This is a genomic window from Dyadobacter sp. CECT 9275 (assembly GCF_907164905.1).
Lineage (GTDB): Bacteria > Bacteroidota > Bacteroidia > Cytophagales > Spirosomataceae > Dyadobacter > Dyadobacter helix.
The window spans coordinates 1,037,055-1,267,740 of sequence record NZ_CAJRAF010000001.1; the positions used below are offsets into that span (position 1 = coordinate 1,037,055).

Sequence of the window (230,686 nt, forward strand, 5' to 3'; positions counted from 1 at the left end):
TCAGTTCCTGAGGAGTTATGCCCTTATTGCCGCTAAACAGAAAGGAAACAATATCCAAGCCTGTTGCGGCTGGTTCTGTTTCTGTTATTTCAATAGTAAAAGAGGCGTTGGGAATACCAAGATCCCGTAGCCTTTCCAGTATCAGTATTTCAATGGAACTGGCAACGCTTTTCCTTTTTTTAGAAAGCGCCAAAGCCTTTTCCTGCATTTTCTCGTTTGCTGCATTCATTTCTTTTTCCGCAATACGTAACGAGTCATCCAGATTTAAAACTGTATTGAGTTTGACACCAAGCTCCTCCCTGATGTGCACAAGGTTCGATAAATGCGTAACCTGATGTTTTTTGAGAAGATTGTAAAGGATCGTCAGGCGATCCTGAACCAGCTCGGTTCGCCCGGGGTCCACGTCTATATGATCATGCAATTGCTCAATTTCATCGGCAATGTCCCTCAGTTCGATCAGGCAACTCTGCGCCCTTTGTCTTAAACCGTCATAGGATGTTACCAGTCTGGAAGCTTGGTTTAACGCTGTCAGCGATCCTTTCAATAATTCAAGGGCTGAGTTTTCCGGGTTGTCCAGATATGCATGTGCGAGATGTAATTTTTCCTTGATCTCTACCGCATTTTCCAGCACATTGAGTTCCTGTTCTAGTTTATCCAGCTCGTCTGCTTCGATCTTGGCATCATCCAGCTCCTGATACAAAAACTGATCATAATCAAACTCCTTTCTTAACTGAGCAGCCTGTGATTTCAGCGACTCAAATTCCCGGACTTTGTTTTTATACTGCTGATAAGCCGATTTGTACTCGGCAAGAAGTATTGTATTGTTTGCAAAAGAGTCAACAACCTGTAGCTGGAATTCATTGGTGCCCAGTAAAACAGCGTCATGCTGCGAATGGATGTCCAGCAACTGGTTACTGATCCTTCGCAGGCTGTCCAGGTTTACGGGGGTGTCATTGATGAACGCACGGGATTTTCCTGCTACCGAAATCTCTCTTCTCACGATACATTCTTCGGAAAAATCGAGGTTTTCTTCTTCAAAGTTTCCGGCCATATCGTAGCCCGTCAGATTAAATGTTCCTTCAATGACACATTTTTCAGAGGTATCATACAATGCCTTGACATCCGCGCGGTTGCCAAGCAATAATCCAATGGCACCCAGCATGATAGACTTCCCTGCCCCGGTCTCTCCCGTGATGATATTCAGGCCAGGATCTGGAGTCATTTCCAGATGTTTGATCAGGGCGTAATTTTTTATCAGCAGATTAGAAAGCATTCCTTTTGAGTAACGGCGTATCTTATTGAGATATTCTTACAGAGAACGAGAGATTGGCAAGATCCTTTCACTGATACGAATATAGGTACGATATCAACAAATTGGAAATAAAGGAGGTTCGGCATGCCGAAATTGCGGATGCAAACTTTTCATGCCTGGCTGATCTGGTCAAACACAACTTCGTAAAGTTCGTTGATGGAAAAACTGTGCCGATGCTGCCGCTGATCCGAAAGTACCAGGCTGTTTTCAGACCAGGAATCAAGTTTTCCATAAAATGTCTGGCCGTTTGATAGCACAGCCGTCAGCATGGATCCTTTGATTTTGGACACTGCTGGAATTATCTTTTTCCCGGAAACACGGATGATGCGCTTACTCATGGTGGTAATTTGATTATTGCAGCAGCTTTTGATACAACTGGGTTTTAGAAGGATCCAGGCTGGTCAGGAGGGTATATACTTTGGATTTTTCTTCGGGAGTAGCTTCTGCCAGTATTCTGTATAATTCGTCGGATTTTGCGTCAAAAAAGGAGTTAATCAGTACACTGGAAGATCTTTGCTGGGCCACTTCCCGGATGGTGTTCAGAGCCTGTAATACTTTTGCACGGGTTTCTGCCGGATTTTGTGTGGCAACGTCCAGCCCAAGCCGGTAATAGGTGTACATGCTTTCCCTGAAAGGCGTGAACTGCTGGCTCATGAGGTTTTCAATCAGTGCATAGCGGTTACGGGATTCATTATTGGAATCCCAGCCTCTCTTGTTAGGAGAGGAGTTGCGGGCCTGGTTGGTGATATTAAAAGCTTTCTGTATGTAGGGGTTCCCGCCAAGTTTGCTGAACGAATCGTAATCGAATATCAGAGCTGTGTAGGCATAAAATGCGAGCAGGTAGGGTAATTCCTCGGTATAGCTGTTTTCGTTGAAGTACAGCTGAGTAGTGGGAAGGTAGGTAAAGGCAACATTTCTGTCTATAAAAGTAAACAGAACAGTTTCATAACTGGAGTTGAAAACCGGCCTCGTAATCACCAGTTGTGCATTTCCTTCGTAGTTTCCGAGCGATATGGATTTGGTCAGGTTGAGATTCAGTTTGCACTTGATCCTTTCTTCCTTTCCGAAAACATCATCCGTAAATCTGTAGGTATTCAGGAACTCGGTCATATATGCCTGAAGCTGGCTCATTGCCTGCGGATCGGTTTTTTGCTGAGATACCAGCTGATCGTAATTGAGGTTTACAGTAAACTGGAATATCTGGCCAAAGGTGAATCGGGGCAGCACCAGTGCTGTGAAAAATACCAGGACATACACTTTTTTCATGATTCGCTCCATTTTTTGAGAATGATCTCCAGAATATCGTCCGCAACTTCTTTTTTAGATTTTAACGAGAATTCCTGTATGTTCAGTTTCTTATCAATAACGGATATTTTATTGGTATCGTGTGCAAAACCGGCCCCGGAATCGTTCAGGGAATTTAATACAATGTAGTCGAAATTTTTACGGGCCAGTTTATCCGCGGCATTTTCTTTCTCATTTTCCGTTTCCAGCGCAAAACCGATCACCAACTGATGATCCTTTTTAATTTTGCCCATCGTGCCGGCTATGTCCGCTGTTTTTTTGAGTTCTAGTTCCATTTCTGGCATACTCTTCTTGATTTTCTGAGAAGCCACATAGCGCGGGGTATAATCTGCAACGGCGGCGGCAAAAATGATAAGGTCACTGCCTTCAAAATAATGCTGTACAGCGGTGAGCATCTGTTCCGCTGTCTCAACCTGTATGATATGGAGGTTAATATCGGCGATGGTCAGATCTACCGGCCCGCTGATCAGCGTTACCTGAGCCCCGGCATAGGCAAAAGCTCTGGCCAGCGCATATCCCATTTTCCCGGAAGAACGGTTGCTGATGAAACGAACGGGATCCAGAGGTTCCACCGTAGGACCGGCAGTGATCAGCACACGTTTGCCAAGAGCGGTGCTTTTAACAGAAAAATGTTTTTCCAGCGTGGTAAGGATTACTTCGGGTTCTGCAAGTCTTCCGTCGCCAATTAACCCACTGGCCAGTTCTCCAAATCCGGGATTGATGAAAATATTACCGTATCCGGCCAGGGTATCAATATTATTTTTGGTAGAAGGGTGGCGGTACATATCCAGGTCCATTGCAGGGGCAATAAATACCGGACAGCGCGCGGACAGGTACACAGCCGTAAGCAGGTCATCGGAATACCCAGTCGCAAATCCTGATATGGTTTTTGCAGTAGCAGGTGCAATGATAATAGCGTCTGCCCATAAGCCCAGTTCTACATGATTATTCCATGATCCCGTTTCGCTGTTTGTAAACGATGTCAGTACCGGATGCCTGGACAATGTGGCTAAGGTAAGCGGAGTAATGAAGCCCTTGGCCGCCTCCGTCATAATGACCTGAACGTCGGCCCCGGCTTTGATCAAAAGCCTTACGAGAAAAGCAGCTTTGTAAGCTGCAATACTTCCGGTTACTCCCAGAAGAATCTTTTTACCTTTTAGCATGAAGATGATACCGGTGCGTGACACCTTTAATACACAAATAAAACTTCTGATTTCTCAGGCCTGCATTTACAGATGAAAGATAGACATGAAAAACCTCAAAAGCCAGTCAAAACAAAACCTGTTGGCATTGTTTCGACTGGCTTTTGCTAATCAATGGAGGATTACTCTTCCGTTGTGTTGCGATAGCTATGATAAGTCTTTCCTTCGATAAATTCATCGATGGAAATGCTGCCTGCTTTGGGCATTCTTTCATAGAATTTTGAGATTTCAATCTGCTCGCGGTTCTCAAAAACTTCTTCAAGGTTATCAACACCGGAAGCGAACTCGGCCAGTTTATTGTTGAGTTCTTCTTTCATTTTACTGGAAATCTGACGTGCTCTTTTGGAGATCACCGACACAGATTCATATAAGTTTCCAGTTACATCAGCGATCTTGTCGGTATCGCGGGTAATGATGGATGGATTGGTTGCCATGGTAGCTTCTTTATTGTTTAAATCCTTACTTTCCTGACTTGATTCTTTATTTGTTGCCTTTACTTTCCGTGGATGATGGTGCGGTTACCTTGGTTGGTTTGGTAGACGGATCCACAGATTTTTCTTTTAATTTCTGGTTTTCCAGTTCAACTTTGGCGATGACCTCCAGTTGTTTCTGGCTTCCTTCATACATCTTCTCAGCATCCCTCAGAAAGCGCCCCTCGGGATATTTATCGATCATTTCCTGGTAATATTTTACAACGGCCTGGTATCTTTCCTTTTGCTTCAGCAGCTGATCCATCGTGTAATTCAAACTGTTGGTTGCAAATCTGTATTGAGCATCAATTTTCAGATAAGCCAGTTCTTCGTTGTACTTGGAATCCGGGAAATCTTTGCGGAAATTCTCAATGGAGATAACTGCTGATTTCAGAGACATCATGTTGAAGTCGCTTACCTTGTAATACAGTTTTGCTTTTTCATACTGTTTCCTTTCAAGTTTGGAGCGCAATTCCAGAATATACCTGGTGCATTCTTCCCGGAAAGGGCTGTCGGGATACGTATTTATAAAATCCTGTAAAGCCGATATGGCCGTGAAACTGCTTGTCTGGTCAAGGTTATAGGGGGCAGAGTCCTTGTACAAAGAATATGCGTGCATATAAAATGCCTCCTGAGCAAAATCACTTCGGGCATAGGTATCATAGAATTTCTTGAACAGAAACTGGCTCGAATTATATTGCCCCTGCTGATACTGCGTATAGGCATAGTAAAATTGTGCGAGCTCTGATTCCGTACTTCCTTTCAGAATAGGGATCAATTCTTCGAATAAAATTCCTGCTTTATAAAAATCTCCTTTTTTATAATAGGTCATGGCAGCATCATACTTCTGCTGGTCCGTACCGGTTTTTTGAAGTTTGGAGAATTTACTACAGGAACTTCCTGCTACAATCAACAAAATGAGCAAGAAAGTACTTGCAAGGCCATTATTTCGCATATAACTGCAAAGGTAATAAAAAAGCTACATCATCCATAACGAATGCGTAGCTTAAAAAGTGTTTAAAAAAGAACCTATTGCTGATGGCGAACGAGCATTTTCTTGGTTGCAACTTTCTTTCCCTCCAGCACAAGTTGATAAAAATATAATCCTGTGGGCATTTCGCGTGTATCGACCCTTAATTTCTTCTCGCCTCGCATTAGGTTGTACTCATTCATTTGTGAGCCCAGGATGCTGTAAAAAATAACCTTAGCGTCTCGCACTGCGGGTAACATATTGTAATCCAACTCGGCGTAATCACTGGCCGGATTCGGATAGATATTGGAAACGCTAATTTTCTCGTTGGCAAATAGCTGCTCTTCCGCCTTTCCTGCTGTTACAACCGGTGTTCTTTTTTCTACATTTCTTTCAGAAGTTTCCGCAACAAGTGTACCATTGGTATCGTTGGATGTGTTGGAGGAAAACAGATAAGATCTATAGAAACTGTTGACGGCTTTATGGTTATGAAGAGAAAGTGGTTTATAATTAAGATTTTCAGGTATTCTTGAAAACTTCATATTCCCAACAGGAGCGCTTTTCTTACGGGTAATGTTCAGCCTACTCCCGTTGTTAGCCGTCTGAGCCAAAGCCCAGTGACCTGCAAGCGTGATAAGGAACATTAAAAGAAGTATATTTTTTTTCATAGCTTTTGATAGGAATGGCCTTTCGGAGCTTAGTCGGGCTATGCCGAAAGATTATTACAAAAATATAGAGAAAATATTGTAAAATCAAAATATATTGTGCGTACGGTCGCATTTATTTTTAATCATTAAATAACTGTGCCTGAAGAATAGAATTTTGACATTTATTCTTTCTGCCAGGTTGTTTTTTCCTTTGTGGGTTTATCGGTTATTCGCCAGTTAAATCCGTCAAGCTGTCGTTCTGCCTGCACTATTTTAGAAGGGGGGATAAGCCTGCCGTCCGGTTTTCCGATAAAGGCGATCCTGTTTACCCTGTTGTCTGCAAAAAGCAGATTCATTTTACCACATTCCACCCGGTTGAGCCCTATCATTTTTTCCTTGTCATCAACGGCATAATAAGCACTTTCCCCGTTTCCATCCACCAGCACCTGTTTCAATTTGTTTTTCTCTCCAAAATAGGCATTGATCGTCCTGCCTTTTACCTGGTTATACTGCTTTACGAGTGTGTCCTCGGTTATGACAAAAGAATGTCCTTTAAGTAACATTCTGTTCACCTCATTGTTCACCAGAAATGTTGTGATCGTATCGGCTTCCATCTGATAATACTGGTCACTCCATAGTATGGGCTTGCGGAAAAATTTAATAATAGAATCCGCCGTGTTATAGATGATGGAGTCGCATTTTCCCTGGAAATTGGATTTATAAATGAAAACATTTTTGTAGCCAACCAGTTTCCTGGTGCTATCAATCTTATTTTCAAAGGAGTAAAGGGTATCCGCACGGATGTAAAGGGTGTCGTCCGAAATCACATTTCTAACATAGGCATGGCCAAAAATTTTTGAAAAACCTTTGTCCCGAATGTAAGATCCCTCGTCCCCGTTCAGGATAGTCTTGTCCTTTTTAGCGACAATGATTACGTTTCCCTTTCCTTGTCCGTTGTTACTTTTGCCATCCACAGCCAGTGAGTCTGCGGTGAGGGTATACGTCTCGTTGTCTACCGTAGTGCGCGTTTTGAATACCGACTGGCTCGTTTCAGTGTTATACTGTCCGCGAGTAGCTTTCACCGTGCCGTCCTTATTTACTATTTTGCTCGGGCCATTAAAATAGCTCCATTTCGTTATTGAGTTATAGAGAAGGGTATCCGTGGTAAGTGTATATTTTTTATTAACGAGTTTAACGTTTTTGTAATAGGTAAATTCCTTCGTTTGCGTATTGTAAAAACCCTCTTTGCTTGTCAGTACGTCTGATTCATCCACCGTTCTGCCCGGTACTTTGTAGTAGGCAATGCCAGCTGCCATGTCGTATTCCAGTTTTCGGGTGGTCAGGGTTCGTTTCCGGTCTTTCATGACCACCTTTTTGCCGCTCACAATCGCCATACGTGTATTTCCGTAATAGTAAAGTGTATCACCTGTTATTGTAATGGTATCACCCTGAACGATCCGGACATTGCCAAAAGCCTCGATTATGTTCGTTGTACGGTTCTGAATGGCCAGGTTGCTGTAAAGCAAAGCGCCTTTGTGTCTGAATGTTCCGTTGGTTACCTTGCGGATCTCGGTTCCGTTTTCATTCGTGATTTCTAACTCGTCTGACTTGATGATCTCAACAATATCTCCTTCGGTACCTGCTGCCTGGCTTGTTATATTGTTCTGCGCCAGAAGAATATGAGGAATTGATATCACCACAAAGATCATCACTTTCAGCATATCTGCTTTGATAGACATGACGCCAATAAGTTTAACCTTGTTGCAATATTTTACATATATTTTTTTCATCAGGTTCTTCTTGATTCCCTTAACTTTGAAAATGTAACATTCGGATACGGTGCAAAGGCAATCCTTTCTGTCTTATGATAAGCCAAAATTACATCAAATACGCGCGCAAGGGGCATGTTGGATTCTTTTTTAACTTTTATTAACCAATTTAATCCATCCTTAACGGAAGTTTCCACACTTCTGACAGTAAGTGGGGGAGTGGATTCTATGGCCATGATGCATTTATTCCACAAAGCGGGACTTCCGGCTGCCGTGGCGCATTGCAACTTTGGTCTGAGAGGGGTTGAGTCGGATGAAGATGAAGCGCTGGTCAGAGAAACGGCTGATATTTATGGGTTTAAGTTTTATGTAACCCGGTTTGAAACCAAAAAATATGCGGATCAGTTTTCCGTGTCCACGCAAATGGCAGCCAGGGATTTGAGGTATACCTGGTTTGAGAAAATAAGGAAGGAAAATCATTACCACTGGGTGGCTACTGCACATCATCTTAATGATTCCATCGAAACGGCTTTGCTTAATCTTTCAAGGGGTACCGGCATTTCCGGATTTCGTGGAGTACCGGTTATAAACCATACCATCGTCCGTCCACTATTGTATGCATCAAGAGATGAAATTTTGGCTTATGCCATGCAGGAGGGCATAAACTGGCGGGAAGATTGTTCCAATGAATCTCTGGATTATCAGCGGAACGTGATCAGGCATAAGGTGATACCGGTACTTAAAGAAATAAATCCTTCGCTGGAAGATAGTTTTGCGGTTACTGCCGAAAGAGTAAGGGCGGCCGACAGGTTGCTGACGGAATTTCTGGAGAACTGGAAAAATCAGATTTTGATTTCAGATGGGAACGAGACACGGATACCCGTTGATAAACTGAGGGAGTCGGGTGAGCCTGTTTACCGATTGTCGTTTATTCTGGAGCCTTACGGGTTCAGATACCGGCAGGTCGAACAAATTTTAAGGTCCAGCGGATCTTCGGGGAAAATATTCTATTCTGAAACAAATCAGTTACTGACAGACAGAAATACGCTGATTTTAAAACCACGGGGCGGAGATCAGCCTTTGGAAGAAATAAAGATCCAGCGTTTTCCTGCTCACTACGCGATGGCAGAGGGGATACTTTCCTTTGAAGATGCCGCTGTTGAAATAAAAGATATCGTCAAATCTGCAAACCATATTTATTTTGACGGAGATCAGATTTCGTATCCGCTAACCGTCAGAAAGTGGCAGCCAGGAGATAAGTTCGCTCCACTGGGAATGGAGGGACGGAAAAAGAAGGTCAGCGACTTGCTGATAGATCTGAAACTGACCGTTTTTCAAAAGGAAAAGGTAAGAGTACTCGTCAACGGGGATGACGAAATTATTTGGGTAATAGGCATCAGGACGGCTCATCGATTTAGAATTCAATCGGATACCAGGCAGGTAGTTACGGGTATTTATGATCCGGTTTTTTCTGATGTTTATAAAAGATAGTCCGACCGCCTATAGACGGTCGGACTATCTTTTAGTGTTGATTCAAAATGATCAGGCAAATAATTTGCCAAGTGAAGTTCCGAATAAGTCCTGAGCTTCGGAGGTAGAAATGATTGTCTGGCCATCTATCATAAGATCCGCCCCGGTAACTTTTCCGATAAGCGCATGAGGTGCTTTCAGGTCAGCACCTAGCATTCTCTGAAATTCTCCCTGATTTTCAGGCTTGATACTTACCAGTACACGGCTTTGAGATTCGCCAAAAAGATAGGCATCTTTGCGGAAATTAGTGTCTGTCGACACCTCAAAACCCAATGTACTGGGCATGGCCGATTCGGCGAGGGCAACAAATAGCCCGCCATCCGAAACGTCGTGTACCGAAACAACCAATCCGCTCAATATCAGTTTTCTGATCGCAGCCTGAACCGAAAATTCTTCGTCCAGATCAAAGGCCGGGGCAGGTGATTTTTTCACCCCGCGAAAACTGTACAGGTACTCCGAAGAGGCGATATCATTTTTAGGGGCTCCGATAAGATAAATCAGGTCACCATCATTTTTGAAGTCGAGGGAAGTCTGATGTTCCGGTTTCTCAACCAGGCCGATCATCCCGATTGTTGGCGTCGGAAAAACAGGCCCGTCATCAGAGCTTTGGTTGTAGAAACTTACGTTTCCTCCGGTAACAGGGGTGCTGAATTTCAAACATGCCACGCTCATGCCTTTTACGGCCTCCACAAACTGCCAGTATACTTCCGGAACATACGGATTTCCAAAATTCAGGTTGTTGGTGACAGCCAGAGGTTCGGCTCCTGAGCATACCAGGTTGCGGGCCGCTTCCGACACGGCAATTTGTGTACCGACAAAGGGATCGGCGTTGACGTACCGCGCATTGCAGTCCACTGTCATTGCGATCGACTTTTCATAATCAGGTCGTTTAATATCTCTGATTCTGACTACCGCAGCATCGGAAGGAGAGTTGGTCGTACGTGTTGCGGTTCCGACCATAGAGTCATACTGCTGGGAAACCCACTGACGCGAACAGATATTGGGGTGAGATAAAAGATGTGTCGCAACCTTTTTGATTTCTTCGGTATCTACATCTTTAATCTCTGAAATTTCAAATTTCTTAAACTCCTGGAAATATGCGGGTTCCCGGTACTCGCGATGGTACTGAGGAGCTCCGCCACCCAGTACCAGATCGTGCGCCGGTACATCGGCGATCAGGTTTCCGTGCTGATAAAAATGCAGACGTTTTGAATCTGTAACTTCGCCAATTTGGGCACAGTGCAGATCCCATTTGTCGAAAATTTCCTGAATGATACCTTCTTTTCCTTTTTCTACAACCACCAGCATACGCTCCTGCGACTCGGAAAGAAGAATTTCCCATCCATGCATATTGGCCTGGCGTGTGGGGACCTTGTCCAAATCAATGATCATCCCGTGGGCGTCCTTCGCGCTCATTTCAGAGGTGGAGCAGATAATACCAGCCGCCCCCATATCTTGTATACCGATCACATGACCGGTGGCAATGATTTCAAGAGTGGCTTCAAGCAGTAATTTTTCCATGAATGGATCACCTACCTGAACGGCAGGTAATTTTTCATTGGATTTGTCAGTGATATCCTCCGAAGCAAACGTTGCGCCGTGGATACCATCTTTCCCTGTGGCTGATCCGACAATAAAAACAGGATTGCCTACACCATAGGAAGTGGCCTTTGCCACCTTGCCAATTTCCACAATGCCAGCAGAAAATGCGTTGACAAGCGGATTTGTGTTATAGGATTCGTCAAAGAAAAGCTCTCCACCCACGGTTGGTATTCCAAAGGCATTTCCGTAGTCGCCAATGCCCTTCACCACACCTTTCACCAGCCATTTGGTTTTTGCCAGTTCGGGATTTCCGAACCTGAGCGAATTGAGCTGGGCAATAGGACGGGCGCCCATGGTGAAGATATCCCTGTTAATCCCCCCCACGCCGGTGGCAGCTCCCTGATAGGGTTCCAGTGCGGAAGGGTGGTTGTGCGATTCAATTTTGAAACTGCAAGCCAGTCCGTCACCAATATCCACCAGTCCGGCATTTTCTTCACCGGCTTTGGCTAACATGCGGTCGCTTTCTTTGGGTAATTTTTTAAGCCAGACGATCGAGTTCTTATAGGAGCAATGCTCGGACCACATCACAGAAAAAATACTCAGTTCCGTGAAGTTGGGTGTACGACCTAAAATGTCCTTTATTTTATCAAACTCTTCTGGAAGAACGCCAAGTTTGCGGGCCGTTTCGACGGTAGGGAGGGCATTGCCATCCTGTATTTCGGTAGTTGACACTTTATTCTGGTTTTACGGTAGTTATTAAATGGCAACGCTAAAACGAACTGCCAAAACTAAGGCGCAAAATTAAGGTATTAGATCAAGAGAAACGATATTGGGATAAAAATTATCAGAAACTATTGTGTATTTATTTTTTCTCATTACTTTTGCACCACATTTAGCACACGGCTAAAGTAGAAAAGAGAGATGGCAGAGTGGTCGATTGCGACGGTCTTGAAAACCGTTGACTGTAACAGGTCCGGGGGTTCGAATCCCTCTCTCTCTGCGGATTTAAGTAAAATGGTCTTTACCATGTAGAAAGCCACTCAGCAAACTGGGTGGCTTTCTTGCTTTTAACATCAAATCTACTTTCCTCACATAACGGTTACGTCAGGGGTTACGTCTAAAATATGCCGGTTACGGCAATTTTTACTCACCACACCAACCTTTAAAAGTACCGTGATTAATCACCTTCCCCCAATGAAAGTGTTGTTCTGGTTTCGCAAGTCGGAAGCCAAAAGCCAAACTCTTAATTCTGATCCTGTTGGAACGATTCAATGTCGAATTACTATCGACAATGATGAAACCGAAATAGGATCGACCCAAATTTCCTGTAAAAAATCTTGTTGGGATTCTACAAACCAAGTTATTCTTGGAAAATTACAACGTATAGTCCGAGCGAACCAGAGGCTGAATGATATTTCATCAAAGCTATACCGGCTCTATGATATACTTAACACCAAATATGAGTTTGTAACAACTCCTGTGGTTAAGGAATATTACCTGAGTAAAAGAAAATTCACTTATAGTATTGCAGAAATCACAGCGGCATTTTTGGAGCACCGCCAGAAGCAAGCGGATCAGAAAGTGATTACGGAATCTACTTTGAGCGTGAATACAAACTACACGAGGCATATCTTGGATTATTGTATGCTGGTAAAGATCTCTAAACCCACCCAAATAGGTGCTACTTTCTTTTCAGATCTGTTCGACTTTATGATTGATGATAACCGCAGTCAGGAAAGATTTGCAAGAAAGGTTACCGCATTTGCCAAGCAGGTGTTAAAGTGGGGGAAAAGAAAGGGCTTATGTCCGCAGCTTACATGCTTTGATGAAGATTTGCCAGGTACAGCGGATTCCGAAGACTATCTCGATACGACCCATTTGAGTATTATTCAGCTTGATAAACTTCTGAGATTTGACTTTAATAAACTGGTAAAGGGCAATATTCTAACCAGAGAAAGTGCTGAAACGCTAGGGGAGGAGCGGGACGCTTTTGTCTTCAACTGTTTTACTGGTATGCACCATTGCGATTATCGTGATAAAAAGTTTCAGCTGGAGTATTATAAAGAAGTGTTGTTCCTTAAAGGTAAAAGAAGAAAGACAAAAAAGCCCTTTGTAATTAAACTTCTTGCACCTGCGGTTGATATCCTTAAGAGATATGGTCATGAGCTTTCAAAGCTTCCTGTCAAAAGCAATCAGAAGCGAAATGCGACCTTAAAACTAGTCGCTCTTTATGCTCAGATACCACTTGTGTTGACCACAAAAATAGCCCGGAAGACATTTTGCGATCTAGCTTTGAATGAAATGATGATGACTCAGGACGATGTGGCAGCTTGCCTGGGATTAAGTTCTACCCGTTATCTTAAGAACTATGGTAGGATACGTGAAAAACGGCTGTTGAAGGTCATGAAGAGCTGGGAATCTCTGCATCAGGCAGCATCCTAAATTATTTGTAAACACCCAGTTTAAGCTGGGTGTTACCTTAGAGAAAGACTCCTCAATAATTCCAAGTCAAACACTCTACCTTTGTTTTGGCCTCTTTCCTTCTCCCATCCACGGCCAGCGTTTTGGTATGATCCTCGGATTTCCATTTGAAGCGGCTGCGATAATCCAGCAGTGCATTTTCCGGATAACTACTCAAAAGAAACTTACCCTTCATTTGTGAGCAGGCTTCCAGCAGATTTATAAAATCCTGCTCAGTGTAACCCTTGTAGGGTCCTTGATCCGAGGACACATAGGGAGGATCCAGGTAAAAGAAGCTTTCCGGGCTATCATAAGCCTTAATGACTTTGAGCACGTCATAGCTCTCAATGGTCACGCGCTTCAGCCTCTGCTGATAATCCTCGGTGAACCGGTTTTTTTGATTGAAAAGCTTCAAAGCACAGGTTCCATGCCTGTCATAACCAAAACCACCACCGATCATGCTGCCAAAGCTCATATTACTTTGAACCCAAACCGACCAGGCACATGCAACGGGATTGGTAACATCCTGCAACTGGGAAATATAAAATTGATCCGATTCTTTGTGCTGTGCCCGGCTATGAAAGGTTTCATCAACCAGGCGCTGAATTTCTTCGAAGTCGTATTTGAGCACTTTGTAGAAGGTCATTAACCGGTTACTGATATCATTGACGACTTCCGCTGGTGAAGGAGCCTTTGCCCAAAACACAGCCCCGCCGCCAAAGAACGGCTCAACATAAAGCTGGTGTGGTGGGATCTTGGGAAGGATGTGGCGAAGCATTTTTTGTTTGCCGCCATAATAAGTAATGGGAGTTTTGAGATTTATTTCCTGTTTCATAGCTAATAGATTTAGCTGCAAAAGGAGAAAAGTTCTAATGGCAGTAAAAGGACACAATAGCGTCAGAAAATTGACATATATTTGAAAAATTGCAGAACCAGCAATTAAAAAACGGCTGTATTATGAATAAAGAATTTAGAGAGGGCATCCTGCTTGGGAGTAAGCACTATGCCAAAATCAACACAATGAGCGATCGTTGGAAGAAAAGAAATGTACCTGCCTTTATCAGAAAAGCATTACTGGTGCCCTATTATATTACAGAAGTAAATGGCTGGCACGAGCTACATATCATTCAATTTCCAATTTGTGATCGCGATAAAGTAGAATTTATCCCTTTTGCCCGATCAAGGATTCATGAAAAAGAATGTTCCGAAATTTCTGATAGCAAAAAATGAAGCTGCAAAACCTGGATCTACTTATCTGGTTCATACACAGCAGCCACCCTTTATTGGTGAGCTTCTTACATTTGATAATTTTGATCAGAGAAATCAGTATATCGAAGATAATCTTAACAAGGAGGTGATCAGTGTTACACACACCTGTCTGCTTGTGATATTAAAGTATTTGGATGAATCCACTCAGAGCAAATCTAAGCCATATTTTGAAAACAAGGTCGTGCACTGGATCATTGCCAACTATTTGAATTCTAGCGTTTTTTAGAAGTAAAAATGTTCAAGCTTTCAAAGGTCCTCACCAAGACAGGCAGTATAGTCATCAGCGCAATTATGACGGTGGTTTTCGTTATATTTTTGTACGGATTTCTTTCAGCTGATTCGTTTGACTGGTATGATTTCGGATTCTTTGTCCTGATGTGGGCAGGGATTTGTTTATTATTCTGGGCTGTATTTAAAATATTGACAATGATAAACAGCCTCGGTGATGGCAAAAAATAAAATATGCTAATTCGCTGTGTTAATCAACTGGTAGGGTTATAAGCTACTCAAAATCAAAGAAGTATAATTACCTTCTAAAAACTTGCACCCTTTTACTGATTTTGATCGGATGTAATTATCTGAAAATCGCGCAGATAGTCAGGCTTTGGTACCGTGTAAATCTTGTTTTTCCCTCTATCGAGCCCGCCCTTTGACATTTTGGAAATTTCCATTTTTAAAAAATCCGAATAGCTGTGAGGTGCCGGGGTGGGTATACTGATGCCAGCCCCGGCTGTTTGGATTTACATGAATGAAAGGTCAAAGCCCGCATCAACAGGCCTGATCCCACCCAGACAGCGCCAGGCGGCGTAGTAGTCTACGGTGTCAGACAGGTGGGTGGCCCGCTCCTGGTCGGCGTCCTTCTTCTCGCTTGACTTGTCCTTCTTGTAGTCGGCTGTCAGTGGTGCACGCTGCATGGATACCAGGGTACTCTTGGCATGAACAGGATGGAAGCGCATGTGAAGCCCGTCCTGACGGCTCTCTGAGAGAATGCCCTGCATAAGTGTATGGATTTCATCCTTTAAAGGATTGTAGGTAAGCGGACATAAAACTACGTCCCAACCCGCCCGTATAAATACATCAGAAAACTCATCGAATAAAGTGATCCAGGTGCCGTCAGCTTTCTTCTTAGACTGTGCACTGGCGTTTAAGCCATTCCTATCCCCGGTGATGTAAATGACCTGCTTTTGATGTTCAGCAAGCTGGGCCAGTAGCTCGGTGGCCAGCGTCTGCGACATGGACATATCAGGCTCTGGTTCTTTGACAAAGCAGTTCATCACGCAATGCTGGGGTTTGCCCCGGTCCTGCCAAAGTGTGCAGCTGGTGAAATAGGCATTGAAATCCACAACGGCCACAACCTCCTGATAAGAGGAATAAAAGTTTTCAAAGTCAATGTCTTCATGACGGTCTGAGAGGGCAGCATAAAAACCATTCGGGATCTTGGTCAAACGTTTTCCCATGACCTCGACATCAAACTCGATCTTGGTCAGCTTCTTTTTGAGGTTGTCTACATAATTGCCGGGAAGAAAAACCAGATTATCACGGGTGGTAACCTGGGTAAATAAATACCGGGTCGGCTCCTCTTTCATCAGATCGTCAATATCAAACATCCATTCTCCTCCGGATCCGTAAGGCGGTGAGGAAAAAATAGAGATCAGCCAGTGCATGGCCGAATCGTATTTCCCTTTGTTGGCCCGGATCCGCCCTTCCAGGATTTTAAGCCAGTCGCGCTTGAACAGAAGGGCTTCATCCATAAAAGCAAAATCATCGTTTCGGCCCCTATGAATATCCGCATTCATTTTATACCCGCAGACCTCGATCACCCAGCCGTTTGGGAAACTGATACAGTTATCCCAGTTGTCAGGCTCCTGCCAGGGCCGCTCCCAATCTGCCGGTGGTTTTCTCCAAAGTACATAATCCCCCTGCTGGGTTTTGAAGTTGTATTCTTTCAGGTCAAAATGCTCACGCCAGACGGATTTAACCCCTGGAAAAATAGACCGCTGAAACTGAGTGACGGTCAGACAGCAGAACTGGCCTTTGGCTTTGGGCAGCTCTTCCTTTGAGACCAGCATCAATAGGGCCATGGCAAAGGATTTGCCCGAACCAATGCCGCCGATCATAGCCGCTGTCTTGGTACCTTCGGCGGAGAGCTCATAAAAGACTGACTCGATGAAGTCGGCCTGTTTGTCGTTTACCTCTATTTCCTGGATCAGATCGCTACTCGACTGTTTCATAGTGTGCTTCCTGGACAATGTCGTCAGAATTAATTTCAGAATTTGAGATCACCGTTTTGCGCTTAATGATGATCTTGGTTGGTTTTTTCTTTTGTTCATCGGGTAGTTTGCTGGTATCATAAGCGCCATCGATCACAGCAGCTTCTTTCAAAAGGTTTTTGTATTCGCGAAGCAGTGCAGCTGCTGCCCGATAGTCTTCGCCCGAATCGCGCAGGCGCTCATAATCCTGGATGACTTTGTCGGCTGTTTTTCGCATGAGCTCGGCATACATAAATTTAATACCGTCCCGGTTTCTGAGCTGGCGCAGATCGGCAAAAACTTCATAGGCCATCGAGAGCAGCTCACGTGCCCTTCGGTCCTGGACTCGGAGCCTGGGATCACTTTTGGCCAGTTTGATCACATCAATATCCGAAAGCCCATCCCTGAGCCAGCCACGTACGATGTCAATCTTTTCAAATGTCTGCTGTTGTTGCATGGAAAGCTCCCGGCCAGTATGCAGGTGCTGGTGGTAAACGTCCATTTCTTCATATACCTTTTCAAGGTACTTATTGTGTTGTCGCATAGGTCATCTCAATGATTTTGGTTTTGTACTCGGCTTTGATGGCTTCCATTTTCAAAAGATCCTGCTGCCAGAGCTCCGCTTTTTTATGGTCCGGAGTCAGTTCCAGTTTCTTTCTGGCCTTGCTGATGTTGGTATTCAGTCTGGCTATTTCCAGTTTGAGCTCTGAGATGCTGGCCGTATCAGCGGTATTGGAGACCACCGCAGGCTTTTTGATTTCAGGCAGCCTGCCTGTTTTGTCAAAGTATTCGATCTTGGCCCTTACCTTCTTCCAGGCATCACGGGCCGTCACAATCTTTTCAATAACCGGGCGCACACCGGCCAGGTCATCGTCCTGGAACTGGTGCAGGGTATTAGACAAAAGAGCAGCTTCCCTGTGCAGGTTGTCGGCCTGAACCAGAAGCTGCTCGATAGCGGATCTGTCGGAAGCTGGTTTTAGCTCACCGACTGCGTTGTTTTCAGCGGGTTGTTTGTGATCGGCTGGATTTGTGGATCCTGGTCGCTGTCCGGTTCCGGATCCAGGTCTTGGTCTTCCATTTTTTTTTCTGACTCCGGATCCAGCGCGGCTTCATACTCCTGGCGTGCCTGCTCCAAAATAGCCAGGTTTGCTTCACTGGGATCGGATCCCGCACGCAGCTGGGCGATCTGATAGTTTGCTTTAAGTTTTTTGATATCCATTTTAAAATTGGTTAGGCTTCAATGGAAGCCGGTTTTTTCTTTGAAACTTCGGCAGCAGGCTGATCTTCTGTGATGCGCCTGTCGCCGTTTTTCTGCATCTGCTGCAGCTCATCCTGGGAGAGGTTTTCAGGCTTTTTGGTCATCCCGTTGATGTGGATCACCAGCTGCTGGTCTTCACTTTGAAATTTTAACATGAGAATAATAAGGAAAGCAGCCCTGCCGGAAATCAGACAGGGTTGGGGTTAAAAATGATTAATCTGCTATCAGAGGGGTCACGTCCAGTGTGACGGTAGGATCCAGCGGGAAGATTGGCACCTGCAGACCGTCCTGTTTGGCAGTGAAGGTGACTTCTTTTCTGGAAGTTCCTTTTTCAGGCATTACACCTTTTGCTTCAAACATCATCGGCACGTACTTCTGGCCGACCCAGTACATTTTATCATCATTACCCACCACAACCACATTCACAGGTGCTTCGTACATCAGTGCCGTCAGTTTGACAATGTCCTTATCATAACCGATCACTTTAAACTCGATGCTTTGCGTGAAACCACCACCGACCTTCATTTCGGTATCAAACTTGGTGGTATCATACCAGGCTTCGATCTCGACAAACTTTTTGCCCGTTACCAGCGGGATCTCCCCAGTAAACTGACCCATGGTTTTGGCCAGCTCATAAGTCAGAAATTCACTTTCCAGATCTTCGGTCAAAACGATGTAGAGCCTTTTGGCACCACCCATGGTAGGACTCTGGCATTTACGTTTCAGACCAACCAGTGGTGAGCAGTAAGCCGCATCATCGGGCAGAATGGAAATACCGGCAAAATGCTCCATGGTCCAGGCGCCTGCCGAAGCAGCCAGAAAACCGGCCAGCGGGTTATCCGTCATCCAGGTGACAGCTGCGGCCAGAGTGATCAGGCCCAAAGCCAGAAATACTTTCAAATACGTTTTCATTGTTAAAATCAATTGTTTTGGTGTGTGTTAATTAAGTTGGACCCGAAGGCCTCAAAAAGGAGACGTGTCTCCCCCGGATGGCCTCAAAAAGGGGACGAGTCCCCTAGATTAGGTCGTTTAGGAAAATCCAGTCCGGTGATGCGTAGTCAAAGTCCAGACTTGCGCGGAAGGTGATCTGCCAGCTTTTGATCTGCTTGACGATATTCATCGAATAAGCGCCCGGATCCTCATTGGCCACAAACAACAGGTTCTTTTTGGGTGTGATGGCAATGGTATCCTTTCCGGCCAGACCAGGATCCTGCACAAAATGCATGTTGGAATAATCATCCAGTACCGTTGGACGGTCTGCAGGGCCAACGTGTTCTTTGAAAAGCGTACGGCGGTTCTTGCGGTATTTGTCGTAAGCGGTCTGAGAGCAGTAAACGTTCAGATCTTCCACCAGCATTTTGGGACGAACAGAAGCAACCAGATCCGCTACCCCGTTGAACTGATCATAAGCGTTGGTATTGGTCAGGGCCGTTCCGTCAAAAACGTGTGATGCCAGAATATCCCCGGATACACTTCTGCCGTTGGTGAACTTGGTGATAAAACCGTCAGTGAGCGAGAGTGCACCGGCACCGGCTGCATTGTGAACCCCTTGCCAGGCTGTCTGTAGACGCACAAATTCAAAGTGAGAGGCGATCACATGACGCAGGAAGAACAGCTCAAAAGGGTTGGCGTTCACTTCCGAGAGCGTACGGCCTGGAGTTTTCAGCCAGCCCAGGTAGGTCTGGTAGATCTTTTTGATATCCGACAGGGTGAACTCGATGTCGATGTCCGCTTCTTTGAAGGAAACAAAACGGCTTCTGACATCGAGCACGTTTTTACCGTCAAAGTTATCGGAAGCAGGTTTCCAGCCATCTTTTACCGACAGGCTGATCAACGCTGTTTTATCGCGGGAGGTGACTACTGTAAAATCCCGGCCCAGGCTTTCGGCACCGTGCAGGATCGTTTCCTGAATAACCGAGCCGTTAAACTCGATGGTACGCATCAGGTCTGCGTGGAAATTGTCAAAATTAATGGTTTGCGAAGGCATAACTTATTTAATTACAGAGGTATGTGTATAGTTAAAAATCGTTGCTCAGGCTTTGCCGTGTGTTTTATGGAATACTTCCAGCGCATGGGCGTTGTAGGAAGTCGCTTCTGAGCTCCCCCTGCTGTTTTCGTCTTCATTGGCTTTACCCTGACCAGCAGCAGCAGCTTTGTCATAGTGGCCTTTGTAGGTATCCCGCTCAGCGGAAACAGCGGCAAGCGTCGCGGTCAGCTCCTTTACTTTGGCAGCACTGGTAGCCAGTGAAGCTGTCAGCTCAATAATCTGCGCGTTAGCAGCAGCCAGGTCAGCAGTCACTTTTTCGTTTCCCTGGCCTTGGGCCGATAGTCTGGCATCCAGCTCACCGGCATCCTGCATGAAGGCATTAAACTCTTCGGTGGAAAGCTTCTCGGAGATGGGTTTTTCAGAGCGGCTGAAAAGCGAGCCGATGATCGCCGTTAAGGCGTTTGGTTTACTCATGTGTGTATAGTGTTAAAAATGATTGTATTACATTCTTGTTGCCAGGCGGATGGCATCCTGCAGGCTTCCGAGTTTGTCGGCCAGGCCCAGCGAAACAGCCTGTTTTCTTTTGTACATTTTGCCAGAGAATACTTCATCGGAAGAGAGTTTTCCGGCGCGGCCACGGCGCACATACCCCACAAAAGCGCGGCGTGCTTCATTGAGATCGGCCTGGATTTCTGAGCGGATTTCTTCTGTCAAAGGCTCATAGGCGTTCAGACGGGCTTTGTCCTGAGAACCATCAGCGCGAAAGATCTCCACCTCGATCCCTTCTTTTTCCAAGGCTTTGGCCTGGTTTGCATACACCATCAGTACCCCGATGCTGCCGATCTCAGAGGAAACAGAATCCTCCATGACAATGGCTTTGGCCTGGCTTAAAGCGAAGACACCTGCGCTGGCACACATACCGTTTACATATCCTACGGAAGGTTTGCTGAAATTGCGGATACTGTCAGCCAGCAGCTCTGTGCTGTCAACCGTGCCGCCTGGTGTGTGGGCATTGATGACGATACCTTTAACAGAAGGTTCAAGATCTGCTCTTTGGATTACCCGGTTTAAAAACTCGTTACCACCCATGCCACAGATCCCGAAGCGGCTCATGGCACCGTTTAAAGAAAGTACGGCGATGGATCCGCCACCGGCTTTGAGCGCATATTTAAGCGTAGCGCCTACATCATCATAATCTCCGCTTGCATCAAATGAAGAGATAGCAGCCGATTGTTTGAATTGGCCGGGAATGGGATCAATACCTGCTTTGAGCCTTGGCAGTATCACTGCCTGCATCCTGCTGGCAAAAGCTGGCTCGATGTACCAAAGTCCTGAAAATGTTTCTGCGTTCACACCTACCGGGGATTATGTTTCCGTTTGATAGTGTGAAGGTGGGGGGGATGGTGGTGAGGAGAAAGGACGGAAAGGAAGTGCAGCCAAGTAAAATTTGATTACACAGTACTTTAAACATTACTTAAACTGATATGTTTGAAGATTAGCCAGCACAGTACAAAATTGTCGGATGTATGTGTGACCTTTAATGTGTAAAATTTTATAGAAACCTAAAATTCAATCATAAACCTTCCTTTCATGAAAATAGCGCATATTACGGATTATCATTATAACCCATCTAATCCTGCTAGCCAAGTGAAGCTAGTTAATAATTTATTACAAAAATTAAAGCAAGAAAAAGTAGATATACTGTTCTTCACAGGGGATTTAGTGGATAAAGGGGGACTCAACGGCACAACATTTACAAAAGCAAAAGAATCACTTCTAAAAAGAATAATTGATGAAGGCGTTGTTGAACATGATATGATATTTATATGTTGTGGAAATCATGATGTTGTTAGAGTAAATGAATTACCAGCGATTAAAACTCATCTTGATGCTATAACTTCAATAGAACAACTAAATAAGTTTGTATCTGACAGAAAACAATTTAAAGAAAGTGTCAAAAATCATCGTGATTATCTAAAAATACAAGATGAAATTCTCAATAATATTGATGATGAAAAAACTCCTCTCTATACCATACATAAAAGAATATTTAAAGAAAAGAAAATTGGAGTTGCTTCAATTAACACAGCATGGAGATCCTTTTCTGACAGTGATAATAAAAATCTTCTTTATCCCCCTATTTTTATTGAGAAAATAGTGAATAAATTGCAGGATACGGATATTAGATTCATTTTGATGCATCATCCATTATCACATACTAAAGACTTCGTATTTTATGAACTGGAAAGCTTAGTATATTCAAATTTTCAGTATCTATTCTCTGGACACACTCATACTGATAGAATTGAAACTCAGATATCAGGGGAAGAAGGTATATTCTGTTGTGTATCTCCATCTACCATAACTTATGGATATAGCGACGCTAAAACTGGATTCACAATAGTCGAAGTTGATGATGATAACTTTTATGATACAAATGTGAAAAAATATATATATGACAAGAGTAATGGAATTTTTTATCAATCTCAACATTTGAGTGTACAGGTTCCTGTGAATGAGCAAAAGCTAGAAATCATCAAATTGAAAAAAACTACTAGAGTTTTGTTCTCAAAGTATCGTGATGATGCAAATGATTTAGTCCTTTCTGCATATGATTCACGTGGAGATAGTAAATCATTTTTAGAAATATTTACGAATCCCGCGTTAAAAAGCAAATCTAAGACGGAAATTTCAAGCTCAAAGGACTCTGCTAACAACATTGATTTTAAATTACTTTTAGAAGAAAACAATTATGTAATATTTGGAAAAAGTAAAAGTGGAAGAACTACAATTCTATATAAGATTATGCTAGATGTACTGTCCAGCTTTCCTTCTTCGAAAATAATTCCGTTATATTTTGACGCGAAGGGATATACTAATAATGGTAAGAAAATTGATTTCTTCAAGTTAATTTCCAAAGATTTTTCAATAACCTACAGATCCGCTAGTGAATTGACGAGCAAATATCATATCAAACTCCTAATTGATAATTATTCAACAGAGTATCATGATCTCACTAGGGATATTAATGAATTTATAAAAAAATATAATTCATCATTAATTATTTGTGCGGAAGAAAGAGTTTTATTAAGCTATGACCCTATTAAAATGTTTTCTTTTGAATATGCAAATTTATATATTCATGAAATTACGCGTAAAGGCATGCGGTCATTGGTCAAAAAATGGTCAGACGTATCCAAAGAGTCAGAAGAAATACTGTTAAATAAAATAGAAAAAGTATTTAAACAATTAAATATTCAATTCAACTTTTGGTCAATTTCACTATTTCTTTGGATTTTTAATAAAACCAATAATGTTACTTTAAATAACAATGTCGAATTAATACAATTATATGTTGATGAATTATTGGATAAAACTGGTTTAACTCTTGATAGAAATATTAAAATAAAATTTGAGGAATTAAAAACCTACTTATCAAATTTGGCGTTTTTTTTTCTTAATAATGGAAATCAATCCGGTTATTCCGCTTCTTATTCCGATATTATAAGATTTACTGAGGAATACAGAGAGAAAACAATAAGATTTGTTATAGGTGTAGAAGAACTGTTTCAGTTGTTAAAATTGAAAGGAATAATAGTTAAATCTGTAAATGAACACTACACTTTTAGATTAAATGGTGTATTTGAATATTTTATTGCGTATTATATGCGAGAAAATTCTAATTATAAAAATGAAATCTTACATGATGTAAATTATTTATCATTTGGAAATGAATTTGAATTATATGCTGGATTTGAAGGGAATGATATAAACTTTATAGAGGATCTATTTAAAATAACTAAAGATATTTATTGTTCAACCAATAATAAATATGGTAATAAAAATGAAATTGATGGCGTTTTAATAAAAAAATTCGAGGATTTTATTGGAGTTAAAATCACATTGTCTCTTAAAGAGCAATTTGATAAGGGAATGGAGGCTCTTGAACCAGAAGAAAAGGATGAAATGATGGATGAATTTAGGCCAATTAATGTCTCAACCGAAGAGGTGAAACTTAAGGAATCCTACATTGAGATTCAAGGTACTGTAGAAAACTTGGAAAGAAGTCTAAGGATTTTATCTCGAGTTTTTCGAAATAGTTCTTTTGACAATATAGATCTAAGTAGCAGATTGTTGGATTTTATATTGCTTAGCTCTTGTCATTTAGGTTTTTTCATTGTCGACAGTATTAAGGAAGAAAATTTTTGGCCGCCAAATGATAATAAGGATCGGGAGAAAAGTGAGGCGTTATTGCAAATGACTGTTAGATTTATGCCTTTGATTATTAATACATTTTTAACTGACGCTTTGGCGCAAGATAATTTGGAGAGATTGATTAAGAGAAAGTTGGAAGAGTTAAAGAATTCGGACAAAAATGAGTTTCAAACTATGCTACTATATTTTTTATTAATTGACACTAACCCGACAAAGGGAATTTTATATGTGAGGGAACTTATTTCAAAAATACAATTAGGAATTTTAAGGCATACCATTCTAATTAAGTTATATACTTATTTGGTTTTTTTCTCGTTCGGGAATAAGGATTTTCAAAGTGAGCTAAAAGAATGTATTAGAGAATTACATATTTTAATTGACCCCAAATCGGGACCACATATCTCAAAGAGCATTGATAGTTTGGTAAAGAGAGCCTTGCTTGAGAATAATAAAAATTCATAAAGTTGTATAAAATATGAGGTGATATTATATACAGCCGCATATTTGAACTACTTATTGCTTTCCCCTTACTCCACCCACCACTTCCCCCCAAACACCCTAAGCACGACAAACACCACCCAAACCTGCACGGATCCCACCCCGGCCTGTCTGCAGTTAAAAACAAACTGCAGATCGGCCAGCAGCCTGGCTTTTTGAGCGCCGAACTGGGCTTCGCCGATGCGGTAGTCGTAAAGATAATCATGCAGGATGGCTGCATTGGCCATTTTACCATGCGGCGGTAGCAGACTCCATAGCCAGCGCGGAACGCTGGCAAAGTCGGTGATAAAACCTTTGGGAATTACGGTTTGAAGATCTCCCCAATGAAAAGAACAGTCCTCAGTCACTTCAAACCAATCCAGCTTTGCAGCTGGATCGGTGCACTTTCGCAGTCTTATGTCTGGGTACTCGCTCATCACCAGTACCTGTTCTGTGCTATTCCATTTGTTACTCCTTTTTCGATGAAGGGCAGCAGCAAAGGAAAAGCACCGTTATAAATGGCGATGAACTCGGGAAAGATGGTCTGCATATCGGCAGGGCCGTTCACAAAGTTTCCGTCCAGGTCCACGAAGGTATCCATGGCCGCACGCAGGATCACAGTCCTGGCTTCGGTCCGTGCCCGCAGGCTACCGTCCGGATTTTCGATCCGGGAGCAGGTCACCAGGGCCACTTCCTGGTTTTTGAGTGAAATGTTGATATCCCAGACTTCGATCTTGTGAATGCAATCAGCGAAATCGGGATGGGGCAAGGCATCAATGGTGTGGATCATAATTAGGAGTAAGCTGCTGTGGTGATGCGGCGGATGGTGCCGTTGGATTTAAAATAAAGATCGTTGTTGGTCGGTGAGACCACTGTTTCCCCTTCCCAGACGGCGGCGTCTGTGGAGCTGGTAGGGTGGTAGCGGCGCATGTTTTGAATCAGGCGGACCACACCACCACGTTTGGCATAGATCTGGTTGGTGGTGGGACTGATGACCACTTCGCCCTCACTGACGTTACCATCACTGCTGCCTGTCGGATGATAAGATCTAAGTATGATACGGTCACCGGTTATGCTGTATTCAACAGCATTGGATCCGGCTACAAAAGATCCACCCGAAATGGACGATCTGCGGTAACGGGCCAGTTTATTGAATCCATCAGGATTTAGTCCGTTGGCACCTCCCATCACAAAGATGGTGTTGGCCCCACCGTTGATAGTGCCCGGCCCCACCACGTTAACGGCTGCATACCTATCACAATCGCCCATTCCCCGGCTGGCTAGCCCAATAGCCCCCTGGTTGCTTCTGTAATAATACTGGTCCCCGTTTCCGGTACTGCCGCCGTGTGCTTCCACAGTGATGGTGCCGGAATTATAAATATTAAGCTCAAAACCAAAAAAGTTGATTTTGTAGGTACCATCACCGACATTGACACTGGCACCATCGAGTATCCCTACCACTTTTTTGAATGTGAGTGTTACACCAGGTCCTACCTGCATAAACACAAAGGGTATGCGTAAAGCAGTATTGACAGTAATTTCCGTATTCCCCACAATGTTGATGTCCAGGCTCTGGGTTTTGTCATTATGCAGTTGGATGACACGTGCCATGGTTTTCACCCGGCCCGTAGCGGCGTTGTGATCATTGGTGGTTCCCGTCCTGGCATCATTTCCGTTGACGCCATCGACATAGATCGTGGATGTGAGGTTCAGGCTGCGGGCTACCAGTGAAGCGGTGGTGGCATCACAGGCGGCAACCGCCTGACTGACCTGTCCACGCATGCCCGCCCACATGAGCTTAAGACAGCTTCGGATAACAGCCGCCGTATTGACCTGAGGGGCGGCAGGCGGAGCACTTTTGATATTTGAATCAATGATCCCATTGATCTGGGCGTCATCATAATTCCAGGGCATGATAATAAAGAATATAGTGTGTTAAGAAAAACTCAGATCAAAACTGTAATCAAACTCATGGGAAGGGAAAAGAATGGCAGGATCCACCGTGTCGAGCCAAAGCACAGGATGCCAGTTCACGCCCGAAAACAAAAGCTGTTGAGAGCTGACCGAAGCCACCGAGCGCCCCCAGCCCAAACGAAGCCCATTGCTTTTGGTACCTGCCAGATAACAATTACCGGCAGTGTCCCGAAAAAAAGCCACAAAACGCTGCTTGCCATTTTGGTAAACCCACTCGGTCACATCGCTGGCAAGGGTAACCACAGGAACCGAGATCTGACAGCTGTAAGTTTCTCCGTTCACACCATAAGCCAGACCCTCAGAAAAAGAAGCGGTTTTGCTTCGTAGTTTAATCTGGATCACCTTGCCATCCAGCCAAAGCGGATGCACAGGCGAAAGCACAGAACCCGGATAGACATCATAAGCCACATGCTGGCAGCTGATCAAATACAGATGCGTCAGCCAGCCAGCCGCAACCGCCCCGCCGTTTTTTACCCCGATACTTTCCAAAGCAGCAAACATGCCCGAAAGATCCAGCTAAACCCCACCACTTAAAAGGACACGGGGGGACGCGTCCCCTTTTTATAAAATAAAATAAAAACCGCCATAGGGATCACCCAGGGCGGTTTTTGTATTCAAACAAGGCGGACAAGTTACGCGGCTAATTTACAATAAAGGAAAACGTGTTACCTTTTATAAATCACCGGTACTTCTCACGCGTACATTTTGGCTGACTTTCGCACTTTTTTGGCAATGTGATCCCTGAAAATCTTGCGGGCAGTCTGATAGTCGATGTCTACATCCCGGATGATGCCGCGCTTTTCCAGAAAGCGCGAAACCAACGGGCCATAATCGCAGCCCACAAGTTCATAAGTCCCCTGCACCTCATTGATCAGGCTACGGCGGAACATCTTCTCCATGTACTTGGCCAGTTGTGGTAGTTTCTGGTGGCTGATATCCAGCGCCTGCACATGCGTGTAATATTCGATGCTTAGCGTACTCTTACCGCTGCTGACCACAGGCTTTTGTGTGTAAAGGATGGGCTGGGATAACAGGTGGATCAATTCACCCAGATCCGAGTGTTTGTCAACGTGTATCTGGTCTGTCCCGTTCTTTTTCTGATAACCGTCAAATTCAAACATGAAGTACTTTTTAACGTGGACGGGCAGCTCAACAACGATTCTTTTGATCATTCTAAAATATATTTTTAATACACCTAAAAATAATGTTTTTAGGTCAGATAAACAATAAAACCAAAATCATTATTTTGGTTTTATTGCCTCTGTTTTTGACCTTACCCCAGATTCGAAATCGCCCCAATCAGCTGGTCAAACCGGCCATGGGTATTGGCTGAATTCACCGCATCGCGCACGCTGTTGACCGCACTTTCCACGCCATTGACAGATCCTTTCAGATCACCGGTGGATGATGCCACTTTACCCAGTAGCTCTCCGTTCTTTTTGGTTTCGGTCAGAATATCCTGGATTGCTTTCAGCTGCTCTTTGCCTTGCTTCTGTGCTTCTTCGTGGGCGGCCTGTGCGCTGGCAGCATCACCGGTGGTAGCGGGATCTGTTCCATCCACACCCCCGTAAGCGCTGCCGTCAAAAGATACGTCTCCCATGGCTTCATCGGCTTCCGCCTGTGCAGCTGCTGCTTCGGCTTCTGCCGCCGCCGCAGCTTTCTGAGCTTCTTTTTTCTTTTTGCTTCCAAACAGATACATACCCCGTTCCCAGTAAGGGGATTCAAACTTTCCGCCATCCCGGAAAGCTAATGGGGTACCCGGAATCACCGCCGCTTCTGTTTTTCCAGGTGTTCTGGCATTCTGAAACATCTGCTGGATCACCGGCCAGTTGGCAGCGGTCTGTTTGGCTGAGATGATCGCTTCATCCCCTTCCATTTCTCCTACTTCCCGCTGGGTCTTTCTGTCCACCAACGCTATACCGCCCGTTCCGTAGGTGCTGCCATGTTTGGATCCCTGCGCCACAAACCCCAAAGTACCTCCCATAGCAAAACTGGGCTCAGGCTGACTTTTGATCTTGGCAATCTGTACCCCGGTAGCAACGGCTGCCACCGCAGCCAGTACAATGTTCAAAGGAAAGAAGTTAGCCAAAGCTTTCAGAATGGCCAGCGCTCCGGTGATCAGCGCGGCTGCGATATCTGCTTTCTTCTGAGCCTGGAAGGCTTTCTTTTTCTCGGCTGCTTCCTTGGTACGGGCTTTCTGGTTTTCAGCAGCGATCAACGCTTCCAGGTCTTCTTTCAGTGTAGCTTTCTTATCAGCTTCATCTTCGGCCATGGTTACCTGTTTCTCTGAGGCTTTTTGAGCATCGGTGAGCACCTGATCATTGATCTCAGCGGTGAATTCGGCCAGCTCATCAATCATGGTGGCTTTTTCTTCCATCTCCTGCTCTGCCAGCCGGATCTTCTCTTCACTTTCCTTTTTGGCCATAGCGATCTTTTCTTCAATCGCCCGTTTTTCATCTTCGGTCTTGGCCTGGTTGGCAAGCTTTTGAAGGTCCATGATCTTCTGCTCCTCTGCAGCTTTCATATCCTGCAGCTGCTGGGAGTAGAACTGGTGAAGGGCATCGCGTTTCTGTTCTTCGCTGGCGGTCTCCGAGGTCAGCGTCTGCTGCAGCTCGGCCAGCCGGTTCTTTTCAGCTTCTTTCAGAGCGGTTATGAAATTGCTACTACTGGTGATCAGTGATTCTGTTACCGAGAGCTCATTTTGAAGAATGGCCACCTTTTCATCGCGTTCGCGGTTGGCTTGCTCGATGGCCTTGTCGGCTTTGCGTTGGGCCAGATCATTCAGGAAAGACACCGCCTGCTGGGCCATCTGTGCGCCCTGTTCATAGGATCCCATGTCAGCAGACAGCCGCTGCTGCCAGGCATCCTGATGGCCTTTGACCATCGTCTGGGCTGCTGATAGAAAACCGGTCACGTCTCCCTGCAGTAGCGCGCCTAAGGCATCCGAGTAAGCTTTCAGGTTGGCTGTTTTCTTCTCTGAGAGGTCTTTGTCAATGGCGATTTTATCATCAGCTGCTTTGGCGGTGGCCATCAGGCTGGCCGTATGGTAGCGCTCTTCGATCTGAGATAGAGCAACAGCCAGCTGCTCATCATTCTGAATCAGTGAGACGGCCTTTTGACCTTCTGCAAAAAGCTCAGCCTGCAGTTTATCCTGGGTGAGCCGAAGCTCGGTATCCACCCGCTCTTTTTTGATGAGTGCGATCTTGTCGGCATTGCCTTTGGCCTGCTGCTCTTGCCAGTCAAGCAGCGTCATCTCGGCTGACTTCTGCTGCTCACGGATAAAGTTTTCTGCTGCCAGCCGTTTTTGTGCAGAATCCTGCTCATCCTTGATGCGTTTTAAGCGGAATTCTTCCCGAACTTTATCCAGACTTGCTTCTGCATTGCGGTTAATGGCCAGGATCAGATCTGCTTTGGTACTTTCATCGGCTGCTGAGTTTTCAATGTCCAGGATCCGCTTTCTTTTGATCTCAGCGATCTTGGCTTCTTCTGCGGCTAGCGCAGAAACTGCCGTTTTAACCGAATGTTCGGCCTCCAAAGAGGCCAAAAGCTCTAAGGCCTTTTTATTGTCTTTTTGCCTGAGTGCGAGTATTTCAGCGTCCGCGTTACGGTTGACAGCAGCGCGGGCTGCTTCCTTGGTCTTTTCATCGGCAATAGAGTCCGCGATCTCTTTGAGGCGTTTCCTGCGTTTTTCCTGGATCTTGTATTCTTCGCTTTCCAGGGCATTGGCCGCTGTCAGTTGGCTGTGCTCGCTGTCGAGCTGGGCAAGCATCTCATTAAGTTTGCTTTCCGCTTTTACCTTCTGGGCCTGCTGTTTTTCTGCTGCTTTCTTCTGGCTCTCGCTGACGGCAGCCTGGCGCTGGTCTTCGGCTGTTTTGGCAGCAAAGACAGCCTGTGGGATATCTTTTTGGGGCTGGTCCACAAAGGCCTGCGTCCAGCCTTTTTTGATCTTGTCAAAACTTTCAGCGGCATGGGTGCCTACGTTTGAAAAGTTCTTTTTGGCATTCTCAAAGCTTTTGGCTGCACCTGTAAAATCACCAGAGAGTACCTGCACCACGGCTTTGCCGCCTTGCACGATCCCGGCCATGGTATCAAAAGCGACGGTCAAAACGCCGATAAAAAGCTGGGTTGGTGTCAGCGCGGCCCGAAAGGCAAAGGCCACCGCCTGCATGACATAATTGAGCGCGTTACCACCGGCATTAAAGCTGGGAAAAACATTGGCGAAAACGTTGATAAAAGAGCTGGCCAGTTTTCCCACCATGCCAAAAAGATCAGAAAACACCTGCACGACCGGATCCGTAGCTGTTACCACTTTGACCAGCCACTCGATGCCGGTAGTGATCGCGTCCAGAAAGAATTTAAAAACGGGTGAGAGCCTATCTCCAATGGTTACTTTCAAAGCATCCATGCTATCACCCAGGTTACTGGATTTACCACCCAGGATTTGCATCATCTGCGCATTCTGACCCGCTACCCCCGTCATAGAGCCCATCGCGATCATCGCATCGTAAATGGCCCGCTCATTGTTTTTGACCACCATCGTCTGGCCCTTAAAGCTCAGTGAAACGTTATCTCCTTCTTTTCTGGCTTTTACGCCAAACTCTTTGAGCCGCTCAAACTCACCGGTCTGCGCATCCAGGACCGCTTCCACGAGCTGATCAAAGGTCTTGCCCTGGGAGGCGGCCAGATCGGCCAGTGCCATCATTTCCTTTTGGCTGGGCCGAAGACCCCGGTTAACCATTTTTACATACCCGTCTGTGAGCTCATCCACCCCGAAGCTGGTTTCTTTGGCCATTTTCTTGATGGCTTCCATACTTTCTTTGGCCTGTTTTTGGCCGCCCAGGGCTGTGGTTAAAACCTTTTCGTATTTCTCAAAGGTGGAAGTGGTATCAAAGATGGCTTTACCGATGTTGATAAACCACTGGATCACCTGCAAAGCCAGAATGGCCTGAAAGGCGGTGCCGACGCTTTTAATACCTGAGCTCACTTTGCTCCAAAGGGTATTCTGCCCCAAATTGGCCGCTTCGTTTTTGATCTGTTGGGCCTGCTGGGTGACCTTTTTAAGCTGTGCTTCTGCTTCCCCAATCTTTTTAAGCTGAGCGGTGGCGGCGGCTGAATCCGGCACCATGCCTTTGAGCTCTTTGTTGAGCGCCTTCACATAGTTTTGAAGCTGCTGGAATGTCATCTTGGACGTATCCATGTTCTTTAACTCTTTGGTGAGCTGTTCCTGGGCTTTGCGGACGTTATCGAGCTCGGTCTTCGTCTTTTTATAAAGCTCATTGTTTTTACCGCTCTGGGTTTCGATCTCCTTCAAAGAGGCTTTCAGGGTTTTGGCCTGGGTGTTCAGATCGGTGAGCTTTTTGTCAAATTCGTTGGTTTCCGCACGCAGTACCAGCGTGCCGTTGTCTGTGAAATCCATAAATAATTAGTGTGTGGCCGGTAACCGGCATTTTAGTGTGTATCGTTAAATAAAAGGCGTAACTCTGAGAGTGCTGTCATACCGGCATGGGTGCGCAGCTCGCTGAAAAAGTAAGGCAGGATCTCGTTTTTCAGCGGGTCGTTATACACCCCCCGGTAGCCTCTTTTGATGTTGGGCTCCTGTTTGTATACGTAGCGGATCGCCCAGGCCACGCGCTCGATCATTTGCTCGTGGGATAGGTTTTGAACACCACTTGGGCGGTCCGTCGCACGGTAGCCGGGGATCCTGGAAAAATTGGATAATCCAACCTGCTCAACAAAACGGATCATGGCCGTCAGCGGTGGCATACGTGTATAATGCAGCGTTTTAAGGTCTTTGATGCGCAGCAGCGCTTCATAATAAACCGACCCTTGAATAAAACCGGCACCTTTTTCCAGGGCCGCCGCGCGGATGGAATCTTTCATCTCACCGCTCAGCACCAGCCCCTGGGCCTGTACTTCACGGCTAATGACCTGCTCGGCGCGAAGCACATAACGGCGCAGGATCTCTTCGAATATGGGGTTTTCTAGTAGGGAATCGGGCATGGGAAACTTATAAGTTCTTGATTGCTCCGAAATTATGTGCTTGAATTTGTCGGTGGAAGGACGGTAAAGTAAAAAAACAGATCGTTGAAAACCTGAGAAGTATCCAATAGTAAATCTTTTAACAGTTGTTGTATTTCTACTGATAGATTTTTTTATATTTACTTGCTCAACCCTCCAATCTATATGTCTGAACTTGCCCTTCAATTAATTTCCAAAGTAAAAGCCAAAAAATTAAAAAGCCTGAATCTGGGTAATTGTGGGCTAACTTCCGAAACGATTCCTGATGAGTTATTTGAACTAACAGATTTGGAAGAATTAGTTTTAAGCAATGAGTATTTTGAGAACTGGATTAGATCCAGTATGCGTCCGAACAAAGGTGAGCCGAATCGCTTTTCTTATTTGCCTGATGACATTTCACAATTATCTAATTTAAAGAAATTAATAATTTCTGGGGCCAAAGGGAAGTGGACCATAAAAAGTATTAGATTTGTTTCATCCCTTCCTAAGCTGACAATGCTTGATTGTAGCTATAACCAACTTAACGAGCTAAGCCTTACAGACTTGCCTACTCTTAAAACCCTCAATTGTAGTTGCAACCAGCTTATTAATTTGACTCTCCAAAATCTACCTGCTCTTAATTTTGTCGATTGTAGCAGCAACCAAATCACACAATTAAGTCTTCAAAACCTGCCTGCCCTTACCGAGCAATTTTGTAGTAGTAATAAAATTATCAAGTTGGACCTTCAAAACCTGCCATCTCTATGCAAACTGGATTGTAGTGACAACAAACTCATCGAGCTAAACCTCAAAAACCTCCCTGAACTCAAAGAACTGATTTGTAGCAATAACGAACTATCTAAGCTAAACTTTCAAGAATTACCTGTTTTCAATAAGCTTCTTTGTGACAATAACCAACTCGCTAAGCTAAATCTTGAAGATTTACAGGCTCTTAGAATACTTGAATGTAGAAATAATCAACTTGCCAAACTGACTCTCCAAGACCTGCCTGCTCTTAGCTTATTGAATTGCAGAAATAACCAACTCACAGAGCTAATACTTCAAAATTTACCTGCTCTTAGTGTTTTACATTGCGATAATAATCAACTCACTAAGTTTGATGTTCACAATTTACCTGCTCTTAGCTTTCTGAACTGTAGTTATAATCAACTCGGTATTTCACCTCGGCCTCTTTTATCCTCCTTACTTTTAAAAGAATTAGATTTAAGAAATAATCCACTTCCGGTTCCTCTTGATCTAATAAAAAATCCTGACTTAACAGTGCAAAAACTGGCAGACTATTACGATGAGATGGATAAGGGAGTGAGTGAAATTCAACGCCTAAAAGTTATTCTTGTAGGTAATGGTTGCGTTGGTAAAAGTACGCTTCTACATCAGCTGAAGGATGGGGCCTTTAAATATTTTGCTCCCGAAAACCGTACCCATGGGATAGTTATTGAAGAATGGCGAGCTACTCAAAATCTAATTATCAACTTTTGGGATTTTGCTGGACAGGAGGTTTATCACCCAACGCATAGGCTCTTTTTAAGTCGACGGACTCTTTATCTGCTTGTATGGGCAACTGAAAAACCTTGTTCGCATGGCGAAGATAATCCCCTTTCGTACTGGCTAGATTATATAGCTGATTTAGGAAAAGAAAGTTGGGTGCAGATTGTTCAAAATCTTTTCGAGGATCAAATTACAAAAATCCCTCATAGTGAGCTATTTGTGGATTTCCCTGAACTTAAAAATGTAGAACTTAACCAGTATAGACAGCTTGGTATTAAGATTGACAATCGGGGTAATATAAATGCCAAAACTGGAACTAGGATTGCTTCGCTTAGAAGCAGCCTTATTGAGGATGCGAGACAGTTGCTTCAAAGCTATACTCAACCAGAGCCCATAACATGGTCGCGTGTAGGCCAATATCTGGAGCAAGAGAGACAAATCCAGAAGACAATTAGTCTATCGAAGTTTAAATCTATATGTCACCATACTAATATCAAACCAGGGGGTGAAAATACTCTTCTGGAGCATATGCACGATACCGGGCAAGTTTACTATTATCCAGGATTGTTTGGCAATGAAATTATACTGCAGCAGGACTGGGCTCTTGATGCAGTATATGCCATTCTAAAAGACTCTTCTCTTAAACGCTTCGAGGGACGTTTGATGAGGGAAGATCTGAGACAAGTATGGGGAAATCGGTATTCTGAAGAGGAACAGACTTTGTTTATTAATTTTATGATTAGCTGTGAAATTATATTCCGAAAATATGCTTATCCAGATAACTATACGGCGGAATACATTATTCCCCAACTACTTGTAGAAACGATTCCACCTCACATCAGCATCTTGTGGAAAAGTCAGATAAATAAATTACTGCTTCGCCTGACGTATCCTTTTCTCCACCGGTCAATATTGGACCGCTTCCTCTTTCGCGCATTAACATTTGGCCGGAATACAAGGAATGTATACCGTAACGGAATTATGTTTGCAGATGATGATGATACTGCCTATGTAGAATTCGATGTTGTGTCCGGACAAAAAGAAATTTTTATTGCCTGCTGGGGTCATAATCCAGCCAGCTTGCTGGGCAGAATTCGAAACGAATTTGATGAAATTCGTAAGCTGGAACGAGTCACTCAAAAAATTTCTTTAGATGGAAATACCTGGGTAACAAAGGAGCCGGCCCAGCAATGGGAAGACATCTTAAAAGGAAAATCTGAGTTTATTAATTTTGTTAAAGCATTTTCAATTGATGAGTCACTCGTTAAAACACCGGTCGAAAAGATGAAAAAAAAGGTATTTATTTCGTATTCCCAGCATGACAAAATGAAGTATCTGGACAGGCTATTAAACCAATTAAAGATTCTTCAAAATGCAGGCATGCTGATTTACTGGGAAGATTCTCAGCTTATACCCGGTGAAAAGTGGGACGATCGCATTCAAACCGAGCTTGATACTGCCGATGTCATCATAATTCTGGTTAGTGAACATTCATTGGCTACAGACTACATCTGGAATAAGGAAATTCAGAAGGCAGCCAAGAGGCCTGAAAATAAAGAAGTGATTATCTTTCCAGTAGTTTTGGACCACTGCGCGTGGGAATATTCTCCATTGGCTCAATATGTAATACTGCCAACCAAAGCAAAGCCAATAAAAGATCATAAAGATCAAGGTAAAGCGTGGAAGGATGTGGCTATGGCGTTGGGTAAACTGATTTAAGGTTATGCTTCTAAGGAATATTCATACTTTAGTTTTAGAAAAATAATGGGATATTGGATTTTCAGTACTGTTATCCCGATAGCTATCATCGCAGGCCTTTTAACTATTAAAAGGCCGTCAACCATCAGGCAAGTATCCAAGGCACTTAATGCTACCGTATTGCCTTTGGCTACTTACATATTACTCGTTTACTTTCTTGAAATAGACCGTTACATTAACTCCGGATGGGCTTTATATACTTTGATATTCTTTTCTATCCCGTATTTGGTATTAGTGATAATCTTGTACGTAATAGCTATCTGGAAAAATGGAATATGAAAGGTATGGGATTCTGAATCCTACCCCCCACCCACCAACAAACACTCCGCCACCTCCTTGACCGGCACGCCCACATTTACCTGGGCTAACAAGTAATCCACACCTTCACAGTGATATTTCTGTGAGAAGTCCAGCTTTGCCAGATCCGCTTCATTGAGGATAAACTGCTTTTGGAGGTAGAACATGCGTTTTCTCAGCGCAATGGTTTCTTTCCAGCAGGTTTCCGCCAATCCGGCTGGTGAGAGTGTGATTCCGGAAAGTCCCGGCAAGGCTATCGGCAAACCATCTGTGATGCCATGCCAGAAAAGAAGGCGCGGTGAAAAGGGTTTGGCCTGCTGCCCAAACTGGCTGCTTTGCCCTTCCTGTTTGCAGATGGGTAGACCGGTGGACTCATCAACGGCCAGCGATGAAAACTTCATGTTCACCTGGGCGATGCCGTTTCTGTTGCCTTCCGTTTCCTCTGAGACAAAATCAGCAAAGAAAGCCGGTTTGTCTTTGGTCATGCCATCGTTTCCATCCATCTGCATGGTCAGCTGCATGCGGGTGTTGGTCTCAGGGGTTTTGATCTCGCCTTTCACGGCTTTGGCAGTCCAGTTTCTTTGGGTGGGTTGTAAAAGTGAATCATCCCAGAAATCGATCTTCAAAGAGCGCTCCACAGCATTGAATTCAAATTTCAGGTTGGCAATTTTACGAAGTTCTAAAATAAACTCAGTGACCGTTAAAGGCGGTAAATGGTGGGCTATGGTGATGCTCTCTGACTCTGCTTCTTTCAGATTAAACAAAATCAGTTTGCTCCAAACAGGATGCGTAAAAAAACTGCCTGATACCCGGATCCCGGTAATAGCCGCCAGCTTTTGTAGTACCCAGCCGGCAAAGAACATGGGTACTTTCGGACCAGCGGTGTAGGATACTGCATAATCATTAATTTTTCCTGAATACCCGATTCCGGCACCATTTGGCCCGTAAAAGAAATCATTCAGGATCGTGGGGTAACAGTAAGCATCCTTTCCTTCCAGCTGATTCAAGGGGGATAAAGGTAGTGTTTTGGGTATACTTCCAAAATCCATTTCGCGGATGTTGGTGTTCTGGTACTGACCAAAGAAAAGACCCAGCTTGTCGGAATAAGCCCCTTTGTAGCCGTTTTCCAGGGATGCTTCTGTCAAAAGGAAATAGCCTTCCCGGATCAGATCCCCGTTGTGAAAGTGCTGGTAGAGCAGCTCAGGCAGGTAATTTCCTGCCTGCGGTTCATCATAATAATCAAAGACCGCCCGGTTTTCTCGCACAGCCGGGAAGGTTGGTATCTGGGCCTGGGAGCTGGGTATGCTGTCATAAAGCAAGTGCGGGTTAATAAGACTGTACTTGACACTTTCTTTGGCTACTACCAGCACCTGCTGGCCGTTTAATCGGATCATAGGTTGGTTACTTCAATGGTTAAAGGTGCATCGGTGCTGTAAACCTGCACATTGTCGAAAAGATAAAATCCGGCGCTGCTCACGGTGATTTCCCTGCTTTTGGAAGGGATCCGGAGTTTACAAGCCCGGTTGGGACTACCGGTGTATTCCACCTCACAAAGAATATTGAAGGTGCCTGGAATGACGGTGCTTTCACTGATGCGTACCACTGGCGGACTGCTTCCGGTGGTGTTGGTTATGATCTCACTGCCGCTGATGCGGATATCCACCACAGGACCGTAATCAGACGAGCCGATCACCTTCTGACTTAGCTCCATGGGGATTTTATGGAAAAGCGCTACATAAACCGGCACATTGTTGACCGCGCAACTTCCAAACTCATTGGCGTAGCTCTGGTTATTCAGACTGGCAAATTCAGCTTCTGCCAAAGCATCCGAGCTTCCTGGTACTTCACCGCCGTATTTCCCGGCTGGCACAATCACCGTTGCTTCTCCACCTAAATATCCCGCCTCACAATTACTTCGCTTAAAACTGCCCAGGCGCTCGATCCGTACATTGGGATAAGGCGTGGATCCAGCGATGATTGAGCCGTCACTGATGGGCGGCTGGTAATCCGGATCACCCTGAACGTTTGCTTTGACGGTGTAAGGTTTTACCAGGCTGTTATCATCCAGATATACCTTTTCGAGTCTTTCAAAAACGAGCTTACCGGTACGTTTGCCGTAGCCATCCAGCACATGTTTCAAAGTTAGTCCCCGCCAGCGGGTGGCACGCTGAGAGGTAGGCTCAGAGGCTGGTAGCTCCGAGTAGTTTTCCACCGTATCCAGGATCCGGAAGCTGAAACTACGGGCGATCAGATCCGCATTATCCAAGGTATCTACCAGCGTGTTGGTAGTAAGCTGTAATGGGCGGTGTCCTTTGTCTGTGATCAGATACATTTCGTCTGATAGCAGCAGCTCATCCAGGTAACGCAGGTAGTGAGCAGCATCCCTTCTGAAATAGCCGGTACTGACCTGGATCTCATACTCTCCCTCAATGCTGATGATTTTGAGCTCCGAGAAATCGGTGTTGGCCGAGGCGGTCCGTTCTACTTCTGCTACCGTCTGGGCTACTTTCAAAGTGCGAGAGCCTTCGCCCAAAAGCCGCAAGGTATCCCAGCCGCCCAGGCTGTTGACAAAGAGTATACAGCGGTCTGCAAGCTGATAACTGCGGTCGATCTGGTAGGTACGGGTAGCAGAAAACCGCCATCCATTTTCATTACAAAGCCACACCTCATAAGAAACCGCCAAAGGATCGACCTGCAAAGCAGAAGCACCCACCGGACAGCAGACGACCGAACAAAGCAGCGGATCAGAAAGGCTCAAAACCGTAACCGGATCAGAAAAGGAGCCATCTGCATAAAGACACCTCATTCGCAGACATACCTCTGTGGGCATGGGTGTAAAGTTCAAAAGGAAATACAGGTATTCTTCCTGGGTATAGGATACCGTTTTATAATCAGGTTGCCAGCTCAAAAACTGGCGGTTTTCAGCCTGCCAACCTTTAAAGAAGTTATCTCCATAAGCGTAAAAGTCTTCATTGGAAAGACCGGCTTTGATCGCATAGGTTTTGGCAAGATCCAAAGAAACATCCACCGCGGGCTCTCCACCTGAAATGGCTTCCCGCAGGTAATAAGAAGTGGTCTGAGATAGCGACAGGCTCATGGTTTTCTGCTGCCAGCGGGGTTTGAGATACGACAGCAGTCCGTCAATCTTTCCGTTGCGGCCCGTATTATAACGAAACTCAGCACCAGCAAAGACCTGTACACCACTCTGAGAGCTGACAGGAACCTCGCGGCCTTCGGAGGTATGCAGCTCCTGGTAATTAGAGCTAAAAGCAAATTCAGGAACAAAGAGTGACAGGTAATATTTGAGTCCCACCCGGCTGCTCAGAGCCGGATCAGCGGCTTCAATGGTATGAGAAAGCTTGTTTCTGCTGAATTTTAAAGGCAGAAAGGATAGGTTGGTGGCGGGTGGGTCGATCATATAATAGGTTTTTATGCAAAAATTTGTGGATTTTTGATAACTTGGAAGGACTTATTATGCTCCCCAATTTTTTAGAACAATGTCTTACACCGTAATTAATATTCACGGCACCTTCGACCAGAATTCAAAATTTATACGTGAGCCTTCCGATTTTTGCAGTCATTTAAAGGAAAATTTAGGAGATGCCGTTATTTCTCCTTTCGATTGGTCAGGTAAGAATTCAATTTCGGATAGATATAAGTCGGGAATCAGACTTGCAGAGAAAATAGAAGAGCTTTCGAATCTATATCCCGATCGAAAAATTATTCTAATCGCACATAGTCATGGTGGCAATATTATCAGATATGCATTATCCGATGAAACGTTAAAGGATAAAATTCACAAAATTGTATATCTGGCAACACCATTTATAAAGATTAGGAAGCGATCTACTGAGGATTCGAAATTAATATTGGAGGTTTATGAACTACTTATATTCACCTTAATCCTTGCTTTATTAATTGCTTCACTTTTTGTGAATACCCCAAATAGCTCATCAAATTTGCTTCTTTTTTTTATCGTGGTAATTTTTTCAGGGGCATTGTATATAGGCTACTGGGGCTCGTTCAAGGAGAAAATTTCCAAAAAGAATGCAAAGATGTATCTCAGGATTGCCACAATGTTGATAAACCAAAATCATGCCTATAAACAGTTAATTCCTGTCTTGTCAATAAGTTATGACTTGGACGAGGCTCGTATACTGCTAAAATTCGTTCAATTAATTTCGAATCCTTTTCCTCTTGCCACAGAACTCGTAAAGAGAGAGTCGAATTTATTTTACAACCTGACAATTGGCATATCTGTTATAATCGGCCTATTTATATTGTATACGGGATTTGTTACAGTTGGTATCTTAGCTATTTTTCTAATACTGGGTCCTTATTATTTTATATTCGCAATTAAGCATGGAAATTATCGCTTTTTTTCTCAAAGCCGAGAAAAAACGATAAGAGAAGCAAATGCATTCCTTAATTTAATAAATGGTTTAGCGAGTGTCGTATTTTTGCTTATTGGATCAGTATTTAGTCTTTTTAGTAAGTATCATCATTTGGGGTATGGAACAGGGAGTTTTTCGGATATACTTTACTTAACATACGAGAATGTAGAGGTTGCAGATGTTCATCCTTATGCTCAAAAGAGGACATTTAGTGTTAAAAAGTATATCAACAGGCATGGATTCATTGGTGCAGTAAAGCGCTGGCTAAAACTCGAATTATTACATAGTGAAGTATACTTAGATAAAGAAATTTTGAATTCGATAACTGGATGGATTTTGGAACCACCGAAAGATGGTAATGAATCTAAATAACCAAATTCAACAAAACGCCTCATTCCCCGCCAGCCCCAGCTTCAATTTCAGCTCATACCCATAAGCCGCATCAACCCCGGTGGAATAGATCACCGGCTCGATGCGGATACTGTCAAATTCCAGGTAGTTGCGGTATTCAAAGCGGTCATGCTGCAAGTGTTTGACGATTTCGGATACAACGGTTTCCGCATGCTGATAGGCCAGATCCTCTGACTCATAATCATCTGGACGGCCCTGGACAAACACAAAAAGGGTCAGATCAAACTTTGCCAGCATCAGGTGGTTGTCAATGAGCTGCCCCGCGTATTTGGGACGGAGCACGTAAATGCCCGGATAAACGTCTTCACTGCGGCTGTCACCCATCAGCCGGTCCATGCCGTTGGCATCCGACATTTGAATGTAGACGATACCGTTACGGGTTTTCTGCTCTTGCAAAATGGGCAAAAGATAAGGCCAAAATATGTGGTCAGTAGGATTCATGGGCTTGTTTGTTTCGCTGGTTCTGTGCTTTGATGTCTTTTCTGTGCTCTTCTAAAAACTGGAAAACTTCGTGTACGTTGGCGGCTTTGGTGGCACTCATTCCGCCAAAGATGTGTTTTTCAGAAAGCAGGTGCTGGTTTTTAACCAGGCTTTGCCCTGGGTAATCTTCGGCTACGGGCGGGGCTGATCCGTCATTTTCAAAGAGATCATAAAAGGAAAAGAACTCTTTCAAACTGCCCAGAAAATACATGAGCACCAGGATCTTTTCAGCTGCATAATTGTCAGTAAGGGACTCAGCCCGCAGGCGGGTTATGTGCTCGTTATAAGGTTCTCTTCTGTCCCCGTTCCAGTCAGGATCACTTTTGTATTCACCCGAAAGCTCCGGCCTGCAGACACTGGCCACCAAAAGATTCAGACGCTGCTCACCCGCTATAAGCTGTTTGATAAAAGCCTGCGCGTGTATGTGTGCATCTGCCATCTCGCCAAAACTCATGGATTTAAAACCTTCCTCAAAAAGCAGCCAGGGCTGGCCATTGACCTGAAAACTCTCAAAAGGTGGTATGGTTAGATCTGCCTGCCACATCCAGCTGACCAGGTTCATGGTTTCTGCGAGTATGTTTGCATTCCGGTTGACCTGGCTCTCACTTCGTTTGGGGCCAAAGTAATGGCGCATGAGCTTAAACCATTCTTTTTCTGTGTGACCCAGCGCAATCCTTAGTATTTCCAGATAGGTACTTCCACCAGGCGGTTGGGTGTAAAGCAGGCGTAAAAGCACGGGCAGATCCTGTCTGCTGACCTCAGTCCAGTTCTCTGGCAGTTGATAGATTTTTCGGTTGAGCGTGATCTTTTTCATACCGGGTAATCGGTTTGAACAGTCAGCCAGACGGTTTGCCCCTGGCTGATCGCTTCGGTGATGGCTGTCTGCAGCTGCTCACTGGCCCTGCGGCTATTGCCCACTACAAACTCGTTTCCATCGGGCCACCAGGTGCGGCCCGGCAAAAGACACCCTTCGGTATGGATGTGCTGGTTTCCCGCATGAATCCGGATCCCGGAAAAACCCGGAACGTCTTTGAGTATCGGAAGGCTTCTTTTAAAACGGTTGGAATAGGTGATCAGCACCTGGTAGGATCCTGTCGGAATCGCTGTTTTGCCAGGTACTTTTAGCGCTTTGATTTCATCCGCTGACATATCCGGGCGCAAACCCCTGTCTTTGTCTTCCAAAATAAAATGATGCGGTTTGCCGTCTATGGTGACGGTGCTCAGCGTGGAGTTCTCGCCTAACCAGCGGCGGGTGATGATGATCTGCATGTTACATTAAATCTTTAAACTGCCCGGATTCATCAAACTTTTTGAGCCTGGCCAGAATCCAGGCGGGCAACAGATCCGGTTTGATCTCCCCCACATTCTCAAAGATGCTCAGCGCTTCACGGACCATGATCGCGCAGTAAAGCACATCATCGACCCAGTCAAAAAGACCTGTGGCGCTGCCTGATATGGGAAAACGGATCAGTACGTGGGACATGATCAGCACCGCCCCATAGAGCAGCAGCTTTTCAAAGAGCCTGGCCCAGGCCCTTGATTCCAGGTTCTTTTTCTTCCAGGCGCGGTAAGTACCCAAAGCGGTATCAACCATGATCATGATGATCAGAAAAAGCACAAACTGCCAGTCCGAAAAAAAGTAAGTGTCCAGCACTGTTTTAAATCCGGCAAAAGCAGCCGACAGCGTCAGAAAATGTTTGTCAGTCATGCTGGCCAACACGGTTTGAAAAGTGTTTTTCATCTTGTTACCTGATTAATAGAATACTTGTTACAGCTGAGGCTCCGATTAAAATGATCAGCCGCCGTTTGCGCCTCTCAGCGGTGAGCTGTTGAGCAAAGATGTTTTGCAGAGTGCTGAGCCGAAAGGACATGATCTGCACCTGCATGCTGAGCGCATGGTTTTCTTTTTGAAGGTGCAGACTTTGTTTTTGAAGGTTTGCCGTCAGCGGTTTAAGCAGCTCATAACGCACTGCGCTATCGAGTACCGCCTGATTGAATCTGTCTTTCAAGATTTCGTCTGTAAGCTGCCCGTAAGCTGTCAAAGCCGGGGCTGCCAGGCAAAAGGCTGTCATAAGCCGTTTGAGATATTTGGATCTGTTCATGGTAGTAAGCAACCGAATCAGCATGTTGCCGGGCCTGTTTTTGATAGTGTGCGAGACTGTCTGAGTAGTTGAAACTTGCTGTTTTTGATGTTAATACGGTGTTCTTGCTTTGAAAAAGCCACAGCGCGGCCAGGGCAGCGAGTATCACCACCAGGCAAATGATCAGTATTTTTTTCATTGGATAGTGGCGTGGATTCCGTTTGCAGATACGGTGTCAGTGATGATGCTTCCACCGGGCAGCTCCACCTGGATCCGGTGTGAGCGGTTATCAGCAAAACTGTTCAGATAAAACCAGGCTGTTTTGCCGTCTTTACTTTGCGAAAGTACGAAGCCACGCTTGTCATGATACGCATCGACGATCTCATCAGCAAAATCCAGAGCGGGATTGATCCAAGCCCCGTCATCGATCCTAAAACGTAGATACCTTTTTTCTCCGCCGTCAACCTTCGCGAAGGTATCATGATAAAGCTTGATACCGAAATAGGACAGATCCGCGCTGCCGGTGTAGCCAGCGTATGCCTTCTGACCAGGTTTGGCAAAATGCGGAAAACCGCCCTGCGGACTACTGGCACCGTTAGGATACCAAATGCCATTGCTCCACTGCGGGTAAAAACTGCGACTGCTTTGTTTGCCAGGCGCTCCCCATTCCACATAAATACTCCCATAGATCTGGCTCAGAAAACTGTAAGCAATCATCACATTAGGATCCAGCGGGATTTTGTCCTGCTGGTAGTATTTGCCGTTCGGATAAACGTACTCGTAAAAATTATTAGGCCGCCATTCGTGAACCCCGAACAAGAAAATCCCTGCCTTGTAGCCCATCTTTTTGATGAGCTCCATTTTAAACAGGCTTTGGTAAATAGCATCGTTTTGGATGTCAGGCGCATTCAAATAAACAGCATCAACGATAAGGTTTGTACTGGCCAGCGTGCCGCCCGGTGTAAAATTCTTGGACGGCAGTTGATCCACCGGCAGACGCATGAGGTCTTTGGCGGCTTGTCTGCCAGTAGCCAGATTTACAGATTCCGGCCAGAACTGAAAGTAATTATGGCAGATCAGGTACGGGATACCGCGCTTTCCAAACCGCTCTTCGTAGCGCTCACGCAGCCTTTTGTAAAAATGCCGCCACATATCGGCTTCCTGTGGCATGACAGAGTTACCTTCCAGACTTTCCCCAATCCAGATAGCGTCTGATATATCAGCCTCGTTGGCTTTCTGGATGGCCTGTTCAGGTGTCAGCGGGCCATTAGGCCAGTATTTTGTATTGTAGCCGTCTTTCCAGTTGTCGGGTCCACTTTCGGGCAAATGCAAAAAGTGCTCGGTACGCGGCACATCATTGTAAGTCTGCCCGGCATCTTTCAGCAGGTTAACTTCTTTGTTTCCATCCGCGTCATTCCAGGGCAGCTGAAAGTGTGAGAAGTGGGTAACACCTTTTCGTCTCAAAAGATCAATGTTCCACTCGCCTATTGAGGCAATCCAGAAGTGATCCTTCGGCAGCTGCATATCTGGAGCAAAATCCGCCCATTGGGTGTTTTGCACAGACGGGTTATAGGCTTGCGGAATAAAATTCAAAAAACCGGTTTTTCGGCCTGCGTCTGTGCCGGTGAAAACGCTGGTGTAAATAGCCGCCGAGCTGTTATAACTAAACGGGGTTCCGGCAGTGGTGGAATAGTAGTAGGTATTATCCTTGTCTGACCATTTGTTGACCGTTTCCAGCCCCACACGCGTCTTCATTTTCCAGATCCGGAGCGGTCCGTTACTTTGCAGTTTATAGCCAGCAAGCGGCACACCCTGGGTTAAAAGCTCGGCATTGATCATGTAGCGGAATTCATAACCTTCTTCCAAGCCTGGTGTGGCCATATCATCAAGGATCCAATCACCTGGTTTACCTGAAAAACGGATATCCATGTGCTCGGGCAAACCTCGGGTGATCACTTTATGCGTTAGTCCGGAAGAAACAGGATCGATAGATCCGGTTGAAGCGGGTACCCCAAAACCCTTTTCACTGGGAGCGGACGAGCAGCTTTTTCCTGTAAAAACCAGTGTATAAGATCCGGCAGGTAATGATGCAAATGAGATGCCTGGTGTACTATTCTGCGGCTCGAGCTCACCTGAGCGGACCGTTTTGCCCGAAGCATCTTTGATCTTCCAGGCAATCTTAAAGACTTTGACCCCATGAAAAGTGGCAATCAAAGAAACTGGTGTTATGCTGGAAACTGCTTTAAGCTCCGGCCCGGCCTCGCAGGGTGAAAGGTTTAAGTCCGGATCCTGAGTAGTACTACCCAGCTCGGCCAGTGCCTGACGGACGTAAGTTTTTAGATAATTCTTTCCCACCAGTGTATCCGGGATCGGCACCTGGACGGTGATCTGTGCGCTGGCCGTTAAGTGCCGCACAGAAAGCAGCGCGAATAAAAGCAGTTTTTTCATAACAGGATATGTGGTTTGTGTGTGTAATCTTCCGCTTCGTCTTCAATCAAATTGGCGGTGTAATATTCGGGAAACTGGACTGCTGATGCGTTTTGGTCCATAAACTTTCTGAGCTGGGCCAGGTAAAGCTGTGCATCCTGCCACAGCTGGCGGCGCTGGGCCTGCCGGTAGGATTTATCGGCAATGTCTTCCTCACGGATCCCGTCTTTCTTTCGGATCTGCCGAACGCCTTCATGATCCACCAAAAGAGGCAGGTATGGGTAAGCTTCATGTAGCGTCAGGTAAGCCAAAGCAAAGCGGATCTTTTCAATCAATGTGTTTTCAACAGTACTTAAAGTAATACTGCTGTCCTGATAGCGGGTTTTAAGTTTTTCAAGTACAGGCTCGGTGATACTGTCTGCGATATACAGACTTTCAGCACGCTGGATGAATTTAACCAACTCACCAAAGAAACGGCGATTTCTTCCCACCAGCGGCACATAACTGCCCAGCTCGTCCGCGCTTCTCAGAAACAGGCTTCGCCTGATTTTGTAGGATTCTGAATCTGTCCAGACCTGTGGCCGGGTTTCTTCCAGGGTTAGCCAGAAGGATTCAAAGAACAGATCCGCCATGGCCATGTTGGCCTCGCGGGTATCGACATACTCCCATTTGGTGATGGCGATGGTATTGGCCGGTGAGTTTTTAGCCATACCCAGATCACCCACCCGCTGTTTCAGGTGTGGCAGGGCCATATCATAGGCCGTCCAGCAGATGCAGCCTTCGGCGCACTCGCGCAGCTCACTGGTGTCAGTTCCCAGAAAATCATAAAGCTCAGCGCCGATGTTTCTTTTAAAGTCACGCTCAGCGGTCCTGACAAATGGCAGCACAGTATCAAAGCTGAGTTTGGTCTGAATACCGCCGATGTGTTTTTTGAGGGTTTCAAGTGTTACCAGCATCATTGTCCTGTGTTTAAGCTTGCTTGTTTTCCGTTCGGATCCGTGTCCAGTGTGGTCAGCTGCACACCTTTGACAGCGGCCACTACATCCCGGTACCCCATGATCCTTAGGTTCTGATTGATCGGTTTAAGTGTCAGATACCGGTGGATCGGTGTTCTGTACTCACTTTGAAAGTCTGCCATCACCCGGATCTGACTGCCGCTATCGTTTCCCTGACCAGGATTCACACCCGCCAAGGTAGGCAGTATACCAATTGAGTTGGCTATCGACTGATTGGAGTTCTTCCAAACTTTGTCGTAAGCGTCATCGGACATCTCGTTTTTAAGAGGTACAACGTCCACATTGTCGAGCATCTTGCCGTCACTGCCCCTTAAATACTTAATGAGCATGGTTTTGTTGACATTCTCCTGACCGGCCAGCCACTTGGAAAGGTTATCCGAAAAGTTGCTCCAGCGCGCTTTCACATCCTTGGCATCAGCATTGCGGTTGCCTTCCCGGTCGAAATAATCCTGCGGCATACGGATCAGGTATTTGATGTTATAGCCATTCAGGATCCCGTTTTTATGAAAGGCTAGGATCAGATTTGCCAGCTCAATGGCATCCTGGGCACACCACCAGCTTGGAAAAGCGTAGTGGGGTTGTCCGGCAATGTTCTCTTTGGCGTGGCTGATGGTAACCGTACGGGCTTTGTTGTAGTCGATATCCAGCCGGTTAAAGGCTTTGAGCCTTTCGGTTTCAGTCGGCTGAAAGTAGCTCATGTGGCCAAAGTAAGGGTTCACATGGTACTCGGCACTTTTACCGGTAATATTGCCGATACGGGTAACAAACGAATCAGAAACCGAAAAGGTAAACCAGTTAGCAACCGGATCCCACTGCCAGCGGGTGAAAATATTGGCGTTGTCAATCCGCTGGTTGATGGCCGAAATGAAATAATCGGACAGCTCGGTGGCCTCGCTCCATTCTTCCAGGCGGGTGTCCGTGTAGGGGATCAGCTGTGGTTTTCCATCCGCGCCCGTCGTCCTTTTAAAGAAACCAATCCCGCTGCCGTATATCATATCCCGTAAGGATTCCAGAAGCGGACGAACGATGCTGTTTCTGTGGATGACCTTTCGCATCAGGTTGGGTTGATTGTCGCCGATTCCCCAGCGGATATGATCCAAAGAATCAAACTGGGGCCACAGGCTGGTGCCAAAGCTGGTATCGATACCACCACCACCAGACATTTGAAGTACCGATGCGGTCGGTTTACCTTCATTTAAAAGCCAAAGATTACTACCTAGTTGCAGCATATTCCCCGTTCGTATGGTCAATAATGTGTCCGTCCACTTCTATAAGCAGATCGATCTTGATTCTGAAAGGCTGGTTTGCTTTCTCGTGGTTGACTAACAGGAACTCGTTGTTGGTGTTCAGATTACCTCTGAAACCAGATTCCCCCGGCAGATTCTTAAAGCTCTTGGAAACCCTTTTTTTATAACCGATGCTCCCATCCAGACGCCGGTATTTGACCGAATGAACAGACGGATTCCCCTGAGCGTCATCAGAACGCAGCCAGGCCATGGCTACTTTACGTTTAATTACTTGTTTGACAGACATGCTTCGCTGGTTGTTTTAGCGAAGATGGGGGGAGGGAGGGGGGGTGGGAAAGGACGGGAAATGGTTACAGCACAGGTAAAAGACACTAATTTTATTTATATGAATTGTAAGTTTTATTGATTATTGACTAGGTGAGCTAGGACTTGAAACATACGAATTTGTATAAAAATTTGGAGGCATGTTTATAAATAGTTATAATTGTTCAATGCATTTGTAACTTTTCAACTGTAAATTAAAGTATTTTGCAACGATATACCCTCATAAAAAAAAGATGAATGATGATACCGTAAAAGCAAGTCCGACGAAAAGATTTTTTGTTGAAATGCTTACTAGAGACATTGAAGTTCAAGACGCTATTCTTGACTTGCTGGATAATTGTGTGGATGGAATTTTGCGGACAATTGATAGGAACAGTCCATCTCAAACACCATATGAGGGTTATTACGCAAGGATTAATTTTGATAACCAATCATTTGAGATTCAGGATAACTGTGGGGGTATACCCAAAGATGTGGCGATTAATTACGCGTTTATGATGGGGCGTCCTAAAAAGGATCGGGATGAAGACTTACCTACTGTTGGTATGTATGGTATAGGTATGAAACGGGCTATTTTTAAATTAGGAAGATCTTGCACTGTAAAATCTTACACAAAAAATGATGCGTTTGAGGTCACTATAGATCCAGTGTGGATGTCTTCTGACGATAATTGGAATTTGGGGTTAAACAATATTGACAATATCGGTAATATTGTTGGTACGCATATTAAAATAGAAGATTTTCCTATAAATATTAAGGAATACTTTGATGCAAATATGCCTGTTTACACGTCTCTTCCTGCGACAATCGCTCAGCATTTCAGTTTTATTATAAAAAAGGGATTTAAAATATTCGTCAACGAGATTGAGATCAATCCTAAGGATGTTTCACTTTTAATATCTTCTGATGGTCAATTGATTAGAAATTCAATTACTCCCTACATGTACCAAGGCACTATTAATAGTGTTAATGTTTATTTGGTTGTTGGCTTTTATAAACCAATGATCGATTCCGATGAACTCGAAGAAGAAGCAAAAACAAGGAGGTCAACAGAAGATGCTGGTTGGACAATAGTTTGTAATGATAGAGTTGTCTTATATAACGATAAAACTATACTTACAGGTTGGGGAGAAGCGAACGTCCCATCATATCATACTCAATTCATTGGGATATTTGGAATTGTATTTTTTGAATCCAACCATGCTAGTAATCTTCCCCTTACGACAACAAAAAGAGGTGTGGATGGATCTTCGACTATTTATTTGAAGGTAAAAAACTTTATGAGGGATGGTCTAAAAAAATTCACTGATTATACTAATTATTGGAAACCATTTAACAAAGAACAAAAAGAATTTGTCGAAAATGCAATCCCGAAAGATATAATATCTCTTGCGAAAACTGAACGTAATGATGCTTGGAATCGTGTTAGAGGGAGTGATAATGAATATAAGTTAGATCTGCCGTTGAGACGACCTCCAGAAGTAAACTCTGATCCGATGCAGTCAATTAGATTTTTTAAAAAGAAAAGCGAAATAGAAAGGGTGAAAAATTATTTTTTTGATGAAGAACAAAGAGTTAAGCCTTCTGAGGTAGGAGTAAAATGTTTTGATAGTATTTTAAATCAGTTGGAGCAATGAGCGGGGGGTATGTTTGGTATCATCTACGCCCAAATAAGGCGGTGGAACGACAACTATTTATAGAATTGTTAGCAAAGTTAAACAGGTATCTTCCCATCTCTGATTATTGCTACATTAGTTTTGGCGGCCCTTATTTTGAGGATTTTAAACTAATTCATACTCATTTTGCCAACACCAAAATGATTTCAATTGAAGAAGATCCGAATGTCTTTGAGCGACAGAAGTTTAATCTTCCTCATGCTTGCATCAGAACAGAGAATTGCACAAGCGGGCAGTTCATAACTGATAGATTGGATAGTAATGAGTCAAACATTATTTGGCTTGATTATGCTTCTGCAAGTGACCAATTGAGGCAATTTACTGAATTCCAATCTTTGCTGTCGAAAAGCAGGTTATATGATGTAATAAAAATTACTTTAAATGCAAATCCGTCTTCTCTGTTTGACGGCTCCCAAAGAAAAATAGATGGATCAAACTATACATCTGCGGAATTATACTCTAATCGCTTGGAAAAGTTAAACGAAAGAATTGGTAGTTTTCTCCCCAACAATTTGGTAGCTAATCAAATGACGAAAGATCAGTATCCAGCAGTTTTAAACAGAGCTCTTGATATTGCTGCGTCTCAAATTATTACTACTGTCGATAACAATTTAAGATTTCAGCCGCTTACCTCTTTTTATTACGGTGACTCAGAGCACCAAATGCTGACTGTAACTGGGATTGTCATTAATCATACTGAAATTACTGAGTTTTTAAAAGCAACAGGAATAGATAAATGGGATCTTGCTTCAACAGTATGGGGGACTACAAAATTAATTCAAGTCCCAGCATTAACAGCGAAGGAGAAATATACGTTAGATCAAAAAATTCCGAATCAGGATATAGGGGAATTACAAGCTGTCCTTGGATTTTATTTTGACCAAAAGAAGAAAATTCACGATCAGATTCTTGACAGCTATCAAAAATATTATAGATACTATCCATCTTATCATAAAGTGGTGTCCTAAAGTCTATCAAAAATAACTTTGAGTATTTGTTCTGCGACTATTGGGCTTACACTATTGCCAATTTGACGGAAACTATGCCATTTCGTCGGATGAAAAGTAAACCAATCTGGAAACCCTTGTAGTCTTGCGGCTTCGCGAGGAGAGATAACACGTGGATGAAGATAATGGATGGGTCTAACGGCTTGGAAACTACCTTTATCGCTCCCAGTCCCGGCTCTTAACGTTGGGCAGAAACCTTTGGGGTTAAGCTTTGTGGATTTTGATATTTTATCTTGTTCTCCAAATTTTAAATCTCTGTATCTTTTTTCTATTTCTTGAGAATGAACAGTACCTAAAAATCCTGACACTTCGTGATTGCTTTCCAATCGCCTAATTGCTTCCAAATTTCCAACATTTGATGGAATTTTGTCGAACAGCCTAGAGCCAAAAAAATCATTTTTTATTTTTTGCATCTCAATTTTTCTCCAACCCAATTCTTCCGTTTGCCAGTTGGGACTAATTTGGGTTGGTAGCCCCATAAGTCCAGTTTCTACGTTGACTATTTCAACCTCAGGATGCGGATGAAAATCACTGGATGATAAGCTTTTAGAGAATCTCTTTTGGTCATATCCTACATAAAATATTCTAGTTCGAATGGTTGGGGCTCCATAATCACTGGCCGTAACTTTAAGAGGGCCAATTATTTGATAGTCATCAAGTACCAAATTAAAAGCTGTACCTCTTAATTCATCATAACGTTTGTCTAAAATGCCAGGGACGTTTTCCACTACAAAAAATTTGGGCTTAGTTTCTTTAACAAGCCTGAAAAAGTGGCAAAAGAGATCATTTCTCATGTCAGACAAAACTCTCTTACCAATATAACTAAATCCTTGGCACGGTGGACCACCAATCAAGCCATCTAAGGCATTCGTTGGAATAGCAGAAATGTCAAAGATATCTTTACCAGTTAATTTCCCAATGTCAATGTCCGAGTGAATACTTGAAGGGAAATTTTTTACGTGGCTTGCAATAGCTTTACTATCTATCTCAAAAGCAGATTTTACATGAAAACCCGCCCTGGAGGCACCTAGACTTAAGCCACCAACTCCTGCAAATAAATCAACAACAATTGGGGAACTGGACATTAATAGAGGAACTTTTTTCCAAAGTTAGACTAAAATAATCAAAATTTAATATGTAACCGATATTTACATTTTAAAGAAATTAAATTCTTGTGCAATAAATTTGGCCAAGGATCTTTATATCAAATCGTTTCATTTATAGTACCAGGTGTTAACTGCACTTGGTCACAAGTCAATAAAGGAGGATTTTATACTGCTCGTACTCTGATCTTCAAAATGCCGCCTCACTCATCACCTTCCTCATCTAACATATTAGCGAGATCCTTCGCAAAGCTCTGCATGCTCTCTATGAATTCACGCGCCTCTTTGCCAAGTAGTTCGCGGAAATGTTTGGTTTTGTACTCATCGTAATAGTGTAGCCATACCATATCCGGAGCAACAATTTTATAAAAGAAGTTTTCCATAACTAAGATATTTACAATTCAAAAGTAATGGATATATTCCAATAATTGGAATATATCCATTATTAAATTCTCAGGTCGTGCGAAGAAGCTTTATGCTATTGTAAAAGAAGAATAGAAATCCAGGCGTAGCCTGAAGTTGGACCATTCGGATGCTTCATTTAGCGTTGTATTTGAGCTTTTGCCAGCATCTGCGGGCCGATCCTCGGAAAAATCTGGCGCTACCGGTTTATTTTCGCTGGCTTCTTTAAGTGCAGCCTGATAATTTTCAAGTGATCCATACTCCTTGATCATATCATAAATATGCGATACAATACTTCCCATAATGTTTTTAGTTAATGGTGATAGGATAATCCGGCCTTCGGCCCATGTTGACAAGGATTTGATCCAGATTACTAAGGATGGACTGCGTGTGAGCAGTAGCAGGCTCAAAGCGCAGCCGGTAATGTAATACCCTGGCCACTGAAAGTGGGATAGTCTGCTGTTTGATCTGATGCTGGTGGCCTGGCAGCTCATAACTGAGCGAACGTTTGTACCAGCTCAGATAAAATTCAGCCAGGATCAAGGTCTCAACTCTGACGTTTTCCTTTTGGGCTATTTGCAACGCCTCTCCCAGGATCCGGAGAATGGTGAGCACTTCAAATTTGCCCAGCTTAATTTTTACGACAGGTACCAGACTCACCATTCGAAGGGCTGTACCATGGTCCATACGCCCTTTTCAAACTGGTAGATCTTGTTGAAGGCTCCCAGCTTCTTATGCTGACGGGTGTCAAAGATGGCCCCAGAGAATGTAGAACCACGAAAGTACTTCTCAAACACACGCAACATTTCATTAATGCCATCGCTGATGGTCATAATCTTGTTAGGCTGTGCATGCTCATTGCTCCATTTTCCCCAGGTGTTTCCATCATGGAATTTGAGTATCATAAAACAGCTGGCCATTTGCTTCTGCAGTGCCGCTCTTTCAGGACTCAGCCCTTGTTTTCTGTTGGGCTCAAAACTTCTTCTTGATTTCATAAGGATTGGTTTAAAAGGAATAATTCAAGTTCTTGTAACCATTAATAAGAATAGTAACCCCGGCCATCGCCCTGCATGAATTCTTCTACATACACGATGGTTTCTTTGCTGATCTCTCCGGCCAGTGCTCGTTTTTTACGCGGCTGCATATAAGCGGGGGCCTGAAAACTCCTGGCTTGTTGTTCCAGATACTGTTTGCAGAAGATGTCCTGCCACTTCTTTCCCTGTCCGGCAAATATGACGCTGTAATATTGAAAGAGTGCGAGCTGGTCTTTGCCGGATACCTCCTTTCTTGGCTTTTCATTGAGCCGTAGTTTTTCAAAGTCGCGTCGTGCGGTACGCAACAACGCCTCACAGCGTTTTAGTTTTGCTTCCTGTTTGTCTGCATAATCCTGCCGGTGCCTGGCGTGACGGATGGCATCCTTTTTCATCCAGGCATCTATGCCAATAAAGCCTTTCATGTTTGCTGCGTCAAAATAACCCTTTCCAGGAATATGGACCGCATAGGGATCTGGCCGGTAAGCATCCGGATGCATATCATAATAGCGGCCTGCTTTATCAAGTTTGGACATTTGGACCTGAAAGTAGTCATGCCACTGTTTTTCAGTCCAATCACCCTGGAAGTTTTCAAACACTCCGGCTGAAATAGCTGCCAGTGCTTTTTCCTGCTGCTCTTTGCTGAATTCACGGTTTGGATAAACGACCTTCCAGGCATAGAGCCAGAATTCCATGAGCATATACAGGAAATTAGACTGCAGTCCTTTTGGCCCTTTTGGTTTTCTAGCTTCCAGCATGGCCGTGGCCTTTTCAATGCGTTTTTGATGGTTAGCAGCTGCGACTTCGGCCCGGCTTTCGCCGCCGCCCGCCGCCGGAATCTTCTCTCTGTGATCACAAGCAGCAGCATTGAGACCTTGCTCTTTGGTTTCGGTCTCACCCCTCTGTCCCTGAATGCTCTCTCTGTGCATAATTAACATATCCGCTCTCCCTTTTTCTTTTTCTGAAATCTCTATGTGGGTACTGGTATGCGGAAAAATTTTCCGTTGATCGCCCTCCAGGGCCATTTTAAGGCTGTTTTCAGCGTTTTCAGTCCCGGCTTCACCATACAGATATGGAGCAGCTATCCACAGTTCAAAATCACGTTTGGAGCCGTGGAATTTGGTCTGGATAAAGCCCAGTTCACGCAGTCGGATGATGTGGTTACGTACCGTCCGGTCTGTACAGCGGGCATATTTCGCCACCCGGATCGCATTCGTACGCAGCGCCGGAGGGTTAGCTACATCGTGGAATTCCATCGGTAGGATTTCGCGGGTACGGTTGTAATTGTGGATGTACTCTGTCAGCAACGTGTGAAAGGTAGTGGTGACCGCTTCGGGAATAATCCCCTGTCTGCGGGTGATCAGCATCTCACCATTCGCACACCTGCGTTTATGTGAAACGGATGGACAAGCGTCATTGTGTGCATCAAAAGCCTGGGTGGCCCGCCTCATGACCTGTGAGGCTTCAATTCTTGGCAGCATAAATGCTTACACGGTAAAAGTTATACGTTTGATAAAATATCCTCTTACCCGTGCCGGGAGCTACCCCGATCACGGTATCAGAGAACCTGGAAGGTTTCAGTCCCTACCCTGTGGCGGGAGGCAGAATCGAACTGCCGTCCTGTGGATTAGACCCACCGAGCTACCGCTGCTCTATCCCGCAAAGTAATTTTCTACTGCCACTACTGCTGCCATTCTGGAAGTGATCCGCTCACCGGGGTTAAATTCGGTCACTTTCTCCCCTTGGTGAAGCATGACCCGCCATTGGCCAGGTGTTGGCCGCATGATATAGGCCAGGGTTTCAGCATAAGGTTTGGGGGTGCCATCCAGTGTGGGCTCGTAGCGCCAGCGGCCATAAAAGTGCAGATGCTCACTGGCATCCACCCAGCCATAGTTCCAGCTCAGATTCATAGATTCAAAAGTTCTTCCTCAGAGATAATTTCGCCTGAACTGGGATCAGAAGTAACTTTTGAGCCCCAAAGCAACAGCAAAACGCACAGTACGAGGTAATAAGCGAAGAAATAAATCATGGTTTTTTCTGATTGGCCAGCACGATGCTGCGTGAAACAAAAAGAAATACGGTCACCAGCGAGCAGGCCAGGATCAGGTTGGTGTTTTCACCACACCATTCGGCGATTTTTTCACCCGAGAGAACCAGGCCGATTACAGTTGTGAGGGTTTTGGATGGAGTCATCAGACTAATTCACATTTAAGTTTAGGGTGTTCAAAAAGCGGGGCGGTCTGCGGGAGTTCTTTAACGATCACGTCGCGGACGTAAGCAGGCAGCAGATGAGCTTCAACACGTTCGTGGATGCCTCTCCATCTCCCTTCGCTCAATCCGAGAGCCAAGAGATCTGCCTTAATTTTCATCCTTCGCCACTCCGACTGAGCAAATAGCACCTCGCCCAAAGGGGTCCTGTTTTTGTTACTTACAATGTTCATGTGGTGGGTTACAATATCGTTCGCAATTTTAATTACGATTCAAATGTAAAGAGATTACTATACAAAAGACAAGTAATAATTGTAAAATATTTTAAAGTGATCAATAATGATTTGATAACTAGTTACTTAACTTAATTTTTGTTATTTATGGGATAGTTGGGTGGATACAAAACCTTCTAAAATGCGGCTAGATCATAGAAAAATTGAAGCAAATTCTTGAAGTTTACATTACAAATGTTAATATTTGTAATAATATGACAGTATAAAACTTTTGAATTGTAAACTAATATTTAACTATATGCTAAAAATTCCGATAGGGGTGGTCCTCAAACAGATCATTGACGAAAAAAGAATTAAAGCGCAGGACGTTGCTATAAGTTTGGGAGTAACCAGGCAGGCTGTATATCAGAGTTATTCAAAATCCGAGTTGTCCGATGGTGAAATTGTGAGGTGGGCTAATGCTCTTAAAATAGATAAGTCCGAGATTTTGGAAAGATGGAAAAATGCTATGAAAACAAATGCAGAGGCATCGAAGGATGATAACTACCTTTTACAACATTTGGCCAACTTAGAAGAACAATTTCGTTCTTTGGCGGAGCAACTCAAGGTAAAAGATAAGCAGCTTGAAGGTATGCAACGGACTATTGATGTTCTACTGGGAAAGTCTGAGGACGTAATCAAATTGATGACCGCCCGCGTTATTCCTTTGCTTCCGGAAATGGAAGAAAGAGCTTAACGGTTACGGGATCGGTTACGTCCCAGTTTTGCAATGGCAAAACATGGTCAAAACCAACTATTTAAAGGCAGAATTTCGGGTACCTCTCTCTCTGCAAAATGCCCTTCCAAGCAATTGGAGGGGCATTTTTTGTATTCGGGACAATTGCCGGGACAAAGACGCGTAAGAAGAAACACACACGCTAACAAAATGACAAAGGACCAGAGCAGCGATAGGCCGTTTAAACGCGCTGTGCTGCGGGATCGTGGAGGAGATTTGACGAAGGAATGGTACGTTGAATATTATGCGTATGATGAGTCGGTCGGAGATCTGGTCAGGAAGCGCGTTAACATTCCCACTTCTTTTCAAACCAAAAAGGCGCGCATGGCTGAGGCTGTTAGGCTGATCGCGGAAATTAATCAATTGCCTGAAAGCGGACATTACTTTATAAATGGTTCAACAACTCGGCCCGGTTTATCGCCAATCGGGAGCAAATTACTCGGACCATACTACCTTTTTTTCGGATACAACCGCAAGTATGTAGAGGAGAAATTTACTATTGGCAAGTGCAGTAGAATTTTCTGACATTCATCTTATTGAACAATTATGATGGAGCGCAACGGTGTCTATTGTCAGCTCTTTTCTTGTCTATCTTGCCACAGGTTAATGCGATCCTTTGAAAATGGAGTCAGTGATTTTAGACGATGGGGATTTGGTTGAGGGTATCCGCAGCGGGAACGAGGGGTCTTTTACGGCTGCCTACTATCGTTATCACCGATACCTTTACTATTTCGCGCTGCGTTTTATGAAGTCTCCTGCGCTTGCCGAAGAAGTGGTCCACGATGTGTTTCTGAAAGTTTGGGAAAATCGGCTAAGACTTAAAACGGAACTCTCCTTTAAGGGATATTTGATCAAGATTACAAAGAACCATGTATTGAACCTGCTTGCCCGCGCTTCGCGTGAAGAGCAGATCAGGTCCGAAATCCTGTACTTCACTCCGGAAGGTTCGGAAGACACTGAAAACAGTATTTATGATCGTGACTACCAAAAACACGCTGAGGAAATCATTTCCATGCTGCCTGAACAGCGTCAGCGGATTTTCCGGATGTACCGTTACGAGGACATGTCCGGCGACGAGATAGCAGATCTTCTGAATATCTCAAAAGGAACTGTAAAGGATCATCTTTTAAAGGCAAACCGTTTTATCAGGAAATATCTGCACCGCATCGTCCCCTTGTCTTCCGACCTGTTTATTGTGTTATTTATTCATTTCATGTAATTTATTTAAATTCATGGAATAGGTGAGTGGCGTAGTATCTCTGAGCAGTGGCTTGCGTGGAGGGGAATGGAGGGAATGTTTTGTACAATTCGCTGAATGATTCCCATAAGATACCACTTTGCAATGCTGCATTCGCAGAAATTTTATTTTTCTAATTGTTTTTATAATTATTTTCCAGATCAAGCATGCCTGCATGCTGGGTAAAGAGTATTACATACAGAGCAGATATAATCTATGGCCAGCAAGATATATATACAATCGCTTCTTAAAAAGTTTGTCGAAAATCGCTGTTCGAAAGAGGAGCAGACGGAGTTGTTCAATTTTTTGAATACACCTGAGGGACAGTACTTTCTGAGGGAATCCATGGATGTGGAATGGGACGCTGTTGAGCAAATCAACCAGGATCTTGATCCGGCTGTCAGTCAGCGCATTTTGAACAAGCTGCATGAAAGTGTGGCCGAAAGCGAGCGGAAGTGGAACAGGAGATGGTTTGCAGATAATGCGCGGGTTTGGAGAGTTGCGGCTTCGTTGATCGGCTTCCTGATTGTTTTTGGACTGGGGCAGCAACTTTATGGTAAGTTTAAAACATACCATTATGCCACGGAAAAAGGGCAGCGCCGAACAATTATTCTGCCCGACGGTTCCCGTGTATCATTGAACAATAATTCTGCGCTGACTTTCAATTCAGGGTGGAATTCCCGGAATGTAACCTTATCGGGAGAAGCCTATTTCGATGTGAGCCACGATAAGGAGAAACCCTTTTTTGTCGAAACCTCGGAGATCGAAATTAAGGTTTTGGGAACCGCTTTTAATGTAAATGCTTATCAGTCAAATAAAACCGTTGAAACTATGCTGATACGCGGGCGGGTATTGATCAAAGATATCTCAAAGGGAGAAGAGGGTGGAGGTGAACTCGTTTTGAGTCCCAACGAAGTTGCGTTTTTTGACCGTAAACAATCGACGATGACCAAGACAAGTCAGGCTGCGTCAGAATTAAAGTTCTGGCATCGTGGCAACCTGGTTTTTGAAGATGAGCCTTTGCATGTGATCATTCCTGAACTGGAAAAGTGGTTTGATACAAGAATCAGCATAGATGCACAATCCAGGAATTGCCGTTTTAGTTTGAACATCGACAGGGAAACGCTGCCCGAAGTAATGAAACTCTTTGAAGTGTCGAGCGGAGCCAAACTGGAATTTAAGAAGAAGGAAGTAAGGCTTAGCGGAGCCCTTTGTCATTAAAAATTTATCATTTAACGACGTCGCCTATAGAGAAACAACTACGTAAAACATGTTGACCCTATTGCCGGGAGCGATCAATAAGGGTACAAAAAATGCTTTCCATCATCTCGCCAAAGACCACCGGAAAGCATTCAGGTTTAATTCGGATTTTACTTTTACTAAACCAATCCAAAAGTATGAAAAATACTTTACAACAAGGCTATGGCTTTGCTGAGAACCTCATTAAATCGAACAAATTAAAGTGGGCCTGTATGTTGACCTTGGTTCTTGTACTGATGCAGGCACTTCCTTTTCAGGCGCAGGGTACGCCTTTGGAGGTCAAAGTGTCCATTTCAAGCCGGGAGGTTTCCCTGAAGGAGGTATTGAACAAGCTTGAAAAGCAAAGTGATCATCACTTTTTTTATAATACCGAACAGGTTGATGTCAATCGGAAAGTGACGGTTAAACTCGCTGGGTCTCTGGATGAGGCTCTGAAGACACTCTTTGAAAATACGGACATCACATATCAGATTGCCGGAAAGCAGATATTACTTAAGAAACGTCCTCTTGCAAAAGCCGCTGCGTTGAACGGCCCAGTGCTGTTACAAATAGAAACGGAGATGAAGGTGCCTCCTGCTGATTTACGACCCCAGATCATTGAGCGAATGCTGCTTCGCAATGCGGATCGGGAGGTAAGGGGGCGGGTTTCCGAAGAGAGTGGCCAGCCTTTGCCAGGGGTTAATATCGCCATAAAGGGAACTACGCGGGGCGCCATTTCCGACGCAAACGGCAATTATTCCATTGAAGTGATGGATAGGAATTCGGTCCTCGTTTTTAGTTTTGTGGGTTATGAAAGAAAAGAAGTGGTCGTTGGTGAGCAGACGGCCATCGATGTATTACTGAAAATTGACCCCAAATCTTTGAATGAAGTAGTCGTGGTGGGGTACGGAGCAGTGGCCAAGCGCGATATCACGGGTTCGATTTCTTCTATATCTCCTGCGGAGTTCAAAAACCATCCGATGAATGACTTCTCTCAGGTGCTTCAGGGAAGAGCGCCTGGAATTACGGTAACCAATACGACGGGATCGCCCGGGCAAGCAGCCAAAATCAGGATCAGGGGCGCCAATTCGCTATCGGGTGGCAATGATCCCTTGTTTATTATAGACGGCGTTCCCGCGAGCTACGACATCAATATCAACGACATTAAATCGGTTGAAATTCTGAAAGATGCGTCGGCAACCGCGATTTACGGTTCCAGGGGAGCCAATGGTGTAATTATCATCACCACGCTAAGGGGAGAATCAGGCAAGCCCAAAATCACGGTGAGCAGCAATATTGGTTTCAGCCAGGTCAGAAAAAAATATGACCTTCTCAAAGCGGCGGAATACGCTACGCTAACCAACACCGTTTATGGGAGCAAGATTTATACAGACACTGATATCCAGGACTTTGCTGCCAAAGGAGGTACCGACTGGCAGAGCGAAATTTTTAAACCCGGGTTCAGCCAGAACTATCAGCTGTCTGTTTCTGGCGGGGCAAAAAATGTGAAGTATATGGTTTCGGCCAATTCCACCGACGAGAAGGGAACACTTTTGAATACCAGCCGCAAAAGGCTTACGTTCAGAAGCAATTTAACCGCAGACCTTACTCAGAATCTGCAGGTTGGATTTGATATCAATGCTCAAAGAAATGAGCGGCATAACCCTGACCTGGGTAACGGTGGTGATAAGGCAAATCCGATTTACCAAAGTCTGCTATGGTCGCCTACCGAACCAATATATGCTGCCGACGGATCCTACAACAAGGTGGATAAATACGGAGCTTTGGGTAAAAACCCTGTTTTGTTGGCTAAGGAGCCACTTTCTGATGCTTTTTCGCAAGGCGTGACCATCAATTCTTTTGTGAAATATAAAATACTGGAAGGCTTGTCTTTCAACGGTGTAGCACTTGTGACTAAGTCAACAGGCGATAACAGAAGTTCCACCAACGCAAATCTTTCCAGCGCGCTTTCCGCGTCCAGAAGTTCGTCGGATAATCTGTCCTGGCAGGTAAACGCCCTGATGACCTACGAAAAAAAGTTTCTGGACAAACATCATTTGTCGTTTTTGGGAGGATTTGAGCAGTTCGTGAATGAGTCCAATGGATTTTCTACAACGGCCATGGGTATCACCGACTACTACAATATCGGAAGCAGCTCGAGCGTCACTTCCAGCAGCGGATATTCTTATTCTGCATTGCAGTCGTTCTTTGGCCGCGTTAATTACGCGTTTAATTCGAGGTATCTTCTCACGGCCACCTATCGTGCGGATGGTTCTTCCAAGTTCAAAGACAAAAATAAATGGGGTTATTTCCCGTCCATGGCCGTAAGCTGGATTGCTTCGGAAGAAGAATTTGTGAAAAACTGGGGTGTCTTTGATAATCTGAAATTCAGGGCAAGCTGGGGAGTTACCGGCAACCAGGCAATTGCACCCTATGCAACTTTATCATCATTGGGAACAGGTCAGTATTCGTACGGCTCGGCTGTTACGTACAAAGGCACCAGACCGAACGGCGCTGCCAACACCGGCCTCCGCTGGGAAGAAACCACCCAGCAGGACGTTGGATTGGATCTCACATTCTTCAACAGCAGGGTTTCTTTGTCACTCGATTATTTCAAAAAGCAGACCAAAGGTGTTTTGATCAATAAATCGCTACCCGACTATGACGCAGGCTACAGTGTTTTACAGAACATTGGCAGGATTGATAATAAGGGCTTCGAACTAAATGCCGATTACATTGCCCATCAGACAAAGGATTTTTCCTGGAGAATCAATTTTAACTTTTCGACCATCCGGAATAAAGTGATCAACCTTGGTGACGAGAAGCGTATTTTCAGCGGCGCGAATTACTATGGCGCGGGCGTAATGAATACCAGTCCGTATGTGATAGAGCCCGGGCAACCGCTGGGAGCCATCTGGGGCATGAAGTACCTGGGAATCTGGGGAACTAGCGAGGCGGATAAAGCGCTGACTTTTGGCAACAAACCTGGCGATTCCAAATATGAAGACTTGAATAAGGATGGCAAGATTGATGCATCGGATTATCAGATCATCGGTTATGCCAATCCCAAGTTCACCTGGGGCTTCAGTAATTCATTTACCTACAAAAATCTGGGACTGGATATCCTGCTTCAGAGTGTGCAGAAACGCGACGTTTATAATATTACGTATGCTTCTGCTGCCGTGCTGATTCCAGACGCCAGAACGATTACACTGAGGGAGGCTTCAGACGTATGGACCGCTTCTAATACAGGCGCGGCCTGGCCTGCCGTGAGTACAACCAACACCAATTACATGAATTCTTCCAGATGGCTTCAGAACGGAGGGTATGTGAAGGTGAGGAACATCAGCCTTTACTACCTGATTCCGAAACGCCTTGCCAGGATTGGCGATATCAAGGTAACGCTGAGCGGACAGAACCTTTTTACCATCACCAAATATAAGGGCTTCGATCCCGAGGTGTCATCGTCTGGTAACAGGGATGTGGAAGGCGGTATGGATTTTGGGGTATACCCAACATCCAAATTGATCACAGCAGCTCTTTCTTTAACTTTTTAATAATCACTGATATGAAAAAGTATGTCTATCTATTCTTTCTGACTTGTTCTTTTCTTTCGTGTCAGGTGCTGGACGAAAAGGTAAAGGGCCTGGTGACACCCGAGACTTATTACACGACGGCCGAGGAACTGGAGGGTGCTGTGGTACCTATTTATAACAAACTCGTGAATCTTTATGACCGGACGGGCCGGGTTACCTGCGCGATGTATGGTGCAGACGACGTTACCACAAGCAAAGCACTACCCGACCTGGTCGAATATGAGGTTTTCAAACCTACCGGAGCCAACGCATGGCTTAAGTACTGGTGGAGCAATGCCTATGGAGGTATTAACAGTGCCAACAATGTCATCGTAAACTCCAGCAAGGTGCCCGATTCCGAAGCCAAAAATCAGGCCCTGGGGCAGGCTTATTTTTCAAGGGCGTGGCTCTATTTCTATCTCGTGCGGATTCACAACAAGATTCCGTTGATAACCGATATCACTGCGCATCCCGATATCAAACGTTCCGAGCCGAAGGAGGTCTATGATCTGATTGTTTCTGATTTGCAAAAGGCTGAAAAGCTGCTTCCCGATTCATGGACAGGGTACAGATCCAACATAGCGATGACGAGCGGCACGGCCAAATCCACCCTTTCACTGGTTTATCTGACCATGGCAGGGTATCCTTTAAAGGATGAATCGAAATATGCATTGGCTGCGGAAAAAGCGAAGGAAGTGATCGATAACTCGGGCAAGTGGGGATACAAACTGGTGACAAATTTTGCTGATCTTTGGACCAAACAGCGCTTCAACGACGAAATTGTATTTGGCCTTTTTTATAACAACAGCAATGGAGATGCCAATCAATCGGCACCCCTGTGCGGCGCTCCGGCTGAATATTCTGGCTGGGATTACTATTTTGCCGAACTCAATTTTTACAAGGCATTCCCGGCGGGCGCAAGAAAGGATGCTACGTTCTGGACAAAATTCCCGATCGAAACCAAGGACTCCGTCGTTATCAAAGACTGGACCCAGTTGCAGCAGAAACATCCATACTATAAAAAGTATATAGAGATCGATGGATACGACTGGACAAAGCCCTGGGTTTACATCGACTGGAACTCCAGCCGCACCAATGTACTGATGCGTTATGCGGAAGTGCTACTGATCTATGCCGAGGCCAAGGCCATGAGTGGAGCGCCTGATGCGACTGCATATGCGGCAATCAATCAGGTAAGAAAACGGGCAGGGCTGGCAGATCTGACGGCGGGCTTGAACAAAGAAGCTTTCCGGGATGCGGTCATTGCGGAACGGGGCTGGGAATTTGCAGGCCTCGAACCAAACGGCAGCAGATGGTTTGATTTGGTGCGGACTGAGGGCGTGGAAAAGGCCGCTGCTGACCGCGATGCCAGTGAAATACCTCTTTCCGTTACTCCGACCAAGGCGAATTATTTTGCTCCGATTCCTGACGGCGAAGTTTTGCTTAATCCTAATCTGGCAAAATAGAAACGATAAAGCAGAAGAGTGATTTGTCGCGGGTTACTCGCAAGGGTAGCGCGCGGCAGGTCATTTTCTCAAAATTAAATCTCAATGCTTTATAGAATCGGTAAAAGGCACCTTTATCATGATGCGTTGTCTTTCAGGAAAGTCTCTTTGGCTGTTGACCTGTCGCTTTTCCGGTAAAAGCCGGTACTGCCATAGCGGATCTTTCCTGGGGAGGTGTCGCCCTTGAGTCTCCATCCGGAAACGAAGTATACCTGCACGTTTTGCGAAAGCCTACTTCAAAAACAATCCGGCTGCCCACTGCGGCTGATGGCAGAAAATTCAGTTCCGCAAGGCTGCTGAAAAGTAAGCACAAGCTTAACCTTGTGTATGATGGCTCCGAATTGTTGCTGGAGTTGAGGGGTGATGATCAATGGGAAGATCTGGATACGGTCATCACGTTGAGATAAATATAAATCATTTTTTTCCGGAGCATGCCTTGCCGGGATCATCGCTGTATTAGTGTATATAATCTTTTCCTTACCGGCATCTCTTTCTGTCACGGTGTTTTAACATTTCGTTCAAATAAAATCTTTATGAAAAGAAGCTTTCGCTTGTGGCTGTTGCTGGCTTTGACCACAATGGCATGGGGTTTCAGAGCAGACGATTTACCTTTGTCACCTCACGTACCTTCTAAACTGGATATTAAAAAAGGAGCCCGCATCGCGTTGATCGGCAATACGCTTGCGGACCGGATGCAGGAAGATGGATGGCTTGAAACCTACATACAATATCGCTTTCCTGATAAAGATATCAGCTTTCGTAACCTTGGCTTTTCGGCTGACGAAGTAGTGCTCAGGTATCGCGAGGAGGCCTTCGGTACGCCTGATGAATGGCTTACCCATGTTGGCGCAGATGTCATTTTTGCTTTTTTTGGTTTTAATGAATCCTTTTCTGGGGAAAGTGGTCTGCCGCGATTCAAAAAAGACCTAACAGATTTTATAAAACACAGCAAGCAACAGAAATACAACGGACAATCGGCTCCCGAGCTCGTATTGTTTTCACCGATCGCCAACGAGAACCTTAAAAGCAGGTTCCTGCCAGACGGGAAGGAAAACAATAAGCGCATTGAAATGTACACGAAAGCAATGGCCGAAGTGGCTGCATTGGAAGGTGTTATGTTTGTTGATCTGTACAAGGTTACAAAAAAGCTATATGTCGATAATGAAGGAAAGGATCCTTTTACTATCAATGGAATACACTTCAATAGCAAGGGCAACAAAGCCATTGGGGACGCTATTGATACGGAACTTTTCGGGCCCGCACCGGACCGGAATAAACAGAAAATTGCAGCATTGAACACCGCCGTAAAGGATAAGGATTTTCATTGGTTCAACCGCTACCGGACCACGGATGGCTATAACGTATATGGTGGACGTTCGTGGCTGAGCTGGGGAGGAAAGTCCAATCGTGATGTGATGTTACGTGAAATGGAAATGTTCGATGTCATGACCGCCAATCGGGATAAAATCATCTGGCAATTGAATAAAACCAAACCGAAACTCGCGGAAGACGGAAGAGAGCTGGCTTATCCAAGACTCAAACCGGATGACAGTAACCTGCCTGAGCCGTTGCATGTTGATTCCTACGAATCAGGCGTTCGAACCCCCAGAACGGCCCCCTATAAATACCTTGGCGGAGAAGAAGCGATAGGGAAAATGACCATCCCGGCTGATCTGAAGATCAATCTGTTTGCCTCCGAGGAGCAGTTTCCTGATCTGATTAACCCCATGCAAATGGCATTTGATGCGGACGAGCGACTTTGGGTAGTGACCTGGCCTACCTATCCGCACTGGAATCCGCGAGGTGAACTGAACGATAAATTACTCATATTTCCTGACGACGACGGCGATGGCAAAGCAGACCGCTCCATTGTATTTGCCGACAGCCTGAACAGCATTACCGGCTTCACATTCTGGAACGGCGGGGTTGTGGTGGCGGCACCTCCTCTTTTGTATTACATGAAAGACACAAACGGGGACGATGTGGCCGATTACAAAGTACGTTTGCTTGATGGCCTGTCGAGCGCAGATTCACACCACAGTGCAAATAGTTTTCAGCTCGGAGCTGACGGCGCTTTGTATTATTCACGAGGCATTTTTAATAAAAAGGCGCTGGAAACACCCTACGGCCCATTCCGGTCCGCAGCAGACGGCATCTACCGGTTCGATCCGCTCACTTTTGAATTCAGCTTTCACTTTCCTGTGGGCCCCAATCCCCATGGCGATGTCTTCGACCAATGGGGTTATCAGTTTGTTACCGATGCGACTGGTGGTACCGGTTATTACGTCAATATCGGAAAGGGTTTCGGGGCAAGACAGCTTTATGAGCAGAAGGTGAGGCCTGTGCCAGGTATAGGTATTCTTTCGAGCGAGCATTTTCCCTCCAAGTATAACAGTCAACTACTCATTGCCAATGTGATTGGTTTTCAAGGGATTAAAATGCATAACTTCAAGTATCAGGGTGCGGACATAAAAGCTGTTGAAACGGGAGATCTGGTCTCATCAACCGACCCCAATTTCCGTCCCAGCGGCATGGGAGTCGGCGGTGATGGCGCGTTATACATACTTGACTGGCAGAATGCGCTCATTGGGCATATGCAGCACAATATGCGTGACCCCGGTCGTGACCATACCCATGGCCGGATCTACCGGCTCACTGCCAAAGACCGCCCGCTATTAAAACCCGCCAAAATGAAAGGAGCCACCGTTGGCGCAATACTTCAAAACCTTAGATCGAAACAAAACGGCACGCGGGAAATAGCGAGAGCGGAATTAACTGGTCGGCCCACTAATGAAGTACTAACTGCAGTAGATAAATTCTGCGCGGTTCTGGATCCAAAGAAACCTGCCGATTACCAGCCGCTGCTGGAATGCCTCTGGATTTATGAGATGCATCGGGTTCCCAATAAGGCGCTGCTGGCAAAAGTGTTCAGCATTTCGGATGCCAGGACCCGGTCGGCAGCCGTACGCACACTCGGTCACTGGGGCCCGAAAGTGGAAAATGGTATTGACATTCTTAAAAAAGCCATAGCCGATCCGGAGCCCTTGGTACGTGCACAGGCAATTCAGGCAGCAACAGCGTTCAAAAGTCTGGCAGGGGCTGAAATAATGATGGCTTCCGAAGGTTATCCACTTGATATCCAAATGGATGAGCAGATTTCGGCCGCCAGGAAATCACTGGATCAGTACTGGCGTCTTGCATTGAAAGAAGGGGTGCAATTGTCCAGATCCGGGACAGCATTTGTCCTGAAACATGGCACACCGACTGAGATCGCTTTGATCAAACAAAACGAACAGATCAGCAGGTCATTGCTGTCACAAAAGCAAGTCCCATTCGGCATTGCAACCGATGCTGTTGAGAATATCCGGAAGCTCACCGGCAAAGACAAGGCGACTATTTTACTGGAGCTGATCAGCAAAAAGCAGGAGCTTGCCCCTGCCGTGTACCAGATGCTGGCGCAACTCCCCAAAGATGAGGTGATAAAAAACAAGGCCATGCTGACCGCCCTGCTTCTGAACGAAGGCCAACCTGCACAAGCCCGTACAGGTGCTGCCAGCGCTTTGCTTCGTGCTGGCGTTCCCTCGGGAGACTTGTTTGCAAAGACGACATCAAGTGCCAAAGGCAAGGCTGCTCTATTGAATGCCATCCAGTTGCTGCCGGAGGGAACGGAGCGAGATATACATTATCCCCAAGTAAAGTCGCTTTTGACGCGGCAGAGTGCCGTACTTAACACAAAAGTACCCGTGAGCAATATGATGGGAAGATACGTGTACATCATACTTCCTTATAACAACGCCACGCTTTCCCTGGCGGAGGTAGAGGTGATCAGCGGGGGCAAAAATGTGGCCATTGGGGCCAAAGCGCGGCAGTCTGGTGTTGCAGGAGGCCGGTCAGCCGACCATGCCATCGATGGTATCAAAGGTGATAATCCGGACAATTACACCCAGACAGAAACTTTCTGGAATCAGTGGTGGGAGGTTGATCTGGGCAAATCATACAACATCAGCCAGATCAATATCTGGAACAGAGAGGATTGCTGTATGGAGGGCCTTGATAATTTTACCATCAAGATACTGAATGAGAATTATGAGGTGATTTTGAAAAAGGAAGGAAATAAACAGCCTGAGCCTTACACAGGTCTCCTCGTTTCGGAAATGGCATCACAGCAAAGTCTGGCTCAGCTGGCCATGTCTACCATGCTGACCATGCCGTCGCACCAGTCAGATGCATTGAATGATCTCGCCCGACTGCTGAACGAGGGTAAAATGGCGGGAGCTGTCATGAATACCATGGGCGGCCTGGATCTAGAAGGACTTTCAGGCGATAAGATCCGGAACCTTGCCGACAACATTCTCAGGAACCTGGAAAGCGTCCCGCCTTTTGACCGGGATCAGGATACATTCAAAAATGGCACTGAACTCATGTTCAAGCTTTCCATGAGGCTACCAGCGTCGGAAAAGACAATGATCAACAACCGCCTCCGGAATATCCAGATGGTTGAGATTTCAATCAATTCCATCGCAGAACAAATGCGTTTCGATATCAATGAATTTAAAGTGCTGGCGGGACAGCCGGTGAAGATTACCTTCAGAAATCCTGATGCCATGCCGCACAATGTGGTAGTACTCAATCCCGGCAAAGCAAAGGAAATAGGAGAACTGGCTGGTACAATGGCCGACGGTTTTGCGAAGAATTACGTCCCCGAAAGTAAGGATGTATTGGCTGCTACCAAACTCGTGAAGGGCGGACAAACCGATGTCGTGAAATTCATGGCTCCTTCCAAACCCGGAGATTATGAATACATCTGTTCCTTTCCGGGCCATTGGTCTATGATGAAAGGTACGATGAAAGTAAGGCCTGTCGGTGACGGTGATTTTGAGAAATACAGGGTTACGTACAAAGGAGATGCCGGACCTGGTTTAGGCAAGAAGATTGTTTTCATAGCTTCCGACCATGAATACCGGGGCGAGGAGACTTTGCCAGCACTGGCGCGTATTCTCGCCAAACGTTATGGATTTACCTGTACGGTCGTGTATGCTTTGGATCAGAACGGGCATATTGAACCGGGTGGAAATGATCTCCGGGGGCTGGATGTTCTCGATGATGCAGACCTGATGTTTATCTTCACCCGTTTCTCTGATTTGCCGGATGAGGAAATGCGCCACATCGACAACTACCTCAAAAGAGGCGGGCCGGTTATTGGACTCCGGACTGCTACGCATGCTTTTAACAATATCGGCAATGCAAATTGGGAGCATTACTCGTATGATTACAATGGTCCGAAAAAAGCCTGGAAGCATGGTTTCGGAGAATTTATCCTTGGAGAAACCTGGGTTTCTCACTACGGGAACAATCATAGCCAATCTTCCCGGCTACTGATCGAAGATGACCGCCGGGAACATCCCGTTCTTAGGGGTGTAAAAGATATGTGGGTGCAGTCGGGTGGCTATACGGCATACCCCGAGGGAATGGTGCTGGCCCGTGGACAGGTTCTGAACGGTATGACTCCCACTTCCGAAGCCGACAAAACCAAAGAGCTGCTTCCCGTAGCCTGGGTGAGAAGTTATATTCTCGAATCAGGGTCTACCGGGCGAGTATTTGCTACTACGCATGGAGCGTCTGAAGATATTCTGAATGACGGTTTCAGGCGGATGCTGATCAATGCGGTTTTCTGGTCCATGGAAATGGAAAAGGATATCCGGCCAGACAACGATATCAGTTTCGTTGGGCCGTACAAGCCAACCACCTTCAATTTTAACGGCAACAAGGAAAATGTAAAACCGGCCGATCTGGCGGGTTGGGATTCACTGATCATGCCGGGGCAATTCCGGACAAAATAGAAAAGCTCACCTAACCATTTTTTTGCTCTCACTTTTAGGCCTCAATATGCACGAAAGTCCACAGAAGTTTTTTATCTCAATCTTAGTTTGCCTGCTGGCTGTTCAGCAAGTGAGTGCGAGAAACTACTACCTGTCGTCAGCGGGAAATGATACCAGAAACACGGGAGTGTCGACTGCATCTCCGTGGAAAAGTATTGAGAAACTGAATTCCAAAATTCCGGTTTTGTCGCCCGGCGACTCTGTTTTTTTCAGAAGAGGAGATATTTTCAAAGGCAGTATTAATATCAATTCGAGCGGCAGGGCCGGGTCACCGGTTTATTTCGGGGCCTGGGGGAAGGGTAGTAAGCCCGTCATTTCGGGACTGGAACGAATCAGCGGATGGAAGAATGTTTCCCGTCATATATGGGAGGCTGTTTGCCAGGCGTGTGGGACCGAGTTTACTAATTTCATTGTGAACGGCAAGCGACAACCGATGGGAAGGTGGCCGAATGCAAGTGCACCCAATCGCGGCTATTTAAAAGTGAAATGGGCATCTGGAAATAATCGCCTGGTTAGTCCCGATATCCCTGATCCTGGCCGCTGGCAAGATGCCGATTTGGTGATCCGCACCAATCGGTGGGTGCTGGAACGGCTACCGATTCTTTCCTCGAAAAGAGATACCATTACCACTTCTCCGACCTCCTACGACATCGATAAGGAATTTGGTTTTTTTATTTCAAATCATCCTTTAACGCTGGACCAGCAGGGAGAATGGTTTTTCGACAAGCATACAAAGAAGATCCTGCTGTTTTCAAAAACTGATCCTTCGAAACTTATGACGGAAGCGGCCGTGGAGAAAGCGTTGGTTCGCATTGAAAAACAGCAGTTTATCACCATCGAAAATCTGGTGTTCAAAGGAGCACTCCATTACGCAGTAAGCGCAACTGGCGCCGGAGATATCGCGATCAGGAATACCGAAGCGGTCATTTCGGGTATCGACGCCATATTTTTCGATCATTGTAATCACACTTTGTTCGAAAAAAATAAGGTCGGGTTTGCCAACAGCTCGGGATTGATGTTTGCCAATTGCCGTAATACATTGATCAGAAATAACGATGTCAGGAATATAGGTTTGGTGCCGGGAATGGGTTCTGGTGGGTCAAGCTACAATTACAGCGGAATTGCCATTTATGGTGCTTCGAACCTGCTCGAAAACAATCGCATCGACAGCGTGGGTTACCACGGTCTGCGGTTCGACGGAGATTCGATGACGGTTCGGAACAATGTCATCTCCAATTTCTGTATGGTTAAGGACGATGGAGGCGGCATCTATACCTGGGGTGAAGGAAATAGTACATCTGAGGCGCGGAGGAGCATCATTGGAAATGTGGTTTTCAACGGGATCGGCGCTGCACACGGCACGGATGATACCCTGCGCGTTTCCGCTGAAGGTATTTATGTAGATGACAAATGCAACAACGTTGATGTAATCGGTAACACGATTTTCAAGTGTGGTAATGTTGGTATTTTCATACACAATTCCAGTCATGTCAGTATCCGGGATAATGTATCCTACGACAACGGAATTCAGTTTCAGTTGCTTTCAGCAGGCATGCCGCTTTTTCCAATCCATCATTGTGAAGCTAAAAACAACACTTTCGTGGCAAGGAAGGCAAACCAGCGGGTGGCTACATTCATTACCGATAAGTCCTGGCAGGATATCGGCACTATGGGTGCGCTGGATTCGAACTACTATTGCCGTCCCGCCGATCCGGAAATGATCATTCTGAGTTCATACAAATCCGGTCAGTATGACGTGAACAAAACCTATTCGCTTAAGGAATGGAAACAGATATCTGGTAAGGACCAACATTCGGCCGGGGCGCCACTGCATTTTTCCTACACGATTCGGAGAGTATTTCCGGAAAGAAAACTCACCTATGGCTTTTATAACGCAGGGCTTGATATCTGGTACCCCGGGGAAACGGCCGATAGCAAAACGGTTGCGCATTTGCTTGGTGAAGGGCTGAAAGAAGGCATGAATAAATGGGCGATTGCTTCTACGGACTGCGCTTTCAAGCCGGGCGAAAGCAACCGTTTTTTACTGAGATTCGAAGCCAGAGGTTCAAAACCGGGTGAGATCATCAAAGCGAATTTCAAAACCAGAGACAACCAGATCCTGTATACCAGGGAATTCAGGCTGGATGGGCAATTCAGGCAAAATGAGCTTTTGTTTATACCCACGCGCCGAAACGAACCTTTCGAACGTGTCAATTTTGAATTCAGCGATGCGCTATCTCCGGCATGGGTAAAAAATATCTCTTTCCAGGAGGCAGAAGTAACTATTCCCAACCCTGCGAATCACATTTTTTTCGTGGTGAATGAAACGGGACTTCCTAAAACAGTACCGCTTGGGAAAAAGCTCGTAGATGTTACAGGGAAAAGCGCCGGGAGTTTCATAAAGTTAAAACCTTATGCATCAGCAGTATTTTTCATAAAATAGAATGCAATACATTTCTAAATTATTGATTGTGAGAAAATTCTCGAAGGTTTTCTTTTTTATGCTGCCGCTCTTTTTGAATAGCTGCGAAAAATCCGATACCGACACCTCCCTGTCCCTGCCGAAAATAAGCGTTGATGAAAATCCTGGTGCCAAGCCGCTTTCGCCAGAGAAAACCATGAAATCCATAAGGCTTCCGGAAGGTTACCACCTGGAACTGGTTGCCAGTGAGCCGATGATCACCGAGCCGGTGGCGATTGCCTGGGACGGTAACGGGCGCATGTTTGTAGCCCAGATGCAGACTTACATGCAGGACATCAATGCCACCAACGAGAATCTGCCGGTAAGCCAGATATTGTTGTTGGAGGATACCGACAATGATGGAAAAATGGACAAGAAAACGGTCTATATCGACAGTCTGGTACTGCCCCGAATGATGCTTCCGCTTGATGACAGGCTGATCGTTGGTGAAACCTATTCCAACAATCTGTTTAGCTACCGCGACAAAAACGGAGACGGACAGGCAGATGAAAAGTTACAGGTATACAAAAACGATACACGTGATAACTGGAATCTGGAACACCAGAAAAGCGGATTAATATGGAATGTCGACAACTATATCTATGTAAGCACCGGACAGGTTCGTTACCGTTTCGATGGGACAAAAATGATCGCCGATAGCTTGCCGGAGGGGTCAAGAGGCCAGTGGGGACTTACCCATGATAACTATGGACGACTTTTTTATTCGCTTGCCGGGGGAGAGATACCGGCCATGGGTTTTCAGCAGAACCCGGCTTACGGGGATCTTGAATTCTACATGTCGCAATGGGAAAAAGGATTTGAACAGGTCTGGCCCATCCTTTCCACTCCTGATGTCGAAGGTGGGGTTCACCGCCTTCGTGAGGACAGCACGCTAAATCATTTTAGCGCCAGCTGCGGGCAATCGGTTTTCCGGGGAGACCGTCTGCCCGGTGATCTTATCGGCGATCTGCTGATCTGTGAACCTGTAGGCCGGTTGATTCGCAGAGCAAAGGTGATGAACACCGGTGGTAAAAGGATGTTGAGAAATGCATATCAAGATACTGAATTCCTGGCATCCACCGATATGAATTTCCGGCCTGTAAACACGGCAACCGGACCGGATGGGAATCTGTACATCGTGGATATGTATCGGGGGATTATCCAGGAGGGGACTTACACAGGACCATCTTCTTACATCAGGCCGCAGATATTGAAAAAAGGGCTGGATAAAAATGTTGGCAGAGGGCGCATTTATCGTCTGGTTCATGATGGGTACAATCGCGGAAGCAAGCCGCAGATGCTGGATCAGCCAAGTACCAGGCTGGTACAATATCTCTCACATCCCAATGGTTGGTGGCGCGACAATGCACAGAAGCTGCTGATCCTGAGAAATGCGAGGGAAGTTATTGCTGAACTCCGTAAGGTGGCAGCGTGCTCACTATGGGACCGAATCCCGTTTTTTAAAAATAACAACCGGCATTTGGGAAAAATACATGCTTTGTGGACACTGGATGGCTTGGGCGCGCTTGACCAGAAAACGCTCTTCGAAGCTTTGGAGGATCCGGATACTCAGGTGAGGAGAACTGCCGTCCGGCTCAGCGAAAACTATCTCAGAAAATCAGATCAACAGGTATTGTACAGACTTGCTGAAATGCAAACAGATCCGGATGTAGACGTGCGCACGCAGCTCGCGCTTTCCCTGCGGTACTTTCAGACAAATACTTCCAGACGAATGCTTGAAACCATTTTAAAGGGAGACAGTAAAAATGAGATGATCGTGAGTGCTGTCAAAGGATCTCTGGGTAAGTGGGAAACAGTAAAAGAAATCGATTTACAGACAAACGGTCTCTCGGCTTCTGACAAAGCGCTGATTCAGAAAGGTGCTGTCATTTTCAAACAGCTTTGCGCCACCTGCCATGGTTCTGACGGGAAAGGCCTCCAGCTCGGAGAAACCGGAATGGCAGCACCACCGCTGGCAGGTTCTCCAAGAGTAAGGGGAGAAAAAAGGATTCTGATCAAAATACTGCTTTCTGGGTTGACCGGCCCAGTAGACGGGAAAACCTATCCGGGCATTATGCCAGAAATGCAAAGAAACGACGATGACTGGATTGCCGCCGTAGCCAGTTACATCCGGACCAATCTGGGAAATAATTCTTCCGTGATCACCACCGAAGAATTGATCGCCATCAAGGCAAAAGAACCGGGGCATTACGAGCCATGGACTTTGAAAGAGCTCGGGTTGAAAGACAAATAGCCGATACGTGAAAAGCCAATGAAATTATATGGTCCTTCTTCGTTTTGCGACTCCTGAAAAGTTTATTACAACCAGACTTGAAATCGTATTGAAATATGGGGATGTAAAAGCCCACGGCTATTTTTAACCGATAGATAACATCGCACATGATGAACCACTTTTTTCGCCGGATTCGATTGATTCTTGCTATCCTCTTAATAATCAGGGGTTTTAGTTTCGGACAGCAAATCTTCGTCAGCACTACCGGAAATGACCGTAACACAGGTACTTTCCAAAAACCACTAGCCACGCTGACCGCCGCACGAGACAAAGCGCGGCTCTTCAGAAAGCGTTCGGCTCTCAAAACTCCGGTTGAGGTTATCGTCAAAAAGGGGGAGTACCGGATGAAAGGACCATTGATGCTGACGGCGGATGACTCGGGAACCCCGGAGTCGCCGCTGATATTCAAAGGAGAAGCAGGAAGCATGCCCGTTTTCAGCGGCGGGAAAACGCTTGGGAAGTTTGAGAAAGTGAATGAAGGTTTGTGGAAAATGGATATTGCCGAGGTGAGCGACTATGGCTGGTATTTTGAGCAGCTTTTTATAAATGGCAAGCGGGCACAAAGGGCACAGGCGGTCAATGACCTTTTCATCAAGCAGGTACTTTCAGTGAAGGAAACGGTAGTACTGATCGACTCCTCTTTTTCACACGATTTTGCAGTCCAAAAAGTAACCCTGCCGATAGAAAGTACGAAATGGCTGAATGGCCTTTCAAAGGCTGAGTTGGAAGATGCTGTGATCACCTTTTACCACAATTGGGATAATACGCGCCGGCGCATATCGGCATATAGTGCTAAGGATACAGCCATTTATGTAACCGGACAAGGCCAAAAACCCTGGAACGGAATTAATTCCAATTCACTGTACAATCTGGAAAATATAAAATCGGCACTGGACGCGCCGGGGGAATGGTTTCTGGAAAGGCCTGGTACGCTATACTATAAGCCGCTTCCGGGAGAAACCATTGAGCAAACGAAGGCAGTGGTTCCGGTTTGTGAGCAACTGATTGTGATCACCGGAGATGAAAAACAAGATCGCCGGGTGTCCAATATCCGCTTTGAAAACCTCTCGTTCCAGATGACGAAATACCAGATGCCACGCTCCGGGGAGGAACCTGCGCAGGGTGCACATCATATCGGTACAGCGGTTGTGCTGGATAATACGGACCAGGTCTCCTTTGTGAATTGTGAAATTGCCCATACCGGAGGGGGAGCAATCTGGTACCGGAAGGCTTGTACCAACGGCAGGGTTGAAAGATGTTTCCTGCACGACCTGGGAGCGAGCGGGGTCAAGGTTGGGGAGCTTTCGCAGCCACTCAGGAATGAAGATCTCACCAGGTTCATTACTGTTGACAATAACATTATGTCGGGCGGTGGAATGGTATTTCCCTGTGCCGTGGCCGTCATGATTTTCAACGCCAGCGACAACGAAATCACACACAACGAAATCAATAATTATCAGTATTCCGGCATTTCGGTAGGCTGGACCTGGGGGTATAGTGCCAGTCCTGCCAAGCGGAATAAGATTGCGTTCAATCACATCCACCACCTGGGCTGGGGCGTGCTGAGCGATATGGGGGGCGTGTATACCCTGGGTGTGTCAGAAGGGACAGTGGTGAACAACAACGTGATCCATCACATCTATTCGTTTGACTATGGCGGGTGGGGGCTCTACACCGATGAGGGTTCAACGGGTATCCTGATGGAAAATAATCTGGTCTACAATTGCCGGAGCTCGGGTTTTCACCAGCATTACGGGAAAGAAAATATTATCAGAAATAACATCTTTGCCAACAACATCAACGCACAGCTGCAGGCCACACGGATCGAAAAGCATCGTTCGTTTTCGTTTACCAATAACATTATCTATTTCAATACCGGCGATCTGCTGAGTAACGGCTGGGACGAAGTCAATATTCTTACCGACCAGAATTGTTACTGGGATCCGCGCTCCACAGCGATCAAATTCAAGAAACAAAGTTGGGCAGCGTGGCACTCCAGCGGGAAAGATGTACATTCTGTGATAGCAGATCCTGGTTTCAGAAATGTGAAGGCATTCGATTTTACCCTTACGAATCCGCAGTTAATGCAACAAATCGGTTTCAAGCCGTTCGACTATTCCCTGGCAGGTGTATATGGTAGTGCCGGTTGGAAGGCAAAAGCAAGGCTTGATCCGGCACTCGAACGGGTTTTCGATGAAGTGGTAACGGTGCGGGAGAAGGACAGAAAGTAATGCCGCGCGGTAGTCGCCAGCACTCCCTGTTATTTTAGTAATTCTGAGAAAACCCGGGTAACATACACCGATCGCGGAACGAGTGTTTGCGTGAGTGGTGCGCTGCTGCGAAAAATGAAAGTCAGCCTTGGGCAGGATGGAATCGGGTGTCATCAAGTATTAGCGGTTGCCAGATTGATTTTTTTGGAGACGGCAGGTTTATTTTTTGCCAAGGCATGTCTGCTGCTGCTGCCCACTGTATTACCAGTATATACCACAAGTAAATATCCGCAGCTGTCTCAGGACGGACGTGAAACTTTTTGTGACCATCAGTTAAAACAATGTACCGTAAGCCAGCGCTATTAATTTTCGTTTGCATACTTCTTGTGATCGGTTGTACCACGGCTATGAAAACGACCGTATTCCGGTCGCCAGAAAAGAAGGCAGTAAACCTGTACCCTTCCGCTGCATATCTTTCGCCGGAGGAAACAATCCATTCGATCACTTTACCCGAAGGATATCATCTTGAACTCGTCGCCAGCGAGCCGATGATCTCAGAACCGGTTGCTATGGTATGGGATGCCAACGGCAGGTTGTTTGTGGCGGAGATGCGAACTTACATGCAGGACATTGAAGCCACTGGTGAGAACCTTCCCACCAGCAGGATCTCCCTTTTGGAAGATACCAACGGGGACGGCAAAATGGATAAGAGCTCTGTATTCATTGATAGTCTGGTTTTGCCAAGAATGATGCTTCCACTGAACGATCGGCTCATTGTAGCCGAAACCTATACCGGAAACTTGTATAGTTACCGGGACACCAATGCCGACGGAAAAGCAGATGAAAAGATACTGGTTTACAAAGATGACCAGCGCGATAACCGCAATCTGGAACATCAGGAAAGCGGATTGATCTGGAACATAGACAATTGGATTTACGTGAGCAACGGGCCTATCCGGTATCGTTTCGAAAATGGCCAACTCCGGTCCGACACGCTGCCGGATCATTCCCGGGGCCAGTGGGGACTTACCTACGACAATTATGGAAGGCTGTTTTACTCGGCCGCCGGTAGCGAAAATCCGGTGTTTGGCTTTCAGCAGAACCCGGCCTACGGCGAACTGGAGTTTTACCGGGATCAGTGGGAAAAGGGTTTCGAAAAGGTATGGCCCGCTATCGCAACCCCGGATGTGGAAGGAGGTGCTAAGCGTTTGCGCGGAGATAGTACACTGAATCATTTCACAGGTGCTTGCGGTCAGTCGATCTATAGAGGAAACAGGCTTCCCGCTGATCTGGTTGGCGATTATATTATTCCCGAACCGGTTGGTCGGCTCATCCGTCGCGCGAGGGTTACCAATCAGAATGGTAAAAGGGTGTTGAAAAATGCTTACGAGGGTGAGACCGAGTTCCTCACATCTACAGACATGAATTTTCGTCCCGTGAACACGGCGACCGGACCCGATGGCTGCCTCTATATTGTGGACATGTACCGGGGTATTATTCAGGAGGGTACCTGGACAGGCCCGAAATCCTATCTCAGGCCTCAGATATTGAGCAAAAAACTTGATAAGAACATCGGTCGGGGACGAATTTACAGGTTGGTGCACGATGACTATAAGCCTGATAGAATACTTCCTCTTCTGAAAGCAACAGATTCACAGCTTGTCAGCTATTTGTCTCACGCAAATGGCTGGGTACGTGACAATGCCCAGGTGCTTCTCATTTCACGGAACGCTGCGAACGTAATTCCAGATTTGCGTAGGTTGGCAGAGGGACGCACATCATTTCTTTCAGGCGTGTTTTCGGGAAAGAAAGAGGCAGACCACCTTGGCCGTCTTCACGCACTCTGGACATTGGAAGGACTGGGTTATGTGGAAAAGGATTTTTTGAAAAAAGTCCTTCAGGACGAACACCCGCAACTCCGGAAGGCTGCCATCAGGATACTTGAACCTTACGTGAAAAAAGGTGATACAGAGGTACAGAATTGGCTGGAAACCCTCAAAGACGATCCGGACTATGATGTGCGCATCCAGATCACGCAATCACTTCGCTTTGTCAACAACGATAAATCGCGGGAATTACTGGCCCATATTATTAATCAAAGCCCTGGAAACGAAATGCTTACCGCCACCGTGCGGCAGACTCTGGGCGTATTGGAAATGGTGAAGCCCCTTGCGGTCTATACCAAAGGTTTCAGCGCCGCTGACAGCACCCTGATTACCAGAGGATCGGTCATTTTTAAAGAGCTCTGTTCAACCTGTCACGGAGCCGATGGAAAAGGTATACAGCTGGGCGAGAGCGGTATGGCTGCGCCACCGCTTAGCGGATCGGCAAGGGTAAGGGGGGAGAAAGATATCCTGATCAATATCGTCATGTATGGTTTGATGGGGCCGGTTGATGGCAAAACTTATCCCGGAATGATGCCTGAAATGAAATCAAATAATGATGAATGGCTTGCTTCTGTAACCAGCTACATACGTACCAACCTGGATAACAGCGCATCGGTGGTGAGCACTGCCGATGTGACGCGAATACGTAAGACCGTTCCCGACCGCTGGGCGTGGACTTTGAAAGAACTTGGCCTTGAAAAATAACGATCCGGGCACACCGGGAAATTAAACCCTGTTTAAGAAGATGAACAAATTGTACCTGAGTGTTTGTTTTTTTTTAGTAATTGTTTGGGTGACAGGTTGTAACAAGACCGGTGAGGCTCCTGAAAAATATGGTGCTCTCCCCAGTGAGAGACAACTCGCCTGGCACAAGCTGGAAAACTATGCATTCCTCCATTTTACCGTAAATACCTTTACCGACAAGGAATGGGGTTATGGAGATGAGGCGGAATCGGTTTTTAATCCGACCGATTTCGATGCGGATCAGATCGTGGGTACTTTGAAAAAGGCGGGCTTCAAGGGAGCCATTCTTACCGCCAAACACCACGATGGGTTTTGTCTGTGGCCATCCATGTTCACTGAACACTCTGTAAAGAACTCGAAATGGAAAAACGGAAAGGGGGACGTAGTCAGGGAAATCTCGGATGCCTGTAAAAGACATGGTATTAAGTTTGGCGTATATTTATCACCGTGGGATAGAAATCATGCGGATTACGGCACACCGAAATATGTCGAATATTACCGCAACCAGCTCCGGGAACTGCTTACCGGGTATGGCGAGATCTTCGAAATCTGGTTCGACGGGGCCAATGGCGGGGATGGGTATTATGGAGGAAAAAGGGAAGTCAGGAAGATAGACGCGAGTAACTATTATGAATGGGAAAAAACCTTGAAGATTGTGCGCGAACTGCAGCCCAACGCGGCGGTGTTCAGCGACGCCGGACCGGATATACGCTGGGTTGGAAACGAGGGGGGCTATTCCAATGACACCTGCTGGGCGACTTATACGCCCAGTCCCCGGGAAGGATTTACCAGGGCCTGGGCCGGGACCACGAAAGACTGGGAGGGGGAGAAGGGGCATATGAATGGAAAGTATTGGATGCCTGCCGAAACGGATGTGTCCATTCGAAAGGGATGGTTCTACCATGATTCTGAGAACAGCGACAAAGTGAAAAGTGTGGATAGTCTGGTGAAGATTTATTTCAAATCGGTTGGAAACGGAACTTCCCTCAACCTGAACCTCCCGCCCGACAAACGGGGAAAAATCCATCCGACCGATTCTACCAACCTCATGGGACTTAAAGCATATCTGGATGAAGGATATAAGCACAATTTCCTCGCGGACAGTAAGATATCAGCAGGCGAAAACGGGGGATCTGTAAAGATCTCATCCTACGAACTTACCGACAGTGACGACGAAACCTATTGGTATAACGGGAAAAACACAAATGCCAAGGTAATCACTTTTGAACTGGAGAAGGAAGCGGAATTCAATTGTTTTATGCTGAAAGAATATATTCCGCTCGGGCAGCGGGTTAAATCCTTTTCCATTGAAGTGTTTGACGGGGAAAAATGGAAGGAAATGGCCCGCGGAGCAACAATCGGTTATAAACGGCTTCTGAAGTTTCCACCCCAAAAAGCGAAAAAGATAAGGGTGTTGATAAAGGATGCGCTGGCTACACCGCTCATTGCGGAAACAGGGCTATATCGTTTCCCGGACTTGAAAAGGAAATGAGCTGCATGATGCAGGTTTTTTTGGGAGGGTAAAATCGAAATATAAATGGAGGTTCATGGTTGGTGGCTGTTTTTCAGATATCGGGCGGAATCGGATGAATTTCGCTCAGATATTTTGTCCCGGCATCGTTCAAGTAGGCAGAAATAAAATATTCAAAGCAATCTATTAAGTCCTGAAAAATGTTTTCTAAGCGCAGTTTTAATTCTTTCTGGTGGATTCGGTTCTGCTTGATTATCAGTAGTCTGTGGTTCGGTGAGGCCCATGCGCAGACCGTTTCTTTAAGCGACTTACGATTTTTTAAGAATCCGGGTAATAACTGGCGGATCGTGGGTGGGGTAACGGCGGACCTTTCGAAGCACAACGAACTAAAGGCCAAACCGGGTGAAGGTATTTTAGTAAATGCCTCGGAAGTCGGAAGCGGTACACACCTGGAAACTGTTGCCGAACATGGAGATCTCGAACTGGAACTCGACTATATGATGGCACTGGGTTCAAATTCAGGTATTTACTTCCAGGGGCGTTACGAGATCCAGTTGCTTGATAGCTGGCTGATCAGAAAGGTTAGTGAAAACGACAACGGATCAATCTATGGCCGGCAGGCGGGAAGGCAAAATGCAAGTCGTGCAGCCGGACTCTGGCAGCATATGAAAGTCAGGTTCAGAGCACCCCGTTTTGACCCAAATGGTAAAAAAACGGAGAATGCGCGGGTTGTCAGTCTTTACCTGAACGAGGTATTGATCCATGACAATGTGGAGCTGCCCTGGCAGACAGCCGGTGCCGTTCAACCCAATGAGGTCGCCAAAGGGTCATTGCTCATTCAGGGAGACCATGGCAGGGTTGCTTTTCGTAACATCAGCTTCAAACTGCTTGACACACCCTCTCCCTCGCTCGCTCACCTGCATTATGCGGTTTATAAGGGCCAGAATACGAAGATTCCGGATTTCAGGGTCGCAAAGGCCCAATCGGAAGGAAACCAGACCAGCCTCTTTTCAGGAATAGCGGACAGATCCAATAACTTTTTGATTCGCTACACCGGTACTCTGGAAGTTGGTGAAGCGGCCAAATACGACCTTTTCCTGGTCGCGGATGGTGGTTTTTCCAGATTAACCATCGATGGAAAGGAAATATTTGATTGGGATAATCCTAATTGGCGGCAGTCACGTTCCGCTGAATTACCCGCCGGAGCATTGCCCTTTGAACTTATTTATTCCAAAGTAAACCAGGACGACCAGCCCGCACTCGGTCTGACCATTTCCGGAGCCAGGCTTCTGCCTACATTTACGGGTGATACCTGGGCCGTAGCAGGAAGATATGAACAGGAAGGGCCGGTCTACATCGATGCGCCTGCACCGTTGGTGATACGCAGTTTCATGGATGTGCCCGAAAGAAATGCAGGCGACAAAACGCACCGTGCCACACATGCAGTTTCGGTAGGTGATCCGGCGGGCATTCATTACACCTACGACATGGACTTTGGGACTTTATTGCAATCATGGAGGGGTGACTTTCTGGAAGCTACGCCCATGTGGAGGGGCAGGGGTAACGGTTCGTCCCTGCCACGAGGCGTATTAAGCCGGTTGGGCACCCCAGGCCTGACGCTATGCCGACTGAAAACGTCGGCAAGTCCCTGGCCTTCCGACACGACCGGAACGGGGTATGCGCCGGGCGGGTACTCACTAGATGCGCAGGATCAGCCAACTTTTTGGTACGAGGTATTGGGCGCGGCGGTCAGCGACGCAATCCGGCCCGTATCCACCGGCGAAGGCGTCCACCGTGAGATCACCGTGCAAAATCCGGGAGCCGATCTGTATGCTTTGCTGGCTTCGGGATCAGTCATTGAACAACTGGACGATCTCACCTATCTGATCGGAGACAGCCAGTATTATATCAAAATGGATAGCAGTGTCCCGAAGCCGCTGATCAGATCGTCATCGGGAGGGCAGGAACTAATCGTGCCATTGGATGAGGGCAAGTTGTCCTATTCGATATGGTTTTGATTTTCCTGATACCTGTTTTATTTCATCCAATTTAAACCTGAATCCCATCGCAAATGAATTTTATCAAGTACGATCTGGTAAGAAATAAACCGACAACACTCGTTTTCGCAACAATACTGATATTGTCCTGTTGCCGGCTGGCAGCTCAGGAATCTCCAGAAGAGACAGATTATTTTAAAATATTTCCGGTCACAGCGCCGGAAGATGCCGTATTGGAAGTGGGGGGCCTGGCAAGTATCCCGAATGGTGATCTTGCTGTGGCGACGCGTCGCGGAGATATTTATATCATTGAGAACCCAACTGCCCGGTATCCTTATTTCCGGAAATTCGCGAGCGGTCTGCACGAGGTGCTCGGGCTGGCCTACAAGGACGGTGCCTTGTATGCGGCTCAGCGTGGCGAGCTGACCAAAATTACAGATACCAATAAAGATGGGCATTCGGATAAATCTAAGTTAAGTGATACGGGTACCGACGGCAAGGCCGACACCTTCGAAACAATCTACGCATGGCCGCTCACGGGCAATTACCATGAGTATAGTTATGGACCGAAAATCGCTGCCGACGGTACGTTTTTCGTTTCTGCGAACGTCGCTTTCTTTGATGAGGAATGGTGGAGCGGAGCAAGTCGGGTGCCATGGCGCGGGTGGGTGATGCATATCACAGGTAAAAACAAAATGGAGCCGTGGGCAACGGGAATGCGCTCACCCTGCGGACTCGGTATCATTGACGGTGAGCTCTTCTACGCCGACAACCAGGGTGACTGGATCGGCTCGGGCGGAATATGGCATTTGAAAAAAGGGGCCTGGACCGGGCATCCTGCAGGGTTACAATGGTCGGGGCAACCCAATTCACCGGTTAAAATTTTAAAGGACGATGTGTACGCCATTGTAGACCCCCGTAAAAAGCGAGGCGGCAATGGGGAGTGGATCAAACCGGAAAACAATGTGAATGACAGGATTATACCTCTCTATACACTGAAAGACAAATTTCCTGCCTTGCAGACACCCGCAGTATGGCTTCCGCACGGCATATTCGGTGTTTCCAATTCGGAGCTCGTCAAAATCCCGGACAATGCTTTCGGGGCTTTTGGCGGACAAATCCTGATCGGAGACCAGGGGCAGAGCAAGATCATGCGGGTATTTATGGAAAAGGTCAAAGGAGAATACCAGGGTGCGGCCTTTGACTTCCGTTCGGGCTTCAACTCAGGTGTGCTGCGTATGGCCTGGGCTGGTGACGGCTCCTTGTTTGTAGGAGAAACCAGCCGTGGCTGGGGTGCATCCGGCAATGCATTGCAGGGGCTTGAACGCCTCGCCTGGAGCGGCCAGGATCCATTTGAAATGAAGGCAGTGCGGGCCATGCCGGATGGTTTTGAGATCGAATTTACCAAACCGGCCGATAGCAGAAGCGCCGCAAACCCCGCTTCCTATAACGTTTCGAGCTTTATCTACAAATACCACCCCGTGTACGGAAGTCCGCCGGTAAATCAGCAGGTTAATAAGGTTAAGGGTGTGAAATTATCCCCTGATGGACTCAAAGCGCGCATCGTTGTTGACAACCTGCGACCGTATTATATTCACGAGATCCGCCTGCCGGGTGTGAAAAGCGCCGAAGGGGCCTACATGCTGGTACATCCGTTGGCCTATTATACTCTCAATAATATTCCGGATGGCGAGAAGTTGAGTTTTTCGGAATTGAGCACAAAAGAACAGGATGGCTCGGGTATTCCTGCAAAACTAACCGGCAAGCCTACATCTGCCCGGAACCGTGTTCCTACTTTTGAGGAGATCAAACCGCTGCTTGGCAAATACACATGCCTGGCTTGCCATAGTGCTGACAAGCGCCAGGTGGGTCCGGCCTATGCCTCAGTCGCGCAGAAGAATTATACCAATGAACAAATCGTAGAGCTGATATATAATCCAAAACCTAAAAACTGGCCGGACTTTGCTACGGAAATGCCTCCCATGCCTCAAGTGCCCAAATCGGATGCCCTCAGGATTGCGGCATGGATCAATTCGCTGTCAAAAAACTAAACCTCTTTTTGCTACTTCAATTTCCTAAACCCTTAACCATATGTTGAATACGACGCATCCAGCCCACTTTCCAATTCCTGTAAGGGTGTGGGCCATCCTCTGTTTACTGTTGATGTGCGCGGGCGTTTCGGAGCGGGTTCTGGCGCAGGCTGTCAAACCCGAGAAACGCCTTCTCGTTTTTTCTAAATCGGCAGGATTCCGGCATTCGTCGATACCAGTTGGGAAAGCCGCCATTGTGAAGCTGTGCAGGCAAAACGGATTTTCGGTTGATACCACGGAAAATGCCGCGCTTTTTACCGATGAAAATTTAAAGAAATACGGGGCCGTGCTATTCCTTAATACCACGGGAGGTGTATTGGACGCGAATCAGCAAGCCGCGTTTGAGAGATTTATCAGGGCCGGGGCAGGATACGTGGGTATTCATGCAGCAACGGATACAGATCATCAATGGCCTTGGTACACAGCCCTTTCGGGTGCCTGGTTTACGGGCCATCCCGACCAGGATACGGTTCAAACCACGGTTGTGAGCAGGGATCATATTTCGATGAAAGGGTTCCCCGAACACTGGTGGATTAAAGACGAATTGTACAATTTCGGAAATCTTAACCCCGATATCAAAGTCCTGTTGACCATTGATGAAAAAGCCTATGAAGGCGGGGACATGGGGGACTTTCATCCGATGTCCTGGTACCATGAATTCGACGGCGGGAGATCATTTTATACCGCATTTGGTCACAGGGAAGATTTGTATAGCAATCCGGTATATCTGAAACATTTGTTCGGAGGTATTCAGTATGCTTTAAAAAAAAGAAAAATTCCGGCTCATTTTCATGCAGATAAATCAAAAGAATAGAGCGGTTCGTGTCTTTTAAAACTACTGATACAAATTGAGTTTGCCTGATATACGATGTCTGAAAAAGAAGTGACCCGGCGCAATTTTGTTCGCGCATCCGTGAAGGGAATGGCTTTTCTGCCGCTTTCCGCTTATGTCGATTCCCCTATACGAGGAACTGTCGCCACGCTCAGTATTGTCTGCGTAGGAGGCCATCCTGATGATCCTGAAACCGGTTGTGGCGGTACACTTGCAAAATTTGCCAAAGCCGGACACAAAGTCACGATCATTTATCTGACAAACGGAGATGCGGGAATTCCTGGAAAAAGCCATTCGGAAGCCGCTGCCATTCGTACCGCCGAAGCGAAGCAGGCCTGCGAAATCCTCGGAGCGAAACCTGTATTTGCGGGCCAGGTCGACGGTGCGTCGGTCGTGACGAACGAGTGGTACGGAAAAATCAGGAAGCTGATTGAAGATGAAAATCCGGATATGCTGTTTACCCATTGGCCGATTGATTCCCACAAAGATCATCTGGCTGCCAGCATCATGACCCAGCGTGCTTACATTGATATGGGAGGAAAATTCCCCCTGTATTTCTATGAAGTCTGTACCGGAAGGCAAACCCGGAATTTTCACCCTACGGATTATGTCGATATCTCGGAAACGCAGGCGCAGAAAAGAAGGGCTGTGTTTTGTCACAAAAGCCAGGGTTTTGTTTCACTGGAATTTTATCAGAGGGATCACGGAATGATGGAAGATTTTCGGGGCATGAGTATTGGTACCAAAGCGGCTGAAGGCTTTGTAAGGTTTGTGAACGAGGGGGAAAGTATTCTTTGATAATTGTCCGAAATTGACTGATTATCAATCCATCATAAGGTATACATGTCTATTACAGCGTTTTGAATGACACAACGAATTATCAAATATCTGTTACTGGGCGCATCGTGGTGTAGCGGTTTTGAAGGGTTTTCACAAGTTTCCAGGACAGTCATCGGGGATTTGGTTAAACCGGAAGTCCGGGATGTATTTCTGCCTGTCGATGCGAGCCGGATAAAGGTGGGCGGCGAAATGGGCAGGCGTATCAGTATTACGGAACATGACAATCTGGAAAGTCTGCACCTCGAAAAGTATTTTATTGAACCGTTCCATAACAAAAAACGCTCCGAGGGCTTTGTGGGAACCGGCATGCTGATCGACGCCGTAACTAAAATGGCTGCCCATTCCATGGACCCGAAAACCATCCGTATCAAGAATCAGCTGGTGGATCAGCTGATTGCAACGCAGGAGCAGGATGGATACATCGGCATGTTTATAAAACCGCAGCGCATGTGGGTGCTTTGGGACGTGCACGAAATGAGCTATATTACTTTTGGTTTACTGACAGATTATCAATTGTTTGGAAATAAAAAATCACTTGATGCCGCCACCAGAACAGCCGACTATATTATGGCCAACTGGGCAAAAATGCCTGCCGGTTGGGAGAAGAATACGGGCGTGAATCTGTTCGAGGCCATGACCGGACTGGATCGTGCCATGCTGACGTTGTACCGCCTGACGGGCAACAGGAAGTACCTGGATTTTTCTTTGCAGCAAAAGAAGCTGAAAGACTGGAACCTGGACATTGAAATCGGCCGCCGGCTCGGACTGAACGGCCATGTATATGGTTTTCTGGGCATGTGTCTGTCACAGCTTGAACTTTACCGGCTCAATACTGACCGTCAGTTGCTTAGCCAGACCAACAAGGCAATTGATTTTCTCACGAATGGTAATGGTGCCGTTGTATCCGGAGCGGTTGGGCAGTGGGAGGCCTGGACAAATGATCAGGATGGGGAAAATGCATTGGGGGAGACCTGCGCATCCGCATATCAGATCCGGGTTTACGAAAATCTTTTCCGGCTTTTCGGAGAATCAAGATTCGGCGATCTGATGGAAAGGACGATCTTCAATACGCTGTTTGCCGCCCAGTCGCCCGAAGGCGCCCAGATCCGTTATTACGCGCCGCTGGTTGGTCCCCGCAAATACTTTCAAGAGGAAGGTTATTGCTGCCCTAACAACTACCGGAGAATTGTGTCAGAACTCCCCTTCATGATCTATTACCGGGGTGCAGGGGCAGGCCGGAATGGTGTCAGCATCAACTTATATACTGCTTCTTCGGCCAGCATTGATCTGCCGTCTGTGGGGCGTGTAAAGCTCGAACAACAAACGGATTACCCTAACAATGGCAAAGTCATAATCAGGGTTTCTCCCTCGAAAGCAGCATCCTTTGCATTGAATTTAAGAATTCCTGCATGGGCAAAAACCGCCAGGATTTCGATAAACGGTTCCGGCTGGACCGGGAAAGTGCAGGCCGGCAGCCAGGCAGTGATAGAAAGAAAATGGTCGGCGGGAGACGAAGTGGTGCTGGAGATGCCCATGGAGCCGCGACTCGTCAGGGGACGTCAGCGCCAGGCGGGGCGCGTTGCAATCATGCGGGGACCTGTTCTTTTTTGCCTCAATCCGGATCGGAATCCCGGCGTGGACAAACCCAACAAAGAGGTTGATCCGTCCGCTAACCTGAATGGCTTTGACCTGGGGCGTATGGTACTGGATCCCGCATCGATAAGCGAGGTTGAAAAAGATAATACCATTCGTCCGGATGGCATCTCGTTAAAAATCAAGGCCTGGCGAGAAGGCTGGACGATGGGTCCTGGAAGTAATCCCACAGACATGGAACTGTTGCTGACCGAATTCAGCGATCCGGGCGGTAGGGCAACGTATTTCCGTCTGGCAGATCTCAGCGCGGCTGTTGATGATGAATTGTTTATGGGGAAGTGAAAAGTAAAATGTGAGAAGTAAAAAGTGAAAAGTGAGAGGGGCGAATCTCAGGCTTGATGTTTGTCCATGAGTACATCATTGAAGAATTTGCCAATGGCCGCCAGTGCAATACGCAGAGAGTATACCCGACGCTTGCTGACAGTACGCTGTGCTAGATGTTTTCCGGTTCGGGTAAGGTGGAGATCAGAAACACGAAAATCTGGCAAATGGCTAAAACCAATTTTTACTGAAACCCAGGCCTATTTGGTTTGAAATATTCTGTTTTTCATTTTGAACCGAATTGTTTGGGTGAATATACATAGTTCGAGATGACAGAATCGGAAAATTTGAAAAAAACTAAACCAGCGTTTTTCCTGCGGAAGGCATTCAGCATGTTTTTTCTGTTAGGTCTGGTTTTCAAAACACATGGTCAGAAAATCCCGGATTGCCTGATCGGTTACACAGAATTGCGAACCAATCTGCCGGGTGGCAGACAGCCAAATGTGAACACCATGCGGGCTGCTGTGGTCGGGGCTAATGGCAAAGGAAGGAGACAGCTTGCAAATCAACTGATTAGTGATCCCAATACGATGACCCAGTTTGCAGGCTGGTCGCCAGATGGGAAATTGGCTATTATCGGCAGCGGATGGAAGAGTCCCGAAAATGCACGGTGGGAAGAAGAAAACAAAAGTTTCCGGAATACGGAAGGAAATATGCGTTATGACTCCTATCTGTTCGATATCGAAAGGAACACCCTCACAAGTCCCACGCAAGTGGATCGGGTCAGTTACTCCAATACAGGACTATTTTTCTGGCCCGGAGACTCAGCTAAACTGGGTTTCACTGCACTGATCAACAATATTTCGCATCCTTTTAAAATGGATCGTGATGGCAGAAACAAAGTCGATCTGACCCGTTCGATAGACGGATTTACCTATGGATTCAGTGCTTCGAAAGACGGGAGATATGTAGCCTATCATAAAGATTATCAGGTATATATTGCCAAATCGGATGGATCCGATGCGCGCAGGATCGAAACGGGAAACCATTTTAATTTTGCACCACAATGGTCCCCGGATGGCCGGTATTTGCTGTTCGTCTCCGGAGAACGCAACACCAGCTGCGATCCGTATCTGGTAGACTTCGATGGACCAAATCCGGTCAAACTCGCTGACCGGAACGGTTACAAGGGATCGATCGAATTTTTGGACGTGTTCGACTACCATGAAGGGAGCAGCGATGTTCCGGTCTGGTCTGCGGATGGGAAGTCCGTTTTTTATACTGCCATTTTGGAAAACGCAGTTGAGCTCTTTCAGATTTATCCCGGCCAGCGACCAGTCAGGCTTACGCATTCGGAGCCAGGTACGCTTCATTATCATCCCAAGCCTTCACCTGATGGAAAGTGGCTTTTGTACGGATCGAAAAGAAAAGGAGTCAGACAGCTTTTCATGATGGAATTGAAAGGTCAGGCCGAGCGGCAGATTACAAAAATGAAAGAAGGAACTGCCGCGATGTGGCCGCACTGGCAACCTGTAAGATGATTTCCACCGGAGTAGTATAAAATTAAACGAGCAGCAAATGTCTTCAAGAAGAGATTTTATCAGGCAAACCAGTGGCGTATTGGCGGTGAGCCTGGGTTCCGGAGTAACCGAACGGCCCGTTGCCAGGGATGCGTTTCAGTTAGGTATGGCGGGCTATACTTTTCATAAATTCAGCCTCGATCAGACCTTGGAAATGATGAAGCGGGTGGATGTCAGGAATCTGTGTATCAAGGACTTTCACCTTCCCTTAAACAGTACTTCCGATGAGATATCCGCATTCTTTCAAAAATTGAAACAAGCCGGCGTGACAGGCTACGCCGTTGGACCGATCGGTGATGACGACACAGATATTGAAGGGGCTTTTGATTATGCGTCCCGGGTAGGTGCTCAACTTATCGTAGGAATCCCTGCCCTGAAAGATATTCCGGAGATCGAAAAAAAGGTAAAGAAATACAATGTCCGCTACGCGATACACAACCATGGTCCCGACGAAAAACGCTATACCGACGCGCTTTCGGTCTATAACCTGATCAAAAATACGGACCCCCGAATGGGGATCTGCCTGGACATCGGGCATGACATACGTTTTGGAAGCGACCCGGTGGCGGACCTGAAAAAGTATGCCGACAGGATCTTCGATATTCATCTTAAAAATGTGACTGCAGCTTCCGCAGCGGGCAGGGCGGTTGAACTGGGGCGAGGTGTCATACATATTCCCGCATTGGTTGGTGCACTAAGACAAATCAGATACAGTGGCATGTGCAGCCTGGAATACGAAAAAGATATGGAGGACCCGCTGGTGGGAATCGCCGAGTCGGTCGGTTATTTCAAGGGTGTCTGTGCGAAATAGGATAAACAATTTTTCAGTTTGGAAAAAATGAAAAACTCCCGGAGGGATTTTATTAAAAAGACTGCTGTGGGCAGCGGCGCCCTTGTTTTTGGCGGCGTGATCAAAGGAATGAGCGCAGCAAGTTATGCGAGGGTTATCGGTGCCAATGACCGGCTAAATGTTGCGATCGCTGGTTTGGGTCGGCGGCTTGATGCCTATTTTGAACCCGTTTCGCTTAAAACAAGCAACGTACGACTGGTGACCTTGTGCGACGTCATGGAACGGCAGCGAATCAGGGCTGCGGGGGAATTTGCAAAACACATCGATTATAAACCGAATCTGGAAAATGATTTCAGAAAGGTTTGTGAAGATAAAGACATCGATGTACTCATCAACGCTACGCCCGATCACTGGCATGCACCCGGAACCATTATGGGGGTGAAAGCCGGCAAGCATGTATATGTTGAAAAGCCATGTAGCCATAATCCCAAGGAAGGTGAGTTGCTGGTCGCGGTGCAGAAAAAATATGAGAAAATCATCCAGATGGGCAACCAGCAGCGTTCTGCAGCGGAGTCGGTAGAGATTGTCAGGGACATTCACAACGGTGTGATCGGTAAAGCCTACGAGGCGGTTGCTTTTTACTCGAGCGACAGGGAGGAAACACCCGTCTCCAAAACAGCTCCGGTACCCAACGGGCTGGACTGGGATCTGTTTCAGGGGCCATCGCCCAGAAAAAAGTATATGCACGACACATGGGATTACAACTGGCACTGGTACGGCTGGGATTTCGGAACTGCCGAAGCGGGCAATAATGGTACGCATGAACTGGATGTTGCAAGGTGGGCCCTGCAGGTAGACTTTCCGGAGCTGGTTGAGGCACGGGGCTCCAAACGGCATTTCGTAAATGACGGATGGACGATGTATGATACGATGGATGTTACGTATCGGTTTCCTGGCAACAAAGTGATCAGATGGGACTGCAAAAGCCGCAGCGCGTATACGACCTATGGTGCTGGACGGGGTACCATCATTTATGGAACGGAAGGGACGGTGTTTGTGGATCGGGGAGGTTTCCGGTTATACGATCGGATGGGCAAGCTAATCAGAGACAGTCAGGCGAAAGGGAAGGAGGCGGGCACTGCGCTGGGCGGTGGCGGAGATATGTCCACACGGCATATCGTCAACTTTTTCAATGCGGTGCGCGGTACTGAAAAGCAAAACTCGACCATTGCAGATGGGGTAAGAAGTACGCTGTTGAGTCATCTGGCCAACATTTCGTACCGTACTGGTAAATTTCTGAAAACCGATCCCGAAAACGGGCACATCCAGGATCAGCAGGCGATGAAACTCTGGACCAGGGCCTATGAGCCGGGATGGGAGCCGAAGATTTAATTGCGTACCTATGAAAACCACCGTGCTTTTCGGCCTCACCGCTCTGCTTCTTAGCTTTTCTGTTTGTGCTCAGGAAATGGAGACCAATGAAGATGAGCGCAAAGTGAATGCCTATGTTTTGCCAGAACTGCTCAGGACAAATTCAGGAAAGCTGGTGCGAAACGTGCGGGACTGGGAGCGCGTGCGCCGGCCTGAAATTCTCGCCGCGTTTGAGGACTATATTTTTGGAAAAACACCGGTGCGCAAACTTCCTCCAAGAATTGCCGTCACCTCTGTCGACCAGAAAGCCTTAAACGGGAAGGCCATTAGAAAACAAATCACAGTTTTCTTTTCTCAAAAGGACAAACCCAAAATTGATATCCTTCTTTATTTGCCTGCGGGCACACGAAAACCTTTTCCGGTATTTTTAGCTCTCAATTTCGAAGGAAATCACTCTGTTTGTGCCGATTCCGGTATAACCATAAGTCAGCGCTGGATGAGATACGACAAGGTGCGCGGGATAGAAAATCATTATGCTACGGCAGCCAGTAGGGGCTCCCGGGCCGAACGCTGGCCGGTTGAAGAGATATTGCAGCGGGGGTATGGCCTGGCGACGGTTTATCAGGGAGATGTGGAACTGGACCGTCCGGAAAGATCGCCAGATGATATCCATGCGATGTTTCGCAAACCCGGGCCAGGCGATTGGGGAGGTATAGCGGCTTGGTCATGGGGCCTGAGCCGTGTCATGGATTACCTGGTCACGGACACGCAGGTAGATGCCAAAAAAGTTGCAGTGCTGGGACATTCGCGACTGGGTAAAGCTGCGCTCTGGGCCGGAGCGCTGGATAAAAGATTTGCGATGGTCATTTCCAACAATTCCGGAGAAGGAGGTGCATCATTGTACCGACGAAATTTTGGAGAAACGATTGCAGACCTCACCAGAGCGGTGCCATACTGGTTTTGTGAGAATTTCAGCGAATTTAGTGGGCACGAAAATGATTTGCCTGTGGATGCGCATGAACTGATTGCCCTGATGGCGCCTAGACCCGTGTATGTGGCAAGCGCTGTGGAAGACACATGGGCGGATCCGCGGGGGGAATTTTTGTCTCTTTATCACGCAAGTCCTGCTTATCATTTATACGGGCTCAGAGGACTGGAAAGCAATCGGCAGCCCGACGTCGGACAAAATGCCGGAGCCGGAGTATTGGGCTACCATTTAAGGAAAGGTGATCACGAATTAACACGTATTGATTGGCAATATTTTCTCAACTTTGCCGACAGGTACTTTAAGAAAAAAATGTAACAACGGCTTGCAAAGCCCTGATTGCTCATAAATCCATTTTCGTTTTCAATATTGTTCAATGAAGCTAAGATCCTACGCCCCTTTTGTTATTCTAATCCTCACCAGTTTCCGTGCCCTTGCGCAGGATGACAAGGTTCTGTGGTACAAGGCACCCGCCAAAGAGTGGACCGATGCATTACCTGTAGGCAATGGCCGGCTGGGAGGAATGGTGCACGGGCGCTACGACAAGGAACTGATCCAGCTCAACGAAGAGAGTGTATGGGCCGGGAGCAAGATCAATAACAACAATCCGCAATCGGCGGCACATCTGGGGGAGATACAGCAGGCGATTTTCAAAGGAGAATATAAAAACGCGGTATCGCTGGCGGATCAATACATGGTGGGTACGCCTCCGCGGGTGCGTTCCTATCAGCCGCTCGGAAACCTGTTTATCGAATATCCTTTTAAAGGACAACCTGAAAGCTACCGGCGGAGCCTCACGCTTTCTTCCGGTATTTCCAGGACCGAATTTACGGTCCAAGGGAATAGAGTGGTGCAGGACGTGTATGTTTCGGCTCCGGGTGATGTGATGGTACTGACGATCACAGCCACGCAACCGGTTGACATGGATATTTATCTGAACAGGGAACGGGATGTGAACAGTTACCAAAGCAGTGCAGGAATTGCTTTTTTTGAAGGCCAGATCAATGACAAGGAAGACAAGCGGGTAGGACCCGGAGGAAAGCACATGCGATTCGCAACGGCCATGAAGTTACTGGAAACAGATGGCAATACTTCGGCGCTGCAATCAGCCAGTACTTCGGGGTTCAGGATTACCGGTGCGAAAAAGCTGGTGATCGTGCTGACAGGCGCTACAGATTACAATATTGAAAAGCTGGATTGTGATGCTTCAATAGATCCGCTTGCAATTTGCAAGTCTAAATTAGCTGCGAACGCCGGAAAGTCCGAAACGCTGTTGAGAAAAATCCATCTTGCTGACCACCGCGCTTTTTTTGATCGCGTGAGTCTGAAGCTGGGCGCGCAGGCAAACAGCGATCTTCCCACCGACGAGCGGCTGAACCGGGTAAAAGCGGGTGGGGTGGACCTGGACCTGATCGCCCTGTATTACCAGTATGGAAGATACCTGCTGATGGCTTCTTCGCGGAAACCGGGCCGTTTGCCTGCCAATTTGCAGGGAATCTGGAACGAAAGTTATGAAGCACCGTGGAATGCCGATTTCCATACGAACATCAATTTGCAAATGAACTATTGGCCGGCTGAATCGGGGAATCTGTCGGAAACGGCCGATCCCCTGATCCATTTTATGGAAAAGATCACCGGTCCGGGCGGCGTTACGGCCAAAGAAATGTACAAGGCTAGGGGCTGGACGCTGCATCATTTGACCGACCCGTTTGGAAGGACAGGAGTGGCAGACGGGGTCTGGGGTGTATCACCCATGGCGGGCCCGTGGATGACTTTTCCGTTGTACGAACACTATGCATTCACCGGCGATATTAATTATCTGCGAAAAACGGCGTATCCGGTTCTGAAAGGATCTGTGGAATTTGTTCTGGATTTTCTGATCAAATCCCCGGAGGGTTACCTTGTAACAAACCCTTCTCATTCCCCGGAAAATGCCTTTTTTGTACCCGGAACCGATAAAAAGGAGCGTTCACAACTGTCGTATGCTGCTACAATCGACACGGAGATTATTCATGGATTATTCAATTATTATTTAAAATCGGCAGAAATTCTGAAACTGGATACCGATCTGGTCAGTAAGGTGAAACGAGCTCAGAAACAGCTTCCTCCCCTTAAAGTGGCCGCAAACGGAACTTTGCAGGAGTGGATCGAGGATTATGAGGAGGCGGAACCGGGCCATCGGCATATTTCCCACCTGCTGGGTTTACATCCCCTGAACCTGATTTCTCCGAAAGATCCCATGCTATTTGAAGCTGCCAGGAAGACAATCGCCCGGCGCCTTTCTAACGGGGGCGGGCAGACAGGATGGAGCAGGGCATGGATCACCAATTTTTATGCGCGCCTGCTCGACGGCGACAAGGCCGGTGATCACCTGCAGGTGCTGCTGCAAAGAAGCACAGTGAATAATCTCTTTAATACCCACCCGCCTTTCCAGATCGACGGAAATTTCGGAGGTGCGGCCGCGATAGCTGAGATGCTGCTACAGTCTCACAATGGTGAACTTCATATTTTGCCCGCACTTCCTTCCAGCTGGACAGAAGGCTCCGTCAAAGGTTTAAGAGGGCAGGGTGGCTACACGATCGACATCACCTGGAAAGCCGGCAAACTGACCGATCTGGTTATCAAGGCAGACCGGCCCGGTAAATATTCCGTGAAGTACAAAGAGCATGTGAGGGTCGTTGATTTCAAAAAATCGGGTGCTCGGAAGGTTATTTTTTGAGGAGGGCGGTAGAAGGAGGCAATAGGGCAATGTCGTTGACTTCGGGAATTAAAGTCTGCGTATATTGTATTAAAGTATTAAATTGGACATAGTATAAGAGAGTGGAAGATGATTTTGAAATGGAATATAGAAACAAGGTAAACGAAAATACACCGCAGCGCCGGACCTCCATGAGTTTGAAAATCAAGGATTTTTGGCTTTCCATCGAGAAGGAGAGCCTTACGGAGTATGGAGGCGCAGAAAACTGACAGTCAAGAATTTAGTGTTGATCATGACCTTTCGGAAGGGCTTACAGCGCGAAATGGACCGTTTCTTTGCTCGGTTATCTGATGAAGATTTAGATATAGCGCCTTACAAAGGTCCGTGCCACGCCCGGAAAATTAACCGAACTGACTATCTGAGAGTAAGTTATGAATTGATCATCCCGGCACTTATCAAACAAAAGTTTGCCCGACTAATCGACTGCTTTGATGAACTAATTTATAGAGCTACCCAGGTCATAAGACCAAATCGCAAATTCCCAAGAAAGCACAGGCCGCAAAAAAACACTATATGGCATATAAAAAACTATGACGGACCATTAAGTGACATTGTCTCGTATCCTGGAAACAGTCTCCTTCAAAGCTCCTGTCATATTTTATATTGCTTTCTTACAGCATTTTCTCTCGCGCAATGATGATTGATAAGGCATAAATGTACCTTGTGTCATATTACGTTTAACCACCGTATCTTTAAACTGATGAACTTACGATCCAACCAATAGGCCAACTCGATCGTTGGTCGGGCATAGGACAGGGGGGAAAGACCAAGCGGTTTTTCAAAGAGTCAATGAATACATGCTGGCTGATCTTTCCGGGTCCCTGGTTTATGGGAAACATAGTCCAATCCAAAACTGACAATTGCACAACTTGATGAAATCACCCAACGCATTATCATTGACGAGTACCATCTGCGTACGCTTAATGAAATTAACGAGACATTGCTTCTATGGTGGTTTCCGCCGGCTTCCTGCCTCATTTATGTAATTCAACTATGAACCCTGGTTCTGTTTCAATGAGGGTTGACAAGACCAGGTGGATCCAGTTCCAGCGTTCCACGTCAGATTGCATTTTTCAAGGCCTGATACCAGCAACAATGTATTTTGCTCCATCATGTTCTCTGATAAGAATAAATGCTTTAACTACTTTCCAAGCGATAACAAATTGACAAACACCCGGTAAGCACCCGGAACACCCGCGGGTAGCTCACGAAACCACGATAAACTTGTGTAAACATAATTTCCTTTCCCATACTTGGCGACAAGGATCCCGCCATCCAAAGCAGGGTTGTCGGGGTCATTGGATGAGATGACAGCCTCGTATTCGGGTGACCATTTTTGCGGGAAATACAGGCCGCGCTCCTGTACCCAGTCCTTAAAATCGGCTGGGGTAATCTTGTTGGGAACATTCAAAACCGGACTTTCGGGTTTCAGGAAACGCACCTCCGAACCTTCCACGGTTATGCGATCGCGGGTTAGGGTAAATGGGTATGGCCCGATATCCTTCATCACCAGGTCCATGTCGGTATTATATTGAATGATGAAGTTGCCCCCGTTTTTGACATAATCCATCAAAGCCGCCTGGTAATGCTTCATCCGCTTATTGGTATTGTAAACCCGCACGCCAGCCACGATCGCATCAAATTGACTGAGCTTTTCGGGCGTGATGTCTTTGTCTTCAAGTACCGTCACCTGGTACCCGATCTGCCGCAGGCTGACGGGAATCAGGTCGCCGGCCCCCATCAGATAGCCAATGTTACTGCCTTTTTTGATCAGGTCCAGCTTGATGGCCCTGGCCGTCGCTTTGGGGAAAAAGACCTGGGTGGGAATGTGTCCATAACTGATCATACCAAAGCTATGGTCATACGATTTTCCCTCCACTTCTACCACGGCAGTAATTTCCGTTTCCTGGGATTCGGCGGGCGGGTAAAGCGCAAATTCCACCATTTGCTCCTCGCCTTTCAGTTTCAGGGCAAAAGGAGCGCGCTCAGGAACCGATTTCCAGGCCGATGGCAGGTCGAGACGTACTTCTCCCACACACTCATCTTTTCCGGCTTTAATCGCGACCAGTACTTTTTTGGCTTGCTGGTCTTCAAACATGTAAACATCCTGCGCAATATTGGCAAAAACCGGTGGGGTCACCACCAGAGGCTGGTATACTTCCCCGGCGACGGGATCCTTTTTCTTGAACACCACAGGTGTTTCATAATGCAGTTTCTGACCTTCTATCAGCACTTCAAGCGCGACCATTGCAACCGGCGGGTTCTCGCCACGACCGATTTCCTCCTGGTCTTCCACTGAAAAAAGTCCTTTGTACCCGATCGGTTTTCGTAGCCAGTAAGGTTGTGAAATGGGCATTTCAGCTGGTATTTTGGTTTTGAATACAAAATCCAGATCGTTGTTATTTTTTAAAAGGGCCGAAAGTGTCGTGTCACCCGATTCAAACGGGAATACCACTTTCTGCAAAACCACATTCGCCGACGACCGGTTGACCGCCTCGACCGAAACCTGCACCGTTTCTCCGGGCGTGAATGCAAAATCAGCGGCTGTTGCTTCCAGGTAAAGCCCGAGCGAGTTTTTAATGAGCTCGTTGACCTCTTTTAATTTCGTCGTTTTCCAAAACCCATCCGGCAGTTTAGTTAGTTCAGTCTTGATTTTCAGCAACATCGGGACACTCGCAGACGGGTCGGCAGGCTTGTAACCTGCAAGCAGCGCGGTCACCAGCTGCTGTATTTTTTCACTGCCTTTCACCCTTGTCCAGGTGGTATTAATGTCTTCAAAAAGCTCCTTTTGCGCTTTGGTGCCTTTGGTATGCTGCAAATATTCCACCGACACCCCGCGGGTGCCGATCGAACCAAATCCCTGGCTTTTATGCATACTTCTGCTTTCGGCGGAAATCTCACCATAGGACTTGCCCAGCAATGCATTATAACCTCCCACATCAAGCTGCAGATAGTTTTTTACATTTTTGATAAATTCCTCCTTATTGCGGATCCCCCACATGCTGATATTCCACATTAGCCTTTTGGCCTGCCAGGGTTCTACATATTTCAACTGTTCGGGGAAACGTTTCGGGTCTGCGGCGGCGTCAAATGCTTCTTCGGCTAAAATGGACGAGGCGCTGTGATGCCCGTGCCCTGCGCGGGAATCCGGCGGGAACCGCGTCACGATCACATCGGGCTTTACATTGCGGATTACCCATACGGCATCAGCCAGCAGCTTTTCCCTTTCCCAGATCGTGAACACTTCTTCGGGGTTTTTGGAAAAACCAAAATCATTGGCCCTCGAAAAATACTGCTTGCCGCCATCCATGCGCCTGGCCTGCAAAAGCTCCTGGGTGCGTATCATCCCGAGCTGCTCGCGAATCTCCGGCCCGATCAGGTTTTGCCCGCCATCGCCGCGTGTAAGGGATAGGTAACTGGTATTAAACTGCCTTTCATTGGCCATATAGGCAATAAAAGTCGTGTTTTCATCATCCGGGTGTGCGGCCATGTAAAGTACATTGCCAAGCACATTCAGCTTGCGCATATCGTGAAGGATCTTTGCCGCCGAAGGTTTTGCCGGAGCCTGGGCCAGGAGTTGTGAGGTGTACATGCCGCCGGCCAGGCACAGGCAAACCATCGCGTTTTTGAAGTTAAAGCGCATCATTTGGAATGGGGATAAATGGGAAACCGCTGGTTTCTGGATTTTAATTTTGCTTAAAGGATGAATTGATATCGAGCTCCCGCTGCGGGATCAGGTAAAGCAGCCGGGCCGTTTTACCCTGCGTTTTCATCACTTCCGCTGCTTTGCCAAATCGCAGCAGGTCTGCCCAGCGATGGTTCTCAAAAGCCAGCTCAACCCTGCGTTCGTGTAACAGTTTTTCCTCGAAAGTACCCGCTGTGGCTGCGCTGACCGGTGCCAGTTTTGCCCGGGTCCGAACAAGGTTAATATACCCGTAAGCCTCTGCCGACTCACCCAATGCTTCCGCCAGCATCAGCAATACATCGGCATAGCGCAGTACCACGAAATTATACGAAGCGTCGTTTTCGTTGAATGCGTTTTCCTTGCCGAATTTGTTGATAAACCGCGTATCGTTCCGTGAGCTGGTGATCAGCAAACCCGAGCTGTTAACATAACTGGAATCCATTGATTTGAGAAAACGGTCATCCCCGGCTTCATAGGCGTTCATCATATTCACGGTCGGACGGTTTTTATAGGCACCTGTAGTTTGTCTCAGCAACGGAGAAAAAGCATTGGTAAACGAATTTCCCGTGCCGGTGCCACCTCCTTTAAACTGTACTTCGAAAATAGATTCTGCATTGTTTTTATTGGTCAATCCCCAAAGACTGCCATAATCTGCCAGTAATGAGTACCCATAACCGTCCACAATTCTTTTCAAAACCGTTGTCGCGCCTGCTTTGTCTCCGGCAGTCAGCATTACTTTTCCCAGCAATGTGGCGGCTGCACCTTTGGTGGCACGGCCCAGGTCTGCTGCAGCATGTTTGATAGGCAAAGCCGCTTCTGCGGTCGTGAGGTCGGTAATGAGTTGTTTATACACTTCCGAGGCAGGAACCTGGGGTAGTGAGCTGCCTTCTGCCACCGATTTTGCTTCGGAAAGCGGCATGGGAATGTTGCCGAACAAAACCGCCAGATTATAATAAAACAACGACCTGAGAAACAACGCTTCTCCCCTGATCCGCTCCTTCACGGCCGCATCCATATCAATCGGCCCGATCCGGTCCAAAACAATATTGCAGCGGGCAATACCCAGATAGGAATCCGCGTAGGCGGCTGTGATCATTTCGCTGGTGGCGATCTCTGAAAAATTGTCGATCACCGTCAGCTCGGCACCCAGCCCCGTACCATCCGGTCCCTGGTCGGTATTATCCGACCGCATTTCCTGCATGATCCAGTAACTCTGGTTGTAAGTCCCGGTCATCTGTAAGGCTTTGTAGGCCGCATTAATGGCCGTGTTCATGTCGCCTGCCGTGAGGTAAAAACCATTCACATTCCGCTGGGTGACCGGGTTCAGGTCTGTAAAATCCTGGCTGCATGACCACAGGCTTCCTGCGATCAAAGACGCCAAATAGAAGTTTTTTAATTTCATATCCTTTTCGCTTTAAAGTCAGTGAGGTGGTATCAGAAGGTTACATTCAGGCCGAACGTGAAGTTGCGGGACAATGGATATGCGCCATAATCCTCCCCCTGCACGCCGGTGAGGCCTGCCTGGTTATTGACCTCCGGGTTATAGCCAATGTATTTTGTACTGGTAAACAGGTTGGTCCCCGAAATGTAAGCCCGAAGCGATTGCACTTTTCCTAGCATGGTTTTAGGGAATGTGTAACCCAATGTGATACTTCTCAACCTGAAATACGATCCGTCTTCGACCTGGTAGGAAGAGGGACGGTTATTTCCTCCATGCAGATCCGTCAGGCGATCGGCGCGCGGAATGGTACCATTGCCAGGGTTTTCGGGAGAGATCCATCGCTCGGTCCAGTCTTTGTAAGAATTGGTTGCAGCCTCGCCGTTTCCGAGGTGGCGGCGGGTCAGGTTCAGGATCTTGGAGCCTTGTACACCCTGGAAGAAAACACTCAGGTCCAAACCCTTGAAGCTAAAACGATTGGTAATACCGTACATAAAATCAGGCATATAGTTGCCTATCACCGTGCGGTCGCTGGCATCCACTTTTCCGTCCCCGTTCACATCCTTGAACCGCAGGTCACCCGGCCGGGCGGCAGGTGCCAGTGCGTCCTTGGGCGCAGCGTCTATTTCAGCCTGTGTCTGATAAATACCATCGACGACATAGCCATAGTAACTGCCGATCGGGGAGCCTATCTGGGTGATGTGCCGGATACCCGCGCCTCCCGAGCTGAGGATCGGATCACCGGTGGGACCGAGTTTCAATACGTCATTCTGGTTGGCCGAAAAATTAAAATCCGTCGACCAGGTAAATGCGCCAACGACGTTACGGCTGTTGATCGTCAGCTCCACGCCTTTGTTTTCCACTTCACCGATATTTTGGAGCGCTGTCGCAAAACCGACGGAGGAAGGCACCTGTACATTCAGCAACAGATCCGAAGTGGTCTTTTTGTACCAGTCGGCGGAGATGAAAAGCCGGTCGCGGAACAGGCCGAAGTCAATGCCGAAATCTACCTGCGTGGTTTTTTCCCAGGTCAGCTTATCGTTACTGATCGTAGAGGGCGCGATGCCATTTACAATCACATTATTAAATGTGTAGTTATAGGGGCTCAGCAAGCCGATCGCTGCGTAGTTCGGGATCAAGAAATTCCCTGTTTTACCCCAACTGCCGCGCAGTTTCAAATCAGTCACGGCTGTTAGCCCTTTCATGAAAGTCTCTTCCGACAAGCGCCATCCTGCTGAAAATGAAGGAAACGCGCCTGTTTTATTTCCTGCTCCAAATCGCGAGGAACGGTCCGAACGGACGGTGGCAGTCAGCAGGTATTTGTCACGAAAAGTATAGTTTACCCGCGCCAGCATGGACACCAGCGACCATTCCTGGCGGTTGTCGCCCCCGCTCGTAACCTGCCCGCCGCTGATGGAAGGCGACAGGTCGTCGGGATGGTTTTGTGCGTAGACCTGATTGGCATCCAGCCGGTCTTTCTGGGCGCTATAACCCATTACTGCCGAAATGTGGTGGTCTTTCCTGAAAGTCTTATCATAAGACAATGTATTCTCCACTAGCCAGTTGTAGTTCAAAGATGCGTTTGACTGAGCATATGGGTCTCCAACGGTTGCGTTGCGGTTCAGGAATGCCCTGGCCATGTAAAACGACCGGTTGTAACTATTGACATCAATACCAGTATAAAGCTTGTATTTGAGGCCGTCGATGATTTCGTATTCAAGAAATACATTGCCGAATGTCCGGAACTGTTTCAGGTCGTCGGTCACATATTTAATGATCGCCAGCGGGTTACTGGCTGCTGTCATATTGGCGCCGCGGCCTTCTGCGGTCAACAAATGAGACTGGTTATCGGTCTGGTTGATTGTCCCGTCTGGCAGGTAAGGTGATACAGTCGGCGATGTAACGAGTGCCGAGTACACAATGCCCGGGGGATCGGCAAAGTAAGGAGCACCTGCTGGCGAGCGGTCGGTATTTGTAAAGGAAGGGCTCAGTCCAAAACCGATTTTTAGTTTTTTGACAGGGTTTACTTCCAGGTTCGCACGGAAGCTAAACCGCTCAAAACCGCTTCGGTCGATAATGCCTTTCTGATTAAAATACCCGCCGGAAAAATAGTAGTTCATGGTTTCGGTACCGCCCGAAACCGATGCATTATAGCTTTGGACCGGGACTGACTTGAAGATCAGGTCCTGCCAGTCGGTGTCGGTTCCGGTGGGATTTGCGAAATCGTCGGGTATGAAGTAGCTGCCGTTTGTGGATTTGCCATAACGGGTTACATTCTCATCGTTAATATTCGCTGTTGGAACATCCTGCAGATATGCATTGTTTTTGGAATCTTTTACATATGCCGTTAGCTCCGCCGAATTCATCAGGTCCACTCTTTTGGCCACCGATTGTATCCCAAAATAAGCATCAAAACCCACAACAGGCCTAGTACCTCTTTTCCCTTTTTTGGTGGTAATCAAAATAACCCCGTTGGAACCTCTTGAGCCATAGATCGCAGCCGCAGAAGCATCCTTCAACACTTCAAGCGATTCGATATCATTGGAATTGATCGTGCCGAGCGGGTTAGAAGCGGGCAGCGCAAAAGCGGTGGTGCGGCGCGTTATATCGCCCTGAATGCCCGGATCCATATTTTTTGTCACCGGAAAACCGTCAATCACATACAACGGCTCATTGCCTGCAGATACCGACCCCAAACCCCGCACGCGGATGGTTGTGGCAGCACCAGGCTCTCCGCTCGGCTCCTGCACCTGCACACCGGCAATCTGTCCCTGAATAGCATTCTCAAAGTTTGTGACCTGAACTTCACGGATATTTTTGGCTGAAAGCGAGCCAATTGAGCCGGTAATATCCCCCTTTCGCTGCGTTCCATACCCCACAACCATTACCTCGCTCAAACTACTCACCGACGCATCCAGGCGTACGTTTATCATCGTTTGGTTACCTACTGTCAACTCTTTGGTCACATACCCGATAAATGAAAAGACCAGCACTGCATTTTCATCAGTCACGCTAAGTGAAAAATTTCCATCTATATCCGTCACAGCGCCTTTATTGCTGCCTTTGACCAGAATGCTCACACCAGGAAGCCCCGCATTCTTTTCATCGATGACCTTTCCTTTGACGCTGATATCAACGGAGCTCTTACGTACCAGAACTGGCTCTAAAACGTGCGGCTCTGGCTCAGTACCTAATAACACCGGCTTAACCAATGCCGGCTGCTGTTTTTCCTTTTGCTCCTTTTTTCGGATCAGATACGCTTTTTTTCCTGTTTTGATAAATTCAAGACCATTAGGGTTCAGAAGGCTCTTCAATTCTGCTTCCAGATTTCCGTCCTGCTCAGCCGGTTCCGGCGAAACCGAAATTCCCTGAATGATCGATTGCTTAAAAAGAATGCTGACATGGTGCTTCTTGCCCAGCTCCATTAGGACATCTTTGAGTTTGCCGGGCCGCTTCGTTTTGTGGTTTTCCTGCTGCATAGCAGGGCGTAACAACGCGATCTCTTGTGAAAAACCAATTCTGGCGGTCAGCATACAGGCGCCAACCAGGCATGTTCGTAAAATCGGGATCTTCATAAGTCTTGTTTTATGGATGTACGCAATTCAATTTTGTCCGCTGTGCGTGTTATATTCATATCGAACATTGCTGATAATATTTCCAGTAATGCTTCGGGTTCCCTGGCTTGGTAAATCCCCCCGATTTTACGGGAAGCGAGTTCGTCGTCCGCAATGTGGATGTGCACATCAAAGCGCTCGTTGATCTGCTCCACCACTTCGGCCAGGGTGGCATCGTCAAAATAAAATGTCTGTTCTTTCCAGGCGGTAATGGCCAGCGGCTCCTCTGGCGTGACTACCTTGAAGCTACCGTGGCTATCGGCAGTGAAGTAGTTACCGGGACTGAGATAAAGTTCCTGCCCGGCCGGGAGGTTTAGTTTTACCTTCCCCTTTGCCAAAAAGACCCTTTTGCCGCGCGCACTCGAAAATGCATTGAACTCGGTACCCAGCACCTCGATCCGGTAGCCGTCGCCCATGAGCACCTGAAAGCGCAGGTTATTCTTTTGGTGTGTTACCTTGAATTCTGCCTCACCGGTCAGCCACACCTGACGTACATCCTCCCCGAAACCGAACCTTGGCACTTTCAGTACAGAATTGGAGTTGAGCGTTACTTCGGTGCTATCGCTCAGAAAAAAGCTGGTGAAACGGTCGTGGGGCGATTCGATCGACCTATACATCAGCTCTGAATTGAATACGTACGCCAATGTAAGCGCTACTGAAGCAGCCATGAGGATCCCGATCCAGGGAATCAGGTTACGCGATTTTTTGCTGACCTGTACCAAATCTTCGGCGTGTTTTTCCTGAGCTACTCCTTGGTCCAAAAAAAGGTCGTATTTGCGCTGCGATTTTTCTGTGTCGATCAGGAGTTGGGGGTGGCACCGCTCCCATTCGTCGAGGCAGCGGTAATAATGCTCTTCGTTTTCACTGTCGTCAAGCCATTGCTCGATCAGCTTTCGTTGCAGGCATGAGGTCTTGCCTTCGAAAAAATCAAACAGTAGCTGCTTGGTTATCAATTCATTCATTGAGGCTGAATATAGGTCCAGATATCAGTATGTGGCAAAATTCTCATGGGTTGTCAAAGGAACGCGGGCAGCAGGATCGTCAAAAACCAGCTGTCTTTAAGGCCCGTGCGAAGTTTGATCAAAGCCCTGCTGACCAACCCTTCCACTGCTTTCGGGGTAATCTGCAGTTCCCGGGCGATCTCATCATATTTCTTCCCTTCAACCCTTTTCAGCAGATAAGCCTTGCGGCATTGCGGCGACAGCTCCTGGATGATACTTTCGACTTTAAGATAGAGCTCGGTGTATTGGAGTGCCTCATCCGGGTTGACGGTCTGGGCTACAGGAGAAATGGATTCGAGCGGATCGGTTTGCTGCAGGTTCCATCGCATGTAGTTATAAGTTCGGTGACGTACCGCCTTGTAGAGATAGGCACGGTAGGAACTGGTGACGTGTTCAAAAATCCTGTGCTCCCAGAAGACTTCGAAAAGTTCAGAAACGATATCCTCTGCTACTTGCTGCGAATGCACAAATCGTGCGGCGTGGCTGCATAACGTAACATAATACCGACGGAATAGCAACGAGCATCCCTCTTTGGGACTTGCCGCAAATGTTTCGCGCAACAGACGTTCGTCATCCGCTAGGACCGGGGTTTTCTCCCGGAAAGAAACAGGGCGTTGATTTTTGCCCCATGCATGATCTTCTGAATTGCCTGGTAATGGTGTTGTCATCCTGGGAACCGTTTGCTTGCCTTCTTAACAAGAAGACAAGTTTTTAACTGTTTTCCCTCGGCTAAACCTCACAATAATTGGAAAAAACTAATTTTTGAAAAATATTGTAATTAGTTATTATAATAATTCAAAATATAATAGCTGATTTTCTCTAAAATGGCAGAATAACAGGAAGTTGCTCAGGTTAGCAGCGAGGCATTTGATATGTTGCTCCCTTGGAAAATTACTAGGCTTTGGTGGTTGGGCGATAGCAAGGTGACGGAATTGAAGACATTTGTCATCAGAGATTAGAGAATTCGTAGCCACAGATCACCACAATTCGGCAATTAAGGAAATTTCGTTTAGGTTGAAATTGCACATGATAAATAATTGATCTATATTTCTTTCCCTACTGATAAACAATAGTCTGTTGGTGGTCAATCTGCCACGGAATCACGTGGCCAAGCCATCCGAATTCTCCAATGATGGATTTGTACTGGTTCCAAAGGCCGTATTGAGCGATAAAGTCATCGCCGATCAGCGTGATGCCGTCCCTCTCGTTAACAAAAAGGGAATGAAAAGGGTAATACTTTCCGCCGACTTTGACATCCATTGCAGACTTTACCGATTGTCATATTTTTGGAATGAAAATCATAACATTACTTGAAGTATCAGCCGGGAGTCTATTCGTGAAACGGTAAACGAATGGTCCTCGATTACCGGATCAGTTACGCTAATATGAAACGGATTACATTCGTTGTCTGATTCTTTTTCCTTATTCATATAGGATAGGGTTGTAATTCCTACATTGGGGATGTTTATTTTGTATTTGAATGCCCCCTTTTTGGTATCAAAAATGTGAAACACCAGAGCGCCATACATAGGTGAACCCGATCTATTTTCAATCATCCCGTGTTCTGAGGAGAGGTCTCCCAGCTCTGGGGTGATGGTTATCGTTGCAGGATCAATATTTTTTGACAAAAGAATGTTCTCTCCAGTTTTCCCATCGACAAATAATAGCCCCACCTGGGTAGGTGTTCGTTCACTAAGCACATCTTCGCAGGGATTTGGTTGTTTTGATTTCTGACACCCTGGCCCAAAACTTAGGGCAACCAGGAATACCAGAGTCACGTAATGACATTGCTTGGAAAGCAAAGGAGCTAGTCTTCTGTTTTTCATAGTGAATTTCTGTTAAAACAAGTAGTAATTTTCTCTACGGTTGTCATGCTGCGTATTTTCTAGTTGTTCTCTGCCTACGCCTGCGGTTGGGCATGCCTTTTTTAGCAAGCAAATCAGTACGTTGCGGTGAACCGAAGTTATTGTTGCCGAAGCATTAGTTTTAGTAAATCAGTTTCTTACCGGTATTATTGTCACCTTCCGCAACGGATCGATTAAAGCTATCGTTAGTGGTAAGCCGAGCTTCATGTTGTAGTAGCTAGCTTGTTGATATTTTCAAACTTTGCTTTAGCTTGTGTATGTTTTCCAACTTTGGTTTTCTTTTGGTTCTGCAAATCCCGCTGTATTGTCAACTAATGGAGTTCGGGCCTGTCAGGCTTGAGTATATGTTCGTTTAATTCCTCTAGACTTGCTCATTCGACGACTCTACTAACCTTCCAAAACCAACCAGGATAACCTTTAATTACGGTTTGCCCTATTCTCTTCATCACTTTTTTTACTTGCCGGTGCCTTGTAGGTTGAACTTCCAAAGTTATAGGTCAGGCTGAATACCAAGCGATGCGTACCGTAATAATGATAAAAGTCATTGTCGATAATAGTCTTCTCCCGGAAAATGAGCCGTCTTCGGCCTGTATGAAAAGCGTCGTACAAAGTTAGCTTGGAATTAACCCTATTCTTGAGCCAGGACTTTTGAAGTCCGAGATCAAAAGTATAAGCGGGCGCAAAAATGTAAAGGCCGTTACCACTTTTGGATTCATAATTGTAGCTTAAATCCAGCAACCAGTTTTTGAAACTGAATACCTGATTGCCATTGACGGTGTAATTGAATATGCCGATGTTGTAGGTCTAACCCAAATATGGCCTAAGTTCCCTGTTAAAATAAAGGCCAATGTTGTTATTGACTCGCCACCATTTCCTTACAGTTAATGGCATGCTTGCCTGGATATTAGCAAAATTCCTGTATGGCAAATTAGTGCCCAGATAGGCCAAAATATTTGTCACCGGATCGTATTCCGGGTACCGTACCATGGGATCTTTTTCTCGACCCGCATTTAATGAAGCATGAAAATTCCTAATGGTATAGGACAGGGAAAAAAGCTCAGTCGTGGACGGTTGAAGATAAGGATTTCCGATCCAATAGTTTCGCGGACTCAGATAGAAACGGAACGGGTTCAGTGCTTCGAAGGTCGGCCTGGTGAGGCGGCGGCTGTAAGTGAATGCCAACTGGTGACTATTTTCGATTTCATTGGTAAAATTAAGGCTTGGTAGCCATTTTAAGTATTTTTTTTCGGTAACGGCAGCATCTGTTATTGAATTTGCAAGGTTGCTTGTTTGTTCTGTTGTTATACTCAGGCTATAATTAAATTTGTCTCGATGCCCGCTGTAAGAAAAGTAAGCCGCGGCAATACGTTCCTGATAGCGGAACAGATTACTGCGCCTGGGATCGGGGATGAATACATCATTGCTCAGTGTATCGTAGCGAAGATTGTTCCTGGTGGTCGTATAGGCAAATTTGCCGCCAAATTCCAATTTCCCTCGTTTTATATTTTGTGTATAATCTGCCTGGGCGGCACGGATCATTACATTGTTTCTTGCAATGGTTTTCCAATAATCGGTTAATTGATTACCAGGCACTTTTCGGTTTTGAATATCCTCGGTTTGCCGGTTGTCTATCTGTGCGAGTGCGGTAGCCACATGCAGTTCGCTGTTCTTGAAGCTTACATCGTAATTTAGTCCGCCGCTGTAATTATGCTGCTTTGGCAGAGCGTTGTTTTCGCTTGTGATCGCTGAAACGGTTTTCGCAAAATCATAGGTTTGTGTAATCAGCTGGTTGCCTGTGACAGCATTCCGGCCAATTTGGTAAGTCCTCACATAGGCCTCAAGGTTATGTCCCTTCAGTATCTGGTAACCAACTCTTGCCTGTATATTTAAGTTACGATTGAACGTGATAGTCCTGGTATCAGTGGTCATGGCATTGGAATCGGACAGGTATTGCAGCGCATGATATTTATAGAAAGTGCTGCCGGTGGTTTGTCCAAGGTTAAGATCATAGACAAAGCTGTTTGTTTTGAAAGTAAGAGCAAGGGTATTGTCCAACAGGCTGTACAAGTTTCGTTGGAATCGGATATTATAACTCCCCCTAAGCCCCAGGGCCTGATTTCTTTTGAGTTTAACATCGATGATGCCCTGATACTCGCCATCATATTTTGACGATGGCTGGTTGATCTGCTCAACGGATTCGATCATATCGGGCGAAAGGCTACTTAAATAGACCCGAATTTCGTCCCGGTTCATGTTTACAGGTTTGCCATCTACGAAAAGCGTTGGAGTTGCCCTGCTTGCCAATAGCATTGTTCCATCGGGATTAATTTGAAGGCCCAGAAGTTTTCTGAACACATCCAGTAAACTGGCATCTGCCTTAAAAAATGGGTTGCCGGCAACACCAATTTTTACCTGGCCATTTCGTATCTCGAAATTAGGCCGCTCGCCTTTGACTGTAACTTCTTTGAGCAGGCTGATATCTTCCGTCATTAGAATAGTACCCAAATTCAAGATGTTAGTGCCGTTTTCGTTTAGCAGGATTTCCTTTTGAATGTTCTTATAGCCTATACAGCTGGCCGACAATACGTATTTGCCGTGCGGTGTTTCTCGGAATTCAAATATCCCTGCTGTATCGCTAAGTGCATATTTAATTTGGCTTGATAAGTCCTGGGCGGCTAATGCCAGATTACCAAGGGGAATACTTTGTCCGGTTTTCCCATCCACCAGTTTTCCAGTGATAGTTTGTGCTTGTAGACAAAGGCTTGCAATCGAGCAGAGGTATGATAACAAAAACTTCAATCCCATTTTCGCTTTTTTGGATTTTGTAGAATGGCTCAAAACTAGCGCAGGTGATTCAGAAGGACGTTTTAATTCTCAGATTCAGGAGTACGGAATTATAAACCAGTACCAAAACTTATGCAGATGACCCAGGGGCTACTGTGCTCTGTAAAGTGTAGGGGTCGTATTTTTATGTTTTTTAAACGCAGCGTAGAAAGTTGATTTTGAATTGAAACCAACTTCGTAGCCGATTGCTTCAAGTTTCATGCCCCGGTCGCGGGCCATCAATTCACAAACCTCGTTTATTCGGTATTCGTTAACGTATACAGCAAAGCTTCTAGCCATGTTATCATTGAGTAACTGCGAGAGCTGATGGCCTGAAATATTGATCTTTGCCGCTAGTTCGTTTAATTTAAGATCCGGATTTTTATAAAGCTGCTGTTCTGTCATGATCTTATGGAGCCTGGCTGTAAGCGAAAGTGCATGCTCCTCGATAATTTTCTTATTACCGTACCGCTCAGCATCCTCATTGCCCAGGAACGCGGTATCGGATTTCCTTCTGTTTACAAAAAGGGGGATGTTTAGATAGATCAGCAGCGAAAAAAAGACTGCCCCGCTGATATAGATATAATTGGAAGAAGTGAAGAAAACAATCAGGTAGGCAGCCAAAATAACGGCATTTGTCGCAAAGATGGATAGTATTGGCTTTTCGCTTGGAGACAACTTTTCGCCGGATAAGAATAACTTAGCAAAAACACTTCGCAGCTCCCAACCTGTAAAGGCAAAATAAACGACCCATTGTCCATATATGATATGTACAATATAATGGTTCCAATCCCATGGGTGACTCTGGTACGGAACCATTAAGCCAACGATCACAATGAGTACAAACCAAAAACAAAACGTGTATTTCCAGGTGACCGGCGTTTTTTGAAGCTGCACCAATGCTGCCTTCGTAAAATAATACAGGGAGGGACCAATAAAAAAGCAGCCCGACAGGCCAATCTGCAAATAGATACGGGGCGACTCCGGATGAAAATAAGACAAAATTGCTTTACCGATCCTAATGCTGAGCGCCAATAGCGAAAAACCCAGGAAATACGACGAAGACGTTTTTTCCGCCTTTCTTCTTCAGGTTCATGGCCTTTTCCACCTTCCGGCCATACATCTCAAAAGCCCAGGAAGGGTTTCGCACGTCGCATATCACGAGGTAGTGCAGCTTTGCGGTCACCGAGTCGGCAGCAATGCCCCCATAAAGTATAACGATCTGCGCCAATTCCTTCCGCGAATACCTCGAGGACTCTCCGGTGAAACAGAACGAGTATTCCTGGATCAGGATCGAAACCTGCTGCTCTGACAGCTTTACAGGAATGGCGGCCCTGTGCTGCTTGACCAGCTTGATGGAGCTTACTGAATGACAGAATGTAAGCAGTTCACTGTGCTCGTCTGCAGATAGTTGGCGTTCGGCCCGGATGCACTCAATTGCGGGCAATAGAGTATCAAACGGCCATGTTTTAAACAATCACGCATTTTCGTAAGACCAGTTTCCGAGAGCGGCGAGTTCTTCGATATTGATCGTTTGGTCCGCCGAAATCCCCGCCAGAAACCCGCCGAGCTGTTGCGTGGAAGAGGTGATCACATCATAATAAGTATTCCGGTTGCAATCCAGGTAATTCCTGCAAAGTCAGATCAGGCCCTTGGCCTCTTCGGTCGTCGCAACGCCATCGCTGATAATTGAATTAATCTTGGTGATAAACTTGTTGTATGGAGCCTTCGCCTGTAAGCTGGAAACGGAGTCGATCCATGCACGAAGCAAATCAATTTCGCTGTCATTGATGTGACCATCAGCCTGAATGCCGACAATCAGCCCGTAAAGCGTATTCAAATCTTTATGAACCTGAGCTGGCCCACAGAATTGACGGAACGATCCGCTATCGTATTGGTCGAAATGGGAGGTGCTGAGCATTTTGGAGGTTGAGCTAGGTTTACTTTTAGGGTAAAGTAATCGATGTAACCATTCTAATCCGTTTTCCCTGGGAATTGAGGAAACGGTATGTGAGTGTCCTGGTTTGCTGTTTTACGAGCGGATCCGGCCGTTGTGCTTATCACTGTGGTGTGGCTGATCACAGGTGGAATCAGAAATTGGACTGGTCGACCGGAATACTCCGTTGGACAGATCATAAAGTAGTTTTGACTGCCGTCACTCCAATAGGATACCGTTACAACACACCCAAAACATCTTTAAGCGTATCTTAAGAAATTGTTAAGGGAATTTTTAGTAAATCATGCTTTACTTAGCGGTTGTGGTAAAGAATAACCGGGCCTATATGGGGGCACTATCTGAAAAATGGAAGTTTATGAGAATCCTCATTATTGAAGACGAAAAGGGTATCCTGAATTTTCTCAAGCAAGGCTTAGAGGAAGAATCATATGCGGTGGATACTGCGGCGGAGGGGAAATCGGGCCTGGATATGGCCCTCACTGGAAATTATGATCTGCTGCTGATAGACTGGATGCTTCCTGGCAAAAGCGGCGTGGAAATCTGCCGGGAATTCAGAAAACATTTTGCCAAAACGCCGGTTATATTTCTTACTGCCCGTGACACCGTACAGGATACTATTTTCGGATTGCAAGCCGGTGCCAATGACTACATAAAAAAACCGTTCAGTTTTGACGAACTTCTGGAGAGGATCAAGGTACAGCTGCGGCCTGTCTCGGGTGAACAAGCTGAATTCACCCTCGGCCCGATCCGGATCGACACCCATTCGCACCAGGTATTCAAAGGAGATGAAGAAATAAAACTGACGCAAAAGGAATTCGGATTGCTTGAATTTCTTTTAAGAAACAAAGGGAAAGTTTGCCGTCGGACGCGGATCATCGAGAGCGTCTGGGACATTCATTTTGAGTACAACACCGGGATCATTGACGTATATATCAACTCCTTAAGAAAAAAACTTAAACTGGCCAAAGAAGAAGATTACATCCAGACCGTCCGTGGCATGGGTTACATTGCAAAAGAGATCGGACAACCCATATCATGATTACTTCCTACAAGAATAAGATTGCGTCCAACTTCACGCTCAGCACGGCACTTTTGGTGGCGGTCATTTTTCTGGTCATTTATTATGTAGTCCGTATCGCTGTTTTTAGCGGGTTGCAAAAAGATATCACATTTGAAGCAGACAAACATTTTTATGAGGTAGGGGTAAAGGATGGCGCGCCTTTCATAGCCGATAAAGCCGAATGGTTTGAAAGAGAGCACCAGGAGCTGGAAGTCAATCCGGTATTTGTCCAGATTACAGATCGCCAAGGCAGGGTTATTGAAAAGTCGCCGAACCTGAAACAGGATGCTCTAACGGCTGATTTATCCCAGGAGAACAAAGTTTTTTTTCGGAGTAAGCTGAAAGGGCTATCTATTGCACAAATTCAGCTAGCACTAAAAGAAAGGGATAAAATCGCCGGATACCTGGTGGTTGCCCTTCCGATCGAGGAGTCGGAGCGGGTTTTAGGCACGCTGAAAAATGTGCTGCTCATTGCTTTTCCCATCGTGCTACTGGTGCTGTTCTTTGTGACGAGGTTCATTGCGGGCAAGAGCATCCAGCCTGTACTGAGTGTGATTGATACTGCGGGCAAAATTACCAACGAAAATCTGGCGGCCCGTATACCACTTCCGCCAGGCAAAGACGAACTTGGGAAATTGGTGATTACGATCAACGACCTGCTGGACCGCATAGAAAATGCAGTGCACCGGGAAAAACAATTTACTTCCGATGCATCGCACGAATTGCGTACCCCGCTGGCAGTGATCAAGGGAACGCTGGAGGTTCTGATCCGTAAACCGCGATCAGCCCAGGAATATGTCGGGAAGGTAGCATATTGTATTAAAGAGATCGACAGGATCAGTTATCTGGTGGACCAGCTATTGCTTCTGGCCCGGTTTGAGAGCCAGAAAAAGGCGCTGGATGCGCAGGCTATTGACCTTTCGGAGTTGACAGCCACCATCCTGCAAAGGCAACAGGATCAGATTCTTGCCAAAGGCCTTTCGGTTGAACTGGAAGCCGGGGAGCATTATGATGTATGCAGTGATCCATACATGGTCGATATCATTATTGAAAACCTCATTTCAAATGCCGTTAAATATTCTCATCCTCATGAAAGGATTAGAATTGAGATAAAGAAAATGAATGCCGAAATCATTTATTCGGTGATTGACCGGGGGATCGGCATTGCTCCCGAGGAAATCCCAAAAATACAGGAGCCCTTTTATCGCTCCCATCCTTTGCAACACCCGCATATCACAGGAAATGGTTTGGGACTTTCTATTGTGAAAAGAATGTGTGAACTGCTGGTGATCCGGTTCGAAATTGAAAGCCATCCGGATGAGCATGGAACCACAGCCAGGCTGACTTTTCAGTCTTAAGCAAACCTTAAGATTTCCTTGAGAATAACCTAAGAATGCCCGCTTTACTTTTGACTGGTCTTTGAGACCAAGCAATTTTAAACAAATACATTCTTATGAGCTTTGAGAAAAATGCTGCCAATGTTAGCCGCCACGATTTTTTGAGGCAGTTGGGCTTCGCCGGATCGGCTCTGGCTGCGGTCTATTTTGCCGGAACGCTTGAATCCTGCACCAATGACAGGGTCAGCCCGGAACCTAACAACCTGACCCTGAATTTGAATGACGCGGCCAACGCCGCCCTGAAAAAAAATGGAGGATATGTGATCAGGGAGGGCGTCGTAATCGCCAGGAGCAACACAGGGGCATATATTGCTGCCACCCTCACATGTAGCCATGAGGGTAAAAACGAGATCACCTATCAGACAGACCATTTTTATTGCACTGCACACGGGGCCAAATACGACAATACCGGAAAGGGCCTGAACAGTGAAGGGAAAAAAGGGATCAGGGTATATACCACAAGCCTGACAGACAATATTTTGACCATCACTGCCTAACCTTGATCAGCATGAAAATAAGCTTAGCTATCGCGATGGCCATGATCTGCTCATGCGCCTTCGCACAAGACGACCTGCTGAAAGAACTGGATCAGGTTCAGGATTCGGTGACGACTTACAGCGCCGCCACCTTCAAAGGCACCCGTATCATTAACGGGCATTCGGTGGAGACGGTTGGCAAAAACAATATGGACTTCATTATTTCTCACCGGTTCGGCGCAGTTAATTCAGGCGCGAATAACTTTTTCGGGTTGGACGAATCACAGATCAGACTTGCCCTGGAATATGGTGTGACGGACCGTCTGATGGTGGGGATCGGCAGGAGCAGTTATCAGAAAACGATTGATGTTTTTGCCAAATACCGCTTGTTAAGACAGTCTTCGGGGTTCAGAAATATGCCGGTATCCGTGACACTTTTCGTCAGTGATGCCCATAATTCCAGCACATCCACCACGGACCTTCCGTTCTACACGATTGCCCAGCGGCAAACTTACACCTTTCAGGCGCTGATTGCCCGCAAGTTTGGCGAGGAACTTTCCCTGCAACTCTCGCCCACGGTCATGCACCGGAATTTGGCTGAGAACCAGATAGACGCAAACAACCTGTACGCATTGGGAATGGGTGGGCGCTACAAACTAACCAAACGGACATCGTTTAATGTCGAATACTGGTATACCCCGAAAACTTTTGCCGGTACCACCCAGAGAGACCCCAGGTTCACCAACACGCTCTCACTGGGCTTTGATATCGAAACCGGCGGGCACGTATTTCAGTTGCACCTGACGAATTCGAGGGGTATGATCGAAAAACAGTTTATCGGGCAAACTACGGGCAAGTGGAGCAGCGGGGATATTTTCTACGGATTTAACGTATCGCGCACATTCAGTTTTGACAAAAGTAAAAAAGGCAAATCAAGTGGATACTAAAACTTTCAAACTGATGCTGGCAATGATGATGAGCCAGTTGCTGGCCGTCACCTGTTTCGGCCAGCTGTATAGTACCAAAACCGGTGAAACCAGTTTCTTCTCGGAAACACCGCTGGAGAATATCTCGGCCGTGAATAAACAGGTTTTAGTATTGCTCAATACGGCAAACGGTGAGATTGCCATTAAAATGCAGCAACGGGGATTTCATTTTCCTAATAAACTCATGGAAGAGCATTTCAATGAAAATTACATGGAAACCGGGAAGTATCCATCCGCAGTTTTTACAGGAAAAATCAAAGAAACGGTTGATTACAGCAAGGACGGTATATATCCTGTCCATGCGGATGGCGTGCTGGACATGCATGGCGTCAGGCAAAACCGTAGCCTAAAAGGCCAGATGGTGATCAGCGGCGGACAAATTATCCTGACTTCGGATTTCGACGTGAAGCTGGCAGACCATCAAATTGAAGTACCAAAGCTGGTGATTGCCAAGATCGCAGAAACGATTGCAGTAAAAAACAAATTTATTCTTGTGCTTAAAAAGACCTGATGCGATCACCAAATTTGTAAATATGGTATAAATGAATTGTTATGCTCAATAAAATTATCGCGTTTTCTGTAAATAACAAGCTCATTGTAGGCTTGCTTATATTGGCATGGATAGGCTACGGAAGCTATGAGCTCACCCGGCTGCCCATTGATGCCGTGCCGGATATTACCAACAACCAGGTGCAGGTGATCACCATTGCACCTTCCTTCGGGGCTACTGATATCGAAAGACTGGTTACTTTTCCCATCGAGCAGGCCAACAACAATATCTCCGGCTTGAAGGAAATTCGCAGTTTTTCCCGCTTTGGATTATCATTGGTAACCATCGTCTTTGAGGACAATGTGGATATTTACTGGGCCAGGCAGCAGGTTTCGGAGCGGCTTTTGAAAGTACAGAATGAAATACCAAAGGGAATCGGGACGCCCGAGCTTGGGCCGATCAGTACCGGACTGGGTGAAATTTACCAATATGTGGTGCGCCCGAAAGAAGGTTATGAGCATCGGTACAATGAAATGGATTTGCGCACCATTCAGGACTGGATCGTGCGCCGCCAGTTATTGGGTGTGAAGGGCGTGGCGGAAGTAAGCAGCTTTGGTGGTAAACTAAAACAGTTTTCTATCGAGATCGACCCGCAAAAGCTTTTATCACACGGAATTACGATTAATGAAGTTTTTACGGCATTAGAAAATAATAATCAGAATACCGGTGGGGCGTACATTGAAAAGGGGCCCACGGTGCTTTACATCAGGAGTGAAGGACTGGTAGAGAACCTGGAAGATATTAAAAACATATCTGTCAAGTCTCTGGCCGACGGTCAGCCTTTGTTTATCAGGGACGTTGCCGATGTCAAAACCAGTTTCGCAACGCGGTACGGGGCAATGACTTATAATGACAAAGGTGAGGTTTCCGGGGCGGTGGTCATGATGCTTAAGGGTGCTAATAGCAGCGAGGTAATTAAAAACGTTAAAGAGCGCATCGTTCAGATCCAGGAAACACTGCCGGAAGGTGTGGTGATAGAGTCTTTTCTGGACAGGACAAAAATGGTGAATAATGCCATTGGTACAGTGGAGAAAAATCTGCTGGAAGGTGCTCTGATCGTGGTTTTTGTACTTGTTTTGTTTTTAGGCAATTTCAGGGCCGGGTTGCTCGTGGCGTCGGTCATTCCGCTTGCAATGCTGTTCGCAGTAATGATGATGAATACCTTTGGCGTGAGCGGAAATCTGATGAGCCTGGGTGCGCTTGACTTCGGTTTGATTGTTGACGGTGCTGTCATTATCGTAGAAGCGGTGATGCACCAGATCAGGCACAATAAAAGATTCGCTGGACTGGCCGGTATCAGTCAGCAGCAAATGGATGAAGAAGTCAACGAATCCGCGGACCGGATGATGAACAGCGCTGTTTTTGGCCAGGTGATCATCCTGATCGTATACCTGCCAATTTTTACCCTGGAAGGTATTGAGGGCAAAATGTTCAAGCCCATGGCGCAAACTGTTGCATTTGCCTTGCTGGGTGCATTCATCCTTTCGCTCACTTATATTCCAATGATGAGCGCGATATTTTTAAGCAAAAAAATAAAAACACAGCCCGGATTTTCCAACAGAGTTATCGACAGCCTCGCCAGGAAATACCGCCGTGCGCTGGAAGGTGCAATCCGGCATTCCGGGGTGATCTTGCTCTCCGTGCTGGTATTGTTTGCATCTGCGGTGTACCTGCTTACTACACTGGGGGGTGAGTTTATTCCGGCTCTGGAAGAAGGTGATTTTGCGGTGGACACCCGCGTACTTACGGGAAGCAGCCTGACGACGACGATTGAAAACACGCAGAAGGCGGCGTATATCTTAAAAACACGGTTTCCGGAGGTATTAAAAGTAGTTACCAAAATAGGAAGCGGCGAGGTTCCGACGGATCCGATGCCGATGGAAGCCAGCGACATGATGGTGATTTTAAAAGATAAAAAAGATTGGACGTCCGCTAAGACTTTCCCTGAACTATCTGAAAAGATGGGTGAAGCGCTTCGGGAAGTACCGGGTATCACGGCTGGCTTTCAGTTTCCTGTGCAGATGCGTTTTAATGAATTGATGACCGGAGCCCGCCAGGACGTGGTTTGTAAAATTTTTGGCGAAGACCTGGATACGCTGGCGCTTTACGCTAAAAAGCTGGGGATATTGGTGAATCAGTTGGAAGGTACAAGAAATTTATATGTGGAGGCTGTTTCTGGCATGCCGCAGATTACGATTCGTTATAATCGCAATACCTTGGCGCAGTATGGGCTGGATATTTCGGCGGTTAACAGAACCGTTAACACCGCACTGGCAGGACAAAGTACCGGAATGGTATTCGAAGGCGAAAAGCGCTTTGACCTGGTAGTCAGGCTTAGCGGCGAACGTAAGAAAAACCTGGAAGATATCCGTAACCTGTTGGTTGCCACGCCAAAGGGGACACAGGTCCCGCTCAGTCAGTTTGCAGATGTTAAAATTCAGAACGGACCAAATCAGATCCAGCGGGAAGATGCAAAGCGGCGGATCGTGGTTGGGTTTAACATAACCGGCCGGGACGTGCAAACCATTGTCAACGAACTGCAGACAAAAGTGGGACAAAGCCTGAAACTTCCCACTGGCTATTATATCACCTACGGAGGATCTTTTGAAAACCTGAATGCCGCCAAACAACGGCTGATGATCGCTGTGCCGGTTTCGTTACTGCTTATTTTTGTGCTTTTGTTTTTTGCATTCAACTCGGTAAAGGACGGATTATTGATTTATTCGGCGATACCATTGTCTGCCATAGGAGGTATATTCTTTCTGGTCATACGTGGTATGCCATTCAGTATCAGCGCGGGAGTCGGATTCATCGCTCTTTTTGGCGTGGCGGTGTTAAACGGCATTGTGCTGGTGGCGGAATTCAACCGGATCAGGACGGAGGAACAAAAAGATATAAAACAAGCGATCCTGGAAGGAACCCAGCATCGACTCCGGCCGGTATTGATGACCGCTTTTGTAGCTTCACTAGGTTTTTTTCCGATGGCTATTAGCAATGGGGCCGGTGCAGAGGTGCAGCGCCCGCTTGCTACGGTGGTTATAGGCGGACTTTTGGTCGCCACTTTCTTAACCCTTTTTGTACTTCCGGTTTTATATCTCTTTTTTGATGGTTTTAAATTCAGAATGAAGCGAAGGTCAAATCTTGCGGTGTGGCTTATCCCGGCCCTGGTGATGCTGGGTAACGCAGATGGTTTAGCACAAACCAGACTGAACCTAAAAACCGCCACAGACATTGCTTTGGCCAATAATCAGAATCTGAAAGCGGAAAAGCTCAAGACCGAATATCAGAAATCATTGATGAAAACGGCGGTGGTATTACCGCAAACCGGATTTCAGATGGAAGCCGGACAGATCAACAGTTTTTATACAGATACGCGGTTTAACATTACACAGTCATTTAGCCTTCCAGTAGTTTATACAAGACAGAAAGCACTTTTGCAAAACGAGCTCTCTGCCAGTGTTTTGAACGTGGCGGTCAGGGAAAGTGAGCTGAAAAGGAATGTTGCGCAGGTATACTATCTGTTTTTGTACCAAAAGAAAAAGGAAGAATTGCTGATCTGGCTGGATAGTCTTTACACCGGTTTTCACAAAAGGGCGCAGGAGCGGTTTGAAAAAGGGGAAACTGATGTGCTGGAAAAAACAACGGCGGAAACCCAGCTGGCAGAAATTCAGATGCAGAGGCTGCAACTTGAATCTGACCTGAATTTGGCCCGGCTGCAATTTGAGTTATTGCTCAATACAACCGGGAACCCGGAGCCGGAACCTACTGCTAACCTCTACCATTTCGTTGCAGTTTCGGATTCAGTTCATGTTGACGACCATCCGCAGATGCGTTTACTGATGCAGCAGCAACAAATTGCAGAAGCCGGTATAGCGGCGGAGAAAGCCAAGCTTTTGCCTCAGCTCAATGTCGGATACAATAATATGAGCATGCGTGGCATGGGGGCGGATGGTAAGTCGTACACTGCTTCCCAAAGGTTTCAGTCGGCACAATTAGGTGTAGGCATTCCAATTTTTGCTGGTGCGCAGAAGGCGCGCATCCGTGGTGCCCGGATTAATCAGGATATCAGCCGGGAAAACTACAGGGCAGGTAGTCAAATGTTGAAATCACAGTACCTATCCACGCTGGTTCAATACCGTAAATGCCTGACGGCAGTACAGTATTATGAAACGAGCGGCCTCAAAAATGCAGTTCTGATCACCTCAACGGCAAACCAGCAACTGGCGGGCGGCAATATCAATTACCTGCAATGGGTACAGCTGATCAACCATGCCGCATCCATCCGGAGCGCGTATCTGGATGCAGTGATGAACCTGAACAGCAATGCCATTGCGCTTGATTACTACCTTCAAAACTAACTTTGCAAAGATGAGATATCTGACATATAGTATGCTTCTTGGTCTTTTTCTATCCTGTTCCAACAAGGAAGAAAACGGGGCGGTAACAACGGAAAAAACGGTCGAAACAAACATATCATCGTTAACTGACAAACAGGTTCGGAATGCCGGCATTACCACTGCATTGCCAGTTAAACAGCAGATTTCCTCGGTATTGAAACTGAATGGGAAAATTGATGTTCCGCCTCAGAATATTGTATCGATCAGTGTACCGTTGGGCGGGTATCTCAAAACCACCCGGCTATTACCCGGTACCCGTGTAAAAAAAGGAGAGGTGCTGGCGGTGATGGAAGACCAGCAGTACATTCAGCTACAGCAGGATTACCTGACAGGAATGGCCAGGCTCGCGTATCTTGAAAATGATTATTTGCGGCAGAAAAGTTTAAATAAGAGTAAGTCCAGCAGCGACAAGGCATTCCAGCAGGCAGAATCTGACTATCAGAGTCAGCAGGTGATAACGAATTCGTTGTCTGAGAAATTAAAACTGGCGGGTATTAATCCGCAGCAGCTTACAAAAGATAATATTTCCAGGAGCGTCAGCATTCACTCCCCGATCAATGGATATGTTTCAAAGGTTAATGTCAATATTGGCAGGTATGTTTCGCCGACCGAGGTGCTTTTTGAACTGATTAATCCAACGGATATACATCTGGCGCTCAAAGTTTTTGAAAAGGATTTAGGCAAAATCAAAATTGGCCAGCATATCCTGGCTTACAACAACAATGCCCCCGACAAAAAATACCCGTGTACGATCATTCTGATCAGCAAGGATTTATCGCCGGAAAGGACGGCCGAAGTACATTCGCATTTTGAAAGTTATGAGCCGGAGCTTTTGCCCGGCATGTTTATGAACGCCGACATCCAGCTCGATAGCCGTACGGTACTGGCGCTGCCGGACGATGCCATTGTTACCTATGAGGACCAGCAGTACCTGTTTGTTCCGAAAGGAAAAAATAACTTTGAGATGAAACCGGTAAAGACCGGCACATCAGAAAACGGTTTAACAGAAATCATCTCGAACGAAAAACTGGAAAATCAGCAATGTGTGGTCAAAGGGGCTTACTCACTTCTGATGTCGTTGAAAAATAAGTCGGAGGAATAGGGTAAATCAAATTAACTTAGGGTTGATATCTATCTAACCTCATCCATCATGGTAAATCTCAAAAACATCCAGACTGAAATTGACGCAAGTTTTCTCTACGGAATACTGGCCCGGCATGAGGAAGATGAAAATGTGGCCAGTGTTTTTCGGCAGATGAGCGAGATCGAACATGGGCACGCACTGGCGTTCATGGCTAAGCATGAAATGGATATTTCGAAGTTACCTGCGCCTTCTGCCAGAGCAAAGATCCTGAATTGGATCGGGAAAATTTTTGGCTACGACTATATTCTGGGTGTGATGCTGGATACGGAAAAGAGCATTTCGAGCTCGGTGGTCAGCGCAAGAAATAAGTATAAAGCAACCGGTTCCGTTTCGGATACGGCGCACGTGGCGATTTTGAAAAATATTCTGGACAACAATACCAAAGTTGCGGGATCCACATTTACGCGTTTCGAAAAGCGACATCGATCTGTGGGAGGTAATGCGTTGCGTGCGGCGGTATTAGGTGGAAACGACGGGCTTGTTTCAAATTTTAGCCTCGTGATGGGCATTGCGGGCGCGGCGATCGGGCAGAAAGAAACCCTGCTCACAGGACTTGCAGGCCTGCTTGCGGGAGCTTTATCAATGGCTTTGGGTGAGTGGATTTCGGTGAAGAGCTCTCAGGAACTCAGCGAAAACCAAATGCAACTGGAAATGGACGAACTGGAAACTAATCCTGCGGGTGAAGAGGTTGAAATAGCGCTCATTTATCAGGCCAAAGGCATTCCGCAGGATCAGGCCAAAAAAATGGCTCGCGAGATGATGTCAGATAAGGACAACGCCATGACATTCCTTACCAAAGAAGAGCTGGGTATCAACACGGAAGACTTGAAAGGGTCCGCCATGGAAGCCGCTGTGACTTCGTTTGTGCTGTTTTCAGTGGGTGCGATTATCCCGGTTGTACCATTTTTCTTTTTAAGCGGGACGACGGCGATTGTGGCCAGTGCCGTTTTTAGCGCGGTCGGCCTATTTCTCATCGGATCGGCCATCACATTATTTACAGGCAGAAGTGTCTGGTATTCTGGCGTCAGACAGGTCATTTTCGGGCTCGCAGCCGCAGCGATTACCTTTGGGATAGGAAAGTTAATTGGCGTTTCAGTAGCGGGCTGAACAAGATTCTACTTTATAATTATCTCTCCAAATTAAAAACAACCACAATTCGGTTCAAAAACCGGTATGGCCCATACTCTACCAATCACTTTGAGATCTTTCTGTCCCGATTTTACACAGTGATTTGAGCCTGTTGCCCTTAACCTTTTTGCTGTTCAGGCAGATCACCGGATGATAAAATTACCCAGTTTGAGGAGCAACTTACCCTGCAGTGAACCAGAAATTGGAGCGATTTATAGCTCATACCGTTGCGATATACTTTGCATTGATCAGCAAGAGCAAGGTGCGGTCGGCTTTTGCATCCTCGTAGTTCTCCCTGATTAGTTCCTTGATACGGTCGTTGTGTATCTTTACGGATGCCATTTCTAAAATCTGGAACGATGCCATTTCAATGCTTTCGATATTGTGCAGGTAGAATAGGATAGACATATCCCTGAGTTCCAGATTTTCACCATTGCGCCTGATATCCTCAAATGCGTCCTCAACCAGCCCTTTCAGCCCCTTGGAGTCAATTTCCGAGAACTCTGCCGGCAGTATTGCATAGATCTCGTCCATCCTTTCAATCTGTTTTTTTACACTTTCGACTGTTTCGATCATTGCTGTGCGAATATCTTTAAAGTGCGACTCGTCCATGATTTCAGGGAGTTCTGCTACCAGTAAGGTCTTGGCGGCGTACACTTTATTGAGGTGGTGGATGAAAAATTTCTCCAGGTCTTCGCGATCGAGGTTCATAGGGGCTATCGTTAAAAAACAGGATCTAGGACAGAAATTTATCTACATGAAACAACAGGCTTGATATGTCGAATGGTTTGGGCAAATACATATCCGCGCCGCAGTCGTTTGCAATTGCCTTGAGGTTATATTCTCCGGAACATAAAATGACGGGAACGTTTCTTATTTGTTGATCAGCTTTTAATTCTCTACAAATTTGAGAGCCGGACCGCAGGGATCCCCGTATCGTGACGTCCATCACGATCAGGTCGGGATTCAGTTCCCTGATATACTCAATTTCCAGCTCAGTCCGGGAGAAAGTAAGATTGTATCCGGTATCACGGAAAACAATCTTCAGTAACTCGATAATATCCGGCTCATCTTCAACAATCAGTATCTTCTTGCTCATTCACTTGACTTGAAGGGTATACAGGTCTTTATCAATTCCTGTGCCAAGAATGGATTTGGGAAGTGCTGCAATGCTCATTTTCGAGACACTCTAGAAATAATAGTTGATAATCTATACCTATATAGAAATATATCTATTATTAGCTTAGCTAAAATTTTTACATCATGTAGAAGAAATCACGCCAATTTCCGAATTTTAAGGGCGGTTACGGCAGGTTGTGATGGATTGGCGCACTTATTAGGGTAGAGTGATATAACCCGTTATAGTTTAAAACCTCTGTGAAATGGTTCTTGCGGTGATTTGCATTCTGTTATTCTTACTGATTGTTTTGCTAAGAGCATTGCCTCGGATTTTGATTGACAGAGGTAAATTATCCTTGTGTACACATGACACCTGGTATCATCTCATGCTGGCCGAGGAGATAAGGCAAAATGGGTATAAACTTCCCAGTAAGATATCCAGGTTTTTGTTGTCCGAAAGCATTACCTATCCTCCCTTATTTCATGTGCTCCTGTCTTGCCTCAACAAAAGGCATAGAACCGCGATCGAACCTTTCACGGGCGGACTGCTGGACGGCCTTGTTGGCGTCTGCCTATTTTTCATTGCACATGAGTGGGGCAACCTCGGTGTAAGCATTTCTGTTTTGTCAGCACTGCTGTTTGTTTTCTCACCCTATTCGCTGGGCTTGAATTTTAGCCCGCGTGCCACACTGGGTACACCCAGAGTATTTGGCCAGTTTTTGTTTTTTCTGGCTGTTCTGATGTTGCTGCTATACCTGGATACAGGTTTTTATTACTATGGCTCTGCGGCAGTTGTGCTTGGCGGCCTTATTTTCCTGTCAAGTATGTTTTCTAGCCAGGCCTTTGCTTTCGTGTTGGTAATTTGGTCTCTTCTGCTGGTATCCGTTGTTCCATTGGTTGTATTACTCAGTAGTTATTTACTCTCCCTGCTGGTTTCCAGGGGTTATTCCTGGCACATAACAAAAGGGCACGTCCAGCATCTCACGATTATGGCGAAGACGTTCTGGAAGGGGAGGTTTTCCACGCAGCACATTCAGCAGCGTAACCGGCTGGATGATCTGCTGAACGCCCCCAGGCAGCTGTTTACCAATCCTAAACAGGTCTTTTTTCTCTTTTATGTCAGAAATACGTTTCTGATTGTACTGTTTCAAATGCCGGTTATAGCACTCTATATTTACTACCGTTTCAGTTGGCCGGAGGCCCTGACGAATGTGCCGATGATACACTTGCTGGATACTTTACTTCTTTCAGGGTTGCTGGTGTTCCTGGCTACTTCTACAAAACCATTCCTGTTTCTCGGGGAAGCTGAGCGATATATGGAACATGTAAGCCCTTTTTGCTGCCTTTTAATTGGGCTCATGCTGTCGGAAACAGGATATTTATGGGCTACTTATTGGGTACTGATTTTCTCAATTGGCCTGTACTTTGTCAATGTATGTCTCTTTATTTATCAGGTGAAGAGTAAAAATTCCAAGGAAAGAGAACGGGACGTTGAATCCATTTTGGAGTGGATTAATACAAAGGCTCCACAAAAACGATTTGCTGTTTTGCCTCATAGTAATCTGAATATCGTTATACCTTATTTTACAGACAGTTATGTGTTGTTCGGGCAATGGAAGAATAGTTCTTCTCCCGCGATTAAATCACTGAAAGACGTGGAGTCTGACGAATTTCGTCGGTACAGATCGAGCTTGTTGCAGAGATATGCTATTGACTACATTATTACGGCAAACGTTACACCCACGCATCCAAATCTTGCGGATATGAAAAACAACTTTCCTGTTGTATTTCAGAATTCTTCTTACTACGTACTATTCTGCCGAGCGTAAAAAAAAGTGTAACGGAAATAAAAGAGTTGCTTGGTACATACCCGGTAACCCGATTTTCAGTTGGCCTGTACTTTAAAAAAGCTGCGCTTCAACAGTTTGGTAAAGACAGATTAAAACGGTACAGGCCAGTTTTCTGTGATGACTAGGAATGCTACTGCCCAATTTGAATGAGCAAATCGGAAACCGCGCGTGGCTGTGCCAGGAAAGGGGAGTGGCTTGTATTGACTTCATACACGGTTTTTATACCGGCTGCAGCAATCATACGGTTTTGCAGCCCGGGAGAAATCACCATATCTTGAAGTGTTTTGATGTATACCTTTTCCACAGCACCGAAACCTTCAGCCGTCAATATTGCTTTGTTGATAAAAGGAATGGCCGGTTCGGCGCGGTAGTTGGTGATTACTTTATTCTTAATGGCCTGTGTTCCGTCTTTGATAAAAAGGTCGGTCAGATTTTCCTGTTTAACGTCAAGCGTGAGCTGATCGGCAGAAGGAATTAGCAAGGGGCCCAGTTTAGAATCGGGGTCCGCATTCGACAGATCGATGAGCGCTTGTCCCGTTGTGGGAAGAAAAGCACCTATGTAAACCAGTGTCAGGATTTTGGAGGGTACTTTCTCGGCCACAAGGGTTACAACCATTCCACCCATGCTGTGGCCCACCAGAATCACTTTGCCTTTCACTTCCGAAAGCGCGTTGATTACTTTGTCACGATAAGTATCAAGTGAGAGCTGATGCGGAGGCGTTTTATCGTTACCATGGCCTGGCAGTTCCACCACGATCACCTCATTCCCAGCGCGGGTCAGCTGGGAGCGCACTTCATCCCATACATAAGGGGCCTGCCAGGCACCATGCACGAGTACGTAAGTTTGCCCCTGCAAGGTAGTATCCTCTCCCTCAGTGGGTGAGGTAAAAGCTGAAATTGCGAATGCGGCTGATAGCAGTATTAAATCTGTTGTTTTCATCGTGTTTCATTTTGAACTGTTATGGGATATTTTGGTAAGACCCTGATCTTTTACGTTCGGGCAAAGAGTACCAGAAAATGTTATTCAGATATACTGATCAGGGGCAGGCATGTCGAAACCATTTAATATCATTGCGATCAGGCTGTATCCGCCGACCAGAAAGAAAAGCTCTGCCACACCATCCTGGCCAAGCAGACGGACAGCGTGCCGGTAGGCTGAGTCAGGGACGACATGGCCTTTCACGAGGCAGCGGGCTATATCATAAGCGATTTTCTCCTGATCGTTTAACCCGGTGGGGCTGCTGCCAGCCGCTAATGAAGCGACTACACCGGCAGACAAGCCAAAAGCTGCGGCCATAATTTCGTGGGCGTAAAGCTCGAAACGTGCGCCAAAAGCACTTCCCACTGTGAGGATGGCCACTTCCCGGACGGTTTTCGCCAGCGTAGCGTGCATGTCAAGGGTACGAAGAAAGCTCAAAGCCGGAACACCAAACTGAGGATGATGTAACATGGCCGGAAAAGGGCCCAGCAACGCTCCCTGATCATCTAACATTCTCACCTGGCCCTGGCTGTTGGCTACCAGATTTGCAATCTCGTCATGCACATACCTGATTTCAGGGCTGAGGTTTTCTGGGTTCAATGGTTGGATACGCATAAGAAATGCTTTTGAATGGTTGTTTTATTTAATTCGTGTATTCGCCGTTAATCAGCACGAACGCCATGCGGCAAATTTTGTTGGAACGATTGGCCCAGGCATGATTTGTACCGCTCTGGATCACGACGTCCCCCGGATAAATGATGGTTTCGCCACGGTCGAGAACCAGGGTTATCTCACCTTCCAGCACTATACCATAGTCGACCGTTTCGGTCCGGTGCATCAACGGATGCGGGGCTTCGCCGGTATTAGTGGAAGCTTTTTCGTCTCCCATGGATTTGAATTTGGCAGCCGCATCGGCTCCGGTGAGTTTTCTTATTTCTTCTCCTTCGGGAGGAAATTCTATGATGCGTATGCGCGTGCCGTTTTTTGGCGGAGGTAATACCAGGTTGCTTTCATCCGGTAGGTCAGGCTGATGGTGAATCGGCGCCGGTGTTTCAATGGTGTGCCATATTTCGAAGAACGTTGGCCCCCCGGGCCCCCCAACCAGTTGCGTATGAACGGGTGGGGCGTCTGAGACGATAACGGCATTTCCATTTTCATCATGACCTGTCACGATGCGTCTGAATGGTTTTTGATTTTGGTTCATTGGTTCTGGATATTTTAAAAATGAAGACTCTCAAAAAGATGGAACAGAAAGCTGGTGAAGGCCAGGCACGGGCATACCAAAGCCGCCCGGGGTAGGAGTTACCAGCAAGTACCCTATCCCGCAGCATTGAAATAAGGACAGGTTTTAAAATGCCCCTTTGTAATTAATATATCTACCGGTATGATCAGTGTTAAGAACTAAAACCCAAGGATTTCATCCAGTTCAATCACATGTACGCCGTCAGCGAGTATCTTAGGTGCCCTGGCCATTCTTTGGGCAAGCACCGTGGTTGGCAATGCCTGGTATTTTTTGAAAAGACCTAATGCATTCAGAAAACTGAGCAGACCTACCGTAAGCCGTTCTATTGTCCGGTCTGATTTTTTCCGGAAAAGGATACCCGGCCTGAAAATGATGTACTGATCAAATGAAAGGCTGGCGATCTGCTCCTCCAGTTGTCCCTTGATCCTCAGATAAATCGCACCGCTATCAGAAGAAGCTCCGAACGAGGAAAGCAGTACCGTACGGGAAACTGCATTTCTTTTGGCGATATGGGCAAATTTCAGAGGAATTTCGTAGTCAATGCGCCATTGCTCATTCTTTGAACCGGCGGCCTTTGAGGTTGTTCCAAAGCATGAAAACCACACATCGCCATGGATATATGCAGATACATCTTCGAGGCTTCTAAAATCAATCACATGTTCGGTCAGCTTATGATGGGTTATGCCGCCGGAGCGGCGTACGAAACTGATAATTTCGGTATAGTCGGGATCCTGCAAAAGTATATTGACAAGGTCCCTGCCCGTAGCTCCGGTTGCTCCGATAATCAACGCTTTCATATCGCATCTTGGTTAATCAGGCGAATGCATCATCGCAGAACCGCAACTGATAATTTCGGGTAAAGTTCAGATTTAGCGGACAACAAACGGTTGTGCTAAATCACTATTATCCTGTGACGGCGATCACACAAAAATACCTGTCCGGAGGCCATGTTATTTCTTATGACAACGAGCGCCGCCGGTCTGGAGCGTTGAGCCTGCTCAGCATTTCGCGGCTTATCCCCAGGTACTCGGCAATATATTTTTTAGGTATTTTTTTTATAATCTCGGGGAACTGGCTTCCGAATTCCTCATACCGTTGTCTTGGGTTTTGAGAAAGCAGGGAGATGATTCGGTGCTGCTGGGCGGTGTAGTCATTGGTTACCTTCCTGCGAAAAAAATATTCCATCTTAGACAATTCCGACGCCATTTTTTCTCTGGCCGAAAGTGTAAGGCAAAGCACTTCCGCTTCTTCCATGCACACCAGGTTCATTTGTGAGGCTGTCTGATGAAAAAATGCATTGTAATCTGATAACCATGAGTTTTCAAGTCCAAACTGAAGAATGTGTTCCCTTCCTCCTTCATCGATGTAAAATGTCCGGAAAATGCCATTGGCAATCCAGTATTCAAATGTGACTTTATCACCTACCTCGATCAGATACTGGTGTTTTCTTACTCTTTTTTTTATAAAGAATCTCTGGATGTATTCGAACTCTTCATCGCTTACAGGAGTAATTTCTTCAATATGATTTCGCAGTCTATTCATAGCGCCGGAGTGGATAATAACAGCTTGTGATCTAGCGTTTATCAAAAATTTATGCCAGTTGTTAACTTACTTATAATCAGGAATTATATGGATTTATAGGTGCAGTTTTGATACGATATATCGCCAATTCTTGATGGTGTTTTTGTTGACAAAAAAAATAATAACCAGCCGTTTGAATGCCCTGTAAAAGGTTGTATCTTGGAGAGTGTCAGTCCATACCGTTGCAGTTTACAGGGGGGTGGAAATATTGGCACATCACATCCTGGCTGTGGGAGATTTTCAGACTCAATGCTTCGAATTATGACCCGAAAAGGAATTTCGTTACTAGGCATCCTCTTCGTTTTTTACCATTGGGCCGCTGCCCAGCCTACTTCGCGGCATCTTGCAGTGGAGCACTATCCGTTCTCTTCCCTTTCTTCTTCTCTGAATCGGCTGAGGCATAGTAATGAAGATACTGCCAAAGTGAACCTGCTCTTAAGAATTGCCAGTATTTATCATTGGAATGAGGAAAGTGCTTCTGCGGATAGTTCCATAGAGTTTGCCCGATTGGCGGCGCAATTGAGTGCCCGCCTTCGGTATACCGAAGGCCATAATGAAGCGACATTCATTCTCTGTAAATCTCTGACACAAAAGAAGGACTTCCGGGGGGCAGAACAGATTCTCAACGAAGTAAACGGGGAGCAGTATATCCGCCTTCTTTTGGTACTGAGTGAGTTTTACATCAATAATAAGGACGCAAAGGCAGGCGAGTTACGCAAAGCGGCCCCCTATCTGCACGAGGCTAATCGTTTAAGTAAGGCACTGCAAGCGCGGCATTGGATCACTGAAAGCAGTATTGCGCAAGCCAAATATCATTTCCGCTTTGGGGAAATCAACAAAGGGAGGGATTGCTTTTACCAGGTAATCCATTTTCATGAGCAGATCGGCGACAAAGCCGGACAGGCACATTGGTGGCAGGACCTGGCCCGTTATCTGCCCGAGATGAATACCTATGCGCTCCAGATATATAGTTACGGCAAGGCACGGAAACTTTTTAAAGAAATTGGGAATATTGAAGAACTGGCCGATTGTCTGCACGAGGAAGGGACGATTCATTCGAGGCATAAAAGAATGGATCTGACCGAAAAACTTTACCTCGAGGAGCTGGAACTTTTAAAATCTGCCGGTTTGGAGCAGAAGCTGTTTTCCAGCTATCAGAGGCTCTCGGCATTTTATCAGAAACAAAACAATCAGGACAGAGCATTGCAATATGCGCTGATCGGCCTTAAAAATCTTAAATCTATCAAAGACAGCAGTCAGTTAAATTCGCTTTACTGGACAGCGGGAGACATTTATCAGAGCATGGGTGATCATCCTGCCAGTATTAAATATTACAAATTGGCTCTTTCGACGAGTCTTTGGCATATGGTCAGAACGTTCACCCTGGTGAAGCGAGTAGTTGAAGCCGAGATAAGGACGGGAAATCCGGGAGGGGGAATCCGTTTTCTGAACTCTTTTATTAAGAGGAGGGGGGAGCCCGCCACATTGCTGAACAGGCAACTGATAGTATTTCTCTATGGAAATTGTTACATTGCACAGAAGGATTACAGGACAGCCGAAAAATACTATCTTGAAATGATCCGCCTGAACGGTGAAGTTGAACCTTCGGAAAAGTTCTGGTGGAGGAATGCAAATTCGGTTTCGGGGCCTACGGCTTTTTTGACAATAGGTAGATTTTATATCGAACAAGGTAAGTTCGGACAGGCGGCGCGTTATGTAAGAAGCGCCCTGACCTACCATGAGCTCCCTCCAGCATTTGAAATGGATGGAAGATACCTTATCTATAAGATCGATTCGGCGGCGGGTAACCATCTCGCATCTATGGGAAATTACCAGCGTTATATATTTCTCAAAGACTCCATCCAAAGGGTTACTAAAGACGAACAGGTGGCAGTAATGAAAGCCAATTTTAAAACGGCTCAAAAAGAAAAGGATATCAAACTCCTGCAAAAGGAGACGGTCCTCAGAAAGCGGCAGCTTGAGTTAAAAGCCCGCACCGAAAAATTTGCTTATGCGGGAATCATGATACTGTTTTGTCTGTCAGTGCTGCTGTATAACAGCTATCGTGTTAAACAGAAAAAAAACCTGCTTCTGGAAGAGCAGCAAAAAACGATACACATAAAGAATTCGTCACTTCTTCGGCTGGTTGACGAAAAAGAATGGCTGTTGAAGGAAGTGCATCACAGGGTGAAAAACAATCTGCAGATCGTGATCAGCCTTTTGAATTCTCACTCGGCCCATCTGAAAGAGGAGGTAGCTGCTAACGCCATCACGGAAAGCCGCCACAGGATACAGGCCATTTCAATGCTGCACCAGCGGATCTATCAATCCGAAAATATGGTGGGCATTGCCATGGCCAGCTATATTCATGAACTGGTATATTATCTGGACCACAGTTTTAATACTGCCAGACACATTCTTTTCAGTCTGGATATTGAGAACGTGGAGCTCGATTTATCTCAGGCTGTGCCTATTGGTTTGATACTGAACGAAGCCATTACCAATTCACTTAAGTATGCTTTCACCGATGGGCGTGAGGGGGAAATCAGGGTAGTTTTTAAAAAAACGGAGGAAGAAAAGCTCGTGCTGTGCATTGCTGATGACGGGACAGGACTCCCGCTCGATTTTGACATTGATAATATCGGTACTTTCGGACTCAAACTGATCAGGGGACTTACTGAAGACCTGGATGGTACACTCACGGTCCAGAGCGAAGGAGGTACTACATTACTGATTTCATTTACCTATAAATGGATAACGGCGTCGCTACCATCTTCTGAGGATCTGCCGGGGTTCAGGGGTATATAATTGAGTACCTACCCAACTACAAAACGCCAGTTAATTCCTAATTTTTTCATTTTGGAAACCAACGTGGGTGCCGGAATATTCAGCATTTCTGCCGCACCGCCCTTGCCCGAAACCTTTCCGTTGCTTTTGGTCAATGCCACCAGGATAAGTTGCTTTTCGCTGTCGGACGTCGACTTTAATTTCAGACTGTTTGCCAGATTGTCCTCCGGCATATTCTCGTCTACCGGGAGATCGAAAGAGGAGATCAGCTCAGAGGACGTCAGGATAACCTGGCGTTCAATGATATTTTCAAGTTCTCTTACATTTCCGGGCCAGAAGTATCGGACGAGTGTTTCCATTGCCTGCGGGCTGATTTTTTTGATTGAGCGGCCAGGTAAGCCAGCGTGTTTCGATAGGAAATGATTTACCAGCGTGGGTATGTCTTCGGTTCTGTCCCGTAGTGGGGCAAGGGTAATGGAAAAGACGTTAATTCTGTAGTAAAGGTCTATCCGAAATCTTCCTGCTGACACCTCTTTGTACAGATTACGGTTGGTAGCGGTAATAAACCGGATGTCGAGTTTAATTGTGGTTCTGCCACCTATCCGCTCCAGCTCCTTTTCCTGAATCACACGCAGCAATTTGGTTTGTGTTTCCAAAGGCATTTCACCAATTTCATCCAGGAAGATGGTTCCTCCCTGTGCCTGCTCAAATTTACCGATCCGCTTTTCCATAGCTCCGGAAAAGGCACCTCTTTCGTGCCCGAAGAGCTCCGATTCGATCAGGTTGGGTGGGATGGCAGCGCAATTGACTTTGATCAGTGGCTTATGTTTTCTTTTAGAGAGATGATGTATTGCCTTTGCTATTCCTTCTTTGCCCACTCCCGTCTCGCCCAGAATGAGTACCGAAGTGTCCGTTGGCGCTACCTGGCTTGCCAGGTCCAGTGCCTGCAGCAATTTAGGGCTGCTTCCAATAATTTGCTGAAATTCAATTGAGGTATCCCTTTTCCTTACCTCTATGAGCTTATCGGGTACTGCATCCTGATGCCGAAGCCCGTGCGCGTTGGCATATCTGTGGCGGTAGGCGGCAATATCCAATGCCACCAGAATGTCCCTTTGCCGGAAAGGTTTGATCAGAAAACCATCGGGCCTGGTTGTTTTGGCTGCCTCAAAAGTGAGAGGATCCGAATTGGCAGAAATGTAAATGAATGGAATATTTGCAGTGGTGAGCACCGGTGCCAGGTCAACACCGGTTTGGTTCCCTTTTAAAAATATGTCGAGCAAAACGATGTCAGGCCTATCTGACTGCAGCAAATCAAGCGCTGCGGGTACCGACTTGGCAATACCGGAAACTGAATGTCCTGCGGTTTCCAGTATGATCTGGAGATCGTGTGCTTCTATGAACTGGTCTTCAACAATGAATACTTTCAGGCCCATAACGCTGCTCTGTGAGGGATAACCTTCTAAAAATACTCAATTAAAGAGATTTTCTTCCCTAAATTAGGGGATAAATTGATTTGTCTCTGGTACTGAATAACTTTTTGGGAAAATGGACTGCTTGGAAATCTTTCTGGATATGATTGGCACAGCTGGCCCGATGGAGCAGGTGCGCAGGCTGATGTCCCAGGTGGCAGGTACAGAAAGTACTGTTCTTCTGCTCGGAGAGACCGGAACAGGGAAGGGCCTCGTTGCGAAAAGTATTCACCAAAGTTCATTGAGGAAGAATGAGGTGATGATAACTGTGGACTGCGCTGCACTACCTCCTGACTTAATAGAAAGTGAGCTGTTTGGGCACGAAAAGGGAAGTTTTACCGGCGCATTGGAACGGAGGATCGGTAAATGGGAACTGGCTGACAAAGGGACATTATTTCTCGATGAAATCGGTGAAATGCCATATGCCACGCAAGCGAAGATACTCAGGGCTATTCAGGAAAGGGAGATCGAGCGGATCGGAGGAAATTCAACTATTAAAACGGATGTTCGAATCATTTCTGCCACCAGTAAGGATCTGGCCGGGGAGGTGAGGAAAGGGCGGTTCAGGAGTGATCTTTTTTTTAGGTTAAATGTATTTCCGATCGTTCTCCCTCCATTAAGGGAAAGAAGGCAGGATATTCATGAGCTGGTATCCTACTTTCTGAAAAAGTACAGTGAAAAAAGCGGGAGGAAGGTTTCGCGTATATCCTCGAAAGTTCAAAAAAAACTTTTATCCTACCATTGGCCTGGCAATGTGAGGGAGCTTGAAAATCTGATTGAGAGAAGTGTATTGCTTACTACCCAGTCTGTCATTGATGAGGTATTTTTGCCCGTCGGTTATCAAAAGGAAGGCCTCAAACGGAATATTGGTAAAGTGAAAACCATTAATGAAGTGGTCAGGGAGCATATCCTGATGGTATTAACGCTTTGTGAGGGAAAAATAGCCGGGGACGGCGGAGCAGCGGAGGTTTTAAAGATACCTCCTACTACTCTGCACGCGATGATCAAAAGGCTGGTAATCAAAAAGGTATATGAAAGATGATATTCAAAAACATCTTGATGCTGGCCTCCATGCTGTGTGATTGTGATCACACTTTTTTAGTGATTTCATTCCTTTTTATACCTGCGTAGGCGGACTAATTTTGATTATTGAGGTTGGGCATGAAAAGCCTCGGTCCTGAAAATTTTCAAAAATCTTATCCGTTTATTTTATGACGAATTTAACAAACTGGGATGCTGCTGCAAAAGAGAAAGCAAGCAAAGGCTTTAAGATCCATCTGCTTGCTTTTGTTCTTGTTACACCTGCGATCTGGCTTGTCTGGTATCTTACCGACACGTCCTATCCATGGCCCCTGTGGTCCACTCCGGCATGGGGAGTAGGTCTGTTGTTCCATTACCTGGGCGTTTATGTATTCAGCAAGCGGGTGAGTTAGCAGGTAACCGTGCCCATTTGCCATATTTCCTGATGCTGCGTTTGTATTATTGCCAGGCTGTTTTATCCACGAAGTCTCGGGCGTCCTGCACAGGAGAGGATGACCCGGGACAGTTGCGCTATGCGCGCTTTTTCCGGGTGATTCGTGCACATGATCAGGTTAAAATCCTTCTTTTTCGAGCAGTTTGGGATTTTAATAATCTGGTTAGCTTTTCCTGTACATGAAGCCAGGATACTTGCATTTATTTTCTTGAAAAGTTGAATTTAAGAGCTGGTATATGCATTGATTATCAGACTGGTGGCTTATTTGGGGTACTTTCAAGCCCGGCTGACTTCTTTTGAGCTTTCAGAAATGAGCGGATAACGCTTAAATTAATATGATAAATCAGCTCAAATACTCTATTATTGCCGGATTTTTAAATTTCGTGCGAAAGCAGCGAAGGATAAAGTGCAATAATAATTCAACAGAAATGAGTTCAAAACACACTGAAAAAGCATCGGCTGCCGGTCTTTTGGTAGCCTTGGGGATTATCTTTGGCGATATCGGAACATCGCCCTTGTATGCCATGCAGGCCATTATAGGTAATGAGCCCATAGCCCTCGACGTCGTTTATGGGGCGGTATCCTGTATTTTCTGGACGCTTACCCTCCAGACCACCGTCAAGTATGTAATACTGATATTACGGGCAGACAATAACGGTGAAGGGGGGATCCTGGCATTATACGCCTTGGTACGGCGAAATGCAAAGTGGCTTACTGTTCCGGCTATTATCGGGGCCAGTACGCTTCTGGCCGACGGCATCATTACGCCACCTATTTCGGTATCTTCTGCCATCGAAGGGTTGCGAATCCTGTATCCGCACATCCAGACCATCCCGATCGTAATCGGTATTCTTACGCTGTTGTTTATTATACAGGTATTTGGTACCACTATCGTGGGGCGTGCGTTCGGTCCGGTGATGCTGGTTTGGTTTTTAATGCTGCTGGTACTGGGGTTATCGCAGGCGATCTACCACCCGGAAATCTTCAGGGCGTTCAATCCGTATTATGCATATCAGCTGCTGGCTCATCATCCCGGGGGCTTCTGGTTACTCGGGTCCGTCTTTCTGTGTACCACCGGGGCCGAGGCGCTATATTCCGATCTGGGACATTGTGGCAGAGGAAATATCCGGATCAGCTGGATATATGTGAAGACCTGCCTGGTGATCAATTACTTTGGACAGGGTGCCTGGCTTGCCATGCATACCGGTGAACTTTTGAACGGGCGAAAACCATTTTATGAGATCATGCCTGACTGGTGGCTTCTTCCGGGAATCTGTATCGCAACGATGGCTACAATCATTGCCAGCCAGGCATTGATCAGCGGCTCGTTTACCCTGGTGTCCGAAGCGATCCGGCTGAATGTTTGGCCGAAGGTACGCCTTGTGTATCCAAGCATTGAAAAAGGGCAGCTGTATGTACCCAGCGTCAACTGGCTTTTATGGGCAGGATGTGTGGGCGTTGTGCTTTACTTCAAGGAATCATCACACATGGAGGCGGCCTATGGTCTTGCCATTACGCTGACCATGGTCATGACAACGCTGCTGTTTTCCTATTATCTGTTTGTTCAAAAGATCGGTAAAATATGGGTGGCGGTTTTCATTACGGTATATCTGGCTATTGAGGGTTCATTTCTGGCGGCTAATCTTCTGAAGTTTTCTCATGGCGGATGGGTGTCTTTGTTACTGGCAAGTATTATCGGGGCTTTGATGGCTATCTGGTTAAGGGCCAATTTGATTAAAATGAGACTGACGGAATTTGAGGAACTCGACAAACATATTCCTTCGCTCAAAGAGCTCAGTAATGACATTAGTGTTCCCAAATATGCCACGCACCTGGTTTTTATGTCCAATGCGGCCGAAGACAACCAGATTGAAAGCAAGATCATTTATTCCATTTTCCAAAAGCGGCCCAAACGTGCAGATATTTACTGGTTTGTTCACGTGGAAACGACCGATGACCCCTATACCATGGATTACCATGTGAATGTAAGGGCTGTGGATGACGTTATTAAAATCAATTTTATCCTGGGTTTTCGTGTTGAGCAGCGCATCAATATGTTCCTGAGGAAAGTGGTGGAAGACCTTGTGATGAACAATGAGGTAGATATTACCAGTCGCTATGAGTCGCTCAACCGGCAGAATATCACCGGCGATTTCCGCTTCGTTGTGCTGGAACGTTACCTCTCGGTTGACAACGACCTGCCCTGGCATGAAGAATTTGTCATGAAATTTTATTTCGCTATAAAAAGCATCACCAACACCGAGGTCCAGTGGTTTGGGCTGGACAATAGTTCTGTGAAGGTTGAGAAGGTACCTCTTGTGCTGAACACCAGTAAGAAGATCAGGATGAGAAGGGTTTATATGTCGAACTGAAATTTTAATCCTCCATCCATTTTGATAAGACCCTATCATTTTGATAGGGTCTTTTTTGTTTTCTGATTGTAGAAATATGTGATAATGTTTTGATAATTAACTTGTTGTGTATTGAGATTTTCCTTGGGAATGTGTTTGGTATAAAGCCGGGAAGACGTTTAACTAACCAATGTATTTTAATTCTCACTTTAATCCCCTTCAAGATGATCGCAATCCTTTTAATCGCGGCCGGCAGCCTTTGCTTTCTGCTCTTTTACCGAACCATTCAATTCTTTGAAAAAATCTGACACCATGGCAGCGCTGTTTATCATATCCATCGGGGTTTTTGCCTACATCTGTTATGTATTGCTCAAACCCGAAAAATTCTAAGCCGAAAAACAATGTGCAACCTGGATCACAACCGCAACCAAAAGACCCGGCCCTGGGAGGTACTGGTGATTCTGCTGATCTGGCTGATGGCCGCGGCCCTTGTGTACATCGTTTTCCGGAAAGCAACAATCGAATTAAATATAAAATAAAATGAACACTGAGTTAATTGGAATCATTGCCATGTTTGCCTTTACGGTTGCCTTCGCTGTACCGTTCGGGAAGTACATCGCCAAAGTTTATGGTGGGGGAAGGACCCCTCTGGACCCCATTTTTAATCCCATCGAAAAATTATTTTTTCGTATCAGCGGGATAGATGAAAAAGCCGAAATGAACTGGAAACAGCATCTGGCTGCACTGCTGACGATCAACTTCGTCTGGTTCCTTTTGGGCATGTTAGTACTGATGAACCAGGGATGGCTCCCCTTAAACCCTGACGGTAATCCGGGTCAGAGTGCAGACCTGGCTTTTAATACCAGCATATCTTTTGTGGTGAACTGTAATTTGCAGCATTATTCGGGAGAGTCGGGCCTGAGCTACCTGTCGCAGCTGTTTCTGATGTTTCTTCACTTTGTAACCGCAGGTACAGGTATGGCCGCCGCTGCGGTGCTTTTTATGGCACTCCGCGAGCGGACCACGGACAAGCTGGGTAATTTTTATAGTTTACTGCTTCAATCCTGTACCAGGATTCTGTTGCCTGTTTCGATGGTAATCGCCATCATTCTGGCCTTCAACGGAACGCCAATGACGTTTGATGGAAAGGATACCATCATTAATATGCAAGGGGATACTGTGGGGGTTTCTACCGGACCTGTAGCGGCATTTGTCGCAATCAAACACGTAGGTACCAATGGGGGCGGGTATTACGGTGCCAACTCGGCCCACCCGCTGGAAAATCCGAACTACCTCAGCAACATGGTCGAAATGTTTGGTCAGCTGATTGTACCCATGGCAATGGTATTTGCCTTTGGCTTCTTTTTGCGCCGCCGGAAAATGGCCTGGATGATATTCGGGGTCATGACCATTGGCTTTCTGATATTGACCGCGCCCACCATTATCTGGGAGAATGGCGGAAACCCGGCGATTACCGCCATGGGTATTGATAACAGCGCGGGTGCTATGGAAGGAAAGGAAGTAAGGCTGGGAAGTACCGCTTCGGCATTCTGGAGTATAGCCACCACAGTTATCTCCACCGGATCGGTCAACTCAATGCACGACAGCTTCACACCCTTGTCGGGAATGACGCAGATGCTGGCCATGATGACCAACGCATTTTATGGTGGGGTAGGAGCGGGTATGCTCAATTTTTTCATCTTCATTATTCTGGCTGTCTTTATTTCTGGACTGATGGTGGGGCGTACTCCCGAGTTTTTGGGTAAAAAGGTAGAAGGCAGGGAAATGAAGATCGCGATGATCGTAGCGTTGCTACACCCGTTACTGATTTTGGCAGGGACAGCGCTGGCGGCAGCTTTTCCGGAAATCACTTCCGGTACACTGAATAACCCAGGTTTCCACGGTTTTAGCGAAATGCTTTACGAATACACTTCTTCTTCTGCCAACAACGGGAGCGGCTTTGAGGGGCTTGGGGACAACAATCCCTGGTGGAATATTTCGACAGGATTTGTATTGATTCTGTCACGTTATATCCCGATCATCGGACCCATCGCCATTGCCGGACTTATGGCAAATAAAAAGTATATCCCCGAGAGTGCAGGTACGCTGCGTACGGATTCGGGTACATTCGGGGTCATGATTCTGGCTGTCATTTTCATTATCACCGCCTTGTCGTTCTTTCCTGCTCTCACGCTCGGTCCCATTGCAGAATATTTCAGCATGCATTAGCATTAAATCGATTATAATCAAATAAACAGCTATCCGCCCCAGCCAATCGCTGCCGGCCAATAGCCAATCGCTTGAAAAAAATGAAAAATCAAAATGCTTCCTTATTTCAAAAGGAACTGGTCAATGAGGCTTTAAAGCAGTCATTCATCAAATTGAATCCAAAGGTGATGTTCCGGAATCCTGTGATGTTCACAGTGGAAATCGGTACTTTTATTATGCTAGTCGTAAGCCTCTGGGTACTTACCGGAGAAAACTCACAGGGTAGTTTTGCCTATAACTTTGTTGTTTTTCTGATCCTGCTGCTGACACTGCTTTTCGCTAATTTTGCTGAAGGGATCGCGGAAGCAAGGGGAAAAGCGCAGGCCGACAGTCTGCGCAAAACCCGGGAGGAAACACCAGCAAAACTGGTTATCGAAAACAAGGCCGGGTTCAGCGTGGCCACCCAGCGTGTGATGTCCGCCTCCATGAAGAAAGGAGATGTGTTTATCTGTGAAGCAGGCGACAATATCCCTACTGACGGAGAGATTATCGAAGGACTTGCTACCATCGATGAGAGTGCGATCACCGGGGAATCTGCCCCCGTAATCCGGGAAGCAGGTGGTGACAAAAGCAGTGTAACGGGCGGTACCAAGGTACTTTCCGACAAGATAAAAGTGATGGTAACCACGGCACCCGGAGAAAGCTTTCTGGATAAAATGATTGCGCTGGTCGAGGGAGCGAGCCGTCAGAAAACACCGAATGAAATTGCATTGACGATCCTTCTGGCGGGTTTTACGCTCGTGTTTATCATTGTTTGCGTGACACTGAAACCTTTTGCAGATTTTGCCAATACGCCTATTACCATTGCCGCTTTTATTTCCCTTTTCGTTTGCCTGATTCCGACAACCATCGGCGGGCTTTTATCGGCTATCGGTATTGCTGGTATGGACAGGGCCTTACGTGCCAACGTGATTACCAAGTCGGGAAAAGCCGTGGAAACCGCTGGTGATATTGATGTGCTGCTATTGGATAAAACAGGTACCATCACCATTGGGAACAGGAAAGCAACACATTTCCATGCGGCCCAAGGGGTGACAGATAACCATTTTGTCAAATGTGCGGTGCTCAGCTCCATTGCTGACGAAACACCGGAAGGGAAGTCGATCCTCGAGCTGGCCAATCTGAACCCCGCAAGTTATGGTTACCTCAAGAATCCGACATTCATCAAATTCACGGCTGAAACACGTAGTTCAGGGATTGATTTTGACCAGACCAGAATTCGGAAAGGTGCTTTTGATTCGATTAAAAACCTGACTGTAAAGGCAGGTAACTTGTTCCCGGCAGACATTGAGCAGAAAGTGAAGGATATATCCAGTAATGGCGGTACCCCTCTGGTAGTATCGGAGAACGAGTATGTACTGGGTGTGATTGAATTACAGGACATTATCAAAACCGGTATCAGCGAACGTTTCGAGCGGCTTCGAAAAATGGGTGTGAAAACAGTTATGGTGACGGGAGATAATCCACTGACTGCCAAATTTATTGCAGAAAAAGCCGGTGTGGACGATTTCATTGCCGAAGCCAAACCGGAGGATAAAATGAATTACATCAGACGGGAGCAGGAAAGCGGTAAGCTGGTAGCGATGATGGGGGATGGTACCAATGACGCGCCGGCACTCGCACAGGCCGATGTGGGTGTAGCCATGAACAGTGGTACCCAGGCAGCCAAAGAAGCCGGTAATATGGTCGATCTGGACAATGATCCTACCAAGCTCATCGAGATCGTGGAAATAGGAAAACAGCTTCTGATGACCCGCGGCACGCTGACGACCTTTTCGATCGCCAATGACGTCGCCAAGTATTTTGCCATCATTCCCGCGCTGTTTATTACATCGATCCCCGCCCTGAAAGGCTTGAATATCATGAACCTGAACAGCCCGGAAAGCGCAATCCTCTCAGCGGTTATCTTTAATGCCATCATTATCCCTTTCCTGATCCCGCTGGCGCTGGGGGGTGTCACCTACAAACCGATTGGAGCAAGTGCTTTACTCAGGCGTAACCTTTTCATCTATGGCCTTGGTGGCGTGATCGTCCCATTTATCGGAATCAAGGTGATCGATCTGATGGTAAGTATCTGGATTTAAATAAATTGTTAAATGCTGGAAGCCGATAGCTACTACCTTAAAGCTAAATAAAATGAAAACAAACATATTTCCCGCAATTAAATTAACCGTGCTGACCCTGATCCTTTTTTCAGGAGTGTATACGGCCGTGATCTGGGGTGTGGCTCAACTGGCACCCAATGGAGGAAAGGGCGAAGTGCTAACCGTAAATGGCAGAAAGTATTATACCAACATCGGGCAGACCTTTACGGAGGACAAGTACTTCTACTCGCGCCCATCTGCCGTAGGTTACAATGCGGCCGGTAGCGGTGGCAGCAACAAGGGACCTTCAAATCCTGACTATCTGGCCGCTGTGCAGGCCCGTATTGATACCTTTCGGGTTCACAATCCGGAAATTGAAAGAAAGGATATTCCCGTTGAACTGGTGACCGCAAGTGGAAGCGGACTGGACCCGGATATTAGCCCGAAAGCCGCATTGGTGCAGGTTAAAAGGATTGCTTCGATCCGGAAAATTTCTGAGCAGACCTTACGTCAGTTGGTGGCTGAGAATACCCAGGGGCCTTTGCTAGGGATGTTGGGGCCGGAGAAAGTCAATGTTCTGAAATTGAATATCGCACTTGACGGGCTGAAATAATCGAAGAGGCCGGTCATCACTTGCAGCGACGCGGTGGCCGGTAACAGTAACCGCGTCGCTGCATTCTGATATTCCAGTACAGTACCAATGAAACTTTTATTATTCAGTGCAATCAGTTTAGTGACATTACGATCTGTGGCCGCGCAGGATTCATCTCAAGTAAGCAGCCCCGTTACCATCAGCGGTTATCTTGAGGCTTATTACAACCATGATTTTAACAGTCCGGGAAATCATACAGCCCCTGGATTTCTTTACAACTTCAATCGTACCAATGAAGTGAATCTGAACCTGGCTTTCATGAAAGTTAATTATGCCACACGGCATGTAAGGGCCAACATAGCACTGGCAGCAGGTACTTATATGAATGCCAATTACAGCGCCGAACCCGGCGTACTCAAAAATGTGTATGAAGCGAACGTCGGTGTGAAGCTCTCCGGAAAGAGCAACGTATGGCTGGATGCTGGCATTATGCCTTCTCACATTGGTTTCGAAAGTGCGATAGGAAAGGATAACTGGACGTTGAGCCGGAGCTTGTTGGCCGAAAACTCCCCCTACTTTGAGGCTGGTCTCAAGTTAGGCTACACCACAAAGGACGAAAAACTCTACTTGTCCGCTATGTACCTCAATGGCTGGCAGCGGATCGAGCGGGTAGACGGTAATTCGACGCCCGGCTTTGGTACACAGGTTACCTATAAACCAACGGGCAAGGTAACGTTAAATTACAGTACCTTCATTGGAAACGATAAGCCGGACAGCGTCAGGCAGATGCGTTATTTCCATAATGCTTACAGTATCTTTCAGCTTACAAACCGGCTGGGTATCATTGCGGGGTTCGACTTTGGATCGGAACAAAAAATGAAAGGAAGCGGTCGTTATAATACCTGGTATACACCGGTTTTAATAGCCTGTTTGAGTCTCTCGGATAAAGTCCGTATCGCGGCAAGAGGGGAATATTATCAGGATAAAAATGGCGTGATCATAGGCACCGGAACACCGCATGGTTTCAGGACGTTTGGATATTCTATAAATTTCGATTACTTAATAGTACAAAATGTGATGTGGCGCATGGAAGCCAGGTCTTTGAATAGCAGGGATGCCATCTTTACCCGAGACGATATAGCCCGTAAGCAGAATTTCTTTCTAACGACCTCGGTCGCACTTTCATTTTAAATGACTGAAAAGGAAAACCACGTAAAGCATTTCCTGGATTTGATCCAGCAGTCCCGCAAAGGTAAGTTTAAAGTCTACATCGGCATGAGCGCCGGTGTAGGCAAAACCTACCGTATGTTGCAGGAAGCGCATACATTAATGCGAAATGGTATAGACGTCAAGATTGGTTACATTGAGACACATCACCGAAAGGAAACGCACGAGCTCCTGGAAGGGCTTCCGGTGATACCCAGACGGAAACTTTTTTATAAAGGAAAGGAGTTGGAAGAGCTTGATATTCAAGCTGTAATAAGTTTGCGGCCTGAAATTGTAATTATTGACGAACTGGCACATACCAATATTGAAGGAAGCAAGAACGACAAACGCTGGCAGGATGTGATGGAAATTCTGGATGCAGGTATCAACGTCATCAGTGCGGTCAATATCCAGCATATCGAAAGCCTGAATGAGGAGATCAAAGATATCACGGGTATTGAAGTTAAGGAACGGATTCCAGACAGCGTGCTGGCGGCAGCCGACGAGGTGGTTAACATTGACCTTACCGCTGATGAACTTATCACACGTTTGAAGGAAGGTAAAATATATGCGGCTGAAAAGATCCCAACGGCCCTGGGGAATTTTTTTACAGCTAATAATATTCTCCAGCTTCGTGAATTAGCTTTGAAAGAGGTGGCCAGCCAGGTTGTACGCAAGGTAGAAACCCAGATTTCATCACGGGGCCTTACGGCATTAAAGTCAAACCGTTTTATGGCCTGTATCAGCAGCAACGCCGAAACCGCCAGGAACGTAATCAGAAAGACGGCCCGGCTGGCAAGCTATTACAACAGCCCATGGATTTTACTGTATGTACAGACACCCAAGGAAAATACGAACAAGATAGCCCTGGACAAGCAGCGGCATTTGATCAATAATTTTAAACTGGCCACTGAGCTCGGCGGGGAAATCATCCGGGTGGAGAGCCCCCATGTTTCCCGGGTAATCATGGAAACGGCCGAGCAGAAGCATATCACCACCATCTGTATTGGCAAGCCGCATATGAATCTTTTCAGGGTCATTCTGGCCACCAATATTTTTAACCAGCTTCTTAAAAAACTCTCTGTTTCTGAAATTGACTTAGTCATCCTATCCTGATGAATATTAAAACCAAACTAAGACTGGGCATTGGCCTGTTGTTTCTGATGATCCTGCTGCTTTCGACAGTAGGTATCCGGAACGTCAATTCCCTTAAAAACGATACGGAGAATATCCTGGCAGACAACTATAACACGCTGGAATATTGCCAGAATATGATCGCTGCGCTGGATGTTATGCAGCAAAAGCAAAATGGGTTACCCGCTTTTGAAAAGAACCTCCGCCTGCAGACGAAGAATGTTACTGAGCCCGGGGAAGGCCAGGCGACGGCCCACATCAGTCAGCGGCTGGGGCAGCTGAGGTCCAATCCGGGGGATCCGAACCTTCATTTGTCAATACGAAGAGATATTGCGCAGATTATGGAGCAGAATATGAAGGCCATTGAGCGGAAAAGCGATATTGCGACCCAGACGGCCAAAACGGCCAATACCTGGATCATGATTTCCAGTACCCTTTGTTTTCTTTTCGGTATGACTTTGCTGGTAAATCTGCCCGGAAACATTGCCAACCCCATCCGGGAGCTGACGGCAAGTATCAGGGAAATTGCTTCGAAAAATTATTCGCAGCGGGTGTATTACCGTGGAAGAAATGAATTTGGAGAGCTGGCAGACTCGTTTAATACCATGGCTGAAAAACTGGAAGAATACAACAAAAGTAATCTTTCGAAAATACTGTTTGAGAAAATACGGATCGAAACCCTGATCAACAATATGCATGAGCCAGTGATAGGTCTTGATGAAAATAAAGTGGTATTGTTCATCAATAATGAGGCGTTGAAAATATCAGGCCTCCGCCCTGATGACATTGTGGGCAGGCCCGCGGAGGAAATTGCGCTGGGTAACGATCTGATTCGCTCTCTGGTCAGTGATTTGTCAGAAACTGAAAGTCAGGGAACGTTATCCACGGTTCCGTTGAAAATTTATGCAGACAATAAGGAAAGTTATTTTGAGAAAGAGATCGTAAATATAACCATCAAACCCACCGGAGAGCGCGAAAAGAGGCTGATCGGTCATGTGATCATTCTGAAAAACATCACGCCTTTTAAGGAGCTGGATTTTGCCAAGACTAACTTCATCGCTACGGTTTCGCATGAGCTGAAGACGCCTATCTCTTCTATTAAAATGAGTTTATTGCTGCTCGAAAATCAGAATACCGGGCACGTGAACCCGGAACAGCGGCAACTCATCGAAAGTATCAAGGAGGATAGTAACCGTCTTTTAAAGATAACAGGCGAACTCCTGAATATGTCACAGGTAGAAACAGGTAACATTCAGTTGAACATTCAGCAGGCGAGCCCTGAGGAGATCCTTGAGTACGCCCTGGAAGCGGTGAAAGTACAGGCCGAACAAAAGCAGATCGATCTGCAGATTGACCTGGAGGAGGACCTGCCTGCGATAAAGGCGGATAGCGAAAAGACAGCCTGGGTACTCATTAATTTTCTCACAAATGCAATCCGTTACTCCCGGCAGTCGGGGCAGATTTACATCACAATCAGGCATCACGAAAACGGTGTGCAATTTGCCGTTAAAGACGAAGGGCAGGGGATTGACAGCCGTTACCGGGCGAAGATTTTTAACCGCTACTTTCAGGTTCCGGGCAGTGCCAAAACCGGGACAGGCCTCGGGCTGGCAATCAGCAAAGAGTTTATAGAAGCCCAGGGAGGGCACATCGGGGTAAACAGTGAGATCGGGATGGGCAGTACTTTCTTTTTTGATTTGCTCAGGTCTTAGAATGATGTTTACGGCATGGTAAGTTGCAACAGTCCCATGGGATTCTTTGCAGGTTAGGTTATGCTGAAGGAATTAATTTACTATTAACCGTTTGATTATCAATACTACGGTATCTACACATTTTAATTCTGCAGGATACCCGCCTTGTAGTACAAATCTGCCAGCGACTGCTGGTACTTGGTGAGTAGTTCAGCGCGTTTTATCATCATATCAATCAGCTTGGTTTCACGGCTGTTAATCAAAAATAAGGTACTTTCTCCCAGCTCAAATTTCTGAAGCTCACCTCTGAGTAAAATTTCCTGGTTGGTGATGCTCTGTGTCTGGATCGTCAATTGTGTCTGGTACGCTTTTAGATCGTTAAAAGAGCTTCGGATACTGGTCAGAATTGTTCGTGTTTCATTTTTCAGATCAAGATTCAGATCCATTTGTTTCACCTTTATCTCATTCAGCTTGCCTCTCGCGGACCGAAGGAAAAGCGGAAAGGAAAAATCGAACCCAACCTTATAGTTGTTCCATCCAACGTCGTAATATTCCGGAACATAAGAAGTAAAATCCCTGCGGGTGGTGAGCAGCGATCCGCTCAGGTTCAGTTTAGGCTTCATCATTTCGCGCAGATAATTCCTTTCCAATGCAAGCTGCAGTCCTTTGTTACGCAGCATTTGAAGTTTAGGGTGATTATCTTCCGCTGTGTTCATTAAATGATCCAGCTGAGCGGAGGTTATTCCGGCTGCAGCAGAGTCTGCATTTACGGCCACCGCGTCCTCCGGCAATTCCATCGGGTTTCCTTTATCGTCCCAAAGATGGTTTGAAACCAGTAACCTTGTGTTCTGAACTTCAATCTGAACCCTTGCCAGCTGGATTGATCGTTCCTGCAGCGTAATGAAGGCTTCAACGGAATCAATGGCGGGTTTGTCGCCCAGTAATGCCTGGTTTCGGGTGGCAAGGTACCGGTTATTGGCGAGGTCAACACCCCGGCGGGCCAGGTTGTACTGCTGATGCGCATAAAACCAGTTCCAGTAGTCCTTTACGGCCTGAAACCATACCTTGTTGATTTCATTGGCCCGTTCTGCCTCGGCGTAATTCACCATCACTCGGGCTTGCCGTAAGGTATTACGCCTCGCATCAATGAGCAGCCCTTGCCCGAGCGGTACACTGATACCCACGCCTGCCAGTCCTGATAGCGGGGTGGTAGTTTCGGGGTTGGTATAGGAGCCTACATTTCGGTCGAACCCGATTTTGAGGTCAGCCCCGGCGAGCCATAGCGGCACTTTGAGCTCGCTTGCCCATTGGTTATAGTAATTGGTACCTCCAAAATATTTCTGGTCGAAAGATGCTTTAAGGCTTGGATCAAAGCTGCCCAACGCCTGGCTTACCCTTGCACGTGCTGCTTCACTCAGCAGACCGGCCTGTTTTACCACCGGGTTGTTGAGCAGTACAAGCTCCTGAAGATCTCTCACCGAGAATACTTTTACGGAGTCAGGGGTATCCACTTTTTTTGCACTAAGGTCTTGTATAGACAAGCGGGTACAGAGCAACAGACCAGTTAAGCCCCATTTTATGATCTTATTCATTTGCGTAGGCTTCGTTCTACTTTTTACTTCCAGTATCTTCTTTTTGGGGTTCTCTTTCCAGGCTTGGCGGAAAGCCATTCAGTAACCGCCATATTTCATACCAGATAGGCACGGGACGCAAAATTACCCGTCCGTATACACCTGATCCTTGCCTGAGCTGCTTTGGCCAGGGTTCGTCGTTGTGAGGTACCGGAGCGGTAGGGGTTACCAGCAGGCGGTACTTGCCATTTCCGCTGCTCACCAGGTCAATAACCTTCACCGTACCTGCAAACGTACCTACCGCCACAGATGGCCAGCCCGCAAATTGTACGGATGGCCAGCCTTCAAACTGCAGCCGTACATCACTGCTGTCCAGTATCAGAGGCACGTCCATGGCATCTACGTAAATTTCTGCTGCCACACGTGGTTTTAATGGCTGAAGTGTTGCAATAGATTCCCCTTCTTTGATGTTTTCACCAATACCAGCTTTTAATGTTTTCACCACGAAACCATCCTGTGGAGCTCGTACCACGTAGAGCCCGCGCCGTATATTGATATTGGATATCTCATTCTGGAGCTTGGCAATTTCTCCCTGTGCGCTTACCCTGCTGGAGAGCGCCGAGCTGAGATCCGAGCGCGCCTTTGCGACCGACTCCTGGTACTTCGCCTGAATATTATCCAGTTCAATGCGGGCATTTTGCAGGGATTGGCGGGAGTTGTTCAGCTTGTTGACCTGGCTGATGACTTTTGCATTATCTTCCTGTAATTTCAGACGACGGCTTTCAATGTCGGTCAGTGAAAAAAGGCCATTTTTATAACCCGCTTCATATCTGTCCAATCGGGCTTTGCTGATCTCGAAAAATTTCTGGATCGCAATCAGATCGGCGCTGTCGGCCTTCACATAGTTTACGGCCTGTTCTACTTTATTTTGTGCCGAGGTGAGCTGAATTTTCAAGCCCAGCGTCATGGCGTTGATCTGTTCCATTGTAGCATCCATTTTTTGGGCTGCTGCATTTTCTGACCCCTCTTTTGCCTGTAGCTGCTCTTGCAGGCGTTGTGGTAGCTTAGGGTCAAAATAGGACTGGCTGGTTTCCGAAAGCACCAGGATGGTATCTCCTTTTTTTACCTGCTGTCCCTCCCGAACGGCCCAATGCTCAATGCGGCCTCCGATCTGGTTTTGGACCGTTTGAGGCCTGTCTTCCGGCGCCAATGCCGTTACGGTACCCCTGCCGGGAATGGTTTGGCGCCAGGGCAGGAAAAGTACGATGAGGAAGAGAAATAGCAGGATTAGCATAATGCGTCCGAGTAGCCTTGAGCCCTGTGTTTTCAGGATCTGTCTGTCAGAAAGGATACCCAGCTCCTCCCAGTCGATTCGCTTGGTCAGGTCGGTATTTCTAGCCATGGCGCACCTCACTTTCCTCCAGCTCCAGGTCGGTTACCGCCGCAATTTTCTCACTTGCCGTTACCATATCAAAAATGGTGTCAAGGTTTGTCATGAATTTTTCTATGGCATAGCTGATCTGTACGATGATCACCTCTGCCGCTACAAATTGTCCGAGTGTCATTTGTCGTTGTACAACATAATAGGATCCCAGGAAAAGCAGCCCGCCCATCAGCATTGTTCTGACGATCACGGAGCTTGCAAAAAATTTCCTGAGAACCCAGAAATGGTCATTACGTGACTGTAGGTAGTCCGCTGTGATACGGTCTGTATTGATGATTACCTGTCGGAGCTTATCCGGCATCCCACGGTACTTGTCCAGATCTCCTGCTACTTCCTCCAGATAAGCAACCACTTCGTATTTATGGTGCGACTCCTCTATGCTGGTTTTGACTCCTCTTTTGTAGTACAATAAAATGACTACAACGGTAGCCAGGACAGTCAGCAGGCCGAAAGTCATGAAAATGGGGTGGTAGAAGGAAAGTAAAATGGCCGAGAGCGCGATTTGCACCCCTGCCGCTACAATGTCTACCAGCAGTTTGGTCAGGCCTTTCTGAATGGTAATCACATCGAAAAACCGGTTCACCAGCTCCGGCGGATTTTCACCTTCCAGTTCCGATTTCTTAATCCGCGGAAAACGGTATGCAAATTCGAGCGACGCCTTCGTAAAGATTTTTTGTTCGATCAGTTCCACAAGCGAAAGCTGCCCGATCAGTAAAATACCACCGATTATTACACCGATCAGCACAACACCGATGAGCACATACGTGGAACTGTACAAAGCCCCATTGGAAAGCAGATTGAAAACGGCTGTGGTACCCAGTGGCAGCGTGAGCCCGATAAGGCCAATCAGAATCGCGTAAATAAAGATATAGTTGATCGTCGAGCGTTCGACATAAAGCAATGCAATGAGCCGTTGCCAGGGGGTCGGGACTTCGGCCTTCGGAATTTTACCCATTCGGATTGATGATAGTAAGGATGGTCATTGGTACTTGTTGTCCGAATAAAAATGATCGGATTGTTCATTTAACAACAATTAGAACTCTGCAAATTTCTCAAAAATTGTACCTTATCCTGCATTTTCTTGTTACAGTACAGGACTTTTTTTATTTAGTACCAAAAAAAATGTATCCGATCAGGTAACTATAGGTGACTGTTGTCAAACTCTAATTTCGTTGTAATATAACTCTAATCTGATTCTAATAAGTCGGGAAAAAAGCGGTTTGGGGAGTCTGTCTTAATGGTTTTGATAAAGCCGAATCCGGGCTAAAAAATCCAGGTATAACCACGTTGTAGAAAATATTACTAAACGGGGCCGGTGTACGGGGAAATTTAGTAACGGTATTTTACAATTGAGCTCTTGGGGGTAATAAGTATCCTGGCTGATATTTATTACCCCCAAGATATATCCAGATGCTGGATTCCCATGGAACAACCGTCTGACAAAAGGCCAGGCGATGTGGTGGAGATAACGGATGATTTTTAAAGGCAGTTGAAGTAGCAGCCGGATTTGCCGATGAACGACGTTTTTGTGCTTTTATATAAAAAGAACGGTTTCTCTCAGGCAAATCGCCGGAAAGAAACCGCAAGACTAAACAAGGTAAGGCTATCAGACAGGGATTGACACGCGCTGCCTTACAGCTTCATAAAGTACAATGGAGCTTGCAACACCCACGTTCAGCGATTCGACCTGGCCCAGCAGAGGAATACGTACGCCAAAATCCGCTATGTCCAGGAGGTCTTTCGAAATACCATCTTCCTCAGACCCCATGATAATGACGGTAGGAATGGTGAAATCAATACTATAGGGTGATGAATCTGTTTTTTCCGAACAGGCTACAATCTGAAGACCGCTATCCTTAAGGTATCTCAATGTTTCGTTTAAACTTATTTCCCGGCAAACAGGAAGGTAGTTCAACGCTCCTGATGAGGTTTTCATGGCATCGGCATTGATCTGCGCTCCGCCTTTCTGAGGTACTATCAGCGCCTGGACTCCTGCGCATTCCGCAGTCCGCGCAATAGCCCCGAAATTCCGCACATCCGTAATGCGGTCAAGCAAAAGAAATAGCGGTGTTTTTCCATCTTCGTAAACCTGCGTCAGTACATTATGCAGCGGGACATAACGGATCGGAGATACGAAACATACGGCACCCTGGTGGTTTTTCCTGGTGAGGCGGTTCAGTTTTTCAACAGGTACCCGCTGAACCAGTACACCAAGTTCCTTGGCAAGTTTTTCAATTTCAGAAAGCCCAAGCTCTCGCTGAATAAATAATCGTTCTATTTCCTTGCCTGAACGAAGGGTTTCCAATACGGACTGGGTACCAAAAACCATGTCGGCTTGAGGTGGGCGAGGGGCTGGCTGTCTTAGCGTATACTTCCGTTTCTCCATGCTTCTACTACGGGGTACCATATGGGCTGGTATTCGGCATACCGGACCAGCTCATAATGGTCGTCTACAAATTGATTGTTTCTTCGGTTAAAAGTAAAATTAACATTCTGTGCGTTTCCGCGCTGGTTGTAAGTCCATACCTCTTTGTCCTTACTCCTCTGTACCTTATCCGGCGGGCCCAGAACAATGTATATCATTCCTTTGTCGGTTTTCCAGCCTTCCTTATAGGTTGTAAAGAGCTGGTTGGCTTCTTCCACACGTCCGTAAAAAGAGCGGATAGACTGCTGCGCCACAGGTGCGTTGCCGTTCATAAGCGAAAGCCAGTATTTATCGAGCGTCTTTTTATAGTTCTCGGCTTTTTTTATCTCATTTATTTCTGTGTTGGTACTCACATACAGCAGAGGTTCCAGCAGGAGCTCCGGACGTGTAACTTTCGGATACCTTTCGTTTACGACCAGTAATCCGAGTCCTTCACTATGGGTAGTATCCGTAAAGATATTGTACAACCCTTCTTTTGTAAATTTGAGCGGTTCGTCAGAACTGATGGTGAAAGAGCTGTCAACATCCAGTGATTTGGAAACGCCTTTTGGTGCGGTGTTCATAGGAGAACCGGCAGCTTCAAATGTATGGTCGTAATAAAAAACATGGAGCTGGTCCTTCCCGCCGTTAATCTTTTTAAGTGTGAAAGTCTGGTTGGTATTAATGTAATGGCGCTGCAGGGGTTCATCACTGGCATCGGTATAGATACCGTACAGATCCCCGGTTGTCTGTTTCTTAAAGCGAATGGTAAGATCGTTCAATACTTTTTTTAGCGTACCCGTCTGGCTGATTTCGCTTAACAAAACACCGTAATCACGATTGGGACTTTTTACATCAAAACTGATAACGATTTTGTTGTCTATACGTCTGACGTTATCCGTGTCCAGTTTTACGTTGCCGTAACCCAGGCGTTCACGTGTTCCGTAATCAGAATAGATGACATAGTTCAGGTTAAAAACGCTGATAAACTCCGATGGAGTGATGATATTTTTACCTTTGTAGGCATCCACATATAAAAACACCTTTGTCTGTGTGGTGTCCCGCAGCAGATATTTGCTCTGAATGGCTATCACCGAAAGCTCTTCTGCGGGTTCCGGCTGAACCTGCCGCTCCGAAGACCTCACCTGCGCTTCGGGTATTTTTTTCATTGTTTTATTCGACGACGAACATCCTGTGAAGGCAATAACCGACACCAGGAAAAGGCAGAATCCGAAAAATGTTTTCATAGACCAGAATATCTTCATTTGTCAAATAACGAACGAAGTGGTAAAATTACCCAATAAAACCGTTAAAAAATTATTGTGGGCCATTCTTGCTCTCCCGATTCGCGTTTTTGATCTGTTCTTCTATCGCATTCCATTGCTGGTCAGACACTTCCCTCAGGAAATTAAACTGTCCTCCGTTCAGTACTTCTCCGCCATCCAGGGTAATCACCTCACCAGTCATATAGGCCGAAAAGTCTGAGACCAGATAAGCCGCCAGATTTGCCAGCTCCTGATGCTCTCCCGTCCTTTCAAGTGGGATACGGTTTTCAAAAGAGAATTTCCTGGAAAGTTCTTCCGGAAACAGCCTGTCCCATGCTCCCTTTGTGGGAAAAGGGCCTGGTGCAATGGCATTTAGTCTGATCCCGTGTTTTGCCCATTCAAAAGCCAGCGATTTGGTCATCGCCAGTACACCTGCCTTCGCCATTGCCGAAGGGACCACCCAGCCCGAACCTGTCCAGGCATAGGTAGTGGATATGTTGAGGACTGTACCTTTGATCCTATTTTCAATCCAGTATTTACCCAGCGCAAGTGTAAAATAATACGTGCCGCGTAAAACAATGTCAACTACCACATCGACGGCCTTATAGGAAAGCCTCTCGGTTGGGCTTATAAAATTACCTGCCGAATTGTTGACCAGCCCATTGACTTGTCCGAATTTTTCGATCGCCAAGGAAATAACGTTTTCGATCTGTTCGGGTTTTCGCACATCACAGGGCAGGGCTAATACGTTACCACCCGTTGTTTCGGTTAATTCTTTTGCTGTGGCTTCCAGCACTTCGGATTTACGGCTGCAGATGACAATATTGGCACCCAGTTTTAGGAAATAACCGGCCATTGATTTTCCCAGCCCCGTTCCACCTCCGGTGATAATGATGGTTTTATCTTTCAGGGATCCTTCCCTTAACATTCCTTCAAGGTGTTGCATACATTTCCTTTTAGTTTTTGAACTGTGGTGCCCGTTTTTCAGCTATGGCCCTAAAAGCTTCTTTCAAATCATCGGAAACCATCCTGGATGCGTTCCAGGTAGCAACATACTGCAGGCCATCGGCAACGGAATGATCCATACTGTAATTCAGTATATGCTTTGTTCCGCGAGTAGCCAACGGTGATTTGGAGGCTATCTGGGCAGCAATACCGGACACGTGGCGTAGTAATTCTTCTTTATTGATCAGACATGCATTCACGAACCCGATTTGCTGAGCTTCCTTTGCTGGCAGATTTCTGCCAGTAAATGCCAGTTCACGGATATACCCCTGCGGTATCAGCCGGGGTAATCTCTGTAGCGTTCCCAAATCTGCGACCATGCCTAAATCAATTTCTTTAATGGCAAAAAAAGCATCTTCACTTGTGTACCGGACATCACAGGCACTGGCGATATCGAGCCCGGCACCGAGGCAGGCACCTGAAACCATTGCCAAAACGGGTTTTGCACAATCTGCTATGGCCATCACTGCTGTTTGCAAGGAGGTGATCGCTTTCAGGAGCTTTTCCGATTTTAGCGCCTCGCAGCTCTCCTCCTGGGAACTTATAAGACTTTGAAATAGCTGAAGATCTATTCCTGAGCAAAAATGTTTTCCCTCACCAGCGAGGATCACTACCCGTACTTCCCTTAGTTCATTTATTTCCTGAAAAACTGTCTTTAATTCTGTCCAGCATTCCTGATCCAGGGAATTAGCTTTTTCGGGGCGGTTGAAAGATACAAAGGCAATATGATCCTCAACATGAAACAGCAAAGTTTTATAAGTCATACCGGATGCTATCTTAACAACAGGAAGTGATTATTATGCAAGCATACTATTCGACAAATATAAAAATTTTAACATATAATATTACAAATAAATGCGATCCTGCAGGCCGGGATTATTGCTGGGCTAGTAAGTAAAGGACAGCCATTCTTACTGCTACACCATTTTCTACCTGATCCAGAATAATGGAATGGCGGGAGTCTGCGGCATCCGAAGAAAGTTCGACACCTCTGTTAATGGGCCCAGGGTGCATGAGTACGATTTCTTTGCCCAGGTCATCCAGCATTGCTTTGCTGATCCCGAAAAAGAGAGCGTATTCGCGGAGTGACGGGAAATATTTGATCTGCTGTCTTTCAAGTTGTATCCGGAGCACATTGGCAACATCACACCATTGTAATGCCTGCTTCACATCATGGGATATTTTAACGCCAAGCTCGGCCAGGTGTTTGGGAATCAGGGTAGAAGGTCCGCAGACCATTACTTCGGCGCCCAGCTTGCGGAGGCAGAAAATATTTGACAGCGCAACGCGGGAGTGGGTAATATCACCGATAATGGCAATTTTTTTACCTGCCAGATCTCCCAGTTTTTCTTTCATGGAAAAGGCATCCAGTAAAGCTTGTGTGGGGTGTTCGTGCGTACCATCTCCTGCATTGACCACGTTAGCGGCGATGCGGTCTGCCAAATAATGCGGTGCTCCGGGGCTGCTGTGGCGCATCACAATCATGTCCACCTTCATGGCCAGAATGTTATTTACAGTGTCCAGCAGGGTTTCCCCTTTTTTTACGGAACTGCCCGATGCCGAAAAGTTGACTACATCAGCAGACAGTCGTTTTTCGGCGAGTTCGAAGGATAACCTGGTTCTGGTTGAATTTTCAAAAAAAACGTTGGCAATGGTGATGTCCCTTAGAGAGGGGACTTTCTTGATCGGCCGGTTAATAACCTCTTTGAACTGCGTGGCTGTTTCCAGTATAGTTTGGATGTCGTTCTCGTTCAGGTTTTTAATTCCAAGTAAGTGCCGGACCGAAAGTTTTGTCATTGATGATATGCAAGAAAGTTTGGCAAAGATAATAAGGAAGGCGCATTCGGAAAGCACAAACTTTTATTTTTTGAAAGGATTGATCCCGCTCAATCCTTCACTCGGTTTTATCCCGACTTGGTTTATCTGATCAGCCGCACAGCCCGGCAGAAGGACGCCACCCCTGAAAACTATCAAATTTTTTAGTTCATCCCGCATGGATCAGCACCGTGTAACGGTTGACAAAGCAGCATCAGGCAAAACCCTTTTCCCTTTACGCAATCGCTGCTGTAACATATTTAATCGGGTTGTAGTATTGGAACTTAAATAAGTAGTTATATTTTTGTAAAAATCACAAAATATTCTACTACTATAAAACTAGTTTGTAGAATATTTTCAATAAAAATGTTTTGATACTTCTTTGAAAAATTCATTCTGTTGAAAATCATCATAAATGTATGTAAGGCTGCCAGTTTAGTACCCACACTTTTTTCAGATTTTCAGTCAGTTCCAAAAGAAGGCTTTTGTCTGATTTTGGGTGCGAACATTTTTTACTTCCCGCATTCGGCCTCCGGGTTATTGAAAAACACACCATACTAATTATATGAAACACAATAAGTTTACTTTTCTGATTGCCTTCTTGCTTTTCAGCCTCCGGGCATTTTCTCAGTTCGCTGTATCATTTCCTCCGGAAAGAATTGTCTTTCAACGAAATAAGGAGGATTTTGGCTATATCTATATTACCGGAACTTTTACTTCACCTATTGACAGGGTGGAGGCTCGAGCTACTTCGCGTGCAGGTGAGAGCGGAACGTCAATTGGGTGGACCACCATCGCAACGAACCCGGTCAGTGGAGTTTTTTCAGGAAATATCGGGCTTAAAGGAGGGCGTTATGACCTTGAGGTAAGAGGATTAAAGAATGATGTGCAGGTAGGAGCAATCCAGTTTATTTCCAAGGTGGGCATCGGAGAAGTGTTTTACATTGTGGGGCATTCCAATGCCTCGGGCGGGTCAGACCTGTCCCCATCTCTTGGGGCTACCAGTGATCAGGTTTCTTCCATTAATCCTAATACCAATAAGCCCCTGTGGGATCAGTACTGGCTGACCGCAAACCCGGATAATTTACCACCTCTTCAGTTTTCGCAGTTATGCCAAACGTGTGGCATGTCGCCGAGCGCGGATATCCCCTGGTTCTGGTCACAGCTAGGTGATAAGCTCGTGAATGCGCTAGGTGTCCCTGTTCTGTTTTACAGCGCGGCTTTCGGAGGAAGTAATATAGAGTATTTCTATAAATCGGCCTATGACATTCCCTTTGAGCACTCTTTTATTAAATATGATCTGAGAATGCCTTACGCGAATGTACGGAATGGTATGAACAGGTTCGTTCCCCGGACGGGATTACGCGGGGTACTTTCAGGACATGGGGTTAATGACATAAAAGGTAATGATGAGGAGGGTACCAATTTTAAGTTCAACAATGGGAAAGTTATTGAGAAGTCGCGCTCCGAAGCGGGTTATCAGGATCTGGCGTGGATGATAGCGATCGCCTGTAGAAATAATGATGGGGTGAGCTCAAGAATAGCGCAGGCCCAGAATGAAATGGTCGACCTGTCCAACAATATTTTTAAAGGAGCCGACCTCAACAGTATAGAAAGATACGGGACGGTGATGGAGAATGGAGTACCGAAAGATGTTGAATTCCGTTACGACGGGCTGCATTTCAGTACATACGGGCAGGCTGCCGCGGCGCAAAAGTGGTTTGAGGCAATCACCAGTACAAGTCCCAATTTCTTAAGTGAGTCAGAGCCGCTTATGGCTTCTGCGCCTCCGTTGCCCGAATCGCCCCTTCCTGTAACCCTCCTGAAATTTGAGGGACAAAATCTTGCAAATGGCAGAAACCGGCTTACCTGGACCACCACCATGGAAAGAAATAATGACCATTTCGAAGTGGAACGGGGGTACAATGGTATTTCTTTTGAAAAGATAGGAGAGGTTGCCGGAGTAGGTAACAGTACAATGGTCAGCAACTATAACTTTACGGATGAAATTCTTGCGCCTGTGGCTTATTACCGGTTGAAACAGGTTGATCTGGACGGACAGTTTGAGTATTCCCGAATCATAGCGGTTCATGGAGATGCAGAGGATAAAAATGCCTATATCTATCCTAATCCGGTCCGGGATATGCTGGAGGTAAAAGGATTTCAGTCAGGAACACTGAAAAGCCTGAAAATCCTGGATGTTAGCAGTACGGCAGTTCTTCAAAGTGCTGACACTGAAAAAATTAATGTTTCCTCCCTGGTGCCGGGGCATTATTTTATTGAAATTAAAAATGAAAAGGGAAATACGGTTGTCAGGAAGTTTGTGAAATACTGATGACTCAGCGTTTTCATACAGCCGCGGCCCGGATTGGGGATGAAGCTTTATAATTTGTTTCTTTGCGTTTATAAACGATGAAACAACTGATGAATAAAGCGGCTTTGCTTGAACACTTAAAAATGACGCTGGATGCCCGGATGCAGGCTGCCTGGAAAGCGATGGAGGCCGCACAGGAATCGGCAAACGAGCAGGGGAAGAGTTCCATGGGAGATAAGTATGAAACTTCCCGCTCCATGGGGCAGCTGGACAGGGATATGTTTGCCCGTCAATATGAGTCGGCCCGGCAGGAGCGGGTACTTCTGGAAAGGATAAATCCCAATGAAGTTACGGAGCGGGTAGCGCTTGGTTCCCTTGTGAACACCACTGCCGGAAGGTTCATTGTAGCGGTAAGTCTGGGTAAAATAAGCTATGAAGATGAAACGGTCATGGCCGTTTCATCTTCCTCCCCGATCGGAGTGGCATTGATGGGCAAAAGCTCCGGCGACACGTTCAGTTTTATGGGTAAAAACCAGCATATTACCGGACTTATCTGAAATTAAGTAAGCCTGGCAACCCGCCAACGCTGTACCGTCACCTGCATACTGGTAATGGCGGGGTTAGCCCATGTTATGATAAACCCGCTGAACGTCGTCATCTTCCTCAATCTTTTCTATGAGTTTTTCAACCTCAGCCACCTCTTCGTCTGATAGTTGTTTGGTATCATTCGGAATTCTTTCAAAATCGGCCTCCACAATTTCATAGCCATTTTCTTCCAGGTAATGCTGTAGCGTACCAAACGAAGTAAATTCACCATAGATATTGATCTGGTTGGTTTCTTCGTCGATGAACACCTCCTCACCTCCAAAGTCGATCAATTCAAGCTCAAGTTCCTCAACATCTTTTTTGCCGTCATTTTTTACCTTGAAAATACACTTTCTGTCAAAAATGAAGTCCAGCATACCCATTGTACCCAGGCTGCCGCCCAGTTTATTGAAATAGCTGCGCACATTGGCCACAGTACGTGTGGGGTTGTCGGTGGTACTTTCCACCAGTATGGCAATACCGTGTGGCCCGTAGCCCTCATATACCATTTCCTTGTAGTCGTCCTGGTCTTTGGCGCTGGCTCTTTTAATCGCCCGCTCCACCGTTTCTTTTGGCATGTTGGCAGCCTTGGCATTCTGAAGAAGTACCCTGAGTCTGGCATTCGTATTTGGGTCGGCAGTGCCGCTTTTTACGGCCAGTACAATATCTTTACCTATCCTGGTAAAGGTCTTGGCCATTTTATCCCAACGCTTGAACATGCGTGCTTTTCTATATTCAAATGCTCTTCCCATGCAATTTTTTATTTACTATTAACCAGGCTTGTGTTTAAACCTTCCGGAAAATACCGGGTTTGATGCTGGTGTTTTCCGGAAGGGAGTACTTAATTATGCTGCAAATTTATAAAAGACGAGCTAAATCAGATAAAAATTAAAAACTTTCCCGATTAATTTGATGCATATGGAAAATCAACTGAACTGGACGCTTAAAACCTTTGAGGAATTGTCGAATGAAGAATTATATCAGCTGTTGCGTTTAAGAAGCGAAGTGTTTGTGGTGGAACAGAACTGTAATTTTCTGGACATGGATAACAAGGACCAACAATGTCACCATTTGCTGGGCTGGGACTGCGGGGAATTAATGGCGGTGGCAAGGATTGTACCTCCGGGAATTTCCTATGAGTTTCCTTCCATAGGACGGATCGTGGTATCTCCGCGGGGTCGGGGAAGGAAGTATGGTGTTGAATTGGTCCATAAAGCGATACAATGTGTTGATAATTTCTACGGAAAAGGAAATATCAGAATCGGTGCCCAGCTATATTTGAAAAAGTTTTATGAAACCTTTCATTTTCGGCAGTCGGGAAGCATTTATCTGGAGGATAATATAGAACATATTGAAATGACGCGTGTTTTTAACGAATAATACCACATTATGTGGATAATATTGTAGATACTTTTCCCATTTTTGTCGAAAAAATATACAGGTCGTCTTACTATTTTTTCTTTAATATCGAATAAATATTAAACTTTACTCATTTTTTGTAGTATTTGGGCTACAATTTTCACACATAATTTCATGATTCCTTGTTCGGTAAAAATAAACTTAATACTTTGGCACAGAATTTTAGTTATTAGTTTTCAGTCAAGCAAATTGTTGTTCAGGAACTGACGCCCGTCAGACATCCAATAACATTTTTGACGAACACTGATAGAGGAGGGTTTACGTGGAATGGCCTACTGTTATGCGGTAGGCCATTTTTTTGTTTTGACCTGAGGGATGAACGCCTGCCTTCAGATAACACAGAATCCCGCGGAGCGGACCACCCTCGTTGATAACATCAATAAAATGACAAGTCGATATTAAATTATTCTGTCAGCACGGCAGTACCATTAGCGCTTACCATTAACATTGAACCGTTGCCGCCTATAGTTTCAAAATCCAGGTCTACCCCGATGATCGCATTTGCACCCAGTCTTTGCGCCTGTTCCATCATTTCGCGGATGGCAATGCTTTTAGCTTCTCTGAGCCCCTGTTCATAAGCGCCGGAACGCCCGCCTACCACGTCGCGGATGCCTGCCAGAAAATCTTTAACAAAGTTGGCGCCTATGATCGCCTCTCCGTTGACAAGCCCTATGTACTTCAAAATTTTTTTACCTTCAATATTCGGAGTAGTGGTTACGAGCATGATGTGGTTATCTTTGAAATTAAGAGGATAAATGGGACTGCAAGTTATTTCAATTTGCGAGGCTGCACTTAAAATTATGCTTAACGGTACCAAAAGGCAAAATTTTGGCTTATGCAGATTACGGATATTAGCGATGATTTACAAACATATCCATGCATTTGATTTTTAACTAAACAAATCCGGATTTATTCAGCAATCGCATTAATGTGTAGCTTTGTCATTATTCAATAGTATCAGTATCATTTTTAGTAAATGGAAAATTCAGTAGAAGTTATCAATCAGCTCATCCGTTCGCGCCGAAGCATATTCCCACCCAGTTATACCACCCAGGATATTCCGGAAGAGATCATCCATACCATTTTGCAGAATGCCAATTATGCTCCAACGCATAAGCTTACGGAACCCTGGCGGTTCATGGTTTTCAAGGGAGAGGGTTTGGTGAAGCTGGCGTCTTTTTTTTCGGAACGCTACAAAGCTATAACCCCTCCCGAGGCTTTTTCGCAGGCACGTTATGAAGCAGCCAGTGAAAAAGTAATGAAGTCGAATTGTGTGATTGTGATCAACATGGAAGTACATACGGACAAGATTCCCGAATGGGAAGAAACTGCTGCCGTAGCATGTGCAGTCCAGAATATGTGGCTCACCGCAACGGCTTACGGAATAGGAGCCTATTGGGGCAGCCCGGGCGTACTGAAAGAGTTGGGGGCGTATCTTGGTTTACCTGAAGATCAGAAATGCCTGGGATTGTTTTTTATGGGCTATCATCAGGCGCCTGAAGCGGCTGCCCGCAGAACCCCTATTGAAGAGAAGGTTACCTGGATAAAATAATGGCCGGATCAAAACGCGTTCTGCAGGCAGAAGGTATAACCAAGTCTTATGATGAAACAGAAGTTTTGTCAGCCATTGACCTGGAACTTTCGGAAGGAGAATGGCTGGGGATCCTGGGAGAAAGTGGCTCGGGTAAAAGTACATTGCTGCGTATCCTGGGCAGGTTCACCGATGCGGATGCTGGAAAGGTATTATTTAGAAAGAAGGAGCTGCCGCCTGTCAGGAATGAATTAATCCCGGGGCATGAGGCTATCCGGCTGATCCATCAGGAATTTGAACTGTTTCCAAACCAGACTGTCGCAGAAAATATTTCCTACGCGCTCCGATTTTATAATCCGCAGTACAGGCTGGAAAAAGTAACGGAACTGCTGGAAATCACAGGTTTAGGGTATGTTCGTCATAAAAAGGCCAAATTGCTTTCCGGTGGAGAAAAACAGCGGACAGCAATTGCCCGGTCTCTGGCTGAGGAGCCTTTGGTTTTACTCCTGGATGAACCTTTTGCGCATTTGGATAACCACAACCGGCGGGTACTGGCCGACGCGATTGAACTGTTGCGTACCCAAAAGAAAACAGCCTGCGTTTTTGTGACGCATGAGGCGGGCGATGCGCTGGCGTGGTCGGACAGGATTGCTGTGCTGAGAAATGGCAGAATAATTCAGATCGGTACACCTGAAGAGGTTTATAACCAACCGGCAAACAGCTACGTGGCCGAGCTCACAGGCGACATAAACTGGCTGAATAAAACGGATGGAAAGCAATATTTTATTCGTCCGGAAAAGATAAAACGCACCCAATTTCCTGAAAAAAGCAAGTGGCATGGAACCGTGGAAACCATACGGTTCCATGGAAATCATTGGGAAATCCGTTGCCGAAATCAGGAAGGGTACCTGTCTTTTTACCGAAACCGAAATGACATGAACGTAGGAGAGGAAGTTTTCCTTACCTATGGAGCCCGAGATTTACGGCACATCCAATGACACTTACAAATTGAACCAAAAAGATATCTTGACCGCGAATGGTGTTACGTTGGGGTTATTCAGGTAGTTGAGACGATGCACAAAGTCAATGCGGCCTACTTTGAAGATATTGTCCACGCCGTAGCCCAATTCAATATAAGGGGCATTGCTCAGATAGTTAAACGTAGGCATCGCATTTCCTGCTTCATCCTCTGTAGGGGTGATGGCCTTATTGGCTTCACTCACTGTGCCGTAAAATACTTTTCCGGTAGCAAGCATACGCCATTTCAGACGCCGGATGGCGGGTATTCTGTTTAACAGGAGGCCTTCGAAATTATGTTCCATCCGTAGCACAAGGTACTTGTCACTGATGAATTCGAAATAGCGCATCATATTAAATGCATTGTCAACATAAAACAGAGACTCGTTTCCGAGCGGGTTGTACAGCAGTGTATACGGCAGGGTGGAGGGGATATATCCCAGTGTCAGGTTGTAATAGGTACGTCCCAGAAAACCAGCACGGAAACTTTGTTTAACATTCAGTGAGAACTTGTGATATTTAAAATCTCCATCCAGAAAATCCTTCATACCCAGCGTGTATCGTAACGTAAAAGCAGGCGAATTTCCGTTGCCCATACTGATGCGTTCATTGTCATTTTGCAGGAAGGTTTCATTTCTTGCCAAACGGGTTTCAAAATTCATCTCCGTTATATCATAGGAACTTCCAAGCGGGGAGTCCTCTCCCTGAGCAGGGTTTTTACGGTAAGCAAATGGGAAAAGAGGGACAAAGTCGCGGTGTCTGAGCTGAATACTTCCGGTGAGCCCTTTTACCAGTTCTCGTTTGAAATAGGCCGAGAAATCCTCCTGCCAATAGGCTCTTCTGAAAGCACCAAAGCGGGAAAAAGCGCCGAAAATGGTATTAGGGCCAATGGTTTCCGCGGAAAGTCCGAGTCTTTCAAGATCTTTGGAATAGGAAAAGCCGCCCATGGTCCAGGGCTTTCGCGAGAAAATATAATCCACCCCCGCGCCATACTTAAACTCATTGTCTCTGGTGCCGTAAGCGCCATATCCATGCAAAATCCACTTACGGCTAAAACCGGGGTCTGTACGGAATCCCAGCCTGAACCGATGACCTTCGACCGCATTATTGGCGTAAAGGAAGAGGTAAGGGCCAATGTCAATATTCCATTTATCAATTTTTTTATACCCGTTTACAAATACGTTCAGTAATTCGGTATAGGTTTTTACAACAGGTAAAACTTTTAGTGAATCAACCAGTTGAAAGCTCAGTATCTCCGGTTTAGTGAGTGATTCGGGGCGGTTTTTCTGCCAGTATGCCGAATCATGATCCATATAATCCTCCTTTAATTCGATTGCCGTATCGTAAAATTTCCCATTCCTGGGTTTGTCGACAATGTACTTGGAGTTGGCCGAGTAGAATTTCAGTAGCATCCCGGCCGTTTGTTTGGTAGGTTCATCCACATCTATCAGCACCCTCGTTTTGGCAGGCACCCAGGCGTCATGATCATCCAACTGGTCGTACGACTGCTGAATTTTTATTTTGTCAATAAAGTTAAGGTTGGCCTCTTTGCCTACACTTGCATCCATTTGAGTAAGTGCAAAAGTGGTACCATCCACCCAGAATGACCCCGTAAAGGCCAGGTCTTGTTTTTGCCTTGGTTCAAATTCGATCAGATAATCGTGTACAGCACCATTGGCAACACTGTCTGCCAGATAGTATTCATAGTACAGTTTCCAGCTGTCGGCGATGGGTGACACGAAATCCTTCTCCAGCAAATTCAGCCAGTTCTGATAAAAATTATATTGCTGAAACGACGATCCCACCAGTTGGGAAACGAAACTCCCGTCGGTTAGTCCTACCCCGGATACCTTTGTTTTATTGATGATCTCTTTTTTCTTTTTAGGGTCGTTCCTGAAATAGACGTTTGAAACAGATTCCGAAATAAAAATGGGGATAATGGTCTTTCCATCCTCGCCTTTTACTTCATCATACTGATCTACAATATGGGTCATTTTCCTGACAGCCCTTCGGTTCCTGAACTTCTCGGAAAGGTTGTCGATATCAATCTGTATTTTGTTATAGCTGTCGTATTCGTATGCACTCAGGCTTTCAATATTGTTTTTCTTCCTGTTAGCAACAATTTTGCGCATGATGGCAAATGCCGGGTTTTCACCTGCATAGATTTTTACCTCCCTTAATTGCTGACTGCCCGGGGAAATCTGAAAATCCAGCACTTGTTCAGCAAGGTTTTGTACAATTACTTTGGTGCGGGTATCATAGCCCACATAGGTGACGCTGAGGGAGTCGGCGGGGGGAGTGTAGTTTAAAACATAAAAGCCATCAAAGTTAGTAGTTGTTCCTGATAATGAAGCTTTTATTCCAATGTTTGCAAAGGGTACCGGATCGCCGGTAGTCGCGTCAGTTACGCGTCCTTTGATGACATATGTCTGTTGCGCTGCTGCTTGGCAGAGAGAGAATACTTCAAATAAAAAAAAGAAAAGTAATATTTTTTTCATTTTGGTTTTCATGGCGTCTGGCTGTAAAATCCTTTTTTCATCCATGAAGTTCCTCATTTCCGTTTTATCTCGATATTGGAAGTCAGGTCGGCGGTGGGGCGTAACAGATGTACATCCAGTACTGCTTTTGGCCGGGCCAGATATTCCCTGATCAATGTTCTTAAAGAATAGCCGTCAGGAACGTCCTGAGCGGCGAATGATATGGCATTAATTCCTTCATTATGAGCAATATAAAGAGCTCTTGCGTTGTGAAAATTCTGAGATATGATCGTAAAATTATTCTGATTAAAAACTTCCCGGCATCTCACCACCGAATCAAAAGTCCGGAAACCAGCGTAATCCAGTGTCATCACATTTTCAGGTATTCCCAGGTTCAGCAGAGCTCTTTTCATATCAAGCGGCTCATTGTAATACTGCGAATCGTTATTTCCGCTCAATATGATATACTTGATCTTTCCTTCTTTAAAAAGCCGCGCTGTGGCTTCCATCCTATATCTGAAAAACAGGTTTTCTTTACCTCTTTCTGTGTTCCGGCTGGTGCCTAAAACCAGTGCCACATCATTGGACGGTAAACTTTCTATTGAAAAATAATTGTACTGCCTGGTATTATACACGATCCAGAAATTACACAGCAGGATAAAAACCAAGCAGGCAAAGGCTAAAATAATCGCAGCTTTTATCAGTTTTTTCACTATTGTAATTCTGGTTGTCCTTGTTAAACGTCAGATAACAGAATTCCGGTTCGAGATACAGTCACATATTATTTTATAACTGTACGTCTGAACCTGTACTTTTTGTTGCTGACAAGGATAAAATACATTTCACTACTTCCGTTTTAGTAAGTTATTCAAACAAACCTAGCTGGCTTTTAGGCGAATCAGGACCTTTTTTCGGATCTTTTCTGGATTTACCGTCAGGCTTTTGCTCTTCTTCCGGCTCACCGGAGGCAGAGGGAGCTAATTTTTCGGGATTTACAATTTCCATATCCACCTCATCAGCTGTGGTTATTCCTTCGGCTGCTGCCTGAGTTTCTCCTTCTTCGGCCTCTGTTGTTTCTTCACTGTGTTCTCCTTCATCAGGAAGGTCTTCTTCCACCGTTTCCGGCTCTTCAGGAAGCGGTGGGAGCCAGTGAATGTCTTTGAACTTATCGTTTGGAAGTTTATTCCCCAAGGCCCGCCACCCCCGCAAATCCACAAGGTCTTCCACTGCATAGGCTACGCTGGAGGGTTCGTTGGACGTATTTTTGGCCAATATCATCTCAAACCGGGGACGTTTGTCGGTACTGGCCAGTAACAGTTTACTGTTTTTGGTATCACTGATAAAAAGGAATTTTTTATCCAGGGACGTCGTTTCAATATTAAATCTCTTTATAAAATGTTGTTTTTGCCCGGCGTCATAATAAATAGCGGTAACGGGTAACTTGGTGTCAAATTTTTTCACCAGTAGTACCTCGTTAGGGACATAATGATTGGTGAGATCAAAGTTGGTGAGCTCATAGGTACCATCTTTGTAAATCACCAGAATGCTGTCAGCTGCTCCGAAGTTACCAAGATATTCTCCGCGTTCATCCCTGTTGAGCCGGCCGATGGTGGGATTAAACCACATATCCACACCGCCGAGGGTTGAACGCCCCGCCTGTTTGAGTGTAATTTTCCTTACCGGATACTTGGTGAGGATATTGCCCATGGCGCTCCGGTTTTTAATGAGGAGATCGGCAAAGTTGAAATCAAACTGTTTTACTTTCGCTTTGCTTTGGGCGGTCAGGTTAACGGTAATGATTTCGGCTTCGCCGTTATCGTTGGCGGTGAAATAGGTAATCTTTGACTTGGGAGTGCCTTGGGTCATGTCATATTCCCGGTCGCGGGTTACGGCTGTGATCTGGCAGCGCTTGATATAGGACACCCCTGTTTTGCCGTCAAGGTAGATCAGGTTGTACACTTTGCGTTCATCATTTTTGAGGAAAACGGCGCAATGGATGATATCTTTCCCAACAAAAACCTTATCCTGGATCTTGGTGACCAGACATTTTCCGTCGCTCCTGAACACGATCACGTCATCGATATCCGAGCAATCCATCACGTATTCATCCTTTTTGAGGCCGTATCCTATAAAACCCTCCGTCCGGTTTACATACAGTTTTTGATTATTTGCAGCTACTATATTTGCTGAAATCTGGTTAAATGCCCTGATCTCCGTGCGTCGGCCCCGGGTTTTACCATATTTTTTCAGAAGATCCCGGTAATATTCAATGGCAAAACGGACGATGTTGGCAAGATTGTCCTCTGTTTCGGCGAGTTCTTCTTCCCATTTTCGCATCAGTTCGTCCGCCTTGTATCCGTCGTATTTGGATATTCTTTTGATCCTGATCTCAGTAAGTTCCACAATATCGTCATCCGTGATCACGCGGTAAAACTGCGGCTTATAGGGTTCGAGCCCCTTGTCAATCGTGCGGATAACGTCTTCAAAAGTTTCACATTCTTCAATATCCCTGTATATACGGTTTTCGATGAAGATTTTTTCCAGCGAACCGTACAGTATCTTTTCCAGAAGGGCCGCTCTTTTGATCTCGAGCTCACGCCGTAAAAGATCTACCGTTTGCTGAGTATTGTATTTCAGTATTTCCGTGACGCCAACAAAGTGAGGCTTGTCGGCGATGATCACACAGGCGTTGGGCGAAATGGAAACCTCGCATTCGGTAAATGCGTAAAGCGCATCCATGGTGATATCCGGTGATACCCCCGGCGCAAGGTGAACCTGTATTTCTACATCCGCAGCGGTGTTGTCCACTACTTTTTTGATCTTGATTTTACCAGCATCGTTCGCCTTTACGATGGAATCAATGATGGATGTGGTAGTGGTTCCGAAAGGGATATCCCGGATGATGAGCATTTTCTTATCCTCTTCCTCAATCTTTGCCCTTACCCGTACCTTTCCCCCTCGGTGCCCGTCATTATAATTGGAAACGTCGATCTGGCCGCCCGTCAGGAAATCAGGATAGATGGTCACCTCCTTACCCTGCAGGATCCCGATTGAACCTTCAATGAGTTCGCAAAAATTATGTGGTAATATTTTGGTCGAGAGGCCCACCGCAATTCCCTCCACACCCAGTGTAAGTAAGAGCGGGAATTTGACTGGAAGGGTAACGGGCTCTCTTTTGCGTCCGTCATAGGACAGCTGCCACTCCGTGGTATTGTCGTTAAAAACGATTTCTTTGGAAAACCGGGAAAGCCTTACTTCAATGTACCGCGCAGCCGCGGCGCCATCTCCGGTGCGTATGTCGCCCCAGTTTCCCTGGGTGTCAAAAAGGAGTTCTTTCTGACCAATGTTGACAATGGAATCATAAATGGAAGCGTCACCGTGAGGGTGGTACTGCATGGATGAACCTACGACGTTAGCGACCTTGTTAAAACGGCCGTCGTCCATTTCGTTCAGTGCATGCATGATCCTCCTCTGAACCGGCTTCAGCCCGTCTTCAATGGCCGGAACAGCCCGCTCCAGAATTACATAAGATGCATAATCAAGAAACCAACTTTCGTAAAGACCTGAAATGGGTAATTTTTCGTGTAGTTCGCTGTCTCCTACGTTGTTCGTAGCATCGTTTTCATCCATAAATTGAGGAGGAAACTTTTTAAAATATCCGGTAAATCGATTAAGTAAGATTCCTTCCGTGCCGCATCCCAATGTCTGTAAAACCAGCCTGAATAGAGCAGTTTTTCAGAGGAATTTCTGGAAGTTATAATTGAAAATCCTGCTAATATAGCAAATAAAGCAGATATTTTTAATTTTCGCTACTTGAATCCGGCGTATTCATGACCGTGAGCAATTCGCTGATCATCATCGCAGTGGCGCCCCATATCTTATAACCTCTCACAGCATAGTGTGGTGCCCTGACCTGTTCTCCTCTCACGATGATCACACTTTCACCGAGTATGCTGGTATCCATAATCTCTTTAAGCCGAACTTCGAAAACGTCCTCAACTTCCCTGATGTCCGGGTAAAAATCCGGGCGGTAGGGAATGGTTGCCACCACCGGAAGAACATAAAAATTACTCGGAGGAATGAACAGCTCAGATAATACACCAAGGATTTTTACATCGGTAAGCCGTAAACCAATTTCTTCCTGTGCTTCCCGTAAGGCCGTACGGATCAGGTCTTCGTCTGATAGTTCATAACGTCCGCCGGGAAAGGCAATCTGTCCTGAATGCACTCCATCGTAAGCGGGGCGGAGTATAACCGGGAAATAAATTTCGTCCTGATAGGGATAAAAAAGGATCAGTACGGCACTTTTCCGGGTTTTGGCATTAGGCTTAAAACTCATTCGCAGCCTGGAAGTAGCCTGCATGGGGCGGTGAGCCGATTCTCCCGGAAGCGGACTTTTTAATTTTTTATATAACTCATCCGTAAAAAAATCAAAAGATTCTTTGCCCATATAGGCTTATAATTGGTGTTGGTGAGTAATAGTCAGGCTACAAATGTTAACATTTTTTTGAAGACAATCAAAGTGTGCTTACTCCTTGTTGGCGTAAAGCCTGGCAAGCTGCTCTGCACACCGTTCACCGTCCATAGCCGCGGACATAATTCCTCCTGCATAGCCCGCTCCCTCTCCACATGGGAAAAGTCCTTTCAGGTGCGGATGCTCACAGGAATCGCGCTCTCTTGGTATCCTGACGGGCGAGGAGGTCCGGCTTTCCACACCTACCAGCTGCGCTTCATCTGTAATATATCCTTTCATTTTTCTTCCGAAATCCATGAGTCCTTCTCTCAATGGGTTTGCTATGCTGGCAGGCATGGTATCAAATAAATTCACCGATTTCAACCCTGGCTGGTACGAAGTTTCGTTCAGTTCCGGAGATGTTTTTTTGTTGATAAAATCCGTTACACGCTGTGCCGGGGCTGTTTGGGTAGCTCCAGCTATTTTACAGGCAGTTTCTTCAAACTCTTTCTGGAACTGAAGGCCGGCCAGCGGGCCAAAATCTGCATAAGGCAAAAGGTCAGCCTCCTCAATGGCTACTACGATCCCGGAATTTGCAAAGGCCGAATCGCGCCGGGAAGGTGACATTCCGTTGACCACCACCTCGCCCGGGGCCGTGGCAGCCGGAACAATAAACCCTCCGGGGCACATACAAAAGGAAAACACCCCTCTCTGTATACCATTGAAGCGTGTTTGGGTAACAAGGCTGTAAGAAGCGGCCGGTAAGTAAGGGCCCCGGTCCTTATCGCAATGATATTGTATGCTGTCGATCACCCGCTGCGGATGCTCAATGCGGACACCCATTGCAAAGGATTTACTTTCAATCAGTATGTTTTTGCGGGACAAAAGATCATAGATATCCCTGGCCGAATGCCCGGTGGCAAGTATGACCCCAACGCCGGTGTATTCCTTTTTATCATTCACAATCACCCCTTTTACTACATGATCCCGGATAATAAGGTCAGTTACTTTGGTGTTAAAATGGATCTCTCCGCCGGCCTTTAATATACTTTCGCGCATGTTGGCAACCACCAAAGGAAGTTTGTTGGTACCAATGTGCGGATGGGTGTCAATGAGGATCTGTTCGCTGGCTCCATGTCCCACGAAAATTTCCAGCACCCGGCGGATATCCCCGCGTTTGTTGGAACGGGTATATAACTTGCCGTCTGAGTAAGTACCAGCACCTCCTTCACCAAAACAGTAGTTTGATTCAGGATTAACGATATGTTCTTTGTTAATGGCGGCAAGGTCGCGGCGGCGCGAACGAACATCTTTTCCTCTTTCGAAAAGGACGGGTTTTATACCCATTTCTATCAGGCGCAGCGCAGCAAACATCCCAGCTGGCCCGCAGCCGACGATCAGCGCCTGGGGACGATTGCTTACGTCGGGATAATCAAGAGAAAGTTCAATGAGTGACGGAGGTAATTCGTTGATATATACTTCGGTCTGCAGATTGATTTTTACCTGCCTGCTCCGGGCATCAATGGATTGCCTGGTTTTCCGGATGATTGTTGGGGTTCCCGCGCGGAGTTTTAATTTTTTTCCAATATACTGTTCCAGCGAGAGATCATCCAGTGCTATTTCAGGAGGAAGTGTAAGTTGTAAGGTATGTCGCATGTGAAAGGGATTTATCCTTTAATCGTGCAAAGATAATTGTTTCGGCGGAAAGCGCCTTAAAGTGGAGCAGGTGGGGGGAGGAAGCTAGAAATTTTGTCTTACATTTAACCTTGTCCATAGCTTTCTCCGACGTCATGAACATCTTTCGTTTTACGATCCTCCTGATTTTGCTTTGCAGTAATCGGGCTTTTAGTCAGAAAATAAAAGTGCTCATCAATCACGTTGGTTACGAGCAGGATAATCCTAAACGGGCTATAGTTGTATCAGACCAAAAAGTAACGATAACTGAATTTCAGTTGATTGATCAGGAATCAGGGAAAGTGGTTTTTAAGGGTAAAACAAGGTATTCAGGACCTGTGGGCAAATGGAGGAACCGGCTGTTTTGGGAAATGGATTTCAGCAGTTTTCAGAAAGCAGGTAGCTATATCGTTCAGGCAAAAATTCCTGGCAAAAACATCGTTTCTTATCCATTCAGGATTGGGAGGAACGTATTGGAATCTGCTACAATTTCGGATGTTGTCTATTATTTCAAAGGCCAGCGAAGCTCGGGATTACTGGATATTGCAGATCGTCATTTAGTGTTGAAGAGGCAGATTAAAGATACCATTGATGCACATGGCGGCTGGTACGATGCCTCCGGAGATTACGGCAAACATTTGTCTCATCTTTCTTTTTCGTCCTATTTCAACCCGCAGCAAATCCCGCTTACCGTGTGGAGTTTATTTAAGACATTTGAATTACTGATCAAAAGGCCGGGAAGCGATTTTCGCCAGTATAACCGCCGATTGCTGGATGAGGCAATGCATGGTGCTGACTACCTCGTCAGGGTTCAGGCGCGTAACGGATCTTTTTACCGGTCGGTGTCGGCGCCGGGTGCGGGGAAAATGGCAAAGGACAGGGTGATTCAGGCGGAGGAGCAGAGCTATCGTATCAAAGAGAATAAGGATCAGTCTTTCAACGATACGGATAATTCTGATAGCTGGAGAAGTTATCAGGTAAGTTACCGGTCAGGAGGAGGGATGAGTATTGCTGCGCTGGCAATTGCTGCGGCAAGGGATACCTCGGGCGATTTTTCCAGTCGGCAATATCTGGCAGCGGCTGAAAATGCGTTCCGGTTTCTCGAAAAGGAAAATGTAAAGATGACCAATGACGGGAAGGAAAATATTGTTGATGATTACTGTGCGCTGAGTGCGGCGACGGAGCTTTTCAAAACTACGAAGAAAGAAGAGTATACCTTGGCGGCAAAGAAACGGGCACAAAATCTTTTGGCAAGATTGGTGTCTGCCGGAAAATACACCGGACACTGGCGTGCGGATGATAGGGACCGTCCGTTTTTCCATCCGTCCGATGCCGGGTTACCAGTCATTAGTTTGCTCAATTATAATACAATTGCCACGGATCCTGAAAAATCCTGGATTAAAGAAACGATCAGGAAATCACTGGATTTTGAATTGAATATCACAGCAGAGGTGAATAATCCATTTGGTTATAGCCGGCAATATACCCAGGACACGCTTGGAAACAGGAAAGCTGTATTTTTCTTTCCGCATGGCAGTGATGCTTCACCCTGGTGGCAGGGCGAAAATGCCCGGCTTGCCTCTGTTGCTTCGGCAGCCCGGCTCGCTATTCCCTTATTTGAAGACGATAAGGTATTTCAAAACAAACTCAGAAATTTTGCTGTAAACCAGATGAACTGGATACTGGGTCTGAATCCATACGATACCAGCATGTTGCAAGGTGCAGGGCACAACAATCCGGCGTATGGTTTTTTCGGTGGTTTTGAATACACAAATGCCCCTGGAGGGATTGCTAACGGCGTGACAGGGGGCTTTGACAATGAAGATGATATCGATTTTAATCTTTCTTACGCACAAACAGGGAAGGATAATGACTGGCGCTGGGCAGAGCAATGGTTGCCACATGCTGCCTGGTATTTGCTATCCGTTGCCGCCACGGATCATAAATGAAATTTGTAAAGCTTAATTAGGTAAACCTCTTAACTTAAAATGATGAAAACGCGAATACCAAACCTGATGCTGGTGCTAATGACTGCATTTGTTGCTGTTGGCTTAATTGCTGCCAGTCAAAAAAGAAGTTTTAAGGTTTTTGTGAAAATTTCCAAGGCGGCAGACCACAATAAAATGATGACTGCGGCAAGGCCTTTCCTGGAAAAAATCGCGTCGGAAAATCATTTTACCGTGGATATTACAGATGACAACAGCCTGGTGAATGATGCCAATCTTAGTAAGTATCAGGTATTTATTCAGTTGCAGGAAGCTCCTTTTGACTTGTCGGGTCAGGAGCAGTTAGCCGTTCAAAAGTTTATTGAGGACGGGAAGGGCTGGGTAGGGATACATGCTGCCGGGTTAACCGGGACTTTATACACCAATCCGGAAAAGAAATACTGGCAATGGTTTGAAGATGCCATGGGCGGCGTGAAATATACCCCGCACCCTAAGTTTCAAAAAGGTACGCTGATCATCGAAGATCATAAACATCCGGTTACGAAAAACCTGCCGGACAAGATGGAGATCTCGGACGAGTGGTACGAATTTGATAAAAGTCCGCGTCCGAATGTCCGGGTTCTTGCCACCGCTGATGAGTCGACCTACAAACAAAACAAGCCAATGGGAGATCATCCGCTCATCTGGGTGAATGAAAAGTACCGGCGTATGGTATACATAGGGATTGGACATGATGCATCTTTGTGTGTCAATCCGGATTATGCAGTGCTGGTTCGGGATGCCGTTCTTTGGGCGGCTGAAAAGTAAATTTTCTCTTCCTGCATCAAAATAATTGCCTTATGGCGTAATGGATGTTAGTTAGCACCTGACACCCATGAGACATAAACATTTTCTTATTCTGCTTCTTGCAGCTACATCTTTCATTGCGGCATCCTGTAAAATACCTTCATCCGTAGAGGTATCTGACGATCCTGCTGAAGCAAATTCCGACTGGACAGCGGAAAGCCATGGCAATGATGTAGATCCTGATTATGATATAATATTTCCCCAGGATCAAGTGAACAGCATTGAAATTACGATGACTGCTGCTGACTGGGCAGCCATCAAGGCAGATATGTCGGCTAAGTCGTGGGGTACTTTCGGGCAAGGTAACTCCGGTGGAGGACAGGGTGGGGGTGGAGGTTTTGGAGAAGATCCGGAATACATTGCAGCAACCTTAAAATTTAACGGAAAAACCTGGAACCAGGTGGGTTTCCGGTTGAAAGGGAATTCCAGTTTGTCGTCTATCTGGCGTGCAGGGATATACAAGCTTCCTTTTAGGCTTCATTTTGACAAGTTCGAAGACGATTATCCGAGTATAAAAAATCAGCGGTTTTATGGTTTCAAGGAGCTTTCTATGTCGCCAGGATATAGTGATAATTCCTTGTTACGGGAAAAAGTAGTAGCTGACATTTTTCGTGCAGGCGGTGTTGCTGCAGCCCGTACTGCGTTTTATAAGGTGTATATCAATTTTGGTGAAGGATTAAAATACTGTGGTGTATACACTTCCGTGGAAGTGATTGATGATACCATGGTGCAGGATCAGTTCGGGGAAGATGATGGGAACATTTACAAACCGGAATCTTATTTCAAAACTTTTGCCCAATCTGAATTTGAGAAAAAGAATAACGAAGACGCACCGGATTATACGGATGTGCAGGCTTTTATAACGGCGCTCAATAGTTCTGTCAGAACCAGTAATCCTCTACAGTGGCGCACCAGCCTCGAATCTACCTTTAATGTGGACCACTTTCTGAAATATCTCGCTATTAATAATACAATTGTAAACTGGGATTGTTACGGTTCAAAGGCACATAACCATTATCTGTACAATGCACCGGCAGGTAAGCTGACATGGATTCCTTGGGATTTTAACATGTCGATGACAACGTCTTCCGGCGGTGGGAATGGCGGAGGTGGTATGACGGCAGTGTCTTTATCGATGACTGAGGTATCAAGTACCTGGCCATTGCTGCGGTATGTTGCGGATGATGCAACTTATTATGCCAGATACAAAACTTATGTAAAGGAATTCAAAGAGAATGTTTTCATCCCCACTCAGATTAATGCACTTTTTGACAAGTATCATAATCTGATCCAGCCCTATGTGACCGGAACAGAACCTGAGCAAACCGGCTATTCTAATCTGACCAGCAAAACATCTTTTGACACAGATCTTACAACGCTTAAAAGCCATGTTGTTACCAGAAATGCAGCAGTTGAAACATTTTTAAGATGAATACAATGGATCATGTGATTTTTTCTGAAATAGCAGAGCAAGTTTCTGATTTTGATCCGATTACGCTGGCGGAGATGGATTCGGTTAAACTCATGGACAGGACCGATTTGAAATTTATGATACCCGTGAGCAGGTTATCCTACATTTTGTCTCTTGTCCAAAGCCATTACCGCGTGCTGGAAATGGAAAGTAAACGGATCTTCACCTATGAAACTTTGTATTACGACACGCGTGAGCTCACGCTGTATCATCAGCATCAGGCAGGCCGTTTGAACCGTTACAAGATCCGACACAGAAATTACGTGGATACCAAAGGTTCGTACTTTGAAATAAAGCTGAAAAATAACAAAGGGAGAACGATCAAAACAAGGATTAAGAGAGAAATGGGAGGCTGTGGCGGACTGGACGAGCATAGCGGATCGTTTTTGAGAGGTACTACCAATCTGAATCCGGATCGTTTGAAACCCACCCTTTGGGTTCATTACGGCAGGATTACATTGGTAAGTATATACACCACCGAACGAATCACAATTGATCTGGATCTTACTTTTTCTTCTGATGGAAGGAGTCGGGAATTTGGATATGTCGCCATTGTGGAAGTGAAGCATGAGAAAGAGAATTCAGCTTCGTTTTTCCTCGAAATGATGCGCAGACAACGATTCCGGGAGGGAGGGATCAGTAAATACTGCTTTGGAATGATCAGCATTTTTAGTGGCGTTAAACATAATCGTTTTAAATCAAAAGTAAAGTTTCTTCATAAACTCCAGTCTCAAAATGCTTTACATGTACCTGTCCGACATACTCAGTTCATCTGATCTGTTCGACAAAATTTCTGCCAAATTTTTCGTCAGGATCCTTATTGATTTTGCTTCCGTTTTCATCCTCATCAGGTTTGTTTACTACCGTAATTATAAGCGTACCGACCTCTTTACTACATTTTTTGTATTCAACATGGTCATTTTTATGATCACCTACTTGTTGAACAAAGTGGAAATGTCAATGGGTGCGGCCTTCGGGTTATTCGCTGTGTTTTCTATGCTGCGTTACCGTACCGAAGGGATCTCCGCGAAGGATATGACTTACCTTTTCCTGGTTATTGCTATTGGTCTTATTGCTGCAATCAGTAAAGGAGGGTGGGATGAGTTATGCTTGTTTTGTCTTATAATTCTGGTCGTAACACATTTGCTGGAAGGGGACTGGCTGATCAGGAAGGAGCGTGGGAAAATGATAATCTATGAAAATATCCATCTGATCATCCCTGACCGCCGCCCGGAACTGCTTGAAGATCTTCGTTTGCGTACCGGTTTGAACGTCCACCGCGTCGAAATCGAGGATATCGATTTTCTCAAAGATGCCACCCGGCTTACGGTCTATTATTATCCCTGAACTTTGGTTTAAAAAACTATCTCATTCATGTATGAAAAGTTTTCTGATTGCTATTTTAATCTGCATGCCCTTTCTGGGAAATACTCAGGGGATAGGGCTATGGACGTCTGCTCATGTTGAAAAAAAACTGAATAAATCTTTTTCTGTAAATGTAAGCGGACAAACGCGCTTTTCGGATAATGCAAATGTTTTGAAGTCATACCTGGGCGAAGCTGGCCTGGAATACAAGCTCAATAAATATTTTGGGGCAAGCCTTTACTACCGCTATATTGGTAAAAGGAAGCAGGACAAGAGCTCTGAGGATTATTACTATCGTTCGTTTCACCGCTTTTATGGGAACGTTACTTTCGAGTACAAACTTACCAAATGGCTGAAATTTGATTACCGTTTTCGGTATCAGGATCAGTTTAAGGATGACGAGTCCGGGCTTATTAATTCCGGAAGTTATTTTCGTCATAAGGCTGAATTTACTTATAAGAATAAAAGCAGGTTCTCACCTTATGTTTCGGTCGACGTTTTTTATTTACTGGGCACGGGTTTCGAACAGATCAGATATAAAACTGGCTGTAACATATCTTTGAATAAACGTAATTCATTTGATCTTTCCGTTTTTGCAGACAAAGCTGTTGTTGGCGGAGCCACCGATCCGGCCGTTATTTCACTGGCCTATAAACTGAAAATGAAATAAGGATTTCAGTAATAATTTTATTAGAATTATTTGGTGTTTTATAGTTATCTGATTGTAATTTTAGATGTTTTATAAAGCGCCCGATATGTCATTAAACCGCCGAATTTTTGTTAAAAGCCTGGCATTAACTGCTGGCTCCGGAATGTTAGATTTTAATAATATTGGGCAAATGACTCCATCTGCCTGGCCGATATCCTGTAATCAGTATTCCTGGATAACTTTTTTTGCCAGAGAAGGCAGAAATTGGAACACCGACCCGGATATCTCGCTGGGAGAATTTGCCTCTGCCGGATTAACTGCTTATGAACCGGCTTTCAACAATGCGGAGGAGGTGGGTAAAATACTGCCCTACTTAAAGAAATACAATCTGTCGATGCCATCGGTATATGTAAACAGCTCATTACACCAGAAGGAGGAAGCGACCAGATCCATCAGGTCCTTACTGGCCATAGCTGATGCCCTTAAGCCCGCCAATACTAAAATTATTGTGACCAATCCGAATCCGCTCAAATGGGGGAGTGATAAAATTAAGTCGGATGAGGAGTTGGCCGTACAAGCCCAAAGCCTGGACCAACTCGGTGCAGAGCTGAAAAAACGAGGAATGAAGCTGGCATACCATACCCATGATGTGGAGTTGAAAGCCGCCGCCCGGGAATTTCATCACATGCTGCTGGCCACGGATCCCAAAAACGTTTCATTATGCCTGGATGTACACTGGGTGTACCGAGGTTCGGGAAATTCCCAGATTGCCCTGTTTGATATCGTGAAGTTATACGGCAAACGAATAGTGGAGTTGCATATCCGGCAGTCCAAAGATGGCATCTGGCAGGAAACTTTCGGGGACGGAGATATTGATTATCCACGACTGGTAAGCGCTCTGTCTGCTCTTCATGTCAAACCTCACCTGGTATTGGAGCAATGCCTTGAAAAGACATCACCCAAAACCATGAATGGCGTTGAAGCGCATAAAGCCGACCTGGCCATGGCGCATAAGGTATTTGCAAAATGGTTAAGCTGATGAATCGAAACTGATATGAATTATAAAGCGGGAGAAGATTGTTTTTCGGCTTGGATTGGTGCGATTGGAAGTGATGAAAACAGTGCACGGAGGGTGATGCATAGAGCCTTGGTAGGCAGTATAATAGGTGATCACCGCTATGCAGCGGTCTTTGAACAATAAGAAATATGCCGCCTCAAAGGGAGAGTTTGCGGATTAACTGCGGCTTGCGCAATGCAATTAACCACTCAAAAATTTGATCAAACCAGTGAGTAGGAGAAATTGCTCTTTCCGCTTATACCCAGAACTTAGGGATTGGTTTAAATCAAGGGGAGAAATAACAATGAGCATTGGGTAATGATATTTCGCATGTGTTTGAGCGTATCAGAATTATGTGTAGTTTTTTGTCATTACCTTCGCTATCAGTTTTTCAGTCAGTTGGTACTTCCACAGCGTGAAATTCTATTTTGACTTCGTCGAACCTTACTGTCGACTGTCATCTTAATCTCTGAACAAAAATTAAAACAGGACTGTCAAATGACAATGGACAAACAAGGAGTTTATTTTCCAAACCTAAATGGAATAAGATTTATTGCAGCGTTTCTAGTAATCATTCATCATACAGAACAGTTTAAGTCAATTCTATATTTTGATAATTATTGGGGTAAAGTTCCCTTTGTAGATATTATTGGTAAACTTGGTGTTGTTTTATTTTTTGTTTTGAGTGGGTTTTTAATTACCTATCTTCTTTTAGCCGAGGAATATATGTTTGGGAAGATTAGCGTCGCTAAATTCTACATAAGAAGAATGTTACGCATTTGGCCGTTATATTTTTTGATTGTTATTTTAGCTTTTTTTGTTTTTCCACATATTAATTTGTTCGTATTACCTGGTCATAGTAAGGATGTTATATATTCTAATTTGTACATTAAATTATTCTTATATGCAATATTTCTTCCAAATTTAGTACTGTCTTTTTTAGGGGTTGTTCCATACGCTTCTCATACGTGGTCTATCGGAACAGAGGAGCAGTTTTATTTTATTTGGCCGGTTATTTTAAATTATTTTAAAAAATACCGAATCTGGTTGATGATCTCTATTATATCATTTTATGTGTCATTTTCTTATTTTTTGACGACGCATCATGCAGATATTATTCCTTTCAAGAATATAATTCAGGCATTTTTAGTAACATTTAATATTGATTGTATGGCAATCGGAGGCATTTTCTCAATATTGCTGTTTGAAAATAGTAAAATATTGGGACTTTTACGAAATAATACTTTGTTCTATGTTGTCATAGTTATTACGATATTTCTACTTGCAAAAGGTGTATATATATCGATATTTCACTATGAATTCTATTCTATTCTATTTGGAATATTAATCTTAAATTTTGCCAGTAACGCAAGAAATAAAATTTCAATAGAAAATGATGTTTTTAATTATCTAGGTAGAATTTCGTATGGATTGTATATGTATCATCCAATAGTGATTGTCATAGCTTTATTTATTTGTAAAAGTGTAAACTTTGTATCTAATTGGATTATCTATCCGGTGATAGTTTCATTAACAGTATTTTTTTCAAGTGTTTCATACAGATATTACGAATCCTTTTTTCTGAGATATAAGAGTAAATTTTCAAATGTTATAAGTGGAAACAGAGGATAGAGCCTTGATGTAAATGGTTTAGGTTTCTTTGAAACTGCCCCCGGTAGTTGTCTGCGTTAAATGTGGGTGAAACAATTTTTATCCGACACTTTCTTTTTTAGTGACAGCAGACTAAGGCCATTTATTTCATAGGTTTGACCAGTTTTATTTTAGAGAACAGGATCTTTAGTAAACCGCGGTGGCGGCCCGCTCCGTACTTTGAGATATCGGAAACAACGTGCCTTGTTTTATATTTCTGTTAATCAGTGTGTTGTGGGGATATCTCATGGCAAAAAAATCGGGACGCCAACATTAACTTCTGGTTTTTTTGCCATTTTTTTAATCCTGTTCTAAAATAATTCAAGCTGCTGCGGTACATTGGGCCGTTCTTTTATCTTCCTGGCTTGGTATAGTTCCATCATTCCGAACTGTTTGTCGGTAATCGTTAAAATTCCAATCTCACCTTTTTCTGGCAAAAATCCTTTTACCCGTTTGATGTGTACGTCGGCATTTTCCCGGCTTGAACAATGCCTCAAATAAATCGAAAACTGAAACATGGCGAAACCGTCTTTCAGCAGGTCCTTGCGGAATTGCGAATGCGCCTTTTCTTCTTTTTTTGTTTCGGTTGACAGATCAAAAAGTACGAGTATCCACGGCAGCGGCCGACCGTAAAATTCTGTATTTGTTTAGACGCATGATGAACTTGATTTAGAAGCGGATGCGGCAAAATTTTATGTGTGGCTCAGCACGGAATTGTTGGATAACTGATTTTTCGTAGGGAGCCTTCGTAACATTTTACCAGCAAAGCTGTCGTACGCTGCAGGTCGACCATAAGCGGACTGGTCTGATTGTCGATCGTGATATCTTCGGAAGCGATACGCATCAATTTGGATTTGATCGGAGTGGACAGTTGAAGGAAATTTTCTCCTTTATCGATGATCTCAAGTACGATCAGGTCCACAAAAGGGCGGTAAGGCTCCATGATGTCGTTGGCCAGGCAATAGGCATTGTATTATTGGTTGTGATGATGAATGCCAAGCGTTGGCAGTAACCCGGATGAGACAAGGCCGCGTGCGACGATCGCCTGAAGGATGGCATAACCGTAGTTGAGCAGATTATTAGGCGGGTTTCCTTTTTTGCGAGCCAATGAGGTTGTTACAGATGTCCAGCTCTAGGATGGTTTCTGGATTCATAGCAGAGGTTTGATATTAAAAACTCAAAACGCAAGCTGACGTACATCTGAACGCAAATCAAAATAAGAATTGTGTCCAGAGGGCATCCTATTTGGCAGCAGGCACTTATGCCATGTGGTTTATCTGCTCTTTCTGAAGCTCCTTTGTTGTTTGCCGCGAACCGTCAGGTGACCAGCCTGGGGCTTTGAAAAGATATTTCAGCTTTGTTTTTAAGTCGGTGGGTTGTCTGAAATCTCTTCCAATTTCTTTCCATTCATGAAAGACGGTTTGTGCCAGTCCGTCGTGGTGAACTGGTTTCGTAAGCCCGTAACGCGTAGGGATGTCCTGCCTCTCTTCCTGAAACGTACCGAATAACCTGTCCCAGATAATTAGGCACATGCCCATATTTTTATCCAGGTACTCTACATTGCTCGCGTGATGCACCCGGTGATGTGAGGGTGTTACCAGAATATATTCGAGCCAGCCCAGCTTTTTAATGTATTCGGTATGTACAATGATCCCGTATATCTGAGTCACCGAATACATCACAACGATATCGGCCGGGTTGAATCCCAGCAGTACGAGCGGAATAAAATAAACAAAACGGTACAGTGGCTGAAAAACGGATGACCGGAAGCCGGTCGTCAGGTTAAAATGTTCGGAAGAATGGTGTGTAACATGCACTGCCCAGAATAACCGGCTGTTGTGATCAACGTAATGCAGGGTGTAAAAAGCCAGATCTTCCAGCAAAAAGAGCAAGGTCCAGTACAAATAGGGATTCTCAACAGGCTCCAAAAGCCTGTAATTGTACATCCAGACCAAAATACCTACATACACAGCACGAAACAGCAGGTCAATACCGCCGTTGAAAATCATCAGCATAGCATTGGTGAAGGAGTCCTTCCAGGAGTAACTTTTGCGGTCGGAGCGATTGGTTAAAAGAATCTCCAGACCTATCAGCATAATGTAAAAGGGAGTTGACAGTTTTAAAATCAAGTCCTCCAATCCATAGGTACCAGGCATAACCGTGTCTAAATTTTGGCAAATATAATCCGCTTAATCTGGTGTTCGTTTGAATGTTACTTTTTTAAGAAATTTCTAATCCTAAAAATATAAAATATCTGTAAAACTATCATCAGGAGCAAATATAATCAAGGCAGATATAGTCTCCGAATATATTCCTGATATGCTGGGCGAAAGGTAAGTTACAATCATTCTTTTCGCAAATCCCGGCTCAGCTGATCATTTTCCGCAAAGCCTTGCGCAACTCCTCATTTTTGTGTTTTTTCTGTAAAATGGTTGGCGCAGCAATGCGTTCCCGGCAATCAAAAAGAGCACATCGCTCACAGGTCTGGTTCACTTCTCTTTGCGGAATGGCGGGGTCGTTAAGAAAATGAAGTGTTTTTTTTGCATGCTCATCCAGGTAAATACCCATAGACAGGCTCACATTGAGATTGGCCGTGGTAACTGTCGGATGTGCCAGGCTTACCACCAGGTACTGGTCCTGAGTGTCGAGATAGGTGGATTTTTGGGCCTTACAAAGCGTACCCGTATATTGCTTCTGTTTTGTGAGCTCAGCAAGGTCGTCCAGAATGGTGAGTGCAACCCAGCGCCTGCAGTAGTGCTCATCGCGGACCGTATGCGGATAATGTTTTCTGGAAATATGGAGTTCCTTCGACATGTCAAAGAGGTTCTGACCCGCAAAATTATTAAACCTTGAAAAGAATATCTGTTTCAGACCAAAGTACTTGGGCATCACATTGCTCAGCCTGTAGCAGAAGGATTCAGGCGTGGTATTGAATTCCGTAATGAGGGCCAGCAGTTTATCAGGTTGCCATTGCTTCAGCTCAAAAAAACCTCTGAGCCGCGGAACGAGCAAACTCCTTTTGATAATGACTGCACTTGCAAAATAGGACGCCTTGAAATTATTCAGTAATTGTTCAAAAGACTCGGCTTCTACCAGTGCCGTGGTGTGTAGTCGGTTTTTAAGGTTCAGATATAAATAACCGATTTCACGGCCATAAATAAAGGCCCGCTGAACAGGAGATAATTGGTTGTTGATGAGTAATTTATTGTTGGAAGGTCCTGTGATGGTAAGGGAGCGGACGCTGGAAAATTCCGGGTTGGCCTTTTCGTTTATATGTTCTATTTTATAATTAAAATCTGTTTTCAGAATTTCGAACAGTTCGTTTTCACCAAGCAACACATTCTCTGGGACGTTATGTTCTTTCAAAAACCGCTCCGCTTCAAGTTCGATATCCTCGAAATAGTTATCATGCATTTCCTGATAGGTCCGCAGCGCCGAGAAATAGAATTTCTCAATAGACATGTTGTAATTTCTGGCAATTTCAATGAGCGTACCCACAAACGCACTGATTTTGGTAGGGGCGTCTGAGAGGATCTCCAGCAAACTGGCCGGATCGATACCGAAAAGTTCTAAGGGTAACTCGGTCAGTACATTTGAATCCAGTAATTCACTGATCGGTTCAAGCCGTTTGCTCAGCTTAAGGGATACCAGCGTGTCGTAATCCACGTCCATGGCGTGGGCCAGCGCGATGATTTTGTCTGCCTTGGGGTATTTTTTTCCTTTTTCAATCTCATTGATATAGGAGAGAGACAATCCGGATTTTTGGGATAGTTCGTTCAGCGACAGTCCTTTGTCCAGACGAAGCTGTTTTAATTTAAGTCCAAAAACGAGTCGAACATTGTCAGTATTAAGGGCCACGATAAAATAAAGTGCAGGTTTGCTGGATAAAGCTATAGACGAAATTTCTCTACTTCACGCGTTGTAAAGAAACGCAAAAGTATAAAATAGCGGCCTTATTTGTAGCTAAAAGAGAAAAAGGGCTGGATTGACCCCAGCCCTTTTTCTCTTTTTCTAGATCAGAATATTGCCAGTCCGAGCGTTGCCTGGAACAGGTTGCTCTTCCGGCCAAACTGCGAAGCGGTGGTGTTGTTGTTAAAATTAATTTTAACAACATCTGTAAAGTTTCCTTCGTAGCGCACATCCAGGCTTAACCTTCCGAAATCAACACCTACACCTGCCTGATAGCCATAGGCTACCCTGTTCTTAAATTCTGTGCTGGCATTTTCGCCGGTAAATTTGTCGAAGGAATCACCGATCTTACCGTTGCTTGTCATACGCAGCGAAGCCATGGGTCCTGCGTTGATCCTGAAAAACCGGGCAATTCTTACACCAAAGAGTACGGGCACGTCCAGATTGGTAAATCGTACATCCACCTTTCCATCTGAATTCTGGATACCATCTTCATAGACATTAAATTTACCCCCCTTTTGTGAAAGCAGAAATTCGGGCTGAAGGTAAAAATCACGGCCAAGACGGAAGAATACCCCGCCAGAAAACCCTAGAGATCGGTCGGAGTTATCCTTGAAATTGAACGCAGTTCCTCCAGATGACAGCGATAAATCATTGCTTCCATTGATATTGGACAAATTGGCTCCGGCCTTTATTCCAAAGCGAAATGCAGGATCATATTGTGCAGAAGCAGTGAAACTTATTGCCATAGCAAAGAGCGCAATTGTTAACTTTTTCATTGGAGTAAGTTGATTAAGTGATAAAACTGGTTTTTAATTGCTTCATATAACCAAAAAGTTATGCCCGTATTGTATCCGGTATCTTTTTTCAATGTTGGGAATTAGTTTCCCCAGAGCGGTTTCTGTAACAAAAGCACAGGTATTCAGTCAAGAAAGACACTGAATACAATCAAAAACACTAATTTTGCGGGCAATTTTATTTTTTAGTAAAAAAGGCCGTGTCCCATTATGGAATCAACGGCGGCGACCAGCGAAATCAGACAAGAAGAAGAAAGTTATGAGTGAATACAATCACCGCGAAATTGAGAAAAAGTGGCAGGCCTATTGGGAGGATAATCAGGTTTTTAAAGTTGAGAATCAGTCGGAACTGCCCAAGTATTACGTTCTGGATATGTTTCCCTATCCTTCAGGAGCAGGCCTGCATGTGGGGCATCCGCTTGGTTACATTGCCTCGGACATTTACTCAAGGTATAAAAGGCTGAAAGGATTTAACGTGTTGCACCCGATGGGTTTTGATAGCTTCGGCTTACCTGCGGAGCAATATGCCATCCAGACGGGCGTTCATCCGGCGGTTAATACAAAGCAAAATATTGCGCGGTATATTGAACAGCTCAAAAATCTGGGGTTCAGCTATGACTGGAGCCGGGAAGTCCGTACCTCCGACCCTTCCTATTATAAATGGACCCAATGGATTTTCACCGAACTTTTTCAGAGCTGGTACAACAACGATACCAATCAGGCTGAAAAAATTGAAACCCTTGTTGCTGCGTTTGAAAACAATGGTAATAAAAATGTAAACGCTCCTTGCGACGAAGATACTCCGGCGTTTTCCGCAGAGGAATGGAATAGCTGGCCCGAGGAAGAAAAATACCGTATGACGCTGAAGTACCGGCTCACCTACGTTGCCGATGCAACCGTGAACTGGTGTCCGGAGCTCGGATCCGTTTTGTCAAACGACGAGGTAAAAGATGGAGTGTCCGAAAGGGGGGGGTATCCGGTGATCCAGAAACTGATGCGCCAGTGGATGATGCGTATTACCGCCTATGCACAGCGCTTACTGGACGGCCTGGATACCATTGACTGGACGGACTCGCTGAAAGAACAGCAGCGAAACTGGATCGGCAGATCGGTGGGAGCGCTGGTACGGTTTGAGATAGATCAGAATGGAGAAGGGAATAGGGAGGAAGGGGAGAAACTTTCGGATGCTTCTGCCGGTGTACCCTCGTCATCTTCCTTCATAGAAGTCTTCACAACCCGGGTGGACACGATCTATGGAGTAACATTTATGGTCATTGCACCCGAACACGAGCTGGTGGATGTGATTACTACACAAGCGCAGCGGGCTGAAATCGATGTATACCTGGACAACACCAGGAAGAAATCGGAGAGGGACAGGGTGTCGGATGTAAAAACTGTGTCCGGTGCTTTTACAGGTGCTTATGTGATCAATCCGTTTAACGGTGAAAGGGTTCCGGTATACATTGCGGATTATGTGCTGGCCGGATACGGAACCGGCGCGGTGATGGCCGTGCCGTCTGGTGACCAGCGTGACTGGAACTTTGCGAGGCATTTTAATCTCCCGATTATTCCTATACTGGACGCTCAGAAAGATACTGAAGAGCAGGCGGACCCCACCAAGGAAGGCCGGTATATCAACTCTGGAATGATCAACGGGATGACCTTCCATGAAGCCAACAAGGTATTGATTGATTTTCTGGAAGAAAAAAACATAGGGAAAGGAAAGGTCAATTACAGGTTAAGGGATGCGGTTTTCGGACGCCAGCGTTATTGGGGAGAGCCTGTTCCGGTATATTACAAAAATGATAGCAACGGTCAGCCACTGCCGTATCTTTTGGACGCAAATGAACTGCCGCTAAACCTGCCGGATGTTGACAAGTACCTGCCTACTGAAACCGGTGAGCCTCCTTTGGGAAGAGCGGAAGGCTGGGCACACGGTTCAGGGAATTCTTATGAACTAAGCACCATGCCCGGCTGGGCCGGAAGCAGCTGGTACTGGTACCGGTATATGGATTCGAAAAATGAAAATGAGTTTGCTTCCAGGGATGCTATTGATTATTGGAAAGCAGTTGACTTATATATCGGGGGTACCGAACACGCAACGGGGCATTTGCTGTACAGCCGTTTCTGGAACAAATTTCTGAAAGACCGCGGATTTGTACCCGAAGAAGAGCCTTTCAAAAAATTGATCAACCAGGGTATGATACAGGGGAGGAGCAACTTTGTCTTTCGTGTGAAAAGTGATGATTACAGCAAGCCCGTTTTTGTGAGTGCCGGGTTGAAGTCACAATACAATGTCAGCGCATTACATGTTGATGTTAATATTGTTGAAAACGATATACTTGATGTCGAAAAATTCAAGGCAACAAGACTGGATATCGGTGCGGCTCAGGCAGAGTTTATCCTGGAAGATGGTAAATATCATTGCGGTGTGGAAGTGGAGAAGATGTCGAAATCCAAATTCAATGTTGTCAACCCCGATGATATTGTGGAACGATACGGCGCTGATACACTCCGTTTGTACGAAATGTTTCTTGGCCCGCTTGAACAGGCAAAACCCTGGAATACCAACGGGATTGATGGAACCTACCGTTTCATTCGCAAATTCTGGAGATTATTTTACAGTGAAACCGGGCAATGGCTGGTAAAAGATGAAGCCGCCAAAGAGGAGGAGCTGAAAGTGCTGCATAAAACAATCAAAAAGATTGAAGAGGATATCGAACATTTCTCGTTTAACACAGCCGTAAGTGCCTTTATGGTCTGCGTCAATGAGCTGGGAGCGCTGAAATGTCATAAAAAGGAAATTTTGGAACAACTGGTTATCTTATTGTCTGCCTATGCGCCACACATCACCGAGGAGCTATGGGCAGCACTGGGTAATGAAGGTTCTGTCTCCAAAGCCGCTTTCCCTAAATGGGAACAGAAATATGTTGTGGACGCTATTTTCGAATACCCTGTTCAGATCAACGGTAAAGTGAGGGTGACATTGCCTTTCGCCCTGGATACATCCTCGTCGGATATTGAAAAGGAGGTGCTGTCCAATGAAACGGTAATTAAATGGATGGAAGGAAAGGCGGCTAAAAAAGTGATCGTCGTCCCCAAACGCATTGTGAATGTGGTGATATAATTTTTTATGAGGTACTATATCAAAAACGGCGCCGGGAATTTTTCTTGGCGCCGTTTTTGATAAATGAAACAAAACCTTACCCGAACGAAACAGTTCTTTTGGGCTGAAGGTGGTTTATCTCAAATTTGTTTTCCTGGTTTTGCCCATCACTTGAAATCTCCAGCGTGTAATTACCGTTCGGATATTCATTGAGGTCGATGGTGCTCCTCAGTTTCATTTGATTTTTGCCATACGCTTCTCTGTAAACTTCCGTTCCTTTGTCGTTTACGATCCGGATAACGGTACTGGCCCGGTTGTACTTATCCACGTTCACATTAAGCTTCCCGGATTTGTCGCAGAAAATACCCGTTTCAAAACCCTTTTTCTCTGCATGGGTTACGTCAGCCGCGGAGGCTGTGTAAGAAAGCGAGGCGAGCATCACGAACAAGGCAACTGACTTAAATAAAGTTTTCATTGGCTGAATAGATTTTTAAGAATGGCTAATAATTTTCTTGTAACACGACAAATGTATCCTGGGATACTCAATGGAGAATTTTAAAGTACACAAACGGATTTTATTATTTACTAATGGTTAAAAGGTGGTTGCTGGCAAAAGAAAAATCCCGCCTGGCAGGAGCCAGACGGGAGCAAGCGTAGTGTGTGAATTTTAATTGGTTGATGAAGTGAAGTAATGATATTGGTAAAATTTTTATTGGTTTTTAGCCTGTGGCTGAATTATGGTTATTAAGTGTGTGAAACAATAAATATGTATAGTGCAAATGTTTAGTTTAAGACGGCATGCTACGTTTTTAGTCACATGATCCGGAAATATTTTAAAATTAAACTCTAAAAATTCTTTTCCTGAATGAACCTGTCACGGGTTTTTGTAGGAGGGGGTATTTGTTTATATATTTGAAAATGAGATAGTTGTATTATGTTTCACCGCGGAAGGTTTCTGTAGTAAAACAAAAACACCTTTCACATACCATGATGCAAAAGGTGTTAAGTCCTCAGGGGAGCTGTGAATATTATTCTTTCAGGCTTTTGATATAGGAGAGGGTCTGAGGTATCTGTTTCAGGTACGACGGACTTTCATCTTCAATAAAGTAGTGCTTCACACCTGCTTTTTTAGCAGCTTTCAGTACCGCCTTTACGTCTATCTGCCCTGTACCGAGTGCTACATCGTTGGTCTTGGGGGTGCCACCTGATAAGTCTCCCTTTACGCCCTTTTTCAAATCTTTCAGGTGCATGAGTTTCCAGCGGCTGCCATATTTATCCAGTAACTTGGCAGGATCCTGTCCTGGAAAAAAGGTCCATAACATGTCCATCTCAAAGGAAACATACTCTGGATTGGTATTTTTTACGATGTAGTCAAACAGTGTCCCGTCTTCATAAGGTACAAATTCGAAACCGTGGTTGTGATAACAAAGGGTGATCCCGTTTTCCTTCAGTATTTTACCAGCTTTGTTGAAGTCCGCCGCAGCCTGTTTCGCATTTTCCAGCGTGAAATTACCTTTTTGATGAGGTATCCAGGGAACCATCACATACTTTGCGCCCAGGATTTTCGCATTTTTGATCGTTTCGTCCGCACTTTTTACCAGAGCGGCATAATCCGCACCGATAGAAACCATTTTAATGCCCCGTTTATCCAGTTGCTTGCGGAGTTCTTCGGTAGTCATGCCCTGAATGGGCCCTCCTTCCATTTCGGTCACCCCTAGTGATTTGATGGTATCCAGGGTCGCCTCAATTCCGTTGGGCCAGCTTCCCCGGAATGTGTAGGCCTGCATTCCGATCGGATTGGTATAAACCGCCTTTTGCCCGAATGTGGGGGCGCAGGTCCCTGCCGCAAGCAGAAAGCCCGTCACGAGCATTGATAATTTTTTTGATTTCATAGTTCTTCCGGATCAAGATTGAATAGGTGATTGCAAAAGTGGATTGGGTACAAGAAATACTTTTGTGAGTGCTAAAATCCTTCCGTTTTTAGCTGTTTCTCGGTTACATCTCCATATTTGGCTACCTGATTTTTGATTTCTGAAGCTTTCCCGATAAATACAAATTGCAATTTGTCCTTTGGGAAATATTGTGCGATGATCTCCTTTGCTTGTACAGTTGTGAGCCCGTCAACTTTGACCTGAAAGGTATTGATGAAATTTTCGTCAAACCCATAGACAAACATTTCACTAAGCAGCCCGGCAAGTGCGTCGGCAGATTCATATTGGGGCGGGAAGTCGGCTTTTACGTATGCCTTGGCGGAGGCCAGTATTTCCTCGTTAAGGCCGTAGGTGTGCAGGCTGTCCAAAACCTGAAGCGCCATATCAACCGCGGGAATGGTTGTCTCGTTTTTGGTGAACGTACTGATCATGAAAGTACCGGCATATTTGTACCGGTTAAACCGGCTTCCTGCACCGTAAGTCAGTCCTGAGTTCACACGGAGCGCATCATTGAGCCAGGAGGTAAACCTGTCGCCCAGTACTGTGTTCACTACCATGACAGGAATGTAATCGGCCGAATTATAGTCTATACCTTTGCCGCCGATATAAAAAGTTGTTTCGCGGGCGTCATCTTTATTGACGAGCAGTACCCTGCTTTTTTCAAAATTCAGATCAGGGGCTATTCTTTTATACATGCGGGATTCAGCGGTTTTCCAATTACTAAAAAGAGTAGTCAGCCTTTTTTTCATTTCAGCGGTTTTAAAATCTCCCACCACGGCTATAGCACCCCGTCCGGTGGTGTAGTTACTTTTGTAAAATGCTTTTACATCTCCCTGGCTCACTTTTTCAACAGTCGACTGTACTCCGCCTTCCGGATTTGCATAGGGGAAATTCTTAAAGACAAAGGCATTGAAATAACTGCCGATCACCCTGCGCGGGCTTTCTTTCTGCTGGGTAAGTTCAAGTATGGTTCGTTGCTTATGTTTGTTGAATTCAGCTTCGTCAAACACCGGATAAACCAGTATCTGCTGAATAATATCAAAGATCTTGTCCTGATCCTTCACGGTAAAAGAGGCGCTGAGGCCCGAATAATCCTTGCCGGCATAAGTGGAAAGGGATGCGCCTGCAAAGTCAGTTATTTCTTCTATTTGGGCCTTGGTATACTTTTGAGTTCCAAAAAGTAGGGCGTCCGCAGTAAGATTCGCCAATCCGTAACGGTCACCGTCGTGGATACTTCCTGCATCAAAAACCGACGATACGTTAATCAGCGGCACTTCGTGCTGTTCCATCAGATAGACGGTCAGCCCGTTTTTAAGCCTGAACTTTTCATACTTTGGCAGTTTAAATTCCTTCTGGGCAAGCACGGCAGGTCCGGTGATCAGGAGCAATGCTAGTAGTATATTTCTCATTTGAGTAGTCAGTTTTGATATATTCTTAATCCGTACGCTGTTTTAATCTTTTTTCTCGGGCAGCAGATAACCTACCGTCCTGTTTCTTTCCTTGAAATAAGTGGCGGCTATGCGTTTTACATCTTCAGTAGTTACTTTTTGATACAAAGCAGGTGCCTCAAACATTTTGCGGTAGTCCCCAAAAAAAACGTCATACTTTCCCAGGTTATTAGCTTTTCCGTTAATGGTTTCCAACGTATGGTAAAGTTCAACCAGTTTCTGATTTTTTACTTTCTGCAGTTCGGTTTCGGTCACCCCATTTTTGATTAGAAGATCGATCTGGGCCAAAATTGCTTTTTCAAGCTCCGGTGCGCTGATGCCATCTCCTGCGATTCCGTAGATACTAAAAAGATTGGGATCAAAGGATGCCTCCATAAAGGTGTAAACCTGCGAGGCAATCGTAGAGTCCATCACCAGCGCCTTCGTGAGACGGGAAGAGTTTCCGGAAGTCAAAAGACTGCTGAAAAGATCCAGGGCATAATAATCCTGGTGGCTCGCCTGAGGGATATGGTAGGCCAGCAGGACGTTGGGAGTTGAAATATCCTTATAGGTCGTCGCACGTCTTTCACCGTTCTGTTCCGGCTCAATGGTACGGATCTTAGGAGGCAGGCCGCGCGCGGGGATCGGTGCCATATACTGTTCAGCAAGCTTACGAACCTGGTCAACCGTAATATCTCCGACAATCACCACCGTTGCATTATTGGGTGAATAATAAGTTTTAAAGTAGTTTTCAAGATCCTGCTGCGTCCAGCTTTTTATGTCCGATTCAAAACCGATAACCGGAAACATATACGGATGCTCCTGGAAGGCAACCGACTGGACAAGTTCTCCTATCACCCGATAATTGCTGTTTTCCAGCCCGGTACTTCTTTCAGAAAGTACCACACCACGTTCACTGTCAACCATTTTGGGGTCAATGGTTAGCGAAGCAATGCGGTCCGATTCCAGTTTGAAGATCGTTTCCAGCGCATCCTTTTGAAACCAGTCGGTATATACCGTCACATTTTCTGTGGTATAGGCATTGTTGGAGCCGCCGCTTGCCTCCATAACCCTGTCAAACTGCTTGGGACCATAATTTTTGGAGCCATTGAACATCATGTGCTCAAAAAAATGCGAGAGTCCGGTAATGCCATGTACTTCGTTTCTGGAGCCTACCTTCCAGAAAAGGTACATGTTGGCATTGGGAATGGAATGGTCTTCCAGTACCAGGAATTTCATCCCGTTTCCCAAAGTGAAGGTTTTAACGTCCTCAGGGCTGGTTTGTGCGGAACTGCCGTAGCCCATCAATAAAGCGGCACCGAGCAACAACTTTCTTATTTGCATGTATCTTAAAAATTTATGTATAGGGAACGTTAGTATTATGGTTATATCAAAAGAGCCGGCAGCATATATTTGCATGGAATCCCGGTGAACGAAACCAATATTATCCGTTATTTTTTATAAAACCAGACACTCAGGTAATTTTATACCTATGAAAACTTCAGTTTGTTATTTCGTTTTGTTTTCTTTTTTGATCCTCACCGGTTTTACCGTTAGTTCTGACCGGGAAATACGAAAAAAGTTTCTTCTCAAAGTGATGACTTACAATATTCATCATTGTAATCCGCCCGGTCATGATACTAAGATAGATGTGGAGGCAATTGCCAGGGTGATCAATTCTGAAAAGCCAGACCTGGTTGCGTTGCAGGAGGTGGATGTCAACACTGAGCGGTCAGGGAAGGGTAAAAACCAGGCAAAGCAGCTGGCTGAAGCCACAGGAATGCATTATTATTTTTCCAAAGCCATTGACCACGGTGGTGGAGACTATGGCGTGGCGATATTGTCGCGGTTCCCTATTTTGGATTCCGTCCGATATGCATTGCCGGTGCATGCGGACATGCCGGAAGAGCTTCGTACTGTTGCAGCCGTAACTGTACTGTTGCCGGATCACCGCAAACTGCTGTTCGCCAGTACACATCTGGGACTCAAAGAGCCTAACAGGCTGTTGCAGGCGGAAAGGATCGTCTCTGCTTTCGAAAAAAACGATCTGCCCATGATTATCGGCGGAGATTTTAACGCGGTCCCGGAAAGCAGCGTTATGAAATATCTTAATCAGCATTTCAGCCGAACCTGTGCCCTGGACTGTAAACCGACTATTCCTGTGGAACTGCCGGATAAAGCGATTGATTTTATACTCTACAAAGATAAAAAACATTTTAGGGTTAAGTCTACCAGGGTAATCGAAGAGAAGTATGCGTCCGATCATCTTCCTGTCACCTCCGAACTGGAAGTGCTTTTTTAAATTTCTGACTGAGAGAGAGTTACATATATTCCATGCAGTTCGTTCCGCATGGAATTTTTTATTCCCTGCCTGTGAGGGATTTGTCAGATAGCAACCACCGTTACTAATTCCTGAAGAGTTCGTCTAAGGAGACAAAGTCGTATTTCTTTCTTTCTTAATTCAGCCAAAAGCACACTATCCCGTAAGTTTATGAAAAATCAAACTTTACTGAAATTACTGTTTTTAGTTATGATGTCCTTCGCCAGCCATCATGTATATGCGCAGGATAATGTGTCCGCAACCTGTACCAATCCTGCCGGCGGGTGCGATACCATTGCGATAGAGAAAAAGGTCAGTCCCTGGAGAATCGGCGGGTTTCTGGGGCCAGCGTTCGCTTTCTGCGGCAGCTGGGAAAATACCTTTAATTCAAACAAGTACCGTGACAAATCACGTTTCAATGGTGTGGGATACAATGCGCTACTAAATGCTGACTATTTTTTCAAGAATAAAAAAGAGAATAATCGTTTTCAGTTTGGGGTTGGGGGCGTGGCAGGCCTGCAGACTTTTTTCTTAAGGAAAGATCTGGACACATTTTTGGAAAGGATCATCGCTTCAGAAGGATATAGTCAGGCGGTTATTAAAAAAGGCGCATCAGAAGACCATTATCTGGCAGTAGGGCCTGTTCTGAACTTTAATTTTACTGGTAAGCCCCGGTCACCCTATCTGGAAGCTTCCGTTCGTGGAGGGATTTTCAGGACCACCCCCGCCGCCATTTTCGTTTATGACCGTGTTACCGGAAATAATATTTATTCGGTGACGGCTTCGGAAAAAAGGTATCATGCAGGCTTACTGGCCACGCTGGGCTTTTTTGTACCAAGTAAAAATGGCTTATGGGCCTGGGGTGTGGAAGCCATCGGATTCAGGACCAAAGTGAACTATATTTTCCCCGGCGCAACCATTTATCCGTTTGAACGAAAGCATGGCGGTTTTAGTGGCGGTATTGCCATGAGACGTAAGTTTATAAGGGACGTACCTGTTAAAAAGGAGCCGACACCTGCGCTCATTTGTGTAGCCCCTGACCTGGATATTAAAATGGGACAGACTTCCATGAAAGGGATGATTTATAATCCTTTGAGAGATACCACGCAGGCTGATACAATCAAAATTACATGGAAATCCAATTCGGTTCTGGACAGTACCAAAACCGAAACTTTTACAGCCCGTATTCACCAGCTCAATGGCGGAATGGATAAGGTGATCGGGCAGGTGGTGTGCCAGAAACAAAACGAAATGCTGTGGCCCGCAGAGTACCTTAACCGTTTTGGGCGTCCTTTGGACGGGCAGTATTATGTTACCGTCCAAAGCAACCAGACATCCGCTTGCGCTTCCTGTGTAAGCGAAGCCAGCACAACAGGTTTCTCGGTGGTAATACCGGATACAGTACAGATAGCGAAGGAAATCTGTTTCAAGCAATGTTATCTTGAAGTGTATGCCTATAAGATGATCAGCAGCAAACGTGTGGTATATGGAAAAAGCCCCACGACGTGTGTGGGTTGCATTTGCCCTGTTGACACGGTTACCAAAAAGGTGCCCAAGTACTATCTGTTAGGTACCGTAAAACTGGATCATTGTGAAGCCTCTGCCCTGAACCTGAATGATGAAATTGCAAAAGGTAATATCAAAATACCGGCCTGGGCCAAAACCGTATACACTGCGGTTGAATCCACGGTGATTGGTAACAACTGTAATGAGCCACAGGGTAAAACCAAAAAGAACTACAAGGCTGCTGTGAGGAAAGGCAAAGCAGGTACTTTCGAACCTGTCCAGCAAAAGAAATAGAGTTACTGACCGCAATGGCCTTCCTTTTTGGGGAGGCCATTTTTTGTGCCTGAATTTTAGGTTGTAATCCCCTTATTCCATTTTACTCTTACGATCCTGCTCGTAATCCCAAGTTTTTCAAAGAAATGCTGCCAATGCAGTTGCTGTGAGGAAAGATGATCTGTAGGAGATTTTATCTCAATGAAAGCGTACTCACTACCCGTCCAGACAAAAAGGTCGGGAAAGCCGCGGGTGTTTTCTCTGAGGTTTACGGCGATCTCCTTCATCACGGCATGTATCTGTTCTGGTAAAAGTGCGGCAATCAAAGCCAGCACTTTTTCAAGAGAGCCTTCATACCAGGATACCAGTACATTCGTGGTGCCATATTTCTCCGCAAAAGTTCTGGTGACAATTTCTTCAATATTTTCTCTAGAGCTGCAATCTTTTATCCGGTCCGCCAGTTGAACGGACCGTTTGATGTAAAAGTCGGGCAGGAAGAAATCGGATGGCACCCTTTGTAATGGATTGTGAATGGCCTGTACATTGGTATCATATATGATATCCCAGAAGAGTAGGCCAAAGAGCGTACGCCACGGCTCATTTTCACTAAAGAAGGCGTGGTAGCCAAGTTCCTGGAAATACTGTATAGCCCCCTGTTCAACACGGTGTCTGTAAAACAACGGTAATTCTATGCAATCTGCCGCTTTGAGCGCCTGAGTTGTTCTTTTTACCACCCGCTTTTTTTTGTTGTTAATTTTTTCTGTGAAGTCCTGGCTGAAATATCGCTCATCAGCGTTTTGAGGGTTTTCAGAAATTTCTTCGCATAAGGCCAGAGCCTCCTCGGTTTCTCCCAGATTGTAAAGCAAGCGTACTCTTCTCTCCCGGGACGGAGCATCGAGGGTGAGCTGATAAACACTCAATGCCTGGGATAGCATTTTCTTTCGTTCAAGCCATCCAGCCACTTTCACAGTGAATTGATGAAAGGAGGGAAGTGCTTTTAAACTCAGATTGCCGGTCGCGCCAGCCTGCCAGTTCATGTACCAGTCAAATATTTCCTCTGGTGGAAGCTCATTTTTAATACTATCAAAGGTCTCCTTCATGAGTGAAAGCATCAGGGTATCATCCAGGTCTTTCCGGGTCTCAAACTGAATGGAAAGATGCTCATCACTGAAAGACTGAAATCTGACATGCCCCAGGTCCCTGACCACGAACTCGGTCATATCGGCATAGCGATTTCCAAAAAACAGAAATTTCATGATCATGACCTCGGCCTCAAAGCATACTTTCACGATTGGTTCAAAGCTTCCCAGGAGAGCAGCAAGGGTGTTGAAATCATAGGTATGCATCAGCCAGCGGACCAGATCGGGCTTGCGTATACTTTTAGCCGGTAATACATCCGGTTTTAATTGTTTCGTAAAGTTCAGATGCTCCTCTTTTGTGAAAAGCTCCATCACCTCGGGCAACCTGTCGCGGTGCACTTCCTGAAATATTTCCACGAAACCGGTTGCAAGTAATTCCTCTAGAACAGCGGGAATATCGCTGATTTCGGTATATGACAGTGTGTTGCTGCGGAAAAATGATTTTCGTCGGTTACTGAACCGTATAAAAAGGCATTGGGCATCTTCCGAGAGTTTGTCATATTCCGAAAGAAAATGCAATTCTGTTTCGGTAAGCACAGGCAGATACCTTTTTCTCACAAAATTCAACACATCTGCAAAATAGGCATGGTAGTATTTTGGAGGTAAGTCCTGCGGAAATTCCACATGCTGCGGATTATGTAATGAAGTGTCGGACATACGGATCAATCAACAAAGATAATGCAGATTGGTAAGAGAAACACCGGAAGCCCGAGTTTTTGAAAGTGGATTGCCAATTCGGTATTCCTGTTTCGGTATCGTCCTTCGGACTGGTGTTAAATAAGCATTAAAATATTCGGCCGAATCCGAAATAGTGGATAATTTATATCATAATGTTTAATTTAATTTGGATTTAAATAAGTGCGGTCCTGAGGTTTTTGAGGTTGCGTAGCATATTATGAAGAATTAAATTACATTTGTTTCCAATGGAAAACAACTTTACGAGCCCATGACTACATTAGATTCTTACAATTTTTCCGGAAAAAAGGCGCTGGTTCGCGTTGATTTCAACGTACCGCTTAATGACAAATTTGAAATTACGGATGATACCAGAATTCGTGCGACAATACCTACTATCAGTAAAATATTGAGTGACGGCGGATCCGTAATCCTGATGTCACACCTGGGTCGCCCTAAAGATGGTCCTTCTGAGAAATATTCTTTAAAACATCTGGTCAATCCCCTGTCTTTGATACTGGGTAAAACGGTGAAATTTGCAGATGATTGTGTTGGAACCAGCGCAACCGAGCTGGCAGGCAGCCTGAAACCAGGCGAAGTATTGCTGCTGGAGAACCTGCGTTTTTATAAAGAAGAGGAAAAGGGAAATGATGAGTTTGCGGAAAAATTATCAAAACTGGGAGACGTATGGGTGATGGATGCCTTCGGGACAGCGCACCGGGCACATGCTTCCACAGCCGTTATCGGCAAGTTTTTCAGCGATAAGGTCTGTGGCTATGTGATGCAGGCCGAGCTGGACAATGCGGAAAGGCTACTTGAACATTCGGAACATCCTTTCACTGCGATCATGGGCGGGGCGAAAATATCCGATAAAATGCTGATCATTGAGCGTTTACTGGATAAGGTGGATAATCTGATCATAGGCGGCGGAATGTCCTACACTTTTTCGAAAGCATCTGGTGGGAGAATAGGAAAATCGTTACTTGAGGCCGATAAGCAGGACCTTACTCTTGAACTTGTTGAAAAGGCAAAAAGTAAGGGCGTAAATCTGATCCTGCCGGTTGATACCGTTATTGCTGATGGATTTAGTAATGACGCGAAACGAGAAGTAGTAAAAGCGGGCGAAATTCCTGACGACTGGCAGGGATTGGATATCGGTCCCGAAACAATAAAATTATTCTCTGAGATTCTGTCTTCTTCAAAAACAATTCTCTGGAACGGCCCGATGGGTGTTTTTGAATTTTCCAATTTCGCGCAAGGTACCAACGCTATTGCGGAAACTGTTGTGAAGGCAACTGAAGAAAATGACGCATTCTCACTGATTGGGGGAGGAGATTCCGCATCTGCCATCAATAACGCAGGGTACGGCGACCGCGTAAGTTATGTTTCTACAGGTGGTGGTGCGCTGCTCGAATATATGGAAGGTAAAATTCTGCCTGGAGTTGCTGCACTGCAGGCATAGTATGCTTTAGGTTTTGAATATTATAAATAAGGAATCCACCCCGCAAGCGCGAGGTGGATTTTCTGCATAACAAACCTAACTAATTTATATTTTAACCCTCAAAAGGGATTTTTTCTTAATTGCCTCCGGCACGTTTCTGAAGATCATCGGATCCTGTATTTCTCTGACGTGCGCCTTTCACATTCTGATTGCCAAAGTGATAAGTAAAGGTTATTCTGAACTGCCTGCTTGGCCATTGCGACCTGACCTGAAAATCAATATCCTTATAATTTGCAGATCCTCTGAATTTGTTGGTCCAGAAAATATCATTCACGTTCAGGCGGATCGTCCCCTTTTTCTGTAAAATGTTTTTCTGAATCCCCGCATTTACCATACCCATTGGTTTTGCAGCATACAAACCATAAAACGCACGGCTGTTGTACCATCCAGAAAGCTCTGCGGACCACCCTTTTGGTAAAGTAAACTGGCTGTTGGCATACATATTCCAGCTAAACTGACTTATATCAAGCTGTTCATCAAGATAAAAAGACTTATAATGATTATATACTCCACTAAAGTTAGTTTGGACACTCCACCATTTTCTGATAGGTATAGGTGCAGAAACCGTCAGGCTGATATTGTCCTGATTTTCAAGGTTTTCAGAGGTTACAAAAGTTTTGTTTTCTGATGCGATTTGTTGAGGCAGCTCATTTGCGATCATGTCCTTAATCCTGCTATATGCCAGTGTGGTGTTGAGAAAACTTTTATAAACATGTACCAGCTGAAAGGCATGCGTGTATTGCGGTTTCAGATTAGGATTACCTCTCTGGAAAGTATATGGGTCGAGGTAAAACTCAAAAGGGTTCAATGACTGGTAATTGGGCCTGTCGATCCGGCGACTGTACGAAAGATTGATAACATTATTGGTGTCCAGCTGATTGGATAAAAATACGCTGGGGAAAAAGTTGATATAATTTCTGTCCCGTATCTGGTTCAGTGTAACGGAATTGCCGACCGAATGCGTATGTTCTCCCCGAACACCCAACTGATACTTTATTTTTTTAGAGATCGCTCCGCTGTAATTCAGATAGGCTGCATTAACGTTTTCAGTGTATTTGAAACGATTCGAGCGAGTCGGATCCAGTTGCCAGTCATCTGCTTTTGTTTCAAAAACCATATTATTGTCCGAACTGACATAGCTTGACTTGGCACCGGTTTCAAATTTCCCTTTCCACAAAGGCTGGGTATAATCTATTTTGGCTACACCTATCCTGATATTGAACGGCATGTTATTCCGGACAATTTCAGGATTTCCGCTGGATTCACCAGACGGTAAAAAGTACCGGGTGTCAAGGGTACTGTTGTTTTTGCCGGAGTATGAAACATAGTCAGCATCAAAAGTTAATTCCTTGCCTTGTTTGTCAAACTGATGTTTGAGGTTAAAATTGGCGTTGTAATTATTCATTTTTCCCCCGTTATAGACGTTGGTACGAAAGGTCCTCTGAAGCGTAAGATCTTCATTCAAGATGCGCGTATTGGTTTGCCCGAACGGGTTGTCCCAGTCATTCACAAAACCGGAAACCAGTACGCCTATTGTCGTTTTTTCGGTTGCAAAAAAGTCAAGTCCGGCGCGCAGGTTGTGGTATTGTCCTTTGTTGGTACGCTCGGTGTGCTGGTCAAAAATGGTAACTTTTCCGTCATAAGGAATCCGGCGGTAAATGTCGTTATTGTTAAAACCTTTCCATAAATAGGTACTTACCGTAGCAAACGTACTAATTTTCCCTTCTCGGTGATTGATGGTGGCCGAGGCATTTTCCCTGGCATATCTGGAATGAGCAAACCCCAGATTGACATTGCCGTTGGTACCATAATTTTTATTCCGTTTCATTTTAATATTGATGATGCCCGAGTTACCAGCGGCATCATATTTGGCTGAAGGGTTGGTGATCAGTTCAATTTTTTCAATATTATCACTGGGTGTATTGCGGAGCAGATTGATGAGTTCCTGCTGAGAAAGAAAGGTTTGTTTTCCATCTATCTGCACAATAACTCCTTCTTTTCCACGGAGTTTAAGCTGCTCATTCTGCTGATCAACAGTGACTCCGGGTGCTCGTTCCAGGACTTCCAGGGCCGTGGCACCTGCTGAAACAATGCTATTCTCAACATTAATTACGGTTCTGTCAATTTGCTGTTCAATGAATGGCTTCTTTGCAACCACAGTAACTTCATTTAAGGCCTGAACATCCGGTTTGAGCACAAAAGCAGGAAGGTCTATGGTGTTTCCGTTCACTTTTACCGTTTCACTGAAAGCTTTTGCATAACCCACCATTGAAACGTTTATGATATAATTTCCCTCGGTTATCTGGTCAAAAACGAACTTTCCGTTTTCATCGGCAGCTAGTCCTTGAATCAGTGAGGAATCTCTAGGAGCAAGAAGTAAGACGTTCACAAAAGGGAATGCCTGATTTTTTTCGTCCAGAACGCTTCCCATAATTTTCCCTTTTTGTGTTTGGGCAAACACCAGGTTTACACTCAGCAAGAATGCTGCAGTTAGGCTTAATAAGTATTTCATGGCTATTGATTTTGTCAGGGGCTCAGTGTGAAAGTCAGAACGATATCTTTCTGCTTTTATCACTGACCAGCTCCTCGGTACATTGCAAAAGTAAGTACTTTGCATAACATAGAACCTTAGATTACATAAAAGGTTTTTCTGCTGTATGAACGGAGAAGCCGGTGTCCTTGACAAACAGATGCACCTTCACGACAAAAGTTGCATGAAGTAGATAAAAAATTTCTGTATCCGGAATTAGGAAAGCTTTGGGGGCCGCTAAGCCTGCTGAGCCGTTGCCAAGTAAGCGGTATGCAAATAAAAAGGGGTTATGTTTCCGTATTGTACTTTACGGTAACATAACAACGGGTGAAATGAATTTTAATGCCTCTATTTTATCTTATTGGCCTTTGCTACAATAGTGTCTTCAAGATTTCCCTTCAGCAGATCAACCAGGTCAATATTGAGGATGATGGAGATTTGTATCATTCTCTCAAGTGTAATACGGGTGTAAGCGAGTTCAATTTTACTATAAGCATTTTGAGAAATACCAAGCTTCATAGCCATATATTCTTGTGTGTATTCTCTGTATTCCCTTAACTTCCTGATGTTACCTGCCACTAATTTTGTTTTTTCAATTACTTCTTTATTCATATACTTAATAATTTGTATTTCTATTCCTCCGGGGCACTTGCATACATACGACAAACGGGGCTAAAAAGATTAAACGGCTTAAAAAAAAGCAAAACTTCGGTGATTCAGCAAGAAGGGCCTGTGTCTGTAGCTCCGTTCAAGGCTGACGGTATGCTGATATTTAGAATTAGCCGGGAATTTTTATTAACTAGTGTTGTTATTTCCCTGTTTCAGTGATATGATTAACCAGCTATACGACACTTCTCTGGGCCTGTTAACTGATCTTTATCAGCTTACCATGGCTTACGGCTATTGGAAATCTGGAAAGGCAGAGCAAGAGGCCGTATTTAATCTGTACTTTCGGAGGCATCCGTTCCAGGGTGGTTTTACCATTGCCTGCGGACTGAGCAGCGTAATAGATTATCTGAATGAATACCGTGTGGATGAGCAGGATCTTCAATACATTGCTTCTCTGACGGGCTCGGATAACCGCCCGCTTTTTGAACCTGGGTTTTTACAATATCTGCGAGCGATGAAGCTGAAGTGTAGTGTGGATGCGATTCCGGAAGGTACCGTGGTTTTTCCCAATGAACCTCTGATACGCATCCAGGGTCCCATACTTCAGTGCCAGTTACTGGAAACTCCTCTGTTAAACCTTATCAATTTTCAGTCGCTCATAGCCACAAAAGCTGCGCGCATGAGGCTTGTGGCCAAAGACGATACGCTTTTGGAATTCGGGCTCCGTCGCGCACAGGGACCCGACGGCGGGATGACAGCCAGCAGGGCGGCTTATATCGGCGGTTTTGATGCTACTTCAAATGTACTCGCAGGTAAACTGTATGGCATACCTGTGAAGGGTACACATGCACACAGTTGGGTCATGTCATTTGATACTGAAATGGAGGCATTTGAAACATACGCCAGGTATATGCCAAACAATGTTACTCTTCTGGTAGATACTTATGATTCTTTAAAAGGGGTAAAACACGCTATTGAGGTCGGAAAGCAACTTCGTGAAAGAGGTTATGACCTGGGCGCCATCAGGCTTGATTCAGGAGACCTGGCATACCTCAGTATTGAAGCCAGGCGTATGCTGGATGAAGAAGGTTTCGAAAAAACCAGCATTGTTGCCAGTAATGATCTTGATGAATACATTATGGACAGTTTGAAAATCCAGGGTGCGCGTATCAATATCTGGGGGATCGGGACCAAGCTTGTGACTGCCTACGACCAGCCTGCACTCGGGGGCGTTTATAAGCTGGCTGCTATCCGGAATGAGACGGGAGAATGGGATTATAAATTGAAATTATCGGAGCAGGCCATCAAAATTTCGACACCGGGTATCCAGCAGGTAAGGCGGTTCAGGGATAATAAAGGATTTATTTCTGATATGATTTTTAACATAGAAGCACCACCTGCCGGGAAAACAACAATGGTAGATCCTTATGATTTTACCAGAAACCGTTCTTTTTCAGAAACTTCTGTTTTTGAGGATTTATTGACTCCTATTTTTGCAGGCGGTAAGCTGATATATAATCTCCCCACGGTTCATGACAGTCGGGAGCGTGTTCGGGAGCAGCTAAGTTGTTTTCACAAGGGTATCAAACGTTTCGTGAACCCGCATACTTATCCTGTTGGTTTGGAAAAAGGGTTATTTGATCTTAAAACAGATCTTATTGTAAAGCTTAGGGAAGGGGATTGAGATTGAAATGCAAGAAGTACTTTAATAAATTAGAATATCAATGAAAGACTTATCACAGCCGGACCCTGAAATGCTTAAGGAGCTGATTGTTTACAGGATGCCTTTCGGGAAGTATAAGGACTGGTTAATAACCGACCTCCCGGTTTCTTATCTCGAATGGTTTGATAATAAAGGCTTCCCTGCCGGTAAACTCGGTATGATGTTAAGTACCATGTATCAGATCCGCCTGAACGACCTGATGTTTCTTATTGATGGTCTGAAAAGGATATATCGAAAATAGTGCTGATCTGAATACTTTAAATGAACTGAGGCAGGAAATGCAACAGGCTTTCTGCCTCAGCCCTGGGTTTTAGCTATTTTTTCTCAGGCATAAGCACCATTTTGATAAAGTTCGCGTCGTTGAAGTATTTTTCGGCCGCTTCTTTAGTACTGGCGGGCGTTATCGTTTTCAGGAGTTCATCCTGCCGGAAAACTTCTTCCAGATCATCTCCTAAAAAGATATTGTCATCAATATAGTCCAGCCAGAAATTATTGGTTTTAAGTGCAACTTCGGTTTTTCTTTTTGTTTCGGCTACAAATTTTTCGATATCACGTGCATCCGCACCTTTCTGTTTTACCTTGCTGATTTCCTCCATAGTACGTTTTACAAGCTTATCAACGTTTTCAGGCCCGCAGCCAAAGTTGATATTAAACCGATAATGACCGGTCGGTATCTTGTCGGTACTTTCTGAAATACCCACTCCATAAACTCCGCTTTCCTCTTCACGAAGCGCTTCGATTAATTTGATCTGCAGAACTTCCTGCAGGGCTTCAATTTTGATATTATTTTCAGGGCTGTAATCATATTCGCCACTATACACCATCATGACGCGGCTTTTCGGTTCCAGTCCCTTGTAGATCGTTTTTTCGATGCGCCCTTTTGGCGGGAAAATATTCAGATGTTTATAGGTGTCGTCACGGTCGGTGGAGGGTAACCCGCCCAGATATTTTTCCAGTAATGGTTTGATTGCTTCAATGCTAAAAGCGCCAACAAAGGTGAATACGAAATCGGAGGCATCCGAGAACCGGTCTTTATATATCTCAGCAGCCCGGTCCAGATTTACCTTGTCAATACTTTCAGGTTTAAGAGGCGCTCTTCTGGGATCGTTGCTGGTTAGTACGGCATTCAGTGAATCAGAGAATACTTTTTCCGGAGTGAGCGTTTTTTGCATGTTTTCAAGATAAGACTTCTGATAGGAAAGTATCCCACTTACCACATCTGCATCTTTCCGGGGTTCCGTAAACAAGGCATACAGTAACTGGAGGGTTGTTTCCAGGTCTTTGGGACTGGTACTTCCTTCTATTCCTTCGGTCAGTTCCCCAATGTACGGGCCTCCGTTCACCGTTTTGCCAGCAAGGAATTTCTGTAGCTGAGACTGGTTATAAGGCCCAAGTCCGCCCGCCCGTATCAGGTAGCTGGTAAACATTCCCGTTTCCCGTTCGTTCGGAAACAGTGAGTATCCTCCTTTTCCGGTTGCTTTAATGAGGATTTCGTCGTTCTTAAAATCGGTGGGTTTCAGATATACCTTCACACCGTTGGACAGTACCAGTTCGGTAGTGCCGAGCTTGGGCAATTGTTTTTCTGCCGTCACCTTTCCGGGTTTCGGGTCCTGAGAGAGCAGGGGAGTGTTCACGGCGTCGTCTACATAGGCGGCTACATCTTTTCCTGCATCAGCCAGCAGTTCTTTTATCTTTTCCTCGGTAGGCAAAACATCTTTGCCCTTGTCGGACGCCATCACAATCACCGACAGGTTTTTCTTGGATATGTATGTTTTCGCCAACATATTTATTTCCTCGAGCTTCACACTTGCCAGGTGTTTCTGAACAAAGTTGTAATAGCTTTCGGCACCCATAAATGGCTTTTTATGCAGAAAATGATCCAGATATTCCTGAACGTGGCTGGACGATTTGGTTTTGTCTTTTTCCTTATAATACTGTTCCACAGAGTTTAGGAAATCCTTTTTGGCACGTTCCAGCTCAGGCTCAGTAAAGCCGAATTTCTGAACACGGATATTTTCGTTTAATAAAGCGGTAATTGCGGTTTCCACGGAGGCCGCATCTTTGGCCAGTGCAATGGAATTGTAGGAATCAAGATTCCCCAGAAACTCGCCGTACTGGCTCGCGCCATACAAAAACGGTGGATTTGCTTTTTGGGTAAGTTCCTGAATCCGCTGCCCCATCATGGAGTTGTAAAGCGCCTGCGCAAAATTGTCGCGCACATCTTTTAACGTCTTTTCGTGTTTGCCAGGAAGTTTGTAAATAAGCTGTACTACATTCTGGGGATATTCAGGGTCGGTAACAATTGCAATATTGTTGGTTCCGTCCAGGGGTATGGTGTATTCCACGCGTTTTTTAGGCGCAACAGCCGCAGGGATAGACCCGAACTTTTTAATAATTGCTGCCTCCACTTTGGCCGGATCAAAATCTCCCACCGCGATAACGGCCATCAGGTCGGGGCGATACCAATCTTTGTAAAATGCTTTGATGGTTTCGGGCTTGAAAGTTTTCAGGATACTGTCTTTCCCAATAGGCAGCCGCTGTACATATCTTGAATTATTCAGTATCATCTTCAGGTACTTGTCGCGCATCCGTTGCTGTGCGCCGCGCCCCAGGCGGGATTCTTCCAGTACCACACCCCGTTCCTTATCTATTTCCGACGGATCAAGCAACGCACTGTGAGCCCAGTCTTCCAGTACTTGTAATCCTTTGTCCAGCAGCCCGGCAGAGTCGGTTGGTATCGGAAGCTGATATACGGTTTCATCAAAACCTGTGTAAGCATTCAGATCTGCACCGAAGCGGACACCTGTTTTTTGAAGAAAATTAACCAGTTCGTTTTTTGGAAAATTCTTGGTGCCGTTAAAATTCATGTGTTCCATGAAATGCGCCAGCCCCTGCTGAGCGTCAGTTTCCAGAATGGAGCCTGCTTTAATGGCAAGCCTGAGCTCCGCCCGGTTTTTAGGTTCCTGATTTTTTTTGATATAATAGGTAAGTCCGTTCTTGAGTTTTCCCATTTTCACGTCAGGGTCCAGGGGTACTTTTTGAGAGGATAATTCCTGGGCTGACAGCAGAGAAGGTATTATAAAGGACAGTCCGATAAGGTACAAACCTATAAGAGGCTTTTTCATTTTTCCTGGTTAAAATTAAGAAAATGTGAGAAAAAACGAAGATATAGTTAAAGATTACGATTGCAAAATGGTGAGGTGAAATCTTTAAAAGTCACTTGGAATGTACATTTGTTGGGTGCCAACGAACCTAATTCGCTTTTACTTTAACCGGTTCTCTCAAAATTGTTTTCAGTTTGGAGGGCGGTGTTTTCCTGAAATCGGAAAGGTAAATTTCGTGATGCAGGCCGTTTTTGTCAAGGTTGTGGGCCGTGGCATATTCCTGGATTTTGGAAAGAGATTCGGGTTCGGTTTCAAATGGGCCTACATGCAGTAGCTGGATTGATAAGCCTTCTTCCATTTCATAATAGGCTACGGTTTCGATGAGAGGAATATCTTTTTTCAGTTTAACAGACTGGATTATCTTTTTTACGTCCGTCTCTGTAACAAACACCGGCATCCTGATCAGCATCCGGTAGTCCCATTCCCTCCGGGGAACCAGCCTGGGTGTTTCTGAAATGGACGGAAACCCGAATTTCTCTTCGTCAAACCACCACTGGCCCTCAAGTTTGGATACTGTGAAATCGTCACCGCTTTCTTTATAATGGAATTTGAGCGCGTAAGCTGTGGCATACAAGGCCTGGAGAGTTTTCGCAAATGCAGATTCCGAAGGATCACCTTTACCGCGGATGGAAATAAACTTTGCCGTCTCTATTACAACTGTTTCAGGTTTTGTTTTGGCCGAAAAGTAGGCCTTGTAGGCTTTGGTCAGATCAAGTTTAGTCATGCTGGTATTTGTTGGTACCTGACAAAAATCCGGTCTTTTAATGACAAGGGTATGTCAGCAGTGCCGGAATATTTGTGTGTATTTTGGATATCGGCAGCTAAAAAGCAGCAGAGCTTTCAGGGACATTCGGTTCTTTTGAACAATAACCCTTTTCTGAATCGTAACTGATTTTTATCTGCGAAGGTTGACGTTCCCGCTTTGTCTTCCATTTTTCCGAATCCTTCCAGCCAGTCGTCTCCTTTTCTGAGAAATACCATTTCTCTCGTTGATTCTACCCCTTCTGAAATAAAACTATAGGCTGCCCAGAGGGTATCGCCATTGAGGGTTCCTTTTAATTTACCATCGTTTTTATCTTTTTCAAAAAGTGAATATTCCAGATCGCCCGTCACGATGGTATCTGTGATGTTCAATTTCATGAAGGCAGTATCCTTTTTGAAGGTGTAGGTATAACAGGAGAAAGTCTCAAAGTTTTCCACCGCTTTCGTAGGATTGGCAGTCCGCGAAAAGGTATGTCGCTGGCCGGCATTTTCCAGTATCAGGGTACTGTCACTGACCGAAATAATTTTCAGGGTATCTCTGATCAGCAGGGCAGGTTCCTGGCTTGTTTCTTTGCCAGTGATTATCAACAGATTGCCCTGTTTTTCCCAGGTTTCGTAGGTTTTGGATAACTGGTTGATGGCCAATGCGCTGCCATCATCTTTTAAGGTAAAACCCTGCTTGAACTGTGGCTGTTCGTCCATATCCCTTACCCAGCTTCCCGATATGGAGCCGGATTCTTTTCCGCAGGAAACAGCCAGTGAGGTCAAAATGATTAAGCCAAATCGTATTTTCATTTCGTATCGGATCAAAATTAAGCAGGGTGCCGCCTGACATACTTCTTTATAACATTACGAAAATATGGAAATATTGTTGTTGGGTTTAACATTCTGTATACCGCACTAATGGATGCCTCAGTACTGAGGTAACTTGTCAGCCGGCATTTTTTGTTTTCGGATTACCAGAGGCATCAGGAGGCCAGCGATGATATATGGAATACTTAATAGCTGGCCCATGTTCAGTGGAAGCGCATTTTCAAATTCTTCCTGATTGATTTTGAAGAATTCATCTACGAAACGGAGTGTGAAAAGTAGCGTAATGAACAGACTGAACAGCATTCCTTCGGCCATCTTGCCGCTTCGGTTTTTCCAGAGCCAGAACAGCACGACAAACAGGATCAGACAATAGATGGCTTCATATAACTGTGCCGGATGCCGCGGAATATGGTCGGTATGGACAAATACAAAGGCCCAGGGGACGGTCGTGGGCAGACCTATCATTTCTGAATTTATCAGATTACCCAGGCGGATAAGTACTCCCGATAAAGGCGCAATGATGGCGACACGGTCCAAAAGCCACAAAAAACGGATCCCGTAATTGCGGGAATAGAAAAATATTGCCAAAACCACCCCGATACCTCCTCCATGGCTTGCCAGCCCGGCTAATCCAGTGAAATGGAGTTCGGGTTCAAGAGAGATCGGCAGAATTTCAATTGGATGGGTTAGGTAATAGTCCGGATCGTAGAACAAAATATGCCCCAGTCTTGCGCCAACAATGGTACCGATCATCACATACAGACCAAGGGTATCTATTTCTTCAACAGGTCTTTTGTCTGCTTTATAAATGTATCTGATGACGGCAAAACTCAGTGTTATCCCAAGGGCCCAAAATAAACCGTACCATCGGGGTATTTCAAGCCCAGGAAAAATGTTGGGGCGGATATCCCAAAGGATATAGGTAATTAACGAAGCATGCACAGGTCAGCAGGTTTGGCAGAAAACGATGAGAAATGAAAAGAGAATGGTATTGTAAAGTAAGCGCTGGACCTGGTAACCGGCTTGAACATCCTGGCCAATCACCTCAAGGATCTCATCGGTCGTGATGTCTGGTATCTGGGAGGTCCTTTTATATCTGTCCCAGGCTGGTCTCAGGCTATTTAATTTCATTGCAAAATTGTTTTTTAAGTTTGATCCTGATTCTCGTTAGCCTCGTGCTGATATTCGACGGCGTTTGCTGAAGTATTTCTGCTATTTCCTTATTGTGGTATCCTTCCAGAAAAACGAAGTATAACGGCCTTGTCGTTGTCGTCCAGGTGGCTGATGAGAAGAGCCAATTCCTGGGTATCCTCGATATCACGTGATAACGGCTCGGGGATACTATTCAGGTGTGTTTCAGAGAGCGATTCGCTTACCGTCCTCCTTACTTCTCTTTTTCTTTTGGCCAGAATGGTATTAAGCGTTACCCGGTAGACCCAGGTACTGATCTTCGCTTCGCCACGAAACGTTGGGAAAGAGCGCCATAACTGGAGAATGACGTCCTGCCTGGCATCCTTCACATCCTCAGGCACGGAATAATAAGCCAGGCAAATGCTGCTGATCACTCCCTGATATTCCCTGATAGTCCTGATAAAATCTTCCTGAAGTCTGGAATTCATTCAAGTATATAATTTCGTTCAGCAGTATTAGTTGCTAATCAGTACCTAAATGTCACAGACAGGGCTAAATTTTTTCGATTTTACAAAAATGGCGATAGATGCGGGCCAGCCGGAATCTATCGCCATTGGATTAAGTCGATCAAAGTTACTATCTGCAGTACTGCGCCAGTGCCACCTGAGCATCGGAATAACCCAGGTCAAGCGCCTGCCTGAAAGTGGTGCAGGAAATATCCTTTTCACCGTCGTTCCATTGGGCCATCGCAAGGCCGTAAAACGCCTTTCCGTTTTTTCCGTCCAGTCGGATGGTTTGGCGGAAAGCCAGCGTTGCTTTTTTATAGTCTTTCCTGCGGAAGTAAGTATTACCCAGGTTATACCATGCCTGTGCATTGTTTTCGTCCAGCCGTGTTGCTTTTTCGAAATCCGGTATTGCCTGCTCCGGCTGGTCCAGTAAAGCATATAACTGTCCGCGATTCAGGAAGATATCCGCGGTATCAGGGGCAAGCCTGGCGGCCTCATTATAGTTGTTCAGGGCAGAATCCAACTTATTCTCGTCGGTATATAACAAACCCCGGTTGAAATAGGCACGGTAAGATTCCGGAGCCAGTTTCACGGCCTGATTAAAGTCCAGCAATGCGTTGTCGTACTCCTTAAGTTCATAATAAGCTACCCCTCTCAAATTAAAGGCTTCGGCGCTGGAGGTGTTTTTTTCAATGGCTTTGTTGATGAATTCAATGGCTTCTTTCGTCTTGCCCTCCTTCATCAGAGTTTTCCCTTTCTGGAGAAAAGCGTCAGAGGATTGGGAACAGGAATGGAGCAGAAATAAAAAAAATAAAAAAAATATTCGGGGCATAATCATTCATTACGAGTTGATTCTTGCAAAAGTAAGACGAAAGATGAATTGAATGTTTTCTTTTTGTCAATAAAATGTCTTTATCTTTGCAACGGCAAATCGGAACTACCAGCTCCTTCCGAATCCCCCAGGTCCTGACGGAAGCAAGGGTAGGTGGTCGATGCGGTGAGATTCTCGGTTTGCCTTTTTTTGTTTCCTCACTTTTCATTTTTGCCTTTCTTTTTGCTTTTCACAAGCGTTTCCTACTTTTGTGGAATATACTTAACCATTCAATTTTCGCGATGAAATTTTTTATTGATACTGCCAATCTTAAAGAGATACAGGAAGCCCACTTATTAGGGGTTTTAGATGGTGTTACCACCAATCCTTCGCTTATGGCGAAAGAAGGAATTACGGGAAAGGATAATATCATGCGTCACTATAAAGCAATTTGCGATATCGTTGACGGTGACGTGAGCGCTGAGGTGATCTCGACCGATTTGGAAGGGATGATACGGGAAGGGGAAGAACTCATTGAAATCGACGAAAAAATTGTTGTGAAAATCCCGATGATCAAAGACGGTGTTAAAGCGTTGAAGTACTTCTCGGGCAAAGGTGTACGCACCAATTGTACGCTTATATTTTCTGCGGGGCAAGCCTTATTGGCCGCCAAGGCAGGTGCAACTTATGTTTCTCCGTTTATCGGCCGTTTGGACGATATCTCAACAGATGGTATCGCGCTGATCGAGCAGATCCTTACTATTTACAGAAATTACGGCTATGAAACGCAAGTTCTGGCTGCTTCTGTTCGCCACCCGATGCACATTTTACAGTGTGCTGAACTTGGTGCAGACGTAATGACTGGCCCGCTGAGCGCAATTGAAGCCTTGCTGAAACACCCGCTTACGGATATTGGTCTGGCGAAATTCCTTTCCGATTACCAAAAAGGAAATTCCTGAGGTTGATTGTAATTTGAGTTAAAATATGGTTTGAGCGAGGTCGCAGACATAAGAAAAGTGTCATGGCTTCGCTCAAAGTAGTAAATCAGGGTATCTGTTAACGGTTAGTCAAATGCTGTTAACTAAAAACTGCCAACTTTTCCTATGACTGATCATTCAGAGCCGATTATAAAACTGGACCGGGCGGATATCTACCAGGGTGAAAGGCCAGTATTAAACGATGTGCACTTTGAGATTAATGAAGGAGAATTCGTTTATATGATCGGACGCACGGGTAGCGGCAAAAGCTCTTTGCTCAAAACGCTCTATGCTGATCTGTGGCTTCATACCGGTTCGGCCAAAGTGGCAGGGTATGAATTGCACAAGATCAAAAGAGCAGACATACCGTTCCTGCGCAGAAAGATTGGTATTGTTTTCCAGGATTTTCAGCTGTTGTCTGATCGTTGTGTTGAGGATAACCTGGCCTTTGTATTGAAAGCCACAGGCTGGACCAATCCATCCAAAATATCCAAACGGATTGCCGAAGTGTTGATGCAGGTAGGCCTGGGTACTTCCCAGAAAAGAATGCCCCATCAGCTTTCTGGCGGTGAACAGCAGCGCATCGTAATTGCACGGGCAATGTTAAACGAACCCAAAATTTTGATTGCCGATGAGCCTACGGGCAACCTTGACCCTGAGGTGGCGGACCAGATCATGCAGGTGTTCAAAACCATTAACAACGCAGGAACCGCCATTTTGATGGCCACTCACAATCACGAATTTCTCAGAAAATTCCCGGCAAGGGTATTGAAATGTGAAAACGGGAGTGTTCTGGAGGGGTAGTTTATGGAAGTTTATAAAAAACAGTTCACCGTATGCAGGTATTTTCCCTGATTACAGTGAACTGTTTTTTTATAGCTATTGGCGTTGTTGAAGGTAGTATTTGTAAACCACCTTACTGAAAACGCTTACTTCGCTTTCAGATCAATATAAGGAATGATCATCTCTTCCAGAGATACTCCGCCGTGCTGGAAAGTATCCCGGTAAAGATTCACATACTGGTTGAAGTTATTGGGATAAGCAAAGAAGTAATCCTCTTTTGTGAAAACATAGGAAGTCGATACGTGCGGTTTGGGAAGAAATATCCTTTCCGGCTTGCGGCATACCATCAGGTTTTTATCATCAAAGCCAAGGTTTTTCCCGTGTTTGTAACGGAGGTTGGTATTGGTCTCGCGGTAACCTATGATTTTCACCGGTTTCTGAACCCTGATCATACCATGGTCCGTCGTCAGAATCAGCCGGCATTTTTTTTCAGCTACTTTTTTGATGAAGTCGAGCAGTGGTGAATGCTGGAACCACGAACGGGTGAGAGAGCGGTAAGCGGCTTCGTCCGGCGCGAGCTCCTTGATCATCTGTACATCCGTCCGGGCATGGGAAAGCATATCTACAAAATTGTAGACGATCACATTCAGCTGGTTGTTGAGCAGGTTATTAAAATTATCGATCAGCGATTTTCCCTGATTGGTATTCAAAATCTTGTTGTATGACATCTTGATATTAAGATGATTCATATCCAGCTGTTTCTGAAGGAAATCCTGTTCGTGATTGTTGAGGCCTTCTTCGCCGTCCGGAGTGTTTTCATCACTTACCCACCAATGCGGATGTTTACGTTCCATTTCACTGGGCATTAACCCAGAGAAAATGGCATTTCTGGCATACCCGGTGGTGGTGGGCAGGATGGAATAATACGACGACTCTTCCTCAATATTGAAATATTCCTGAAGAATCGGCTGTATCATTTTCCACTGATCATACCTGAAATTATCTATCAGGAGAAAAAACAGCGGCTCTCCGGATCCTTTCAGGTGCGGGAATACCTTCTGTTTCATCAGCTGGTGCGACAGGATCGGCTTGTTGGAACGCGGGTCATTCAGCCATTCCTCATATTCTTCTTCAATAAATTTGCAGAAATTGGCATTGGCATCACTTTTCTGCATGCTGAATACCTCCGCCATCCCCTGGTCTTCTGAGCTCTCAAGTTCAAGTTCCCAGTAGATGAGTTTTTTATAAATATCAGCCCATTCTTCGTGCCCGATTCTGTCCTGGTACTGCATAGCCAGGTTCCGGAATTCCTGCTGATACGAAAGTGTCGTTTTTTCCGTAACCAGGCGTTTGTTGTCCAGTATTTTCTTTACAGACAGTAGTATCTGATTGGGATTAAGGGGTTTAATTAGGTAATCGTCAATCTTGGAGCCAATGGCATCTTCCATGATGTGTTCTTCTTCGCTTTTCGTAATCATGACCACGGGAAGGTTCGGCTGCTGTTGTTTGATTTGGGCCAAAGTTTCAAGCCCTGTCATTCCGGGCATCATTTCGTCGAGGAAGACAATATCAAAACGGTCGTTTTCGATTCGGTCAAGGGCATCGGCTCCGCTGTTTACCGGAGTAACGTTGTAACCTTTGTTGGTCAAAAACATGATATGGGGTTTGAGAAGATCTATTTCGTCATCTGCCCAAAGAATATTGTATTGCATATGAATTGTTGGTCGGTAAATAAAAAATCTGATGATAGATATTAAGTTTAACGCGTGCTTGATGCTTCTCGTGCCAGTCCCGGTTTAAATTTTAACTTTCTTTAAGAGATTGTACGCGAAAGAAGAAAGATGTGGTAATCAAAAAATCTATTCCAGCATTTTTCTTTCAGGACAAGAATTTCCTGGTGACCCGATCCAGATCCGCCGGTGTATCCACACCATGGGAATCGTCCGAGGTAACCACCGCGCGGATTGCATAACCGTTTTCCAGCCAGCGAAGCTGTTCAAGTGCTTCGGCTTTTTCAAGAGAAGAAACCGGCAGCTCGGTAATCCTTGCAAGGACGTCAACACGGTAAGCATATATACCAATGTGTTTGTAAAAGGTATGGCTCTTTAACCATTCTTTCTCGTCGATATTCCGAAGGTGTGGGATGGTTTGCCGGCTGAAGTACATCACTTCATTTCGTTTATTGAGTATGGCCTTCGGAACGTTTACATTGAACAGGATATCTTCGGAATCAATGACCTTAACCAGGGTGGCTAGTTCAGTAGCGCCGTCCAAAACTGCGGCGAGGTGATCAATGGGTTCTGGGCTAATGAACGGTTCATCTCCTTGAATGTTAATGACATAGTCAAAACTCATTTCTGTTTTTACCAGTGCTTCATAACATCTGTCCGTCCCGCTTTGATGTGCCGTTGAAGTCATTACGGCTTCGCCGCCAAAGCCGAGTACATGTTCCAGTATACGCTCGTCGTCCGTGGCCACAATAACCTTTGCAAGCTGGCTGGCCTGTACCGATTGTTCATATACCCGCTGGATCATACTTTTTCCGCCAATGTCTACCAGTGCCTTTGCGGGGAAACGGGTAGAAGCATAACGTGCGGGAATTATTCCTAAAATTTGCACTTGATGAGTGTTTGAATGATATTATTTACAAATTTGTATCAAAATAAACTTTAAATTTTGCAAAAACTCTTTTCCTTTCGGTTTTCACAAAATATATGGCGTATCCTACCGCATCCGGACCCTGCAAGAAACGAATGGGCACTCGAATTACGCGAAATTTCTGAAAAGAAGGTGTCTTTCGCATTAATTGATCTGGACAAACCTGCGATGATATGGCAGCAGGAGCCCGAAGGAACCGACTGGTGGACGTCCCTTACCTCTTTTTCGGAGGGCCATATTTTTTTGCATAATTACAGATACCCGGATATTCCGGAGCCAACGGACCTCCTATGTATTTCGGTAATCGACGGGCATCTTTCATGGGCACTGCCCAACCAGGTACTGGTAGAGCACCTGGGGCCAGGTGAGGAAATGGTTCTGATGCGTTCTGGAGAACAGCTTAAATATTCGGGAGTGAATTCAAATACGGGGGAATTATTTACGTTAATTGAGAGATCTGAAAGAGAAACAATTACCGTAAATCTCAAGCAACCTGTAAGGTACAAAAGCGGAGATATGTATTTTGATCAGCTTTCTGCTTTTGTAAAGACAGCAGCCGGTGGAGCGGTTCCGGTAAGCATTGATTATCTTGATCAGGACCCGTATATGATGTTTTCTTATTATATTTACGCGGGGGAAAAGTTTGTACAGCATTTGCTCATTGCCACAAAAAACAGAGAAATACTTTTTCACGAAAAGATCAGTGAGCCACGGGATGCTGTCAGCCTTTCTACTATGCTGCTGAAAGGTAGGGTGCTTGTATACCTCAAAAATAATAATGAATTTTCGAGTTTAAAGCTTTCATAATTAATGAAGTATGTTATTTTCCTTGTTCTTGTAACAGGATGTTTGATAAAAGCCGGAGTGAGCAAAACAATGGCGAACGGAGTTATTACTGTGGATTCTGTTGGATATGAGAAGGTAGGAGGGAAAATTTACGTACTACATAAGGTGAACCAGGGACAGACCATGTTCGCGGTCGTAAGACAGTATGGGACGACGATACAATCTCTGCGGGATGCCAATCCCGGGATACCCGACCAACTGCAGACGGGGCAGATGATCAGAGTACCCTATACACCCAAAGTTGCTAAAAATGAGGTCAAAAAACCGGAAGTGAAACCTGAGGTGAAAGAAGCGAAGCCAACACCGGCTCCCACCCAGACAGCCCCCGCACCAGCTTCCACTTCTGCTCCAAGTGCCACTGCGTCGGTTTCCGTGGCGCCCAATGGCATTCATAAAGTGGAACCCGGACAGACCCTTTACCGTGTGGCGGTAAAGTATGGTGTACTCATGGCCGATCTCAGAAAATGGAACAATCTTACGGATGACAACCTTCAGGACGGCCAGGAGCTGATTGTCAGCGAGAAACCTGCCGGAAAACCAACTACGGCTCCTGTGACCACCCCGCCGGCTAAAGTAGTAACCACTACTGTTGTGAAAGATTCGGTGAAGGCGAAAACCGCGGTTGCTGAAAAGGTTGTAAAGCCTGTTGAAGAGGTTGTGCCGCCGAAAGTAGTGAAGGGCAAAAGAAAGTCCGAGTCGGGCCTTGCAGAAATGATTGAGACGGATGAAAGTACCAGTAAGTTTCTGGGACTTCACCGTACGGCACCGGTTGGTTCATTGGTGGAAGTACTCAATGAGTATAATCAGGAAAAGATCATTGTCCGTATTATTGGCCGGATTCCTGACACCAGCATCAATGATGATATTGTGATCAAACTTTCTTCCCGTGCGTTCGAAAAGGTTTCACCTAACAGCAAACGATTCAGAGCTGTGGTAAGTTATCTTGAGTGATGGTTTAGCGTTTTCATCTAAACTAAGTTCAGCGGATAACTTTTCAAAATTTAATAATTATGAAACATTCACCCGAATTCCGTTCCAAAAGAGAAGAGGAGAGGGAAGCACTCAAAAATACGACGGGATATAAAGTATGGAGCATTATGTTCTCCATCTTTTATCCATTTATAGCTGTTTTTACCTTTCTGTTTTCAGCTATCGTGATGATATTCTCCGGAATATCCAGCGTACTTGCCTATATTTTTACAGGAGGGCATGCCAAACGCTGACAGCCCGGTGTTTTCTTCCTATGTGTCTGATTTACTGGAAGCAAAGGCAGAACAGTACAACGGTCCAGACTTTATTCCAAACGACCCGATCAGTATCCCGCACCGTTTCAGCCTCAAACAGGATATTGAGATCATGGGTTTCTGGGCTTCCATACTCGCCTGGGGGCAACGGAAGACCATCATCAATAAATGCGTGGAACTAATCACGCTGATGGATGGAGCTCCTTATGATTTCGTCAGGAACCATCAGGAAAGTGATCTGAAGGCATTTTTGTCGTTTAAACACCGTACATTTAATGCTACTGATACCCTTTACTTCCTCCATTTTTTTCAGGAGTATTACCGCAATCATGATTCACTGGAAGAAGCATTCCTGGTGAATATGTCGGCTAATGAGCCCAATACCGAAAAGGGGTTGATTGGCTTTCATGATCTTTTTTGTGACTCAGCTTTTTTTCCGGAAAGGACCCGAAAGCATATCGCCACTCCGGTACGCAAGTCGTCCTGCAAAAGGTTGAACATGTTTCTCCGGTGGATGGTACGTAAGGATGATAAAGGAGTTGATTTTGGTTTATGGAATCGGCTGAGCCCCGCGCAACTCATTTGTCCTTGTGATGTTCATGTAGATCGGGTAGCGCGCCTGTTGGGTCTGATAAAACGTCCTGTTACGGACTGGCAAACTGCCGTTGAACTTTCCGGTTCTCTCAGGCTCCTGAATCCTGATGACCCGGTTAAGTATGATTTTGCATTGTTCGGGTTAGGTATCGAAGGTTTTGCAAAATAATGAGCTCGCAAAGATGAGAAGCCGAAAATGCGATCAGCTCCTGACGGGATGATAAAACGTCCCCGGGAGCTGATCATTTCAAGATACAAAGTGTGCGAAGATGGATTTCTGATTTTTGTAATTACCTCGTTATCAGTGGTATTTTGCTTTCCAAAGCCTGAAATGTGCTCCCACCAGGATATTGGTCTGAAGAAACTCAAAATGCTGTTTAGCTCTGTCAGTAGCAAATTCGGTGGTACGTATGTCAGGCATGTTGATATAACCGCCCTTCGCTTCAGCCTGTATAAACAAATGGTTGAAGAAAGTTATGTTCAGCCCCACAACGGCCGCCACGCCGTAACCCGCTACATGAAACTGGTCATAACGATCATAATTAAGTAGGGTAGTATTTGTTCTGGGATATAACATCCCGCCGCCAACTCCCTCGATCAGGCTGGCATCAATGTGTCTGAAGCCGCTCTTAGGGCTTAGGATGGTATGAGATCTCCGTAATTCAACATTGACATAGTTGAGGCCGTCGGTATGTTCAAATTTGAGGAAATCTTCTGTAAGCTGAATCGGTACGTGCGAATATATGCCATCATATCTGGTTCCGGTCTCACCAATTTTTCCATTAATATCAACCGTCTGGTTTTGCTTCATGACATATTTCATGTGATCAATACCGAAAGAAATACTATAGTTATCACGGAAGAAATAACCTACACGGAAATCGTATTGCGGAATGGTGACACGCCCGGGATTGAGATAGGGATCCAGACCGAATTTACTCTGACGATCCTTTGCAACAACACTTTTCAGGGTGAAATCATAGTTTTCTCCGTGAAAGCGGATATTGGATTTGGTGTAGATACCCCGGTTCCATCCCCAATACATAAAAAAATTGCCTTTGTCGTTGTGTTTGACTTTATCGAAGGAAGTTTGGCTAAAAGAATGGGTTGTAACGGCCAACAGCGTTACCAACAGTAGAGACACTCTCATGACTATTTAGAAGAAGAAGTTTGCTGATAGACAGGTATTTTTGTTGTTCTGGCACTATGCTGCATGATTTCTTTTTTTAAAAGAACACTGCATGTTAAAACGGTGTAAAGTTAACGTATATGCCAAAGAATGGGTTCGCGTTTCAATTAAAATATAATTAAAAAAAGACAGGCACGGTAATCAATGTTACCATGCCTGTCTTTTACATTACTTAAAATAATGCGAGGGACAACCAGCCCTACGCCTTACAGTGCTGTATTATTAAAGGTTACAGAGTCTATCCAGAACAAGGCTTTGTTGCCTGCATCCGGATTACTGAACACCAGAAATAATTTTTGAGGAGTACTGCCTGCCGGTGCTTTCAGCGTAATATCCAGCGTTCCGTTAGCTGATACTTTTGTTTCACCGATTTTTGTGCCACCCGGGCTGCCCAAACGTACCTCCAGTGTACCGCCTGCCGAGAATTTTTCCATGACTCCGGCAGATACCGTTAAGCTGCTAATGCCCGTCAGGTCAATATCATCAAAAGCAATGTAGCTTCCGTTTTTAGAACCGTTTACAGCTTCCAGGCCTGCCGGAGTTTTGAATTTGGTTACGTTTTTGGCCTCATCATAAGAATTCGCTAACACCTTTGAAGGACGTAATGCCACGGTTTTAGAGCCCGTGAGCGGCCCCATCAGACCGTTGCCTTTATCTGTGTAACTTGCAGTGAAAATGTAAGAGCCTTCTTTCTGTTTCGCCTGCGTAACGTAGGAACTTTTCAGAGGTTTTTTATCGACAACCTTCTCCTTCGCCAATGAAAGGATGTATTTCACCATTTCCTCGGCTTCCTCTGGTTTATGCTGCGGGTGGGCTGCCATAGCCTGTTCGCCCCAGTTTCCGCCACCGCCTTTGATCACCTTTTCTGCAAGTGTCTTAACGGAGTTACGTTCTTTTTCGTAACGTTTAGCCACCTCTATATAAGCCGGACCGATGGATTTTTTATTTACCGAGTGGCAGGCCTTGCAGTCGCTCAGTTCAATCAACCGTTTTCCTGTATCAAATCCAGTGTTAGCCTGGTGGCCCTGCGCCAGCTGCGTTTTGTCAAATCCTTCCAGATAATTGATGGTGAGTGTTACCTCGTCTTCCGGAATTTTTTTATTGGCCACGCTTCCGTCTTCTTTATCGGCTACGTTCACCTCGTATTGAACGGGTTTATCGTTCCAGTAAAAGGTTTTGTTTCCTTTAATCGCAACTTCAACTTTTGGTATGGCATTACCTGCTTTAATGGTAACTTCTGAGGTACTCGAATTTCCGGCGCTGTCAGTAACCTTCAGCACGGCAATGTACTCACCTGGTTTGGCATAAGTAAAAGTGGGGTTTGGAGAGGTGCTTTTGGGTAATCCTTTTCCGAAATTCCACTCATATTTGATGGCGTCACCGTCGTAATCCAGAGAACCTTTGGATGAGAAAGATACCTTCAAAGGAACGGCACCAATGGTGTTGTTAGCTGCCGCAACTGCTACCGGAACGCGGTTGCCCGCATTGAAGGTGATGTGCGACAAAGCGGCTTCGTCGTTCTGAGCAAACCAGTTAGGGCCGTACTCGAGCGTGTAAAGCGATCCGTCGTTAGCAAACTGCATGTCAATCGGGTGGCTGAATTTCCCGTTAGGCATGAAACGTTCAATGTTCAGCAAGTCGCCCTGTTTGTTCATGGTCACCACATTGATGTAATCACGGATCCAGTCGTAAGCAAAGAATTTGCCGTTGTAATATTCCGGAAATTTATCCTTGCTGTCTTTGAAATCATTGTAGTAATAAACGGGCCCGGCCATAGCATTTCTCCCGCCTTTGCCTACAATGGCTCCAAACTCGGGCGAATCGGCATAGGGATACCAGATGAAAGCAGGCTGAGCAGGAGGTAATTCCTGGATACCTGTATTGTGAGGGGAATTATTGACCGGTGCTTTCGGATCAAAAGGCTTTCCGGAAGTACTGTCTGCAAAATTAAAATCTACGTACGGTTTGTTGTCAGCAATGAAAAGCGGATATCCGAAATAGCCTGCCTTTCGTGCCTGGTTTACCTCATCATATCCTCTCGGGCCACGTTTGGGGTTGTCGTTCGAGGCATCCGGGCCTACATCTCCCCAGTACAGGTATCCAGTATGCTGATCAACAGAAATCCGGTAGGGGTTACGCGTGCCCATCACATAAATTTCGGGGCGGGTTTTTGGGTTGCCGGCAGGGAAAAGGTTACCCTCTGGAATATCATAAAGATTGGTTCCTCCCGGCATATTGGCCCGGCGGTCGCCATAGCGCGGTTTAATCCGAAGTACCTTTCCTCTTAAATCGTTGGTATTTGAGGAGGAATGCTGCCCGTCCCAGCCCTCACGGCCCGGACGTTCATCAATTGGTCCGTAACCGTTTGACTGGAAGGGATTTACGTCGTCACCCGTGGACAAATACAGATTTCCTTTTGCATCCCAGGCAATGGATCCTCCCGTGTGACAGCAATCCGTACGTTTCACCGGTACTTTAAGGAATACCTCTTCGGTTGACAACAGCAGCGTATCTTTTACGTCATCATATTTGAATCTGGACAAATGCTGAGCCGTATCCGCTGCGGAGGAAGGAGGGGAATAATACAGGTAAACCAGTTTATTGGTTTTAAAATTAGGATCTATATTAATGCCCATCAGCCCGTACTCCTGCTTACTGTAAACCGGTACATCGGCAACTACCTTTACGGTCTTTGTTTTGGGGTTATACAATTTCAGTTTCCCCTTTCTTTCGGTGAAAAGTATGCGGTGATCGTCTAGTACCACCAGTTCGGTGGGTTCATCCAACTTGTTTGCCAGTACTTTTTTGGAGAATCGATTTTCTTCCGGGCGTGTCCTGGAGTAATCGAGGCTTGAAGCCATTACGTAATTTAGCCCTCCGGTAAGATGTTTCAGGAAAACAGGATTTTCAAAAGTTGAATTTTCGTGGCCGAAGTTCGTATAAAATGCTTTTCCGCCGTCAAATTCGTGGTACCACGACATCGGGTGGTTATCTCCCATTTTGCCATCTTTATATGATTTCTCATCGATTTTGAGGAGAACATTCACTTTGGGATTAAAACTTTTAAAATCATAGAACTCATCCTTGATCTTCCATTTTTTTGGAAAGTCATTCATGGACGGATGATTGTCATTTACAACATAGACTTCCCCTTCTTGTACATTAGGGTTGCCAGGATGGCTTGCAAAATAGGCTCCTGCAAGTTTATTGTACCATTGCCAGTCATATTCCGTATCAGCAGCGGCATGTATTCCCACATAACCTCCTCCGGCCTGGATATAATGTTCAAAAGCATCCTGCTGTTTTTCGTTAAGGATATCTCCGGTGGTGTTCAGGAATACTATAGCGCTGTATTTTTTTAAATTCTTTTCGGTAAATAGGCCGGCATTTTCAGTAGTATCCACAGCCAGGTTCAATTGCTGTCCTAGTTTCAGCAAGGCAGCGCGGCCTGCGGGAATAGAAGCATGGCGAAAACCAGCCGTTTTGGAAAATACCAGGATACGTTTTTCAGGTGTAACTACCTGCGCATGGGCATCCAAAACCGTTAGCAACAGTACCAGCTGAAGCACGAAACGCAGGAGGGGAAAGGACTTCCGATAAAAAGTTTGAAACATTAGATTTGATTCTGATTTTTGGTATAAAAAAACCTATCAATCAATAAGAACGATAGGTTTTTTTTATACTTGTCGTTAAAACAATTATTTGTTAAAGACCTAATACTTTGCGGTTAAAGGCTTCGTCTGCGCCAGTTCCGGCAAAGTCGTCAAAAGCTTTTGTAGTAACCTCAATGATATGGTCTGCAATGAAAGGTGCGCCCTCGGCCGCTCCCTGTGTCGGGGATTTGATGCAGCATTCCCATTCCAGTACTGCCCAGCTTCCGTAGCCATACTGAGAAAGTTTTGAAAAAATTGCCGAGAAATCAACCTGTCCGTCTCCCAAAGAACGGAAACGCCCGGCACGGTCGGCCCATCCGGCAAATCCGCTGTAAACGCCCTGCTTACCTGTAGGGTTAAATTCCGCATCTTTTACATGGAAAGCCTTGATACGATCGTGATACAGGTCAATAAACTGTAAATAATCCAGCTGTTGTAAAACGAAATGGCTCGGATCGTAGTTGATGTTGGCACGGGTATGTCCGCCAAGATAGTCGACAAACATTTCGAAGGTAGAACCGTCAAAAAGATCTTCTCCAGGGTGAAGTTCGTAAGCGACGTCCACACCATTTTCATCATAAACGTCAAGGATAGGCTTCCAGCGTGCCGCGAGTTCCTTAAACGCGGTTTCTACCAGCCCGGCCGGGCGTTGCGGCCAGGGGTACAGGAATGGCCAAGCCAAAGCTCCAGAAAAAGTTGCACTGGCTGAAAGTCCCAGGTTTTTACTTGCAATGGCCGTATACTTAAGCTGCTGGGTGGCCCATTCGGAACGTGCTTTGGGATTTTTGCGTACTTCGGGGATAGCGAAACCATCATACATTTCATCATATACAGGGTGAGAAGCCACCAACTGCCCGATGATATGAGAGGAAAGCTCCGTTATTTCCAGCCCTTTGTCCTGGAGTTTGCCTTTTAGTTCGTCCGCGTAGGTCTGAGACTCTGCGGCAAGTTTTATATCAATAACCCTTGGATCCCAGACAGGAAGCTGCAAGCCCTTATAACCAAGGTCGGCCATATACTGCGCAATGGTATCCAGTGAATTGAACGGTGCTTCATCTCCTAAAAACTGCGCAAGGAAAATTCCGGGTCCTTTTATTGTTTTCATATTGATCAATTTTGAATGGTGGAAGGATCGAACCTAAACTTCAACCCATGCCTGTTTTTTGTTGCTTTCAAGAATTCTCTCGCAGATCAGAAGCTCACGATATCCATCTGCAAATGTGGGATACGTCGGATTTTCCGGCTGTTTGCCTTCTGCAATAGCGGCATATACCTCCTTGAACATCTGTTTGGAAGTATCCGGAAAGCCTTCGTTATGACCGCCTGGGAAGGTAATGAGCGAACGTACATCGGGATTCACAAGAGAAGGATCACGCATAAGCACTTCATTGCTCTTGTCACGGTTGCCGATCCACATTTCATTTGGAGCTTCGGATGTCCAGCTGAAGGTTTTTTTAGATCCTGAAATTTCCAGCGACATGCGGTTTTTACGCCCTGCCGATACCTGTGAAACGGTGATCACTCCCTTGCTGCCATTATCAAAGCGAAGCAGGACATTGGCATGATCTTCGGTTGTAATGGGTACATCGGCATAATCCTCCGGAGTCAGCAGTTTGCCTGAATAGGTTTCAACAGGCTTTAACGGCTTTTTCCTTGTTTTGTGGATGGTATTGAAATCGGCAAGAACGGCAGTTGTTTTCAGTCCAGTGATGTATTCAAGTATGTCCATCAGGTGGGAACCAATGTCGGCAATGGCTCTTGAATCACCGGATTTATCTGGTTCCAGCCGCCAGTTATAATCTGTTTCATAAAACAGCCAGTCCTGCAGGTAAGAGCCAATGAAAGAATATATCTCTCCTAATTCCCCGTTTTCACGCATGGATTTCATCTGACGTGCCAATGGGTAATAACGAAGGTTAAAATGAACAGCATTAACGAGCCCTGTTTTGGCTGCCAGTTCTACCAGCTCTTCTGCTTCTGCCAGATCTTTTGCCAGCGGTTTCTCACAGATCACATGTTTGCCAGCAAGTAAGGCAGCCTTTGACTGGGAATAGTGGAGGAAGTTGGGGGTACAGATATGGATAACTTCAATATCATCCTGCAGAAGAAGTTCGTCGAAAACATAGGAACGGGATATTCCGAGCAGATCAGCCTTTTCACGAGCCAGTTCGGCGGTAACTTCGCAAAGCGCTGCAACTTCTACATTCGGAAGACGCCTTAGTGCTTCAATATGTGCGGGCCCGATGAACCCAGTACCTACGACGCCAACTTTAATTTTGTTCATAGTTAATTAATAATGTTTAAAGGAAAATTGATAATTCGGCGAAGATAAGAAGCCGCTTCAAATTACTGGTAATAGATTGGTCAAATATCTGGTTAAAAATTGAAATCGGTCCATTTCTGCTCTGACTGATTGGATGCCAGAACGGTATCAATAAACTTCATTCCTCTGAGACCATCCGCTGCAGTGGGGAAATCGTATACCGGATCAACCGTTTTTCCTTCCAGCCTTGCTCTTACGTGAAAAGCAAAATTGCGGTACAGATTCGCAAACGCTTCAAAATAACCTTCCGGATGGCCAGCCGGAACACGCGTATGTACTTGCGCCGCCCTTGACAGGTTTCCAACGCTCGTCCGGATGATCCTGGCTCCTTGATTTGTTTTGTGGATCAGAGTATTGGGTTCCATTTGCTTCCACTGCAAACCGCCTGTTTCTCCGTATACCCGGATATTGAGGTCGTTTTCTTCCCCATTGGCGATCTGGCTGTCCTGCAGAATACCTTTTGCGCCATTGTCGAACCTTAGCAGCACATGGGCGTCATCATCCAGCACTCGGCCCTCCACAAAAATAGTGAGGTCAGCACAAAGCTGGGTAATTTTAAGGCCGGTTATATATTCTGCAAGGTTTTCCGCATGCGTTCCGATATCCCCGAGCCCGCCTGCAGCACCAGACTTGGCCGGATCTGTGCGCCACGCAGCCTGTTTATTGCCGGTAACTTCAACCAAAGTGGATAGCCACCCCTGCGGATATTCCACGATAACCTTTCGTACTTTTCCGATCGCCCCGGAAGCTATCATCTGTTTCGCTTCTTTGACCATAGGATAGCCAGTGTAATTATGTGTCAGGCAAAAGATTAACCCCGTTTTTTCAACAAGGGCAGCAATTTCCTCGGCCTCGGCTGTATTCAGGGTAACCGGTTTGTCGCAGACAACATGAAAACCATGTTCCAGCGCCATTTTAGAAGGACCATAGTGCACATGATTGGGAGTTACCACAGACACAAAGTCCATCCTTTCTCCCTCAGGAAGCTCTTTCTCTTTGAGGATCATCTCCTCGTAATTGTTGTAAATACGGTTTTCGGGTAAATATAACCCCCGGCCTGTTTCTTTTGATTTCTCGGGGTCAGAGCTGAAAGCACCACATACCAGTTCAATTTCTCCATCCATTATGGCAGCACGGCGATGAACTCCACCTATAAATGCATCCAGGGAGCCACCAACCATACCCATCCTTATCTTTCGTGACATTACGCTTGGTTTAGTGTTTAGAAAAGATTTTACATTATAAAAGAGTAGTATATATTACTCTTACTTCTTACAAAGATAAATTTCTAAGGATAAAAACATATTACCGGATGCAAGAAGAGCAGTAGATTTGGTAGTATTTTGTATTTTTTGTGAAAATCCTTAGTAAAATTCCGGACAAAAAATCTTTAACCAACTTTCCATTAATAACCCTTTTTATCTCATGACTCAATCTGTTAATAGCTCACGGCTTTTTAATGCAAGCTGCTTTGCGCTCATTACCACTGCTTTCTCTTTTAGTATACGGGCGGGTATACTCGCCCAACTTGGCACCGAGTTCAACCTCACCGCCGCGCAGCTTGGGTTTATAAACTCTATGGCTTTTCTGGGTATGCCGCTCTCCATGATCATCGGTGGGCTTGTTTATCATACAATTGGTCCTAAAATCATCATGCAGGTGGCATTTTTCTGCCACGCAGTTGGAATTATCATGACTATTTACGCAGGAGCCGTAGGCGGTTACGTTGGTCTGCTGGTTTCTACTTTCTTTATCGGAATTGGCAATGGCTGTACAGAAGCAGCATGTAATCCAATGATTGCTGACAGTTATTCGGGCTTACAAATGAGCAAAATGCTGAACCGGTTTCACATGTGGTTCCCCGGAGGAATTGTTGTTGGAGCGGTACTTTCCAAATTTATGACCGATGCCAACCTGGGCTGGCAGGCGCAAATCTGGGTAATCATGATTCCTACCATCATATATGCCGTTCTGTTTTTTGGACAAACATTTCCAAAGCCGCATATCGCAGGTGTTACTTCTATCGGTGAAAATTTAAAAGCGATGTTCTCTCCTTTATTCATTTTCATATTCTTGTGCATGGCCCTTACCGCCATCAGTGAGTTTGGCCCGCAGCAATGGACTTCTTTGATTTTGAGTAAAAGTGGCGCGAATCCAATGCTTATTCTGGCTTTGGTTACCGGTTTAATGGCCGTAACGAGGTTCTTTGCTGCACCCATCGTCAAGACGCTGGGATCGACTGGAATTTTACTCGGCTCCGCTATTCTGGCGACCTTGGGTATTTATCTGCTCAGCACGGTTACGGGCCCAACTGCTTACCTGGCGGCTGTTGTCTTTGCATTTGGTGTGGCGCTATTCTGGCCAACCATGATTGGCTTCGTTGCACAATACGTGCCATTGAGCGGGGCACTTGGGATGTCTATCGTTGGTGGTGTGGGTATGTTCTCAACCGCGATATTCCAGCCGATCATCGGAGGCTGGATCGATGCTGACACTGCGGAAAAGGCGGCTCAGGGACTAACAGGTGACGAACTGGCGCTTGCTGCTGGTCAGGCAACGTTGAGCACCATGGCTGCTTTCCCCGGAATACTGATCGTTGCCTTCGCATTCCTGTATTTCTGGATGCGTGGTAGTAAAGTTGAAGCTGCCGCTACTGCGCATTGAGCAAAACATTGAATAGATATACAAAAGAGACTGTCTTCAAAAGGGCAGTCTCTTTTTCGAAACAAAAAATCATAACAATTTATAACCAGGGTATTATACCAGTTTGGTTTCAAACTCAGGAAAAAGCCGTTCGGAAATAACAGATTATCTGTTTTCTGAACGGCTTTTTCCTGACTGGATGTTAATAGGTTATGACTGTACCTTTTGAATTATAAAATTGTGATTAGTATAAATACAGAGGTCTGCAGCCACAGTTAATCCTTCTCTTACCATTTCCTCAGCAGATAAGTGTGTGGCATGTTTCTTCAGGGCAGCCGCTGCCGACTGTGCGAAATTCCCTCCTGATCCGATAGCCGCAATACCATTTTCCGGTTCCAGTACATCTCCGGTGCCTGATATCACCAGTATTTCTTCAGCGTTGGCCGTAATCATCATGGCTTCTAATTTTCTCAGGTAACGGTCGGTACGCCAGTCTTTTGCCAGTTCTATGGCTGCGCGTTTCATGTTTCCGCCATAGGCATTCAGTTTTTCTTCGAAGCGTTCCAATAGCGTAAAAGCATCCGCTGTTGAACCGGCAAACCCTACCAGTATTTTGCCTCCGAGTAATGCCCTTATTTTCCTGACATTACTTTTTGCGACCGTACTTCCCATTGTAGCCTGCCCATCGGCTCCGAGTGCTACGGTTCCGTTGTGAACTATACCAAGGACAGTTGTAGCGTGTATTTTTTCCATAAAATATGGTTCTTAATAGATGTGAAATGATACTAATTATTTACGGGACTTTTCAAATGTCGGCGGCAAAAGACGTTATCTACCTCCATGACAGGAAAGTCTATCGGTAATTGGGCTTTGTCGATTAACAGAAAATCATTTTTTTCATAAAAGCGTAAAGCGGCTTTTAGCTTGTCAATGGTTCCCAGGTAAAGCGTTCCGATTTCCGAATGGATACTATAATCAACAAGTTTGTCCAAAAGCTTCTGAGCAATACAGAATTCTTTTCCGCGAAACTCTTTTTTGACAAACATTTTCCGGATCACTCCGCAGCGATTGCTGATTTTGATCAGGGCAATACTGCCGACCACCGTCCCGTTGTGCGTTGCGGTCCAGAATTCGCCCCCATTTTTCCGATAAAATGCATCAATCATG

Annotated in this window: 189 protein-coding genes, 1 tRNA gene and 1 pseudogene (2 of these 191 only partly in view); 80 read left to right on the forward strand and 111 right to left on the reverse strand. The window is 45.6% G+C overall.

Features of this window, described 5'->3' with window-relative positions; translation table 11 throughout:
• From recN to KOE27_RS04280, 8 genes are all read right to left on the reverse strand, one after another.
• On the reverse strand, positions 1–1,273 hold the 5' portion of the coding sequence (gene recN, locus KOE27_RS04245; protein ID WP_215237593.1) for a DNA repair protein RecN. It extends 383 nt beyond the left edge of the window; the window shows 1,273 of its 1,656 coding nt (coding positions 1–1,273); it begins with the start codon at positions 1,271–1,273; its stop codon lies beyond the left edge, outside the window.
• A gap of 149 nt (positions 1,274–1,422) precedes the next feature.
• A complete protein-coding gene (locus tag KOE27_RS04250; protein WP_215237594.1) occupies positions 1,423–1,650 on the reverse strand; it encodes a hypothetical protein in 228 nt (75 codons plus the stop codon).
• Positions 1,651–1,663: 13 nt separating this feature from the next.
• Positions 1,664–2,578 (reverse strand): type IX secretion system protein PorD, encoded by a 915-nt coding sequence (gene porD, locus KOE27_RS04255; protein ID WP_229252636.1) that lies wholly within the window; start codon positions 2,576–2,578, stop codon positions 1,664–1,666.
• Positions 2,575–3,780 carry a bifunctional phosphopantothenoylcysteine decarboxylase/phosphopantothenate--cysteine ligase CoaBC gene (gene coaBC / locus KOE27_RS04260; RefSeq protein ID WP_215238369.1) on the reverse strand — a complete coding sequence of 402 codons (1,206 nt, stop codon included), beginning with the start codon at positions 3,778–3,780 and terminating at the stop codon, positions 2,575–2,577. The genes porD and coaBC overlap by 4 nt, the downstream gene beginning before the upstream one ends.
• 161 nt (positions 3,781–3,941) lie before the next feature.
• Positions 3,942–4,253 carry a DNA-directed RNA polymerase subunit omega gene (locus tag KOE27_RS04265; protein ID WP_215237596.1) on the reverse strand — a complete coding sequence of 104 codons (312 nt, stop codon included), beginning with the start codon at positions 4,251–4,253 and terminating at the stop codon, positions 3,942–3,944.
• A 46-nt stretch (positions 4,254–4,299) separates the two neighbouring features.
• Positions 4,300–5,244, reverse strand: coding sequence for an outer membrane protein assembly factor BamD (locus KOE27_RS04270; protein WP_215237597.1), 945 nt, complete (start codon positions 5,242–5,244; stop codon positions 4,300–4,302).
• A gap of 74 nt (positions 5,245–5,318) precedes the next feature.
• A complete protein-coding gene (locus KOE27_RS04275; RefSeq protein WP_215237598.1) occupies positions 5,319–5,927 on the reverse strand; it encodes a T9SS type A sorting domain-containing protein in 609 nt (202 codons plus the stop codon).
• Positions 5,928–6,088: 161 nt separating this feature from the next.
• Entirely contained in the window at positions 6,089–7,645 is a 1,557-nt protein-coding gene (locus tag KOE27_RS04280) for an OstA-like protein (RefSeq protein WP_229252637.1), read from the reverse strand.
• A 165-nt stretch (positions 7,646–7,810) separates the two neighbouring features.
• Between KOE27_RS04280 and tilS the strand changes: the two genes are divergently transcribed.
• Positions 7,811–9,166 carry a tRNA lysidine(34) synthetase TilS gene (gene tilS, locus KOE27_RS04285; RefSeq protein ID WP_215237600.1) on the forward strand — a complete coding sequence of 452 codons (1,356 nt, stop codon included), beginning with the start codon at positions 7,811–7,813 and terminating at the stop codon, positions 9,164–9,166.
• A 51-nt stretch (positions 9,167–9,217) separates the two neighbouring features.
• Here tilS and purL read toward each other — a convergent pair whose 3' ends face one another.
• The gene (purL, locus tag KOE27_RS04290; protein WP_229252638.1) at positions 9,218–11,479 is read right to left on the reverse strand and encodes a phosphoribosylformylglycinamidine synthase subunit PurL; all 2,262 of its coding nucleotides are present in this window, start codon (positions 11,477–11,479) and stop codon (positions 9,218–9,220) included.
• Positions 11,480–11,662: 183 nt separating this feature from the next.
• On the opposite strand from purL, the gene KOE27_RS04295 reads away from it, so the two are divergent.
• Positions 11,663–11,747: transfer RNA gene (locus KOE27_RS04295), tRNA-Ser, on the forward strand.
• Positions 11,748–11,941: 194 nt separating this feature from the next.
• Positions 11,942–13,189: a site-specific integrase gene (locus tag KOE27_RS04300; RefSeq protein ID WP_215237601.1), complete on the forward strand. Its 1,248-nt coding sequence runs from the start codon at positions 11,942–11,944 to the stop codon at positions 13,187–13,189.
• A 52-nt stretch (positions 13,190–13,241) separates the two neighbouring features.
• On the opposite strand, the gene KOE27_RS04305 is transcribed toward KOE27_RS04300, so the two are convergent.
• A complete protein-coding gene (locus tag KOE27_RS04305) occupies positions 13,242–14,042 on the reverse strand; it encodes a DNA adenine methylase (RefSeq protein ID WP_215237602.1) in 801 nt (266 codons plus the stop codon).
• Positions 14,043–14,164: 122 nt separating this feature from the next.
• Between KOE27_RS04305 and KOE27_RS04310 the strand changes: the two genes are divergently transcribed.
• Positions 14,165–14,437 carry a hypothetical protein gene (locus tag KOE27_RS04310; RefSeq protein WP_215237603.1) on the forward strand — a complete coding sequence of 91 codons (273 nt, stop codon included), beginning with the start codon at positions 14,165–14,167 and terminating at the stop codon, positions 14,435–14,437.
• A 779-nt stretch (positions 14,438–15,216) separates the two neighbouring features.
• On the opposite strand, the gene KOE27_RS04315 is transcribed toward KOE27_RS04310, so the two are convergent.
• From KOE27_RS04315 to KOE27_RS04355, 9 genes are all read right to left on the reverse strand, one after another.
• Positions 15,217–16,707, reverse strand: a complete 1,491-nt coding sequence (locus tag KOE27_RS04315; RefSeq protein ID WP_215237604.1) for a terminase large subunit domain-containing protein — start codon at positions 16,705–16,707, stop codon at positions 15,217–15,219.
• Positions 16,691–17,269 (reverse strand): hypothetical protein, encoded by a 579-nt coding sequence (locus tag KOE27_RS04320; protein ID WP_215237605.1) that lies wholly within the window; start codon positions 17,267–17,269, stop codon positions 16,691–16,693. Before KOE27_RS04320 ends, KOE27_RS04315 begins: the two co-directional genes overlap by 17 nt.
• Complete coding sequence (locus KOE27_RS04325; protein WP_215237606.1) at positions 17,253–17,627, reverse strand: hypothetical protein; 375 nt, start codon at positions 17,625–17,627, stop codon at positions 17,253–17,255. Before KOE27_RS04325 ends, KOE27_RS04320 begins: the two co-directional genes overlap by 17 nt.
• Positions 17,628–17,701: 74 nt before the next feature.
• Entirely contained in the window at positions 17,702–17,944 is a 243-nt protein-coding gene (locus KOE27_RS04330; protein ID WP_215237607.1) for a hypothetical protein, read from the reverse strand.
• An 11-nt stretch (positions 17,945–17,955) separates the two neighbouring features.
• Entirely contained in the window at positions 17,956–18,138 is a 183-nt protein-coding gene (locus KOE27_RS04335; protein ID WP_215237608.1) for a hypothetical protein, read from the reverse strand.
• Positions 18,139–18,196: 58 nt separating this feature from the next.
• Positions 18,197–18,895: a hypothetical protein gene (locus tag KOE27_RS04340; protein WP_215237609.1), complete on the reverse strand. Its 699-nt coding sequence runs from the start codon at positions 18,893–18,895 to the stop codon at positions 18,197–18,199.
• Between the two features lie 103 nt (positions 18,896–18,998).
• Entirely contained in the window at positions 18,999–19,970 is a 972-nt protein-coding gene (locus tag KOE27_RS04345; protein WP_215237610.1) for a hypothetical protein, read from the reverse strand.
• A 45-nt stretch (positions 19,971–20,015) separates the two neighbouring features.
• Positions 20,016–20,444 (reverse strand): hypothetical protein, encoded by a 429-nt coding sequence (locus tag KOE27_RS04350; protein WP_215237611.1) that lies wholly within the window; start codon positions 20,442–20,444, stop codon positions 20,016–20,018.
• 27 nt (positions 20,445–20,471) lie between these two features.
• Entirely contained in the window at positions 20,472–21,323 is an 852-nt protein-coding gene (locus KOE27_RS04355; protein WP_215237612.1) for a S49 family peptidase, read from the reverse strand.
• A 237-nt stretch (positions 21,324–21,560) separates the two neighbouring features.
• Here KOE27_RS04355 and KOE27_RS04360 point away from each other — a divergent pair, with 237 nt between their 5' ends.
• The gene (locus tag KOE27_RS04360; RefSeq protein ID WP_215237613.1) at positions 21,561–24,647 is read left to right on the forward strand and encodes a metallophosphoesterase; all 3,087 of its coding nucleotides are present in this window, start codon (positions 21,561–21,563) and stop codon (positions 24,645–24,647) included.
• 65 nt (positions 24,648–24,712) lie between these two features.
• Here KOE27_RS04360 and KOE27_RS04365 read toward each other — a convergent pair whose 3' ends face one another.
• From KOE27_RS04365 to KOE27_RS04395, 7 genes are all read right to left on the reverse strand, one after another.
• Positions 24,713–25,099 (reverse strand): DUF1353 domain-containing protein, encoded by a 387-nt coding sequence (locus tag KOE27_RS04365; protein WP_215237614.1) that lies wholly within the window; start codon positions 25,097–25,099, stop codon positions 24,713–24,715.
• Complete coding sequence (locus KOE27_RS04370; RefSeq protein ID WP_215237615.1) at positions 25,099–25,452, reverse strand: hypothetical protein; 354 nt, start codon at positions 25,450–25,452, stop codon at positions 25,099–25,101. Before KOE27_RS04370 ends, KOE27_RS04365 begins: the two co-directional genes overlap by 1 nt.
• Positions 25,453–25,454: 2 nt before the next feature.
• A complete protein-coding gene (locus KOE27_RS04375) occupies positions 25,455–26,576 on the reverse strand; it encodes a hypothetical protein (protein WP_215237616.1) in 1,122 nt (373 codons plus the stop codon).
• Between the two features lie 21 nt (positions 26,577–26,597).
• A complete protein-coding gene (locus KOE27_RS04380; protein WP_215237617.1) occupies positions 26,598–27,137 on the reverse strand; it encodes a hypothetical protein in 540 nt (179 codons plus the stop codon).
• 191 nt (positions 27,138–27,328) lie between these two features.
• Positions 27,329–27,808 carry a hypothetical protein gene (locus tag KOE27_RS04385; RefSeq protein WP_215237618.1) on the reverse strand — a complete coding sequence of 160 codons (480 nt, stop codon included), beginning with the start codon at positions 27,806–27,808 and terminating at the stop codon, positions 27,329–27,331.
• 101 nt (positions 27,809–27,909) lie between these two features.
• Entirely contained in the window at positions 27,910–32,052 is a 4,143-nt protein-coding gene (locus KOE27_RS04390; protein WP_215237619.1) for a hypothetical protein, read from the reverse strand.
• 32 nt (positions 32,053–32,084) lie between these two features.
• Positions 32,085–32,636, reverse strand: coding sequence for a hypothetical protein (locus KOE27_RS04395; protein ID WP_215237620.1), 552 nt, complete (start codon positions 32,634–32,636; stop codon positions 32,085–32,087).
• A gap of 183 nt (positions 32,637–32,819) precedes the next feature.
• Here KOE27_RS04395 and KOE27_RS04400 point away from each other — a divergent pair, with 183 nt between their 5' ends.
• Positions 32,820–35,861 carry a COR domain-containing protein gene (locus tag KOE27_RS04400; RefSeq protein ID WP_215237621.1) on the forward strand — a complete coding sequence of 1,014 codons (3,042 nt, stop codon included), beginning with the start codon at positions 32,820–32,822 and terminating at the stop codon, positions 35,859–35,861.
• A 338-nt stretch (positions 35,862–36,199) separates the two neighbouring features.
• Here the strand turns inward: KOE27_RS04400 and KOE27_RS04405 are convergent, their stop codons facing one another.
• Positions 36,200–37,591, reverse strand: a complete 1,392-nt coding sequence (locus tag KOE27_RS04405; RefSeq protein WP_215237622.1) for a hypothetical protein — start codon at positions 37,589–37,591, stop codon at positions 36,200–36,202.
• Positions 37,588–39,615 carry a DUF5977 domain-containing protein gene (locus tag KOE27_RS04410; protein ID WP_215237623.1) on the reverse strand — a complete coding sequence of 676 codons (2,028 nt, stop codon included), beginning with the start codon at positions 39,613–39,615 and terminating at the stop codon, positions 37,588–37,590. Before KOE27_RS04410 ends, KOE27_RS04405 begins: the two co-directional genes overlap by 4 nt.
• Positions 39,616–39,694: 79 nt before the next feature.
• Here KOE27_RS04410 and KOE27_RS04415 point away from each other — a divergent pair, with 79 nt between their 5' ends.
• On the forward strand, positions 39,695–40,963 hold the full coding sequence (locus tag KOE27_RS04415; protein WP_215237624.1) for an esterase/lipase family protein: 1,269 nt from the start codon (positions 39,695–39,697) through the stop codon (positions 40,961–40,963).
• Positions 40,964–40,969: 6 nt separating this feature from the next.
• Here KOE27_RS04415 and KOE27_RS04420 read toward each other — a convergent pair whose 3' ends face one another.
• From KOE27_RS04420 to KOE27_RS04460, 9 genes are all read right to left on the reverse strand, one after another.
• Positions 40,970–41,443, reverse strand: a complete 474-nt coding sequence (locus KOE27_RS04420; protein WP_215237625.1) for a hypothetical protein — start codon at positions 41,441–41,443, stop codon at positions 40,970–40,972.
• Positions 41,430–42,296 (reverse strand): hypothetical protein, encoded by an 867-nt coding sequence (locus tag KOE27_RS04425; protein ID WP_215237626.1) that lies wholly within the window; start codon positions 42,294–42,296, stop codon positions 41,430–41,432. The genes KOE27_RS04420 and KOE27_RS04425 overlap by 14 nt, the downstream gene beginning before the upstream one ends.
• Complete coding sequence (locus tag KOE27_RS04430) at positions 42,293–42,751, reverse strand: DUF5675 family protein (protein WP_215237627.1); 459 nt, start codon at positions 42,749–42,751, stop codon at positions 42,293–42,295. Before KOE27_RS04430 ends, KOE27_RS04425 begins: the two co-directional genes overlap by 4 nt.
• A gap of 1 nt (position 42,752) precedes the next feature.
• Entirely contained in the window at positions 42,753–43,223 is a 471-nt protein-coding gene (locus KOE27_RS04435; protein ID WP_215237628.1) for a bacteriophage holin, read from the reverse strand.
• A gap of 4 nt (positions 43,224–43,227) precedes the next feature.
• Positions 43,228–43,584 carry a hypothetical protein gene (locus KOE27_RS04440; protein WP_215237629.1) on the reverse strand — a complete coding sequence of 119 codons (357 nt, stop codon included), beginning with the start codon at positions 43,582–43,584 and terminating at the stop codon, positions 43,228–43,230.
• A gap of 174 nt (positions 43,585–43,758) precedes the next feature.
• Entirely contained in the window at positions 43,759–46,011 is a 2,253-nt protein-coding gene (locus KOE27_RS04445) for a hypothetical protein (protein WP_215237630.1), read from the reverse strand.
• Positions 46,008–46,949, reverse strand: coding sequence for a DUF6712 family protein (locus KOE27_RS04450; protein WP_215237631.1), 942 nt, complete (start codon positions 46,947–46,949; stop codon positions 46,008–46,010). Before KOE27_RS04450 ends, KOE27_RS04445 begins: the two co-directional genes overlap by 4 nt.
• Positions 46,946–48,235 carry a hypothetical protein gene (locus KOE27_RS04455; protein ID WP_215237632.1) on the reverse strand — a complete coding sequence of 430 codons (1,290 nt, stop codon included), beginning with the start codon at positions 48,233–48,235 and terminating at the stop codon, positions 46,946–46,948. The genes KOE27_RS04450 and KOE27_RS04455 overlap by 4 nt, the downstream gene beginning before the upstream one ends.
• On the reverse strand, positions 48,219–48,539 hold the full coding sequence (locus KOE27_RS04460; protein WP_229252639.1) for a hypothetical protein: 321 nt from the start codon (positions 48,537–48,539) through the stop codon (positions 48,219–48,221). The genes KOE27_RS04455 and KOE27_RS04460 overlap by 17 nt, the downstream gene beginning before the upstream one ends.
• A gap of 271 nt (positions 48,540–48,810) precedes the next feature.
• On the opposite strand from KOE27_RS04460, the gene KOE27_RS04465 reads away from it, so the two are divergent.
• Positions 48,811–50,214 carry an ATP-binding protein gene (locus KOE27_RS04465; protein ID WP_215237633.1) on the forward strand — a complete coding sequence of 468 codons (1,404 nt, stop codon included), beginning with the start codon at positions 48,811–48,813 and terminating at the stop codon, positions 50,212–50,214.
• Positions 50,211–51,221, forward strand: a complete 1,011-nt coding sequence (locus KOE27_RS04470; protein WP_215237634.1) for an O-methyltransferase — start codon at positions 50,211–50,213, stop codon at positions 51,219–51,221. The genes KOE27_RS04465 and KOE27_RS04470 overlap by 4 nt, the downstream gene beginning before the upstream one ends.
• Here KOE27_RS04470 and KOE27_RS04475 read toward each other — a convergent pair.
• The 9 genes from KOE27_RS04475 to KOE27_RS04515 all read right to left on the reverse strand — a co-directional run bounded on the left by KOE27_RS04475 (position 51,218) and on the right by KOE27_RS04515 (position 56,237).
• Positions 51,218–52,345 carry a DNA cytosine methyltransferase gene (locus tag KOE27_RS04475; RefSeq protein WP_215237635.1) on the reverse strand — a complete coding sequence of 376 codons (1,128 nt, stop codon included), beginning with the start codon at positions 52,343–52,345 and terminating at the stop codon, positions 51,218–51,220. The two genes, KOE27_RS04470 and KOE27_RS04475, sit on opposite strands and share 4 nt — an antisense overlap.
• 221 nt (positions 52,346–52,566) lie before the next feature.
• Entirely contained in the window at positions 52,567–52,746 is a 180-nt protein-coding gene (locus tag KOE27_RS04480; protein WP_215237636.1) for a hypothetical protein, read from the reverse strand.
• 90 nt (positions 52,747–52,836) lie between these two features.
• The gene (locus KOE27_RS04485; protein WP_215237637.1) at positions 52,837–53,067 is read right to left on the reverse strand and encodes a hypothetical protein; all 231 of its coding nucleotides are present in this window, start codon (positions 53,065–53,067) and stop codon (positions 52,837–52,839) included.
• 7 nt (positions 53,068–53,074) lie between these two features.
• The gene (locus tag KOE27_RS04490) at positions 53,075–53,452 is read right to left on the reverse strand and encodes a hypothetical protein (protein ID WP_215237638.1); all 378 of its coding nucleotides are present in this window, start codon (positions 53,450–53,452) and stop codon (positions 53,075–53,077) included.
• Positions 53,422–53,760 (reverse strand): hypothetical protein, encoded by a 339-nt coding sequence (locus tag KOE27_RS04495; RefSeq protein ID WP_215237639.1) that lies wholly within the window; start codon positions 53,758–53,760, stop codon positions 53,422–53,424. Before KOE27_RS04495 ends, KOE27_RS04490 begins: the two co-directional genes overlap by 31 nt.
• 41 nt (positions 53,761–53,801) lie before the next feature.
• Positions 53,802–55,277 (reverse strand): hypothetical protein, encoded by a 1,476-nt coding sequence (locus KOE27_RS04500; RefSeq protein ID WP_215237640.1) that lies wholly within the window; start codon positions 55,275–55,277, stop codon positions 53,802–53,804.
• A gap of 171 nt (positions 55,278–55,448) precedes the next feature.
• On the reverse strand, positions 55,449–55,706 hold the full coding sequence (locus KOE27_RS04505) for a hypothetical protein (RefSeq protein WP_215237641.1): 258 nt from the start codon (positions 55,704–55,706) through the stop codon (positions 55,449–55,451).
• 115 nt (positions 55,707–55,821) lie between these two features.
• Positions 55,822–55,989, reverse strand: a complete 168-nt coding sequence (locus tag KOE27_RS04510; protein ID WP_215237642.1) for a hypothetical protein — start codon at positions 55,987–55,989, stop codon at positions 55,822–55,824.
• Positions 55,989–56,237, reverse strand: a complete 249-nt coding sequence (locus tag KOE27_RS04515; RefSeq protein WP_215237643.1) for a hypothetical protein — start codon at positions 56,235–56,237, stop codon at positions 55,989–55,991. Before KOE27_RS04515 ends, KOE27_RS04510 begins: the two co-directional genes overlap by 1 nt.
• Positions 56,238–56,535: 298 nt before the next feature.
• On the opposite strand from KOE27_RS04515, the gene KOE27_RS04520 reads away from it, so the two are divergent.
• From KOE27_RS04520 to KOE27_RS04545, 6 genes are all read left to right on the forward strand, one after another.
• Positions 56,536–56,973: a hypothetical protein gene (locus tag KOE27_RS04520; RefSeq protein WP_215237644.1), complete on the forward strand. Its 438-nt coding sequence runs from the start codon at positions 56,536–56,538 to the stop codon at positions 56,971–56,973.
• A gap of 189 nt (positions 56,974–57,162) precedes the next feature.
• A complete protein-coding gene (locus tag KOE27_RS04525; protein ID WP_215237645.1) occupies positions 57,163–57,537 on the forward strand; it encodes a hypothetical protein in 375 nt (124 codons plus the stop codon).
• 97 nt (positions 57,538–57,634) lie between these two features.
• Positions 57,635–58,231: an RNA polymerase sigma factor gene (locus KOE27_RS04530; RefSeq protein ID WP_215237646.1), complete on the forward strand. Its 597-nt coding sequence runs from the start codon at positions 57,635–57,637 to the stop codon at positions 58,229–58,231.
• A gap of 234 nt (positions 58,232–58,465) precedes the next feature.
• On the forward strand, positions 58,466–59,470 hold the full coding sequence (locus tag KOE27_RS04535) for a FecR family protein (RefSeq protein WP_215237647.1): 1,005 nt from the start codon (positions 58,466–58,468) through the stop codon (positions 59,468–59,470).
• A gap of 176 nt (positions 59,471–59,646) precedes the next feature.
• Complete coding sequence (locus KOE27_RS04540) at positions 59,647–63,045, forward strand: TonB-dependent receptor (RefSeq protein WP_215237648.1); 3,399 nt, start codon at positions 59,647–59,649, stop codon at positions 63,043–63,045.
• A gap of 11 nt (positions 63,046–63,056) precedes the next feature.
• Positions 63,057–64,529 (forward strand): RagB/SusD family nutrient uptake outer membrane protein, encoded by a 1,473-nt coding sequence (locus tag KOE27_RS04545; protein WP_215237649.1) that lies wholly within the window; start codon positions 63,057–63,059, stop codon positions 64,527–64,529.
• 116 nt (positions 64,530–64,645) lie between these two features.
• Here KOE27_RS04545 and KOE27_RS04550 read toward each other — a convergent pair whose 3' ends face one another.
• Entirely contained in the window at positions 64,646–64,786 is a 141-nt protein-coding gene (locus KOE27_RS04550) for a hypothetical protein (RefSeq protein ID WP_215237650.1), read from the reverse strand.
• A gap of 18 nt (positions 64,787–64,804) precedes the next feature.
• The gene (locus KOE27_RS04555) at positions 64,805–65,068 is read right to left on the reverse strand and encodes a hypothetical protein (RefSeq protein WP_215237651.1); all 264 of its coding nucleotides are present in this window, start codon (positions 65,066–65,068) and stop codon (positions 64,805–64,807) included.
• 33 nt (positions 65,069–65,101) lie between these two features.
• Between KOE27_RS04555 and KOE27_RS04560 the strand changes: the two genes are divergently transcribed.
• The 18 genes from KOE27_RS04560 (at position 65,102) to KOE27_RS29825 (ending at position 96,878) form a co-directional block, all read left to right on the forward strand.
• Positions 65,102–70,408: a PVC-type heme-binding CxxCH protein gene (locus KOE27_RS04560; RefSeq protein ID WP_215237652.1), complete on the forward strand. Its 5,307-nt coding sequence runs from the start codon at positions 65,102–65,104 to the stop codon at positions 70,406–70,408.
• Positions 70,409–70,430: 22 nt separating this feature from the next.
• Positions 70,431–72,890 carry a right-handed parallel beta-helix repeat-containing protein gene (locus KOE27_RS04565; RefSeq protein ID WP_215237653.1) on the forward strand — a complete coding sequence of 820 codons (2,460 nt, stop codon included), beginning with the start codon at positions 70,431–70,433 and terminating at the stop codon, positions 72,888–72,890.
• A 1-nt stretch (position 72,891) separates the two neighbouring features.
• Positions 72,892–75,162 carry a DUF7133 domain-containing protein gene (locus KOE27_RS04570; protein WP_215237654.1) on the forward strand — a complete coding sequence of 757 codons (2,271 nt, stop codon included), beginning with the start codon at positions 72,892–72,894 and terminating at the stop codon, positions 75,160–75,162.
• Between the two features lie 146 nt (positions 75,163–75,308).
• Entirely contained in the window at positions 75,309–77,432 is a 2,124-nt protein-coding gene (locus KOE27_RS04575) for a right-handed parallel beta-helix repeat-containing protein (RefSeq protein ID WP_215237655.1), read from the forward strand.
• 114 nt (positions 77,433–77,546) lie between these two features.
• Positions 77,547–77,777, forward strand: coding sequence for a hypothetical protein (locus KOE27_RS04580; RefSeq protein ID WP_215237656.1), 231 nt, complete (start codon positions 77,547–77,549; stop codon positions 77,775–77,777).
• A 41-nt stretch (positions 77,778–77,818) separates the two neighbouring features.
• Positions 77,819–80,002: a DUF7133 domain-containing protein gene (locus KOE27_RS04585; protein ID WP_229252640.1), complete on the forward strand. Its 2,184-nt coding sequence runs from the start codon at positions 77,819–77,821 to the stop codon at positions 80,000–80,002.
• 40 nt (positions 80,003–80,042) lie between these two features.
• Entirely contained in the window at positions 80,043–81,533 is a 1,491-nt protein-coding gene (locus KOE27_RS04590; protein WP_215237658.1) for an alpha-L-fucosidase, read from the forward strand.
• A 179-nt stretch (positions 81,534–81,712) separates the two neighbouring features.
• A complete protein-coding gene (locus KOE27_RS04595) occupies positions 81,713–83,530 on the forward strand; it encodes a family 16 glycoside hydrolase (protein WP_215237659.1) in 1,818 nt (605 codons plus the stop codon).
• A 53-nt stretch (positions 83,531–83,583) separates the two neighbouring features.
• Positions 83,584–85,560 carry a c-type cytochrome gene (locus tag KOE27_RS04600; RefSeq protein ID WP_229252641.1) on the forward strand — a complete coding sequence of 659 codons (1,977 nt, stop codon included), beginning with the start codon at positions 83,584–83,586 and terminating at the stop codon, positions 85,558–85,560.
• 40 nt (positions 85,561–85,600) lie between these two features.
• A complete protein-coding gene (locus KOE27_RS04605; RefSeq protein WP_229252642.1) occupies positions 85,601–86,413 on the forward strand; it encodes a ThuA domain-containing protein in 813 nt (270 codons plus the stop codon).
• 54 nt (positions 86,414–86,467) lie between these two features.
• Entirely contained in the window at positions 86,468–87,229 is a 762-nt protein-coding gene (locus KOE27_RS04610; protein ID WP_215237660.1) for a PIG-L deacetylase family protein, read from the forward strand.
• 66 nt (positions 87,230–87,295) lie between these two features.
• Positions 87,296–89,206, forward strand: coding sequence for a beta-L-arabinofuranosidase domain-containing protein (locus tag KOE27_RS04615; RefSeq protein WP_215237661.1), 1,911 nt, complete (start codon positions 87,296–87,298; stop codon positions 89,204–89,206).
• A gap of 308 nt (positions 89,207–89,514) precedes the next feature.
• Complete coding sequence (locus tag KOE27_RS04625) at positions 89,515–90,726, forward strand: TolB family protein (RefSeq protein ID WP_215237663.1); 1,212 nt, start codon at positions 89,515–89,517, stop codon at positions 90,724–90,726.
• 37 nt (positions 90,727–90,763) lie between these two features.
• On the forward strand, positions 90,764–91,576 hold the full coding sequence (locus tag KOE27_RS04630; RefSeq protein WP_215237664.1) for a sugar phosphate isomerase/epimerase family protein: 813 nt from the start codon (positions 90,764–90,766) through the stop codon (positions 91,574–91,576).
• 27 nt (positions 91,577–91,603) lie between these two features.
• Positions 91,604–92,947 carry a Gfo/Idh/MocA family protein gene (locus KOE27_RS04635; protein WP_215237665.1) on the forward strand — a complete coding sequence of 448 codons (1,344 nt, stop codon included), beginning with the start codon at positions 91,604–91,606 and terminating at the stop codon, positions 92,945–92,947.
• A 10-nt stretch (positions 92,948–92,957) separates the two neighbouring features.
• Complete coding sequence (locus tag KOE27_RS04640) at positions 92,958–94,229, forward strand: alpha/beta hydrolase (protein WP_215237666.1); 1,272 nt, start codon at positions 92,958–92,960, stop codon at positions 94,227–94,229.
• A 58-nt stretch (positions 94,230–94,287) separates the two neighbouring features.
• Positions 94,288–96,630: a glycoside hydrolase family 95 protein gene (locus KOE27_RS04645; RefSeq protein WP_215237667.1), complete on the forward strand. Its 2,343-nt coding sequence runs from the start codon at positions 94,288–94,290 to the stop codon at positions 96,628–96,630.
• Positions 96,631–96,749: 119 nt separating this feature from the next.
• Positions 96,750–96,878 (forward strand): hypothetical protein, encoded by a 129-nt coding sequence (locus KOE27_RS29825; RefSeq protein ID WP_255573691.1) that lies wholly within the window; start codon positions 96,750–96,752, stop codon positions 96,876–96,878.
• A gap of 932 nt (positions 96,879–97,810) precedes the next feature.
• On the opposite strand, the gene KOE27_RS04650 is transcribed toward KOE27_RS29825, so the two are convergent.
• From KOE27_RS04650 to KOE27_RS04705, 11 genes and pseudogenes are all read right to left on the reverse strand, one after another.
• Positions 97,811–100,315, reverse strand: coding sequence for a PIG-L family deacetylase (locus KOE27_RS04650; protein WP_229252643.1), 2,505 nt, complete (start codon positions 100,313–100,315; stop codon positions 97,811–97,813).
• A gap of 40 nt (positions 100,316–100,355) precedes the next feature.
• Positions 100,356–101,756: a RagB/SusD family nutrient uptake outer membrane protein gene (locus tag KOE27_RS04655; RefSeq protein ID WP_215237668.1), complete on the reverse strand. Its 1,401-nt coding sequence runs from the start codon at positions 101,754–101,756 to the stop codon at positions 100,356–100,358.
• Between the two features lie 32 nt (positions 101,757–101,788).
• A complete protein-coding gene (locus tag KOE27_RS04660) occupies positions 101,789–105,367 on the reverse strand; it encodes a SusC/RagA family TonB-linked outer membrane protein (RefSeq protein WP_215237669.1) in 3,579 nt (1,192 codons plus the stop codon).
• Positions 105,364–106,368 (reverse strand): FecR family protein, encoded by a 1,005-nt coding sequence (locus KOE27_RS04665; RefSeq protein ID WP_215237670.1) that lies wholly within the window; start codon positions 106,366–106,368, stop codon positions 105,364–105,366. The genes KOE27_RS04660 and KOE27_RS04665 overlap by 4 nt, the downstream gene beginning before the upstream one ends.
• A gap of 53 nt (positions 106,369–106,421) precedes the next feature.
• Positions 106,422–107,075 carry an RNA polymerase sigma-70 factor gene (locus KOE27_RS04670; RefSeq protein ID WP_215237671.1) on the reverse strand — a complete coding sequence of 218 codons (654 nt, stop codon included), beginning with the start codon at positions 107,073–107,075 and terminating at the stop codon, positions 106,422–106,424.
• 388 nt (positions 107,076–107,463) lie between these two features.
• Positions 107,464–107,667 carry a hypothetical protein gene (locus tag KOE27_RS04675; protein ID WP_215237672.1) on the reverse strand — a complete coding sequence of 68 codons (204 nt, stop codon included), beginning with the start codon at positions 107,665–107,667 and terminating at the stop codon, positions 107,464–107,466.
• A 38-nt stretch (positions 107,668–107,705) separates the two neighbouring features.
• Positions 107,706–108,233, reverse strand: coding sequence for a hypothetical protein (locus KOE27_RS04680; RefSeq protein ID WP_215237673.1), 528 nt, complete (start codon positions 108,231–108,233; stop codon positions 107,706–107,708).
• Positions 108,234–108,689: 456 nt separating this feature from the next.
• A pseudogene (locus KOE27_RS04690) lies at positions 108,690–111,077 on the reverse strand (outer membrane beta-barrel protein).
• Positions 111,078–111,206: 129 nt separating this feature from the next.
• Positions 111,207–112,097 (reverse strand): helix-turn-helix domain-containing protein, encoded by an 891-nt coding sequence (locus KOE27_RS04695; protein WP_215237675.1) that lies wholly within the window; start codon positions 112,095–112,097, stop codon positions 111,207–111,209.
• A 16-nt stretch (positions 112,098–112,113) separates the two neighbouring features.
• Positions 112,114–112,572 carry a BRCT domain-containing protein gene (locus KOE27_RS04700; protein WP_215237676.1) on the reverse strand — a complete coding sequence of 153 codons (459 nt, stop codon included), beginning with the start codon at positions 112,570–112,572 and terminating at the stop codon, positions 112,114–112,116.
• A gap of 162 nt (positions 112,573–112,734) precedes the next feature.
• The gene (locus tag KOE27_RS04705) at positions 112,735–113,016 is read right to left on the reverse strand and encodes a hypothetical protein (protein ID WP_215237677.1); all 282 of its coding nucleotides are present in this window, start codon (positions 113,014–113,016) and stop codon (positions 112,735–112,737) included.
• Positions 113,017–113,407: 391 nt separating this feature from the next.
• Between KOE27_RS04705 and KOE27_RS04710 the strand changes: the two genes are divergently transcribed.
• From KOE27_RS04710 to KOE27_RS04745, 8 genes are all read left to right on the forward strand, one after another.
• The gene (locus KOE27_RS04710; protein ID WP_215238376.1) at positions 113,408–114,091 is read left to right on the forward strand and encodes a response regulator transcription factor; all 684 of its coding nucleotides are present in this window, start codon (positions 113,408–113,410) and stop codon (positions 114,089–114,091) included.
• Complete coding sequence (locus tag KOE27_RS04715) at positions 114,088–115,470, forward strand: sensor histidine kinase (RefSeq protein ID WP_215237678.1); 1,383 nt, start codon at positions 114,088–114,090, stop codon at positions 115,468–115,470. The genes KOE27_RS04710 and KOE27_RS04715 overlap by 4 nt, the downstream gene beginning before the upstream one ends.
• Positions 115,471–115,565: 95 nt before the next feature.
• Positions 115,566–116,006: a Rieske 2Fe-2S domain-containing protein gene (locus KOE27_RS04720; RefSeq protein ID WP_215237679.1), complete on the forward strand. Its 441-nt coding sequence runs from the start codon at positions 115,566–115,568 to the stop codon at positions 116,004–116,006.
• An 11-nt stretch (positions 116,007–116,017) separates the two neighbouring features.
• Positions 116,018–116,932, forward strand: a complete 915-nt coding sequence (locus KOE27_RS04725) for a DUF5777 family beta-barrel protein (protein WP_215237680.1) — start codon at positions 116,018–116,020, stop codon at positions 116,930–116,932.
• Positions 116,922–117,482, forward strand: a complete 561-nt coding sequence (locus KOE27_RS04730; RefSeq protein WP_229252644.1) for a YceI family protein — start codon at positions 116,922–116,924, stop codon at positions 117,480–117,482. The genes KOE27_RS04725 and KOE27_RS04730 overlap by 11 nt, the downstream gene beginning before the upstream one ends.
• 41 nt (positions 117,483–117,523) lie before the next feature.
• The gene (locus KOE27_RS04735; RefSeq protein ID WP_215237681.1) at positions 117,524–121,879 is read left to right on the forward strand and encodes a CusA/CzcA family heavy metal efflux RND transporter; all 4,356 of its coding nucleotides are present in this window, start codon (positions 117,524–117,526) and stop codon (positions 121,877–121,879) included.
• A 10-nt stretch (positions 121,880–121,889) separates the two neighbouring features.
• Positions 121,890–123,020, forward strand: a complete 1,131-nt coding sequence (locus KOE27_RS04740; protein ID WP_215237682.1) for an efflux RND transporter periplasmic adaptor subunit — start codon at positions 121,890–121,892, stop codon at positions 123,018–123,020.
• Between the two features lie 48 nt (positions 123,021–123,068).
• A complete protein-coding gene (locus tag KOE27_RS04745; protein WP_215237683.1) occupies positions 123,069–124,169 on the forward strand; it encodes a VIT1/CCC1 transporter family protein in 1,101 nt (366 codons plus the stop codon).
• 240 nt (positions 124,170–124,409) lie between these two features.
• On the opposite strand, the gene KOE27_RS04750 is transcribed toward KOE27_RS04745, so the two are convergent.
• Together KOE27_RS04750 and KOE27_RS04755 are read right to left on the reverse strand one after the other, a co-directional pair.
• Entirely contained in the window at positions 124,410–124,901 is a 492-nt protein-coding gene (locus KOE27_RS04750; protein WP_215237684.1) for a DUF892 family protein, read from the reverse strand.
• Between the two features lie 25 nt (positions 124,902–124,926).
• Positions 124,927–125,289, reverse strand: a complete 363-nt coding sequence (locus KOE27_RS04755; RefSeq protein WP_215237685.1) for a response regulator — start codon at positions 125,287–125,289, stop codon at positions 124,927–124,929.
• A gap of 376 nt (positions 125,290–125,665) precedes the next feature.
• Here KOE27_RS04755 and KOE27_RS04760 point away from each other — a divergent pair, with 376 nt between their 5' ends.
• On the forward strand, positions 125,666–127,138 hold the full coding sequence (locus KOE27_RS04760) for a hypothetical protein (RefSeq protein ID WP_215237686.1): 1,473 nt from the start codon (positions 125,666–125,668) through the stop codon (positions 127,136–127,138).
• Positions 127,139–127,289: 151 nt separating this feature from the next.
• On the opposite strand, the gene KOE27_RS04765 is transcribed toward KOE27_RS04760, so the two are convergent.
• From KOE27_RS04765 to KOE27_RS04785, 5 genes are all read right to left on the reverse strand, one after another.
• The gene (locus tag KOE27_RS04765) at positions 127,290–128,099 is read right to left on the reverse strand and encodes an alpha/beta fold hydrolase (protein ID WP_215237687.1); all 810 of its coding nucleotides are present in this window, start codon (positions 128,097–128,099) and stop codon (positions 127,290–127,292) included.
• A gap of 84 nt (positions 128,100–128,183) precedes the next feature.
• On the reverse strand, positions 128,184–128,753 hold the full coding sequence (locus tag KOE27_RS04770; protein ID WP_215237688.1) for a carboxymuconolactone decarboxylase family protein: 570 nt from the start codon (positions 128,751–128,753) through the stop codon (positions 128,184–128,186).
• A 28-nt stretch (positions 128,754–128,781) separates the two neighbouring features.
• Entirely contained in the window at positions 128,782–129,342 is a 561-nt protein-coding gene (locus tag KOE27_RS04775; RefSeq protein WP_215237689.1) for a cupin domain-containing protein, read from the reverse strand.
• Between the two features lie 197 nt (positions 129,343–129,539).
• Entirely contained in the window at positions 129,540–130,178 is a 639-nt protein-coding gene (locus tag KOE27_RS04780; protein WP_215237690.1) for an NAD(P)H-binding protein, read from the reverse strand.
• A 160-nt stretch (positions 130,179–130,338) separates the two neighbouring features.
• Positions 130,339–130,923, reverse strand: coding sequence for a Crp/Fnr family transcriptional regulator (locus KOE27_RS04785; protein ID WP_215237691.1), 585 nt, complete (start codon positions 130,921–130,923; stop codon positions 130,339–130,341).
• 300 nt (positions 130,924–131,223) lie between these two features.
• On the opposite strand from KOE27_RS04785, the gene KOE27_RS04790 reads away from it, so the two are divergent.
• Entirely contained in the window at positions 131,224–133,770 is a 2,547-nt protein-coding gene (locus tag KOE27_RS04790; protein WP_215237692.1) for a tetratricopeptide repeat-containing sensor histidine kinase, read from the forward strand.
• Between the two features lie 8 nt (positions 133,771–133,778).
• On the opposite strand, the gene KOE27_RS04795 is transcribed toward KOE27_RS04790, so the two are convergent.
• Positions 133,779–135,182, reverse strand: a complete 1,404-nt coding sequence (locus KOE27_RS04795; protein WP_215237693.1) for a sigma-54-dependent transcriptional regulator — start codon at positions 135,180–135,182, stop codon at positions 133,779–133,781.
• A 112-nt stretch (positions 135,183–135,294) separates the two neighbouring features.
• Between KOE27_RS04795 and KOE27_RS04800 the strand changes: the two genes are divergently transcribed.
• From KOE27_RS04800 to KOE27_RS04850, 11 genes are all read left to right on the forward strand, one after another.
• The gene (locus KOE27_RS04800; protein ID WP_215237694.1) at positions 135,295–136,260 is read left to right on the forward strand and encodes a sigma-54 interaction domain-containing protein; all 966 of its coding nucleotides are present in this window, start codon (positions 135,295–135,297) and stop codon (positions 136,258–136,260) included.
• 169 nt (positions 136,261–136,429) lie between these two features.
• Positions 136,430–136,651 (forward strand): 2TM domain-containing protein, encoded by a 222-nt coding sequence (locus KOE27_RS04805; RefSeq protein ID WP_215237695.1) that lies wholly within the window; start codon positions 136,430–136,432, stop codon positions 136,649–136,651.
• 469 nt (positions 136,652–137,120) lie between these two features.
• A complete protein-coding gene (locus KOE27_RS04810; protein ID WP_215237696.1) occupies positions 137,121–139,064 on the forward strand; it encodes a KUP/HAK/KT family potassium transporter in 1,944 nt (647 codons plus the stop codon).
• A 273-nt stretch (positions 139,065–139,337) separates the two neighbouring features.
• Positions 139,338–139,433 carry a potassium-transporting ATPase subunit F gene (locus KOE27_RS04815; RefSeq protein ID WP_215237697.1) on the forward strand — a complete coding sequence of 32 codons (96 nt, stop codon included), beginning with the start codon at positions 139,338–139,340 and terminating at the stop codon, positions 139,431–139,433.
• 11 nt (positions 139,434–139,444) lie between these two features.
• Entirely contained in the window at positions 139,445–139,582 is a 138-nt protein-coding gene (locus KOE27_RS04820) for a hypothetical protein (protein ID WP_215237698.1), read from the forward strand.
• A gap of 1 nt (position 139,583) precedes the next feature.
• On the forward strand, positions 139,584–141,272 hold the full coding sequence (gene kdpA / locus KOE27_RS04825) for a potassium-transporting ATPase subunit KdpA (protein WP_215237699.1): 1,689 nt from the start codon (positions 139,584–139,586) through the stop codon (positions 141,270–141,272).
• Positions 141,273–141,352: 80 nt separating this feature from the next.
• The gene (gene kdpB, locus KOE27_RS04830) at positions 141,353–143,395 is read left to right on the forward strand and encodes a potassium-transporting ATPase subunit KdpB (RefSeq protein ID WP_215237700.1); all 2,043 of its coding nucleotides are present in this window, start codon (positions 141,353–141,355) and stop codon (positions 143,393–143,395) included.
• A gap of 52 nt (positions 143,396–143,447) precedes the next feature.
• Positions 143,448–144,008: a K(+)-transporting ATPase subunit C gene (locus KOE27_RS04835; protein WP_215237701.1), complete on the forward strand. Its 561-nt coding sequence runs from the start codon at positions 143,448–143,450 to the stop codon at positions 144,006–144,008.
• Between the two features lie 87 nt (positions 144,009–144,095).
• Positions 144,096–145,178 carry a porin gene (locus KOE27_RS04840; RefSeq protein WP_215237702.1) on the forward strand — a complete coding sequence of 361 codons (1,083 nt, stop codon included), beginning with the start codon at positions 144,096–144,098 and terminating at the stop codon, positions 145,176–145,178.
• Entirely contained in the window at positions 145,179–146,309 is a 1,131-nt protein-coding gene (locus tag KOE27_RS04845) for a sensor protein KdpD (RefSeq protein ID WP_215237703.1), read from the forward strand.
• A complete protein-coding gene (locus KOE27_RS04850; protein ID WP_215237704.1) occupies positions 146,309–148,039 on the forward strand; it encodes a HAMP domain-containing sensor histidine kinase in 1,731 nt (576 codons plus the stop codon). The genes KOE27_RS04845 and KOE27_RS04850 overlap by 1 nt, the downstream gene beginning before the upstream one ends.
• A gap of 122 nt (positions 148,040–148,161) precedes the next feature.
• Here the strand turns inward: KOE27_RS04850 and KOE27_RS04855 are convergent, their stop codons facing one another.
• The 8 genes from KOE27_RS04855 to KOE27_RS04890 form a co-directional block, all read right to left on the reverse strand.
• Positions 148,162–149,610 (reverse strand): TolC family protein, encoded by a 1,449-nt coding sequence (locus KOE27_RS04855; RefSeq protein ID WP_215237705.1) that lies wholly within the window; start codon positions 149,608–149,610, stop codon positions 148,162–148,164.
• A gap of 16 nt (positions 149,611–149,626) precedes the next feature.
• Positions 149,627–150,991, reverse strand: coding sequence for an HlyD family secretion protein (locus KOE27_RS04860; protein ID WP_215237706.1), 1,365 nt, complete (start codon positions 150,989–150,991; stop codon positions 149,627–149,629).
• Positions 150,984–151,988 carry an ABC transporter transmembrane domain-containing protein gene (locus tag KOE27_RS04865; protein ID WP_215237707.1) on the reverse strand — a complete coding sequence of 335 codons (1,005 nt, stop codon included), beginning with the start codon at positions 151,986–151,988 and terminating at the stop codon, positions 150,984–150,986. Before KOE27_RS04865 ends, KOE27_RS04860 begins: the two co-directional genes overlap by 8 nt.
• A gap of 651 nt (positions 151,989–152,639) precedes the next feature.
• Positions 152,640–153,419, reverse strand: a complete 780-nt coding sequence (gene rlmB, locus KOE27_RS04870; RefSeq protein ID WP_215237708.1) for a 23S rRNA (guanosine(2251)-2'-O)-methyltransferase RlmB — start codon at positions 153,417–153,419, stop codon at positions 152,640–152,642.
• Positions 153,395–154,606 carry a GWxTD domain-containing protein gene (locus tag KOE27_RS04875; protein ID WP_215237709.1) on the reverse strand — a complete coding sequence of 404 codons (1,212 nt, stop codon included), beginning with the start codon at positions 154,604–154,606 and terminating at the stop codon, positions 153,395–153,397. Before KOE27_RS04875 ends, rlmB begins: the two co-directional genes overlap by 25 nt.
• 148 nt (positions 154,607–154,754) lie before the next feature.
• Positions 154,755–155,648 carry an SDR family oxidoreductase gene (locus KOE27_RS04880; protein WP_215237710.1) on the reverse strand — a complete coding sequence of 298 codons (894 nt, stop codon included), beginning with the start codon at positions 155,646–155,648 and terminating at the stop codon, positions 154,755–154,757.
• Between the two features lie 10 nt (positions 155,649–155,658).
• The gene (locus tag KOE27_RS04885; protein WP_215237711.1) at positions 155,659–156,471 is read right to left on the reverse strand and encodes a crotonase/enoyl-CoA hydratase family protein; all 813 of its coding nucleotides are present in this window, start codon (positions 156,469–156,471) and stop codon (positions 155,659–155,661) included.
• Between the two features lie 112 nt (positions 156,472–156,583).
• Positions 156,584–157,504 (reverse strand): aspartate carbamoyltransferase catalytic subunit, encoded by a 921-nt coding sequence (locus KOE27_RS04890; protein WP_215237712.1) that lies wholly within the window; start codon positions 157,502–157,504, stop codon positions 156,584–156,586.
• Positions 157,505–158,087: 583 nt separating this feature from the next.
• Here KOE27_RS04890 and KOE27_RS04895 point away from each other — a divergent pair.
• Both KOE27_RS04895 and KOE27_RS04900 read left to right on the forward strand, forming a co-directional pair.
• Positions 158,088–159,857: a T9SS type A sorting domain-containing protein gene (locus KOE27_RS04895; RefSeq protein ID WP_215237713.1), complete on the forward strand. Its 1,770-nt coding sequence runs from the start codon at positions 158,088–158,090 to the stop codon at positions 159,855–159,857.
• A 77-nt stretch (positions 159,858–159,934) separates the two neighbouring features.
• A complete protein-coding gene (locus tag KOE27_RS04900) occupies positions 159,935–160,393 on the forward strand; it encodes a transcription elongation factor (protein WP_229252645.1) in 459 nt (152 codons plus the stop codon).
• 63 nt (positions 160,394–160,456) lie between these two features.
• Here the strand turns inward: KOE27_RS04900 and KOE27_RS04905 are convergent, their stop codons facing one another.
• The gene (locus tag KOE27_RS04905) at positions 160,457–161,173 is read right to left on the reverse strand and encodes a YebC/PmpR family DNA-binding transcriptional regulator (protein WP_215237714.1); all 717 of its coding nucleotides are present in this window, start codon (positions 161,171–161,173) and stop codon (positions 160,457–160,459) included.
• 166 nt (positions 161,174–161,339) lie between these two features.
• Here KOE27_RS04905 and KOE27_RS04910 point away from each other — a divergent pair, with 166 nt between their 5' ends.
• Positions 161,340–161,801: a GNAT family N-acetyltransferase gene (locus KOE27_RS04910; protein WP_215237715.1), complete on the forward strand. Its 462-nt coding sequence runs from the start codon at positions 161,340–161,342 to the stop codon at positions 161,799–161,801.
• A 442-nt stretch (positions 161,802–162,243) separates the two neighbouring features.
• Here KOE27_RS04910 and KOE27_RS04915 read toward each other — a convergent pair whose 3' ends face one another.
• Positions 162,244–162,564, reverse strand: a complete 321-nt coding sequence (locus tag KOE27_RS04915) for a heavy metal-binding domain-containing protein (protein WP_215237716.1) — start codon at positions 162,562–162,564, stop codon at positions 162,244–162,246.
• Positions 162,565–162,816: 252 nt separating this feature from the next.
• Between KOE27_RS04915 and KOE27_RS04920 the strand changes: the two genes are divergently transcribed.
• On the forward strand, positions 162,817–163,392 hold the full coding sequence (locus KOE27_RS04920) for a nitroreductase family protein (RefSeq protein ID WP_215237717.1): 576 nt from the start codon (positions 162,817–162,819) through the stop codon (positions 163,390–163,392).
• A complete protein-coding gene (locus KOE27_RS04925; RefSeq protein ID WP_215237718.1) occupies positions 163,392–164,369 on the forward strand; it encodes an ABC transporter ATP-binding protein in 978 nt (325 codons plus the stop codon). Before KOE27_RS04920 ends, KOE27_RS04925 begins: the two co-directional genes overlap by 1 nt.
• A 3-nt stretch (positions 164,370–164,372) precedes the next feature.
• Here the strand turns inward: KOE27_RS04925 and KOE27_RS04930 are convergent, their stop codons facing one another.
• The 5 genes from KOE27_RS04930 to KOE27_RS04950 all read right to left on the reverse strand — a co-directional run bounded on the left by KOE27_RS04930 (position 164,373) and on the right by KOE27_RS04950 (position 172,974).
• Positions 164,373–166,886: a DUF5686 and carboxypeptidase-like regulatory domain-containing protein gene (locus KOE27_RS04930; protein WP_215237719.1), complete on the reverse strand. Its 2,514-nt coding sequence runs from the start codon at positions 166,884–166,886 to the stop codon at positions 164,373–164,375.
• Positions 166,887–166,939: 53 nt separating this feature from the next.
• Positions 166,940–167,533 carry a SanA/YdcF family protein gene (locus KOE27_RS04935; protein WP_215238379.1) on the reverse strand — a complete coding sequence of 198 codons (594 nt, stop codon included), beginning with the start codon at positions 167,531–167,533 and terminating at the stop codon, positions 166,940–166,942.
• 196 nt (positions 167,534–167,729) lie between these two features.
• Positions 167,730–170,495: a DNA gyrase/topoisomerase IV subunit A gene (locus KOE27_RS04940; protein WP_215237720.1), complete on the reverse strand. Its 2,766-nt coding sequence runs from the start codon at positions 170,493–170,495 to the stop codon at positions 167,730–167,732.
• A gap of 169 nt (positions 170,496–170,664) precedes the next feature.
• Positions 170,665–171,315 (reverse strand): NUDIX hydrolase, encoded by a 651-nt coding sequence (locus tag KOE27_RS04945; RefSeq protein ID WP_215237721.1) that lies wholly within the window; start codon positions 171,313–171,315, stop codon positions 170,665–170,667.
• Positions 171,316–171,393: 78 nt separating this feature from the next.
• The gene (locus KOE27_RS04950) at positions 171,394–172,974 is read right to left on the reverse strand and encodes an NAD(P)/FAD-dependent oxidoreductase (RefSeq protein ID WP_215237722.1); all 1,581 of its coding nucleotides are present in this window, start codon (positions 172,972–172,974) and stop codon (positions 171,394–171,396) included.
• A 110-nt stretch (positions 172,975–173,084) separates the two neighbouring features.
• Here KOE27_RS04950 and KOE27_RS04955 point away from each other — a divergent pair, with 110 nt between their 5' ends.
• The 8 genes from KOE27_RS04955 (at position 173,085) to KOE27_RS04990 (ending at position 181,958) form a co-directional block, all read left to right on the forward strand.
• Positions 173,085–174,941 carry a glycoside hydrolase family 9 protein gene (locus tag KOE27_RS04955; RefSeq protein ID WP_215237723.1) on the forward strand — a complete coding sequence of 619 codons (1,857 nt, stop codon included), beginning with the start codon at positions 173,085–173,087 and terminating at the stop codon, positions 174,939–174,941.
• Between the two features lie 39 nt (positions 174,942–174,980).
• Positions 174,981–175,745: a ThuA domain-containing protein gene (locus KOE27_RS04960; RefSeq protein WP_215237724.1), complete on the forward strand. Its 765-nt coding sequence runs from the start codon at positions 174,981–174,983 to the stop codon at positions 175,743–175,745.
• Between the two features lie 67 nt (positions 175,746–175,812).
• Positions 175,813–177,216 carry a CotH kinase family protein gene (locus KOE27_RS04965; RefSeq protein ID WP_215237725.1) on the forward strand — a complete coding sequence of 468 codons (1,404 nt, stop codon included), beginning with the start codon at positions 175,813–175,815 and terminating at the stop codon, positions 177,214–177,216.
• Positions 177,213–178,031: a polyphosphate polymerase domain-containing protein gene (locus KOE27_RS04970; protein WP_215237726.1), complete on the forward strand. Its 819-nt coding sequence runs from the start codon at positions 177,213–177,215 to the stop codon at positions 178,029–178,031. Before KOE27_RS04965 ends, KOE27_RS04970 begins: the two co-directional genes overlap by 4 nt.
• Entirely contained in the window at positions 178,000–178,602 is a 603-nt protein-coding gene (locus tag KOE27_RS04975; protein ID WP_229252646.1) for a DUF4956 domain-containing protein, read from the forward strand. Before KOE27_RS04970 ends, KOE27_RS04975 begins: the two co-directional genes overlap by 32 nt.
• Positions 178,603–178,633: 31 nt before the next feature.
• Positions 178,634–179,290, forward strand: coding sequence for a DUF2490 domain-containing protein (locus KOE27_RS04980; protein ID WP_229252647.1), 657 nt, complete (start codon positions 178,634–178,636; stop codon positions 179,288–179,290).
• Between the two features lie 85 nt (positions 179,291–179,375).
• Positions 179,376–180,308, forward strand: a complete 933-nt coding sequence (locus KOE27_RS04985) for a sugar phosphate isomerase/epimerase family protein (RefSeq protein ID WP_215237729.1) — start codon at positions 179,376–179,378, stop codon at positions 180,306–180,308.
• 516 nt (positions 180,309–180,824) lie between these two features.
• Positions 180,825–181,958, forward strand: a complete 1,134-nt coding sequence (locus KOE27_RS04990) for an acyltransferase family protein (RefSeq protein ID WP_215237730.1) — start codon at positions 180,825–180,827, stop codon at positions 181,956–181,958.
• Between the two features lie 329 nt (positions 181,959–182,287).
• Here the strand turns inward: KOE27_RS04990 and cas2 are convergent, their stop codons facing one another.
• The 6 genes from cas2 to KOE27_RS05020 all read right to left on the reverse strand — a co-directional run bounded on the left by cas2 (position 182,288) and on the right by KOE27_RS05020 (position 186,664).
• Positions 182,288–182,596, reverse strand: a complete 309-nt coding sequence (gene cas2 / locus KOE27_RS04995; protein WP_310590061.1) for a CRISPR-associated endonuclease Cas2 — start codon at positions 182,594–182,596, stop codon at positions 182,288–182,290.
• 83 nt (positions 182,597–182,679) lie between these two features.
• Positions 182,680–182,919 carry a CRISPR-associated endonuclease Cas1 gene (locus tag KOE27_RS05000; protein WP_215237731.1) on the reverse strand — a complete coding sequence of 80 codons (240 nt, stop codon included), beginning with the start codon at positions 182,917–182,919 and terminating at the stop codon, positions 182,680–182,682.
• A gap of 30 nt (positions 182,920–182,949) precedes the next feature.
• Complete coding sequence (locus tag KOE27_RS30020; protein ID WP_215237732.1) at positions 182,950–183,084, reverse strand: CRISPR-associated endonuclease Cas1; 135 nt, start codon at positions 183,082–183,084, stop codon at positions 182,950–182,952.
• 151 nt (positions 183,085–183,235) lie between these two features.
• Positions 183,236–184,132, reverse strand: coding sequence for a sterol desaturase family protein (locus KOE27_RS05010; protein ID WP_215237733.1), 897 nt, complete (start codon positions 184,130–184,132; stop codon positions 183,236–183,238).
• Between the two features lie 211 nt (positions 184,133–184,343).
• Complete coding sequence (locus KOE27_RS05015; RefSeq protein WP_215237734.1) at positions 184,344–185,834, reverse strand: helix-turn-helix domain-containing protein; 1,491 nt, start codon at positions 185,832–185,834, stop codon at positions 184,344–184,346.
• Positions 185,835–185,992: 158 nt separating this feature from the next.
• Positions 185,993–186,664, reverse strand: coding sequence for a porin family protein (locus KOE27_RS05020; RefSeq protein WP_215237735.1), 672 nt, complete (start codon positions 186,662–186,664; stop codon positions 185,993–185,995).
• Positions 186,665–186,941: 277 nt separating this feature from the next.
• Here KOE27_RS05020 and leuS point away from each other — a divergent pair, with 277 nt between their 5' ends.
• Positions 186,942–189,809, forward strand: a complete 2,868-nt coding sequence (leuS, locus tag KOE27_RS05025; protein WP_215237736.1) for a leucine--tRNA ligase — start codon at positions 186,942–186,944, stop codon at positions 189,807–189,809.
• A gap of 76 nt (positions 189,810–189,885) precedes the next feature.
• Here leuS and KOE27_RS05030 read toward each other — a convergent pair whose 3' ends face one another.
• The 4 genes from KOE27_RS05030 to KOE27_RS05045 form a co-directional block, all read right to left on the reverse strand.
• A complete protein-coding gene (locus tag KOE27_RS05030) occupies positions 189,886–190,263 on the reverse strand; it encodes a T9SS type A sorting domain-containing protein (protein WP_215237737.1) in 378 nt (125 codons plus the stop codon).
• 553 nt (positions 190,264–190,816) lie between these two features.
• Positions 190,817–191,659, reverse strand: coding sequence for a sugar phosphate isomerase/epimerase family protein (locus KOE27_RS05035; protein WP_406566849.1), 843 nt, complete (start codon positions 191,657–191,659; stop codon positions 190,817–190,819).
• Between the two features lie 92 nt (positions 191,660–191,751).
• Positions 191,752–193,128, reverse strand: a complete 1,377-nt coding sequence (locus tag KOE27_RS05040) for a M16 family metallopeptidase (RefSeq protein WP_215237739.1) — start codon at positions 193,126–193,128, stop codon at positions 191,752–191,754.
• Positions 193,129–193,170: 42 nt separating this feature from the next.
• The gene (locus KOE27_RS05045; RefSeq protein WP_215237740.1) at positions 193,171–194,490 is read right to left on the reverse strand and encodes a M16 family metallopeptidase; all 1,320 of its coding nucleotides are present in this window, start codon (positions 194,488–194,490) and stop codon (positions 193,171–193,173) included.
• 148 nt (positions 194,491–194,638) lie between these two features.
• Between KOE27_RS05045 and KOE27_RS05050 the strand changes: the two genes are divergently transcribed.
• Together KOE27_RS05050 and KOE27_RS05055 are read left to right on the forward strand one after the other, a co-directional pair.
• Positions 194,639–195,448: an endonuclease/exonuclease/phosphatase family protein gene (locus tag KOE27_RS05050; RefSeq protein ID WP_229252648.1), complete on the forward strand. Its 810-nt coding sequence runs from the start codon at positions 194,639–194,641 to the stop codon at positions 195,446–195,448.
• 189 nt (positions 195,449–195,637) lie between these two features.
• Entirely contained in the window at positions 195,638–197,266 is a 1,629-nt protein-coding gene (locus tag KOE27_RS05055) for a hypothetical protein (RefSeq protein WP_215237741.1), read from the forward strand.
• 56 nt (positions 197,267–197,322) lie between these two features.
• Here the strand turns inward: KOE27_RS05055 and KOE27_RS05060 are convergent, their stop codons facing one another.
• Positions 197,323–199,041 (reverse strand): VRR-NUC domain-containing protein, encoded by a 1,719-nt coding sequence (locus KOE27_RS05060; protein ID WP_215237742.1) that lies wholly within the window; start codon positions 199,039–199,041, stop codon positions 197,323–197,325.
• A gap of 289 nt (positions 199,042–199,330) precedes the next feature.
• Here KOE27_RS05060 and KOE27_RS05065 point away from each other — a divergent pair, with 289 nt between their 5' ends.
• The gene (locus KOE27_RS05065) at positions 199,331–200,521 is read left to right on the forward strand and encodes a phosphoglycerate kinase (protein WP_215237743.1); all 1,191 of its coding nucleotides are present in this window, start codon (positions 199,331–199,333) and stop codon (positions 200,519–200,521) included.
• 115 nt (positions 200,522–200,636) lie between these two features.
• Here the strand turns inward: KOE27_RS05065 and KOE27_RS05070 are convergent, their stop codons facing one another.
• Together KOE27_RS05070 and KOE27_RS05075 are read right to left on the reverse strand one after the other, a co-directional pair.
• Positions 200,637–203,072 carry an outer membrane beta-barrel protein gene (locus KOE27_RS05070; RefSeq protein ID WP_215237744.1) on the reverse strand — a complete coding sequence of 812 codons (2,436 nt, stop codon included), beginning with the start codon at positions 203,070–203,072 and terminating at the stop codon, positions 200,637–200,639.
• 366 nt (positions 203,073–203,438) lie between these two features.
• Positions 203,439–203,702, reverse strand: a complete 264-nt coding sequence (locus KOE27_RS05075; protein ID WP_215237745.1) for a helix-turn-helix domain-containing protein — start codon at positions 203,700–203,702, stop codon at positions 203,439–203,441.
• 217 nt (positions 203,703–203,919) lie between these two features.
• Between KOE27_RS05075 and KOE27_RS05080 the strand changes: the two genes are divergently transcribed.
• Together KOE27_RS05080 and KOE27_RS05085 are read left to right on the forward strand one after the other, a co-directional pair.
• Positions 203,920–205,383: a nicotinate phosphoribosyltransferase gene (locus KOE27_RS05080; protein WP_215237746.1), complete on the forward strand. Its 1,464-nt coding sequence runs from the start codon at positions 203,920–203,922 to the stop codon at positions 205,381–205,383.
• A gap of 40 nt (positions 205,384–205,423) precedes the next feature.
• The gene (locus tag KOE27_RS05085; RefSeq protein ID WP_215237747.1) at positions 205,424–205,663 is read left to right on the forward strand and encodes a DUF3820 family protein; all 240 of its coding nucleotides are present in this window, start codon (positions 205,424–205,426) and stop codon (positions 205,661–205,663) included.
• A 73-nt stretch (positions 205,664–205,736) separates the two neighbouring features.
• Here KOE27_RS05085 and KOE27_RS05090 read toward each other — a convergent pair whose 3' ends face one another.
• From KOE27_RS05090 to KOE27_RS05120, 7 genes are all read right to left on the reverse strand, one after another.
• Positions 205,737–208,547: a M16 family metallopeptidase gene (locus KOE27_RS05090; protein WP_215237748.1), complete on the reverse strand. Its 2,811-nt coding sequence runs from the start codon at positions 208,545–208,547 to the stop codon at positions 205,737–205,739.
• A gap of 127 nt (positions 208,548–208,674) precedes the next feature.
• The gene (locus KOE27_RS05095) at positions 208,675–209,310 is read right to left on the reverse strand and encodes a GyrI-like domain-containing protein (RefSeq protein WP_215237749.1); all 636 of its coding nucleotides are present in this window, start codon (positions 209,308–209,310) and stop codon (positions 208,675–208,677) included.
• 116 nt (positions 209,311–209,426) lie between these two features.
• Positions 209,427–210,143, reverse strand: a complete 717-nt coding sequence (locus KOE27_RS05100; protein WP_215237750.1) for a lipocalin family protein — start codon at positions 210,141–210,143, stop codon at positions 209,427–209,429.
• A 117-nt stretch (positions 210,144–210,260) separates the two neighbouring features.
• On the reverse strand, positions 210,261–211,103 hold the full coding sequence (gene lgt / locus KOE27_RS05105; RefSeq protein WP_215237751.1) for a prolipoprotein diacylglyceryl transferase: 843 nt from the start codon (positions 211,101–211,103) through the stop codon (positions 210,261–210,263).
• 3 nt (positions 211,104–211,106) lie between these two features.
• Complete coding sequence (locus tag KOE27_RS05110) at positions 211,107–211,292, reverse strand: hypothetical protein (protein ID WP_215237752.1); 186 nt, start codon at positions 211,290–211,292, stop codon at positions 211,107–211,109.
• Between the two features lie 89 nt (positions 211,293–211,381).
• Positions 211,382–211,780, reverse strand: a complete 399-nt coding sequence (locus KOE27_RS05115) for an RNA polymerase sigma factor (RefSeq protein ID WP_215237753.1) — start codon at positions 211,778–211,780, stop codon at positions 211,382–211,384.
• Positions 211,781–211,928: 148 nt separating this feature from the next.
• Positions 211,929–212,636: a tetratricopeptide repeat protein gene (locus KOE27_RS05120; protein WP_310590056.1), complete on the reverse strand. Its 708-nt coding sequence runs from the start codon at positions 212,634–212,636 to the stop codon at positions 211,929–211,931.
• 275 nt (positions 212,637–212,911) lie between these two features.
• On the opposite strand from KOE27_RS05120, the gene fsa reads away from it, so the two are divergent.
• Together fsa and KOE27_RS05130 are read left to right on the forward strand one after the other, a co-directional pair.
• Positions 212,912–213,568: a fructose-6-phosphate aldolase gene (gene fsa, locus KOE27_RS05125; protein ID WP_215237755.1), complete on the forward strand. Its 657-nt coding sequence runs from the start codon at positions 212,912–212,914 to the stop codon at positions 213,566–213,568.
• 144 nt (positions 213,569–213,712) lie between these two features.
• Positions 213,713–214,390: a cell division ATP-binding protein FtsE gene (locus KOE27_RS05130; protein WP_215237756.1), complete on the forward strand. Its 678-nt coding sequence runs from the start codon at positions 213,713–213,715 to the stop codon at positions 214,388–214,390.
• 125 nt (positions 214,391–214,515) lie between these two features.
• On the opposite strand, the gene porX is transcribed toward KOE27_RS05130, so the two are convergent.
• Together porX and kdsB are read right to left on the reverse strand one after the other, a co-directional pair.
• On the reverse strand, positions 214,516–216,081 hold the full coding sequence (porX, locus tag KOE27_RS05135) for a T9SS response regulator signal transducer PorX (RefSeq protein ID WP_215237757.1): 1,566 nt from the start codon (positions 216,079–216,081) through the stop codon (positions 214,516–214,518).
• Between the two features lie 166 nt (positions 216,082–216,247).
• Positions 216,248–216,988 (reverse strand): 3-deoxy-manno-octulosonate cytidylyltransferase, encoded by a 741-nt coding sequence (gene kdsB / locus KOE27_RS05140; protein ID WP_215237758.1) that lies wholly within the window; start codon positions 216,986–216,988, stop codon positions 216,248–216,250.
• 57 nt (positions 216,989–217,045) lie between these two features.
• Here kdsB and KOE27_RS05145 point away from each other — a divergent pair, with 57 nt between their 5' ends.
• From KOE27_RS05145 to KOE27_RS05160, 4 genes are all read left to right on the forward strand, one after another.
• A complete protein-coding gene (locus tag KOE27_RS05145; RefSeq protein ID WP_215237759.1) occupies positions 217,046–217,834 on the forward strand; it encodes a DUF4905 domain-containing protein in 789 nt (262 codons plus the stop codon).
• A gap of 69 nt (positions 217,835–217,903) precedes the next feature.
• Positions 217,904–218,824, forward strand: a complete 921-nt coding sequence (locus KOE27_RS05150; RefSeq protein ID WP_229252650.1) for a LysM peptidoglycan-binding domain-containing protein — start codon at positions 217,904–217,906, stop codon at positions 218,822–218,824.
• A gap of 59 nt (positions 218,825–218,883) precedes the next feature.
• Positions 218,884–219,096 carry a hypothetical protein gene (locus KOE27_RS05155; protein WP_229252651.1) on the forward strand — a complete coding sequence of 71 codons (213 nt, stop codon included), beginning with the start codon at positions 218,884–218,886 and terminating at the stop codon, positions 219,094–219,096.
• Positions 219,083–219,880 (forward strand): TIGR02757 family protein, encoded by a 798-nt coding sequence (locus tag KOE27_RS05160; RefSeq protein WP_215237761.1) that lies wholly within the window; start codon positions 219,083–219,085, stop codon positions 219,878–219,880. Before KOE27_RS05155 ends, KOE27_RS05160 begins: the two co-directional genes overlap by 14 nt.
• A 132-nt stretch (positions 219,881–220,012) precedes the next feature.
• Here KOE27_RS05160 and KOE27_RS05165 read toward each other — a convergent pair whose 3' ends face one another.
• From KOE27_RS05165 to KOE27_RS05185, 5 genes are all read right to left on the reverse strand, one after another.
• Complete coding sequence (locus KOE27_RS05165) at positions 220,013–220,861, reverse strand: hypothetical protein (protein ID WP_215237762.1); 849 nt, start codon at positions 220,859–220,861, stop codon at positions 220,013–220,015.
• Between the two features lie 245 nt (positions 220,862–221,106).
• Positions 221,107–224,514, reverse strand: a complete 3,408-nt coding sequence (locus KOE27_RS05170) for a ThuA domain-containing protein (protein WP_215237763.1) — start codon at positions 224,512–224,514, stop codon at positions 221,107–221,109.
• Positions 224,515–224,605: 91 nt separating this feature from the next.
• Positions 224,606–225,658, reverse strand: coding sequence for a sugar phosphate isomerase/epimerase family protein (locus KOE27_RS05175; RefSeq protein WP_215237764.1), 1,053 nt, complete (start codon positions 225,656–225,658; stop codon positions 224,606–224,608).
• Between the two features lie 33 nt (positions 225,659–225,691).
• Positions 225,692–226,837 (reverse strand): Gfo/Idh/MocA family protein, encoded by a 1,146-nt coding sequence (locus tag KOE27_RS05180; protein WP_215237765.1) that lies wholly within the window; start codon positions 226,835–226,837, stop codon positions 225,692–225,694.
• Between the two features lie 92 nt (positions 226,838–226,929).
• Entirely contained in the window at positions 226,930–228,063 is a 1,134-nt protein-coding gene (locus tag KOE27_RS05185) for a Gfo/Idh/MocA family protein (RefSeq protein ID WP_215238382.1), read from the reverse strand.
• Between the two features lie 238 nt (positions 228,064–228,301).
• On the opposite strand from KOE27_RS05185, the gene KOE27_RS05190 reads away from it, so the two are divergent.
• Positions 228,302–229,540: an MFS transporter gene (locus tag KOE27_RS05190; RefSeq protein WP_215237766.1), complete on the forward strand. Its 1,239-nt coding sequence runs from the start codon at positions 228,302–228,304 to the stop codon at positions 229,538–229,540.
• A gap of 189 nt (positions 229,541–229,729) precedes the next feature.
• On the opposite strand, the gene hslV is transcribed toward KOE27_RS05190, so the two are convergent.
• Both hslV and KOE27_RS05200 read right to left on the reverse strand, forming a co-directional pair.
• Positions 229,730–230,272, reverse strand: coding sequence for an ATP-dependent protease subunit HslV (gene hslV, locus KOE27_RS05195; RefSeq protein ID WP_215237767.1), 543 nt, complete (start codon positions 230,270–230,272; stop codon positions 229,730–229,732).
• Positions 230,273–230,304: 32 nt separating this feature from the next.
• Positions 230,305–230,686, reverse strand: partial view of a GNAT family N-acetyltransferase gene (locus KOE27_RS05200; RefSeq protein WP_215237768.1) — the 3' portion only. Its footprint extends 119 nt past the window's final position; only the last 382 of its 501 coding nucleotides appear in the window; the start codon falls outside the window, past its right edge — the gene reads right to left on this strand; its stop codon occupies positions 230,305–230,307.

Excerpts from the sequence above, each read along its gene's own strand:
- KOE27_RS04250 (WP_215237594.1), bottom strand. The coding sequence starts at position 1,650 with ATGAGTAAGCGCATCATCCGTGTTTCCGGGAAAAAGATAATTCCAGCA.
- porD (WP_229252636.1), bottom strand. The coding sequence starts at position 2,578 with ATGAAAAAAGTGTATGTCCTGGTATTTTTCACAGCACTGGTGCTGCCC.
- coaBC (WP_215238369.1), bottom strand. The coding sequence starts at position 3,780 with ATGCTAAAAGGTAAAAAGATTCTTCTGGGAGTAACCGGAAGTATTGCA.
- KOE27_RS04265 (WP_215237596.1), bottom strand. The coding sequence starts at position 4,253 with ATGGCAACCAATCCATCCATCATTACCCGCGATACCGACAAGATCGCT.
- KOE27_RS04270 (WP_215237597.1), bottom strand. The coding sequence starts at position 5,244 with ATGCGAAATAATGGCCTTGCAAGTACTTTCTTGCTCATTTTGTTGATT.
- KOE27_RS04275 (WP_215237598.1), bottom strand. The coding sequence starts at position 5,927 with ATGAAAAAAAATATACTTCTTTTAATGTTCCTTATCACGCTTGCAGGT.
- KOE27_RS04280 (WP_229252637.1), bottom strand. The coding sequence starts at position 7,645 with ATGTCTATCAAAGCAGATATGCTGAAAGTGATGATCTTTGTGGTGATA.
- tilS (WP_215237600.1), top strand. The coding sequence starts at position 7,811 with ATGTTGGATTCTTTTTTAACTTTTATTAACCAATTTAATCCATCCTTA.
- KOE27_RS04300 (WP_215237601.1), top strand. The coding sequence starts at position 11,942 with ATGAAAGTGTTGTTCTGGTTTCGCAAGTCGGAAGCCAAAAGCCAAACT.
- KOE27_RS04305 (WP_215237602.1), bottom strand. The coding sequence starts at position 14,042 with ATGAAACAGGAAATAAATCTCAAAACTCCCATTACTTATTATGGCGGC.
- KOE27_RS04310 (WP_215237603.1), top strand. The coding sequence starts at position 14,165 with ATGAATAAAGAATTTAGAGAGGGCATCCTGCTTGGGAGTAAGCACTAT.
- KOE27_RS04315 (WP_215237604.1), bottom strand. The coding sequence starts at position 16,707 with ATGAAACAGTCGAGTAGCGATCTGATCCAGGAAATAGAGGTAAACGAC.
- KOE27_RS04320 (WP_215237605.1), bottom strand. The coding sequence starts at position 17,269 with ATGCGACAACACAATAAGTACCTTGAAAAGGTATATGAAGAAATGGAC.
- KOE27_RS04330 (WP_215237607.1), bottom strand. The coding sequence starts at position 17,944 with ATGGATATCAAAAAACTTAAAGCAAACTATCAGATCGCCCAGCTGCGT.
- KOE27_RS04335 (WP_215237608.1), bottom strand. The coding sequence starts at position 18,138 with ATGTTAAAATTTCAAAGTGAAGACCAGCAGCTGGTGATCCACATCAAC.
- KOE27_RS04340 (WP_215237609.1), bottom strand. The coding sequence starts at position 18,895 with ATGAAAACGTATTTGAAAGTATTTCTGGCTTTGGGCCTGATCACTCTG.
- KOE27_RS04345 (WP_215237610.1), bottom strand. The coding sequence starts at position 19,970 with ATGCCTTCGCAAACCATTAATTTTGACAATTTCCACGCAGACCTGATG.
- KOE27_RS04350 (WP_215237611.1), bottom strand. The coding sequence starts at position 20,444 with ATGAGTAAACCAAACGCCTTAACGGCGATCATCGGCTCGCTTTTCAGC.
- KOE27_RS04360 (WP_215237613.1), top strand. The coding sequence starts at position 21,561 with ATGAAAATAGCGCATATTACGGATTATCATTATAACCCATCTAATCCT.
- KOE27_RS04365 (WP_215237614.1), bottom strand. The coding sequence starts at position 25,099 with ATGAGCGAGTACCCAGACATAAGACTGCGAAAGTGCACCGATCCAGCT.
- KOE27_RS04370 (WP_215237615.1), bottom strand. The coding sequence starts at position 25,452 with ATGATCCACACCATTGATGCCTTGCCCCATCCCGATTTCGCTGATTGC.
- KOE27_RS04375 (WP_215237616.1), bottom strand. The coding sequence starts at position 26,576 with ATGCCCTGGAATTATGATGACGCCCAGATCAATGGGATCATTGATTCA.
- KOE27_RS04380 (WP_215237617.1), bottom strand. The coding sequence starts at position 27,137 with ATGTTTGCTGCTTTGGAAAGTATCGGGGTAAAAAACGGCGGGGCGGTT.
- KOE27_RS04385 (WP_215237618.1), bottom strand. The coding sequence starts at position 27,808 with ATGATCAAAAGAATCGTTGTTGAGCTGCCCGTCCACGTTAAAAAGTAC.
- KOE27_RS04390 (WP_215237619.1), bottom strand. The coding sequence starts at position 32,052 with ATGGATTTCACAGACAACGGCACGCTGGTACTGCGTGCGGAAACCAAC.
- KOE27_RS04395 (WP_215237620.1), bottom strand. The coding sequence starts at position 32,636 with ATGCCCGATTCCCTACTAGAAAACCCCATATTCGAAGAGATCCTGCGC.
- KOE27_RS04400 (WP_215237621.1), top strand. The coding sequence starts at position 32,820 with ATGTCTGAACTTGCCCTTCAATTAATTTCCAAAGTAAAAGCCAAAAAA.
- KOE27_RS04405 (WP_215237622.1), bottom strand. The coding sequence starts at position 37,591 with ATGATCCGATTAAACGGCCAGCAGGTGCTGGTAGTAGCCAAAGAAAGT.
- KOE27_RS04410 (WP_215237623.1), bottom strand. The coding sequence starts at position 39,615 with ATGATCGACCCACCCGCCACCAACCTATCCTTTCTGCCTTTAAAATTC.
- KOE27_RS04415 (WP_215237624.1), top strand. The coding sequence starts at position 39,695 with ATGTCTTACACCGTAATTAATATTCACGGCACCTTCGACCAGAATTCA.
- KOE27_RS04420 (WP_215237625.1), bottom strand. The coding sequence starts at position 41,443 with ATGAATCCTACTGACCACATATTTTGGCCTTATCTTTTGCCCATTTTG.
- KOE27_RS04425 (WP_215237626.1), bottom strand. The coding sequence starts at position 42,296 with ATGAAAAAGATCACGCTCAACCGAAAAATCTATCAACTGCCAGAGAAC.
- KOE27_RS04430 (WP_215237627.1), bottom strand. The coding sequence starts at position 42,751 with ATGCAGATCATCATCACCCGCCGCTGGTTAGGCGAGAACTCCACGCTG.
- KOE27_RS04435 (WP_215237628.1), bottom strand. The coding sequence starts at position 43,223 with ATGAAAAACACTTTTCAAACCGTGTTGGCCAGCATGACTGACAAACAT.
- KOE27_RS04440 (WP_215237629.1), bottom strand. The coding sequence starts at position 43,584 with ATGAACAGATCCAAATATCTCAAACGGCTTATGACAGCCTTTTGCCTG.
- KOE27_RS04445 (WP_215237630.1), bottom strand. The coding sequence starts at position 46,011 with ATGAAAAAACTGCTTTTATTCGCGCTGCTTTCTGTGCGGCACTTAACG.
- KOE27_RS04450 (WP_215237631.1), bottom strand. The coding sequence starts at position 46,949 with ATGATGCTGGTAACACTTGAAACCCTCAAAAAACACATCGGCGGTATT.
- KOE27_RS04455 (WP_215237632.1), bottom strand. The coding sequence starts at position 48,235 with ATGCTGCAACTAGGTAGTAATCTTTGGCTTTTAAATGAAGGTAAACCG.
- KOE27_RS04460 (WP_229252639.1), bottom strand. The coding sequence starts at position 48,539 with ATGTCTGTCAAACAAGTAATTAAACGTAAAGTAGCCATGGCCTGGCTG.
- KOE27_RS04465 (WP_215237633.1), top strand. The coding sequence starts at position 48,811 with ATGAATGATGATACCGTAAAAGCAAGTCCGACGAAAAGATTTTTTGTT.
- KOE27_RS04470 (WP_215237634.1), top strand. The coding sequence starts at position 50,211 with ATGAGCGGGGGGTATGTTTGGTATCATCTACGCCCAAATAAGGCGGTG.
- KOE27_RS04475 (WP_215237635.1), bottom strand. The coding sequence starts at position 52,345 with ATGTCCAGTTCCCCAATTGTTGTTGATTTATTTGCAGGAGTTGGTGGC.
- KOE27_RS04480 (WP_215237636.1), bottom strand. The coding sequence starts at position 52,746 with ATGGAAAACTTCTTTTATAAAATTGTTGCTCCGGATATGGTATGGCTA.
- KOE27_RS04485 (WP_215237637.1), bottom strand. The coding sequence starts at position 53,067 with ATGGGAAGTATTGTATCGCATATTTATGATATGATCAAGGAGTATGGA.
- KOE27_RS04490 (WP_215237638.1), bottom strand. The coding sequence starts at position 53,452 with ATGGACCATGGTACAGCCCTTCGAATGGTGAGTCTGGTACCTGTCGTA.
- KOE27_RS04495 (WP_215237639.1), bottom strand. The coding sequence starts at position 53,760 with ATGAAATCAAGAAGAAGTTTTGAGCCCAACAGAAAACAAGGGCTGAGT.
- KOE27_RS04500 (WP_215237640.1), bottom strand. The coding sequence starts at position 55,277 with ATGCTGCCAAGAATTGAAGCCTCACAGGTCATGAGGCGGGCCACCCAG.
- KOE27_RS04505 (WP_215237641.1), bottom strand. The coding sequence starts at position 55,706 with ATGAATCTGAGCTGGAACTATGGCTGGGTGGATGCCAGTGAGCATCTG.
- KOE27_RS04510 (WP_215237642.1), bottom strand. The coding sequence starts at position 55,989 with ATGACTCCATCCAAAACCCTCACAACTGTAATCGGCCTGGTTCTCTCG.
- KOE27_RS04515 (WP_215237643.1), bottom strand. The coding sequence starts at position 56,237 with ATGAACATTGTAAGTAACAAAAACAGGACCCCTTTGGGCGAGGTGCTA.
- KOE27_RS04520 (WP_215237644.1), top strand. The coding sequence starts at position 56,536 with ATGCTAAAAATTCCGATAGGGGTGGTCCTCAAACAGATCATTGACGAA.
- KOE27_RS04525 (WP_215237645.1), top strand. The coding sequence starts at position 57,163 with ATGACAAAGGACCAGAGCAGCGATAGGCCGTTTAAACGCGCTGTGCTG.
- KOE27_RS04530 (WP_215237646.1), top strand. The coding sequence starts at position 57,635 with ATGGAGTCAGTGATTTTAGACGATGGGGATTTGGTTGAGGGTATCCGC.
- KOE27_RS04535 (WP_215237647.1), top strand. The coding sequence starts at position 58,466 with ATGGCCAGCAAGATATATATACAATCGCTTCTTAAAAAGTTTGTCGAA.
- KOE27_RS04540 (WP_215237648.1), top strand. The coding sequence starts at position 59,647 with ATGAAAAATACTTTACAACAAGGCTATGGCTTTGCTGAGAACCTCATT.
- KOE27_RS04545 (WP_215237649.1), top strand. The coding sequence starts at position 63,057 with ATGAAAAAGTATGTCTATCTATTCTTTCTGACTTGTTCTTTTCTTTCG.
- KOE27_RS04560 (WP_215237652.1), top strand. The coding sequence starts at position 65,102 with ATGAAAAGAAGCTTTCGCTTGTGGCTGTTGCTGGCTTTGACCACAATG.
- KOE27_RS04570 (WP_215237654.1), top strand. The coding sequence starts at position 72,892 with ATGCAATACATTTCTAAATTATTGATTGTGAGAAAATTCTCGAAGGTT.
- KOE27_RS04575 (WP_215237655.1), top strand. The coding sequence starts at position 75,309 with ATGATGAACCACTTTTTTCGCCGGATTCGATTGATTCTTGCTATCCTC.
- KOE27_RS04580 (WP_215237656.1), top strand. The coding sequence starts at position 77,547 with ATGAAAGTCAGCCTTGGGCAGGATGGAATCGGGTGTCATCAAGTATTA.
- KOE27_RS04585 (WP_229252640.1), top strand. The coding sequence starts at position 77,819 with ATGAAAACGACCGTATTCCGGTCGCCAGAAAAGAAGGCAGTAAACCTG.
- KOE27_RS04590 (WP_215237658.1), top strand. The coding sequence starts at position 80,043 with ATGAACAAATTGTACCTGAGTGTTTGTTTTTTTTTAGTAATTGTTTGG.
- KOE27_RS04595 (WP_215237659.1), top strand. The coding sequence starts at position 81,713 with ATGTTTTCTAAGCGCAGTTTTAATTCTTTCTGGTGGATTCGGTTCTGC.
- KOE27_RS04600 (WP_229252641.1), top strand. The coding sequence starts at position 83,584 with ATGAATTTTATCAAGTACGATCTGGTAAGAAATAAACCGACAACACTC.
- KOE27_RS04605 (WP_229252642.1), top strand. The coding sequence starts at position 85,601 with ATGTTGAATACGACGCATCCAGCCCACTTTCCAATTCCTGTAAGGGTG.
- KOE27_RS04610 (WP_215237660.1), top strand. The coding sequence starts at position 86,468 with ATGTCTGAAAAAGAAGTGACCCGGCGCAATTTTGTTCGCGCATCCGTG.
- KOE27_RS04615 (WP_215237661.1), top strand. The coding sequence starts at position 87,296 with ATGACACAACGAATTATCAAATATCTGTTACTGGGCGCATCGTGGTGT.
- KOE27_RS04625 (WP_215237663.1), top strand. The coding sequence starts at position 89,515 with ATGACAGAATCGGAAAATTTGAAAAAAACTAAACCAGCGTTTTTCCTG.
- KOE27_RS04630 (WP_215237664.1), top strand. The coding sequence starts at position 90,764 with ATGTCTTCAAGAAGAGATTTTATCAGGCAAACCAGTGGCGTATTGGCG.
- KOE27_RS04635 (WP_215237665.1), top strand. The coding sequence starts at position 91,604 with ATGAAAAACTCCCGGAGGGATTTTATTAAAAAGACTGCTGTGGGCAGC.
- KOE27_RS04640 (WP_215237666.1), top strand. The coding sequence starts at position 92,958 with ATGAAAACCACCGTGCTTTTCGGCCTCACCGCTCTGCTTCTTAGCTTT.
- KOE27_RS04645 (WP_215237667.1), top strand. The coding sequence starts at position 94,288 with ATGAAGCTAAGATCCTACGCCCCTTTTGTTATTCTAATCCTCACCAGT.
- KOE27_RS29825 (WP_255573691.1), top strand. The coding sequence starts at position 96,750 with ATGGAATATAGAAACAAGGTAAACGAAAATACACCGCAGCGCCGGACC.
- KOE27_RS04650 (WP_229252643.1), bottom strand. The coding sequence starts at position 100,315 with ATGATGCGCTTTAACTTCAAAAACGCGATGGTTTGCCTGTGCCTGGCC.
- KOE27_RS04655 (WP_215237668.1), bottom strand. The coding sequence starts at position 101,756 with ATGAAATTAAAAAACTTCTATTTGGCGTCTTTGATCGCAGGAAGCCTG.
- KOE27_RS04660 (WP_215237669.1), bottom strand. The coding sequence starts at position 105,367 with ATGAAGATCCCGATTTTACGAACATGCCTGGTTGGCGCCTGTATGCTG.
- KOE27_RS04665 (WP_215237670.1), bottom strand. The coding sequence starts at position 106,368 with ATGAATGAATTGATAACCAAGCAGCTACTGTTTGATTTTTTCGAAGGC.
- KOE27_RS04670 (WP_215237671.1), bottom strand. The coding sequence starts at position 107,075 with ATGACAACACCATTACCAGGCAATTCAGAAGATCATGCATGGGGCAAA.
- KOE27_RS04675 (WP_215237672.1), bottom strand. The coding sequence starts at position 107,667 with ATGGATGTCAAAGTCGGCGGAAAGTATTACCCTTTTCATTCCCTTTTT.
- KOE27_RS04680 (WP_215237673.1), bottom strand. The coding sequence starts at position 108,233 with ATGAAAAACAGAAGACTAGCTCCTTTGCTTTCCAAGCAATGTCATTAC.
- KOE27_RS04705 (WP_215237677.1), bottom strand. The coding sequence starts at position 113,016 with ATGCTCAGCACCTCCCATTTCGACCAATACGATAGCGGATCGTTCCGT.
- KOE27_RS04710 (WP_215238376.1), top strand. The coding sequence starts at position 113,408 with ATGAGAATCCTCATTATTGAAGACGAAAAGGGTATCCTGAATTTTCTC.
- KOE27_RS04715 (WP_215237678.1), top strand. The coding sequence starts at position 114,088 with ATGATTACTTCCTACAAGAATAAGATTGCGTCCAACTTCACGCTCAGC.
- KOE27_RS04720 (WP_215237679.1), top strand. The coding sequence starts at position 115,566 with ATGAGCTTTGAGAAAAATGCTGCCAATGTTAGCCGCCACGATTTTTTG.
- KOE27_RS04725 (WP_215237680.1), top strand. The coding sequence starts at position 116,018 with ATGAAAATAAGCTTAGCTATCGCGATGGCCATGATCTGCTCATGCGCC.
- KOE27_RS04735 (WP_215237681.1), top strand. The coding sequence starts at position 117,524 with ATGCTCAATAAAATTATCGCGTTTTCTGTAAATAACAAGCTCATTGTA.
- KOE27_RS04740 (WP_215237682.1), top strand. The coding sequence starts at position 121,890 with ATGAGATATCTGACATATAGTATGCTTCTTGGTCTTTTTCTATCCTGT.
- KOE27_RS04745 (WP_215237683.1), top strand. The coding sequence starts at position 123,069 with ATGGTAAATCTCAAAAACATCCAGACTGAAATTGACGCAAGTTTTCTC.
- KOE27_RS04750 (WP_215237684.1), bottom strand. The coding sequence starts at position 124,901 with ATGAACCTCGATCGCGAAGACCTGGAGAAATTTTTCATCCACCACCTC.
- KOE27_RS04755 (WP_215237685.1), bottom strand. The coding sequence starts at position 125,289 with ATGAGCAAGAAGATACTGATTGTTGAAGATGAGCCGGATATTATCGAG.
- KOE27_RS04765 (WP_215237687.1), bottom strand. The coding sequence starts at position 128,099 with ATGAAAACAACAGATTTAATACTGCTATCAGCCGCATTCGCAATTTCA.
- KOE27_RS04770 (WP_215237688.1), bottom strand. The coding sequence starts at position 128,753 with ATGCGTATCCAACCATTGAACCCAGAAAACCTCAGCCCTGAAATCAGG.
- KOE27_RS04775 (WP_215237689.1), bottom strand. The coding sequence starts at position 129,342 with ATGAACCAAAATCAAAAACCATTCAGACGCATCGTGACAGGTCATGAT.
- KOE27_RS04780 (WP_215237690.1), bottom strand. The coding sequence starts at position 130,178 with ATGAAAGCGTTGATTATCGGAGCAACCGGAGCTACGGGCAGGGACCTT.
- KOE27_RS04785 (WP_215237691.1), bottom strand. The coding sequence starts at position 130,923 with ATGAATAGACTGCGAAATCATATTGAAGAAATTACTCCTGTAAGCGAT.
- KOE27_RS04790 (WP_215237692.1), top strand. The coding sequence starts at position 131,224 with ATGACCCGAAAAGGAATTTCGTTACTAGGCATCCTCTTCGTTTTTTAC.
- KOE27_RS04795 (WP_215237693.1), bottom strand. The coding sequence starts at position 135,182 with ATGGGCCTGAAAGTATTCATTGTTGAAGACCAGTTCATAGAAGCACAC.
- KOE27_RS04800 (WP_215237694.1), top strand. The coding sequence starts at position 135,295 with ATGGACTGCTTGGAAATCTTTCTGGATATGATTGGCACAGCTGGCCCG.
- KOE27_RS04805 (WP_215237695.1), top strand. The coding sequence starts at position 136,430 with ATGACGAATTTAACAAACTGGGATGCTGCTGCAAAAGAGAAAGCAAGC.
- KOE27_RS04810 (WP_215237696.1), top strand. The coding sequence starts at position 137,121 with ATGAGTTCAAAACACACTGAAAAAGCATCGGCTGCCGGTCTTTTGGTA.
- KOE27_RS04820 (WP_215237698.1), top strand. The coding sequence starts at position 139,445 with ATGTGCAACCTGGATCACAACCGCAACCAAAAGACCCGGCCCTGGGAG.
- kdpA (WP_215237699.1), top strand. The coding sequence starts at position 139,584 with ATGAACACTGAGTTAATTGGAATCATTGCCATGTTTGCCTTTACGGTT.
- kdpB (WP_215237700.1), top strand. The coding sequence starts at position 141,353 with ATGAAAAATCAAAATGCTTCCTTATTTCAAAAGGAACTGGTCAATGAG.
- KOE27_RS04835 (WP_215237701.1), top strand. The coding sequence starts at position 143,448 with ATGAAAACAAACATATTTCCCGCAATTAAATTAACCGTGCTGACCCTG.
- KOE27_RS04840 (WP_215237702.1), top strand. The coding sequence starts at position 144,096 with ATGAAACTTTTATTATTCAGTGCAATCAGTTTAGTGACATTACGATCT.
- KOE27_RS04845 (WP_215237703.1), top strand. The coding sequence starts at position 145,179 with ATGACTGAAAAGGAAAACCACGTAAAGCATTTCCTGGATTTGATCCAG.
- KOE27_RS04850 (WP_215237704.1), top strand. The coding sequence starts at position 146,309 with ATGAATATTAAAACCAAACTAAGACTGGGCATTGGCCTGTTGTTTCTG.
- KOE27_RS04855 (WP_215237705.1), bottom strand. The coding sequence starts at position 149,610 with ATGAATAAGATCATAAAATGGGGCTTAACTGGTCTGTTGCTCTGTACC.
- KOE27_RS04860 (WP_215237706.1), bottom strand. The coding sequence starts at position 150,991 with ATGGCTAGAAATACCGACCTGACCAAGCGAATCGACTGGGAGGAGCTG.
- KOE27_RS04865 (WP_215237707.1), bottom strand. The coding sequence starts at position 151,988 with ATGGGTAAAATTCCGAAGGCCGAAGTCCCGACCCCCTGGCAACGGCTC.
- rlmB (WP_215237708.1), bottom strand. The coding sequence starts at position 153,419 with ATGGAGAAACGGAAGTATACGCTAAGACAGCCAGCCCCTCGCCCACCT.
- KOE27_RS04875 (WP_215237709.1), bottom strand. The coding sequence starts at position 154,606 with ATGAAAAAAATACCCGAAGCGCAGGTGAGGTCTTCGGAGCGGCAGGTT.
- KOE27_RS04880 (WP_215237710.1), bottom strand. The coding sequence starts at position 155,648 with ATGCAACACCTTGAAGGAATGTTAAGGGAAGGATCCCTGAAAGATAAA.
- KOE27_RS04885 (WP_215237711.1), bottom strand. The coding sequence starts at position 156,471 with ATGACTTATAAAACTTTGCTGTTTCATGTTGAGGATCATATTGCCTTT.
- KOE27_RS04890 (WP_215237712.1), bottom strand. The coding sequence starts at position 157,504 with ATGACAAAACTTTCGGTCCGGCACTTACTTGGAATTAAAAACCTGAAC.
- KOE27_RS04895 (WP_215237713.1), top strand. The coding sequence starts at position 158,088 with ATGAAACACAATAAGTTTACTTTTCTGATTGCCTTCTTGCTTTTCAGC.
- KOE27_RS04900 (WP_229252645.1), top strand. The coding sequence starts at position 159,935 with ATGAAACAACTGATGAATAAAGCGGCTTTGCTTGAACACTTAAAAATG.
- KOE27_RS04905 (WP_215237714.1), bottom strand. The coding sequence starts at position 161,173 with ATGGGAAGAGCATTTGAATATAGAAAAGCACGCATGTTCAAGCGTTGG.
- KOE27_RS04910 (WP_215237715.1), top strand. The coding sequence starts at position 161,340 with ATGGAAAATCAACTGAACTGGACGCTTAAAACCTTTGAGGAATTGTCG.
- KOE27_RS04915 (WP_215237716.1), bottom strand. The coding sequence starts at position 162,564 with ATGCTCGTAACCACTACTCCGAATATTGAAGGTAAAAAAATTTTGAAG.
- KOE27_RS04920 (WP_215237717.1), top strand. The coding sequence starts at position 162,817 with ATGGAAAATTCAGTAGAAGTTATCAATCAGCTCATCCGTTCGCGCCGA.
- KOE27_RS04925 (WP_215237718.1), top strand. The coding sequence starts at position 163,392 with ATGGCCGGATCAAAACGCGTTCTGCAGGCAGAAGGTATAACCAAGTCT.
- KOE27_RS04930 (WP_215237719.1), bottom strand. The coding sequence starts at position 166,886 with ATGAAAAAAATATTACTTTTCTTTTTTTTATTTGAAGTATTCTCTCTC.
- KOE27_RS04940 (WP_215237720.1), bottom strand. The coding sequence starts at position 170,495 with ATGGATGAAAACGATGCTACGAACAACGTAGGAGACAGCGAACTACAC.
- KOE27_RS04945 (WP_215237721.1), bottom strand. The coding sequence starts at position 171,315 with ATGGGCAAAGAATCTTTTGATTTTTTTACGGATGAGTTATATAAAAAA.
- KOE27_RS04950 (WP_215237722.1), bottom strand. The coding sequence starts at position 172,974 with ATGCGACATACCTTACAACTTACACTTCCTCCTGAAATAGCACTGGAT.
- KOE27_RS04960 (WP_215237724.1), top strand. The coding sequence starts at position 174,981 with ATGATGAAAACGCGAATACCAAACCTGATGCTGGTGCTAATGACTGCA.
- KOE27_RS04965 (WP_215237725.1), top strand. The coding sequence starts at position 175,813 with ATGAGACATAAACATTTTCTTATTCTGCTTCTTGCAGCTACATCTTTC.
- KOE27_RS04970 (WP_215237726.1), top strand. The coding sequence starts at position 177,213 with ATGAATACAATGGATCATGTGATTTTTTCTGAAATAGCAGAGCAAGTT.
- KOE27_RS04975 (WP_229252646.1), top strand. The coding sequence starts at position 178,000 with ATGTACCTGTCCGACATACTCAGTTCATCTGATCTGTTCGACAAAATT.
- KOE27_RS04980 (WP_229252647.1), top strand. The coding sequence starts at position 178,634 with ATGAAAAGTTTTCTGATTGCTATTTTAATCTGCATGCCCTTTCTGGGA.
- KOE27_RS04985 (WP_215237729.1), top strand. The coding sequence starts at position 179,376 with ATGTCATTAAACCGCCGAATTTTTGTTAAAAGCCTGGCATTAACTGCT.
- KOE27_RS04990 (WP_215237730.1), top strand. The coding sequence starts at position 180,825 with ATGACAATGGACAAACAAGGAGTTTATTTTCCAAACCTAAATGGAATA.
- KOE27_RS05000 (WP_215237731.1), bottom strand. The coding sequence starts at position 182,919 with ATGGAGCCTTACCGCCCTTTTGTGGACCTGATCGTACTTGAGATCATC.
- KOE27_RS05010 (WP_215237733.1), bottom strand. The coding sequence starts at position 184,132 with ATGCCTGGTACCTATGGATTGGAGGACTTGATTTTAAAACTGTCAACT.
- KOE27_RS05020 (WP_215237735.1), bottom strand. The coding sequence starts at position 186,664 with ATGAAAAAGTTAACAATTGCGCTCTTTGCTATGGCAATAAGTTTCACT.
- leuS (WP_215237736.1), top strand. The coding sequence starts at position 186,942 with ATGAGTGAATACAATCACCGCGAAATTGAGAAAAAGTGGCAGGCCTAT.
- KOE27_RS05030 (WP_215237737.1), bottom strand. The coding sequence starts at position 190,263 with ATGAAAACTTTATTTAAGTCAGTTGCCTTGTTCGTGATGCTCGCCTCG.
- KOE27_RS05035 (WP_406566849.1), bottom strand. The coding sequence starts at position 191,659 with ATGCTCGTGACGGGCTTTCTGCTTGCGGCAGGGACCTGCGCCCCCACA.
- KOE27_RS05040 (WP_215237739.1), bottom strand. The coding sequence starts at position 193,128 with ATGAGAAATATACTACTAGCATTGCTCCTGATCACCGGACCTGCCGTG.
- KOE27_RS05045 (WP_215237740.1), bottom strand. The coding sequence starts at position 194,490 with ATGCAAATAAGAAAGTTGTTGCTCGGTGCCGCTTTATTGATGGGCTAC.
- KOE27_RS05050 (WP_229252648.1), top strand. The coding sequence starts at position 194,639 with ATGAAAACTTCAGTTTGTTATTTCGTTTTGTTTTCTTTTTTGATCCTC.
- KOE27_RS05055 (WP_215237741.1), top strand. The coding sequence starts at position 195,638 with ATGAAAAATCAAACTTTACTGAAATTACTGTTTTTAGTTATGATGTCC.
- KOE27_RS05060 (WP_215237742.1), bottom strand. The coding sequence starts at position 199,041 with ATGTCCGACACTTCATTACATAATCCGCAGCATGTGGAATTTCCGCAG.
- KOE27_RS05065 (WP_215237743.1), top strand. The coding sequence starts at position 199,331 with ATGACTACATTAGATTCTTACAATTTTTCCGGAAAAAAGGCGCTGGTT.
- KOE27_RS05070 (WP_215237744.1), bottom strand. The coding sequence starts at position 203,072 with ATGAAATACTTATTAAGCCTAACTGCAGCATTCTTGCTGAGTGTAAAC.
- KOE27_RS05075 (WP_215237745.1), bottom strand. The coding sequence starts at position 203,702 with ATGAATAAAGAAGTAATTGAAAAAACAAAATTAGTGGCAGGTAACATC.
- KOE27_RS05080 (WP_215237746.1), top strand. The coding sequence starts at position 203,920 with ATGATTAACCAGCTATACGACACTTCTCTGGGCCTGTTAACTGATCTT.
- KOE27_RS05085 (WP_215237747.1), top strand. The coding sequence starts at position 205,424 with ATGAAAGACTTATCACAGCCGGACCCTGAAATGCTTAAGGAGCTGATT.
- KOE27_RS05090 (WP_215237748.1), bottom strand. The coding sequence starts at position 208,547 with ATGAAAAAGCCTCTTATAGGTTTGTACCTTATCGGACTGTCCTTTATA.
- KOE27_RS05095 (WP_215237749.1), bottom strand. The coding sequence starts at position 209,310 with ATGACTAAACTTGATCTGACCAAAGCCTACAAGGCCTACTTTTCGGCC.
- KOE27_RS05100 (WP_215237750.1), bottom strand. The coding sequence starts at position 210,143 with ATGAAAATACGATTTGGCTTAATCATTTTGACCTCACTGGCTGTTTCC.
- KOE27_RS05110 (WP_215237752.1), bottom strand. The coding sequence starts at position 211,292 with ATGAAATTAAATAGCCTGAGACCAGCCTGGGACAGATATAAAAGGACC.
- KOE27_RS05115 (WP_215237753.1), bottom strand. The coding sequence starts at position 211,780 with ATGAATTCCAGACTTCAGGAAGATTTTATCAGGACTATCAGGGAATAT.
- KOE27_RS05120 (WP_310590056.1), bottom strand. The coding sequence starts at position 212,636 with ATGATTATGCCCCGAATATTTTTTTTATTTTTTTTATTTCTGCTCCAT.
- fsa (WP_215237755.1), top strand. The coding sequence starts at position 212,912 with ATGAAATTTTTTATTGATACTGCCAATCTTAAAGAGATACAGGAAGCC.
- KOE27_RS05130 (WP_215237756.1), top strand. The coding sequence starts at position 213,713 with ATGACTGATCATTCAGAGCCGATTATAAAACTGGACCGGGCGGATATC.
- porX (WP_215237757.1), bottom strand. The coding sequence starts at position 216,081 with ATGCAATACAATATTCTTTGGGCAGATGACGAAATAGATCTTCTCAAA.
- KOE27_RS05150 (WP_229252650.1), top strand. The coding sequence starts at position 217,904 with ATGGCGAACGGAGTTATTACTGTGGATTCTGTTGGATATGAGAAGGTA.
- KOE27_RS05155 (WP_229252651.1), top strand. The coding sequence starts at position 218,884 with ATGAAACATTCACCCGAATTCCGTTCCAAAAGAGAAGAGGAGAGGGAA.
- KOE27_RS05160 (WP_215237761.1), top strand. The coding sequence starts at position 219,083 with ATGCCAAACGCTGACAGCCCGGTGTTTTCTTCCTATGTGTCTGATTTA.
- KOE27_RS05165 (WP_215237762.1), bottom strand. The coding sequence starts at position 220,861 with ATGAGAGTGTCTCTACTGTTGGTAACGCTGTTGGCCGTTACAACCCAT.
- KOE27_RS05170 (WP_215237763.1), bottom strand. The coding sequence starts at position 224,514 with ATGTTTCAAACTTTTTATCGGAAGTCCTTTCCCCTCCTGCGTTTCGTG.
- KOE27_RS05175 (WP_215237764.1), bottom strand. The coding sequence starts at position 225,658 with ATGAAAACAATAAAAGGACCCGGAATTTTCCTTGCGCAGTTTTTAGGA.
- KOE27_RS05180 (WP_215237765.1), bottom strand. The coding sequence starts at position 226,837 with ATGAACAAAATTAAAGTTGGCGTCGTAGGTACTGGGTTCATCGGGCCC.
- KOE27_RS05185 (WP_215238382.1), bottom strand. The coding sequence starts at position 228,063 with ATGGGTATGGTTGGTGGCTCCCTGGATGCATTTATAGGTGGAGTTCAT.
- KOE27_RS05190 (WP_215237766.1), top strand. The coding sequence starts at position 228,302 with ATGACTCAATCTGTTAATAGCTCACGGCTTTTTAATGCAAGCTGCTTT.
- hslV (WP_215237767.1), bottom strand. The coding sequence starts at position 230,272 with ATGGAAAAAATACACGCTACAACTGTCCTTGGTATAGTTCACAACGGA.